The organism is Urinicoccus massiliensis, assembly GCF_900120405.1.
In the GTDB taxonomy this organism is placed as follows: Bacteria; Bacillota; Clostridia; order Tissierellales; family Peptoniphilaceae; genus Urinicoccus; species Urinicoccus massiliensis.
Genome location: NZ_LT635492.1, coordinates 471,066 through 701,751 on the forward strand (window position 1 = coordinate 471,066; position 230,686 = coordinate 701,751).

General features: G+C 43.1%; 214 protein-coding genes, 2 tRNA genes, 1 other RNA gene, 14 pseudogenes, 2 riboswitches and 1 other annotated feature (1 of these 234 running past the window's edge). Of the genes and pseudogenes, 22 read left to right on the forward strand and 209 right to left on the reverse strand.

All coding sequences use genetic code 11. The features are described 5' to 3' along the window. Nucleotides 1-12: 12 nt before the first annotated feature. From BQ7400_RS02655 to ftsE, 18 genes are all read right to left on the reverse strand, one after another. The gene (locus BQ7400_RS02655; protein WP_072469376.1) at nucleotides 13-252 is read right to left on the reverse strand and encodes an RNA-binding S4 domain-containing protein; all 240 of its coding nucleotides are present in this window, start codon (nucleotides 250-252) and stop codon (nucleotides 13-15) included. Nucleotides 253-297: 45 nt separating this feature from the next. After that, nucleotides 298-576, reverse strand: a complete 279-nt coding sequence (locus tag BQ7400_RS02660; RefSeq protein ID WP_009430487.1) for an HU family DNA-binding protein — start codon at nucleotides 574-576, stop codon at nucleotides 298-300. A gap of 23 nt (nucleotides 577-599) precedes the next feature. Next, a complete protein-coding gene (mazG, locus tag BQ7400_RS02665; RefSeq protein ID WP_072469377.1) occupies nucleotides 600-2,021 on the reverse strand; it encodes a nucleoside triphosphate pyrophosphohydrolase in 1,422 nt (473 codons plus the stop codon). Nucleotides 2,022-2,209: 188 nt separating this feature from the next. Then, on the reverse strand, nucleotides 2,210-3,262 hold the full coding sequence (locus tag BQ7400_RS10560; protein ID WP_072469378.1) for a peptidylprolyl isomerase: 1,053 nt from the start codon (nucleotides 3,260-3,262) through the stop codon (nucleotides 2,210-2,212). A gap of 63 nt (nucleotides 3,263-3,325) precedes the next feature. Continuing rightward, entirely contained in the window at nucleotides 3,326-6,793 is a 3,468-nt protein-coding gene (gene mfd, locus BQ7400_RS02675) for a transcription-repair coupling factor (RefSeq protein ID WP_072469379.1), read from the reverse strand. A 27-nt stretch (nucleotides 6,794-6,820) separates the two neighbouring features. Then, nucleotides 6,821-7,402 carry an aminoacyl-tRNA hydrolase gene (pth, locus tag BQ7400_RS02680; protein WP_072469380.1) on the reverse strand — a complete coding sequence of 194 codons (582 nt, stop codon included), beginning with the start codon at nucleotides 7,400-7,402 and terminating at the stop codon, nucleotides 6,821-6,823. Nucleotides 7,403-7,410: 8 nt separating this feature from the next. Next, on the reverse strand, nucleotides 7,411-8,361 hold the full coding sequence (locus BQ7400_RS02685; protein ID WP_072469381.1) for a ribose-phosphate diphosphokinase: 951 nt from the start codon (nucleotides 8,359-8,361) through the stop codon (nucleotides 7,411-7,413). Beyond that, nucleotides 8,358-9,755, reverse strand: coding sequence for a bifunctional UDP-N-acetylglucosamine diphosphorylase/glucosamine-1-phosphate N-acetyltransferase GlmU (gene glmU, locus BQ7400_RS02690; RefSeq protein ID WP_034438954.1), 1,398 nt, complete (start codon nucleotides 9,753-9,755; stop codon nucleotides 8,358-8,360). The genes BQ7400_RS02685 and glmU overlap by 4 nt, the downstream gene beginning before the upstream one ends. A gap of 224 nt (nucleotides 9,756-9,979) precedes the next feature. Continuing rightward, nucleotides 9,980-10,696 carry an amino acid ABC transporter ATP-binding protein gene (locus tag BQ7400_RS02695; protein WP_072469382.1) on the reverse strand — a complete coding sequence of 239 codons (717 nt, stop codon included), beginning with the start codon at nucleotides 10,694-10,696 and terminating at the stop codon, nucleotides 9,980-9,982. Further along, nucleotides 10,683-11,369: an amino acid ABC transporter permease gene (locus BQ7400_RS02700; RefSeq protein ID WP_034438950.1), complete on the reverse strand. Its 687-nt coding sequence runs from the start codon at nucleotides 11,367-11,369 to the stop codon at nucleotides 10,683-10,685. The genes BQ7400_RS02695 and BQ7400_RS02700 overlap by 14 nt, the downstream gene beginning before the upstream one ends. Before the next feature lie 37 nt (nucleotides 11,370-11,406). Then, nucleotides 11,407-12,237 (reverse strand): transporter substrate-binding domain-containing protein, encoded by an 831-nt coding sequence (locus BQ7400_RS02705; protein ID WP_034438947.1) that lies wholly within the window; start codon nucleotides 12,235-12,237, stop codon nucleotides 11,407-11,409. 240 nt (nucleotides 12,238-12,477) lie between these two features. Further along, nucleotides 12,478-13,242, reverse strand: a complete 765-nt coding sequence (locus tag BQ7400_RS02710) for a L,D-transpeptidase (protein ID WP_072469383.1) — start codon at nucleotides 13,240-13,242, stop codon at nucleotides 12,478-12,480. A gap of 10 nt (nucleotides 13,243-13,252) precedes the next feature. After that, nucleotides 13,253-16,066 (reverse strand): excinuclease ABC subunit UvrA, encoded by a 2,814-nt coding sequence (gene uvrA / locus BQ7400_RS02715; RefSeq protein ID WP_072469384.1) that lies wholly within the window; start codon nucleotides 16,064-16,066, stop codon nucleotides 13,253-13,255. Then, nucleotides 16,063-18,048: an excinuclease ABC subunit UvrB gene (gene uvrB / locus BQ7400_RS02720; RefSeq protein WP_072469385.1), complete on the reverse strand. Its 1,986-nt coding sequence runs from the start codon at nucleotides 18,046-18,048 to the stop codon at nucleotides 16,063-16,065. Before uvrB ends, uvrA begins: the two co-directional genes overlap by 4 nt. Before the next feature lie 59 nt (nucleotides 18,049-18,107). Continuing rightward, nucleotides 18,108-19,280 carry a S41 family peptidase gene (locus BQ7400_RS02725; RefSeq protein WP_072469639.1) on the reverse strand — a complete coding sequence of 391 codons (1,173 nt, stop codon included), beginning with the start codon at nucleotides 19,278-19,280 and terminating at the stop codon, nucleotides 18,108-18,110. Nucleotides 19,281-19,299: 19 nt separating this feature from the next. Beyond that, nucleotides 19,300-20,550 carry a murein hydrolase activator EnvC family protein gene (locus BQ7400_RS02730; RefSeq protein ID WP_094230601.1) on the reverse strand — a complete coding sequence of 417 codons (1,251 nt, stop codon included), beginning with the start codon at nucleotides 20,548-20,550 and terminating at the stop codon, nucleotides 19,300-19,302. Nucleotides 20,551-20,559: 9 nt separating this feature from the next. After that, complete coding sequence (gene ftsX, locus BQ7400_RS02735) at nucleotides 20,560-21,462, reverse strand: permease-like cell division protein FtsX (RefSeq protein ID WP_072469386.1); 903 nt, start codon at nucleotides 21,460-21,462, stop codon at nucleotides 20,560-20,562. Beyond that, nucleotides 21,440-22,135: a cell division ATP-binding protein FtsE gene (ftsE, locus tag BQ7400_RS02740; protein WP_072469387.1), complete on the reverse strand. Its 696-nt coding sequence runs from the start codon at nucleotides 22,133-22,135 to the stop codon at nucleotides 21,440-21,442. Before ftsE ends, ftsX begins: the two co-directional genes overlap by 23 nt. 122 nt (nucleotides 22,136-22,257) lie before the next feature. Between ftsE and BQ7400_RS02745 the strand changes: the two genes are divergently transcribed. After that, on the forward strand, nucleotides 22,258-22,791 hold the full coding sequence (locus BQ7400_RS02745) for a 5-formyltetrahydrofolate cyclo-ligase (RefSeq protein ID WP_072469388.1): 534 nt from the start codon (nucleotides 22,258-22,260) through the stop codon (nucleotides 22,789-22,791). 65 nt (nucleotides 22,792-22,856) lie between these two features. Continuing rightward, a complete protein-coding gene (locus BQ7400_RS02750; protein ID WP_034438937.1) occupies nucleotides 22,857-24,041 on the forward strand; it encodes a coenzyme F420-0:L-glutamate ligase in 1,185 nt (394 codons plus the stop codon). Nucleotides 24,042-24,174: 133 nt separating this feature from the next. Here the strand turns inward: BQ7400_RS02750 and BQ7400_RS02755 are convergent, their stop codons facing one another. The 20 genes from BQ7400_RS02755 to BQ7400_RS02850 all read right to left on the reverse strand — a co-directional run bounded on the left by BQ7400_RS02755 (nucleotide 24,175) and on the right by BQ7400_RS02850 (nucleotide 42,949). Further along, the gene (locus BQ7400_RS02755) at nucleotides 24,175-25,128 is read right to left on the reverse strand and encodes an RnfABCDGE type electron transport complex subunit B (protein WP_072469389.1); all 954 of its coding nucleotides are present in this window, start codon (nucleotides 25,126-25,128) and stop codon (nucleotides 24,175-24,177) included. A gap of 12 nt (nucleotides 25,129-25,140) precedes the next feature. Next, nucleotides 25,141-25,719 (reverse strand): electron transport complex subunit RsxA, encoded by a 579-nt coding sequence (gene rsxA, locus BQ7400_RS02760; RefSeq protein WP_034440590.1) that lies wholly within the window; start codon nucleotides 25,717-25,719, stop codon nucleotides 25,141-25,143. 9 nt (nucleotides 25,720-25,728) lie between these two features. Then, nucleotides 25,729-26,328 carry an electron transport complex subunit RsxE gene (gene rsxE / locus BQ7400_RS02765; protein ID WP_034440591.1) on the reverse strand — a complete coding sequence of 200 codons (600 nt, stop codon included), beginning with the start codon at nucleotides 26,326-26,328 and terminating at the stop codon, nucleotides 25,729-25,731. A gap of 9 nt (nucleotides 26,329-26,337) precedes the next feature. Beyond that, nucleotides 26,338-26,916, reverse strand: coding sequence for an RnfABCDGE type electron transport complex subunit G (locus tag BQ7400_RS02770; RefSeq protein ID WP_034440592.1), 579 nt, complete (start codon nucleotides 26,914-26,916; stop codon nucleotides 26,338-26,340). A gap of 10 nt (nucleotides 26,917-26,926) precedes the next feature. After that, nucleotides 26,927-27,871, reverse strand: coding sequence for an RnfABCDGE type electron transport complex subunit D (locus BQ7400_RS02775; protein WP_072469390.1), 945 nt, complete (start codon nucleotides 27,869-27,871; stop codon nucleotides 26,927-26,929). Nucleotides 27,872-27,880: 9 nt separating this feature from the next. Beyond that, nucleotides 27,881-29,215, reverse strand: a complete 1,335-nt coding sequence (gene rsxC, locus BQ7400_RS02780; RefSeq protein WP_034440594.1) for an electron transport complex subunit RsxC — start codon at nucleotides 29,213-29,215, stop codon at nucleotides 27,881-27,883. Between the two features lie 378 nt (nucleotides 29,216-29,593). Then, nucleotides 29,594-29,680: transfer RNA gene (locus BQ7400_RS02785), tRNA-Leu, on the reverse strand. Beyond that, nucleotides 29,680-31,335, reverse strand: a complete 1,656-nt coding sequence (locus BQ7400_RS02790; protein WP_180371943.1) for an ABC transporter substrate-binding protein — start codon at nucleotides 31,333-31,335, stop codon at nucleotides 29,680-29,682. Before BQ7400_RS02790 ends, BQ7400_RS02785 begins: the two co-directional genes overlap by 1 nt. Nucleotides 31,336-31,352: 17 nt before the next feature. Then, the gene (coaE, locus tag BQ7400_RS02795) at nucleotides 31,353-31,952 is read right to left on the reverse strand and encodes a dephospho-CoA kinase (protein ID WP_072469392.1); all 600 of its coding nucleotides are present in this window, start codon (nucleotides 31,950-31,952) and stop codon (nucleotides 31,353-31,355) included. Further along, nucleotides 31,939-34,572, reverse strand: a complete 2,634-nt coding sequence (polA, locus tag BQ7400_RS02800) for a DNA polymerase I (RefSeq protein WP_072469393.1) — start codon at nucleotides 34,570-34,572, stop codon at nucleotides 31,939-31,941. The genes coaE and polA overlap by 14 nt, the downstream gene beginning before the upstream one ends. After that, complete coding sequence (locus BQ7400_RS02805) at nucleotides 34,569-35,072, reverse strand: O-acetyl-ADP-ribose deacetylase (RefSeq protein WP_072469394.1); 504 nt, start codon at nucleotides 35,070-35,072, stop codon at nucleotides 34,569-34,571. Before BQ7400_RS02805 ends, polA begins: the two co-directional genes overlap by 4 nt. 106 nt (nucleotides 35,073-35,178) lie before the next feature. Beyond that, nucleotides 35,179-36,339, reverse strand: coding sequence for a [FeFe] hydrogenase H-cluster maturation GTPase HydF (hydF, locus tag BQ7400_RS02810; RefSeq protein WP_245759396.1), 1,161 nt, complete (start codon nucleotides 36,337-36,339; stop codon nucleotides 35,179-35,181). Then, nucleotides 36,308-37,723, reverse strand: coding sequence for a [FeFe] hydrogenase H-cluster radical SAM maturase HydG (gene hydG, locus BQ7400_RS02815; RefSeq protein WP_034440600.1), 1,416 nt, complete (start codon nucleotides 37,721-37,723; stop codon nucleotides 36,308-36,310). Before hydG ends, hydF begins: the two co-directional genes overlap by 32 nt. After that, the gene (gene hydE, locus BQ7400_RS02820) at nucleotides 37,716-38,771 is read right to left on the reverse strand and encodes a [FeFe] hydrogenase H-cluster radical SAM maturase HydE (protein WP_072469642.1); all 1,056 of its coding nucleotides are present in this window, start codon (nucleotides 38,769-38,771) and stop codon (nucleotides 37,716-37,718) included. The genes hydG and hydE overlap by 8 nt, the downstream gene beginning before the upstream one ends. Next, on the reverse strand, nucleotides 38,761-39,024 hold the full coding sequence (locus tag BQ7400_RS02825) for a TM1266 family iron-only hydrogenase system putative regulator (RefSeq protein WP_034440602.1): 264 nt from the start codon (nucleotides 39,022-39,024) through the stop codon (nucleotides 38,761-38,763). Before BQ7400_RS02825 ends, hydE begins: the two co-directional genes overlap by 11 nt. Before the next feature lie 170 nt (nucleotides 39,025-39,194). Beyond that, the gene (locus tag BQ7400_RS02830) at nucleotides 39,195-39,686 is read right to left on the reverse strand and encodes a flavodoxin (RefSeq protein WP_072469643.1); all 492 of its coding nucleotides are present in this window, start codon (nucleotides 39,684-39,686) and stop codon (nucleotides 39,195-39,197) included. A gap of 75 nt (nucleotides 39,687-39,761) precedes the next feature. Continuing rightward, the gene (locus BQ7400_RS02835; RefSeq protein ID WP_072469395.1) at nucleotides 39,762-40,250 is read right to left on the reverse strand and encodes a ferritin; all 489 of its coding nucleotides are present in this window, start codon (nucleotides 40,248-40,250) and stop codon (nucleotides 39,762-39,764) included. Between the two features lie 48 nt (nucleotides 40,251-40,298). After that, the gene (locus BQ7400_RS02840; protein ID WP_072469396.1) at nucleotides 40,299-40,796 is read right to left on the reverse strand and encodes a ferritin; all 498 of its coding nucleotides are present in this window, start codon (nucleotides 40,794-40,796) and stop codon (nucleotides 40,299-40,301) included. A gap of 75 nt (nucleotides 40,797-40,871) precedes the next feature. Next, nucleotides 40,872-42,122 carry a metal-dependent hydrolase family protein gene (locus BQ7400_RS02845; RefSeq protein WP_072469397.1) on the reverse strand — a complete coding sequence of 417 codons (1,251 nt, stop codon included), beginning with the start codon at nucleotides 42,120-42,122 and terminating at the stop codon, nucleotides 40,872-40,874. Between the two features lie 62 nt (nucleotides 42,123-42,184). Continuing rightward, complete coding sequence (locus BQ7400_RS02850) at nucleotides 42,185-42,949, reverse strand: YwaF family protein (protein ID WP_072469398.1); 765 nt, start codon at nucleotides 42,947-42,949, stop codon at nucleotides 42,185-42,187. Between the two features lie 161 nt (nucleotides 42,950-43,110). Here BQ7400_RS02850 and BQ7400_RS02855 point away from each other — a divergent pair, with 161 nt between their 5' ends. Next, on the forward strand, nucleotides 43,111-44,013 hold the full coding sequence (locus BQ7400_RS02855) for an ROK family protein (protein WP_072469399.1): 903 nt from the start codon (nucleotides 43,111-43,113) through the stop codon (nucleotides 44,011-44,013). 31 nt (nucleotides 44,014-44,044) lie between these two features. Here BQ7400_RS02855 and BQ7400_RS02860 read toward each other — a convergent pair whose 3' ends face one another. The 5 genes from BQ7400_RS02860 to typA form a co-directional block, all read right to left on the reverse strand. Next, nucleotides 44,045-44,860 (reverse strand): C39 family peptidase, encoded by an 816-nt coding sequence (locus BQ7400_RS02860; RefSeq protein WP_072469400.1) that lies wholly within the window; start codon nucleotides 44,858-44,860, stop codon nucleotides 44,045-44,047. Nucleotides 44,861-44,940: 80 nt separating this feature from the next. Then, a complete protein-coding gene (locus tag BQ7400_RS10275; RefSeq protein WP_083553248.1) occupies nucleotides 44,941-45,480 on the reverse strand; it encodes an isochorismatase family protein in 540 nt (179 codons plus the stop codon). A 9-nt stretch (nucleotides 45,481-45,489) separates the two neighbouring features. After that, entirely contained in the window at nucleotides 45,490-46,215 is a 726-nt protein-coding gene (pgeF, locus tag BQ7400_RS10280; protein ID WP_083553249.1) for a peptidoglycan editing factor PgeF, read from the reverse strand. A 392-nt stretch (nucleotides 46,216-46,607) separates the two neighbouring features. Next, nucleotides 46,608-48,086, reverse strand: a complete 1,479-nt coding sequence (cls, locus tag BQ7400_RS02870; RefSeq protein ID WP_072469401.1) for a cardiolipin synthase — start codon at nucleotides 48,084-48,086, stop codon at nucleotides 46,608-46,610. Nucleotides 48,087-48,107: 21 nt separating this feature from the next. Further along, a complete protein-coding gene (gene typA, locus BQ7400_RS02875) occupies nucleotides 48,108-49,925 on the reverse strand; it encodes a translational GTPase TypA (RefSeq protein WP_072469644.1) in 1,818 nt (605 codons plus the stop codon). A 215-nt stretch (nucleotides 49,926-50,140) separates the two neighbouring features. On the opposite strand from typA, the gene BQ7400_RS02880 reads away from it, so the two are divergent. Together BQ7400_RS02880 and BQ7400_RS02885 are read left to right on the forward strand one after the other, a co-directional pair. Then, nucleotides 50,141-50,698, forward strand: a complete 558-nt coding sequence (locus tag BQ7400_RS02880; RefSeq protein ID WP_072469402.1) for a TetR/AcrR family transcriptional regulator — start codon at nucleotides 50,141-50,143, stop codon at nucleotides 50,696-50,698. Continuing rightward, the gene (locus BQ7400_RS02885) at nucleotides 50,685-51,734 is read left to right on the forward strand and encodes a DUF2871 family protein (RefSeq protein WP_072469403.1); all 1,050 of its coding nucleotides are present in this window, start codon (nucleotides 50,685-50,687) and stop codon (nucleotides 51,732-51,734) included. The genes BQ7400_RS02880 and BQ7400_RS02885 overlap by 14 nt, the downstream gene beginning before the upstream one ends. Before the next feature lie 112 nt (nucleotides 51,735-51,846). On the opposite strand, the gene BQ7400_RS02890 is transcribed toward BQ7400_RS02885, so the two are convergent. Further along, entirely contained in the window at nucleotides 51,847-52,227 is a 381-nt protein-coding gene (locus BQ7400_RS02890; RefSeq protein WP_034440613.1) for an ATP-binding protein, read from the reverse strand. Nucleotides 52,228-52,432: 205 nt separating this feature from the next. Between BQ7400_RS02890 and rd the strand changes: the two genes are divergently transcribed. After that, nucleotides 52,433-52,594: a rubredoxin gene (gene rd, locus BQ7400_RS02895; RefSeq protein WP_072469404.1), complete on the forward strand. Its 162-nt coding sequence runs from the start codon at nucleotides 52,433-52,435 to the stop codon at nucleotides 52,592-52,594. Nucleotides 52,595-52,665: 71 nt separating this feature from the next. Here rd and yihA read toward each other — a convergent pair whose 3' ends face one another. The 9 genes from yihA to BQ7400_RS02940 form a co-directional block, all read right to left on the reverse strand. After that, entirely contained in the window at nucleotides 52,666-53,265 is a 600-nt protein-coding gene (yihA, locus tag BQ7400_RS02900) for a ribosome biogenesis GTP-binding protein YihA/YsxC (protein ID WP_072469405.1), read from the reverse strand. Further along, on the reverse strand, nucleotides 53,252-55,600 hold the full coding sequence (gene lon / locus BQ7400_RS02905; RefSeq protein WP_245759397.1) for an endopeptidase La: 2,349 nt from the start codon (nucleotides 55,598-55,600) through the stop codon (nucleotides 53,252-53,254). The genes yihA and lon overlap by 14 nt, the downstream gene beginning before the upstream one ends. Nucleotides 55,601-55,615: 15 nt before the next feature. Next, nucleotides 55,616-56,875, reverse strand: coding sequence for an ATP-dependent Clp protease ATP-binding subunit ClpX (gene clpX / locus BQ7400_RS02910; RefSeq protein ID WP_052099407.1), 1,260 nt, complete (start codon nucleotides 56,873-56,875; stop codon nucleotides 55,616-55,618). Between the two features lie 9 nt (nucleotides 56,876-56,884). After that, complete coding sequence (gene clpP / locus BQ7400_RS02915) at nucleotides 56,885-57,469, reverse strand: ATP-dependent Clp endopeptidase proteolytic subunit ClpP (protein ID WP_072469406.1); 585 nt, start codon at nucleotides 57,467-57,469, stop codon at nucleotides 56,885-56,887. 44 nt (nucleotides 57,470-57,513) lie between these two features. Next, complete coding sequence (tig, locus tag BQ7400_RS02920; RefSeq protein ID WP_072469407.1) at nucleotides 57,514-58,851, reverse strand: trigger factor; 1,338 nt, start codon at nucleotides 58,849-58,851, stop codon at nucleotides 57,514-57,516. Nucleotides 58,852-58,919: 68 nt separating this feature from the next. Further along, entirely contained in the window at nucleotides 58,920-59,321 is a 402-nt protein-coding gene (locus BQ7400_RS02925) for a hypothetical protein (protein ID WP_072469408.1), read from the reverse strand. Between the two features lie 7 nt (nucleotides 59,322-59,328). Next, a complete protein-coding gene (locus BQ7400_RS02930) occupies nucleotides 59,329-59,550 on the reverse strand; it encodes a YdbC family protein (protein WP_034440617.1) in 222 nt (73 codons plus the stop codon). Nucleotides 59,551-59,732: 182 nt separating this feature from the next. Further along, the gene (locus BQ7400_RS02935; protein ID WP_072469409.1) at nucleotides 59,733-62,246 is read right to left on the reverse strand and encodes a heavy metal translocating P-type ATPase; all 2,514 of its coding nucleotides are present in this window, start codon (nucleotides 62,244-62,246) and stop codon (nucleotides 59,733-59,735) included. A gap of 56 nt (nucleotides 62,247-62,302) precedes the next feature. Beyond that, the gene (locus tag BQ7400_RS02940; RefSeq protein WP_072469410.1) at nucleotides 62,303-63,241 is read right to left on the reverse strand and encodes a pseudouridine synthase; all 939 of its coding nucleotides are present in this window, start codon (nucleotides 63,239-63,241) and stop codon (nucleotides 62,303-62,305) included. Nucleotides 63,242-63,322: 81 nt separating this feature from the next. On the opposite strand from BQ7400_RS02940, the gene BQ7400_RS02945 reads away from it, so the two are divergent. Further along, nucleotides 63,323-63,934 (forward strand): hypothetical protein, encoded by a 612-nt coding sequence (locus BQ7400_RS02945; protein WP_072469411.1) that lies wholly within the window; start codon nucleotides 63,323-63,325, stop codon nucleotides 63,932-63,934. Between the two features lie 803 nt (nucleotides 63,935-64,737). Here the strand turns inward: BQ7400_RS02945 and BQ7400_RS10670 are convergent. From BQ7400_RS10670 to BQ7400_RS03260, 60 genes are all read right to left on the reverse strand, one after another. Then, the gene (locus BQ7400_RS10670) at nucleotides 64,738-68,328 is read right to left on the reverse strand and encodes an S-layer homology domain-containing protein (protein ID WP_083553250.1); all 3,591 of its coding nucleotides are present in this window, start codon (nucleotides 68,326-68,328) and stop codon (nucleotides 64,738-64,740) included. Between the two features lie 247 nt (nucleotides 68,329-68,575). Beyond that, nucleotides 68,576-70,036 carry an IMP dehydrogenase gene (gene guaB / locus BQ7400_RS02970; RefSeq protein ID WP_072469412.1) on the reverse strand — a complete coding sequence of 487 codons (1,461 nt, stop codon included), beginning with the start codon at nucleotides 70,034-70,036 and terminating at the stop codon, nucleotides 68,576-68,578. 8 nt (nucleotides 70,037-70,044) lie between these two features. Next, a complete protein-coding gene (locus BQ7400_RS02975; protein WP_072469413.1) occupies nucleotides 70,045-71,274 on the reverse strand; it encodes a CdaR family protein in 1,230 nt (409 codons plus the stop codon). Further along, nucleotides 71,258-72,094, reverse strand: coding sequence for a diadenylate cyclase CdaA (gene cdaA, locus BQ7400_RS02980; RefSeq protein WP_034439390.1), 837 nt, complete (start codon nucleotides 72,092-72,094; stop codon nucleotides 71,258-71,260). Before cdaA ends, BQ7400_RS02975 begins: the two co-directional genes overlap by 17 nt. Beyond that, a complete protein-coding gene (locus tag BQ7400_RS02985; protein ID WP_072469414.1) occupies nucleotides 72,087-72,626 on the reverse strand; it encodes a DUF5317 domain-containing protein in 540 nt (179 codons plus the stop codon). The genes cdaA and BQ7400_RS02985 overlap by 8 nt, the downstream gene beginning before the upstream one ends. A 66-nt stretch (nucleotides 72,627-72,692) precedes the next feature. Then, entirely contained in the window at nucleotides 72,693-74,822 is a 2,130-nt protein-coding gene (locus BQ7400_RS02990; RefSeq protein WP_342741511.1) for a bifunctional 4-hydroxy-3-methylbut-2-enyl diphosphate reductase/30S ribosomal protein S1, read from the reverse strand. Nucleotides 74,823-74,825: 3 nt separating this feature from the next. Then, nucleotides 74,826-75,401 (reverse strand): lysophospholipid acyltransferase family protein, encoded by a 576-nt coding sequence (locus BQ7400_RS02995; protein WP_072469416.1) that lies wholly within the window; start codon nucleotides 75,399-75,401, stop codon nucleotides 74,826-74,828. Beyond that, nucleotides 75,388-76,032 (reverse strand): (d)CMP kinase, encoded by a 645-nt coding sequence (gene cmk / locus BQ7400_RS03000; RefSeq protein ID WP_034439399.1) that lies wholly within the window; start codon nucleotides 76,030-76,032, stop codon nucleotides 75,388-75,390. The genes BQ7400_RS02995 and cmk overlap by 14 nt, the downstream gene beginning before the upstream one ends. Nucleotides 76,033-76,124: 92 nt before the next feature. Beyond that, nucleotides 76,125-77,333: a BaiN/RdsA family NAD(P)/FAD-dependent oxidoreductase gene (locus tag BQ7400_RS03005; protein ID WP_072469418.1), complete on the reverse strand. Its 1,209-nt coding sequence runs from the start codon at nucleotides 77,331-77,333 to the stop codon at nucleotides 76,125-76,127. After that, complete coding sequence (gene mnmM / locus BQ7400_RS03010; RefSeq protein WP_072469419.1) at nucleotides 77,330-77,887, reverse strand: tRNA 5-(aminomethyl)-2-thiouridylate-methyltransferase MnmM; 558 nt, start codon at nucleotides 77,885-77,887, stop codon at nucleotides 77,330-77,332. Before mnmM ends, BQ7400_RS03005 begins: the two co-directional genes overlap by 4 nt. Beyond that, on the reverse strand, nucleotides 77,880-78,587 hold the full coding sequence (locus tag BQ7400_RS03015; protein ID WP_072469420.1) for a pseudouridine synthase: 708 nt from the start codon (nucleotides 78,585-78,587) through the stop codon (nucleotides 77,880-77,882). Before BQ7400_RS03015 ends, mnmM begins: the two co-directional genes overlap by 8 nt. Then, nucleotides 78,587-79,126 carry an SMC-Scp complex subunit ScpB gene (gene scpB / locus BQ7400_RS03020; protein ID WP_072469421.1) on the reverse strand — a complete coding sequence of 180 codons (540 nt, stop codon included), beginning with the start codon at nucleotides 79,124-79,126 and terminating at the stop codon, nucleotides 78,587-78,589. Before scpB ends, BQ7400_RS03015 begins: the two co-directional genes overlap by 1 nt. A 1-nt stretch (nucleotide 79,127) precedes the next feature. Continuing rightward, nucleotides 79,128-79,847 carry a segregation and condensation protein A gene (locus tag BQ7400_RS03025; RefSeq protein ID WP_072469422.1) on the reverse strand — a complete coding sequence of 240 codons (720 nt, stop codon included), beginning with the start codon at nucleotides 79,845-79,847 and terminating at the stop codon, nucleotides 79,128-79,130. After that, a complete protein-coding gene (locus BQ7400_RS03030) occupies nucleotides 79,840-80,466 on the reverse strand; it encodes a site-2 protease family protein (RefSeq protein ID WP_072469423.1) in 627 nt (208 codons plus the stop codon). The genes BQ7400_RS03025 and BQ7400_RS03030 overlap by 8 nt, the downstream gene beginning before the upstream one ends. Then, on the reverse strand, nucleotides 80,466-81,767 hold the full coding sequence (locus tag BQ7400_RS03035; RefSeq protein ID WP_072469424.1) for a thymidine phosphorylase: 1,302 nt from the start codon (nucleotides 81,765-81,767) through the stop codon (nucleotides 80,466-80,468). Before BQ7400_RS03035 ends, BQ7400_RS03030 begins: the two co-directional genes overlap by 1 nt. Further along, nucleotides 81,767-82,564 carry a purine-nucleoside phosphorylase gene (locus BQ7400_RS03040; RefSeq protein WP_072469425.1) on the reverse strand — a complete coding sequence of 266 codons (798 nt, stop codon included), beginning with the start codon at nucleotides 82,562-82,564 and terminating at the stop codon, nucleotides 81,767-81,769. The genes BQ7400_RS03035 and BQ7400_RS03040 overlap by 1 nt, the downstream gene beginning before the upstream one ends. Beyond that, the gene (locus BQ7400_RS03045; protein WP_072469426.1) at nucleotides 82,561-83,103 is read right to left on the reverse strand and encodes an NUDIX hydrolase; all 543 of its coding nucleotides are present in this window, start codon (nucleotides 83,101-83,103) and stop codon (nucleotides 82,561-82,563) included. The genes BQ7400_RS03040 and BQ7400_RS03045 overlap by 4 nt, the downstream gene beginning before the upstream one ends. Further along, nucleotides 83,100-84,776 (reverse strand): DNA repair protein RecN, encoded by a 1,677-nt coding sequence (recN, locus tag BQ7400_RS03050; RefSeq protein ID WP_072469427.1) that lies wholly within the window; start codon nucleotides 84,774-84,776, stop codon nucleotides 83,100-83,102. The genes BQ7400_RS03045 and recN overlap by 4 nt, the downstream gene beginning before the upstream one ends. Then, on the reverse strand, nucleotides 84,766-85,575 hold the full coding sequence (locus tag BQ7400_RS03055; protein WP_072469428.1) for a TlyA family RNA methyltransferase: 810 nt from the start codon (nucleotides 85,573-85,575) through the stop codon (nucleotides 84,766-84,768). Before BQ7400_RS03055 ends, recN begins: the two co-directional genes overlap by 11 nt. Next, the gene (locus BQ7400_RS03060; RefSeq protein ID WP_072469429.1) at nucleotides 85,568-86,332 is read right to left on the reverse strand and encodes a polyprenyl synthetase family protein; all 765 of its coding nucleotides are present in this window, start codon (nucleotides 86,330-86,332) and stop codon (nucleotides 85,568-85,570) included. Before BQ7400_RS03060 ends, BQ7400_RS03055 begins: the two co-directional genes overlap by 8 nt. Further along, the gene (xseB, locus tag BQ7400_RS03065) at nucleotides 86,329-86,556 is read right to left on the reverse strand and encodes an exodeoxyribonuclease VII small subunit (protein ID WP_052099151.1); all 228 of its coding nucleotides are present in this window, start codon (nucleotides 86,554-86,556) and stop codon (nucleotides 86,329-86,331) included. Before xseB ends, BQ7400_RS03060 begins: the two co-directional genes overlap by 4 nt. Then, nucleotides 86,549-87,874: an exodeoxyribonuclease VII large subunit gene (xseA, locus tag BQ7400_RS03070; protein ID WP_072469430.1), complete on the reverse strand. Its 1,326-nt coding sequence runs from the start codon at nucleotides 87,872-87,874 to the stop codon at nucleotides 86,549-86,551. The genes xseB and xseA overlap by 8 nt, the downstream gene beginning before the upstream one ends. Nucleotides 87,875-87,914: 40 nt before the next feature. Further along, on the reverse strand, nucleotides 87,915-88,340 hold the full coding sequence (gene nusB / locus BQ7400_RS03075; protein WP_083553253.1) for a transcription antitermination factor NusB: 426 nt from the start codon (nucleotides 88,338-88,340) through the stop codon (nucleotides 87,915-87,917). Nucleotides 88,341-88,342: 2 nt separating this feature from the next. Beyond that, entirely contained in the window at nucleotides 88,343-88,732 is a 390-nt protein-coding gene (locus BQ7400_RS03080; protein WP_072469431.1) for an Asp23/Gls24 family envelope stress response protein, read from the reverse strand. Between the two features lie 120 nt (nucleotides 88,733-88,852). Further along, a tRNA-Trp gene (locus tag BQ7400_RS03085) sits at nucleotides 88,853-88,927 on the reverse strand. A gap of 138 nt (nucleotides 88,928-89,065) precedes the next feature. Then, entirely contained in the window at nucleotides 89,066-91,687 is a 2,622-nt protein-coding gene (gene alaS, locus BQ7400_RS03090; RefSeq protein WP_072469432.1) for an alanine--tRNA ligase, read from the reverse strand. An 81-nt stretch (nucleotides 91,688-91,768) separates the two neighbouring features. Then, nucleotides 91,769-92,992 carry an AI-2E family transporter gene (locus BQ7400_RS03095; protein ID WP_072469433.1) on the reverse strand — a complete coding sequence of 408 codons (1,224 nt, stop codon included), beginning with the start codon at nucleotides 92,990-92,992 and terminating at the stop codon, nucleotides 91,769-91,771. 175 nt (nucleotides 92,993-93,167) lie between these two features. Beyond that, nucleotides 93,168-93,653, reverse strand: coding sequence for a hypothetical protein (locus BQ7400_RS03100; protein ID WP_072469434.1), 486 nt, complete (start codon nucleotides 93,651-93,653; stop codon nucleotides 93,168-93,170). Between the two features lie 60 nt (nucleotides 93,654-93,713). Continuing rightward, on the reverse strand, nucleotides 93,714-95,921 hold the full coding sequence (locus BQ7400_RS03105; protein ID WP_072469435.1) for a sensor histidine kinase: 2,208 nt from the start codon (nucleotides 95,919-95,921) through the stop codon (nucleotides 93,714-93,716). After that, on the reverse strand, nucleotides 95,905-96,627 hold the full coding sequence (locus BQ7400_RS03110; protein WP_034439431.1) for a response regulator transcription factor: 723 nt from the start codon (nucleotides 96,625-96,627) through the stop codon (nucleotides 95,905-95,907). The genes BQ7400_RS03105 and BQ7400_RS03110 overlap by 17 nt, the downstream gene beginning before the upstream one ends. A gap of 449 nt (nucleotides 96,628-97,076) precedes the next feature. Next, a complete protein-coding gene (leuS, locus tag BQ7400_RS03115) occupies nucleotides 97,077-99,485 on the reverse strand; it encodes a leucine--tRNA ligase (protein ID WP_072469436.1) in 2,409 nt (802 codons plus the stop codon). Between the two features lie 9 nt (nucleotides 99,486-99,494). Further along, the gene (asnS, locus tag BQ7400_RS03120; RefSeq protein ID WP_072469437.1) at nucleotides 99,495-100,874 is read right to left on the reverse strand and encodes an asparagine--tRNA ligase; all 1,380 of its coding nucleotides are present in this window, start codon (nucleotides 100,872-100,874) and stop codon (nucleotides 99,495-99,497) included. A 30-nt stretch (nucleotides 100,875-100,904) separates the two neighbouring features. After that, nucleotides 100,905-101,086 (reverse strand) — a binding site (T-box leader). Between the two features lie 67 nt (nucleotides 101,087-101,153). Beyond that, nucleotides 101,154-102,482 carry a replication-associated recombination protein A gene (locus BQ7400_RS03125; protein WP_072469438.1) on the reverse strand — a complete coding sequence of 443 codons (1,329 nt, stop codon included), beginning with the start codon at nucleotides 102,480-102,482 and terminating at the stop codon, nucleotides 101,154-101,156. Nucleotides 102,483-102,528: 46 nt separating this feature from the next. Further along, nucleotides 102,529-102,747, reverse strand: a complete 219-nt coding sequence (locus tag BQ7400_RS03130) for a hypothetical protein (RefSeq protein WP_072469439.1) — start codon at nucleotides 102,745-102,747, stop codon at nucleotides 102,529-102,531. 74 nt (nucleotides 102,748-102,821) lie between these two features. Next, nucleotides 102,822-103,886, reverse strand: coding sequence for an alanine/ornithine racemase family PLP-dependent enzyme (locus tag BQ7400_RS03135; RefSeq protein WP_072469440.1), 1,065 nt, complete (start codon nucleotides 103,884-103,886; stop codon nucleotides 102,822-102,824). Further along, on the reverse strand, nucleotides 103,883-104,347 hold the full coding sequence (gene nrdR / locus BQ7400_RS03140) for a transcriptional regulator NrdR (RefSeq protein ID WP_034439462.1): 465 nt from the start codon (nucleotides 104,345-104,347) through the stop codon (nucleotides 103,883-103,885). Before nrdR ends, BQ7400_RS03135 begins: the two co-directional genes overlap by 4 nt. Before the next feature lie 62 nt (nucleotides 104,348-104,409). After that, entirely contained in the window at nucleotides 104,410-105,492 is a 1,083-nt protein-coding gene (gene ftsZ, locus BQ7400_RS03145) for a cell division protein FtsZ (protein ID WP_034439464.1), read from the reverse strand. Nucleotides 105,493-105,585: 93 nt separating this feature from the next. Then, nucleotides 105,586-106,422, reverse strand: coding sequence for a cell division protein FtsQ/DivIB (locus BQ7400_RS03150; protein ID WP_072469441.1), 837 nt, complete (start codon nucleotides 106,420-106,422; stop codon nucleotides 105,586-105,588). Next, complete coding sequence (gene murG, locus BQ7400_RS03155) at nucleotides 106,388-107,488, reverse strand: undecaprenyldiphospho-muramoylpentapeptide beta-N-acetylglucosaminyltransferase (RefSeq protein ID WP_072469442.1); 1,101 nt, start codon at nucleotides 107,486-107,488, stop codon at nucleotides 106,388-106,390. Before murG ends, BQ7400_RS03150 begins: the two co-directional genes overlap by 35 nt. Before the next feature lie 8 nt (nucleotides 107,489-107,496). Beyond that, nucleotides 107,497-108,582 (reverse strand): FtsW/RodA/SpoVE family cell cycle protein, encoded by a 1,086-nt coding sequence (locus BQ7400_RS03160; protein ID WP_083553254.1) that lies wholly within the window; start codon nucleotides 108,580-108,582, stop codon nucleotides 107,497-107,499. 1 nt (nucleotide 108,583) lies between these two features. After that, the gene (gene murD / locus BQ7400_RS03165) at nucleotides 108,584-109,867 is read right to left on the reverse strand and encodes a UDP-N-acetylmuramoyl-L-alanine--D-glutamate ligase (protein ID WP_072469444.1); all 1,284 of its coding nucleotides are present in this window, start codon (nucleotides 109,865-109,867) and stop codon (nucleotides 108,584-108,586) included. Next, nucleotides 109,864-110,847: a phospho-N-acetylmuramoyl-pentapeptide-transferase gene (gene mraY, locus BQ7400_RS03170; RefSeq protein WP_072469445.1), complete on the reverse strand. Its 984-nt coding sequence runs from the start codon at nucleotides 110,845-110,847 to the stop codon at nucleotides 109,864-109,866. Before mraY ends, murD begins: the two co-directional genes overlap by 4 nt. Then, entirely contained in the window at nucleotides 110,844-113,198 is a 2,355-nt protein-coding gene (locus BQ7400_RS03175) for a penicillin-binding transpeptidase domain-containing protein (RefSeq protein WP_083553255.1), read from the reverse strand. Before BQ7400_RS03175 ends, mraY begins: the two co-directional genes overlap by 4 nt. Continuing rightward, nucleotides 113,195-113,611 (reverse strand): FtsB family cell division protein, encoded by a 417-nt coding sequence (locus BQ7400_RS03180; protein WP_072469447.1) that lies wholly within the window; start codon nucleotides 113,609-113,611, stop codon nucleotides 113,195-113,197. The genes BQ7400_RS03175 and BQ7400_RS03180 overlap by 4 nt, the downstream gene beginning before the upstream one ends. Nucleotides 113,612-113,627: 16 nt before the next feature. Beyond that, on the reverse strand, nucleotides 113,628-114,557 hold the full coding sequence (gene rsmH, locus BQ7400_RS03185) for a 16S rRNA (cytosine(1402)-N(4))-methyltransferase RsmH (RefSeq protein ID WP_072469448.1): 930 nt from the start codon (nucleotides 114,555-114,557) through the stop codon (nucleotides 113,628-113,630). A gap of 16 nt (nucleotides 114,558-114,573) precedes the next feature. Then, a complete protein-coding gene (gene mraZ / locus BQ7400_RS03190) occupies nucleotides 114,574-115,005 on the reverse strand; it encodes a division/cell wall cluster transcriptional repressor MraZ (RefSeq protein WP_072469449.1) in 432 nt (143 codons plus the stop codon). A gap of 266 nt (nucleotides 115,006-115,271) precedes the next feature. Beyond that, nucleotides 115,272-116,015, reverse strand: a complete 744-nt coding sequence (lgt, locus tag BQ7400_RS03195; RefSeq protein WP_034439479.1) for a prolipoprotein diacylglyceryl transferase — start codon at nucleotides 116,013-116,015, stop codon at nucleotides 115,272-115,274. Next, nucleotides 115,993-116,661, reverse strand: coding sequence for a deoxyribose-phosphate aldolase (gene deoC, locus BQ7400_RS03200; RefSeq protein WP_072469450.1), 669 nt, complete (start codon nucleotides 116,659-116,661; stop codon nucleotides 115,993-115,995). The genes lgt and deoC overlap by 23 nt, the downstream gene beginning before the upstream one ends. Then, a complete protein-coding gene (locus tag BQ7400_RS03205; RefSeq protein WP_072469451.1) occupies nucleotides 116,652-117,224 on the reverse strand; it encodes a flavodoxin family protein in 573 nt (190 codons plus the stop codon). Before BQ7400_RS03205 ends, deoC begins: the two co-directional genes overlap by 10 nt. Beyond that, on the reverse strand, nucleotides 117,200-117,823 hold the full coding sequence (locus BQ7400_RS03210) for a TIGR01906 family membrane protein (RefSeq protein WP_072469452.1): 624 nt from the start codon (nucleotides 117,821-117,823) through the stop codon (nucleotides 117,200-117,202). Before BQ7400_RS03210 ends, BQ7400_RS03205 begins: the two co-directional genes overlap by 25 nt. Then, entirely contained in the window at nucleotides 117,813-118,550 is a 738-nt protein-coding gene (locus BQ7400_RS03215) for a YebC/PmpR family DNA-binding transcriptional regulator (protein ID WP_034439485.1), read from the reverse strand. Before BQ7400_RS03215 ends, BQ7400_RS03210 begins: the two co-directional genes overlap by 11 nt. A gap of 73 nt (nucleotides 118,551-118,623) precedes the next feature. Next, nucleotides 118,624-118,935, reverse strand: coding sequence for a hypothetical protein (locus BQ7400_RS03220; RefSeq protein ID WP_072469453.1), 312 nt, complete (start codon nucleotides 118,933-118,935; stop codon nucleotides 118,624-118,626). Nucleotides 118,936-118,986: 51 nt separating this feature from the next. Beyond that, entirely contained in the window at nucleotides 118,987-119,451 is a 465-nt protein-coding gene (gene ribH, locus BQ7400_RS03225; protein ID WP_034439489.1) for a 6,7-dimethyl-8-ribityllumazine synthase, read from the reverse strand. Continuing rightward, nucleotides 119,448-120,659, reverse strand: coding sequence for a bifunctional 3,4-dihydroxy-2-butanone-4-phosphate synthase/GTP cyclohydrolase II (locus BQ7400_RS03230; protein WP_072469454.1), 1,212 nt, complete (start codon nucleotides 120,657-120,659; stop codon nucleotides 119,448-119,450). Before BQ7400_RS03230 ends, ribH begins: the two co-directional genes overlap by 4 nt. Nucleotides 120,660-120,668: 9 nt before the next feature. Further along, a complete protein-coding gene (locus BQ7400_RS03235) occupies nucleotides 120,669-121,298 on the reverse strand; it encodes a riboflavin synthase (protein ID WP_072469455.1) in 630 nt (209 codons plus the stop codon). Then, the gene (gene ribD / locus BQ7400_RS03240) at nucleotides 121,280-122,365 is read right to left on the reverse strand and encodes a bifunctional diaminohydroxyphosphoribosylaminopyrimidine deaminase/5-amino-6-(5-phosphoribosylamino)uracil reductase RibD (protein ID WP_219306805.1); all 1,086 of its coding nucleotides are present in this window, start codon (nucleotides 122,363-122,365) and stop codon (nucleotides 121,280-121,282) included. Before ribD ends, BQ7400_RS03235 begins: the two co-directional genes overlap by 19 nt. A 61-nt stretch (nucleotides 122,366-122,426) precedes the next feature. Continuing rightward, a riboswitch (FMN riboswitch) is annotated at nucleotides 122,427-122,542 on the reverse strand. 46 nt (nucleotides 122,543-122,588) lie between these two features. Beyond that, the gene (gene nadE / locus BQ7400_RS03245) at nucleotides 122,589-123,305 is read right to left on the reverse strand and encodes an NAD(+) synthase (protein ID WP_072469456.1); all 717 of its coding nucleotides are present in this window, start codon (nucleotides 123,303-123,305) and stop codon (nucleotides 122,589-122,591) included. After that, nucleotides 123,306-123,956 (reverse strand): YigZ family protein, encoded by a 651-nt coding sequence (locus BQ7400_RS03250; RefSeq protein WP_180371944.1) that lies wholly within the window; start codon nucleotides 123,954-123,956, stop codon nucleotides 123,306-123,308. It lies immediately after the preceding gene. Continuing rightward, complete coding sequence (gene hflX, locus BQ7400_RS03255; protein WP_072469458.1) at nucleotides 123,953-125,179, reverse strand: GTPase HflX; 1,227 nt, start codon at nucleotides 125,177-125,179, stop codon at nucleotides 123,953-123,955. The genes BQ7400_RS03250 and hflX overlap by 4 nt, the downstream gene beginning before the upstream one ends. A gap of 114 nt (nucleotides 125,180-125,293) precedes the next feature. Next, nucleotides 125,294-126,049 carry a YfjL-like protein gene (locus BQ7400_RS03260; protein ID WP_072469459.1) on the reverse strand — a complete coding sequence of 252 codons (756 nt, stop codon included), beginning with the start codon at nucleotides 126,047-126,049 and terminating at the stop codon, nucleotides 125,294-125,296. Between the two features lie 159 nt (nucleotides 126,050-126,208). Here BQ7400_RS03260 and BQ7400_RS03265 point away from each other — a divergent pair, with 159 nt between their 5' ends. Together BQ7400_RS03265 and BQ7400_RS10565 are read left to right on the forward strand one after the other, a co-directional pair. After that, nucleotides 126,209-129,139 carry a transglycosylase domain-containing protein gene (locus BQ7400_RS03265; RefSeq protein WP_072469460.1) on the forward strand — a complete coding sequence of 977 codons (2,931 nt, stop codon included), beginning with the start codon at nucleotides 126,209-126,211 and terminating at the stop codon, nucleotides 129,137-129,139. Further along, nucleotides 129,096-129,248, forward strand: coding sequence for a hypothetical protein (locus BQ7400_RS10565; protein ID WP_156101877.1), 153 nt, complete (start codon nucleotides 129,096-129,098; stop codon nucleotides 129,246-129,248). Before BQ7400_RS03265 ends, BQ7400_RS10565 begins: the two co-directional genes overlap by 44 nt. 87 nt (nucleotides 129,249-129,335) lie before the next feature. Here BQ7400_RS10565 and BQ7400_RS03270 read toward each other — a convergent pair whose 3' ends face one another. From BQ7400_RS03270 to BQ7400_RS03290, 4 genes are all read right to left on the reverse strand, one after another. Next, nucleotides 129,336-130,154 carry a bifunctional 5,10-methylenetetrahydrofolate dehydrogenase/5,10-methenyltetrahydrofolate cyclohydrolase gene (locus BQ7400_RS03270; protein WP_072469461.1) on the reverse strand — a complete coding sequence of 273 codons (819 nt, stop codon included), beginning with the start codon at nucleotides 130,152-130,154 and terminating at the stop codon, nucleotides 129,336-129,338. A 189-nt stretch (nucleotides 130,155-130,343) separates the two neighbouring features. After that, nucleotides 130,344-131,531, reverse strand: coding sequence for a copper amine oxidase N-terminal domain-containing protein (locus BQ7400_RS03280; RefSeq protein WP_072469463.1), 1,188 nt, complete (start codon nucleotides 131,529-131,531; stop codon nucleotides 130,344-130,346). Between the two features lie 248 nt (nucleotides 131,532-131,779). Continuing rightward, entirely contained in the window at nucleotides 131,780-132,436 is a 657-nt protein-coding gene (locus BQ7400_RS03285) for a DUF6198 family protein (protein ID WP_072469464.1), read from the reverse strand. Between the two features lie 412 nt (nucleotides 132,437-132,848). Next, nucleotides 132,849-134,096, reverse strand: coding sequence for a hypothetical protein (locus tag BQ7400_RS03290; RefSeq protein WP_245759398.1), 1,248 nt, complete (start codon nucleotides 134,094-134,096; stop codon nucleotides 132,849-132,851). A gap of 128 nt (nucleotides 134,097-134,224) precedes the next feature. Here BQ7400_RS03290 and BQ7400_RS10990 point away from each other — a divergent pair. Next, a pseudogene (locus BQ7400_RS10990) lies at nucleotides 134,225-134,689 on the forward strand (hypothetical protein); the annotation flags it as partial. Between the two features lie 20 nt (nucleotides 134,690-134,709). Next, nucleotides 134,710-135,411, forward strand: a pseudogene (locus BQ7400_RS10995) (FtsX-like permease family protein); the annotation flags it as partial. Nucleotides 135,412-135,508: 97 nt separating this feature from the next. Here BQ7400_RS10995 and BQ7400_RS03310 read toward each other — a convergent pair. From BQ7400_RS03310 to BQ7400_RS03415, 22 genes are all read right to left on the reverse strand, one after another. Continuing rightward, a complete protein-coding gene (locus tag BQ7400_RS03310) occupies nucleotides 135,509-136,972 on the reverse strand; it encodes a carbon starvation CstA family protein (RefSeq protein WP_072469468.1) in 1,464 nt (487 codons plus the stop codon). A 171-nt stretch (nucleotides 136,973-137,143) separates the two neighbouring features. Then, entirely contained in the window at nucleotides 137,144-138,223 is a 1,080-nt protein-coding gene (locus BQ7400_RS03315; protein WP_072469469.1) for a C40 family peptidase, read from the reverse strand. Nucleotides 138,224-138,414: 191 nt separating this feature from the next. Continuing rightward, an RNA gene (gene rnpB, locus BQ7400_RS03320) (RNase P RNA component class A) lies at nucleotides 138,415-138,746 on the reverse strand. Between the two features lie 72 nt (nucleotides 138,747-138,818). After that, nucleotides 138,819-139,733, reverse strand: coding sequence for a P-loop NTPase family protein (locus BQ7400_RS03325; RefSeq protein WP_072469470.1), 915 nt, complete (start codon nucleotides 139,731-139,733; stop codon nucleotides 138,819-138,821). A gap of 3 nt (nucleotides 139,734-139,736) precedes the next feature. Beyond that, a complete protein-coding gene (locus BQ7400_RS03330; RefSeq protein ID WP_072469471.1) occupies nucleotides 139,737-140,141 on the reverse strand; it encodes a cobalamin-dependent protein in 405 nt (134 codons plus the stop codon). 60 nt (nucleotides 140,142-140,201) lie between these two features. Further along, the gene (scpC, locus tag BQ7400_RS03335) at nucleotides 140,202-141,704 is read right to left on the reverse strand and encodes a succinyl-CoA:acetate CoA-transferase ScpC (protein WP_245759400.1); all 1,503 of its coding nucleotides are present in this window, start codon (nucleotides 141,702-141,704) and stop codon (nucleotides 140,202-140,204) included. A gap of 241 nt (nucleotides 141,705-141,945) precedes the next feature. Beyond that, the gene (gene trxB, locus BQ7400_RS03340; protein ID WP_072469473.1) at nucleotides 141,946-142,872 is read right to left on the reverse strand and encodes a thioredoxin-disulfide reductase; all 927 of its coding nucleotides are present in this window, start codon (nucleotides 142,870-142,872) and stop codon (nucleotides 141,946-141,948) included. Between the two features lie 92 nt (nucleotides 142,873-142,964). After that, complete coding sequence (locus BQ7400_RS03345) at nucleotides 142,965-143,957, reverse strand: PLP-dependent cysteine synthase family protein (RefSeq protein WP_083553258.1); 993 nt, start codon at nucleotides 143,955-143,957, stop codon at nucleotides 142,965-142,967. Between the two features lie 167 nt (nucleotides 143,958-144,124). Continuing rightward, complete coding sequence (locus tag BQ7400_RS03350) at nucleotides 144,125-146,440, reverse strand: S-layer homology domain-containing protein (protein WP_072469474.1); 2,316 nt, start codon at nucleotides 146,438-146,440, stop codon at nucleotides 144,125-144,127. Nucleotides 146,441-146,660: 220 nt separating this feature from the next. Continuing rightward, nucleotides 146,661-146,828, reverse strand: a complete 168-nt coding sequence (locus BQ7400_RS10570) for a hypothetical protein (protein WP_180371945.1) — start codon at nucleotides 146,826-146,828, stop codon at nucleotides 146,661-146,663. 696 nt (nucleotides 146,829-147,524) lie between these two features. Then, nucleotides 147,525-148,550, reverse strand: a complete 1,026-nt coding sequence (gene fni, locus BQ7400_RS03355; RefSeq protein ID WP_072469475.1) for a type 2 isopentenyl-diphosphate Delta-isomerase — start codon at nucleotides 148,548-148,550, stop codon at nucleotides 147,525-147,527. A 254-nt stretch (nucleotides 148,551-148,804) separates the two neighbouring features. Continuing rightward, on the reverse strand, nucleotides 148,805-150,043 hold the full coding sequence (locus tag BQ7400_RS03360) for an FprA family A-type flavoprotein (protein ID WP_072469476.1): 1,239 nt from the start codon (nucleotides 150,041-150,043) through the stop codon (nucleotides 148,805-148,807). 14 nt (nucleotides 150,044-150,057) lie between these two features. Continuing rightward, nucleotides 150,058-151,998, reverse strand: coding sequence for an acyl-CoA dehydrogenase family protein (locus BQ7400_RS03365; RefSeq protein ID WP_072469477.1), 1,941 nt, complete (start codon nucleotides 151,996-151,998; stop codon nucleotides 150,058-150,060). Between the two features lie 495 nt (nucleotides 151,999-152,493). Then, nucleotides 152,494-153,141: a LemA family protein gene (locus tag BQ7400_RS03375; protein ID WP_083553260.1), complete on the reverse strand. Its 648-nt coding sequence runs from the start codon at nucleotides 153,139-153,141 to the stop codon at nucleotides 152,494-152,496. 10 nt (nucleotides 153,142-153,151) lie between these two features. Next, the gene (locus BQ7400_RS03380; RefSeq protein WP_072469479.1) at nucleotides 153,152-154,093 is read right to left on the reverse strand and encodes a DUF3137 domain-containing protein; all 942 of its coding nucleotides are present in this window, start codon (nucleotides 154,091-154,093) and stop codon (nucleotides 153,152-153,154) included. Nucleotides 154,094-154,297: 204 nt separating this feature from the next. After that, complete coding sequence (locus BQ7400_RS03385) at nucleotides 154,298-155,428, reverse strand: GNAT family N-acetyltransferase (RefSeq protein ID WP_072469480.1); 1,131 nt, start codon at nucleotides 155,426-155,428, stop codon at nucleotides 154,298-154,300. 1 nt (nucleotide 155,429) lies between these two features. Next, a complete protein-coding gene (locus BQ7400_RS03390) occupies nucleotides 155,430-156,398 on the reverse strand; it encodes a TAXI family TRAP transporter solute-binding subunit (RefSeq protein ID WP_072469481.1) in 969 nt (322 codons plus the stop codon). Next, nucleotides 156,385-158,172 carry a TRAP transporter permease gene (locus BQ7400_RS03395; protein ID WP_072469482.1) on the reverse strand — a complete coding sequence of 596 codons (1,788 nt, stop codon included), beginning with the start codon at nucleotides 158,170-158,172 and terminating at the stop codon, nucleotides 156,385-156,387. Before BQ7400_RS03395 ends, BQ7400_RS03390 begins: the two co-directional genes overlap by 14 nt. A 17-nt stretch (nucleotides 158,173-158,189) precedes the next feature. Beyond that, nucleotides 158,190-159,446 carry an adenylosuccinate synthase gene (locus tag BQ7400_RS03400; protein ID WP_034440854.1) on the reverse strand — a complete coding sequence of 419 codons (1,257 nt, stop codon included), beginning with the start codon at nucleotides 159,444-159,446 and terminating at the stop codon, nucleotides 158,190-158,192. 59 nt (nucleotides 159,447-159,505) lie between these two features. Beyond that, complete coding sequence (locus BQ7400_RS03405; protein WP_034440853.1) at nucleotides 159,506-161,386, reverse strand: vWA domain-containing protein; 1,881 nt, start codon at nucleotides 161,384-161,386, stop codon at nucleotides 159,506-159,508. Beyond that, nucleotides 161,377-162,477 (reverse strand): hypothetical protein, encoded by a 1,101-nt coding sequence (locus BQ7400_RS03410; RefSeq protein ID WP_072469483.1) that lies wholly within the window; start codon nucleotides 162,475-162,477, stop codon nucleotides 161,377-161,379. The genes BQ7400_RS03405 and BQ7400_RS03410 overlap by 10 nt, the downstream gene beginning before the upstream one ends. Continuing rightward, entirely contained in the window at nucleotides 162,467-164,248 is a 1,782-nt protein-coding gene (locus BQ7400_RS03415) for a hypothetical protein (RefSeq protein WP_072469484.1), read from the reverse strand. Before BQ7400_RS03415 ends, BQ7400_RS03410 begins: the two co-directional genes overlap by 11 nt. A 375-nt stretch (nucleotides 164,249-164,623) precedes the next feature. Here BQ7400_RS03415 and BQ7400_RS03420 point away from each other — a divergent pair, with 375 nt between their 5' ends. Continuing rightward, nucleotides 164,624-165,664, forward strand: coding sequence for a virulence RhuM family protein (locus BQ7400_RS03420; protein ID WP_072469485.1), 1,041 nt, complete (start codon nucleotides 164,624-164,626; stop codon nucleotides 165,662-165,664). Nucleotides 165,665-165,766: 102 nt separating this feature from the next. On the opposite strand, the gene BQ7400_RS03425 is transcribed toward BQ7400_RS03420, so the two are convergent. The 8 genes from BQ7400_RS03425 to BQ7400_RS03465 all read right to left on the reverse strand — a co-directional run bounded on the left by BQ7400_RS03425 (nucleotide 165,767) and on the right by BQ7400_RS03465 (nucleotide 173,910). Next, the gene (locus tag BQ7400_RS03425) at nucleotides 165,767-166,606 is read right to left on the reverse strand and encodes a DegV family protein (protein WP_072469486.1); all 840 of its coding nucleotides are present in this window, start codon (nucleotides 166,604-166,606) and stop codon (nucleotides 165,767-165,769) included. Next, the gene (locus BQ7400_RS03430) at nucleotides 166,599-167,129 is read right to left on the reverse strand and encodes a DUF1836 domain-containing protein (RefSeq protein ID WP_072469487.1); all 531 of its coding nucleotides are present in this window, start codon (nucleotides 167,127-167,129) and stop codon (nucleotides 166,599-166,601) included. Before BQ7400_RS03430 ends, BQ7400_RS03425 begins: the two co-directional genes overlap by 8 nt. 207 nt (nucleotides 167,130-167,336) lie before the next feature. Next, the gene (locus BQ7400_RS03440) at nucleotides 167,337-168,359 is read right to left on the reverse strand and encodes a PDDEXK nuclease domain-containing protein (RefSeq protein WP_072469489.1); all 1,023 of its coding nucleotides are present in this window, start codon (nucleotides 168,357-168,359) and stop codon (nucleotides 167,337-167,339) included. Between the two features lie 116 nt (nucleotides 168,360-168,475). Continuing rightward, entirely contained in the window at nucleotides 168,476-168,799 is a 324-nt protein-coding gene (locus BQ7400_RS03445; RefSeq protein WP_072469490.1) for a zf-HC2 domain-containing protein, read from the reverse strand. Further along, entirely contained in the window at nucleotides 168,783-169,259 is a 477-nt protein-coding gene (locus BQ7400_RS03450) for an RNA polymerase sigma factor (protein ID WP_072469652.1), read from the reverse strand. The genes BQ7400_RS03445 and BQ7400_RS03450 overlap by 17 nt, the downstream gene beginning before the upstream one ends. Before the next feature lie 329 nt (nucleotides 169,260-169,588). Continuing rightward, the gene (locus tag BQ7400_RS03455) at nucleotides 169,589-170,455 is read right to left on the reverse strand and encodes a GIY-YIG nuclease family protein (protein ID WP_072469491.1); all 867 of its coding nucleotides are present in this window, start codon (nucleotides 170,453-170,455) and stop codon (nucleotides 169,589-169,591) included. A 632-nt stretch (nucleotides 170,456-171,087) separates the two neighbouring features. Next, nucleotides 171,088-172,842 (reverse strand): DUF262 domain-containing protein, encoded by a 1,755-nt coding sequence (locus BQ7400_RS03460; RefSeq protein WP_072469492.1) that lies wholly within the window; start codon nucleotides 172,840-172,842, stop codon nucleotides 171,088-171,090. Between the two features lie 561 nt (nucleotides 172,843-173,403). Then, entirely contained in the window at nucleotides 173,404-173,910 is a 507-nt protein-coding gene (locus BQ7400_RS03465) for a hypothetical protein (RefSeq protein ID WP_072469493.1), read from the reverse strand. A gap of 252 nt (nucleotides 173,911-174,162) precedes the next feature. On the opposite strand from BQ7400_RS03465, the gene BQ7400_RS03470 reads away from it, so the two are divergent. Continuing rightward, complete coding sequence (locus BQ7400_RS03470; RefSeq protein ID WP_072469494.1) at nucleotides 174,163-174,903, forward strand: GTP pyrophosphokinase; 741 nt, start codon at nucleotides 174,163-174,165, stop codon at nucleotides 174,901-174,903. Nucleotides 174,904-175,029: 126 nt separating this feature from the next. Here BQ7400_RS03470 and hpf read toward each other — a convergent pair whose 3' ends face one another. Then, the gene (hpf, locus tag BQ7400_RS03475; protein WP_072469495.1) at nucleotides 175,030-175,575 is read right to left on the reverse strand and encodes a ribosome hibernation-promoting factor, HPF/YfiA family; all 546 of its coding nucleotides are present in this window, start codon (nucleotides 175,573-175,575) and stop codon (nucleotides 175,030-175,032) included. 127 nt (nucleotides 175,576-175,702) lie between these two features. On the opposite strand from hpf, the gene BQ7400_RS03480 reads away from it, so the two are divergent. Then, nucleotides 175,703-176,602: an FUSC family protein gene (locus BQ7400_RS03480; protein ID WP_072469496.1), complete on the forward strand. Its 900-nt coding sequence runs from the start codon at nucleotides 175,703-175,705 to the stop codon at nucleotides 176,600-176,602. A gap of 53 nt (nucleotides 176,603-176,655) precedes the next feature. On the opposite strand, the gene BQ7400_RS03485 is transcribed toward BQ7400_RS03480, so the two are convergent. Then, nucleotides 176,656-177,876 carry a sensor histidine kinase gene (locus BQ7400_RS03485; protein WP_072469497.1) on the reverse strand — a complete coding sequence of 407 codons (1,221 nt, stop codon included), beginning with the start codon at nucleotides 177,874-177,876 and terminating at the stop codon, nucleotides 176,656-176,658. A gap of 1 nt (nucleotide 177,877) precedes the next feature. Then, complete coding sequence (locus BQ7400_RS03490; RefSeq protein ID WP_034440458.1) at nucleotides 177,878-178,567, reverse strand: response regulator transcription factor; 690 nt, start codon at nucleotides 178,565-178,567, stop codon at nucleotides 177,878-177,880. Nucleotides 178,568-178,696: 129 nt separating this feature from the next. Here BQ7400_RS03490 and BQ7400_RS03495 point away from each other — a divergent pair, with 129 nt between their 5' ends. After that, nucleotides 178,697-179,632: a YihY/virulence factor BrkB family protein gene (locus BQ7400_RS03495; RefSeq protein ID WP_072469498.1), complete on the forward strand. Its 936-nt coding sequence runs from the start codon at nucleotides 178,697-178,699 to the stop codon at nucleotides 179,630-179,632. On the opposite strand, the gene BQ7400_RS03500 is transcribed toward BQ7400_RS03495, so the two are convergent. The 3 genes from BQ7400_RS03500 to metK form a co-directional block, all read right to left on the reverse strand. Next, the gene (locus tag BQ7400_RS03500) at nucleotides 179,616-180,230 is read right to left on the reverse strand and encodes a ComF family protein (RefSeq protein WP_072469499.1); all 615 of its coding nucleotides are present in this window, start codon (nucleotides 180,228-180,230) and stop codon (nucleotides 179,616-179,618) included. The two genes, BQ7400_RS03495 and BQ7400_RS03500, sit on opposite strands and share 17 nt — an antisense overlap. Next, nucleotides 180,227-182,437, reverse strand: coding sequence for an SF1B family DNA helicase RecD2 (recD2, locus tag BQ7400_RS03505; protein ID WP_072469500.1), 2,211 nt, complete (start codon nucleotides 182,435-182,437; stop codon nucleotides 180,227-180,229). The genes BQ7400_RS03500 and recD2 overlap by 4 nt, the downstream gene beginning before the upstream one ends. 81 nt (nucleotides 182,438-182,518) lie before the next feature. Beyond that, on the reverse strand, nucleotides 182,519-183,685 hold the full coding sequence (metK, locus tag BQ7400_RS03510; protein WP_072469501.1) for a methionine adenosyltransferase: 1,167 nt from the start codon (nucleotides 183,683-183,685) through the stop codon (nucleotides 182,519-182,521). A 55-nt stretch (nucleotides 183,686-183,740) separates the two neighbouring features. Then, nucleotides 183,741-183,832, reverse strand: a riboswitch (SAM riboswitch). Between the two features lie 276 nt (nucleotides 183,833-184,108). On the opposite strand from metK, the gene BQ7400_RS03515 reads away from it, so the two are divergent. Continuing rightward, a complete protein-coding gene (locus tag BQ7400_RS03515) occupies nucleotides 184,109-185,458 on the forward strand; it encodes a sodium-dependent transporter (protein WP_072469502.1) in 1,350 nt (449 codons plus the stop codon). 86 nt (nucleotides 185,459-185,544) lie between these two features. On the opposite strand, the gene BQ7400_RS03520 is transcribed toward BQ7400_RS03515, so the two are convergent. The 10 genes and pseudogenes from BQ7400_RS03520 to BQ7400_RS03565 all read right to left on the reverse strand — a co-directional run bounded on the left by BQ7400_RS03520 (nucleotide 185,545) and on the right by BQ7400_RS03565 (nucleotide 191,096). Beyond that, nucleotides 185,545-186,291, reverse strand: coding sequence for a DNA/RNA non-specific endonuclease (locus tag BQ7400_RS03520; RefSeq protein ID WP_072469653.1), 747 nt, complete (start codon nucleotides 186,289-186,291; stop codon nucleotides 185,545-185,547). 98 nt (nucleotides 186,292-186,389) lie between these two features. Continuing rightward, nucleotides 186,390-186,809, reverse strand: coding sequence for a histidine kinase (locus BQ7400_RS03525; RefSeq protein ID WP_072469503.1), 420 nt, complete (start codon nucleotides 186,807-186,809; stop codon nucleotides 186,390-186,392). A gap of 9 nt (nucleotides 186,810-186,818) precedes the next feature. Beyond that, nucleotides 186,819-187,022, reverse strand: coding sequence for a helix-turn-helix transcriptional regulator (locus tag BQ7400_RS03530; RefSeq protein WP_034440423.1), 204 nt, complete (start codon nucleotides 187,020-187,022; stop codon nucleotides 186,819-186,821). 168 nt (nucleotides 187,023-187,190) lie between these two features. Then, a complete protein-coding gene (locus BQ7400_RS03535) occupies nucleotides 187,191-187,469 on the reverse strand; it encodes a DUF1648 domain-containing protein (protein ID WP_072469504.1) in 279 nt (92 codons plus the stop codon). Nucleotides 187,470-187,484: 15 nt separating this feature from the next. Further along, the gene (locus tag BQ7400_RS03540) at nucleotides 187,485-187,928 is read right to left on the reverse strand and encodes a tetraspanin family protein (RefSeq protein ID WP_245759401.1); all 444 of its coding nucleotides are present in this window, start codon (nucleotides 187,926-187,928) and stop codon (nucleotides 187,485-187,487) included. Next, nucleotides 187,912-188,127 carry a helix-turn-helix transcriptional regulator gene (locus tag BQ7400_RS03545; RefSeq protein WP_034440417.1) on the reverse strand — a complete coding sequence of 72 codons (216 nt, stop codon included), beginning with the start codon at nucleotides 188,125-188,127 and terminating at the stop codon, nucleotides 187,912-187,914. Before BQ7400_RS03545 ends, BQ7400_RS03540 begins: the two co-directional genes overlap by 17 nt. Before the next feature lie 213 nt (nucleotides 188,128-188,340). Beyond that, a complete protein-coding gene (locus BQ7400_RS03550) occupies nucleotides 188,341-189,159 on the reverse strand; it encodes a hypothetical protein (RefSeq protein WP_034440415.1) in 819 nt (272 codons plus the stop codon). 465 nt (nucleotides 189,160-189,624) lie between these two features. Continuing rightward, the gene (locus tag BQ7400_RS03555) at nucleotides 189,625-189,975 is read right to left on the reverse strand and encodes a DUF3784 domain-containing protein (protein ID WP_034440412.1); all 351 of its coding nucleotides are present in this window, start codon (nucleotides 189,973-189,975) and stop codon (nucleotides 189,625-189,627) included. A 165-nt stretch (nucleotides 189,976-190,140) separates the two neighbouring features. Continuing rightward, a pseudogene (locus BQ7400_RS03560) lies at nucleotides 190,141-190,280 on the reverse strand (toprim domain-containing protein); the annotation flags it as partial. 105 nt (nucleotides 190,281-190,385) lie between these two features. After that, complete coding sequence (locus tag BQ7400_RS03565) at nucleotides 190,386-191,096, reverse strand: ATP-binding protein (protein WP_245759402.1); 711 nt, start codon at nucleotides 191,094-191,096, stop codon at nucleotides 190,386-190,388. Between the two features lie 125 nt (nucleotides 191,097-191,221). Here BQ7400_RS03565 and BQ7400_RS10680 point away from each other — a divergent pair, with 125 nt between their 5' ends. From BQ7400_RS10680 to BQ7400_RS03580, 4 genes and pseudogenes are all read left to right on the forward strand, one after another. Beyond that, nucleotides 191,222-191,503, forward strand: a complete 282-nt coding sequence (locus BQ7400_RS10680; RefSeq protein ID WP_034440410.1) for an IS3 family transposase — start codon at nucleotides 191,222-191,224, stop codon at nucleotides 191,501-191,503. 14 nt (nucleotides 191,504-191,517) lie between these two features. Continuing rightward, nucleotides 191,518-191,883, forward strand: coding sequence for an IS3 family transposase (locus tag BQ7400_RS11000; RefSeq protein WP_219306806.1), 366 nt, complete (start codon nucleotides 191,518-191,520; stop codon nucleotides 191,881-191,883). Between the two features lie 15 nt (nucleotides 191,884-191,898). Then, nucleotides 191,899-192,360: pseudogene (locus tag BQ7400_RS10690) on the forward strand (IS3 family transposase); the annotation flags it as partial. A gap of 316 nt (nucleotides 192,361-192,676) precedes the next feature. Beyond that, a complete protein-coding gene (locus tag BQ7400_RS03580; protein WP_072469505.1) occupies nucleotides 192,677-193,105 on the forward strand; it encodes a Dps family protein in 429 nt (142 codons plus the stop codon). 343 nt (nucleotides 193,106-193,448) lie between these two features. On the opposite strand, the pseudogene BQ7400_RS10960 reads toward BQ7400_RS03580, so the two are convergent. Continuing rightward, nucleotides 193,449-193,664: pseudogene (locus BQ7400_RS10960) on the reverse strand (hypothetical protein); the annotation flags it as partial. Nucleotides 193,665-193,804: 140 nt separating this feature from the next. Here BQ7400_RS10960 and BQ7400_RS03590 point away from each other — a divergent pair. Further along, nucleotides 193,805-194,194, forward strand: coding sequence for a pyridoxamine 5'-phosphate oxidase family protein (locus BQ7400_RS03590; protein ID WP_072469506.1), 390 nt, complete (start codon nucleotides 193,805-193,807; stop codon nucleotides 194,192-194,194). 441 nt (nucleotides 194,195-194,635) lie between these two features. Here the strand turns inward: BQ7400_RS03590 and BQ7400_RS03595 are convergent, their stop codons facing one another. From BQ7400_RS03595 to BQ7400_RS03635, 8 genes and pseudogenes are all read right to left on the reverse strand, one after another. Then, nucleotides 194,636-195,130: a hypothetical protein gene (locus BQ7400_RS03595; RefSeq protein WP_072469507.1), complete on the reverse strand. Its 495-nt coding sequence runs from the start codon at nucleotides 195,128-195,130 to the stop codon at nucleotides 194,636-194,638. A gap of 495 nt (nucleotides 195,131-195,625) precedes the next feature. After that, nucleotides 195,626-195,763 (reverse strand): annotated as a pseudogene (locus BQ7400_RS10780) (DUF3847 domain-containing protein); the annotation flags it as partial. A gap of 62 nt (nucleotides 195,764-195,825) precedes the next feature. Then, nucleotides 195,826-196,947, reverse strand: a pseudogene (locus BQ7400_RS10305) (IS256 family transposase). A 300-nt stretch (nucleotides 196,948-197,247) separates the two neighbouring features. Next, the gene (locus BQ7400_RS03615) at nucleotides 197,248-197,895 is read right to left on the reverse strand and encodes a cupin domain-containing protein (protein WP_072469510.1); all 648 of its coding nucleotides are present in this window, start codon (nucleotides 197,893-197,895) and stop codon (nucleotides 197,248-197,250) included. After that, nucleotides 197,879-198,700, reverse strand: coding sequence for an ABC transporter ATP-binding protein (locus tag BQ7400_RS03620; RefSeq protein ID WP_072469511.1), 822 nt, complete (start codon nucleotides 198,698-198,700; stop codon nucleotides 197,879-197,881). The genes BQ7400_RS03615 and BQ7400_RS03620 overlap by 17 nt, the downstream gene beginning before the upstream one ends. Beyond that, a complete protein-coding gene (locus tag BQ7400_RS03625) occupies nucleotides 198,687-199,715 on the reverse strand; it encodes a FecCD family ABC transporter permease (RefSeq protein ID WP_072469512.1) in 1,029 nt (342 codons plus the stop codon). The genes BQ7400_RS03620 and BQ7400_RS03625 overlap by 14 nt, the downstream gene beginning before the upstream one ends. Next, entirely contained in the window at nucleotides 199,712-200,869 is a 1,158-nt protein-coding gene (locus BQ7400_RS03630) for an ABC transporter substrate-binding protein (protein ID WP_072469513.1), read from the reverse strand. The genes BQ7400_RS03625 and BQ7400_RS03630 overlap by 4 nt, the downstream gene beginning before the upstream one ends. Continuing rightward, the gene (locus BQ7400_RS03635) at nucleotides 200,870-201,628 is read right to left on the reverse strand and encodes a class I SAM-dependent methyltransferase (protein ID WP_072469514.1); all 759 of its coding nucleotides are present in this window, start codon (nucleotides 201,626-201,628) and stop codon (nucleotides 200,870-200,872) included. A gap of 94 nt (nucleotides 201,629-201,722) precedes the next feature. On the opposite strand from BQ7400_RS03635, the gene BQ7400_RS03640 reads away from it, so the two are divergent. Further along, complete coding sequence (locus BQ7400_RS03640) at nucleotides 201,723-202,316, forward strand: Crp/Fnr family transcriptional regulator (protein WP_072469515.1); 594 nt, start codon at nucleotides 201,723-201,725, stop codon at nucleotides 202,314-202,316. A gap of 476 nt (nucleotides 202,317-202,792) precedes the next feature. Here BQ7400_RS03640 and BQ7400_RS03645 read toward each other — a convergent pair whose 3' ends face one another. The 37 genes and pseudogenes from BQ7400_RS03645 to BQ7400_RS03810 all read right to left on the reverse strand — a co-directional run. After that, nucleotides 202,793-203,995 (reverse strand): ABC transporter permease, encoded by a 1,203-nt coding sequence (locus tag BQ7400_RS03645; RefSeq protein WP_034440377.1) that lies wholly within the window; start codon nucleotides 203,993-203,995, stop codon nucleotides 202,793-202,795. Next, nucleotides 203,995-204,420 carry an FMN-binding protein gene (locus BQ7400_RS03650; RefSeq protein ID WP_072469516.1) on the reverse strand — a complete coding sequence of 142 codons (426 nt, stop codon included), beginning with the start codon at nucleotides 204,418-204,420 and terminating at the stop codon, nucleotides 203,995-203,997. The genes BQ7400_RS03645 and BQ7400_RS03650 overlap by 1 nt, the downstream gene beginning before the upstream one ends. Beyond that, nucleotides 204,417-205,136 (reverse strand): ABC transporter ATP-binding protein, encoded by a 720-nt coding sequence (locus tag BQ7400_RS03655; RefSeq protein ID WP_034440370.1) that lies wholly within the window; start codon nucleotides 205,134-205,136, stop codon nucleotides 204,417-204,419. The genes BQ7400_RS03650 and BQ7400_RS03655 overlap by 4 nt, the downstream gene beginning before the upstream one ends. An 11-nt stretch (nucleotides 205,137-205,147) precedes the next feature. Then, the gene (locus BQ7400_RS03660) at nucleotides 205,148-206,296 is read right to left on the reverse strand and encodes an ABC transporter permease (RefSeq protein ID WP_034440367.1); all 1,149 of its coding nucleotides are present in this window, start codon (nucleotides 206,294-206,296) and stop codon (nucleotides 205,148-205,150) included. Beyond that, nucleotides 206,286-207,569, reverse strand: coding sequence for an ABC transporter permease (locus BQ7400_RS03665; RefSeq protein WP_034440365.1), 1,284 nt, complete (start codon nucleotides 207,567-207,569; stop codon nucleotides 206,286-206,288). Before BQ7400_RS03665 ends, BQ7400_RS03660 begins: the two co-directional genes overlap by 11 nt. Nucleotides 207,570-207,577: 8 nt before the next feature. Then, on the reverse strand, nucleotides 207,578-208,801 hold the full coding sequence (locus tag BQ7400_RS03670) for a DUF2318 domain-containing protein (RefSeq protein WP_072469656.1): 1,224 nt from the start codon (nucleotides 208,799-208,801) through the stop codon (nucleotides 207,578-207,580). Nucleotides 208,802-208,898: 97 nt separating this feature from the next. Then, nucleotides 208,899-209,564, reverse strand: a complete 666-nt coding sequence (locus BQ7400_RS03675; protein WP_072469517.1) for an iron transporter — start codon at nucleotides 209,562-209,564, stop codon at nucleotides 208,899-208,901. Between the two features lie 9 nt (nucleotides 209,565-209,573). Further along, nucleotides 209,574-209,897: pseudogene (locus BQ7400_RS10380) on the reverse strand (FTR1 family iron permease); the annotation flags it as partial. Nucleotides 209,898-209,924: 27 nt separating this feature from the next. Further along, nucleotides 209,925-210,590 (reverse strand): iron transporter, encoded by a 666-nt coding sequence (locus tag BQ7400_RS03680; protein WP_072469517.1) that lies wholly within the window; start codon nucleotides 210,588-210,590, stop codon nucleotides 209,925-209,927. 9 nt (nucleotides 210,591-210,599) lie between these two features. After that, nucleotides 210,600-211,937, reverse strand: coding sequence for an FTR1 family iron permease (locus BQ7400_RS03685; protein ID WP_072469518.1), 1,338 nt, complete (start codon nucleotides 211,935-211,937; stop codon nucleotides 210,600-210,602). A 2-nt stretch (nucleotides 211,938-211,939) separates the two neighbouring features. Next, complete coding sequence (locus BQ7400_RS03690) at nucleotides 211,940-212,617, reverse strand: ABC transporter ATP-binding protein (protein ID WP_072469519.1); 678 nt, start codon at nucleotides 212,615-212,617, stop codon at nucleotides 211,940-211,942. After that, entirely contained in the window at nucleotides 212,617-213,012 is a 396-nt protein-coding gene (locus tag BQ7400_RS03695) for a DUF4418 family protein (RefSeq protein WP_072469520.1), read from the reverse strand. The genes BQ7400_RS03690 and BQ7400_RS03695 overlap by 1 nt, the downstream gene beginning before the upstream one ends. A gap of 59 nt (nucleotides 213,013-213,071) precedes the next feature. Beyond that, nucleotides 213,072-213,208, reverse strand: a pseudogene (locus tag BQ7400_RS03700) (FeoB small GTPase domain-containing protein); the annotation flags it as partial. A gap of 1 nt (nucleotide 213,209) precedes the next feature. Beyond that, nucleotides 213,210-213,417 (reverse strand): annotated as a pseudogene (locus BQ7400_RS10785) (FeoA family protein). A gap of 3 nt (nucleotides 213,418-213,420) precedes the next feature. After that, a complete protein-coding gene (locus BQ7400_RS03705; RefSeq protein WP_342741510.1) occupies nucleotides 213,421-213,636 on the reverse strand; it encodes a FeoA family protein in 216 nt (71 codons plus the stop codon). Nucleotides 213,637-213,979: 343 nt separating this feature from the next. Continuing rightward, nucleotides 213,980-214,084: pseudogene (locus BQ7400_RS03710) on the reverse strand (replication initiator protein A); the annotation flags it as partial. 82 nt (nucleotides 214,085-214,166) lie between these two features. After that, complete coding sequence (locus BQ7400_RS03715) at nucleotides 214,167-214,448, reverse strand: CD1845 family protein (protein ID WP_034440341.1); 282 nt, start codon at nucleotides 214,446-214,448, stop codon at nucleotides 214,167-214,169. A 63-nt stretch (nucleotides 214,449-214,511) separates the two neighbouring features. After that, nucleotides 214,512-214,991, reverse strand: a pseudogene (locus BQ7400_RS03720) (lysine--tRNA ligase); the annotation flags it as partial. A 246-nt stretch (nucleotides 214,992-215,237) separates the two neighbouring features. Beyond that, nucleotides 215,238-216,089, reverse strand: coding sequence for a DegV family protein (locus BQ7400_RS03725; RefSeq protein ID WP_072469522.1), 852 nt, complete (start codon nucleotides 216,087-216,089; stop codon nucleotides 215,238-215,240). Next, a complete protein-coding gene (locus BQ7400_RS03730) occupies nucleotides 216,086-216,628 on the reverse strand; it encodes a DUF1836 domain-containing protein (RefSeq protein ID WP_072469523.1) in 543 nt (180 codons plus the stop codon). The genes BQ7400_RS03725 and BQ7400_RS03730 overlap by 4 nt, the downstream gene beginning before the upstream one ends. Before the next feature lie 328 nt (nucleotides 216,629-216,956). Beyond that, nucleotides 216,957-217,130, reverse strand: coding sequence for a hypothetical protein (locus BQ7400_RS10580; protein WP_180371946.1), 174 nt, complete (start codon nucleotides 217,128-217,130; stop codon nucleotides 216,957-216,959). Nucleotides 217,131-217,203: 73 nt separating this feature from the next. Beyond that, nucleotides 217,204-218,047, reverse strand: a pseudogene (locus tag BQ7400_RS03735) (MobQ family relaxase); the annotation flags it as partial. A 45-nt stretch (nucleotides 218,048-218,092) separates the two neighbouring features. Further along, entirely contained in the window at nucleotides 218,093-219,247 is a 1,155-nt protein-coding gene (locus BQ7400_RS03740) for an ISL3 family transposase (RefSeq protein WP_180371947.1), read from the reverse strand. A 146-nt stretch (nucleotides 219,248-219,393) separates the two neighbouring features. Further along, nucleotides 219,394-220,197, reverse strand: a pseudogene (mobQ, locus tag BQ7400_RS03745) (MobQ family relaxase); the annotation flags it as partial. Nucleotides 220,198-220,680: 483 nt separating this feature from the next. Next, the gene (locus tag BQ7400_RS03750) at nucleotides 220,681-220,971 is read right to left on the reverse strand and encodes a DUF3847 domain-containing protein (protein WP_072469526.1); all 291 of its coding nucleotides are present in this window, start codon (nucleotides 220,969-220,971) and stop codon (nucleotides 220,681-220,683) included. Nucleotides 220,972-221,098: 127 nt separating this feature from the next. Then, the gene (locus BQ7400_RS03755) at nucleotides 221,099-221,299 is read right to left on the reverse strand and encodes a hypothetical protein (protein WP_072469527.1); all 201 of its coding nucleotides are present in this window, start codon (nucleotides 221,297-221,299) and stop codon (nucleotides 221,099-221,101) included. Nucleotides 221,300-221,343: 44 nt separating this feature from the next. Next, a complete protein-coding gene (locus BQ7400_RS10790; protein WP_342741512.1) occupies nucleotides 221,344-221,502 on the reverse strand; it encodes a helix-turn-helix transcriptional regulator in 159 nt (52 codons plus the stop codon). A 309-nt stretch (nucleotides 221,503-221,811) separates the two neighbouring features. Next, a complete protein-coding gene (locus BQ7400_RS10795; RefSeq protein ID WP_245759406.1) occupies nucleotides 221,812-222,993 on the reverse strand; it encodes a hypothetical protein in 1,182 nt (393 codons plus the stop codon). 171 nt (nucleotides 222,994-223,164) lie between these two features. Beyond that, nucleotides 223,165-224,529, reverse strand: coding sequence for a M56 family metallopeptidase (locus BQ7400_RS03770; RefSeq protein WP_072469528.1), 1,365 nt, complete (start codon nucleotides 224,527-224,529; stop codon nucleotides 223,165-223,167). Continuing rightward, nucleotides 224,510-224,923, reverse strand: a complete 414-nt coding sequence (locus tag BQ7400_RS03775; RefSeq protein WP_072469529.1) for a BlaI/MecI/CopY family transcriptional regulator — start codon at nucleotides 224,921-224,923, stop codon at nucleotides 224,510-224,512. The genes BQ7400_RS03770 and BQ7400_RS03775 overlap by 20 nt, the downstream gene beginning before the upstream one ends. A 158-nt stretch (nucleotides 224,924-225,081) precedes the next feature. Next, nucleotides 225,082-225,309, reverse strand: coding sequence for a helix-turn-helix domain-containing protein (locus BQ7400_RS03780; RefSeq protein WP_425445221.1), 228 nt, complete (start codon nucleotides 225,307-225,309; stop codon nucleotides 225,082-225,084). 280 nt (nucleotides 225,310-225,589) lie between these two features. Continuing rightward, nucleotides 225,590-227,464 carry a lysine--tRNA ligase gene (gene lysS / locus BQ7400_RS03785; protein WP_072469659.1) on the reverse strand — a complete coding sequence of 625 codons (1,875 nt, stop codon included), beginning with the start codon at nucleotides 227,462-227,464 and terminating at the stop codon, nucleotides 225,590-225,592. A 35-nt stretch (nucleotides 227,465-227,499) separates the two neighbouring features. Then, nucleotides 227,500-227,973 (reverse strand): transcription elongation factor GreA, encoded by a 474-nt coding sequence (greA, locus tag BQ7400_RS03790; protein WP_034441045.1) that lies wholly within the window; start codon nucleotides 227,971-227,973, stop codon nucleotides 227,500-227,502. Nucleotides 227,974-228,050: 77 nt separating this feature from the next. Further along, nucleotides 228,051-228,962 carry a tRNA dihydrouridine synthase gene (locus tag BQ7400_RS03795; protein ID WP_072469530.1) on the reverse strand — a complete coding sequence of 304 codons (912 nt, stop codon included), beginning with the start codon at nucleotides 228,960-228,962 and terminating at the stop codon, nucleotides 228,051-228,053. 43 nt (nucleotides 228,963-229,005) lie between these two features. Beyond that, nucleotides 229,006-229,779, reverse strand: a complete 774-nt coding sequence (locus tag BQ7400_RS03800) for a type III pantothenate kinase (protein ID WP_034440971.1) — start codon at nucleotides 229,777-229,779, stop codon at nucleotides 229,006-229,008. Beyond that, nucleotides 229,780-230,556, reverse strand: coding sequence for an ECF transporter S component (locus BQ7400_RS03805; RefSeq protein ID WP_072469531.1), 777 nt, complete (start codon nucleotides 230,554-230,556; stop codon nucleotides 229,780-229,782). A gap of 36 nt (nucleotides 230,557-230,592) precedes the next feature. Beyond that, nucleotides 230,593-230,686, reverse strand: the 3' portion of a protein-coding gene (locus BQ7400_RS03810) for a P1 family peptidase (RefSeq protein WP_034440973.1). It continues 857 nt past the right edge of the window; 94 of the gene's 951 nt are visible here — the last part of the coding sequence; its start codon lies beyond the right edge, outside the window; its stop codon occupies nucleotides 230,593-230,595.

Consider the following 230,686-nt stretch of genomic DNA (forward strand, 5'->3'; position numbering starts at 1 on the left):
TATTCAAGTCATTTAAAGACTTTCGTACAAGGATTGGGCCTCATTTTTCCCAACATGTTCTCTTAGGTCCACAACCCGACACTTAAAGTCTCCTTGGCCCAGAGAGATTTCAATGATATCGCCAATTTTAACATCGTCGCCAGGCTTTGCCGTCTTATCATTAATCTTGATCCGGCCCCCTTCACAGGCCTCCTTGGCTACAGTCCTTCTCTTAATCAACCTGGATATTTTTAAAAATTTATCAATTCGCATAACTTTTCCTTATGAAAAAAGCACTTGCTAGGCAAGTGCTTTTTTTTACTTATTTACAGATTCTTTTAAAGCTTTTCCTGCGCGGAAAACAGGTGCCTTACTTGCTGGAATCTTAATGACTTCTTCTGGATTTCTTGGGTTACGTCCTTCGCGAGCTTTTCTTTGACGTACTTCGAAAGTTCCAAAGCCAACTAATTGAACTTTTTCTCCCTTAGAAAGTGCACCTTCTACAGCGGATAAAAAGCCGTTTAATGCGTTTTCAGCATCTTTTTTGGTTAGGTTAGCACTTTCAGCAATGCTTGCTACTAATTCAGATTTGTTCATGATTTTCCTCCTAAAATAATGCATTATTTTTCTATTTTCTTCACTAGCTTCCAATAGTTTTCTAACTGGTTGAAATCTAGGTGTTGAAAATCCAATTGATCCTTCATCGCCAATTCTTCCATTTTAGCCAGTCGATGAATTATTTTTTTACAGGCCTGGTGCATAATGTCTTCTGCTGTGTAATTTAAAGCATAGCACAAGTTGACCAAACTGTAAAATACATCTCCAATTTCTTCTTGGATGTGGTTGGAATCTCCTTCTGCCAAGGCTTGGGCTAGTTCGTCCATTTCTTCTTGGGCACAGGAAAAAACCTCTTGGGCATCCTTCCAAAAAAATCCAATTTTACCGGTTTGATGGGTTATTTTTTGCGCCCGCATTAGGGCTGGTAGCCCTCGGATATCTTCTAGACGCTGAGCAAAGGTCTTAAAGCCTCGACTCTGGTCTTTAATCCGATCCCAATTTCCTTCATCATACTTTTCTTGGTCAAAAACATGGGGATGACGATGGATAAGTTTGTTGGTCACCTGGGTCCAAATATCATAGAGGTTAAACTCCCCTTCTTCATAGGCAATTTGGCTGTGGAAGTAAACTTGAAATAAAACATCCCCCAGCTCCTCAACCATTTGGTCTAAATCGCCACTTTTTATGGCATCCACAGCCTCATAGGATTCTTCAATCATATCAGGACAGATGCTTTCATGGGTTTGTTCCAAGTCCCAGGGGCAGCCATGGCGTCCCCGAAGCTCTTCCATAACCTTGGCCAGGTCTTGCCAATTTTTCTTCTGGGCCAATTTTGGGACCAAGAGACTGGTTTGGTAAGAAGCCTGACACCGGTCCAGGACATGAACCTTCACCCGGTCCACTTTCTGAGACTTTAAGCCTGCATCGCTGACTAGAAAAACTTCATGGTCATCTCCATAAATTTCTCCTAGGGACAGCTTTAAGTCAGCTAAAATCCGCGCATTATAAACCTGGGTAACCAAGTTCTCCAAGTGGGGATTAAAGTCCGTCCAGTGAAAATTGTCCCCGTCCACCAGGATAAATCCCTCTACAGGATCCAGCTGGCAAAGGGTAAACACCGGTTCCAGAAAACTTAAGCCTTGGATGACTTCATATTGGTCCGGTTCTAGCTTGTCCAAGAGCATTTTTACTGTCTTTTCAGCAATCATTGGACTTCCAGGTACCAGGTAGTTGATATCTTCTTTTTCCGCAGCTTGGATTAGCTCTTGATAGATCCTGGTATAGATTTGATCAAAAGAATCTAGCTTTTGGTAGAGACCATCAAAACTTAGATAGGGAATCTCATTGTCTTTAAAATAGTTTACACTTTCATGTTGGTCTGTGCGAAGAAAGTTCTTCCGGCCACTGTGGATGGCTTCCAGGGCTTTTTTGGTTAGCTGGTCTGCATCCGATGGTCCAAGACCCACAATATATATTTTTCCCAATTCGAACCCCCTAACAAGTATGTATTTTACTAGATTATAGACCGTTTGTCTAGATGAAAAGCCTCTTTTCAGTATTTTTCTATAAAATTTTATCCCAAAGCCTTATTTTCCTTGCTTTTTCCAGTCAATTTATTCTTTTTTATTTTAAAAGTCAAAAAAGAAGACCGGAAACTCCGGCCCTCTTTGACTTATTGATCTTCTTTTTTATCTTCTTTTTTATCTTCTTTTTTTGTGGTTTGATTTTGGCCTTGGTCTTTGGCCTTGTCATCTTTTGTCACTTTTTTCATGCCCTTGGGTAATTCCACGTCATCTTTAAAGTCGACATATTCTTTAACTTTTTTCTTGCTTTCAATCTTCTTCATGTTTTCTTGAACTTTTTCTGACTTCACTTTTTGGGCCAAGGAGTCTTTCATGGATTCTAGAGAATCCTTGATGTCGTTAACCTTGATAATATGGTAGCCAAATTCCGTCTTAACGGGATCAGAAATTTCACCCTTTTTCATGGAAAAGACCTTGTCATCAAATTCCTTGACCATTTGTCCCTTGCCAAAGTAGCCTAGGGCCCCTCCATTGTCCTTGTTGGAGGTGTCTGTGGAATACTTTTTAGCCAGGTCTTCGAACTTGGCCCCATTGTCCAGTTCTTTTTTGATTTTCTTGGCCAAATCTTCGGACTTAACCAGGATGTGAGAAGCATCTACTTGGGCCAATTCATCCTTGTGCTTGTCATAGTATTTTTTCACTTCATCATCTGAAACCTTAATGGTGTCTTGGAGGTGGGCAGAATATTTTTCCATTAACAGGGAGTTTCTAATATTCTTCTTTAAATAGTCTTCAGTCATTCCCTCTGCTTTTAGGGCTTTTTGGAAGGCTTCTTCTCCACCATATTGTTTTTTCATGTTGTCCAGAACCTTGTTGACGTCTTCATCTTTAATTTCAATGCCGGCATCCTTGGCTTCTTGGCGAATCATTTCCAATTGTTCCAAGTTTTTCAAGACCATTTCCTTCAAGGCTGTGTCTACTGTCTTATCTTGACCTTGGACTACATTTTCTTCCAGGTATTTATCTCCATATTGTTGGACAATATAGTTTCTTTGCATCCAATATTCTGTTTGGTATGCTTCCATGGGAATATCTTGTCCGCCTACGGTAGCTGCCACTCCTGCTGGTTTTTTCCCGCATCCTGTTACCAACAAGGATAAAAGTAGGGCACCTGTTACTAATTTTACTGCTTTATGCTTCATCTAATAACATCCTTTCTTCATCTTCTTCAGTTATAGTATTCATTATACAATATTCTATGAACTTTATGTGAAATTTTTCTGTTTTTTAAGAGTTTTTAAGCTATCTTCAACCAATAAAAGGGGGTCCTTGACCCTTTTAAAGTGAATGTAATTGGCTCCAGATAGGGAAAAGGTCACCTGGTCACGATACTTTTGCTTTAATTCATTGACTACAGCCAGGTCCAATTTTTCTCCCTGGGCAAAATTAATTTGGATATCTTGCCCCTTTTGGCTGATGCTTTCAATTCCATACTGGCCACTGACATTTCGATACCAGCTGATTCTTAAGAGGCTAATTAACTTCTTGGAAGGGTCTCCAAAGCGGTCAATCAGTTCATCCATCAAGTCTTCAAAGTCTTCTTCGCTCTCCACCATAGCAATTTTTTTATAAATTTCCATTCTTTGGGAGGGGTCTTGAATATAGGATGGTTCAATGTAGGAATCTACATTTAATTCAATGCTGGTCTCTATTTTTTCTTGCGGGGCCTCTCCCCTAAGCTGGGCAATGGCCTCTTTCAAGTATTTAACATAAAGATCGTAGCCAATGGCATCAATGTGGCCGGACTGTTTACTGCCTAAAATCGACCCAGACCCACGAATTTCCAAATCTCGAAGGGCAATTTTAAAGCCGGATCCGAATTCTGTAAATTCCTTAATGGCCTGAAGTCTTTTTTCTGCCACTTGGCTCATGCTGACGTCTTTTTCATAGGTTAAATAGCAATAGGCAATCCGGTTACTTCGACCAATCCGCCCCCTTAGTTGGTAGAGTTGGGATAGGCCCAAGTGGTTGGAATTATAGACAATCATGGTATTGGCATTTTTTACATCCATGCCTGTTTCTATAATGGTGGAACACAAGAGGACGTCTACCTCTCCATTGACAAAGTCCAGCATGGTATCTTCCAGTTGACTTTCACTCATTTGCCCATTGGCAATGGCAAACCGAGCTTCAGGCACCAGGTCTTTAAGCTGTCTAAGCTTGGATTCCATAGTGGCTACCCGGTTATAAACAATATAGACCTGGCCTCCTCGTTCAATTTCCTTCAAGATGGCCTCCCGAACCATGTAGTCATTTTGTTCCACTACATAGGTTTGAACAGGAAACCTCTCTTGGGGTGGTTCTTCAATGACGCTCATATCCCGAATGCCCACCATGGACATTTGCAGGGTCCTGGGAATGGGCGTTGCTGTCAAGGTCAAGGTGTCTACATTTTCCTTTAACATTCTCAGGGCTTCTTTGTGGCGGACTCCAAAACGTTGCTCTTCATCGACAATTAAAAGGCCCAGGTCCTTAAAGTGGACGTCTTTGGATAGGAGCCTGTGGGTCCCAATAACCAGGTTGAGCTGCCCGGCCTTTAATTTTTTCAGGTCCTGTTTTTGCTGGTTGGCCGTTCGGAACCTGGACAGGACCGTCAGGTCTACAGGAAAGTCTTGAAACCTTTTAAGGGCCGTATTGTAGTGTTGCTGGGCCAGGATGGTAGTGGGAACCAAAAAGGCCACCTGCTTGTCGTCTAAAATGGCTTTAAAGGCTGCCCTTAAAGCCACCTCCGTCTTTCCATAACCCACATCAGCACATAAGAGCCGGTCCATGGGCCGGTTAGACTGCATATCTCTTTTGATTTCCTTAGCAGCTTCCAACTGTCCTTCTGTGGGCTCATATTCAAAGGCGTCTTCAAATTCTCTTTGCCAACTATCATCCTTGGAAAATTTAAAGCCCTTGGCCTCTTCCCTCTTGGCATAGAGTTGGATCAAGTCCTCTGCCATGACCTCCACAGCTTTTCTTGCCTTGAGCTTGGTCCGGTTCCACTCGGGGCTGTTTAGGCGGTTTATCTTGGGCGGTTGGCCCTCCTTGCCGATAAACTTATGGATGATGCTTAATTGGTCCATGGGTAGGAAGAGATTATCGCCTCCCCGGTAGGAAATTTTAATATAGTCCTTTATGGTTCCTTGGATTTCCAATTGCTTGGTGCCGACATATTGACCAATCCCATGGGCCTCATGGACCACATAGTCACCAATTTTTAAGTCTTCAAAGTTTAAGGCCTTGCCCTTTTTAGACTTTTTCTTTTTCTTCTTCCCCTGTCCATAGATTTCTCCATGGTTGTAGATGACATAGCCTTCCTTGGGGTACTCATAACCAGAAACAAGAGACCCCGGCGTGATGATAATCCCATCCTTGGCTTCCTGCTGGCGGTCTTCCAGGTAGGAAACGGCCAGGTGGTTGCTGGTTAAATAGTCCACCAGGTCCCGACACCTATTGTCGTCTCCTCCAAAAATAATGACCCGGGTCTTTTTTGTGGCATGGCCTTGGATTTCTTCTAAAAAGAGGTCCATCCTGCCCTTGTATTGGACTGTAGCCTTTAGGTCAAAGGGAATTTTTTTCTTAACTCTGACTCCCTCCAAAGAGGAGATGACTCCTTGAAAGAGGACCAGGTCTTGACCCTTTAAGACCTTCAGGGCATCTTCCCTGGTCTTAACTAGGCTTAGGTGTCCCTTTAAAACCTCTCCTAGTTGGAGCATTTCTGTCAAATCTTCCAGGTTTTTTTGGGCCTTTTGGTCCAAATTTTGCAGGGCCTGGTGGAGGTCCTTGACAAAAACCAGGGGTGGACTTTGAAAGTAGTCCAGGATACTAGCATAGGAAGCCTTCCCCAAGTAGGGCAAGAGGAGGTCCATGTTGGATACCTGGTTGCTTTCTAAAAATTCTTCAAAGTAGGGCTGGAATTTTTCTAGGCTCCGGTCCGAGATATTTTCTCCTTCCAGGTCTTTTTTAGCCCTTTTTACAATGGCTTCTTTTTCCCCGGCCTTGAAGATAAATTCCCCATAGGGGACAAGATCTATCCGATTTATACTGGCAATGGACCGTTGACTGGCTACATCAAAAGTTCGTATGGAGTCCACTTCCGTATCAAAAAATTCTATCCGGATGGGATTTTTTTCATAAGTAAAGAGGTCTACAATCCCTCCCCGATTAGAAAATTGTCCCGGGCCTTCTACTTGGTCCACCCGCTCATAGCCAAGGGCTACAAGCCTTGCCAAGAGGTCTTCCAGGTCAAGGTCATCTCCCACTTCAAGGGAAAAAGAAGCCTTCTTCATCCGATCTGGTGCCATAAATTTCTTTTGCAGGTTTTCAATGCTGGTAACCAGGACCTTGCACCTGCCTTCCAAAAGAGCCTTTAGGGCCTCCAGGCCCTCTCCCTTGTCGGATTGGTTGGAGGACAGGCTGGTAAAATAAAAATATTCCCGATAGGGAAGCAAGTAAACAGACTCTTCCCCCATATGTTTGATACTTTCATAAAATTTTCGAGCAGAAAAGACGTCGGGACACAAGACCAAAAAGGCTTGATCCAGGTCTTGAGCAAGGCTGGCCAAGAGGTGTTCATAGGCCCCATCCACCAGGCCATAGGGCATAAGGGGAAATTTCTTCTCCTGAATGCCGGTCCTTAGCTCTTGGTATGAACTTGTCTTTTCCATGCATTCAATAAAAAAATCCATCTTTCCTCCACTTCAAAAGCTCAAGTCTTAAGACTTGAGCTCTTTTGCTTTTCCATTAAAGTGATTCATTCCGTAAGCAACCCCATGGTCCAAGATGGCTATCCCGGCTTCAGCAGCCCGGTCAAGACACTGGCCCATTTCTTCTTGTTGGTCCCGGGGAAAGCGACCCAGGACAAAATTCGCCAGGTCTTCTCCCGGATGCTTTTTCCCCACGCCAATTTTCAGGCGGGGAAAGTCCTGGGACCCTGTCATAGCAATAATGGACTTTAAACCATTGTGGGTCCCTGCTGACCCCTTGGCCTTGATTTTAATTTCAGTAAAGTCAATGTCAATATCATCCACCAAAACCAAGACATCTTGGATGGGAATATTAAAATAGCGAATAAACTCTTGAACACATTCCCCACTCTTGTTCATATAAGTTTGAGGTTTTAGCAAAAAGATTTTTTCTCCATTCCGGGTCCCTTGGCCGTAAAGCCCCTTGCACTTAGCCTTGTTTACAGGGATGGACAGGGCTTGGGACAAAAGGTCAATCACGTTAAAGCCTACATTGTGCCGGGTATTTTCATATTCCTTCCCGGGATTTCCTAAGCCAACAATAACTTTCACAGGGCACCTTAATCAAACATGGCACTAACAGATGCGTTGGCATTGATCCTGGAAATGGCATCTGCAAAAACCTTGGCAACGCTGACGACATCAATAGAATGGCCTCGTTTTTCTTCCGGCAGTTCAATGGTGTCTGTAATAATAAATTTTTCCAAAACAGAATTTTCCAAGCGATCTAGGGCCGGTCCAGACAATACGCCATGGGTTGCGCAACCATAGACTTTCTTGGCTCCCCGGTCTTGAAGGGCTTGGGCTGCTTGGCAGATGGTTCCTGCTGTATCTACAATATCGTCAATGAGGATACAGTTTTTCCCTTCGATGTCTCCAATGATGTTCATAACCTCACTGACATTGGGTCTAGGCCGTCTCTTTTCAATAATGGCAATGGGAAGGTTTAGGTGGTTGGAGAAATTACGAGCCCGGGTTACCCCGCCTAGGTCTGGACTAACAACCACAAAGTCTTCTTCCTTGACCATGTCCTTAAAGTAGTCTGCCAGGTAGGGAATGGCACTGAGGTGGTCCACAGGAATGTCAAAATATCCTTGGATTTGACCAGCATGCAGGTCCATACAAACAAGTCGGTCTGCTCCAGCTACCGTAATGAGGTCGGCTACCAGTTTTGATGTAATGGGTTCTCTGGCCTTGGTCTTGCGGTCTTGTCTTGCATAGCCATAGTAGGGAATCACGGCATTAATCCGGCCGGCAGAAGCCCTCTTTAGGGCGTCCATGAGGATTAATAATTCCATTAAATTATCATTTACCGGGCTGGATGTGGACTGGATGACAAAGACGTCTTTGCCCCGAACGGTTTCTCCAATGTTGATGTTGATTTCTCCATCTGAAAATTGACGAACTTCGCAATCCCCTTCTTCAATTCCCAAGTTTTCACAAATTAACTCCACCAAGGAATCATTTGAATTTCCTGTAAATACGATGATATCTCCATAATTTTGACTCATTTTTGAACCCCCTCATCTTTTTTCATGCCCATTCTCTCTGCCCAATGGTCAATGTTCTTTTGCTTTCCTCTTTCAATGGCCAATTGACCCTCCTCCACCGTCTTGGTAATGGTGGATCCAGCGGCAATATAGCCATAGTCTTCCACGTCTACCGGTGCTACCAGGTTTGAATTAGACCCTATAAAGGCATGGTCACCCACATTTGTATGGAATTTTTCCAGGCCATTGTAATTGACAAAAATTGTTCCACAACCGATGTTTACATCGTCTCCCACACTGGCATCTCCAATATAGGCCAGGTGGCCGGCCTTGGTTCCTTCCCCAAGACTGGCATTTTTTACCTCTACAAAGTTTCCGATTTTCACATGGTCTTTGATTTCCGACTTGGGTCTTAAGTGGGCATAGGGCCCAAGTTTTACATGGTTATGGACAATGGATTCTTCAATCAAGACATTATCCAAAATCACATGGTCCCCAATAGTCGAATCTACAATCCGGGTGGACCCATATAGGACACAGTGACTTCCAATCTTGGTCTTACCTGCCAAGACAACTCCTGGATAAATAATTGTGTCTTGACCGATTTCCACATCATCTTCCACAATAGTGGACCCAGGATCTAAGAAGGAGACCCCATTTAGCATGTGGCGCTCATTAATCCGCTTCCGAATCAAGCCCTCTACATGGGCTAGCTGGATGCGGGAATTGATTCCCAACATTTCATGGGCATCTTTTAGGGTGTAGCCCCCAACCTTGTGCCCCCCTTCATTGAGAATCTTAATGACATCGGTTAGATACAATTCCCCTTGGGCATTGTCCGTTTCCAAATACTTTAAGGCATGCCGTAAGGCTCCCCCTTGAAAGGTAAAAATTCCAGAATTGACTTCGTGAATAGCCTGTTCCTTGATGGAAGCATCCTTTTCTTCCACAATCTTACCGATACTGGAATTTTCTTCACGTACAATCCGCCCATAGCCCTTAGGATTCTTTAAGTTTGCAGTTAGAACACAGGCCTCATAGTGATTGGTCTTGTGGAAGTCAATAAAGCCCTTTAAGGTTTCCCCCTTAATTAAAGGAGTGTCCCCAGTTAAAACCACCACGACATCGTCATCTTTAAAACAATCTAGGGCTTGCATGACAGCAAAACCCGTCCCATAGGGGACATCTGCAGACATTGGTTGCTGCCGGATAAGAACCCCCTTATCTTTTAATGCCTCATTGACCAAGTCTGCCTTGTGGCCCACAACAACTACTGTTTCTTCTGCGCCGGCTTCCTTGGCACTACGAATAACATAGTCTACCAAGGGTTTACCTGCAATTCGATGCAATACCTTGGGTAGGTCCGACTTCATTCGTGTCCCTTCGCCTGCTGCCAGAACGATTGAAACAATCATAATTCACCCCTTTGAAATCTTCATTCTTATCTATTATATCCGAAATAGGCCAAATAAAAAAGTAGCTAGGCAAAATAGATTCCTTAATTTTTCCCAGCCCCTTGCTTACAAGTTCCTTTTGAAAGTTGTCAGGTCTTTTCTCCTCTTGGCCCTAGGTAAATTCCCCTTTCCTTTTCCAGCATGGAAAAAGAGTGAGATTGCTCTCACTCTTTCCTGAATACATTTTAACTTAACACCTTGGACAAAAAGTCCCGGGTTCTTTCTTCCTTGGGGTTATTAAAGAGGTCTTCCGGTCTCCCCTCTTCTATAATTTGTCCCTTGTCCATAAAGAGGATCCGGTCTCCCACTTCCTTGGCAAAGCCCATTTCATGAGTTACCAAGACCATGGTCATTCCCTGGTGGGCCAGGTCCTTCATAACTTCCAAAACTTCCCCAACCATTTCAGGGTCCAGGGCAGATGTTGGTTCATCAAAAAGCATCACCTTGGGGTCCATGCATAGGGCTCGGACAATGGCAATCCTTTGTTTTTGTCCCCCGGACAGGGATGATGGATAGGCATCCTTCTTGTCCAAAAGACCCACCCGTTCCAGGAGACGGAGGGCTTTTTCTTTGGCGTCCTTGTCTTTGACAAGCTTGGGCGCCAGGATTAAATTTTCCAAAACAGTCTTGTGGGGAAAGAGGTTAAAGTGTTGAAAAACCATACCCAAATTTTCCCGGACTTGGTTGATATTGACATCCGGCTGGGTAATATCTTGCCCATCTATCAGGATAGACCCCGATGTTACTTCTTCCAAGCCATTTAAGCACCGTAGGAAGGTGGACTTCCCTGACCCGCTGGGACCAATGATAACCACCACTTCCCCGTCTTGAATTTCCTCTGAAATTTCATCCAGGACCTTGTGGTCCCCAAAATATTTGCTGATTTTATTAGTCACGATCATTGCGGTGGAGCCTCCTTTCAAATTGTTGCAAGAGCTTTGTCAGACTGTAGGTTAAGACAAAGTAGATAACGGCCACATAAAAATAGGGTTCAAAGGCCTTAAAGGTGGCTCCCCGGATGGCTTCTGCATAGTACATCATATCGTGGAGGGCTACAATGGAGACAACAGCCGACTCCTTAATGAGGGTGACAAATTCATTTCCCAGAGCCGGCAAGATATTCTTCACAGCCTGGGGCAGGATGATGTAGATCATGGTTTGTCGCTCATTCATACCCAGGGACCGGGCTGCCTCACTTTGTCCCGAGTCAATACTTTGGATACCCGCCCGGATGATTTCAGAGATATAGGCCCCTGAATTTAAGCACATGGGGATAGAGGCTAGAAAAATCTTATTTCTTAAAAAGGTGAATTCCGGCGGAATAATATTTAGGAAGGAATAAACAAATAGGGTAATTTGCACAATTAAAGGAGTTCCACGGATGATTTCTACAATTCCCGAGGAAAGCTTATTTAAAAATGGATTTTTGCTCCGCCGTCCCAGGGCCAAGAGGGTTCCAATTAAAGCCCCAAAAAAAACCCCAATAATAGACAGAATTAAGGTTATTTTTAATCCGTTGGCATAGTCCTGCCAATATTTGCTAATGAACAAGACTCGCTTTTGTATAAAGTCCATGCTTCCTCCTTAAATGAAAAACTCCCTAACGGGAGTTTTATTGTAATTCTTCGACTTCTTTGCTGGACAGGTCAGTATATTTTGCAATTTCTGCATCCATTTTACCTTCCTTGGTCCAATTCCCAATGACCTTGTTGATGATTGCAATTAAATCTTCGTTGCCCTTGGCCACAGCCACTGACATTTTTCCTTCGTCTTCAAAGCCAATATCTTGGTAGACAAGGTCTGAGTTTAGGCTTGCAAATTGACGTCCTGGAGGGCCTGCCACAACCATTACATCAATGGTTTGGTTCTTCAACTCTAAAACAATATTGTTTTGGTTGGTCATCCCTTCATAGTCTGCGCCTTCAATGGTTTTAGCCAATTCATCTTGAGTTGTCCCAATTTGTGCCGCTATTTTTGCTCCCTTTAGACTTTCCTTGGATGTATATTTTTTTGCGTCGGTCTTACGAACCAGGATTCCTTGGTCACCGGCAAAGTAAGAATCTGAAAAATCCACAACTTCACGACGTTCTTCGTTGTCTACGATTCCGGCCAGTCCAATATCTACTTCTCCAGATTTTAAAGATGGGATAATGGCGTTAAATTGCATGTCTTGTACTACCAATTCAACCCCCAGCTCATCAGCAATGGCTTGAGCCAAGGCAACATCGGCTCCAATAATCTTGGTTTGGCCATCCTTGTCCTTAGAAATCCATTCATAGGGTGGATAGTCTGCACTTGTTCCGAGAACTAATTTTCCCTCTTTTTTTATTTTCGCTAGGGTCGGTCCTTGAGATGAGTCTCCAGTGGACTCTTTCTTTCCACAGGCACCAACACTTACAATCATTACTGCAACTAATAATAAAGTAAATAATTTTTTTAACATGATTTTCCTCCTCTGTATTCTGATTATTCGGCTAACTTACAGACGGATTCTTCTCATGGGTTTGGAGTCTGTAGTGTGGACCCAGTGGCTCCAGTGGCTCTTGCATGACAAATTGGGCATCAAGATTAAGGCCTCCTTCCAAAATTGAATAGAATGGAATCATTATATACCACTTTATCTGATAAAATCAAGTTGAATCTAAAGAAAATATTATGAATTCTTTCAAGCCCTAAAAAGTTCTTAATATAGGCTCATGGCCTTGGGGCTAACTTCTTTTTCCACTGGAGTCTCTTGATTTTGAGCCTGGCTTGCTCCCTTTTCAATAACCTGCAGGATACCCATGTTAGCCAATTCAGCATCTGTTCCAATCCAAACGGGGGCCCCTAGGGTCATCCTGGGGTAGACAAAATTTTCAATATCATAATTGTACATGCGGATGCAGCCGTTGCTGGAATAGGTCCCGATTTGGTGGGGCTTAATGGTTCCGTGGATCCCATAGCCACTTTTGCCAGGAAGGTTTAAGCCCATCCAGCGTTCTCCTAGAGGGTTTCTAGGATCATTGGCTCCAATGGCCTTATATTTCCCATTCATTCCTCCCCAAGCAGGGTTCACATGGCGACTTTGAATTTTCCCCTTACCCGATGGGGTAGAGGTCCGGCTGGTGCCCAGGCAAACGGGATACTTTCCGGCAACCTGGTCTCCCTTGTAGAGGGTCAAGAAGAGCCGGGTCTTATTTACAACAATCCAATAGCCTTGACTTGGTGGATTTTTCACTACATCCCGGGCTCGGAGGTCCTGATTGTAGAGCATGTTTTTTGTTTCCTTGTTCAAGCCCCCAGTAACAACCAGGTTGTTTTGGGCTTGGAACCTTTTAATTTCTGCAACCCTTTGGGCTCCCTTCTGGTTGACAAAGTGGTTGGGCCTAATCCATTGGGCATGTACATTTACTGGGAATAAGAGAAGACCCGCCAGCAAAACCATCAGATTCTTTTTCATCTTTTTCATTCCTTGCCTCCTATAATATCTTCTTTAAAAATTGGCCGGTATATGATTCTTTACATTGGGCAACTTCTTCCGGAGTCCCAGTGGCAATCACTTGGCCACCACCATCTCCGCCTTCCGGTCCCAGGTCAATAATTGCATCCGCCACCTTGATGACATCAAGATTGTGCTCAATAACAATGACTGTATTTCCCAAGTCCACCAGGCGGTTTAAAACTTGGACCAGCTTGTCCACATCATACATGTGGAGGCCTGTGGTGGGTTCGTCTAAAATATAAACCGTCTTTCCTGTGGACCGTTTGGATAGTTCTGTTGCCAACTTAATTCTCTGGGCTTCTCCTCCGGACAATTGGGTAGAAGGTTGTCCCAGCTTGATATAGCCCAGGCCCACATCCATAAGAGTTTCCAACTTTCTCAGGATTCTGGGGTGGTTTTTAAAGAAATCCATGGCTTCTTCCACTGTCATATCCAGAACCTCAGAAATATTTTTTCCCTTGTACTTGACTTCCAGGGTTTCTCGATTGTAGCGCTTGCCCTTACAAACTTCACAGGGAACATAGACATCGGGTAAAAAGTGCATTTCTACCTTGATGATTCCATCTCCCTTACAGGCTTCGCACCGGCCCCCCTTGACATTAAAGGAAAAACGCCCCTTTTTATAACCCCGCATTTTTGCCTCATTGGTCATGGCAAATAGGTCTCGAATTAAATCAAAGGTTCCTGTATAGGTTGCAGGATTCGATCGAGGGGTCCGACCGATGGGACTTTGGTCTATATCCACTACCTTGTCCAGCTGGTCCAGGCCTGTAATTTCTTTACAGTGGCCTGGTTTTACTCTGGACTTGTTGATTTTTTGTTGGAGGGATTTTAAGAGAACTTCATTGACCAAGGAACTCTTTCCAGACCCACTCACTCCGGAAACTACAATGAATTTCCCCAGGGGAAAGTCTACATCAATGCCCTTGAGGTTGTTTTCACTCGCTCCCTTGACATGAATCTTGTGGCCATTGCCAGGTCTTCTTTCCTTGGGTACCTTGATTTGTCGCCGCTTTTTCAGATAGTCTCCTGTAATGGACTCCTTGACCTTCATAATGTCCTCAGCCGTCCCTTGAGCCACCAGCTGGCCTCCATGGATCCCGGCTCCCGGTCCAATATCTATAATTTCATCGGCTGCCTCCATGGTTTCTTCATCATGCTCTACCACAATCAAGGTATTGCCCAGGTCCGTCAAGTCCCGGAGGGTCTTTAAGAGCATGGCATTGTCTCTTTGGTGGAGACCTATCGAGGGCTCATCCAAAACATAGATGACCCCTACCAGGGCCGATCCAATTTGGGTAGCCAAACGAATTCTTTGGGCCTCACCCCCAGACAAGCTACCGCTCATCCTGGCCAGAGTCAGGTAGTTTAATCCGACATTGTCTAAGAAGGACAGGCGGGAAATAATTTCTTTTAAGACCTCACTGGCAATGATTTTTTCCTTTTCTGTCAATTCCAACTTTTTGAAAAAATCTAAGGCCTTGCTGATGGATAATTCCGTCACTTCATAAATATTTAAGCCGGCAATTCGAACAGATAGAAGACTTTCTTTGAGCCGGGCCCCATGGCAAGTTGGACAGGGGATGTCGGTCATAAAGTCATCAATCCGATCAATCATCCGGTCTGAATTGGTTTCTGTATAACGTCTTTTGAGGTTGTTGATAATCCCTTCAAAGGTCCCCCGATAGCGCTTACGACCGGAAAAATAAGAGTCAAAGCTGACAGAAATTTCCTGGTCACTTCCATAGAGGAGGGCGTCTAAAAAGTCTTTTGGCAGGTCCTTAATAGGGACCTTGGTATCTACCGAAAACTTCTTGGCCAGGCCTCGGATAATTTCATAGTAGTAGGTTCCCGGACTGTTGGAATAGCAGGAAATCCCCCCTTGGTCTATGGACAGGTCCTTGTTGGGTAAAATCAAGTCCACATCCGGTTCCTTGGAGTAGCCGATCCCATTACAAGTGGGACAGGCCCCCAGGGGGTTGTTGAAGGAAAAGGACCTGGGGCTAATTTCTTCAATGGCAATGCCACAATGGGGGCAAGATAATTTGGTTGAAAAAACCTTCGTTTCTCCTCCAATGACATCCACATGGACCAGGCCATGGCCAATTTCTGTAGCCAGTTCCAGAGAATCTGCCAGGCGAGATTCAATGCCTTCTTTGATAATCAACCGGTCTACAACAGTTTCAATGGTGTGGGCCTGGTTTTTATTTAAATCAATGTCTTCCATTAAATCATGGAGTTGGCCGTCAATCCGCACCCGGACATAGCCTTCTTTTTTAATGGACTCCAGGAGTTTTTTGTGCGTACCCTTTTTCTGAACCACATTGGGACCTAAGATTTGAATCTTGGTCCGCTCATCCAGTTTCATAAGCTCATCCACCATTTGGTCGATGCTGAAAGATGTAATCTCCTTGCCACACTTGGGACAATAGGGGCGACCTATCCTGGCAAAAAGGAGCCTAAGATAGTCATAAATTTCCGTTACTGTCCCCACAGTGGACCGGGGATTTTTACTGGTGGTCTTTTGGTCTATGGAGATACTTGGACTCATGCCGGTAATTTCATCCACTTCCGGCTTATCCATCTGGCCTAAAAATTGCCGGGCATAGGAGGATAGACTTTCCACATACCGTCTTTGCCCTTCGGCATAGATGGTATCAAAGGCCAGGGAAGACTTTCCTGACCCTGATAAACCCGTTACTACGACAAATTTATTCCTGGGTATCTCTACATCAATATTTTTTAAGTTGTGTTGTCTTGCTCCACGAATGACAATGTGGGAATCTTTCATTCTTCCTCCCTTTCATAGATGGATTGTATTTGTAACTTCAATTCTTTAATCTTATCCCGAATTTCTGCTGCTCGTTCAAAGTCCAACTCTTCTGCAGCCCGGTACATTTCCGGCTTGAGGTTTTCAATCATGGCTTGGATATCGTCTGCGTCAAATTCATCATGGTAATCTGCTTCCTCTTCGGCGGCAATGGTGGCAGCAATAATGGCCCGGACACTCTTTTGAACAGACTTGGGTTCAATATGGTGGGCCTTATTAAAGGCATCTTGAATTTCCCGTCTCCGGTTGGTTTCATCAATGGTTACCTGCATGGAATCGGTAATCTTGTCGGCATACATAATAACCTGCCCTTGGACATTTCGGGCAGCCCGGCCAGCCGTTTGGATTAAGCTAGTTTCAGACCTTAAGAAACCTTCCTTGTCGGCATCCAGGATGACAACAAGACTAACCTCCGGCAGGTCCAATCCCTCCCGTAAAAGGTTGATTCCCACCAAGACATCATAAACTCCCAGTCGCAAGTCTCGAATAATCTCCATCCTTTCGATGGTGTCAATATCCGAGTGCATATAGGTTACCTTGAGGTCCAGGCTTTTTAAATAGTCCGTCAGGTCCTCTGCCATTTTTTTGGTCAGGGTGGTTATAAGGACTCTTTCTTTTTTCTCCATCCGCTTGTGGATGTCTGCAACAATTTGGTCGATTTGATTTTCCGTAGGCCGGACAGTAATGGCCGGGTCTAAAAGGCCAGTAGGTCGAATAATTTGCTCTACAATTTGACTTGAATGGTCCCTTTCATAGGGGCCAGGCGTGGCCGACACATAGAGACATTGCTGCATCATGGCTTCAAATTCCGTAAACCTCATGGGCCGGTTGTCCAGGGCCGAGGGCAAACGGAAACCATATTCCACCAGGGTTGTCTTCCTGGCCCGGTCTCCATTATACATCCCCCCAATTTGAGGAATGGTAGCATGGGACTCGTCAATAATGGTGAGGAAGTCCTTGGGAAAATAATCAATCAGGGTATAGGGTTTTGAGCCTGGAGCCCGTCCCGACAGGTGTCTGGAATAGTTTTCGATTCCAGTACAAAAGCCCATTTCTGCCAACATCTCCAGGTCATAACGGGTTCTTTGCTCCAACCTTTGTGCTTCTAATAATTTATCCTGGTCCTTCAATTGAGCTAGACGTTCTTCTAATTCCTCTTCAATGGTCACCAGGGCCCTTTGCACCTTTTCTTCTGAAGTGGCAAAGTGGGAGGCCGGAAAAATTGACACATGGTTGCAATAACCCACTACATGGCCTGTCAGGGCATTGACTTCTGTAATCCGGTCAATTTCATCACCAAAAAATTCAATCCGGTAGGAATTTTCTGAACTATGGGCCGGAAAAATTTCCAGGGTATCCCCTCGAACTCGGAAGGTCCCCCGGATAAAGTTGACATCATTGCGGACATATTGAATGTCCACTAGCTTAGACATAATATCGTTTCGATCCTTGACCATCCCCGGCCGTAAGGAGACTACCAGGTTTTCATAGTCAATAGGGTCCCCCAAACCATAGATACAGGAGACACTGGCTACGATTATGACATCCTTTCTTTCAAACAAGCTCATGGTTGCACTGTGGCGGAGCTTGTCAATTTCATCGTTAATGGAAGAATCCTTTTCGATAAAGGTGTCTGTTTGAGGCACATAGGCTTCGGGTTGGTAGTAGTCATAATAGGAGACAAAATACTCCACAGCATTTTCAGGAAAAAACTCCCGAAACTCACTGGCCAATTGGTAGGCCAGGGTCTTATTGTGGGCAATTACCAGGGTGGGCTTTTGCACTTTTTCAATCACCTTGGCCATGGTAAAGGTCTTACCGGACCCCGTAACCCCCTTGAGGGTTTGGTGTTTGTCTCCCCGAAGAATTCCCTGGGCTAATTGGTCTATGGCCTGGGGTTGGTCTCCCATGGGCTCAAAAGGTGCATGTACTTTAAACTCCATTGCTTCCCTCTTTTCTAGATAGGCACAAAAGCTACCTAGCAAAACTAGATAGCTTTTTTTCAAACTTTATTTTTTAATATCTCTCTTGCTTTATTTAATTGGCTATCTGTTTTAAGATAGTCCAAACCAATTCCTTTGACATTTTCAGGCAACTTGACCTTAACATCTGGTTGGATGCCTTTCTTGTCTATACTTACCCCATTTGGTGTAAAATATTCAGCCACTGTTAGCTTTAATCCATCTCCCTTGGGAAACTTCTTTACAATTTGGATGACTCCCTTTCCATAAGAGCCTTCCCCTATCAGGGTTGCCTTCTTGTGGTCTTTCAAGGCTCCAGCCAAAATTTCACTGGCAGAGGCCGACCCCTTGTTTATGATCACGACCATAGGAAGGTTGACTGCCCTTGGATCGGATTGGACATTTTCCACCAACTTCCCATCACGATTTTTGGCCGTAACAATGGTTCCCTGGGGTAAAAGACTATCTGCAATTTCTGTAGCAGTGTCCATATAGCCTCCAGGATTCCCTCTCAAGTCTAGGATTAAACTCTTAATTCCTTGTCTTTGGAGCTTGTTTAAGTGTTGGTTAAATTCCTTGGCGGTGTGGTCTGAGAATTGTGTAATACCAATATAGCCCATATCTTGGTCCAGCTTTTTCGATATAACCGTATCTATGCTGATTTTCTTTCTCTCTAGTTGGTAGTCTTCCAGCTTATTGCTGCCGGCCTTTAAAACTTGGAGTTGGACCTTGGTGTTTTCTTTCCCCTTAATTTCTTTAACGGCCTTGGTTAGCTGGTCTCCCGCAAAGTCCTTGCCATTGACCTTGATAATTTTGTCTCCGGCTGAAAGTCCTGCTTGGTCCGCCGGGCTCCCCTTAATGGCCGAGACAACGGTTATCTTGTTGTCTTCTCCCGGGGACAAGACAATACCCACTCCGTAAAAACTGGCTGAGGTAAAGTCCATAAGCTCCTGCATTTCTTCCTTGCTGTAGTATTCAGAATAAGGGTCTCCAAGAGAGGCCACGATGCCCTTTAACTGGCCCTCATAAAATTTACTTTCATCCACCTTCCTAAGGTAGTTCTTTTTAATAAATTCCTTTAAATATTCCATCTTTATGGCTTGTTGGCCCGTTAAAGAGTTGGAAAAAACAGTTCCCCTATTGGATATATAAAAGGTAAAAAGATTAGTCACTAGCAGAAGGGATAGGGTCATAAAAACCCATCTTTTTTTCATTGTCTTGTCCCCCTTTTTATTATACAAAACCCAAGGGATTTACAGGTCTTCCTCCTACCCTTACTTCAAAGTGGCAGTGGGGACCTGTTGACCGGCCTGTAGATCCGGCCAAGGCAATTACTTGACCTGCCGATACTTGTTGGCCCACACTCACCTTTAAGACAGAGTTGTGGCCGTAGACAGTAACAATATCCCCATGGTCTATCATAACAACATTTCCATAAGACCCCATATAGGAGGCCGTAATAACAATTCCCGGCTTGGCAGCTACAATAGGCGTCCCAACAGGTGCAGGAATGTCAATTCCTGAATGAAATCTCTGGATTCCTAAAACCGGATGAATCCGGTAGCCAAAGGGAGAAGAAATGCGACTATGGCCCGGTACAGGCCAGGTTAAACTTTTATTACTGCGAACATAGGGACTTGAAGCCATGGGAAGCTCTGTCACCCGACCGGAGACTCCTGCCCTTTTAGCCTTATTGGCTTTTTCTTGGGCCTTTCGCTTTAATTCAGCCAGACGTTTTTGTTCTTGGATGTCGTTTTTGATCTTTTGGATCCTGGATTCCAGCTGCTTACTTTCCTTAAGCATTTCATCATAGTCTTCTTCATAGGCTGAAAGGTCTCCCTTTAAGTTGACCATATAATTTTGCTTGGCCTGGTTGGCTTCTTCCAGGGCCCTTTTCTTTTCTTCAACTTGGGCCTTTTGCCCTTCCAAGGCTGATTTTTTCTGGGTTAATTCTTCTTTTTTGGCCCGAATGATGTCCACTTGGGTCTTAATCTTGGCCACTAGTTTCCGGTCCTGCCTATTAATTGATTTAATCAATTCGATATTGGTTAAAAAAGACTCCATATCTTGTGAATTCAGTAAGACATCTAGGTAGCCTATATCTCCCTTGACATACATAACCTTAATTCTTTGGGCAAAGGCATCTTGGGATTTTTTTAATTCCGCTTGGGCTTGGTCTAGCTCTTTTTGAGCCTTGGCAATATCCCCTTCCAAGGCCTTGATGTTGTCCATTAAGGAAAAAAGTTCTGCACTGGCACTGGTTATGGAAAGGTCTAAAACCTTAATCTCTTCAGCAACACTGGATACTTCTGCCTTGGTTGAATTGATTACAGATTGCTTCTTATTCAATTGTTCTTGAATTGCCTTTTTTTGGTCTTGAGCCTTTTGTAGGTCCTTGGATGAAGCATAGACTGCTCCAGGGGCCAAACTCGTAAGAATCAAGAGGCTACAGAGCCCTCTTTGTAACCAATCTTTATGTTTCACAAAAACCTCCTAAACATCTAAATGGCGGGTTACGGAAATAATACTTCCCAGGTAACCAATCCCCATGCCTAAACTTGTCAAAATGACAAACAAATTCATGGCTAGTCTTTGGTCCGGTATAAATAGTCCGATTCCTAAAATATCCAATAATTGGGGATTAAAGCGATTAAAACTGTACTGGTAGAATAAATAGAGGATACCACAGGATAAAACTCCTGCAAGTAAGCCGAATAAAAGTCCTTCAATCAAAAAGGGTCCCCGGATATAGTAGTTGTTGGCCCCTACATAGCGCATAATTTGAATTTCTCTGCGCCTATTTTGTAAGGTAATACGAATGGTGTTGTGGATGAGGACAATGGCAATTAGGAGCAAGACCCCAATAGTCGCCGTTCCCCCATAGCGGACTCCTCGATAGACTCTCAGCATGTTGTTTACCAATTCATTGTAGTATTGAACCTTGTAAACTCCCGGAATGGCCTTGGCTTCCCGGGCCACCTCTTCCCCATCATTGAGGCTTTTTAAGTGGAGGGTAAAGGAAACCGGTAGGGGATTTTCCGGTAGCCCTTCCAGGATGTAGTCGTCCCCCTTTAGGCGGGCCTTCATTTCATTTAAGGCTTCTTCCTTGCTGGTAAATTCAATTTTATCTACCCCGTCCATGGCCTTAAACTTCTTTTCCACCTCTGCCAACTTGTCCTGGGGCGTCGTGTTGTCGAAAAAGACCACAATTTTTTGTAACTTGGCCCCGGATTCAAAAACCACCTGTTCTACATTAAGTACCATGAGAAGGACAAAGCCGAACATCAAAAGGACAAAGGTAATGGATATTACTGAAGCCATGGTCATGCCCAGGTTCCTCCACATGCCCACCAGGCCTTCTCGAATAATATTTCTAAATTGTCTGAGGATTTTCATAATATCCCGCACTTTCTTGGTCAAATAAAATGGATCCACTGTCTAGGGACACAACCCTTTTTTTCATGGAATCTACAATTTCTCTAGCATGGGTTGCCATGACAATGGTAACCCCCTCTTGGTTAAAGCGATCCAAGGCATCCATAATATCCTTGGCTGTATCAAAGTCTAAGTTCCCTGTAGGTTCATCACAAACAAGTATTTTAGGCCGGTGGATCATGGCTCTGGCAATACTGACCCTTTGGGATTCTCCCCCAGATAATTCTGTTGGATAGCAGTTTTGCTTGTCTTCCAGGTGGACTGTTTCCAGAACAGCTTCCACTCGTTTTTTTATTTCGCTGCTGCTTTCCCCGGTAATTTCCAAGGCATAGGCTATGTTTTCAAAAACTGTCTTGCGGTTTAATAGGCGGTAGTCTTGAAAGACAACCCCCACTTCCCGTCTAAGTTTTGGAATTTTAAATTTAGGCATGGCTGTAATGTCTGTGTCGTCAATACGGATGGAGCCCTTGCTGACCTGCTCTTCTCTTATAAGTAATTTTATCATAGTTGACTTGCCGGCTCCACTTGCCCCAACAAGAAATATGAAATCCCCGGAAGGAATTTCTAGGGTAACATCGTCCAATGCCACAACCCCATTCTTATATTCCTTGTAGACATGATTGAAAATAATCAAAGCTATTCCTCCTCATTCTACTTTCTTCAACTTTATATTATAATATAAGTAGAATGAGATTGAAACTATTTTGTAAAAATTTGTTACTTTTTTGTTACTTATTATCTTTATTAGGAGGATTTATGGATAAAAACACCTACCGCCAATACTGGTTAGAAAAGAGAAAGACCTTCCATCCCGAAAAAATTCAAGCCTTTCAAGAAGCCCTCATCGACTTTCTTTCCAACCTGGAAGCCCAAACTATTTTTTCCTATTTTAGCATCAAAGACGAACTCCCCACTCGCCAGGCCATCTATGCCAACTGGCAGCGACACAGAATTTTAATCCCCAGAACCAAGCCCCAGGACCGAAGCATGGAGGCTTGCCCCATCCGGTCCAAGGAAGACCTGGTGGATGGGCCTTTTCATTTAATCGAAGCCAAGACCCCTGCCTATGATGGAAAAATTGACCTTTGCCTAGTTCCAGGCTTGGTTTTCGACCGTCAAGGTTTCCGGATTGGCTATGGTGGAGGCTACTATGACCGTTTTTTAAAAGACCACCCCTGTTATTGCATTGGCCTTTGCCTGGAAGAACAAATTGTCTCCGACCTTAAGCCCGACTCTAACGACATGCCAGTTCAAGCCCTCTTTACTGAAGAGGGCCTAAGGCAAATCTAGAGATTTTCCCTTTTATTTAAAGTTAAACTAGACTATAATGGAAGATGAAATGGAGGAGTTATTGAATGAATCGTTATATTGGAACAACTGTAAGAGGGATTCGCACTCCCATTGTTATGAATGGAGACCCCCTTATTGATATTGTAGTAGATTCTCTGGACCGGGCATCTAGGTCAGAAGGCATTGCATTTCGTGACAAGGATGTCGTTGCTGTTACTGAATCCCTGGTGGCCAGGGCCCAAGGAAATTATTGCACCACTGAAGAAATTGCCGCAGATATTAATTCAAAGTACTCCGGCGAAATTGGCCTTGTCTTTCCAATTTTAAGTCGGAACCGTTTTTCAATTTTATTAAAGGGCATTGCCCAAGCCGGCAAAAAAATTCACATTTTAATGAGCTATCCTGCCGATGAAGTGGGCAACCACTTAATCTTGCCTGAAGCCCTTTATAAAAGCAAGACCAATCCCTACACAGATGTCTTGGAAGAAGCTGAATTCCGCCATATTTTCGGCAAGTTGGAACACGCCTTTACTGGTGTGGACTATGTGGACCTCTACCACAAGGTTTGTGGAAACACTCCGGTGGAAATCCACTTTGCCAACGATCCAAGGGCCATCTTGAAGTATTGTGATGAAGTCCTGGTAGCCAGTATCCACACCCGGGAACGGATTAAAGACCTGCTGAAACAAGCTGGTGCAAAGGTAGTTTACGGCCTGGATGATATTATGAACACCCCTGGTGCCACTGGCGGTTACAATGATGACTACGGTCTTTTGGGATCCAACCTCAGCAATGACCATACGGTAAAATTATTCCCTAGAGATGCCCAAAGCTTTGCTGAAGACCTTCAAAAACGCCTCTATGAAAAAACCAAAAAACACATTGAAGTTTTGGTCTATGGAGATGGCGCCTTTAAGGATCCGGTGGGACAAATTTGGGAACTTGCCGACCCTGTCGTTTCTCCCGGCTATACCAAGGGACTTTTGGGAACCCCCAACGAAATCAAAATGAAATACGTTGCAGACAACCAACTGGAAGGCCTGTCTGATGAAGAAAAATATGCTGTCCTAGAAGAAAAAATTAAGACCAAGCCGGAATCCCTGGTTGGTGCAGATGAAACCCTGGGAACCACTCCCAGAAACTTAACCGACCTTTTGGGGTCTTTAAGTGACCTAACCAGCGGTAGTGGAGACAAGGGTACCCCTGTCGTTTGGATCCAAGGATACTTTGACTCCTATGTAGACCAATAAATAAAAAAAGAAACTTTGAACCAGCGGACTCCCCGCTGGTTTTTTTCTTGCCTTTAACTTCCCCCAGTCTAGCCGGGATTTCTAATAACAAAAAAAGAGTGGGACCTCATCCCACTCTAAAAATCAATATTTTTTATTCTTCAGCTTCTTTTTCTAAAGTTGCTGTAGCTGTTTTTGCTTGACCTGCTGCCATTTCTTCTTTTTGCTTAGCTGCTGCCATTTCCTCTTTTTTCTTGGCGGCTGCAGCTGCTGCTTTTTTCTTGGCAGCTTCTTTAATTTTTTCAACTCTTTCAGGATACTCAACAAAGATGGCTGCTGTTGGGCATTTCGCTGCGCAGATACCACAGTTGATGCACTTGTCATAGTCAATCCTTGCTAAATTGTCCTCTACATGGATAGCATCTTTTGGACAGTTCTTTTCGCATAGTTTACATGCAATACAGCCAATAGAGCAATTGGTCCGGACAATTTTTCCGGGATCCTTGGTTGAACACTTGACTTCTGTCTTTTGTTTGTAGGGCATGAGGCCAATGATGTTCTTGGGACAAATGTCAATACACTTTCTACAAGCAACACATTTTTCCTTGTCCACTTGGGCAATTCCGTCGACAATGTGGATTGCATCAAATTCACAAACAGCGACACAGGTTCCACCACCCAAGCATCCTGAACCACAGGACTTGGATCCACCAACATAGTCGTTGATCAAGCGACAATCTACCAGGCCTTCATAATTGTACTTGTTCTTGGCCTTGCTGCAACTTCCTTGACAGCGAACCACAGCCACTTCCCGTTCCATATTTCCGGCATTGACGCCCATAACATCTGCTACCTTATCGGCAACTTCTTGGCCACCAATGGCACAAGCATTTACCCCGGCTTCACCAGCCACAATGGCATTGGCAAGACCTTCGCAACCTGGGAAGCCGCAGGCACCGCAGTTTGCTCCTGGTAGTGCATCTAATACATTGACAACACGTTCATCCATCTTCACATAGAATACCCGGGAAGCAATGCTTAATAAAACACCGAAGACTCCCCCCATAATTGCCAGGACGATGGCTGCACGAATTACTTCTCCTAACATAGATTGCCCCCCTTATATTAACCCAGCGAAACCGCCAAAGGCCATAGCCATGAGTCCCGCACTAATTAAAGCAATCGGCACACCTTGTAGTGCTTTAGGCAGGTCGACAAGTTCCAAGCGTTCACGTAAAGCCGCAATTAAAACCAGTGCAAGACCAAATCCAATGGATGCGCCTAAGCCACTAAATAAGGTTTCAATAAAACCATAGTCATTTTGAATGTTTAATACAGTCACCCCTAATACAACACAGTTGGTTGTAATCAAGGGAAGATAAACACCCATGGCAGTATATAGGGCCGGGCTCATCTTCTTAATGACCATTTCCACAAATTGCACCAAAGAAGCAATAACCAAAATAAAGACGATGGTTTGTAAGTATTCTAAGCTCAAGACATCCAGGATAAATCTTTGTAGAACCCAGGTAATTGCAGATGCAAAAACCACAACAAAGGTTACGGCAATACTCATTCCCACAGATGTTTCAACCTTGGAAGAAACTCCCAAGAAGGGACAGATCCCTAAGAATTGAGCGAAGACATAGTTGTTAACTAAAATTGTTCCAATTAATATTACAAATATTGAATTTAACATTTCTTCCTCCTAGGCTTCTTTTTTCTTATCCATTAAATAACGAAAAGCTGCAATTAAGAATCCAAGAAGAACAAAAGCACCTGCTGGAGCGACTAAAAAGCCGATGCCAGGATAGGCTTCTGGAAAAATACGTGTGCCAAAAAGTTCTCCTGAACCGAAGAGTTCACGAACAAAACCCATGGCCAATACAGCAATCGTATATCCTAACCCAGTTCCAAGTCCATCAATAAATGAAGGAATAATCTTGTTTTGATAGGCAAATCCTTCTGCTTCCCCAAGAATACAGCAGTTTACAACGATTAATGGTAAGAAGATACCTAGAGCTTCGTAAATAGGTGGTACATAGGCATGTAGGACCATTTCCACTAGGGTTACGAAGGTTGCAATAACTACGATAAAGGCAGGGATCCGGACCTTGCTTGGTATAATTTTACGAAGGGCACTGACAACCGTATTACTCATAATCAATACAAAAGTAACAGCAACCCCCATGGCTAATGAGTTCAAGAGGGTGTTGGTAACAGCCAGAGTTGAACACAAGCCAATTAATTGAATGAAGATTGGGTTGTTTTTAAACATCCCATCCTTTAATACTTTTTTTAAGTCCATGAAATCCTCCTACTTTACTAACTCTTTGTGGTAGAAATCAATAACCTTGTTGACTCCTTCAAGAGCTCCCTTAGATGTAATGGTTGCCCCTGTCATCATCATGATTTCATCATCAGCTTGTGGGGACTTATTTCCCTTAAGAGGTCCCTCAATGGATTTACCTACATAGCTTTCAGCATATTCCGGTTCTGAAATGTGACTTCCGAAACCTGGAGTTTCACTGTTGCTGATATTTCTAAAGCCTGCCATGGTGCCATCATTAAGGATACCAACGGCATTTTTAAAGGCTCCACCATATCCATAGGCTAGATAGTTAATCCCATATCCCACAACATCTTCTCCCTTTTTGGCTAAAAAGATGTCCGTAATTGTTGGATATTTTTCCTTTAATTTTGCAAGTTCTGCCGCATCATAGGGTTCAAAGTCGTCTGCCTTATCCCCAAAAATATCCCTATAAGATGCCAGGGTTGTTTCTAATTCTTGCTTAGCAATAATATCCGATGTATAAAAATTCACACTTGCTAAAATGAGACCGGAAATTGTCGCAATAATTAGCAGTACAGCTCCTAATCGAAGAGTTTCTTTCATTGCTTCACCTCTATGCTTTCTTAGGCCCGTAAGCTTCGCCAACGGTAAACTTGTCAATTAAAGGCGTACATACATTCATCAGTAAAATTGAGTAGGAAACACCTTCAGGCATACCGCCCTTGGCACGAATAACCGCTGTAACCAAACCTGCTCCCAGGGCAAAAATAATCTTTCCCTTGGCATTCATGGGGCTGGATGAATAGTCTGTTGCCATAAAGATGGCACCAAGTAATAAACCTCCACCTAACACTTCATAAGCAAGTAAGTCAGCCTTGACTCCAAATAAGAGTAAGAAAATTGCTGTTGACACAATATAAATAATTGGAGTCTTCCAATCAATAACCTTACGAACGATCAGGTAAATTCCGCCAAGAATTAAAGCAATAGCACAAGTTTCACCAATAACACCGCCGATGTTTCCTGTGAACATATCCATTAATGCTGGCAAGTCTCCGCCACCCTCTTTTAAAATTTGAAGAGGTGTTGCTCCAGTCATTCCATCCGGTTTAAGATAGGCTGTCATTTGTTGGGGCCAAGAAGCCATTAACATAACCCGAGCAGCCAGGGCTGGGTTCATGAAGTTGCCTCCAATACCGCCGAAACATTCTTTTACAATAATAATGGCAAAGACGCCACCAAAGGCCACCATCCATAAAGGGGCCCCTGCCGGTACGTTGAAGGCCAGTAAAATTCCAGTAACTACTGCAGATAAATCCTTAACTTGGACTGGTTTTTTCATTAATTTTTGGAAGGCATATTCCGATAAAACACATGCTCCAACAGATACAGCCATAATGGCTAGACTGTAAAGGCCAAAGAAGTAAACAGATGCAATAGCAGCCGGTACTAGGGCAATTAATACATCTAACATGATTCTTTGAACCGTATCATTTGAACGAATATGTGGTGCTAGAGATACAAAATAGTCTCCACTGTTTCTAAGATTTTTATCCATCTCTACCTCCTACTTCTTTGAGCCCATGCGGATTTCTCTCTTGGCCAGCTTAACAGATTCTGTTAAGTGCCGTTTTGCCGGACATACAAAAGAGCAAATTCCACATTCCATACATTGGTCTGCATGATAAAGTTCTGCTAAATCAACACGATTACGCAAAATAGCCGCGTTAATATCTGTAGGATTGATATTTGCAGGACAATGATCTACGCAACGAGAACACTTGATGCAAGGAGATTCCACTTCTTTCGGTTTTTCCACTTCTGTAAAAATCAAAAGTCCGGATGTTGTCTTGGTAATGGGACTATCTAAGTCAAAGACAGACTTTCCTGTCATGGGACCGCCACAGACAATCTCAACAAAGTTTTCCTTAACACCACCACAGAATTCTAAAATTTCCCCTACACTTGTTCCAATGGGGACCATAATATTCTTTGGCTTTTCAATTCCTGTTCCACTAACTGTAATGACACGTTCAATGGAGGGAAGACCCTTTTCAATGGCTTCATAAAAAGCCAGAGTCGTTCCAACATTTGTCAGGAAGACTCCCACATCATTTGTAACACCATTTTGTGGGACAATCCTTTTAATAACCGCTTCAGCTAATCGTTTAGAATCCCCTTGGGGATATTTTGTTTGACAGCCGGCAACCTTTAAATCCTTCCATTCTGGATTGTCTTGGATAAGCTTTTCCATCTTTTCAATGGCATCCGGCTTATTTTCTTCAATAGCCACATAGGCTTCCTTGGTGTGGTAAAGATCTGCAAAGAGCTTTAAGCCCTTTAAAATTTCATCTGCCCGTTCCAGCATAATCCGATGGTCACAAGTTAAGTACGGTTCACATTCAGCACCATTTAAGATTACAACATCTAAAAGCGGATCTTCACTTTTTAATTTTGCATGGAGAGGGAAACCTGCTCCACCCATACCAACGATACCGGCTTTTTTTACAAAAGACATAATATCGTCAATATTAGCTGTTTCGTAATTTTTAAAGGGCTCTAACCCTTCAACATATGTGTTGGCTCCATCATTTTTAATAGACACACAAATACAATACCGACCATCAGCAGTATATCGTTTGTCTACAGCAACCACTTCACCGGAAACGCTGGCGTGCACGTCTGCAGATACGAAAGCATCTGATGTTCCCACGACTTGACCTATTTTTACTTGGTCTCCAACCTTCACCGTTGGATTACAAGGTGCCCCAATATGTTGGCTCATTGGAATGTGCACAATGCTCGGCTGGTCTAACCGCTCAATAGGACAACTTTCTGTGAGGGTTTTATGTTCGTCCATGTGAACTCCTCCCACGGAAAACGTGAGATTTTTTAAATTCATACCTTTCACCTCTTCATATTCAGTTCAAGCTCTCTGCGTAAAAAATATTTTCAAACATTTTATACTAGTTTAATTATAACACTCTTGCCAGGCCTTGTATATTGACATTTAAAAAAAGCTCCTTGATTTTATGTAAGTTTTAGGGGCTGGAAACCTTTACCCCGACCCTTTTTACAGAAAACCACTTTAAGATATTGACAATAAAGGAAGGTCCGTCTAATTATGAAAGCTAGTATCAATATTTTTTTAACAATTTAGGATCCAGCTTTTTGTCTTTCTCTCCTTCTAGGTAGAATCAAGAAAGCCAGAAACTTTGTTAAAAAAATATTTGCCCGCTTTAAGAAAAAAGCTTATAACCACTACGATTATAAGCTATTTTGGTGCGAGGAAAGGGACTTGAACCCTCACGTGATAACTCACACATGCCCCTCAAACATGCCTGTCTGCCTATTCCAGCATCCTCGCTAATCCTGGTATTCTTTAGGGATGTATGTTTTCGACAGACGGTGGTAGAGGTCATAGACTGACGGTTCCAAGCTCCTGCGAATTCTCTTGTCCTTTAAAATCGCCCCTTGTTTAAAATAAAGGGGAATATAAGGGCAATCCCTATAAAATAACTCAGTAATTTTATTATAAAGAGTTTTTTCATCTTCGTCAACACTTCGCAGGGATAATTTTTTTAAATACTGGTCCATTTCCTGGCTGGAATAAGAACTCAGATTGCTTTGTCCGACCATTCCTGAATATAAAAGACTGGATAGGTCTGGCAAGGGGGTCATCTGCATACCCACCAGGGCCAGGTCAAAGTTGCCGTCTTTAATTTGCTTTTGAAAGTTGTCCCACTCTTCTTTTTGCTTGGCCGGATCTTTTTCCTTTCGATTGTCTACAGGGAGATAGTTGCCATAGGCTTCCAGCCCCATTCTTCTTAAGTCATCAATAATCAAATCCACAGTGGCCTTCCGGTTGTAGTTAAAGGAGTTGGTGGTAATGGCAATCCGCAATTCTCGTCCATCAGGAAAGGTAAAAAACCCCCGCTCATTTTCCTTAAAACCAGCTTTTTTTAGAATATTTCGACCCGTATCCACATTGTAGTAGATGGACTGGCTAATATAGTCTGCATACTTGGACTTGGGATGGATGAGGGAGCTGGTTTGAATGGCCTTGCCCAGGCAAAGGGAATCAATAATCCGGGCCTTGTTGATACTTCTGGCCATGGCCTGTCTCAAGGCCTGACCCTGGCTTCCTTGAAATTTTTCTTGCTTCATATTGATGGCTAAAAATTCCAATTCATTGGTGGGAAATTCTTCCACCTGAATCCGGCTGGAATTACTTTCTCGATCCCAGTCATAACCGTCGTTCATGGACAGGTCCACCTGGCCTGTTTCCAGGGCATTGGTTCCCTGGCCCTTGTTTTCCAAAATCTTTCCTTGGACCTTGTCAATATAGGGAGGTTGTCCCCAATAATTTGGATTTTTTTCCAAGGTCCAAGGCTTTAAGGTGTCTCCAGACATATAACGGAAGGGGCCGGACCCCACCATGGGGAAGTTTTCTTCTTTTAATCGGTCTTCCTGACTTAAGAGGTGGCTGGGAAGAACTGGAAAGGTCAGCATTTGTAGAACGTTCCGATAGGGCCTGTCAAATTGAAAGTCTACATTTCTTTCGTCAAAGGCCACTGCCCGACAGGAGCCACTTCCTGAAAAGCTGTTGCAAGAGCCCATGCTGTGACGAATAAGCCCCAGGTAGGGATTGTCTGCCGGCAAGTCCAGGATGGCATTAAAGGTGTCTGACACATCTTGAGCTGTTAGGGACTGGCCATCATGCCAACGCAGGTCCTTTTTCAGGGTTACTGATAGGGTCAAGCCGTCTTCAGAAAATTCATAGTGCTCGGCCAGGTTGTTTTTAAAATTTCCAAGAGCGTCCGAAATATACAGGGATTCAAAAATCAACTTGGAAAAGTAAAAATAGTCTGTGTTCTTGGTTAAGAGCGGATTGACTGTGTCCATATGGGTCAAGGGAAGTTCCAGGGTCCCTCCCGAAACAGGACTAGTTTCAACCAGTTCATCTTCTGAAATTTCTTTAATTTTTATATCTTTACTTCCTTGGCATGCCGTCAGGCACAAAAGGAATAATAGGCAAACTATAAGGCCCCGTCGCATAGGCGCTTCAACTCCCTGTCTACTTGTTTTAAGGTGGTGTCCGGATCATGGCTGTTGTCAATTAAAACATCTGCACGGACTTTTTTGTCTTCTAGGGACATTTGTGCATCAATCTTTTTCTGAGCATAGTCTCGACTGATGGAATCCCTCTTCATTAAACGCTGGATTTGCTTGTCTTTAGGAAGCCAAACCAGCCATATTTCATCGTAGGAAATATTTTTTTGCTGGTCCAGGGTTTCCAGTAAAAGGGGCATGTCTACAAAAACCAGGCCCTGCCGGCCTTGGATTTCCCTTTCAATGCTGGAAAAAACCAAGGGGTGCATCAGGTCATCCAGCTTTTTTCTTTCCTTTTCATTGGAAAAAACCAACCGGCCCAGTTTTTCTCTTTGTAGGACTCCATGGTCCACCAGGCCAGGAAATAAGTCCCCTATCTTTTTTAAAAGCTGGGGGTTTGTTTGCAAGTCCCGAACAATTTTATCGCTGTCAATAACAGGGTATCCCTTTTCTTGCAAATAGGCCGTAACCAAGGATTTTCCCGAAGAAATCCCCCCGGTTAATCCAATCACTTTATTTTGCTTCATACCAACTCTTCCCACTTGAAACATCTACAGATAATGGAATCTCCAGCTTGGCTGCTCCTTCCATTAGGTCCACTAATTCTTTCTTCACCTTGTCCCTATCTTCTTCCTTGACTTCCAATAAGAGTTCGTCATGGATTTGTAGGATCAACTTGGCCTGGCTCTTGGAGTCTTTCAAGGCCCGATAGACCTTGATCATGGCAATTTTAATAATATCTGCCGCTGACCCTTGAATGGGGGTGTTTAAGGCAATCCGCTCCCCAAAGGACCGGATATTGAAGTTCTTGGCACTTAATTCCGGTACATACCGTCTTCGATGGAAGATTGTTTCCACATAACCTTGTTTTTTCCCCAGGGCTATAATGTCCTTCATAAACTTTTGGACCCCGCTAAAGTTATCCAGGTAGCGGTCAATATAGTCCTTGGCTTCCTTTCGGGGGATGTTTAAGTCCCTGGATAGGCCATAGTCGCTAATTCCATAGACGATGCCGAAGTTTACTGCCTTGGCCTGTCTTCTTTCCAGGTCAGTAATTTCCTCTTGGTCCTTGTGGAAGACTTGGGCTGCTGTTCTCCTATGAATATCTTGTCCCTGGCGGAAGGCATCCAGCATATGGTCGTCCTTGGAAATATGGGCCAGGATTCGCAATTCAATTTGTGAGTAATCGGCGTCTACAAAACAAGACCCTTCCGGAGCCACAAAGGCCTTGCGGATTAAACGCCCTTCCTTGGTTCGAACAGGAATATTTTGTAGGTTTGGATCGTTACTGGATATCCGCCCCGTAGCCGTATTGGTTTGTTTAAAGGTGGAATGAATCCGACCATCTTCGCCGATTAAATCCGCCAGACTTTCCAAGTAAGTGGATTTCAGCTTGGACAGGGACCGGTAACGCAAGATGTCATCAATAATGGGCCCTTGGCCTTTTAGCTTTTCCAAAACCTCTACTGATGTAGAATAGCCGGTCTTGGTCTTCTTTATGACAGGCATGCCCATTTTTTCAAACAAGACTTGGCCCAGTTGCTTGGGGGAATTCAAGTTGAAATCCACCCCGGCCTCCTTCTTAATGGAGGCTTCCAAGGAATCAATTTCGGTAGAAATTTCTTCATTTATTTCCTTTAAAACTTGGGCATCTACCTGGACTCCTGTTAATTCCATAGAAGCCAAAACTTCACATAGGGGCAGCTCAATTTCTTGAAAGAGGCCCAGCATATTGCTTTCTTCCAGTTGTTTCCTTTGGGGCTCCATAAGACGTAAGATTCCTTGGCAGGTTAAGGAGGCATATTGGTAGAGGTCTTCTTGGTCCAGGTCTTGGAAGCTTTTTTTCTTCTTACCCTTTCCTTGTAGGTCTTCCAGGGAAGCCATTTGCTCATTAAAATAGTCCTGGTAGAGTCTGGGCATGGAATAATCATTTTGCCCTGGGTCTATTAGGTATTGGGCAATTTCCGGGTCAAAGACAAGATTTTCGGCCTCTACTTCTTGGTCTAAAAGATAGGTCCAGGCCTCTTTCAAGCCATAGGTATATTTTTTATTTGCTCCCGAAAATAGGGTCCTAAGCTGGTTTTGGTCTAAGGCCTCTTTAAGAATATAGGTCTTGTCCTCAGCTAGTTTAAAGGCAAAAAGATGGGGCTTGTAGCCATGGTAAACTGGCCCTTCTTGCAGGATGTAAAAGGCAAAATCCTTGCCCTTGCACTTGGACAGAACCTCTGCTCCATCCAGGACAAGGTAGCCCATGTCCTGGGCCTGGTCTTCCCCTGCCATCCCCTGATAGTCCTGGGGAAGTTTTTTTAAGAGGCTGGAAAATTCATACTTACTATAGAGGTCTCTTAGGGCATCATAGTCATACTCTCCAATGGCCAAGTCTTCCAAGGAAAGATCCAAGGGGACTTGCCGGTAGATGGTTCCCAATTTTTTGGACATATAGGCCTGGGCCTTATAGTCCCTGATTTTTTCGCCCATTTTCCCCTTAAGTTCTTCTTCATGAGCATAAAGGCCGTCCATGGTCCCGTATTGGTGGAGCAATTTTAAGCCAGTTTTTTCTCCAATGCCAGGAATCCCCGGAATGTTGTCAGAGCTGTCTCCCATAAGTCCCTTTAGGTCAATCATTTGGTCCGGAGTCAACTGGTATTCTTCTTCCAGACGGGCTAGGTCATATTTTTCTGTTTCGCTAATGCCCCGCTTGGTTAAGTGGACAGAAGAATTTTCATCCACCAGTTGGAGGTAGTCCCGGTCTCCTGTTAGGTAGACAACCTGATAATCTTGGTCACTAGCCATCTTGCCCAGGGTCCCGGCAATATCATCTGCCTCGTAAATGGGACTATCCAGGGTTACGATGTGCATGTGGTCCAAAATTTCTCGCACCATGGGCCATTGTTGGTCCAACTCACTGGGGGTCTTTTGCCGGGTTCCCTTGTAGTCTTCATATTCTTTGTGGCGGAAGGTCTTGCCCTTTTGGTCAAAACAGACAGCCAAATAATCTGGTTGATAGCTCTCTTTAAAATTTTCCATCATGGAAATAAAACCATAAACGGCGTTGGTGTAGAGACCATTTTTGGTTGTCAAAAGTGGCAGGGCATAAAAGGCCCTAAAAAACAAACTACTGCCATCAATTAATAGTACTTTTTTCATCTTTCCTCCCCATCTTTTTGTATTCTTAAGGCCATCTCCTTCAAGTCCTCTGTAAATAAGACCAGGTAGATGTCCTGGAAATCTTTTTCTGCAGCCTGCAAATTTTCTATGGCTATGGCCATGCACTCTTGGAGGGGATAGCCATAAACCCCTCCAGAAATCAAGGGAAAGGCCAGAGTTCTCAGACCATATTCCCTGGCCAAGTCCAAGGAGGATTGGTAGGCAGACCTTAAGAGGTCGGCTTCCTTGTGGAGACCATCCTGGTAAATGGGGCCCACTGTATGGATTACTTTTTTTGCCTTTAACTGGTATCCATCCGTAATCCTGGCCTGGCCAGTTGGGCAGCCAGCTAATTTTTTACACTCTTCCAAGAGGCCCGGTCCTGCCGCCTTGTGGATGGCCCCATCCACTCCGCCGCCTCCCAAGAGGGATGGATTAGCCGCGTTGACAATCCCATCTACAGGACACTGGGTAATGTCTCCCTTGACAATATGAAACATAGACTCCTCCTTTTATTTACACTTTCTTCTCTTAATCATTATAGCAGAAAAGACGGCCAAGTTATATCTTCCCTTAAAGACAAAGGGTCCGGAAAATTTCCGAACCCTAGTAGGCAATGTCATCAAGTATGCCCCTTATCTTGGCAATAACCAGACCATAATTACTAATGGCCACCCCAGCTTCTTGGGCCTGGTGAATCCTTGCCATGGTCATGGCCCGGTTAAACATGCAAGATCCACAGCTGATAACCAGGTCATAGTCCTTTAGATTGTCAGGATAGTCCAGTCCTCGCGCAAAGTCAATTTTGACATCCGGCCCCAGCCTTTCTCTTAATAGCCGAGGGATTTGAACCCGGCCAATGTCTTCTTCCATGGGGGCATGACTGCAGGCCTCGCTGATTAAAATCCGGGCATCTCCCCCTAAGTCATCCAGCTTCCTGGCCCCCTCCAAATAGGCTTGGATGTCTCCCTTCATCCGGGCCATCAGGACAGAAAAACTGGTGAGCCTTAAAGAATTTGGAAGTTTCTTTTTCACTTGCGAAAAAATTTGTGAGTCTGTAACCACTAGGGAAATCTTGTCCCCCAGGTCTTCCAAACTTTTTTCCAGGTCCTGGGGCTGGATGGTCAAAAGCCTACACCCTAGGTCCAAACCGGCACGAAGGGTCATCACTTGGGGAAGAATCAACCGCCCCTTGGGGGCCTGGATGTCCTGGGGCATGACTAAAAGTAAGAGGTCTCCCTTTTTTGCCAGACCATCTAATAGGCCCGGCTCTTGGTCCTCCTTCAAGGTCCCGGCAAGGGCTTGCAAAATTTTATCCTTTTCAAAGGGGAGGACTTCTTCCTTAACCTGGTCTTTTAAATCTTTTTCCAGGGGACCATTGGCCACCAGAAGAATTTTTTTCTTCCGCCTTCTTAAGTCTTGCAGCCAGGACAAGTCTTCCATTCCCTGGCGCAAAACCACTAGGCAGAGGTCACATTCATCCAGGACCTGGAGGGCCCTTTGGGTTCTCTTTTCCTGGAGGAGGCTGGCATCATAAAGACCCGCCGTATCTATAAAGACACAGGGCCCCAGACCCTGTACTTCCATGGCCTTGTAAACAGGGTCTGTTGTGGTTCCAGCCTTGGGGTCAACAATGGAATAGTCTTGACCTAGGAGCAGGTTAAACAGAGTAGATTTTCCGGCATTGGCCTGGCCAAAAATGCCAATGTGTTTTTGGTTTCCTCGATTTTCCATTTTAGAATCTAAAATCCCTTTGTCCTTGGTCAATTTTTCCCAGATAGGCTTGGGTCAATTCTCTAACTTTTGGATTGGAAATCACATCTAAATTTTCCTCAATGACCTTGTTCCCCAATTTTTGTGTTTGGGGATTTGCATAGTCATCCAGGTATTCTCTTAAGGTAATCAGGGCGTTGGGGTGGCAACAATTAATGATTTGTCCCGACTTCAGAAGACTCATAAAGCGGTCCCCAGTCCGACCCTCCCGGTAACAGGCTGTGCAAAAACTTGGAATGTGTCCTAATTCCAAGAGCCAATGGATAACTTCTTCCAGGCTTCTGTGGTCGGATACATCAAATTGGGCAGAGGAGGGGTCTTCCATTTCGTTAATGTAGCCTCCAACAGAGGTTCTAGACCCACCGGAAATTTGAGAAATTCCCAGCTCCAAGACTTCCCCCCGGACCCTTTTGGATTCCCTGGTGGAGATGATCATGCCCGTATAGGGAACGGTTAAACGGATAATGGCCACAATTTTTTCAAAAATTTCATCCGGAATGGAGTTGTCAAATTCATCTGGATCAATATCATCTGCCGGGCAAACCCTGGGGACAGAAATGGTGTGGGGACCACAACCATAAGTGGCTTCCAGGTGTTCAGCATGCATTAAGAGGCCCACTAGGTCATACTTGTAGTTGTTGATGCCAAATAAAACACCAATTCCTACATCATCAATTCCCCCTTCATTGGCCCGGTCCATGGCCTCTGTATGGTAGGCATAGTTGTGTTTGGGTCCCTTGGGATGGAGCTTTTCATAATTGTCCTTGTGGTAGGTTTCCTGGAAGAGGATGTAGGTTCCTATACCTACCTCCTTGAGTTTTCGATAGGAGTCAATGTCTGTGGCAGCAATATTGACATTGACCCGGCGGATGGCTCCATTTTTATGCTTGATACTGTAAATGGTTTCAATGCTCTCTAAGATATAGTCCAAGGGGTTGTTCACAGGGTCTTCTCCCGCTTCCAAGGCCAGGCGTTTGTGGCCCATGTCTTGGAGGGCAATGACTTCTTGCCGGATATCCTCTTGGCTGAGTTTTTTCCTGACAATATTTTTATTTTTAGCATGGTAGGGGCAATAGACGCAGTGGTTGATGCAATAGTTGGACAGGTAGAGGGGGGCAAAAAGGACAATCCGGTTGCCGTAAAATTTCTTTTTAATGGACCGGGCGATGTTTTTCATCTCTTGGGTCACCTGGTCGTCATCGTTTAAAAGCAATATGGCCGCTTCCCTATGGCTAATACCTTGGGCCTTTTTGGCCTTGGCCAAAATCTTCTCCACAAGGTCTTTATTGTTTTTATTTTTTTCTGCTTCTTCTAACGTGTCCAGTATTTCTTCGTGGTTAATAAATTCATCCGCATTATGGGATGTTTTTTTATACATGTTTCACCTCAAAATCTCCCCTGGCCATGACCAAGTCATAGCCAATTTTTTCCATGACTTCTTTTAAATCCTTTAAATTTTCCGCCGCCTCGATATTAAAACAGGCCTTATCCTTGTAAAGGGCGTAGTCCTTGCGATGGTAGGCCGGTGTCAAGTTCGGCATATAGACATTTGCCCCGCCCTGGATGGCCAGGTCCCTTCCCTGGGGCGATAGGGTATTTAGGGATGTGGTTGCCGGTATGTTGGCATAAGGCAAAAGTAAACGAAGGAGATGAATTAAGAAGACAGTCAATTCCACTGACCCCGGCTTTTCGCCAGAAAAGGGGGTGTCTTCATGGGGAATATAGGGCCCAATCCCCACCATTTCCGGTTCCAGATCTTGAATGAAGACCAGGTCTTCCACAAGATGGTCCAGACTTTGGCCGGGACTCCCAACCATCATCCCAGTACCGGTTTGGTAGCCCAATTCCTTTAAGTCATAAAGACATTGAATTCTGTTTTCTAAACTCATCTCCTTTGGATGGAGCTTTCGATAGTGTTTTTTATTTTTTGTTTCATGACGCAGTAAAAAACGGTTGGCTCCAGCTTTTTTTAACTTCTCATAAGATTGGTAGGAACGTTCTCCAATGGACAAGGTCAAGGCCGCTTGAGGATTGATACCCTTGATTTTTCGGACTAGGTCCAGGTAAAAATCATCGTCTAAAAGGGGGTCTTCCCCTCCTTGTAAGACAAAGGTCTTAAAGCCCATATCCGTTCCCAGCTTCACCGCTTGTAAAACCTCCTCTTGAGAGAGACGGTAGCGGTGCAAGTTATGATTTCCTCTACGAATTCCACAATAGTAGCAATTATTTTTACAAATATTGCTCAGTTCAATCAAGCCCCGGACATAAATCTTCCTGTGGAAGACCCTGTCTGTCAAGCTTGATGCTTCCCTTGCAAGGGTTTGCCGAACTTCCTCTCGATGGTCTAGGAGAACTTTTAATTTTTCCCCGGAGAGCCGATGGTCTTCCAGGAGATCATCCACAATTCCCTCTAGCTTATCGGTCATCTTTTGTGTTTGCATATGAGGTTTTTACTGTTACATTTGGAACCATACCCAACTTCCCAGACAAAGAATTGATGTCGTCTTCCAAGCCGTCTACGATAACGGCAATTAAAGAAACTTTTCTTTCCCTGTAAGGAATCCCCATGCGACCAACAATCATGTCTTGGTAGTCATGTAGCAAGGAGTTTAATTGGTCAATATTTTCTGCTGTCTTTTGGTTAACAACAATGGATAAAATCGCAATTTTATTTTCCATAATTTCCTCCAATCTAATAGATCCAGTAAGTCAGACTCCTAGTTTCATCAGAAAGTTCACCTTTATTTTAACACTTATAGAAAAAAATGTACAATTTATAAAAAATTTCCTCCATTTTCCCTGGTGGCAAAAAAATTCCCTAAAAAGTAGCACTTTCTAGGGAAGCTTTTTTATTTTTCTGGAGTCAAGCCTTGAATCCAAGCTTCAACGTCTTCTTTTTCCAGAGACCGGTTCAATCTTTGGCCCCTTAAAATCTTAAGTCCGGGCCCATACTTTTCTTCCAGTCGGTCTTGGGCCTTATCTATTGGACTGCCTCCCGATGTGGCAAAGGGGACCACTTCCTTGCCTTTGAGGTCTTCCTCTTCCAGAAAATGGTCAATAATCCTGGGCTCGATGCCCCACCAGATGGGAAAACCTATAAAAATCCTCCCATAGTCTTCCAGGTCCACCGGCAATTTTTTATAAGCCGGCCTTGCCCCTTCATCTTTCATTTCCAAACTGGATCGAGAATCCGGATTTTTCCAGTCCAAATCTTCCTTGGTGTAGCTTTCTTGAGCCTCAAAGGGATAAGATTCACATCCCAAAATCCCTGCCAGGGCCTTGCCGGCCCATTCAGTTGTTCCACCACAGGAAAAATAAACCACCAAAGTATCTTTTTTCATCCAAACCTTCTTTCTTTTAGCCAATATAAAAAGAAGACAAGAGCTCCCGCCCTTGCCTCCTAGTCTTTTTGTATTTTACCTTTTTCCTAATCCACTGTCTACTTTCAACAAGGCTGCCTTGTCATTGCCAACAAATTTAACTAAGTCAATTAGGTCTCTAAAGCTTTCTTCTTCTTCAACTTGTTCATCGACAAATTTTCTCAAGAAGTTTTCTGTTGCATATTGCTTTTCTGCCATAGCCAGGTCCAGAATTTCTGAAATGCTCTTTGTAATCATTTGTTCATGTTTATAGGCTGCTTCAAGAACTTCTAACAAGTCTTTGTAGTCAGTTTTTTGGCCTTCAACCTTTTCCAAAATAACCTTTCCGTCCATGGATTTAACATGTTGGATAAAGGCTTCAGCATGTTCCAATTCTTCTTGTGTTTGCTTGGTCATCCAGGAAGAAGCTCCTCTTAATCCTGCATCATCCAGATAAATCCGCATGCCATTGTAAACATAGGCTGCTTCATATTCTTTTCTAATTTGATCATTTAAAGCTTTTTCTAATTTTTTACTTAATTTCATAATTTCATTCTCCCTTTCAATCAATCGGCATTCTGACAAGATACTTATTTATTCTTGTCCCCTTTGGCCCAAATAGCTATCTACTTGGAACATCGCTGCCTTATCTTTCCCGGCCAGTTCAAACAATTGGAGGACATCTCTAAAATTCTCTTCCTCTTCCACTTGCTCGTCCACATAGGTCCTTAGGAAATTTTCAGCAGCATAGTTCTTTTCTTTAATGGCCAAGGCCAAGATTTCTTCAATGCTTTTTGTAATTTCTTTTTCATGGACTAGGCCAGCCTCCCAAACAGAAGCTAGACCATCATACTTTGTGGTTTCCGCTTGGATTCCAGCCAATTCAACTTGTCCATCTAGGGACTTGATAAATTGGATAAAATCCTCAGCATGTTGGATTTCTTCTTTTGTCTGCAGGGTCATCCAGTGGGTGGCCCCGGGAACACCGAAGTCGTCTAAATAAATCCGCATGCCGTTATATTTATAGGCTGCCTCATATTCCATGGCTACTTGTTTATTTAATGCTTTTTCTAATTTCTTACTTAACTTCATTCCATCCCTCCCTCTTTTTCTTTAATCTTATTACTACCCAAAGGGAGTCCACTTTAACCAAAAATCCTGGATTTTTTATAAATTCTTCTTGATCCATTCCCCTTCTTTAATAATCATGTCCATGTTTTCTGGGGAGACATTGCGGATGTTGTCCAGGGGGTTCTTACTTAAAACCAAAATGTCAGCAGACTTTCCAGCTTCAACAGTTCCTGTAACCTGGTCCACCTTAAGCATCTCAGCCCCGGTTTTTGTCGCCGCAACCAGGGTGTCCATAATGGGAATTTTTGCCTTTTCTACAAAAGATACCATCTCACCAATAGCGGTCGTTCCATAAGGAGTCAAGCTTGAGCAGAAGGAGTCCGACCCAATGGTTAGGCCAATTTTTTTCTTGGCGGCCTTTCTCAGGTTGGCATAAACCCGGTTTAATTCCTTTTCTACCACCGTATCCCCCTCGTAAAAGTCATGGACAGCCGGGTCGTAGGGTGGAGCATAGGACTTAAACCATTCGTTTAAAAATTGAATGGTGGGGCAAAAATAAATACCCTTTTCAGCCATAATATCCAGACACTCATCATTGAGAGTTTGTCCGTGGATGATTAAGTGGACCCCTGCCTTGGCAGAATCCAGAGCACCGCCATAGCCTTCCGCATGACTCCAAACGGGAATCCCCACCATCTTACACTCATCCACTACCGCCTTAATTTCTTCAAAGGTATAGTGCTGGTCCAGCTTTTGGTCCCAGCGCCAAATGCCTCCACCTGTGGACCAAATTTTAATGGCATCGGGATTGTCTCTTAGCCGTCTTCGAACGGCCTTTCTTAATTCCCAAGGGCCATCCACCCTTTCTGCCCAGGGGTGGGAATTTTCATTATAGGCCAGGGGAAGTTCGTGGCTATCCCCATGGCCGGCTGTCCGACAAAAACCCCGGCCTGTCGCCACAATGCGAGGGCCCTGCATGACTCCGGCTTCCACCATATTGCGAATATGGATGCCATTGTAGGAAATTTCCCCAACAGTGGTAAGTCCCCTTTCCAAGCACTCATGAGCCTGTTGGACTGCAACCACTGTTTTTTGTACCGGATGCTCAAAAACCCAATCCCGGTCATTGTCCGTTAAGTTACCTGAAAAATGCAGGTGGGTGTCAATCAAGCCCGGAAGAATGGTCTTTCCCTTTAGGTCGATTTCCAAATACTTGTCCCGGTCAAAATCCCGGCTGGGGCCGGCATAAGTTATGGTTTTTCCTTCAACAATCACCATTCCGTCCCGGATGGGGTCTTGGCCATTTCCGTCAATTAACAATCCATGATTTAATACATAAGAATTCATTCCAGCCTCCTTTATTTTCTCTTCTTATTATAACACAGTCTTTCCAATTAAAAAAAAGCCGCCTAGGCAGCTTTCTTTTCTTTCCATTGAGACCATTTAACAGCAAGCTCTTCCTTGTTGAGAAAAATCCAATGGACCAGGACGATAAATAAATTGTAGGCCAAAAAGATCAGGGCATGGTAAAAAATCCGAGGCATGCTTTCCAAACTCCCAGTTAAGATGGGGCTGGCTGACAAGTAGGCATAGTTTGTGTCAAAAAATTTGTTGGCAAAGAGGCAAAGGATTAAAAACAAGTTTACAAAGGCCAGGCTGAAATTCAAATCATGTTGGTTGAATTGGTACTGGTCCACCCCTAAAAAGTAAACAGAGGCCCAAAAGATTGAAAAGTGTGTTAAAAAGTAATTGAAATTGGTGATGTGGGGCCAGGAATAGGCCATAAGGTCGGGAAGAATCATGGGAAGGATCCCCCCAATTAAGCCCCAGTAAATCGTAATTCCCTTAAAGGCTTCCTTCTTACTAATAAGGGCCAACAAGGCTGTCCAAAGAGCCATGCGGCAGGTGTAAAGAGGGAGACCTGAAGCCAGACCATCGGTCCGGATAAAAAAGGAAAAATAAAGAAAGGTCACTTGGTGGAAGAGGATCATGGCAATCAAGACTCCCCGAATCCGAGCATCTAAAGTCTTATTGGTCCGAATGGCTTGCCTGTTTCGATAAATCCACCGAGCCCCTAGAAACATCATCAGGATTAGGACAATATGTAACCAGCTGAAGGCTTGAAAATGAAAACCATCCTCCTGGGCACGAAATAATTCTTTAAGTAGCTGCATACGAACTCCTTTCGTTTTTCTACACTATTATTTTACACAGGATAAGGCCTAAAATCCAGCTTCTTTTCCCGGGCAATAGTAAAAATTCGTCTAAAGTTTTTTTAAATCTTTTCGATTTTTCCAATAAATGTGTTAGGATAAAAGAAAACAAGGAGGTCACTATGTACGGAGCAATTGAAGCGGGAGGAACGAAATTTAACCTGTCCCTGGCCAATGACCGGGGAAAAATCATCAAGGAAAAGACCCTTGCCACAGGCAGTCCCCAAGAGGTCCTAGACCAAATCATTTCTTTTTACCGGAAAAATCCTGTCCAGGCTCTGGGAGTGGGTCTTTTTGGTCCTGTGGACTTGGACCCAAGCCGGGAAACTTTTGGCTGTCTTTTAAAGACCCCCAAGGAGGCCTGGAGAAATTATCCCTTTTATAAAAAACTCAGCCAGGCCCTTCCTGGGACCAAGCTGGCCCTGGATACAGATGTCAATGTAGCCGGCCTGGGTGAATATTACCTGGGCAATGGTCTGGGAAAAAAATCCCTCCTGTACTTAACCATAGGTACCGGGATTGGCGGAGGCTATATCTTAAAGGGCCGTCCCCTTCAAGGTTTGTCCCACCCAGAAATGGGCCACATCCTTCTAAGACCCCACCCCCAAGATTCCTTCTCCGGCACCTGTCCCTACCACGACTATTGCCTGGAAGGAATGGCTGCCGGCCCCAGCATCTATGGCCGCTATAAAAAATTTGGCCAAGACTTAGATCCTAATCATGAAGCTTGGACCTTCCTGGCCTATTATTTGGCCCAGGCCCTTGTATCCTATACCGTGGTCTTGCGGCCGGACCAAATTACCCTAGGTGGCGGTGTCATGCACAGCCCCAACCTCTTAACCAGGGTCAGGGAAAACTTCTCTGACCTCTTCCACAACTACCTGGACCTTCCTCCCCTGGAAGACTACATCAAGCCCCCCCGGCTAAAGGACCGATCGGGAATTTTCGGCGCCCTTCTTTTAGTCCTGGACGAAAATACAAAAAAGCAGCTTATCCTGGATAGCGACCTGGAGAGAGAAAATTAATCCTCTCCAGGTCGGTCCTGGCAAGCTGCTTTTATTTTCTTATGGCCCAGACATTTTTTATCTGGCTCCGAATCCTAGGCAGTTGCCAATGGAGCTTGGAGTTTCGCACACTATTGGGGTCATTGATAATCAACCGCCCCTGGTCATCCAGGCCTGCAATGGCCACCATATGAGAAGTAGAAGTAAAATTTCCCCTCCGCAGGCTAGCCACAAGATAGGCTCCCTGGTTTAATTGGTCTTGGATTTGGTCCACGGGAATGGACGCCACTTCCAGCGAATAATCCCGGGCCAGACCATCAAAAACCTCCCAAGAGCTATAGCCATCCTTCAGGTAGCCATTTTCTATCATGTAGCTGGCCACATGGTCCGGGTCCGTCTGAATACCAAGCCCCTCTAAAACCATGGCTATGGAGCTGGGGCCACATCCATGGGTGGCCATAATCCCCCTACTAAAGGCATGGTAGCCCCACCGCCGGTCCCATTGGGCATAATAGGGCAAGGGAGAATCCACAGAAAAATCCTGGGACGTCTTGGCCAAAGAAGGATTGTCCTCTAAAAAGCCCAAAACAAAGGGCCTAGCTTCCTTTTCACAAGCTGCAAGCTTTAAGAGCTTGTCAGGTAAAACTTCCTTTTGTTGGTAAATTTTTTCTGCATCCGGGTCTTGGGAAGCCTCTTCTTGCAAAAGATTTACATAGGTCTCTCTCTGGTCCAGGTCTCCCAGACTTGGGCTGGAAGATAGGGTTAAGTCCTTATTACCCAGCTTGTATTCCTGGTGGGTTGCCAGTAAAAAGCCACCGCCAATAAGGAGAAGGACCAGTAGAAAAAGTCTCCTTAAAAATTTTTTCATATCTATCACCTAGAAAAATTATAGCAGGGGATTCTTAAGAAAAAATTACAGGTCTTTAAAGGACTTCTTAAATTATAAAATTATTGAACTTGGATGCCTTGGTCTAGCAAGTCTTGCAAATTTTTTTCATGGTCTTCTTGGTCAATATAGCCCAAGAGATCTTTTAAGACAATGACCTCCCGGCCGGCCTTTTTAAAGTCCAAGGCCGTTTCTCTGACACAATATTCACTGGCAATCCCCGCCAGGTAAATAGGCCCTTCCAGGTCATCCCGCAAGAGATGGCCCAGGTCATTTTCCGCATCAAAGGCAGAATACTCTTCCCGGTCCTTGTCCCTGCCCTTGTAGTAGGATCGGTTGATATCCGCCGGATATTTTGTTTGACTAAACTTTTCATGAACCTTAGCCCCATCAGTATCAGCCACACAATGAGCTGGCCAAAGTCCCCCTTGGTCCTTAAAACTACAGTGGTCTGTAGGGTGGAAGTCCAGACTATAAAAAACCTTTAAATCATCATGGTCTTTTAAAAAATCCACAATGGCATCCACAGTTTCTTCCCCATTGACTGCTGCCAGGGCACCATGGACAAAATCATTTTGACAATCGATAATTACTAAATTCATCCCATCCTCCTAGTCTTTCATCATAACAATCATAGAATTTAAGCCATAGTCCGCCCCATCTCGACGGGCTGAATGAAGGTCCTTGGACCGGTAGGTCGACACCGGACAAATCTCGATTTTTTCCTTCTTGATGCCCCCTTCTAAAAGGATGGCCTCATTGGCTCCTAAAAGGTCCAAGTGGTACTTGTCCCCCTTTTGATAAAAAAAGTCATCCCGCTTGGCAAAATCCTCAAAAGCCTGGTAGACTTCTGGCCCCACCTCGTAACTTTCCTGGTCAATACTGGGGCCGATATAGGCATAGATATCCTCCGGCGAAGAAGAAAAATCCTTGACCATCCGGTCCAGGGCCAGAGCAGCAATCTTTCCTGCTGTCCCCCGCCAACCAGAATGGACCAGGGCCAAAACCCCCTTCTTGAGGTCATAGAGGACCACCGGTGAACAATCTGCAAACTTCACCAATAAGGCAACTTCCTTCTTATCCGTAATTAAACCATCCGTATTGTAAAAAATTTTCCCATAGACAAAGTCCTGGCCATTTTCCCCATCACAATATTGGATATTGAGAGAATGGTCTTGGTAGCCTGTGTAAATCATCTTGGGGACAGCCCCCAGGTCATTGCACAAGTCAAAAACATAGTGTTTGACCTTCTTGCCCTCTTTTTTATAGGACATAGAAAATTTTTTCCCACTAATATAAGTTAAAAGCCCTTGGCTTTCCAAAAGTTTTGAACGCATTGTTTTCGATCCTTTCTTTACTCATTCCCTATAATGATACCCGAAAAGGGCCAGCTATAACAAGGTCTTAAAAGCTTCTTGTTTAATAAAATAAAGAGACAGACCCCTAAACCTGGGCCTGTCCCATTAAAAAAATCTATTTTCTACTTTTTTCTAGTAAAAATACTCAGTAGACCTATTGGAATAAAAAATAGAATCCAACCCAGGACGCAGCAAATATCGATGATAAGAGCCAAAATAGCTATGAGACTTGTCTCCTCGTCCTCTTTACTTTATTCTAGCAAAGTAGATCCCCATCTTCAATGCTCTTTTAAATCGATAGCTTGATTTTTATAACCCCCATACTATTTAGTTTCTTTATATTACAAAAAAACAGCCCCACAAGGGCTGTTTTATAATATAGGCGATAGGAGTCGGGACAGGTCTTCCCGGATCTTGGTCCAATTGGATCGTTTTTGGTAGTCTTCCCAGGTTAGGTGTTTGGAATGGGAAACGTCCATCCAAAATTTTTTCACCAATTTCCCGTTGATGTCCTCATCAAAAATAAAGGCATTCACCTCAAAATTCAAGATAAAAGACCGAATATCAAAATTGGCTGTTCCTACCGAGGAGATAAAGTCGTCCATTAAGACCACCTTGGAGTGGATAAAGCCGTCCTGGTAGAGGTAGACGTCGGCTCCTAGAGGTAGAAGGTCTCCAATAAAGGACCGGCTGGCCCAATGGACAAAGGGATGGTCCCGCTTTTGGGGTATCATAATATGGACATTTTTTCCTGCCATCAGGGCAATCTTTAGGGAGTTAAAAAGTCCTTCATCAGGAATAAAGTAGGGTGTTTGAATGTAGATATCCTGCTTGGCCCGGGTAATCATCCGGTCATAGCCGTTTCGGATGGAATCGGCGTGGCTGTCTGGCCCTGAAGAGACAATAACCAGTTCCTTGTCCCCCTTGACTGGGTAGGAAAGTTTGGTAAAGCCAATGAAGTCATCTTCATTTCCTGCAAAGCGATAGTCTAAGAAAAATCGCCATTGGAGGTCTCGAACGGCAGGGCCAACCAAGCGAAGGTGGGTATCTCGCCAATAGCCAAAGGAGGGGTTTTGGTTGATGTATTCATCCCCAACATTAAAGCCCCCTACATAGCCAATTTCATGGTCAATCACTACAATTTTCCGGTGGTTGCGGTAGTTCATATGGGTGTTGAGCCGAGGCAGGATCCCCGGAAAGAAAACGGCAATCTTGATGCCATGGGCCCTTAGCCGCCGTCGATCCTTCAGGGTGAAATTCCGTCCCCCCATACCATCAATCAACATCAAAACCCGGACTCCCTCTTCTGCCTTTTGGATTAAAAGGTCCTGCAAGCGCCGGCCTAGGCCGTCTGACTTGAAAATATAGTATTGGAAGCAGATAAATTCTTTGGCCTCCTGGATATCCTTAATGAGTTGGTTGAACTTGTCGGGACCATTTGTAAAAATCTCTACATCATTGTCCCGGGTCAACATTTCCCTTTCCCCCCGAATGAACATTTGAAGCATGTCTTCATAGTCCCCTATCCGGGCATTGTGGTAGGTCATAGACCCCCACTTAATTTTTCTAAGCTGTCTCTTGGCCTGGCGTCTTAAATTGGTATCCACCGATTGCTTTTCAGCAAACATCTTCCGCCGGCTCATGTCCTGGCCCAAAAGTAGGTAGAGGATAAAACCAAACACAGGAAAAAAGTTCACCGTCATCACCCAAAGTAGGGTGGATGTGGGTTTCTTTCTTTCCAGAAAGATAATCACTGCACTCAAAGCTAGGTTTAAAATAAATAAATTGGAAAAGGCCAGAAAATAGGCCCTGATTACCGAATAGGATCCACTTAGAAAATTAGTGAGCATATGGCCACCTACCTATCTTTTTTACTTCCTTTTTGACGCCTTATAGCGGCTTCCTGTATCTAAAATCATTTTTCGGATTCTAAAGTCCGTAGGCGTGACTTCAATCATTTCATCATCTTCGATAAACTCAATGGCTTGTTCCAAAGACATGAGGACTGGCGGAGACAACTTTAAGGCATCATCACTTCCGGAGGCCCGGACATTGGTTTGCTTCTTGGTCTTGGTTACGCTGACTTCTAGGTCAATCCCCTTGGGACTTTCCCCAACAACCATGCCTTCATAGACATTTTTCCCTGGTCCGATAAACAAGTTCCCCCGTTCTTGGGCATTGTTTAGGCCATAGGCACTGGAAACTCCCGTATCATAGGAGATAATGGACCCAGTTTTCCGGGTTGGAATGTCTCCCTTGTATTTTTCATAGTCCTTAAAGACAGAGTTTAAAATCCCGCTGCCCTTGGTGTCGGTCATGAACTCTTGCCGGTAGCCAATGAGACCCCGGGCAGGAATTTCAAAAGTCAAACGAGCATATCCCCCTGAAGGTTCTGACATGGAGAGCATTTCTCCCTTCCGGCGGCCAAGCTTTTCAATAACACTACCCACAAATTCTTGACCCACATCAATGGTTACAAGTTCAATGGGTTCAAAGCGGGCCCCGTCTACCTCTTTAAAGAGGACCTTGGGCTTGGACACAGAAAATTCATAGCCCTCCCGGCGCATATTTTCAATTAAGACTGACAGGTGGAGTTCCCCCCGACCGGACACCTTAAAGGAATCTGTTGTATCTCCATCTTCCACCCTTAGGCTGACATCAGTTTGCAGTTCCTTAAAGAGCCTGGACCGCAATTGTCTGGAAGTGACAAACTTCCCTTCTTGGCCAGCAAAAGGAGAATCATTGACCCGGAAGGTCATACTGATGGTGGGTTCAGAAATTTTATTAAAGGCAATGGCTTGGGGATTTTCAAGGTCCGTAATGGTATCTCCTATGGAGATGTCTTCAATCCCTGCAATGGCCACAATATTTCCGCTGGTTCCTACTTCCGCTGGGACTCTTTCCAGGCCTTCAAATTCGAAAATTCCCGTGATTTTTACCTTTTCCTTTTTTTCAGGGTGTTGGTGGTTGACAATCAGGGCCTGGTCATTGGCATGGATTGTCCCTTGGCTGATGCAGCCAATCCCAATCCGTCCCACATAGTCGTTGTAGTCGATGGTGGAAATCAAAAGGGCCAGGGGTTCGTCATCCTTGTCTTCCGGTCCAGGAATGTATTTTAAAATAGCCTCAAACAAGGGCTCCATAGTTCCTTCCCGGTCTTGGGGATCCATGCTGGCATAGCCATTTTTGGCCGAGGCATAGATAAAGGGGAAATCCAAGGCGTGGTCATCTGCCCCCAGTTCAATAAAGAGGTCCAAAATTTCCGCTTCCACTTCACTGGGTCTGGCCTCGGGGCGGTCGATCTTGTTCATGCAGACCAAAACAGGTAGTTTCAAGTCAAAGGCCTGCTTTAAAACAAACTTGGTTTGGGGCATGGGACCTTCATAGGCATCCACCAAGAGGACAACCCCACTTACCATCTTTAAAACCCGTTCCACTTCTCCGCCAAAATCGGCATGGCCGGGTGTATCTATAATATTAATCTTTGTTCCCTTGTAGTGGACAGCCGTATTTTTCGAAAGAATGGTAATCCCTCTTTCTTGTTCAATATCTCCGCTATCCATGACCCTTTCACGCACTTGTTGGTGTTGGTGAAAGACCCCTGATTGCTTAAGCAATTGGTCTACCAGGGTTGTTTTCCCATGGTCAACATGGGCTACGATTGCGATATTTCGTATATTTTTCGTCATCAAAATCCTCTTTTCTTTTCTATCTTCAATTATTATAGCAGAACTTGGACAAAAGAAAAAGATGGGGGACCTATGGATTATGGGCTTTTCTTGGCTTTTTTCTCCATAGAGGAAAATTTTTCCCTTTTCAAAAAAATTTTCCCATTTGACAAAAGCGATAAAAAGGATTAAGCTAAAAAAAAAGAATGACACAATGTCACTTTTAGGAGGCTTTTATGGCAAAACCCACTTTTTATCAAGTCAACAAGGAAAAACAGGCAAGAATCTATGCCCTTTTAAAGGAATTTTTTGAAGAGGCCAACTTGGAAGACATCAACGTTGCTTCCATTGTGAAAAAACTCGGCATCCCTCGTGGGTCCTTCTACCAATATTTTGAAGACCTGCCCGACTGCTATTTTACTGTTTTGAAAAAAGAAAGCGGCCCAATCCATCATGAGTTTGTCCGCCTGCTTCAAGATAACCACCAGGACCTGGATAAAACCCTCTATGCCTACAGGGACTACCTGGTGGACCAACTTTATGATCAAAACTTAAAAAATCTCTACCGGGCCAAGTTTTTTCTCTTCGAAAACAACTTTATCTCCCATGGTAAGGCGGCCTTGAAAAAATCCTTGGCAGAAGAAGACTACCAGCGGATGGTCTACCTCATGGCTGTCTTCCACCAACTCATTAAGGAAGCTATTACAGAAAATTACGACAAAAATCAATTTTTAACCACTTGCAACTTATATATTTTATGGTTACTAGGAGGTCTTTCCCATGCAAGTATTTGAATTATTTTTTGACAGTCTCTATCTCAGCCTTGTCCTCTTTATCGGCATCCGGATGCTCTTAATCAAGGACAAGTCCGCCCCCCTTCTAGGGGCCATGACCCTGCTTTTGGGCCTGGGCGATTCCTTCCACCTCATTCCAAGAATCATCTCCCAAGTCATGGACAGCGGCTTTGACCTAAACCAAGGGGCCCTTTTCTTGGGGACCCGGGTTTCAGCCCTGACCATGTCGGTTTTCTACCTCCTCCTCTACCTTTACATCCGGAGGGAAAATCCCCAAGGCCAAAAAAATTGGAAGCCCTTAAATCTTTTCTATTATGGATGCTTCCTGGTCCGGATTCTCACCGTCTTTTTGTCCTTTAAACAATCCCAGACCATGGACCTTATTTCCAACATTCCCTTTGTCCTTATGGGCCTGGTGGACCTTGTCCTCCTTTGGCAAGGAAGGAACAAGGCCAGCCTTGGCCACCTGGCCATTTATGTCTTCTTTAGCTTCTTCTTCTACATTCCTGTGGTTCTTTTCAAAAATACCTACCCCCTCATTGGCATGCTTATGATGCCAAAAACCGTCATGTATGTCCTAATCGTTCTGAAACTCTATAAAAACATCAAGAAGGACTTTGTGGAAAAAGACATCATGGACTTTGCCCTTTCCTATTTATTCCTGGGAATTTTTGCCGGTGCCCTCTACCGGGAGTTGGGAAAGGTCTACCCTCTTGGCTCCTACTTTGCCCGGCTCCACCCCCACCTAATTGTCTTGGGTTTCTTAATCCTATCGATTTTTTACCTCCTACTTAGGGGAAAAAATCCGGCCCAGGACTCCCTGGAAAGGCCCCTGAGAATTTTTAATTTCGGTATCTACTTGACCTTTTCTTCCTTCTTCCTCCATGGCCTGGTGGATCCCTACGACCCCAGCTCTCTTGTCAGGGCCTGTCTTGTGGGCATGAGTGGACTGGGCCACATCCTCTTAAGTCTAGGCCTTGTCCTTCTTTCTCTCAAGGCCCTAAGGAGCCTGGAAGAAAGAGAACGCCCTGCCTAAATAAGTTGACAGAAAAAAAGCACTCCCCCCTTATGGGTGGAAGTGCTTTTTTCTTAAAGGGCCAATTGCCCAAGAAGTAAACTTACTCCTAAGGCCTTGCTAGTCTCCCCTTTTAAATTGTTTTAATGACTATGATTTCATTTCCATTTAACTGGACCCCGTCACTCAAGGCCCGGACAATTTGTAGGCCCCGTCCATTGCACTTCATGTTCATCTCGCAATCTTCCTCAAAGTCAATTCCGGGTCCCTCATCTTGGACCTGGATCCTAAGGCAATGGCTGGAATAGTCAATTCCCAAAGATACATACTTGTCCCTATTGAGCCCATTTCCATGGATAACACCATTCATCAAGAGCTCTTGGATAATCAATTTAATATCTAAAGATACTTCTTCATCATAAATCAAACTATGCAGCGACCGACTTGCCAAATCGACAAACTCTTTGGCACAATGAATGTCACTTGGGACTGAACCTGCAAATATGTAGTTCATCCCCCTCACCCCTATTCATTATTAGAATCATTATTACAAATAATTGCCTTTATATTCTACCCAATAAAGCGAAAATTAAACCCTGTCTTTGAATTTCCATAAATTATCCGCCATTTTTTAATAAAGTGTTTACAAGATTTCCTTTTTTAGGTATCATAGATATATCAATAGAAAGTATTTCATCAGATGAAAGGAGAAATGAATCATGCAAAAATATGAATGTCAAGCATGCGGTTATATCTATGACCCAAAGGTAGGCGACGAAGACAACGGTATTAAACCAGGTACCGCCTTCGAAGATCTTCCAGAAGATTGGGAATGCCCCCTATGCGGAGCTTCCAAAGACGAATTCGAACCAGTTGAATAAAAATTTAAAAGCAGTCAGGCTCTTGAGTCTGGCTGCTTTTTTCTTGGTCATTTTTCTTGAAATTTCCCCAGCTAGATGACACCATAAAAGGCCAAGAGGTCCTCTAAAACCTCCCCTGTTTCTTGGATCAGGTCTTGGTCCTCGGTACTAAAGGGTAGGATTTCCTGTTCTTCCGGACAGCCCAGGCTGGTGTGGATTTTTTTCAGCTGGCGGTTTAATTGGTTCCTGGACAGCTTGTCGGCCTTGGTGGCAATGACAATGCCAGAAAATCCATTGTCTACAATCCACTGGTACATCTCCCGATCTTGGCTGGTAGGTTCAATCCTGGAATCTACCAAGAGGATGATCTCAATAATGTTGGACCGGTTGGCCAGGTAGCCTTCAATCATCTGGGCCCAATCATCCCGCATGGCCTTGGACACCTTGGCATAGCCATAGCCCGGCAGATCCACCAGGCGGAAGCAATTGTCAATCCGATAAAAGTTAATGGTCCTGGTCTTGCCGGGTTTGGAAGAGGTGTAGGCCAATTTTTTCCTTTGGGTCAAGGCATTGATAAAACTGGACTTGCCAACATTACTCCGACCAGCAAAGGCAATTTCTTTCAGGTCAGTTTTGGGATACTGGTTGGGCCCTACTGCCATTTGCTCCAGGCTTGCATCATTTATTTTCATGGGCTCCCTCCACAGCTAAATCCAAAATTTCACGGACATTCTTGACCCCAATAATTTCCAGGGGCTTGGTAACTTCTTCATCAAAATCCAAGAGGTCTTTTTCATTTTCCTTGGGGATAAAGACCCTCTTAATACCTGCCCTTTGGGCGGCCAGGAGTTTTTCCTTTAAGCCCCCAATGGCCAGGACTTGACCCCTTAGGGTTACTTCTCCTGTCATGGCAATATCCCGGTAGACGGGCTTGTTTAAAATCGCCGAGTAAAGGGCCGTGGTAATGGTCACTCCTGCAGAAGGTCCGTCCTTGGGAACGGCCCCTTCCGGTACGTGGATGTGAAAATCGTGACTGTAGCGGAAGTCCTCCAGGTCTTGGTCCAGGCTGGTCATGAGATAGGTCAAGGCCGTCATGGCAGATTCCTTCATAACATCTCCCAGCTTGCCGGTTAAGAGAACCTTGCCCTTGCCCTGGCTAATGGTTACTTCCACATCCAGGGTCACTCCCCCCACTGGGGTCCAGGCAAGTCCTGTCACCAATCCCACCTCATTTTTTTGAGAGGGCGGATTTTTAAGAAACTTCTTCTGTCCGGCAAAGTCCCTTAGGTTTCTTTGGCTGACAGAAATTTTTTCCAGCCCCTCTTCATTCATCTTTAAAAGCCCCCGGCGGATAATCTTGGCCAGTTCCTTTTCCAAGGCCCGAACTCCCGCCTCCCGGGTATAAAATTCAATTAAAGAATCAATCACCGCGTCGCTTATCTTAAAGGTTTTTTCCTCTAAACCAGCATTTTTTAAGAGCTTGGGAACCAGGTATCTCTTGGCAATTTCCTTTTTCTCATAAGGCGTATAGCCCGACAAGTGCAAAATTTCCATCCGGTCTCTCAGGGGGCCGGGAATGGTGGAAACACTATTGGCTGTCGTAATGAAAAAGACCTTGGACAGGTCAAAGGGAAGCTCCAGGTAGTGGTCACTAAAACTCTTGTTTTGCTCCGGATCCAAAACTTCCAACAAGGCACTAGCCGGGTCTCCCTGGTAGCTGGAAGACAGCTTGTCAATTTCATCCAGTAAAAATAGGGGATTGTACGTCCCAGCCTTTTTTATGAGGCTGATGATTTGCCCTGGCAGGGCCCCTACATAGGTCCTGCGATGGCCCCGGATGGCAGCTTCATCTCGAAGGCCCCCCAGGCTCATCCGGACATATTTTTTATTTAAGGCCCGGGCAATACTGGCGGCAATACTGGTTTTTCCCACTCCAGGTGGCCCCACCAAACATAGGATGGGCCCCTTGGCGGAAGGATTGGCCAGTTGCAGGGCGATAAATTCTAAAATTCTTTCCTTGACGTCTTTTAGGCCGTAGTGGTCCTGGTTTAAAATCTCCCGGGCCAGGGCCAAGTCCGTATTGTCTTGGCTTGCTTCCTGCCAAGGCAGGTCTAAAATCCAATCCAGATAATTTAAGAGCACCGTGTATTCCGGAGAAGCCGGGTTGATTTGTTGGAGTTTTTTTAACTCCTTCAAGCCCTTGTCTCTTACTTCTTGGGGCAGGTCCTTTTCCTGGAGCCGGGTCCTGTATTCATCCACTAGGTCTCCCCCGTCTTCGTCCCCATTGAGTTCTTGCCGGATCACCTTAATTTGCTCGTTTAAAAAATATTCTCTTTGGACCTTGTCCATATTTTCCTTGACCTGGTAGTCAATGGATTGTTGGATCTTGGCTAATTGAATTTCCTTAACCAGGATTTGATGGAAGACCTGCAACTTCTTTTCCAGGTCCTGCTCTGCCAAGAGGGCCATGTTGTCCTCTGTAGACAGGTCCAGGTAGTTGGCTGCAATTTCAACAAAGTCTTCCAGGTTCCCAAAAATCAAGGAGGGGTCCAAAATTCCCGCCAGGAGCCTTGGACTCATAGTTACATATTGGTTCAGGTCCTCTTCAATTAACCTTTGGTAGGCTTCTTTTTTCAAGGGGTCTGCAATCCCCTTTATCGGTAAAGTTTTAATAAGGCCACTTAAGGGATTTTCTTCTTCTAATTCCATTAATTGGCCTCTTTCCTCACCCTCCACCAGGACCCTTAAGAGCCCTCCCGGTAGTTTAATGACCTGTTTGATCCGGGCCAGGGTCCCTACTTCATAGAGGTCTTCCTGGCTGGGGTGTTCTATATCAATTTGTCTTTGGGCTAGGAGAAAAACTTTACCATCTTTCTTTTGGGCTTCTTCCACGGCCTTGATGCTCATGGGTCGCCCTGCATCAAAATTAGATATTGTTTTTGGAAAAATAACCTGCCCTCTTAGGGCGATAATTGGCAGCCTTTCCATTTCCATTTCCAGGTCTGCCCCTAACTTTTCTTTTTCCATACACTCTCCTAAATCTTATTTTTCTCTATATATTTTTTTAGGCTTTTCCTGGCCTAGGACACTTTCCTTGGTGATGATGACTTTTTCCACATCCTCTTCCGAGGGAAGTTCGTACATCAAGTCCATCATGGATTCTTCAATAATCCCCCTGAGCCCCCGGGCTCCTGACTTCTTTTGAATGGCCAAATGAGCAATTTCTTCCAGGGCCTCTTGGGAAAATTCCAAGTCCACCTGGTCCATTTCAATAAGTTTTTGATATTGCTTAACCAGGGCATTCTTGGGTTTAACCAAGATGTCCATCAGGGCCTTTTCGTCCAATTCTTCCAGGGTTACCACCACAGGAAGCCGGCCTATAAATTCAGGAATTAAGCCATACTTAACCAGGTCTTCCGTTTGGACCTTGGCTAGAAGTTGACCCAGGTTCTTGTGGGATTTTTTAATATCCGATCCAAAGCCAATGCCGCTTTTGCCCATCCTAGACTCAATAATCTTTTCAATCGAGTCAAAGGACCCGCCCAGGATAAAGAGGATATTGGTGGTGTCCACCTCAATAAATTCTTGGTTGGGGTGCTTGCGGCCCCCTTGTGGAGGCACATTGGCCACAGTTCCCTCAATAATTTTTAAGAGGGCCTGTTGGACTCCTTCGCCACTGACATCTCGGGTTATGGACACATTTTCAGACTTCCGGGCAATCTTGTCAATTTCATCAATATAGATAATCCCGTGCTCAGCCTTTTCAATATCATAGTCTGCCGCTTGGATCAACTTCAGGACAATATTTTCAACATCTTCCCCTACATAGCCGGCTTCTGTCAAGCTGGTTGCATCGGCAATGGCAAAGGGAACGTCTAAAATCTTGGCCAGGGTTTGGGCCAAGAGGGTCTTTCCAGACCCAGTGGGGCCAATCATGAGGATGTTGCTCTTTTGCAATTCCACATCATCCACCTCTGCTGTCATCCGTTTAAAGTGGTTGTAAACAGCCACAGCTAGAGATTTTTTGGCCCTTTCCTGTTGGATGACATATTGGTCTAAAATCTTCTTAATGGCCTTGGGAGTCGGAAGTTCTTGCATTTCAGGAAAAGGAGCCAGTCCTTCCTCTTGGTCCAAGTCCACCAGGTTCTTGTCCATGAGTTCCTGGCAAACTTCAACACATTCATTGCAAATATTGACCCCGTCTCCGGCAAATAATTGGTCTACTTCTTTATTGCTCTTACCACAAAAAGAACAAAAAGCTTCTTTTGTTCTTTCCTGGTCCTTCATATTCTTATCTGACATCTAGGCACCTCATCCTCGTGAGCTGACGACTTTATCGATTAAGCCATAGTCCACTGCTTCATCGGCAGTCATATAAAAGTCGCGGTCTGTGTCTCTCTCAATATCTTCGTAGGACTTTCCTGTCCGGTCTGACAGGATCCTATTTAAGCGTTCCCTGGTCTTTAAGATTTTTTCCGCATGGATTTTAATGTCCGATGCTTGACCTTGGGCCCCTCCAAGAGGTTGGTGGATCATAATATCCGCATTTGGCAGAGCATATCTCTTTCCCTTGGCACCTGCTGCCAGTAAAAAGGCCCCCATGGAAGCTGCCATTCCGATACAAATTGTAGAGACGTCGGGCTTGATATATTGCATGGTGTCATAAATAGCAAAACCTGCACTGACAGACCCCCCAGGGCTGTTGATATAAATTTGAATGTCCTTGTCGGGATCTTCTGATTCTAAAAATAAAAGTTGTGCCACGATTAAGTCCGCCATAACATCATTGACTTCGCCACTTAAGAAGATAATTCTTTCCTTCAAAAGTCTTGAATAAATGTCGTAAGACCTTTCTCCGCGATTTGTTTGTTCTACAACCATTGGTACTAATGCCAAATTTATCACCTCATCTATGACCTGCAAAAAATCCGCAAACCACCTTATTCTTGGTCATCTGCTTCTTTTTTGTCGTCTTCTTTCTTTTCTACTTCTTTTGCATGTTCCAGTAAGAAGTCCACTGCCTTGCGGTAGGTTAAATCTTGTTTGAGTCGCTCGTCATTGCTGTTGAGCATGAATTTAACCATTTCTTCCTTTTGTTTTTCGTCTTCACCGAAATACTTGTCGGCAATTTCTTGGGCTTCTTCTTTGATTTCTTCTTCCGTTACTTCAAAGCCTTCTTGGCGGACAATTTCATCCATGGCCAGGCGGGTAATAACCACTTTTTCTGCATCTTCTTTTAGAGAATCTCTAAAGTCTTCCATGTTGGTATTGAGCATGGCCAGGTATTGGTCCATGGAAATTCCTTGTTGTTGGAAGTTTTGAGAATAGCTGGATACCCGGTCATCAATGACTCTTTCCACCATGACTTGGGGCAGGTCAACCTTGGTAATTTTTACCAATTCTTCCATCAATTCTTCTTCTCGTTTTTGACGAGCATAGGCCTTGTTGGATTCAGCCAAATGTTCCTTAATATGGTTTTTGTAGTCATCCACTGTGTCGAATTCACTGATGTCCATAATGAAGTCATCGTTGATTTCTGGAAGTTCTTCCTTGGAAATGGCCTTTAGGGTTACTTCAAAGACAGCATCCTTGCCTTCCAATTCCTTGGCTTGGTATTTTTCAGGAAAGGTTACATTGACATCAAAAGTTTCGCCAATTTCCTTGCCAACAATTTGTTCTTCAAAGCCGGGAATAAAGGTGCCAGACCCCAATTCTAATTCTTGGTCTTGGGCAGATCCGCCTTCAAATTCTTCCCCGTCTACACGGCCCACATAGTCAATGGACACAATGTCTCCGTCTTCTGCCTTCCGGTCGTCAATGTTGACCCGTCTTGCATTCTTTTGGCGTTCTTGTTCCAAACGAGTATTGATTTGGTCCTCTGTGACTTCTTCAGAAACCTTGGCAATTTCCAACTTCTTATAGTCGCCAATTTCTACATCAGGGCTTACTTCTACTTCAATTTTTACTTCCACATCTTGGCCGGAATTGTATTCGTCAATGGTCACTCTTGGTTGGTCAATGACATCCAGGTCCAATTCCTTGATTTTTTCTTCATAGACCTTGGGAAGCACTTCGTTAATGGCATCTTCTACAAAGAAGTCCTTGCCATACATGTTTTCGATTAATTTCTTAGGAGCTTTTCCCTTACGAAAACCGGGAATATTAAAATATTGTCTATTCTTTTTGTAAACTGCATCTTCTGCTTTTTTTACATCTTCTGCTGGCAGGCTCAAGCTAAAGCGTACCGTATTCTTTTCCTTTTCGTAACTTTTATCCATTTTCATCCTCCATTTTGCATATTAACTAATTAATTATACCATAAGCCCATTTTAACAACAAGAAAGACCTAGGTCCGAACCTCAAACTGCCGGTGGCATTCCTTACAGGTTACCCTTATCTTACCCAAATTCTTAGGGGCACGCAAGGATTTATGGCAATTTGGACAGGTAAAATAGACATACTTCTTGTCCCTGGGTTTTTTTCGTAAATTTTTCCTCAGGGGCCAGGAAATCTTGCGAAACTTTTCATTTTCCAGCCGCCGCAAGGCCATATTCCCCGACAGGGCCCTGTAGGCAAAAAAGACAAAGAAAGAAATGGCAAAGGTGGATAAAAATCCGGCCAACTTAACCTTGTCATAACTTGCTGCCAGCCCCTGGAAGATAGATAGGACCAAGGATGCCAAGATGAGAAACTTGTTTAAGCTGTCCATGCCATAGCGGCTTTTGATAAACTTTTTAAAGCGGTCCATAGGCCACCTAGTCCAGGTCCAAGGAATTTAGCAGGTCTCTCAGGGCCACCAGTTCCTCCTTGGTCAGGGTGATCCCCTTGGCCATCTTTTCATGGTCCGGAGCCCATTGTCTCAGGTCGTACTTGCCCTCTTGGTCATTGTAGGAGACAATATTCAGCTCCTTGGTCCAGCCACTGGCTGACTCCGACAAGACACCTAAGGATTCCAACAATTCATATTTAAAGGCCATTTTTCTCCTCCATTAAACTAAAAGAGCCCCCAGGCTCTTTCTTCTTTATATCTTCACTTTACTCTTTATTTGCCTCCAGGTCAAGGAATACTTGGCAGAAAAGTCCACCTTGCCTTCTTTGGTCTGGACTTCCCTTCCTTAAAAGAAGAACCGGGTCCTTCCGGGCCCGGTAGAGTCACTTTTTAGGAAACCACTTCATAGCCAGCTTCTTGGATGGCGTCCTTTAAGTCTTTGACAGACACTTCATCAGGATAGGAAATCGTCACTTGTTTTTCTTCCAAGGACACTTCCCCCTTGACTCCTTCAAGAGCCCCTAGGGCCTCTTCTACTCTTTTTTTACAATGGCCACAAGCCATTCCTTCTACCTTTAATACGATTTGATTCATGGAATCCTTCCTTTCTATTTTTTCTATTTTTTCATCATGACCTTCTTTAACAAGACTTGCCGGCCTGGATTCTTGGTCCACCGGCAGGGTCTTGGCCTTAAAGGCATTGAGCCTCAGGGCATTGGTCACCACAAAAAGACTGGACATACTCATGGCAAAGGCCGCAATCATGGGACTTAAACTCAGGGAAAAGGCCCGGTAAAAGACTCCCGCAGCAATGGGAATCCCAATGACATTGTAGAAAAAGGCCCAAAATAAATTTTCCTTGATATTTTTCACCGTGGCAGCACTGAGGTCCCAGGCATAGACAAAGTCCCCCAGGTCAGAGTGCATTAAAACCACATCCGCCGAGTCAATGGCAATGTCCGTTCCGGCCCCAATGGCCACCCCGACTTCTGCCCGGGCCAAGGCCGGAGCGTCGTTGATCCCGTCTCCCACCATGGCCACCTTACCCAATTTTTGTCCTTGCCGAACCTGCCCTTCCTTTTGGTCCGGGAAAATCCCAGCTACAATTTCATCCAGGGCTAAGTCCTTGGCAATGGCTTGGGCTGTCAGGGCATGGTCTCCGGTTAACATGACGGTTTTCAAACCCCGGGCCCTTAATTGGTCAATGGCCTCCTTGGACCCATCCTTAATCTTGTCAGCCAGGGCCACTGCCCCTAAAAACTTTCCTTCCTTGGCCACATACAAGAGGGTTTTTCCCTCCCTAGACAGGCCCTCCAGGTCCTTCAAATCTTGAACTTCGATGGAAAAAGCATCCATTAATTTTTTATTGCCTAATAAAAGCCGGCCCGAGGCAAAATCCCCCACCAGGCCCTGGCCCAGAATGTTTTGGAAGTCAAAATCTTCTTTTTCTCCTTGGACCTCAGGCAAATAATCCACCAGGGCCTTGGCCAGAGGGTGTTCCGATTGGCCCTCTAAAAGAGCAATCCGTTCCTTCTCCCCATCCAAGCCCCCATAGTCAATCCAATCCACCACCTGGGGTTGGCCCTGGGTAATGGTTCCAGTCTTGTCCAAAAAGACTCCTTTGACCTTGTGGAGTTCCTCCAGGGCCTCGGCATTTTTAAACAAGATCCCCTTCTTGGCCCCCATACCTGTTCCCACCATAATGGCCACAGGCGTCGCCAGGCCCAAGGCACAGGGACAGGAAATCACCAAGACGGCAATCATCTTGCCCAGGGCAAATTCCAAACCATAGCCCAGAAAAATCCAAACGAAAAAAGTTAAAAGACTAATGGCCATAACCGCCGGCACAAAAATCGCAGAAATTTCGTCCGCCAACTTGGCAATGGGAGCCTTGCTGGCATTGGCATCCTTTACCAGGGCAATAATCTTATTGATGGTGGTTTCTTCCCCTACCCGGTCCACCTGGACTTCAATATAACTTTCCAGGTTGATGGTGGCAGCCAAAACCTGGTCTTGGACCCCCTTGTCCACCGGGAGACTTTCCCCCGTTAGAGAAGATTGGTCCACTGTGGTCTGACCCTTAACGATTACCCCATCTACAGGAATGGATTGGCCAGGCTTGATTAAAACCAAGTCCCCCAACCTCACCTGGTCCAGGGGGATGGTTTCTTCCACACCCTCCCGGCGAACCGTGGCCAGGTCCGGCGTCAAGTCCATGAGCTGGTCAATAGCCCCAGTGGTCTTGGACTTGGCCCGGGCTTCCAACCACTTACCCATGGTTATCAAGGTTAAAATCATCCCTGCCGATTCGAAATAAAGGTCGTGGTGGTAGCGATCAATCCTTGCCATATCCTGGTAGGAAAACCCATAGGCCAGCTGGTAGATGACAAAGAGGCCATATAAAAAGGCCGCCCCGGACCCTACAGCCACCAAAGAATCCATGGTGGGTCGCCGGTGGATCAAGGCCTTAAAACCCGAAATAAAATACCTCCGGTTGAGGATTAAAATCGGCAAGGTCAAAAGACACTGGCTCAGGGCCAGGATCAAACTATTTTGCATCCCTTGGAAAAAAGAAAAAGTCGGCAGCCCCATCATGGGCCCCATGGCAATATAAAATAAGGGGATTAGAAAAATCAAAGACGACAAAAAGAAAGTCTTTAGGTCTTCTGCCGGGTCCTCCTTGGCCGGGGCCCCTTGACCTGCCGGGTCTTTTACCCCGTAGCCTGCCGCTTGGACAGCCCGGACCACCTCTTGCCTTAGGTCACCTTGGCCCTCCACCAACATGTCCCCCGTCAAGAGGTTAACCGAAACCGATTCAACTCCCTTGACAGACCCGACACTTTTTTCCACAGCATTTTGACATGCCGAGCAGGTCATACCTGTGACGATAAATTTTTCCTTCAATTTCGACACCTCCTATCAATATTATTATAAGAGAAAAGTTTCCTTTATGCAAACTCCTAGACCCTTAAAAACTTTCGGTAGTCCCCGCCCAGGTAGTCCCGGGCAATCCGGTCCAACTTTTCCGGAATGGGGCTCAAAACTTCCAGCCCATCCAAGTAAGCCAGGTCCCCCTGGGTGTGAAAAACCACTTGATAATTATGGAGCCATTGACCCCGGCCCCCATCTCCGTACTTCTTGTCCCCCAAAATGGGAAAGCCCAAACTTTGGAGGTGGTAGCGAATTTGGTGGGTCTTGCCTGTCAAGAGGTCCGCGTCCACCAAAGAATAGTCCCCGGAAACCACCGGCCTAAAAACCGTCTCCATGGCCAGGTCCTCCCCAGCCACCATCTTATTTTTCTCCCGGAGTTTTTTCCCAGACTTGGTCACCCGGGCCTCCTCCTGAAAATTTCCCCGGACCAGGGCATAATAGTGCTTTTCAATTTCCCTGGCCTCCATGGCCCGGTTCAAAAGCCTCAAGGCCTGGGCATTCTTGGCCCCAATTAAAATCCCCGACGTATTCCGGTCCAGCCGGTTGCAAAAAGCCGGCGTAAAAGTCCTTTCCAACCTGGGATTATAGTCCCCCTTTTGGATCAAATAAGCCACCAGGTCATCCACCATGTTGCCCTCCCGGCAATCCTTAGAAGAATGAGTCAGTCGACCCCCAGGCTTGTCCAGCAAGATGATATTGTCATCCTCATACAAGACCTTGACCCCTTGGCCCACAAACTTTTTCGCCTCCTTGCCAAACTTGTCCAAGGTTTCATCCGAGAAAAAAACCTTCACCAAGTCCCCCTCTTGGACCATGTCCTGGGGCGAGGCCTTCTTTCCATTTAAAGTAATATTCTTCTTTCGCAAGGACTTTTGCAAAAGCCCCTTGCCGGCCCCCGGCAAAAGCTTGGCCAGGTAGCGGTCCAACCTTTGACCCGCATCATTTCCATCAATCCTAAATTCCTTCATTGTTTCCCCTTAATGAATTTTTTGCTATAATAGACCTATACTAGATTATTATAACAGACAATGATAGAAAAGAGGAATATTATGAAATTTAGTCAACGACTGTCCCAGGGCCTGGTCCATATCGGCCGGATCCTGATTACCATCCTGATCCTAACCGTCTTTCTAGGCGTCGTCTACCTGGGAATAAAAAACCTCACCAGCCGGGCCCACCTGTCTAAGTCCGCAGCCCCCCTGATTGAAGAAGAAGTTGAAACTCCCAAGGGCAAAGAAATTAGCCTAGAAGGCCAAGTAGATATCAACACCGTTGCCGACACCCTCCTGGCCCAAGACCTCATTAAAGACAAGGCCAGCTTCATCCAAGTCGCTACAGAAATGGGCGTCTATAACTACTTCGGCCCCGGAGACTTTACCATTCCCCAAGACGCCACCGTTAAAGAAATGATCCATAGCCTAACCAAAGACAAAATAGCCAGCCTGCAAGATGTCAGCGTAACCCTGCCCCATAACGTCACCAGCGACCAAGTCGCCGATATCCTCCTGGCCCAAGGCCTCATTTCCAGCAAACCCGCCTTCGTGCAAAGAGTCAATAGCCTAGGTGTCCAGGGCCAATTCAAGGCCGGTAGCCATAAAATATCCGCCCCCATTAAAGTCGACGATTTAATTAAAAGCCTCTGCCAAGAAGTGGGAAAATAAAAAATAACCAGTCGGGAAAAGCCGGCTGGTTTTTTTGTTGGGTGGATGAATAAAAACAATTGTAGGGGCCGGCCTCGTGTCGCCCGTATTGTTAAGCAGAGTATATGGATATTGGGAATACATCCCTATTTAAAATCTCCCCTGTATTCATTCTTTTCCCTATATATTGGGGAAGGAAGTAGGGCGTTCACTGTCAATTTCTACCAATCGGCCTTCGTTTCGCTCGGCCTCTTGGGAAATCTTAGTATCTGACCTTCTATAACTCGCTTCGCTCGTTAAGATAGGTCATGATTTCTTCGCCCTATCCTTCCCCAAACCCCAACCTCTCACCCTAACGCCCTGGAGGAAGCAATCATGACCTAACCCGACGAGAGCAAAGCTCGAGTCGCAGGTAGGTCAGATATCGCCTTGTTTCAAATCTTTGATTTGTCAAAGGCGATGCAATCGACAAGCCTAAAAATTCAAAACTCGCTTCGCTCAAACATTGAATTTTTTTAACGGCTCATCGATTTTTTCTCTCAATCTGAATCATCGAATCGTTACATTTTCTGGTAATGTGGGGTTGGTCCGTGGGGGCGACCTTGTTCATGACCTAAGCCGAAATCTTTGATTTCGTAGCTAGGTCATATGCAGTCTTTCACAGCGAAAGGAGCGAGAGCGAACTTGAGCTGATGAAAAGTTGTAGTCGCCCGTATTCGTATACAAGATATATGGATATAGGGCATAATATAAATACGCAGAAAATCTCAAACCCCCACAGAAAAAAGAGTCCCTAGGGACTCTTTTTCTTGCTCTTTTAACTTTTATTCCCAATCTGCTTTGATATCCAAAATTCTTAACCAGGTCTCCACTTGGCTTCCCTTGACTCTTTGGTATTCATGGCTATTGGCTGCTTCCATGATTTCGCAATAGGCCCAGTGGTTTTCATTGATGTCGGTAAAGCGGATGAGGTCTTTTTTGACTCCTTCCATTCCCGGTATATTGACATTTCTGTTGGCATATTGGTTTAAGATTCTGGCTGCTTCTGCCCTTTGGATATAGGCATTGGGTTTGAAGCTTCCATCGGGATAACCGGCGATCCGGTCATTTCCATAGGCTTGGTTGATGGCTGCTTCAAATTCGTGGCCTTTGACATCGGCAAAGGGTGCGACCTTGTCGTTTTTCTTGTCGATATAGTAAAGGGCTCTGGCAAATTCTCCCCGGGTAATGGGTTCGTTGGGACGGAAATTGCCGTTTTTGTCGCCAAACATGAGGTCTTTTTTCACCATGATGTTGATGGCTGAATTGTACCAGGCAGAGGGGGTGTCCTTGAAGTTGGGTTTGGTCTTGTCGGTCATGTCTAATTCGGCCAAGCGGGCAATTAAGGCTGCTGCTTCAGACCGGGTGATCATGCCTTCAGGACGGACGGCCTTGTCTACATAACCATAGAGGTACTTGTAGTGGCGACCGATTTCCATTTCAGGACTCTTCTTGGTGGTTTCCACTTGTACCGGGTTGGCTCCCAGGTACCAATAACCCTTCCAGGTAATGGCTGGAACTGGAGAGGACTTGCCTGGTTTTTTGGCCTTCTTATAGGCCCTAGCCTGGATGTCTTTCTTAGTAGTATTCGGCTTTAACTGCTCTTTTGGAATAGTTATTTCCCCATTATCCGGATTCACTTGAATTCCTTCAGGCCCTTTAAACTTCCCGTCTTCACCTTTTGTTACGGTAATTTTTTTATCCTTGTTTTCCGGATCCTTGTATTCTACAGTTACACTTGTGGTGTCCTTGTCGGTGGGAGTGATGGTTACATTATCATCTCCAACCTCAACCTTGGGTTCCGATGTCTCTTCTTGTGTCGTTGGCGTTTCTTCTGAAGTCTTGTCTTTCCAGATTGCTTTTACTACTGTGTCTTTTTCTACAGTGATTTCGGTTCCCGGTGCTACTTTTTGACCATCTACTTCCCAAGTATCAAATTCTTGGGTGTCATCTGGGGCTTTGAAAGCATTTGGTAATACTGTGTAGTCTGATCCTTTATCAACAGTTTTACCTTCCATTGTTCCTTTGCCGCCATTGGCATCGTAGCTTACAGTTGCTTGGCTCTTTTTCCAAAGAGCTTTGATTACTGTATCTTTGTCTACTTTGATTTTTGTGTTTGGCGCTACTTTTTCTCCATTTACTTCCCAAGTATCAAATTCTTGGGTGTCATCTGGGGCTTTGAAAGCATTTGGTAATACTGTGTAGTCTGATCCTTTATCAACAGTTTTACCTTCCATTGTTCCTTTGCCGCCATTGGCATCGTAGCTTACAGTTGCTTGGCTCTTTTTCCAAAGAGCTTTGATTACTGTATCTTTGTCTACTTTGATTTTTGTGTTTGGCGCTACTTTTTCTCCATTTACTTCCCAAGTATCAAATTCTTGGGTGTCATCTGGGGCTTTGAAAGCATTTGGTAATACTGTGTAGTCCGAGCCTTTATCAACAGTTTTACCTTCCATTGTTCCTTTGCCGCCATTGGCATCATAGCTAACAGTTGCTTGGCTCTTTTTCCAAAGAGCTTTGATTACTGTATCTTTATCTACTTTGATTTTTGCTCCTGCTGCTACTTCTTTGCCATCTACTTCCCATGCTTTAAATTCTTGGGTGTCGTCCGGGGCTTTGAAAGCATTGGATAGAATCTCATATTCAGCGCCCTTATTTACGGTCTTACCTGTCATTTCGCCGGTGCCTTTGTTGGCATCGTAGCTAACAGTTGCAGTTTCGAGAGTCTTGGTTGCCTTATCTGAATCGAGCTTATCGGTGTCACCTTCAAGACCACCATTATCCTTTGCGGTTGCCTTGATGGTTCCAGCGAGTTCGATCTTTTCCACACTCAGGGTGATCACACCGGTGTTCTCATCAACACCAGGTCCGCTCCATTTATTGGTTTGCAAATCTCGCGTTGCGGTGACGGTTTTCTTCGCTCCAGAATTATCTTTATAGGTAATCGTGTAAGACAGCAAGTCGGTATCATCACCAAGATCTTTATAAGCCGGTGGGGTAATAGTTACTTCACCCTTATCTGTATCTACCTTAATCGCAGGGGATTTAGGTGCGATATTTTTCACCAGGTCTTTGGCAGGGATTGTTATTTTTGGTTCAGCTCCATCCTTTACCTTGTATGAGCCATCTGCATTTGTTTTCGGAACAAAAGTCCCTTCACTGTCCCAATCACCTGCTACATCATTACCGCTAAATATCTTGACATTGCCGCTGTCATCAATTTGTATAACTGCCGGTACTTCTTCATAATATCCGGTTCCGTTTGGTAATTTAGATTCTCCATTTACTGTGTATGCTGCTCTTATAGCAGCATCAATTGCTTTTTTGTCTTTAGCTGTTAATTTTCTAGGGTCTTTAACTTCTGTCTTTTCAGGTATTACTGGTTTTACAGTAGTTGTAGAACAAGATACAAATTTATGGGGTTCTTTTACTGTAACGCCGACTACTTGATCAAGTTTTAAGTCAGGGTTTGGAATTGTATATGTGAATTCTCCTGTTTTACCATCTACAGTTGCATCTACCGCTTTAGATGAGTCTTTGTCAACTGTACACTTGTTTTCACTACAAAATTTACCTTTATCTGCTTCGCTAAGCTTCAAAATAATCTGAACCTTTATATCAGTAAAAGGTTTCTCTCCTGATAGTTTTCCCTTAATTACATTGTCTACAATTGTAATACTGCCAAGAGTAGCTCCTCTAGAATGTTCAGTAACTTGTTTTATTTTTAAATTTGGAGCTTCTACTTTACCTGATGTCGAACCATCAGTATAGGTTACTTCATAATAAGCATGTTCAGCAGTATTAATAGAAAACTTAACTGTGCTAATATCACCGGCTATTGCAGTGTTTTCATTATTAAACATTTCAACAGCTTCTGCTTGTTCATCAGCGTTAACTATATTGGATGAAGTTTGTTCTATCCAAATTTCTCCACTTGGCATTTTAAGAGTAACTGAAGATGCCTTAGATGCTTGTGCAGTTACATTTACTTCCGGTGATTTATCTTCACCTATTTGTTGGTAGACTGTGACCTTATCGCCTTTTGCAACTTTAACGCCTTCAGGTAAGTCTACCTTCCATGTTGTTCCCTTAGTAGGGTTATCAGAAAGAGTGGCTTTTACTGTGCCACCTTCACCTTTTAACGTTACATGGACTGTCGCTATTACAGTCTTTTTCTTTCCATCAACTTTAACATGAGCTTTTGCTAAATTTGCTCCCGAAATCGTCGTGGCATCGTAGAATACCGGGTTAATTGTCGGTTTCTTTACAGCAGCCGCATACACGTCCATAGCACCCATGACATGGGTCAAGACCATGACCAGGGCTAAAAGGAAGGCGCCCAGGGGTTTTAGGGTCCTTGTTTTCTTGTCTTTCATTCTATCTCCTCTCTTGTTTTCTCTCTTGGCTTGCTTTATCTCGGCGGGGCCAAGTCTGATTTTTTCTTGCTTGGTTTTCTGATAGTATCTCTTACTTTAATGATAGCTAATTTACTTGATTTATGCAAGTTTTTTTGACTTTTTTTAGGGCCTTGGCTCTCTTCCTTGCTGGCGGATGAAGGTTGGTTTTTATGGCTGGGTTCCTCTTCCTATAAAAAGAGCCGGGACTCTGGATCCCGGCTCGGTTTTAACGGTCTGATTTTGAAATATAGTTTGGAGATTCTCTGGTGATGGTGATGTTGTGGGGGTGGTTTTCTTGGAGGGTGGCCGGGGTGATCTTCATATAGCTGGATTTTTCTTGAAGTTCTTTAATATTGGCGGCTCCTACATAGCCCATCCCGGACCGGAGGCCTCCCACGAGTTGGTAGACTACGTCTCCGGTTTTGCCCTTGTAGGGGACCCGACCTTCTACGCCTTCGGGGACGTATTTTTTAGTTTCGTTTTGAAAGTAGCGGTCGGAGGACCCGGAGTCCATGGCTCCTAAAGATCCCATGCCCCGGTAGGACTTGTAGTGGCGGCCTTCCACGTAGATTTCTTCTCCAGGGGATTCTTCGGTTCCAGCGAACATGGATCCCAGCATGACGACGTTGGCGCCGGCTGCAATGGCCTTGGTAATGTCTCCGGAGTATTTGACTCCTCCATCGGCGATGATGGGGATGTTTTTTTCTTTACCGGCCTTGGCACAGGCCAGGACGGCGGAGATTTGGGGAACGCCAATTCCTGTAACTACCCGGGTGGTACAGATGGACCCGGGGCCGATCCCAACTTTTACGCAGTCGGCGCCGGCTTCGATGAGGTCGATGGTGCCTTGGTAGGTGGCGACGTTGCCTGCAATGAGTTGGATGTCGGGGTAGGTTTTTTTGATTTCTTTGATGGTTTTTAAGACGCCTGCGCTTTGGCCGTGGGCTGTGTCTATAACGAAGACGTCGACGGCTGCGCTTAGGAGGGCTTCAACTCTTTCCATAACGTCGCTGGTAACGCCAATGGCGGCTCCGGCCAAGAGGCGGCCGCTGGAGTCTCTGGCGGAGTTGGGGTATTGGACGCTTTTTTTGATGTCTTTGATGGTAATGAGGCCTGTGAGGTGGTTTTGGTCATCTACCAGGGGCAGTTTTTCGATCTTGTATTTTTTCATGATGTCCAGGGCTTGGTCCATGGTGATGCCTTGTTTACCTGTAATGAGGTTGTCTTTGGTCATGACGTCTTGGATGGGAATTTTCAGGTCTGTTTCGAAGCGGATATCCCGGTTGGTAATGATGCCTTCTAGGTGGCCTTCTGTATCGATGATGGGGACGCCGCTAATGCGGTAGTGTTGCATGAGTCTTGTGGCGTCTTCGATGAGGTGGTCTTTTTTCAAGGAGAAGGGGTCTGTGATGACACCGTGTTCGGACCGTTTTACCCGGTCGACTTCTTCTCTTTGTTCTTCGATGGACATGTTTTTATGGATGATGCCGATGCCGCCTTCGCGGGCCATGGCTATGGCCATTTGGGATTCTGTAACGGTGTCCATACCGGCACTCATTAAGGGGATATTTAACCGGATTTTTTCGGTTAGGTTTGTTGTCAGGTCTGTTTCGTTGGGTAGGACATTTGATTTGCCCGGTAGTAAAAGGATGTCATCAAATGTCAATCCGTCTCCAATATAGTTCATGTTTCCTCCTATTCTTTACTTAGGGTAATGTTGACTTTGCTGGGTTCTATGCTTGATATATGAACACCCTCAATGGGTGTCATTTTTATGGTGACTTGGTGGTCTCCCAGAGAGAGGCCCTTGCAATCCAGGTAGAATTTCAAGTTGTCTTTGTTGAGTTCGTTGAGTTTTTCCCGGTCGGCGCTAAGGCGGATTTGGATCCCATGTAGGGGGGTCAGGATTTGGCCCTGGAGGCCGCGCCCTACGTTGACAAAGCGGATTTCGGGTTCTGTAATGGTCATGGTCCGGTCTTCAAACTGGGAACTTTTCAAGCGAATTTGGTAGATTTGTTTTTCGTTAACCAGGTTGACTCCTTGGGGTTTTTCCAATTCGATGCTGGTGAGGGTACCTTCTTGGAGTTTTTCCCAAGATATGGGTTTGGTTTTGATTTCTTCAATTTCTTTTAAAACTGCTGTGTTTCCTTTTATTGTAGCGGTTTTTGGCTGGATGTCAACAAGGTCTTGGGAAATTTGGTCCGGCGGGGCCTTGGAAAAGTTCAAGGTCACGGGGACTGTTTTGGTTTTGTAGATGGGGATTTCCACTTCCAGGCTGGCGGGTTCTATGGTGAGGCCTTGGATTTTTTCCAGGTCGGAATCCAGGGGTATTAATTTGCAGCTTAGGACGGTGGTTTGGGTCCGGTCTTTGATGTTGACGTAGGCCACTAGGGAGTGGACGGCGTCGGTCAAGGACTTGGGCCCTGAAATGGTTACTCTTTCCTGGGACTTGTTGATGTCTCCCATGATGTAGCCTTCGGGGAGGGTCCCTATGGTTTTAATTTCCACTTCTTCCCGGGTGCTGGTGTTTTCTTCGATGCTTAGGACTACGCTTAGGGGGTCTTTGCCTACGACTTTGACATTGTCGTTGTAGTTGGTGACATGGATGGGGACGCTTTGTTCTCCTTTTCTCAGGCCTTCTAGGTTGATGTAGGCTTGGATGTTGGAGGAGTTGACCCGGTCCATGTAGGACCTATTGCCTTGGAGTTCTAGGTTGACGTGGATGTCTCCTGTATTCATGAGGGTCAGGCCCCGGCGGCGGAGGTCTTGGAGTCCTTCAATCCGGACGGGGACGTTTTTAAAGGACCGTCTGGTTTGGGGGTCCACGACGTTCATGACGTAAAACCAAAGGAGGATGGCAATGACCAGGGATAGAATTTTGGGCATGAGGTTGGATTGTTTGAGTTTTTTAATCTTTTCCTTCATGGTCTGTGCCTCCTATCTTGTCCATTAGGTTTTCCAGGGGTTGGACCTTGGGTTCGTAGACCTGGTCTAGGATGTATTCCAGGGTGGTGAGGTCGATGTGTCTGGAAATTTTTCCGTTTTCTGCTGTGGAGATGGCTCCGGTTTCTTCGCTGACGATGATGGACAGGCTGTCTGACCGTTCGCTTACGCCGATGGCGGCCCGGTGGCGGGTGCCTAAATCTTTGGCCAGGTTTCGATTGTCTGTCAAGGGTAAAAAGCAAGCTGCGGCTACAATCCGATCTCCCCGGATGATGACGGCTCCGTCATGGAGGGGGGTGTTGGGGATAAAGATGTTGATCAAAAGGCCGGAGGAGATAAAGGCGTCTAAGGCGGTGCCTGTGTCAGCGATTTCGCTCAGGCCTGTTTGGCGTTCAATGACGATAAGGGCGCCAATTTTTTGCCTGGACAGGGATCCCACGGCTGAGGTGATTTCTGTAGCCAGGGCGTTAGTACGTTTGGCTCCCAGGCCCATGCCCTTGCGGAAGGAGGAACTCCGTCCAATGAATTCCAAGCCTCTTCTGAGTTCGGGTTGGAAGACGATGAGGATGGCCACCATACCCAGGGTAATGAGGTGGCTTAGGATCCAATTGATGGTGTAGAGTTCCAGGCTCTCGCTGATTTGGGTTAGGACTAGGATTAAAATAATTCCCTTGCTCAACTGCTCTGCCCGGGTTCCTCTTAGGATTTTAATTAAGTTGTAGACAAGCACGGCAACGATCAGGATGTCGACCAGGTCACGAATCCGGATGCTGCTGAGGCGAGATGCAATAAATTCAGTCATGGGACATCTCCTTTTCTATGGGTTGAAGGATAAGTAGGTAGGCCAGACCCAGGCTCATGAGAATATCTCCGGGGCTGATGACCCGGGCCAAGGGGTAGGCCTTGGGCAGGGGGATCCAGTCTCCTAAGTAGGCCTGGAGGCCACCGGTCATAAGGCAATGGCTGGTGGATTGGTTTTGGATTAAAAGTTTTAGGACGGACTCTTGGCCTGCCTGGACCAGGGCAGAGGGGTCCACGGGCATCCGGCCATAGAGGGCCAACATGAGACCATTTAAAAAGAGACCTATACTAAAAAGTATAAATCCAAGTCTGGGTTTTTGCCTAACTAGTAGCAGGCTCAGGCCTATGATTAAAGGACCTTGAAGCCGGTAGATGGTTTGTGGGGCCTGGGGATTTAGGCGGATGATAAAACGAAGCACAAGTAAGAGGGCCAGGATCCCCAGCATGGTTTTGAGGTAGTCCAGGTCCAGGCTTATTTTTTTCCAAAGGACGGCTTGGACCAAAAGTCCTATTACAATGACTTCTATCAGCATATTTCCTCCATTAGGATAGGAAAAATGCGCTCTCATAATGAAAGCGCACTATCCTAGTCCTCTAACTTATTCTTCTTCAGATTCAGTTACTTCTTCAGTTTCTTCAACAGGAGCTTCTTCAGCTGGTGCTTCTTCTGTTAAAGTTTCCGGAGCTTCAGGGAAGTCTTCTTTTTGCCCTTGAAGAATTTCACCGATGGATAGAGTAAAGTCGTTATTTTCTTCTTGTTTTTGAACGGGTTTTTCAATCTTACGTTCTCTTTTTTTCGGTTTTTCTTTCGGCTTTTCTTCTTGTTTGGGTTCGGTTAAGGCCTTAATGGACAGGCTGATTTTCTTGTCTTCTTCGTTGATGTCTGTAACCTTAACTTCAATTTCATCTCCGATGGCTAATTTGTCGGATGGTTTTTCTACGTGTTCTCTAGAAATTTGAGAAACGTGAAGGAGTCCATCTACGCCGGAATCAAGACGAACAAAGGCGCCGAAGTCCAGTAGGTTGACAACTTTACCCTTAACAACATCTCCAACTTTTACTTCTTCTGTGAAGACATCCCAGGGTTTTTCGGTGGTTTGTTTTAAGCCTAGGGCAATACGATTGCGTTCACGGTCCATTTTTAGGACTTGAACTTGGACTTCTTGGCCTGGTTCTACAACTTCGGATGGGTGTTTTACCCGGTTCCAGGAAAGTTCAGAAATGTGGATCAGGCCGTCTACTCCTCCGATGTCTACAAAGGCACCAAAGTTGGTTAGACGTTGAACGGTTCCTGTAATGACGTCGCCTTCGTGGATTTCGTTGTAGACCTTGTCACGTACTTCTTCCATTTCTTCTTCTTCAACGTTTTTACGGGATAGGACAAATTTACGTTTATTTTTATCGAAGTCAATGATTTCGCATACCATGTCTGTTCCTACGTATTTTTGTAGGTCTCTTTGGAAGCGAGTGGATACGTGAGATGCTGGAATGAATCCGTTTAATCCGTCTACATCGCAAGTCAAGCCGCCCTTAACAACAGATTTGATGCTGGCGGTGACGCGTTCTTTGTTGTTGTATTTTTCTTCCATGTCGTCCCAAATCTTCATGTTTGCAACGCGTTTGGCTGAAAGTACAACATTGCCGTCTCCGTCATCCATTTTCATGACATAAACTTGGATTTGGTCTCCAGGTTTATATAAGTCTTTTGGCAAGGCGTCTGGGTCGCTGGATAGTTCTTCACGAGAAATTATCCCATCAGCCCGGTAGCCAATGTTGACCATGACTTCATTCTCTGTGACAAATAAAACTTCGCCCTCTACGACTTCTCCCCTGCGAACACGAGTAAAGGAGTTGTCGATGGCCTCCATCATCTCATTGTTCATTGCTTCATTGTTTAAATTTTCCATACAGTTAACTGCCTCCTTGATTACACAATCCGGTGTGGAAGCACCGGCGGTAATGCCTATTTTATTTATTTTTTTCAAGCCATCGAGGTCTAATTCTCCAACGGATTGAATAAAAATCACTTTATTGCAATGCTTTTGTGCGACTTGTGCAAGTTTTTTGCTATTGGAACTGTTTTTTCCACCCAGGACAAGCATACAATCTACTTTTTTTGCCAGGGCTTCTGTTTCTTCCTGACGAATAGATGTAGCATTACAAATAGTATTATATACTAAAATATGCCCTGTGAAAACACCTAAAATCTCATTTACTAAAGAATTAAAAAAATCTTTCCTGTTTGTGGTCTGGGAAACCAGGACATAATTTTTATTTTTTGGAATTTTTTCCAGGTCTTGGGGGCCGGAAACCACATAGCCCTCCCGGGCTCTAGACAGGATTCCTTCAACCTCGGGGTGGTTTTTCATCCCCAAGACCAGGACTCCATAGTCCTTTTGGTTGGCCTCTTGGACCCGGTCATAAATTTTTTTTACATAGGGACATACGGTTTCTATGACCTTGTTGCTTTTTTGAAAGTTTTTTAAGCGTTGGAGGTCCAGACCATGGCTCCGGGTGATAATGGTGGCGCCTTGGACTTGGTCTGATTGCAAGTCTTGGACTCCCAGGTCTTTTAGGTCCTGGTTGACCCGGTCGTTGTGGACCAACTGGCCGTCTAGGTAGACATTTTCTTCTTCCCGGGCTGTTTTTTCCGCCAGGGCTACGGCTCTTTGGACTCCAAAGCAAAAGCCTGCATGTTGGGCTAAATAAATCTTGATACCATCACCTATTCTTTACACTTTATAAATTTCATCCATAATGGCCAGGGCCACTTCTTGGTAGATTTCTTGGCCCTTGTCCTTGTCTTGGACCAGGTCTTGAACCTTGATGGCCGGATGGATGATGATTTTCATCTTGGAAAAAATTTTGTAGTTTCCCAGGATGGTTATGGGGGAAACCAGGCCCTGGGTCTTAAGGGCCAAGAGGCCCACTCCGGGCTTTACCAGGTTTTTATCTCTTTTTTTCACCCGGGTTCCCTCGGGAAAGATGCCTACATTGTCGCCTTTTTTTGCCAGACGGATGGCTTTTCCCATGGCCGTAAGGTCGTTTTTATCTCTTTGGACTGGGAAGGCTCCCAGCCGGGCCAGGATCTTGGCCAAAAATTTATTTTCAAAGAGCTCATGCTTGGCCATCCACTTAATGGGGTGGGGATAAAAGGTTGAAATAAAGATGGGGTCCCAGGCGCTGATATGGTTGCTGCAAACCAAGGCCCCGGATTCCAGGGCGTTTTCTTGGCCTTGGACCTGGATTCTATAAAAGATCCTTAGGATGATTTTTGCCAGAATAACAAAGAACTTATAGAGTCCCATTTTTCGCCTCCACAATGGCTGCCATTTTTTCCACGGTTTCTTCCAGGGTCAAGTTGCTGTTGTCTATGACTATGGCATCCTCTGCTTGTTTTAAGGGAGCCAGGCTCCGGTTGCAGTCTCTATGGTCTCTTTCTTTCAGGTCTTTTTCCACCTGGTCCAGGGGGATTTGGATGCCCTTTTCCAGGTTTTGCTGGTAGCGGCGCTGGGCCCGGACTTGGTCTGAGGCTGTTAAAAAGAATTTTACCTTGGCATCTTTTAAAACGACGGTGCCAATGTCTCTACCCTCCATGACCACGTCTTGGTCGCTGCCAAGTTTTCTCTGGTAGTCCAGGAGGTAGGCCCGAATGGCAGGTTCCTTGGAGAGCTCGGAGGCTCTTTTGGAAACCTGGCCGGTCCGTAATTCATCGGTTAAGAGTTTGTCTTTATAGTAGATCCCTTCTGGGGATATTTTTAAGTTCATTTCTTCCAAGGCCCGGTGGTGGTCCTGGGGGTTGCCCATATCCATAAAGGCATAGGCCAGAGCCCGGTACATGGCTCCTGTATCCACATAGGCTATCTTTAATTTTTTGGCCAGGGCCTTGGCAATGGTACTTTTGCCGGCTCCGCTGGGCCCGTCAATGGCTATGGACATCTTGATTCCTCCCATGGTAAAAAATCACTAACAAGTGTTAGCGATTTTATCTCTTCAGCTCATTTAACTGTTTTCTTATTATATCCAATTTTTCAGGATTTTTCAAATCCTTTCCCGGCACTTTCCCCGGCAAGGTGGCCTGTGGAAAAGGCAATTTGTAAATTGTAGCCCCCGGTGAGGGCGTCTAGGTCCAAGACTTCGCCACAAAAGTAGAGGCCTGGAACTTTTTTGGACTCCATGGTGGAGGGGTCCACTTCTTTTACATCCACTCCCCCGCTGGTGATGATGGCATGGTCTAGCTTGTCCAAGCCCCTATAGTGGAGGGGGAAGTTTTTCATGGTTTCCACCAGACTCTTTCTTTGGGCCTTGGTAATTTCGTTGACTTTTTTATGGGGGTCCAGGTCCAGGACACTTAAAAAGACATCCACCAGCCTATGGGGCAGGCGGCCTGCCAGGATGGTTTGGATTTCCTTGTTGGGTCCTTCTTGGAAGTCTCTCAAGATGGCTTGGTCTAATTTTTCCGGTGTCAGACCAGGTTTTAGGTCCAGGGCCAGGTCCACTTTTTTCCAGCGGTTGATGTAGGAGCTCATGGTTAAGGCTATGGGACCAGACAGGCCTTGGCCGGTAAAAAGGGCTTCTCCGAAAAGAGAAAGTTTTCTATCTCCCCGGACCTTGAGACTGATGTTTTTCAAGCTAAGGCCTTCCAGGTCTTTGACAAAGGAATCTTCCAGGAGGATGCCCACTAGGCCTCCCCTAAGGGGGACCAGGCTGTGGCCAAATTTTTGGGCAAAGCGGTAGCCGTCTCCTGTGGACCCGGTAACAGGATAGGACCTGCCTCCTGTAGCCAGAATAACCCGGTCAAAGGCTTGGTCCCCCTCCTGGGTCTTTAAAATAAATTGATCCTTTTTCTCCAGGTCCAGGACCGGGGTATTCTTATAGACTTGGACTCCGGTCTCCCGGAGGATTTTTTCCAGGGCCCGGATGACGTCGGAGGACTTATCGGATTGGGGGAAGACCCGGTCTCCCCTTTCTACCTTAAAATCCAGGGGGATCAAGTTTTGCAGGTCCTGGTTGGTAAATTGGTAGAAGGCGGAATATAAAAATTCAGGGTTGCGAACCACAGCCGGAAAAAATTCAGAAATATCCTTGTTGTTGGTAAGGTTACAGCGACCCTTGCCCGTTATGTAAAGTTTTTTTCCCAATTTTTCATTTTTTTCAAAGAGGCTGACTTGGCCATGGCGACTGGCAATAATTCCAGCCATCATACCAGCAGGTCCGCCTCCAATTATGGCAATTTTCATTTCTTCTTCCTTTTTTCAATGGCAAAAAAGACCGGGGGTTGATTTTTTTGGTTATAAAATTCAATCCTTTGGACCCGATAGTCTTTTTGGTCCAGGCTCCGAATGAATTCTTCCACGGCGGCTACTTCTTCTGCGGCTCCTGGGTGGGACCGGTAGACCAGGAGGGTAAAGAGTCCTCCAAGCTTTAAGGCCTCCAGGGCCTTTTCAATGGCCATAACTGTCGTGGCGGCCTTGGTGATGATGGTCTTGTCTCCCCCAGGAAGGTAGCCCAGGTTCATTACGACCAGGTCCACTTCTTGGTCCAGGTAGCTATCCAGGTTTTGGTGGCCATCCAAGATGGTTTGGAGCCGGTCTTGCTTTTTCAAATTTTCCCTGACCCAATCCAGGGCTTCTTCTTGGATGTCAAAGGCCAGGACCCGACTTTCGGGGTAGGTTTCCAGGATAAACTTGCTGTCTTTTCCCCTGCCCAGGGTCAGGTCAAGAGCTAGATGGACTTCTTTTTTATATCTTTGAATAAAATTTTGCATGAGGACAATGGCATTTTCTTCAAGCATGGCCTTCTTTTAACTCCTTTACTTCTTCCGGGGTGAGTTTCCTGTATTGGCCTAGGTCCAATCCCTTGAGGTCCAGGTTATCCAGGGATAGGCGGTGGAGTTTTTTGACACTAAAGCCAATGGCCTGACACATTTTTTTCACCTGGTGGTTTTTCCCCTCGTGGATGGTAAGGTCAAATTGACTTTGGCTCTTGCCGGGAAGGACCCTGGCAAACTTGGCTGGGGCATAGGATTCTCCATGAAAGTGGATGCCCTTTTTTAGGGGAAGCAAGTCTTTTTCCTCCAGTCTCCCCTGGACGGTGACCCGGTAGCATTTTTCCACCTCATGGGAGGGGTGGGTCATGGCATAGGTAAAGTCGCCGTCATTGGTTAAGATCAAAAGGCCTGTGGTGTTAAAGTCCAAGCGGCCAACGGGGTAAACTCTTTTTTCTTGGGGAACCAGGTCCAGGACAGTCTTGCGTCCCTTTTCATCCGAACTGGTGGTGACATAGCCGGCGGGTTTATTTAAGAGGTAGTAGACTTTTTCTTCCTGCAAGTCTACCGGCTTGCCGTCAAAGGTCACCTGGTCCCCGGGTCCCACCTTGGTCCCTAGACTGGTGATAATTTCCCCATTGACGGCCACCCGACCCTGTAAAATGTAGTCTTCACTTTTTCTTCGGGAGGCCAGGCCGGCATGGGCCAGGTATTTTTGTAACCGCATCAGTCTTCCTCATCTTCCAGGTTAAAGTCTTCTTTAAAAAGGTCAATATCCGGCAGGTCTTGGATGCTTTTCAAGCCAAATTTCTTTAAAAAAAGGTCCGTAGTTCCATAGAGGCTGGGCTTGCCGGGCCGGTCCAGGGTCCCTCTTTGCTCAATATAACCAATCTTCATCAGGGTCCTGATGATGCTGTCGCATTGGACCCCCCGGATGTCTTCCACCTCAACCTTGGTCACTGGTTGCTTGTAGGCAATAATGGCCAGGCTTTCCAGGCCTGCATTGGAGAGGTTTTTCTTTTTCTTGTCCTCGAAGAATTTTTCAATTTCTTCAAAACAGTCCTCTTTGGTGGACAATTGAAGGGTATTTTTCACCCGGATTAACTTGAGACCCGAATCTTCTTGGGCATATTTTTTTTCCAAGTCTTCTGCTGCTTCATAGAGGCGGGGCAGGGGGATGTCCAAGACCCGACTGATTTCTGTCAGAGCCAGGGGATCTGCCCAGGCAAATAGGATGCCCTCTAAAACTGCTGTAAGTTTTTCCAAGTTATTCCTCCCTTCTTTCGATAAATAATTCCCTGGCTTGGGGCCGGTAGGCTAGGCGGCAACCACCTGCCTTGGCCAATTCCAAGATGGCCAAAAAGTTTGTAATGATCTCCTCCCGACAGGGTTGGTCGCTTAAGAGGCTGTCAAAAGATACCTTCTTTTGGTCCACCAGGCAAAAGCGGATTTTTTCAATGCAGTCGCTGACCTTGAACCTTTCTGCATAAATGGGTCTTAACTCCTCATTGGTCCGGTCCTGGTACTTGATGAGGATTTGGGCAAAACAGGTTACCAGGTCCTGGGTTTCCAAGTCTTGAAGGAGGTAGGCCTCCTCCTTGGATATAATTTCTTGGGGCAGGCGGGTCAGGAGTTTTTGTCCCTCTTCTTCCCGTCCTTTAAAGTCCTGGGCCACTTCCTTGTAGATTTGGTATTCCAAAAGTCTACGAACCAGGGCGTCCCGGGGGTCTTCTTCCTCTTCTTCATCTTCAGACTGGCTTTCCTTTTTTGGCAAGAGAAGCTTGGACTTGATTTGCAAAAGAGTGGAGGCCATCAGGAGGAAGGAGGACAGGGTGTTCATGTCTAGGTCCCGGCTGTTCATTTCCCGGATAAATTCCGTGGTTAAAAAGGCTATGGGGATGTCGTAAATGTCCAATTCATTTTTCTTAATCAGGTCCAGGAGGAGGTCCATGGGCCCCTGGTAGACCTCAAGCTCTACATCATACATAGAAAATGTGCCCCCAGAAGTTTAAAAAGTAGTTGATGAGACCATTTAAAATTGGTCCCAAGACCTTGTCAATGGCTCCAGAAAAAATCGCAACAAGCAAGAGGACATAGGCATATTTTTCATACTGGTAAAAGGTCTCCTCCCAGGCCCGAGGCAAGAAACTGGCTAAGACCTTGGACCCGTCTAGGGGTGGCAGGGGAACCAGGTTGAAAATTCCCAACATGATATTGTACCAAAGGAGGTTTTCCACCAGGAGCTGGATAAAGTTGCTGGCCGTGGGATGGAAGTAGAGGTAGGCAAAGACGCCGGAAAAGATAAAGGCCATGACCAGGTTATAGACCACCCCGGCCAGGGAGACGGTAATCATGCCCAATTTTCGTTTCCTAAAGGCATAGGGGTTAATGGGCACAGCCTTGGCCCAACCAAAGCGAAAGATGACCATACAGACCAGGCCCAGGGGGTCCACATGGTTGATGGGGTTGATGCTTAACCGTCCATCCCGCTTGGCCGTAGTGTCTCCATTTAAATAAGCCACATAGCCGTGGGAAATTTCATGGCCTATAATGGCCACCAAAAGTGCCAGGATCCGAGCAGCATAAATTTCTACGGTGCCATTCATTAGCGGACCTCATGTAAGATCAAGGTCGGTGCTTGGACCGGGTCCTTGCTGTAAGTGATACCAGCCTGGATGTCTTGAATGATTTCTTGAATTTCAGAAGAGTCCTTGCCATAAAGTTCCAGTATGGTTTCCCCTTTCGTCACTTTTTGACCGATTTTCTTCACCAGGTAGATTCCAGCTCCAGGATCAATGACATCTTCCATGGACAGACGACCGGCTCCCAACCTCCGGGCTGCTTCCCCAATGGTCAGGGCATGAAGGGAGGCCAGGTAGCCATCTTCTTGGGCCTTCACTTGACCCAGCAAGGGGCTGAGGTCTTGGTCTAAAAGTCCTTGGGCATCTATTTGGCCACCTTGGGCCTTAATCATTTCATTGAACTTGTTCAAGGCTTGACCATTTTTTATGGTTTCCTTCAGGGCCTCCAGGGCTTGGTCTTCTTGGTCAAATTTTTTGGCCAAGACCAAAACCTTGGCTCCCAGGTTAAGACAGAGGTCTTCCAGGTCTTGGGGACCTTGGCCCATAAGGACCCGGATGGCCTCTTGGACTTCAATTAAGTTTCCCACAGCCTGGCCCAGGGGTTCTTCCATGGAAGTAATCAGGGCCATGACATTGCGGTTAAAGGCCTTGCCTAATTTTACCAGGGCGGTAGAAAGTTTTTCCGCCTCTTCCTTGGTCTTCATAAAGGCCCCATCCCCAACCTTGACATCCAAAATCAAGGCATCGGACCCAATAGCAATTTTCTTACTCAAGATACTGGCGGCAATAAGGGAAATATTGTCTACGGTTTGGGTGGCATCCCTCAGGCTATAGAGTTTCTTGTCTCCCGGGGTGATATTGGCTGTTTGGCCTGCAATGGCCAGGCCGATTTCATTGACTTGCTTGATGAAGTCTTGGACAGACAGGTCCACCGATAGGCCCTGGATGGCCTCTAACTTGTCTAAGGTTCCCCCAGTGTGGCCCAGGCCCCGACCACTCATCTTGGCAAAGGGGCAACCGGCTGCAGCCACCAGGGGTCCCAGGACCAGGCTGGTGGTATCTCCTACCCCGCCGGTGGAATGTTTGTCCACCTTGATGCCCTGGATGGAGCTTAAGTCCACAGTGTCTCCTGAATGGAGAAGTTCATTGGTTAGGTCGTAGGTTTCCTTCTCATTTAAGCCTTGAAAATAAATGGCCATTAAGAGGGCGGACACTTGGTAGTCCTTGATGTCTCCCTTTAAGTAGCCTTGGATCCAATAGTGGATTTCTTCCGAGCTTAGGTCTTGACCATGTTTTTTCTTTTCGATTAATTCATTGATATGCATTAAATCACCTGCACAATCTTTTCCACTAGTAACTTAAAGCGGCCTTCTGCCTTTTTAGAAGCCAGAACAACATCCTCATGGCTTAAGGGCTCCTTACTAACTCCTGTAGCATGGTTGGTAATGAGGGATATACCCAGGACCTTGACCCCCCTGTGGTGGGCAATAATAACTTCCGGTACCGTGCTCATGCCGACTGCATCGGCTCCCAGGGTCCTGGCTAGGCGGACCTCTGCTGCTGTTTCATAGCAGGGGCCTGTAAACCACATGTAGACTCCCTCTTTTAGGTCCATCTTTTCTTCCTGGGCAACTTTTTTTGCCAAGGCAATGGAGTCCAGGTTATAGGTCTCGCTCATGTCCAAGAACCTGGGGCCCTTGTCATCTTCATTGGGACCGATTAGGGGGTTGACCCCGGTAAAGTTAATATGGTCTGTAATAATCATCAAGTCTCCAGGGTTAAAGTCCTTGTTGACTCCTCCAGCTGCATTGGTGACAATTAAATTTTTAATGCCCAGGTCGGCCATGACCTTGACGGGCAGGACCACTTGGCTAATGGGATGGCCTTCGTAATAGTGGACCCGCCCATTCATGGCCACGACCTTCTTGCCAAAAAGCCGGCCAAAGATAAATTCCCCGGCATGGCCTTGAACAGTAGAGGCGGCAAAGCCAGGAACTTCTGAAAAGGGAATGTGGATGGCCTCTTCAATATTTTTTGCAAAGTCTCCCAGGCCGGACCCTAAGATAATTCCCAACTCCGGTTCAATATTTATTTTTTCCTTGATATAGTCCAGTGGGTTCATTCTACTTCCTCCATAAAATCTTTTGCCAGCAAGAGGGCCAGCATGGTTTTGGCGTCACTAAATTCCCCCAGGTAGACCTTTCGCAAGGCCTCTTCAAAGGGCATGGATTCCAATTCTAAAAATTCATCGTCATCCCTGTTGACCTCTCCCTGAACCAGGTCTCGGGCCAAAAAGAGATGGATTTTTTCTGTGGAAAAACCCGGAGAGGGATAGAATTCGGTCATAAAGTCTAGGCGACCACAGGTATAGCCTGTTTCTTCCTGCAATTCTCTCTTGGCAGCCAGGCCAGGTTCTTCACTGGCATTTACAAGCCCGGCAGGAATTTCCAGTAGACTTTTTTCCACCGCCTTGCGGTATTGTCTCACCAGGACCACCTGGCCATCTTCTGTAATAGCCACAACCCCTACTGCTCCAACGTGCTCTACAATTTCACGTTTGGAGTATTTTTGGTCGGGCAATTCCACTGTGTCCACCCTAAGGGACAGGATGTGCCCCTCATAAATCTTGTTGGACTTCATGGTTCTTTCTTCGTAATTCATAGATCCTCCCTGCTGTTCTTAATCATGCTTCGAGCTGTTTCTAGGGTGCTTTCATTGATTTCATCCGAGCTAATGAGTCTGGCCAGTTCATAGACCTGGTCTTCCAGGCTGGACCTTTGGATGCTAGAAACCATCTTGCCATCCTTTAAGGTCTTTTCGATCCGGTAGTGGGCTTGGGCCAGGGCCACCATTTGGGGCAAGTGGGAAATCACCAAAACTTGCCGCCCCCGGGCCAGGGCCTTTAATTTTTTTCCGACGATGTGGGCTGTCCGGCCACTAATTCCGGCGTCGATTTCGTCAAAGACCAGGGTCATGATGTGGTCCCGGTCTGCAATGATGCTCTTAAAGCCCAACATCATCCGGCTCATTTCCCCTCCTGACGCCACTTGGGACAGGGGCTTTAGGTCCTCTCCCAAATTAGTAGACAGGTAGAAGACCACCTGGTCCATGCCGTCAGGGCCCAGGTCTTTTTCTTCCAAGTGGACCTTGAAGCGAGCATCTTTTAAATTTAATTGGCTGATTTCATCTTCCACTCTTTTTTCCAGGGCCCGGGCCAGAGTTTCCCGGTCCTTGTGAACCACCAGGGCCAGGTCTTGGAGTTTTTTATGGGCCTCTTCCAGGTCCTTGTGTTTTTTATTGACCTCTTCTTCATAGTTTTTTAAAAGCTCTAATCGGGCCTGACTTTCTTTATAGTAGGACAAGATTTCCTGGACGCTGTCCCCGTATTTTCTCTTTAAGTTGTTGACCAGGTTCAGGCGGTCCTCCACTAGCCGAAGGGCTTGGGGGTCTTGGTCGCTATTTTCCAAAAGATGGTTTAATCCCTGACCCACCTCGTGGACTTCATGGCGGAGGCTTTGGAGTTGGTCTGCCCAAGCCTTGATTTCCCCATCATAGTCGCTAATCTTATAGAGGCAGCTTAGGGCCGCATCTATTTGGTCCAAGGCCGACACGGCCTCATAGGAAGTTTGGAGCCTTTGAAGGCTCTCTTCCAAGCCCTCCCGGATGGATTCTTGGTTTTCCAATTTTTTATAGTCTTGCACCAGGTCTTCTTCATCTTCTGGCGTCAATTGGGCCTCTTGGATTTCTTGGCATTGAAAGTCCAAGAGGTCAATTTCTCGCATCCGGCTTTGGTCGTCCATGGTTAGCTTGTCCAGGTCCTTTTTCAGGGCCTGGTAGGCCTCATAGGTCCGGGCCAGGTCTTCCAGGTGGTGGCTGTGGGTCTTGTCACCAAAGGAGTCCAGGATAAATTTTTGCTTGTGGCTGTCCAAAAGGGCCGGCCCCTCATGTTGGGCAAAGATGTCCACCAACTGGCCGGTAATTTCCTTGAGTTGGTTGAGGGAAATCACCTGGCCATTGACCCTTAAGAGGCTGGGTCGGTCCAGGAAGATTTCCCGGCTAATGGTTAAGTAGTCCTCTTGAGCCAGGCCATTTCTTTCCAGGCTCTTTTTGAGACCGGCCTCCTGGTTGAAAAAGACCCCTTGGACAAAGGCCGAAGAGGCTCCTGTCCGGATGTAACTTTTGTTGGCCCGGCCTCCTAGGATCATGTCCAGGGCATCAATTAAGATGGACTTTCCCGACCCGGTCTCTCCTGTTAATACATTCAAGCCCTTGGAAAACTCCACACTTAAATCATCAATGATGGCAAAATTTTTAATATTTAACTCAACCAGCATCTTGTCCTCCACTTGCATGAGCATCTTTTACAATTTGGGCAAGCCCAAGTTCTTTTTCTTGGTAGCCCTTTTCCAGGAGGGCTAAAAATTCTATATTTCCCTTGGTCCCATGGATGGGAGAAGGGGTTAGACTTTCTACATCTAGGTCCAGGTCTTTAAAAAGACCGGCCATCTTATTAAGTACTTCCAGGTGGACCTTGGGGTCTCGAATAATTCCCCCCTTGCCAACCTTGTCCTTGCCAGCTTCGAATTGGGGTTTCACCAGGGCACAAATTTGTCCCTGGTCTTTTAAGAGGTCTCTGGCTACATCCAGGACCAATTCCAGGGAGATAAAGGAAACGTCAATGCTAATAAAGTCTGCCCTTTCTTCAAAGGTCTCCGGGTCCAGGTGGCGGATATTGACTTTTTCCATATTCACCACTTGGGGGTTTTGACGGAGGCTGTAGTCTAGTTGGTTGTAGCCCACATCAATGCAGTAGACTTTTTTAGCCCCATGTTGGAGCATACAGTCGGTAAAGCCCCCTGTGGAGGCTCCAATGTCAATACAGACCTTCCCCTTGAGGTCAATTTTTTCATTTTCCAAGATTTTTTCCAGCTTGTAGCCTCCCCGGCTGACATACTTCATCTGGCCCTTGAGGCGGAGCTGGTCTTCCCGGTTTAAAAGTTGGCCGGGCTTGTCAATTCTTTCGCTGCCATGGACCACAAGTCCTGCCATAATGAGCCGCTTGGCTTTTTCTCGACTAGAGGCCAAGCCCTGTTCATAGACTAGGAGGTCTGCCCGAATACGGTCTTTAGCCATAGAGGGCCTCCTGGATAAATTTTCTCAGCTGTTTGATTTCAGGCCGGTTGCTTTCCAGTCTTTCCAGGGCCTTGTCCATGACCTCCCTCAAGATGACCAGGTCTTTTTTGTTGTAGTGGTCCAATTCTTGGTCATCCATGTCATCCTTGTGTTGGAAGAGGTTGCCAAAGCTCCGACCACACAATTCCATGTCTCCCCTTTCCTGGCTATCTGCTTCTACCAGGACCAAGGGAATCATAAAGGCGGCATAAAAAAGTTCGTTGGTTTTTTTCATATAGTCTTCCTGGTCCAGGCTGGGGTGGAGGTCCACCATTTGCCCTTGGATCATACCATGACTCCCCGCTGCCTTTAAAAGAAGGTAGCCAGCCTGTAAAAAGTTTTTCAGCCTTTTTCCTTCCAGGCTAAGGCTATGGCGTAAGATTAACTCACTGGCCCCATTTAAGAGGGCATCTCCTGCCAAAATGGCCGTGGCTTCATCAAATTTTTTGTGGAGGGTCAGTTGCCCCCGGCGGAAGTTGTCATCGTCCATGCCAGGCAGGTCATCGTGGATGAGGGAGTAATTGTGAATCCATTCCAGGGCCATCATAAGGACTTCCAGGTCCTCTTCCGGGGCCCGGTAGATATCTCCCACTAGGGATAGGATCCTGGGTCTAAGTCTTTTTCCCCCAGCCATAAGGGCGTATTCAACAGGATGGTAGATATAACTATCCTTAAAGTAGTTTAAAGATTCCAGTATAACAACTTCTACATCTTTCAAGACTCTTCACCTATTTCCAGTTTCTCAAAAGTTTGGCTTTCTTCCTTGTATTCTTCCAGTCTGCCTTCCAGGTCATTTAGGGTCTTCATACACTTCTTGTAGTAGGCCAGGGCTTCCTGGTAGCTCTTAAAGCTTTCTTCCAAGGAAATGTCTTCCCTTTGAAGCCTTTCCAGGCAGTCTTCCAAGGATTTTAAATTTTCTTCATAAGAAAGTTCTTCATGCATGGCAGTCTCCTTTGCTTTCAATCCGGGCTCCTCTGGAGCCATCGGGTAAAATCAATTCCACATAGTCTTGGTCTTTCAGGTCTTCTATCGATTGAACCATGTGCCCTTGTTTTTTAATCAGGGCCAGAGGGTAGTTCTTTTGAATCTTTTCCAAATCTTGGCCCAGGTCCAGGATGTGGCCCCGTCTTTTTTGGATGGCTTCTTTCATGGCTTGGTAGACCTGGTCCTTGAAAAAGCCCATCTTGTCTCTTTCCCTCTGGCATCTCTTTTGGGGATGGTAAAAATCCACCTGGATCTTGACTTCATCCAGCTTGGTTTTTTGCTTTTGGCAGAATTTTTCCATGCTGGTTTTCAGCTTCAAGCGGTTTAGGTCCAAGCGGCCATACTCTCTTTCCAGGATTTGGCCAGGAGAATAGTGGCTAAGTCTTAATTTTTCTTGGGCCAGAGCCATTTTTTTCTCCTGGAGGCCATGGCGAAATTCCTGGTCTATTTGTCTTTTTAAAAGGTCTAGGCCCTGGACCAGGTCCGATTTTTGGGCAACAGCCACTTCTGCTGCTGCCGAAGGGGTTGGGGCCCGGTAGTCGGCCACAAAGTCGCTAATGGAATAGTCCGTTTCATGACCCACTGCGGAAATAATCGGGGTCTTGGCACAAAAAATATCCCGAGCCAGGTCTTCATCTTGGAAGGCCATAAGGTCTTCAAAGGACCCTCCACCCCGACCGATAATAATAACATCCAAGCGGGGGTCTTCCAGGGCCTGTCCCAGGCTCTTTCTTAGGCTGGCAGGAGCCTGGTCTCCCTGGACCTGGGAGGGATATAAAACCAAGGACACGCCGGGGTTTCTCCTTTTCAAAACATGGATAATGTCTCTTAGGACGGCCCCATCTCTGGAGGTCACCACCCCCAGAGTCTTGACAAAAGAGGGAATTTTTTGCTTGTACTTTTGGTCAAAAAGCCCTTCTTTTTCTAATTTTTCCTTGGTTTGGAGAAATTTTTGATAGAGGGGGCCCAAGCCCTTGAGGTTCATGGTCTTTACATAGAGGTTTAGCCGGGTTTCTTTTTCATAAATGGACAGGCCACCAGAAACCAAGACCCGGTCCCCCTCTTTAAAGGAAAATTGTCCGTCTTCTTTTTCCCAGCGGAAAAAAATACAGGGCAGGCTGGCCTGGTCATCCTTTAAATTAAAGTAGGTGTGGCCAGATTGGTAGGTTTTAACATTGCTAAGCTCCCCCTCCACCAGGACATTGGAAAGGAAGTAGTCCATGTCAATGGTCCTTTTAATATAGCTGGTTAATTCATGAACCTGGATTGCTTTCATAAAAAACTCCTGTAAAAAAGAGGGTTTCTACAGATTAAATCTATTGGCAACCCTTGTTTTCGATCCTATCTTCGTATTTTTTTATCACAGACCCTAAAATCCCATTGATAAAACGGGAAGAATCATCTGTTGAAAACTTCTTGGCCAATTCAACAGCCTCATTGATGCTTACCTTGGTAGGAACTTGCGGACAATAAAACATTTCATAGACAGCAAGTCGGATAATGGCCAGGTCTACCTTGGCCAGACGGTGGATGTCCCAGCCAACTAGGGTTGAATCAATGACTTGGTCAATTTCCTCCCGGTGGTCCAAGAAGGAAGCAAATTCTTCAATTAACGGAGTCGGTTGGTCTTCCAGCCAAGACTGGATGGAGTTCAAATCGGCTCCCTCTTCCTGGATATGAAAGGGCAATTGGAAAATTGCCTGCATCAAAAGGATCCGCTTTTTTCTTTGACTAATGGCCATTCTTATGCCTTTGCCACAAGTTCACTGCTAGGGTTTGAAATCCCAACAACATGAACATTGACTTCTACAACTGATAGGCCGGTCATATTTTCTACAGATTCCTTGACTTTTTCTTGGACTTCATTGCAAATGTCCAAGATGTTTTTGCCATATTCAATGGAAAGAGACAGGTCGATAACCCCTTCTCCTTCACCAACGGCAACCTTGACCCCCCTAGCCGGAGTCCGAACACCCAATTTTCCTGCAACGTCTGCTACCCCGCTCATTAAATCCTTGCTGGGATAGTAGACCCCGTCTACATGGGATGCGGCAACAATGGCTATTTTTGCAATGACATCATCTGCTATTTTTACATTTCCATCAGTGGATTGTTCGTTGACATATTTTTCCACGAAAACACCTCCATAAACTTATACCTTATTATACCAAAAGTTGATATTAAGTACAATCATTGGCTTTTTAAGGACTTTACTTTCTAAAAAAGAAAAACCGTCGAATCATCGACGGCACTTTGGCAGGGGTAGAAGGATTTGAACCCTCGACATTTGGTTTTGGAGACCAACGTTCTGCCACTGAACTATACCCCTAGGTCTTAACTTGTACTTATCAAGTTTACCATACTGACCAAGAGATTACAAGAAAAACTTGGAAAATCTATGGGAATTCCTGACCCAAAAACTTATGAGAAAAGGGAGGCCCCAGCCTCCCCTTGCTATAAAACTCTTTTATTCTGCCAAAAATTTTTCCACTGCAGCTATGGCTTCTTGGACCTTGGCGGGGTCCTTGCCTCCTGCTTGGGCAAAGTCCGGACGTCCACCGCCACCGCCTCCGGCGATTTTGGCAACTTTTCCAATGAGCTTGCCTGCTTGGACTTGCTTGGTGAGTTCCTTGGTCACTGCTGAGGCAAAGAGGACCTTGTCCTCCATAACAGAGGCCAGGACCACAACCACAGGTGCGTGGCGGTCCCTGGTTTCTTCTGCCAGGTTCCTCAGGTTTTCTCCATCTACATTTTCTAAAATTCCTGTAATATAGGAAATTCCATTGACTTCTTTCACTTGGCTCAGACTGGAATCCAGGTCACTGGAGGCCACTTGTTTTTTGAAGTCCTCTACTTCTTTTCTCAATTCTTTTTGTTGTTGGAGGACTTGGTCCACCCGGTCAAGTAGGTTTTGTTCATTGGTCTTTAACTTGGCGGCCAAGGCCTTGTGGCTGGCTTCATAGTCCCGTAAGAGTTTCAAAACATTGAGGCCTGTTGTGGATTCAATCCGGCGAACACCAGCGGCAATACCGGATTCAGATAGGATCTTAAAGCTTCCGATGTCTCCTGTAGCCTCCACATGGGTTCCTCCACAAAGTTCCTTGGAAAAGTCTCCCATGGTTACCACCCGGACCTTTTCGCCGTACTTGCCTTCAAAAAGACCGATGGCTCCTTCTTGTTTTGCCTCATTATAGGCTAGAAGTTCCTTGCTGACAGGAACATTAGCCAGGATCATTTCATTGACCCGGTCTTCCACAGCCTTGACTTCTTCCGGAGTCATGGGCTTGTAGTGGCTAAAGTCAAACCGCATCCAATCATCTCGAACTTCACTTCCGCTTTGTTGGACGTGTTGACCCAAGACTTCTCTTAGGGCGGCATGAAGAAGGTGGGTGACAGAGTGGTTGCGCATAATGGCCTTGCGGCGGTTTTGGTCCACTTCTAGGTCAAGCTGACTTCCCACTTCCAAGTTTCCTTGGATGATTTTAACCCGGCTATAGATGGTGCCATTTTTCGTCTTTTGAGTATCCAGGACTTGTGCCCTGCCTTGAGACCAGGAAATCTGACCTGTATCGGCAATTTGTCCCCCGCCTTCTGGATAGAAGGGAGTTTTTTCTACAATGACAAGGCCCTCTTGGCCCTCTTGTAAACTTTGAACTTCATGACCTTGGCAAACCAGGGCCAAGACCTTGGATGTATCTTGCATTTTTTCATAGCCAGTAAAGTCTGTTTTAAAGTCCAGTTTTAATTCTTCTTCACCAGCTTCCCAGCCCATGTTGCTATCATCTCTGGCAGACCGGGCCCTTTCTTTTTGGGCCTGCATTTGCCTTTGGAAGCCGTCAAAGTCCACTGTCATTCCGTAATCTTTTAGGATTTCATTGGTTAGGTCCACTGGGAACCCATAGGTATCATAGAGCTTGAAGGCTCTTTCTCCAGATAGGACCTTTTCATTTTTGTCCTTTAAGTCCTTCACTTGGTCTTCCAATAGGGCCATGCCTGTTTCCAGGGTTTCGTGGAACTTTTCTTCTTCCTTGGAAATAACCTCCAAGATCATGGTCCTACGGCTGGTTAATTCTTCATAGTTGACAGACCAGGAGTCCATAACCACCTTGGCAATATCAGCCAGGAAGGGTTGGTCCAGGCCCAGTTTACGACCATGGGAGGCCGCCCGGCGCAGGAGCCGTCTTAAAACATAGCCCCGGCCTTCATTGCTGGGAATAACCCCATCTCCAATTAGGAAGGTAATGGCCCGGATGTGGTCTGTAATAACCCGGACTGAAATGTCCAATTTTTTGTCGGTTTTATACTTATAGTTACTTAAGTCTTCCACCTTGTGGAGGACTTCTTGTAGGGCGTCAATTTCAAAGATGTTGTCAGTTCCTTGAAGGACGGTGGCAATCCGTTCCAAGCCCATACCTGTATCAATGTTGGGATGGGATAGGGGGTGGTAGTTGCCCTCCTTGTCCTTGTCGAATTGGGTGAAAACCAGGTTCCAAACCTCGATAAAGCGGTCGCATTCACAACCTGGTTTACAATCGGGGTTTCCACAGCCGAATTCTTCTCCCCGGTCTACATAGATTTCAGAGCAGGGACCTGAGGGACCCACTTCCAATTCCCAGAAGTTGTCTTCTTTTCCCAGGGGGACAATTTTTTCCTTGGCCAGGCCAATTTCTTCTTCCCAAATCTTTGCCGCTTCATGGTCTTCTTCAAAAACCGTTACCCAAAGGTCCTCTTCCGAGATTTCCAAATTTTCTCTTAAAAAGGTCCAGGCCCAGTTAATGGCCTCTCTTTTAAAATAGTCGCCAAAGGAAAAATTCCCCAGCATTTCAAAAAAGGTAGCGTGGCGGTCCGTTTGACCTACATTGTCAATGTCTCCTGTTCTCAGGCACTTTTGACAGGTGGTCATCCTCTTGCCCGGAGGGGTCTTTTCCCCGGTAAAGAACTTCTTTAAAGGGGCCATGCCGGCACCAATTAACAAGAGGGAGGGGTCATCCTTGGGAACCAAGGAAAAACTTGGGGCAACAATGTGTCCATTTTCTCTAAAATACTCCAGAAATTCACGACGAATTTCATGCAAACCTAAACGTTTCATAGCAACTCTCCTTAATATAAAACCTCCCAAAGCCCTTTGGGAGGTCGCTATACTTGATTATAAAATAGCCTGCCGGCTTTGTCAATGTAGGTCTTTGTCCACTTGCCTTTGGCGGATTTTCATCAGGGCAAAATCTTTTAAAATTAAACATACGCTGACAAAGGGAACCGATAAAATCATCCCTATAAAGCCGAACATACCCCCGCCAAGGACAATGGACAAGAGGACCACCAAGGGGTGGAGGCCTGTTTTAGACCCCAGGATTTTCGGCCCCAAGAGGTTGTTTTCCGCCCATTGGATTAGGACGAAGAGGATGGCTACCCAGAGGGCCTTGCCGGTGGAGTCCAGGGCTGCAAATAAGACAGCCGGTAGGAGGGCCAGGAAGGGTCCCACATAGGGGATGATGTCAGCGACACAGGTCACCAGGCCGATGATAATGGCAAAATCAACCCTTAAAATAATCAGGACAATCATGGTCATCAGGCCCACAAAAAGAGCCATAAGCAAGCGTCCCTTGACAAATTCCAAAAGGGCATTGTTGATTTTCCCTCCTAGATAGAGGATGTCGGTCTTGTGTTTCCTAGGCAGGAGCCTGTAGACAATGTCCTTGAAGTGGTCCTTGTCCACGCAGAAGTAAAAGGAAAAAATCATCACCAGCATGATGGAAATCAAACGGGCAAAGAGGGCATTAATCCCTACGGGAATGTCCTTGATCTTGTCACTGATGCCGGTTTGGGCATTGGTTAAGAGCTTGTTGATCCCGCTGTTAAATTCATTTTCAATCTGGTCTAGGTTGAGGTTGGACACAGATTCAAACTTCTGGAGCCATTCTTGGGACCCCTTGTTCCAGGTGTCTAGATAGCTGGGAATTTCCATGAAAAAGGCTCGAAATTCGCTGACGGTTTTGGGTAAAACCACTACAAAAACTAGGACCAATAAGAGGGCCAGACTGGCATAGACAATTAAAACGCCATACTTCCTCTTGATATTCTTCCCTTCTAGGTAGGTTACCAGGGGGTTCATAACATAGGCCAGGATAATGGCGATAAACAAGGACCCTATGGTGTTGCCAATAATGGGAAAATGATTAAAAATAGCTCGTAAAACATAAATTCCAAAGAGGACACCGCAAATCCGCGCCACGAGTTTCAAGTCAATTTCAATTCGTCGGCTGCGTTCAATCCAAGTATTGCCAATATTGATGAGATAATAAATGGCCAAAACTAAAAGGATAACCAATAAAGCAGACCTGAGTAAGATAATCAGTTCCGGTGTCACTTCATGTGGAAGAAGCTGAGTGTTCATAAGCAACTCCTTTTCAGTGAGGCATCTCTGCCTAATTTATTCGTTATCCTTTATTATAGCACTTTTTTTAATTTTGGTGAGAAGTAAAAATCATTCTTGAAATTTTTTTCTTCCCTCAAGGGGCTGTTAGGTGGCCTTAAGGGCCTCTAGCTAGGAAAATTCTGATCCATCTAGCTTATTCAGGGGCATTGAGCTTGATGTTTTCTTCAAAGCCTGATGGGTCTCCATGTCTAGCTTGGTCCAGGTATTTGGCAAAGGCTTCTCTTGTGGCGTCATCACACTTGGCTGGGGACATGTAGGTCATCTTTGTTGCTTTTTCCAATTCTGCCAGGGCCTTTTCGGCTCTTTCAGGGTCTGTTTTGTAGCTATTTAACCATTCTCTTTCCCAGGCGGCTTCCCAATAGAGACTTGCTCTTGTGGTGCCAAAGCCTTTTTCATAAGATGAGCCGTCTTTTTTATAGTCGATTTCTTTTGGCACTTCATAGCCTTCCGGCCAATTCAAACTTTTACAGGTCTTTACAAATTCATCTTGGATTTCTTCATGGGAAACAAGGCTGTTTGAATAACCAGCTGCACTTGCCTTGTCACAAGCTGCTGCACCTAGGGCCAGACATCCTACCAGTAGGATGGTGCCTAATTTTCTTTTCATGGTTTTTTTCATTTTTTCTCCTTAAATTTAATGCACTTCTTCTAGCATGAAGTTTTGGATCTAAAGCTTCAATCATTCTTGGAAAGTTTTTTCTTCTCTCAAGGGGACCCGGCAGGTGACCTTAAAGAGGTCTCCGTCTACCTTAACTTCCATATCTCCCTTGACTTGTAAGAGCAAGCTCTTGGCAATGGCCAGGCCCAAACCGTGGCCTGTTCCTGTCCGGGCTTGGTCTCCCCGGGTAAAGCGACCCGTTAAGTCCAGGCTGGGGTCCAGGGCCATGGCTGAAATATTTCTAAGGCAGATGCAGGCATGGCCATCTTCCCGGTAGAGGTCCACATAGACCCTGGTATTTTCCAGGGAGTACTTGTAGATATTGGAGCAGAGGTTGTCCAGGATCCTTTGACCCCGGTTGCCGTTGATGCGGACTGGCAGGGGTCCTTGGTCCTTGTAGACCAGGTCAAGACCCTTGGTCTTAAAGTCATCTTCCCACTCGCCTAAAACTTGGCTGGTTAGGTCTTTTAGGTCCAGGTCTTGTAAGTCACTTTCCCTTAATTCCTTGGAGGTTTGACTGACTTCAAACAAGTTTTCAATGAGGTCCTTTAAGTGGATGGATTTTTCATGGATGACTCCTGCATATTTTTTCAAAGTTTGGGGGTCCTCCTCCTTGTCCATTAGGTCTGAATAGTTGATGATTGAAGTCAAGGGGGTCTTGAGGTCGTGGCTGACATTGGTAATTAAGTCACTTTGGACCTTGGCTGAAGACACAGCTTCAGAAACAGCCTTGTCCAGGTTGGAGGCAATCCGGTTAAAGTTATTGGCAATGCCTTTGAAATAACTTCTTTCCACAGGGATTTGATAGTCGTAGTTTCCCTTGACAATTTCATTGGACCCCTGGATTAGCCGCTTCATCTCTGCTGAAAAGTCCTTGATAAAGAGGGCAAAGACCAGGAGCAAAAAGGCCAGGAAGAGGAAGAGAACAAAGGATTCTATCCGTCCTCCCCCCATGGCTCCAACGAAGAAAAAGAGGAAGATCAAGAGGAGACCCAGGCCCAGGTAAAGAAGGGGGGCCCTGGATGGAGATGAGCCTTCTTGGCTGACGCTGGCTTCCAAGTAGGAAACTCCCGACCCGAAGATTTTTTTCAAGACTTGGATGATCTTGTAGACCAGGGTCTTTTGCCAGAAACCGTAGGCCAGACCCCTATCCTTGATTTGGATAATCCTCAAGGCCAGGTAGGCGGCTGCCAAAAGCAGGCTAAAGCCCGCAAAGAAGATACCGGCAAAGACCAAGAGGTAGCGGTTGATGGAGGTCCAGTCTTGGAGGGGATAGATGATACTGGAAGGCTCATTGCAGATCAGGCCGAAAAGTCCTATCCAGATGGCAACTAAAACCGCAGTCACTTCCCAGGGGAAAAAGTCCAAGAAGCGGACAAAGCCAGTTCTTTCTTGGGTCTTGTTAAAGGCCCATAGGCCATAGGCCAGGAGGGCAAAAAAGCCCAGGATATAAACCGGAATCAGGCCGACAACCAAGTCAATGGACTGGCGTTGGAAGAGGGTTTCTCCCAAAAAGTTATCCAGTTGCTTTTGGGTCATGGCCATGGTTATTTGGGCCGAGGCAATCTTGCTGTCGACACCAAGCTCCACATCCTGGTCTGGGATGTTTAGGTCTATATTTTCTTCTTTTTCATTAAAGGTATTGGTGTATTCATAGTTGGAAATGCTGTTAAGGACAAGTTCATTGATAATATTTTGGATCTGCCGGATATTCTTATCCTCTTTGATTTGGGTTTGGTCCAGCTTCCATTTTTGGCCATTGTAGCTATACTTCAAAAAGAGAACATCCTCACTGCTGGGCTTAATATCCTTGGGATCTTGGCCCTCGTAGCGAGCCCAGTCTTCCGACCGGTTGTCCGCCAGGTAGCTTAAACGGTCATAGTTCAAGTTTTTAAAAAGATCTTTTTCCAGGTCTTGGACATTGCCATATTGGGGGTTGTTTGTTAAAAGATAGTTCCCGGTTCTCTTGGTTAAGTGGCTGGTATAGTAGGTCTTTGTAGCCAGGCTGAAGTTTCGCCCATCACCTCCCTCTGTTTCCCCGTAAAACATCTGGTCATTACTTATAAAATTGCTAAAAATGTTTCTAAAATAAGTTTCTGTTGTAATCCAGGATAGGTCCGCCTTGGGTTCGCTGGAATAAAAGTAGGCCATGGGGCCCAGGCTCACTAGGAGGGCCAAAACCAGGGTTATCAAAAAGACCCGAGGATTATTTTTATTGGTTTTTTCCATTTTCTAAGCTCCTTTTTTCATTGACAAAACGATAGCCTAGCCCCCAGGCCACTTGGATGTACCTGGGATGCTTGGGGTTGACTTCAATTTTTTCCCGAATCCTCCGAATGTGGACTGTAACCGTTTTGGGGTCCAGGGCCGGTTCCTTCCAAATCTTTTCGTAGATCTCTTCAATGGAAAAAACCCGTCCCGGATGCTTCATCAAGAGGGCCAGGATTTGAAACTCAATGGGGGTGAGGGAAATGGACTGGCCCAAAACCTCCACCCTTCTCTGGTCCAAGAGAAGCTTGACATCCCCGATTAAAATTTCCGAATCCTTTTCGCCACTGTTGTAGGCGTGGTTACGCCGGATAATGGCATCCACCCGGGCCAAGAGTTCCATGGGGTTAAAGGGCTTGGTTAAGTAGTCGTCTGCCCCCAGGGTCAGGCCCATGATCTTGTCCAGGTCCTCAGACTTGGCCGACAGGATCAAGATGGGGACTACAGAATACCTGCGGATTTCCCGGATGGCATCTTCCCCAGTCATACCCGGCATCATGAGGTCCATAATCACCAGGTCATAGTCCTTCTTTTTCGTTTCCTCCAGGGCATCCAGGCCATTTGAAACCCCTGTGGTCTTATAGCGGTCGTTGTTCCCTAAATAAATCTCTATAGAATGTAAAATACTTTCATCATCTTCGGCAATTAATATTTCGTAGTCACGCATTCTTATCACCTCAAGGATATTATAACAAAGACATGGAACAAATCTTTTAACAAAATCTTACAAATTTCTTAAGATGCCGGGGATTTTTTTAGATAGACAAGGCACTTGTAGGGGCCGGCCTGTCCGGCCCGTATTGCTAATCAGAAAATACAAACATAGGGAATAAAACCAATAACCATGATTCCCCCATAGCAACATTTTCCCCTTGCAAAAGGGCGATATAAAATCGCCCCTACGGTCCATCCAGCAATGTGTTGGAAAATCTACCAATTCAATTATTTCATTAAACATAGGGAACAAGATCAATACCCAAACCCCAAAATAAACACATTCAGGATTGGGGTAAGGGCGGCACAGGGCCGCCCCTACAAAATTTTTTGTCCATATTAATTATCTACACATACAAAAAAGCGACGGGACTAACCCATCGCTTTTGGTCTTATCTTCACTTATTTTAAAACAATATTGTAGATTCGGCCAGGAACGTAGATTTCTTTTACTACATTCTTGTCCCCAACTTGGTCTGCAAAGGCCTCTTCTGCCTTGACGATTTTTTCTACTTCTTCCTTGCCAGCTTCTCTAGGAACCTTGACGGTGAAGCGGACCTTGCCGTTAAATTGGACTGGGATTTCAATACTGTCTTCCACAGTCTTGGCTTCGTCGTATTCTGGCCAGCTGGTATCGTGGAGGTAGCCTTCAAATCCAGCCAGGGTCCACAATTCTTCTGTAATATGGGGAGCCACAGGGTTCAAAAGGGTCAGGAAAATTTTTAATTCTTCCTGGCTAATGGACCCCAGGGAGTTGATTTCATTTAAATAGGTCATGAGTTGGGCAATGGCTGTGTTGAACTTCAAGTGTTCATAGTCAAAGCTGACCTTTTTAATGGTTTGGTGGGTCAGGACTTCCATTTCTGGGCGAATTCCCCCATCTACAATGGAGTCTTGTAATTTCCAAACTCTTTCCAAGAAACGACGGCAGCCCTTGACGCCATTGTCGGACCAGGGAGCGGATTTTTCAAAGTCCCCAATAAACATTTCATAGGTTCTCAGGGTGTCTGCCCCGTATTGGTTGACGATATCGTCGGGGTTGATGACATTGCCCCTGGACTTGGACATCTTTTCCCCATTGTCTCCCAAGATCATGCCATGGGAAGTCCGTTTCATATAGGGTTCCTTAGTGGGAACTATTCCAATATCATAGAGGAACTTGTGCCAAAATCTTGAATAGAGCAAGTGGAGGGTGGTGTGTTCCATACCTCCATTGTACCAATCCACTGGGGTGAAATAATCCAAGGCTTCCTTGCTGGCCAAGGCTTCTGCATTGTGGGGGTCTGTATATCTTAGATAGTACCAAGAAGATCCAGCCCATTGGGGCATGGTGTCTGTTTCCCGTTTTGCTGGCTTCCCACATTTTGGACAGGTGGTATGGACAAAGGAGTCAATTTTAGCCAGGGGGGATTCTCCATTGTCTGTTGGTTCATAATTTTCTACTTCTGGCAGGGTCAAGGGAAGGTCTTTTTCATCTACAGGGACCCATCCACAGTCGTCGCAATAAACGAGGGGTATTGGTTCTCCCCAATATCTTTGTCTGGAGAAGACCCAGTCTCTTAACTTGTAGTTGGTGTGTCTTTCTCCGATGCCTTCTTTTTCCAACCATTCATACATTTTTTCCTTGGCTTCTTTTACAGACAGGCCGTTTAAGAAGTCGGAATTTTCCAAGACGCCATCTTCAATATCTGTATAGGCTTCCTTGGACAGGTCCCCTCCCTTGATAACAGAAAGGATGGGAAGGTCAAATTTCTTGGCAAATTCATAGTCCCGGCTGTCGTGGCCCGGTACGGCCATAATGGCCCCGGTTCCGTAACTCATCAGGACATAGTCACTGACCCAGATGGGGATTTTCTTTTGGTTGACGGGGTTAATGGCATAAAGGCCCTTAATGGCAACCCCTGTCTTTTCCTTGGAAAGTTCTGTCCGTTCAAATTCACTTTTCTTGGACACTTCTTCCCGGTATTTTTGGATTTCGTCCAGGTTTTCAATTCGATCCTTAAATTCTTCGATATAGGGATGTTCCGGAGCCAAAACCATGTAACTTACACCAAAGAGGGTGTCGGGACGGGTGGTGAAGATCTTCAGCTTCTTGTCACTGTCTTCAACCATAAAGTCCACTTGGGCCCCGTAGGACCGACCAATCCAGTTGATTTGTTGGGCCTTGATCCGGTCCAGGTAGTCTACGTCTTCCAAATCGTCAATCAAGCGGTCGGCATAGGCTGTAATCTTTAACATCCATTGGCTCTTGACCTTGTGGACCACAGGGCTTCCGCAGCGTTCGCAAGACCCGTTTACCACTTCTTCATTGGACAAGCCAACCTTACAGGAGGTACACCAGTTAATGGGAATTTCAGACTTATAGGCCAGGCCTTTTTTAAACATTTGTAGGAAGATCCATTGGGTCCACTTGTAGTAGTCGGGGTCGGTGGTGTTGACTTCCCGGGACCAGTCAAATGAAAAGCCCAGGGCCTTGAGTTGGTCCTTAAAGTGGTCTACATTATTTTTGGTAACTAGGGCTGGATGGATGTGGTTTTTAATGGCATAGTTTTCTGTTGGGAGGCCAAAGGCGTCAAAGCCCATGGGAAATAAAACTTCCTGGCCTTGGTAGCGTCTCTTTCTAGCCACAATATCCAAGGCGGTATAGGGTCTTGGATGGCCTACGTGGAGGCCTTGGCCTGAGGGATAGGGAAATTCTACCAGGGCATAGAATTTTTCCTTGTTGGGGTCCATCTTGCAATGGTAGACTTCTTTTTCTTCCCAATGTTTTTGCCATTTTCCTTCAATCTCTTTTGGATTATATTCTTTCATGGGTCCTCCTTAAAATTCTGCATGTCCAACGGTTCTTGGAAAGGCTGTTACGTCCCGGATGTTGGAAACTCCGGTGACATACATGACAGCCCGTTCAAAGCCCAGACCATAACCTGAATGGACGGCTGTTCCATATTTTCTCAGGTCTAAATACCATTCATAGTCCTTCATGTTGAGTCCGTTGTCCTCAATCTTTTTCTTTAGAATGTCATAGCGTTCTTCCCTTTGGGATCCGCCAATGATTTCCCCTACGCCAGGAACCAAGAGGTCCATGGCTGCAACGGTTTTTTTATCATCATTTTCCCGCATATAGAAGGCCTTGATTTCCTTGGGATAGTCTGTAACAAATACCGGGCGTTTGAAGATTTTTTCTGTTAAATAGCGTTCGTGCTCGGTTTGAAGGTCAATTCCCCATTCCACAGGATAGTCGAACTTTTGTCCGGACTTCTTCAAAAGGTCTACAGCTTCTGTATAGCTAATGCGTTCAAAGTCATTGTCAACCACATTGTGGAGGCGGTCCAAAAGGCCCTTGTCCACAAACTCATTAAAGAAGGCCATTTCATCTGGAGCATGGTCCAGAACATAAGTGATAATGTACTTAACCATGGCTTCGGCCACGTCCATATTGACTTGGAGGTCTGCAAAGGCCATTTCTGGTTCAATCATCCAAAATTCCGCTGCATGTCTTTGGGTGTTGGAATTTTCTGCCCGGAAGGTGGGGCCAAAGGTATAGACATCCCGGAAGGCCAGGGCAAAAACTTCTGCCTGTAACTGGCCAGAAACAGTCAGGTGGGTTTCCTTGTTGAAAAAGTCCTTGGAATAGTCAACAGACCCATCTTCTTTTCTGGGAACATCCTTTAAGTCCAGGGTGGTTACCCGGAACATTTCTCCTGCGCCTTCTGCGTCAGATCCGGTAATCAAAGGGGTTTGGGCATAGACAAAACCTCTTTCTTGGAAGAATTTATGGACGGCAAAGGCCAAGAGGGACCGGACTCGGAAAACAGCTTGGAATAAGTTTGCCCGGGGTCTTAGGTGGGCAATAGTCCTTAGGTATTCTGCCGAGTGGCGTTTCTTTTGTAGGGGGTAGGAAGGGTCGGATTCTCCCAAGATTTCCAGGGATTCTGCCTTTAATTCAACATCTTGTCCCTTTCCTTGACTTTCCACAAGTCTTCCTTGAACCTTAAGAGAAGAGGAAATATTTAGCTTGACTTGGTCGTCCATTTTTGTGTCTTGGTCCAAAACCACTTGAAGGGGTTTAAAACTGGACCCGTCTGTTAGGCTGATAAAGCTGATATTCTTTCCTGTTCTGGCTGTCTTAATCCAGCCTTCCAGGCTAATGTCCTGGTTTAAATATTTTTCTTTGTCTTGATAAATTTCTCTTAGTTTCATAGAACCTCCTTATAAAAAAAGCAGCCTTCTGCATAGGACGAATACATCGCGGTGCCACCTATCTTGCTCAAGCCACTTTTATTCTTGTTATCGCCAAGATTACGTCTTTCGATGCTCCGAGTTGTTTTTCTAGTAAATCCCACCACCCTTTTCCAGCAAACAAGGGCTCTCTGTAGGCTGATTTACTATACTCTTCTCTTCATAGCAGGAAATTTTTATTTTTAGCTACTAATGTAACAATTATAGACGATAAAGCCCTGAATGACAAGACTTTTCTCCCTATTCTTCCCAATCCTTCTTGCCATCCCAACGTTTGGTCTGCCTTTCTTGGATTTTCTTTTCATATCCCCGGTCTGAAGGCTTGTAAAAGACCAAGTCTTGAAAGCCCTCTGGCAGGTAGTCTTGTTGGACAAAAGCGTCTGGATATTGGTGGGGGTACTTGTAGCCCCCTTCCTTTTCTCCTTGGACCCTTGGGTTGTGGGGGTCTCTTAAATACATGGGAACGCCAGCTGTGGGATGGCTTTTGACAAAATCCATGGCGGCATTAATGCCCTGGTAGGCCCGGTTGGATTTTTCAGCACAGGCTAAATAGCTGGCACATTGGCCCAAGTTGATCCTGCATTCCGGTAGGCCAATGACTTCCACAGCCTTAAAGGTGGATGTGGCCAAAACCAGGGCCATGGGGTCGGCATTGCCAATGTCTTCTGAGGCAAAAATCACCATCCGCCGGGCAATGAATTTTGGATCTTCTCCCGCCACCAACATCTTGGCCATCCAGTAAAGGGCAGCATCAGGGTCAGACCCCCGTAAACTTTTGATAAAGGCCGAAATGGTGTCATAGTGGTCGGTGCTCCCCTTGTCATAGAGGATGGGTTTTTCCATCATACTTTGGCTAATGTCATCCTTGGTCAAGACCAGCTGGTCTCCTTTTTTTGTCGTGGTTAGAACTGCCATTTCCAAGGCTGATAACATGACCCGGGCATCCCTGTTGGAATGGCTGACTAAAAAGTCCAGGGCCTGGGGTTCCAGGCTGGCTTGGAAGTCTTTTAGGACCTGGTCTTTTTCCAGGGCCCTAAGGGCCAATTTTTTCAAGTCCTCTTCATCCAGTTCATGGAAGTTTAAAATTTGACAGCGACTCACCAGGGCCTTGTTGACTTCGAAATAGGGGTTTTCCGTTGTAGCGCCGATAAAGAGAATCTTCCCCTGTTCCACATAGGGCAAGAGAGCGTCCTGTTGGCCCTTGTTAAAACGGTGGATTTCATCGATAAAGAGGATGGTTTGCCGGCCCCTGATTTTTAAATCTTCTTCGGCTTCTTTCAAGGCCTCTCTCAGGTCTTTGACCCCGCTGGTAACAGCCGATAATTCTATGAAGTTGTGGTCCATGGCCTGGGCTATGATATAGGCCAGGGTGGTTTTTCCCACTCCCGGAGGTCCATAAAAGAGCATGGACCTAAGCCGGCCACTTTTAACCATCCGGTTGATAAATTGATTTTCTCCAATAAAGTGGCCTTGGCCTACAAAGTCTTCAAGACTCTTGGGCCTCATCCTCTCCGGCAAGGGGGCTGTGGTTTTTAACTTGTTTTCCATTTCCAGGGTAAATAAATCCATTCCTTCTCCTTATCCCATTCTTAAAGACCTTTTTCAAGGCTTCTTTCTATTGATCGTATTTTTCCTTTAACTTGGGGATGTCCTCTAGGTCCACCCATTCTTCTGTAAAGCCACAAGTACAACAAACATAGCGGTTGACTAAAACTGCCGAAAAAATGCTGTGCCCTATCATAATATTATTTCCACTTCCATAGGCACCTGCCTTTCCAGGCACCAATAAAAGATCCTTTGAGCCACACTTTGGGCAAAGTCCCGTATTCTTCATTCTCCCCCTCCTTTAACAAGGGACCTAGTTCAGTTTTTCTGACTAGGCCCCTTGTTTTTCTCGTTAAAAATTCTTTAGATAATCTCAACATCTACATATTCAGATGTACAAGTCATCAAGATCCCTACATAGTCCAGGGTAAAGTCTACAATATCCCCAACTTGGTAGTCCTTTTGACAGTCCGAAATATCCAAAATGGTGTGGTCACTGGACCCTCCCAGGACAATGATATCCTTGTCCACGGGATTCAGGGACTCATTAACAATGTCTTGCTTGCCTAGGGCAATGAGGGCCCTCTTTCGAACTCCCCGGTCTACGAAAACCGGTTCATGGCCAAAGGCATCCAGGCCAGTTTCTTCCACAGGAACCGAAGGTTTTTCCTTGATTTCAATAATTTGGGCTTGGAGGACCCAGCCCTTGGAATTGGTCCCTGGTAGTTGTTGACCATAGGAGGACTCGGTTCCCCGGATCAGGGTTTCTCCTAGACGGAGGTTGTTGATACTGGGAAGTTTTTCCTTGCCCAAAAGGTAGACAGAGGATGAGTTTCCCCCACTAACAATCTTAAGGTCATAGCCAAAGCGGTCCTTGACTCCTTGTTTGTAGTCATCCAGACGCTTTAGGATGTGGGGCTTGGGAATCACAGCTCCATAGCAGGTGAGGTTGGTGCCGATTCCTTCTAAAATCAGGTGGTCCATCTTCAGGACTTCTTCTACAGCTTGGTAGAAGTCTTCTTCCTGGAAGAAACCCTCTCTCAGGTCTCCTAGGTCCACCATGAGGATGACCTTGTGGCGGCAACCTGCCTTGCCGGCAGCTTCATTTAATTTTCTTAAGGTAGAGATTTCTGAATTTAGGCTGATGTCTGCATAGCGGACCACCTGGTCCACTTCTGAATGTTGGGGTAGTCTCAAGAGGATTTTATCAATATCAAAATTTTGCAATTTTTTCAAATTTTGAATCCTGGAATCCGCCAGGCCATCTACGCCCCCTTCAACGTAAATTTGGGCAAGTTCCGGGTCTGCACAAAAAACCTTGGTGACGCCATAAAGAACCCCCACTCCATTTTCAGAAGTTAGTTTTTTCAAGGCCTTAACATTCTTTAATACAATGTCTCTTTTCACCAATAGTTTCGGATAGGTCATTTTTTCTCTCCCTTTCTGTCGTCAATAAACTGGCTCAGCTCATCCATAAATGAAGATACGTCCTTAAATTGCCGGTAGACGGAAGCAAAGCGGACATAGGCCACTTCATCAACCTCTTTCAAGGCCTCCATGACCCGCCGGCCCAGCTCTGCTGAGCTGACTTCTTTTTTAAATTCATTCCGGATACTTTTTTCAATATCTCCTACAATGGCCTCCAAAGTTGCCATTTTCACAGGCCTTTTTTCGCAGGACCGGAGCATGCCGTTTAAGAGCTTGTCCGGGTCAAAAGATTCCACGGTCTTGTCTTTTTTCACCACCATCAAGGGGGTTTTTTCAATCCTCTCATAGGTGGTAAAGCGGCCTCCACACTTTACGCACTCCCGTCTTCTCCGGATGGCTTCATCCGAAGGTCTGGAGTCGATAACTTTAGAGTCTGGGTAATTGCAATATGGACACTTCATAGATCCTCCAAATAGATAAAAATAAACAAAAAAATACGTATCCCTGAGGATACGTATCCTTGTTATCTACGTAAAAAGTCAGGAATTTGTAATTCTCCTGTATTCTTTTTATCTTCTTTATTTTCCAAGTCTTCCTTCATCTTATTTCTAGCTGCATCCAAGGGGTTGGTAGATGAGGCCTTGTCTTCATTGTAGATGTCAAAGTCTGTTGCAATAACAGTAACCTTTACTTGGTCTTTTAGGCTTTCGTCAATGCCTGCGCCGAAGATGATGTTTGCATCTTCGTCTACTGCATCCCGAATCAGGTCTGCTGCTTCAGTGACTTCAAAGATACCTAAGTCTCCACCACCGGTAATATTTAATAAAACGGACCGTGCTCCTTCAATGGATGTTTCTAAAAGAGGTGATTGGATAGCCATCTTGGCTGCTTCCTTGGCTCTTTCATCTCCAGAGGCATAGCCAATACCCATGTGGGCAATTCCCTTGTCGTACATAACTGTCTTTACATCGGCAAAGTCAAGGTTAATCATGCTGGGAACACTGATTAGATCACTAATACCTTGGATCCCTTGTTTCAGGACCTCATCAGCCATTTCAAAGGCTTCTGCAAAGCTTGTTTTCTTGTCGCTGATTTGAAGTAGGCGGTCATTTGGAATGATTACCAGGGTATCTACCTTGTCTTTCAAAGCCTTGATTCCTGCTTCAGCTTGTTTTTTTCTCTTGACCCCTTCAAAGGTAAAGGGACGGGTAACAACGCCAACTGTTAAGGCGCCCATTTCCTTGGCTACTTCAGCAATGACAGGTGCAGCACCAGTACCGGTTCCACCGCCCATACCTGCTGTAATGAATACCATGTCTGCCCCTTCTAAGGCTTCACGAATTTCGTCAAGACTTTCTTCTGCAGATTGTTCTCCCACAGATGGGCTTGCTCCAGCTCCAAGACCCTTGGTTGTTTTTTCACCAATTTGAATCTTAGTTTCAGCAAAGGAATTTTTCAGGGCTTGACGGTCTGTGTTAAAAGCAACAAAGCCAACTCCCTTTACTCCATTGTTAATCATTCGGTTTACGGCGTTATTTCCACCGCCACCAACGCCAGCTACTTTAATTCTGGCAAAGTCTTCATGATCCATATCAAAATCCAACATCTCATTCCTCCTATATTTTCGACAGTGATTCTTAGGTAGAGTTATATACTTCTATTCTAGTAATAAATGACAAAATAGTCAACTATTATCCCTTTATTCCCGGGAATCTTTCTCTTCTTTTTCTCCTCTGCCTCCCTCTAGGGGAGTCATATTATTGGCATCTTCCCTGGCCTGGGCCTTGTTACTTTCTGTAACGGCCACAGGGTCCTTGCCCTTGTCCATTAAAATCATGCTGATATTTTTATCCATGGTCTTTATTTTTTCCAAGACCACCAAGAGCTGCTTGCACTTATAGTCGCTGTCCTTGGTGGAGTCAAAGACCACCTGGATGTCGTCCTTGGTTAAAAGGTCCAGCCCCTGGTCTTTAATGTCAATGGCCTGGATCTTGTCCCTGAGGTCCCCTTCCAAGACCCCCGTCACCATCTTTCGCAGGTCTTTTTGCTTGTCATTTAAAAAGAGGTAGGACCCCATTTGTAGGTTTTTAATGGTGAGGCCGTTGATTTTAATGTAGTCCGGTTGGAACTGCATGGTCTTTTCCAAAATCCGCAGGTCCTGGTCTACATTGACATAGTGGTCCCGAAAGTTTAACTGGGCCACAGGGCTTCTCTCTTGAACCCGGATGGATAAGATACCCCGGATGCTTCTTTTGACCTTGGCATCTTTGATGTAGGGGATGGCCTCAATCTTTGCTTCAATGGCCTGGGCGTCTTGCTTGTAGAGCTTACCTCCCAGGTCCACCCTGCCTCTTTTTAAGATTTCCTCCCGGGAAACCTTCTTGTTCCCCTGGATTCTTATGTCCTTAATGGTTACCAGGTTGTTTTTAACCAGGTGGACTCCTATAGTTATGATGGCTATAAAGAGAATACTAAAGAGAGCCCGGCGACGGTTTCTTTGTTTAGCTGTTAGCCTTTTCCTTCTTCTTTTTGCCATATGCCCCCAACTCCAATACTCGCTCTGCAATTTCCTTCACTGCATCCTTGTTACACATGCGGTTTGCACACCGCCCCATGTCTTGACGCATTTGGTCATTTTCCAATAATTTTTCAATGCTAGCATAGAGTTTTTCCCCTGTTAGGTCCTCTTCATAAAGTAGGATTGATGCCCCTTGGGACTCGTAACTCTTGCCGTTAAAGACTTGGTGGTTCCCGGCTGTATAGGCCTTGGGGATTAAAATACTGGCCTTGGACAGGGCACTGATTTCTGCCAGGGTCATGGCAGAAGAACTGGCAATAACCAGGTCCGCCCCCTGCATCAGCTTGGGAATTTCCATGGAAAAAGATAGGATTTCCACATCCTCTCTTTCCTCCAGGCCTTCCATAAATTCATCATAATAGTCCCGGCCTGTAATGTGGACCAGGTGGAAGGGCAGCCGGTCATGGTGGGCCAAAATTTCCTTAATGGCGTCATTGGTTGACTCTTGTCCCCCGGACCCACCAAAGGATAGGACCACTTTTTCTTCCCGAGATTGGCTACTAGAAGCCTGGTCCAAAAAGGCTTGACGAACAGGGTTTCCTGTGTAGATTAAATTGTCCTTCCTCTTGAAGTAGACCTTGGCTTCCTTAAAATTCAAGGCCACAAAGGAGGCCTTCCTGGCCAAAAAGCGGTTGGCCTTGCCGGGAAAGGCATTTTGTTCCTGTAAAACTGTGGGAATGCCAAATTGTTGGGCCTTTAAGACCACAGGAGCACAAACATAGCCTCCTGTTCCAATAACAACATCCGGTTGGATCTTTTTGAGAATCCTTCCGCAAGCCTGCATGCCTTGAAAGAGGGACCACATGGTGTGGATGGTCTTGGTGGAGACTTTTTTCCTGGGCAGGCCCTCTACGGGAATGGGGTAGAATTTTATCCCCTCTCTTTGCACCAGCTCCTCTTCCAAGGAACCCTCCTTACCTACATAAAATACCTCAACGCCCTCTGTTTTTTTTAATTCCTCTGCAATGGCCAGGGCCGGCATAATGTGCCCCCCAGTACCACCGCCTGATAAGATAATCCGCATAAAGCCTCCTAGTGGTTTTTCGAACGTCCCAGTAAGATCCCGGCAGCCACCAGACAAACCCACAATGAGGTTCCCCCATAGGAAATAAAGGGAAGGGTCAAGCCTGTAACTGGTAGGATCCCAATGGTAACTCCCATATTAAAAAACGCTTGAACGGAAATACATATGGTAATTCCCGTTGCGATTAATTGCTCATAAAGATTTTTACACCGACCGGCAATTTGCAAGCCCGAAAGAGTAAAGAGAAAATAGAGGAGGACCACAAAGGTCGTTCCTAAAAATCCCCATTCTTCTCCAATAATGGGAAAGATAAAGTCATTGTAACTCATGGGCAAGTAGCCTTGTTTTAACCGGCTATTTAAATAGCCCACGCCCCAAAAACCTCCAATGCCATGGGCAAAAAGCGAATTGGCCAATTGCCAGTCCGTATCCTGGATGTCATCAAAGGGGTCTATAAAGCTCATCATTCTTTCCATCCGATAGGGCATCATCCGAATCATGATAAAGGCCAGGGCTCCCCCACCCAACCCCGATAGGGCATATTGGTAGGGCTCCATTCCCAGGACGAAAAAGAGGGACATAAGGCTTAGGCCAATAACCATACCTGTGGAAAAGTCTTTTAAAATAACCAAACCCGTCGATAGTCCAATTATACCAATAATCATGGCAAATGTCTTAAATTTTCTAGTGGTCCGTCGGTTTTTAACCAAATAATCGCTTAAGTAAAAAATGGACGCATACTTTAAGAGGTCTGAAGGCATAAACTCAAAGCCAACCAGGGGGATTTGTAGCCAGCGGACACTGTTGTAGTGGCTGACCCCCAGGGGGGTGTAGAGTAGGGCACAGAGAAAGACGCTTAGGGCGAAAAAGGGCAGGCTCATCCGCCGGATAAAGTCTATAGACAGCCTGGAGGCAAAGACAAAAAAGACCAGGCCTGTAATTAAAAAGACCAGGTGTCTTTTGATAAAGTGGAGGTTGTTTCCCATCTTAGCCAGGCCCTCATAGGAAGAGGCACTGGCTACAAATAAAACGCCGACAATTAAAAGTAGGACAATGGAAAGCAAGAGTCCCAGGTGGAAGGGCCGTTTTTTCATCTTAATCCTCCTCCAGCTTTTTCACTTGGTCCATAAAATCCCTGCCTCTTTGCTCATAATTTTGGTAGGCTCCCCAAGAAGCGCAGGCCGGCGACAAGAGGACCACTCCCTTTTTGGTCAGGTCCTTGGCCTTTTTCACAGCCTCTTCCATGGAGGCTACAGGGTGGATGGATTCCAGGCCCACTTCTTGGGCCTCCCGGATCCAGCGATCTTTTGTCTGACCCATGACAATAAGGTGGGAAATTTTCCCCTTATACTTTTTCAGTAGGGGTAAAAAGCTACTCCCCTTGTCATAGCCTCCTGCAATCAAGCTAATATTCCCCGGAAAACTTGCCAGGGCCACGTCTGTTGAATCGGGGTTGGTTCCCTTGGAGTCATTGTAGTAGTCCACCCCGTCAAGCTTGGCCACAAATTGAAGCCGGTGGTCCACAGGCTTAAAGCTGGCCCCATAGTTAAAGGCATCCCCTAGGGAAACCCCAACTTCCTCTGCCGCCAAAAGGGCAAAGGCCAGGTTACTCATATTGTGGTCCCCCACTAATTGAAAGTTGCTGGTGGGTCCCAAAACTTGGCCATGGATAATCATTTGGCCGTCTTTTATATAGGCATCTGCCTCCTGGCGGATGGAAACACATTCTCTCCTGGCCAGGCTGGGGGTTTGATAGGATACCGGATCGTCCCGGTTAACCAGGCAAAGGTCCCCTGGATTTTGATTTTTTGTAATTTTTTTCTTACTGGCCTGGTAGTCCTCCACCGTGTGGTGCCAGTCCAGGTGGTCCTGGCTAATATTGGTCAAGATGGCAATATTTGGATGAAAGTCCTGGATGTATTTTAATTGGAAGGAACTGCATTCCAAGACCAAATAGTCCCCATCTTGCAAGAGGCCCATAAGGTCAAAGACCCCCCGGCCGATGTTGCCAGCTAAAAAGACCCTCTTGCCAGCTTCGCTTAAGATATGGTGGATGGCCATGCTGGTTGTGGTCTTGCCATTGGTCCCTGTTACTGCAATGGTATAAACCTTCTTATCTAAAAGTTTTTGAAAGACCTCCAGGTCCGAATAGATTGGAATTTTTAAGGCTTCCAGTTGGCGGATGACTTCCTGGTCGGGATGGATGCCCGGGCTCTTGATGGCATAGTCCACTTCTTTATACCGGTCTTGGGTCAGTCTTAGGTCTTCTGAAATATCTGCTTTTTCATCATAGATATAAATTTTATAGGAGTCCTTTAAGGCTTGGTAGCAGGCCCGACCCGTGGTACCAAAGCCCAGAATTGCAATTGTTTTTTTCATCGAACCACCCCATAAATTAAGAGAAGATAGGCCAGGAAGCAAAGGAGGATGGATGTCAGGACAAAGGCCTTAACCACCTTCTTTTCATGCCAGCCCTTTTGCTCGTAGTGGTGGTGGAGGGGGCTCATGAGAAAGATCCGCTTCCCTGTCAATTTAAAGGAAAGAACTTGGAGGATGACAGACAGGGTCTCCATAAAATAAATACCTCCTGCCAGGGGAAGTAAAAGAGGCAGCTGCAACAAGACAGCCATGGCTGCCACGGCTCCTCCCAGGGCCAAGGACCCTGTGTCTCCCATAAACACTTTTGCCGGATACTTGTTGTAGACCAAAAATCCTGCCAAGGACCCCACCAACAAAAGGGCAAAACTCCCAATGGTGGGATGGTTCAAGGCATGGGCCGCCAGGGCAAAAAAGATAGCGACCGTAATGGTAATGGAGCTGGACAAACCGTCCAGGCCGTCTGTCAGGTTGACTGAATTTACCGTTCCCACCACTACAAAAATAATAAAGGGAATGTAAAAGGCTCCCAGGTCCCAACGGGATTGGATAAAGGGAACAATAATTTCTGTAGATAGTTCCCTGCTTTTGGATTGGACAAAGACCAAGACAAAGGCAATGATGATTTGGCAAAGGAGTTTTTGCAGGGCTGTAAACCCCAGGTTCCTCTTTTTCACCACCTTGATGTAGTCGTCAAAAAAACCGACCAAGCCAAAGGCCAGGGTGGAAAAAATTAAGAGGAGGCCTTCAATGTTTAAAAGGCCAAAAACCGGAATCCCCAGGCAAAGGGTCAGGAGGAAGATGATTCCTCCCATGGTGGGTGTCCCCTCCTTAACCAGGTGGGAGCTGGGTCCATCATCCCGGATACTCTGTCCTGCATTTAATCTTTTTAATTGTGGTAGGACAAGTCGTCCCACCAGGGCGGAGCAAATAAAGGCTCCCAAAAGAATCATGATATTTTTCAGATTAAAAATCTCTATCATTGTTCTTCCTCGTTTCTATTGTTTTCTTTTACTTTCTTTTTGTCTTTCTTGGTCTTGTTTTTCTTGTTTTTGTCCGGCTTGGGCCTGTTTTCATCAGCCTGTCTGGCCTGGTCTTGGTTTAGGGCCGGTTCAAAGTAAAGTTCCATGGGCTTTTTCCAAGAAATCACCTCTCCAGGTTGGGGAACCTGTTTTACCAATTGCCCACTGCCATGGACGGTATATTCTACTTCCAAGGGTTTCAAGATTTCCTTGACTTCTTCCAGGCTCTTGCCCATTAAAATGGGCATGGTCAAGGCATTGCTATTGTTGGGATTCAAGTATAAATCCACAATGGTTCCTGTATTCACCGTAGTTCCCGGTGCTGGCGACTGGTTGGTCACCATGGTAAAGTCATTCATACCAGTATATTCCGTATTGAATTTCAGGCCCTTTTCCGACAGGATCCGGCCTGCATCTCCAATGAGCATATTTCTTACATCCGGTACTTCCACTTCAATTTTCTTTTGGGTGTCATTGACCCGGTCACTTTTTTCATAGCCCTCGTAGGAGAGGATTTCTCCCAGCATTTGTCCGGCATAGGGAGCTGCAACAGCCCCACCATAGTAGCCATTTTGCGACTCTTGAACGATGAGCAAGAGGGTGTATTTGGGTTTTTCAATGGGAGCCACTCCCACAAAAGAGGAAATGTATTTGTTTTCTTCATAGCCCCCATTTTTGGAGACCTTGTTGGCTGTTCCCGTCTTTCCACCAATCCGATAGCCCGGCACAGCAGCCCGGCTTCCTCCCCCTTCAGTTACAACTTTTTCCATGAGTTCCACCATGGTCTTGGAGGTTTCCTTGGAAATAACTTGTCGTTTAACCCGGGGTTTATAGACTTGGACTGGTTTGTTGTCAATGGTTTCAATGTCTTTTAAGACATGGGGCACCATTAAATTTCCCCCGTTGACAACGGCACTGACTGCATTGATCAACTGGATGGGTGTAGTGGCAATCCCATGACCAAAGCTCACAGTATCCTGTTGGAGCTTGGACACCTTGTGGAGGTCTTCAGGTATCATCCCCTCCACCTCTCCCGGCAGGTCGATGCCGGTTTTTTGGCCAAAGCCAAAGGCATGAATATAGCGGTTCATCCGGTCCAGGCCCAGTTCACGACCAATCCGGACAAAGGTTACATTACAACTCTTGGCATAGCCCTCTTCCATGGTAATGTCGCCATGGGGGTGGGGCAAGGACGAGCACCGAATGGGTCCTCCCGGAACATCTCTTACATAGCCCGAACAATAGTAGTGCTTGTCTTTGGTGGTGGTGTGTTCCTCCAGGGCCGCTGCCGCCGTAATGGTTTTAAAGGTTGACCCCGGTTCGTACATATCGTTGATGCAAAAATTTCGCCAATTGTCAAACCAGACCTTGGTTTTTTCTTCCCCGGTTAAATTTTCCCATTCCCTTTGTTGTCGTTTGTTTTGAGGCTTCTTGGGAAAGTTCAGGTTGTAGTCGTCCTGGTTGGTCATGGCCACAATGGCCCCGGTGTCCACTTCTTGGACAATGACATTAATGGCCTTGGCCTTAACTTCTTCCTTGGCCTTTTTGGCAATGTCTTCCACAATTCCCTGGATGGATTCATCCAAGGTCAGGCGGACATTTAGCCCCTGGGTAGGGAGGTTGCTTTGGTCCTCTTCCATGGTCAAGGCTTGGTTTTTGGCATCTCTCAAGCCCACTCTTTTCCCCAACATTCCTGCCAGCTGGTCATTGTAGTATTTTTCCACCCCATAGGTTCCATAACCGTCCTGGTCCATAAAACCAATTAGGTGGGAGGCCAGGTTGTTGGCGGGATAAAAGCGCTTTTGTTGGTCTTGGATAAAGACCCCCCTCAGGTCTGCATTTTGAATATTCAAAGAAGTGGCCCGGTCAATATCCTTGGCCAAGACAACTTCCCCCTTGGGACTTTCCTTGTACCTGTCGTAGATTTCTTCCTTGGAAAGGTCCAGGAGGCTGGCCAGTTTATTTAAAACCTGGTCCAGGGCTTCTTGGTCCAAGGCCCCCTTTTTCATAAAGGAGTTCTTATTCAGGGTCACAGTAGAGGCAGAAATATTCACGGCCAACTTCTTGCCCTTTCGATCTAAAATATAGCCCCGGTCCGGTTGTAAAACCTCGTTTCTGGACATTTGAGTCAGGGCCTTCTTGGCAATGCTATTGGAATCCAAGACTTGTAGCTTGTACAGGCGGATAATTAGTAAACAAAATAAACACGTTGCTAGAAAAAGTAAAAAGAAAATTTTCCCGCGCCGTTTTGCGCCATTTGATTTTCTTCCACCCTTTTTTGCAACGTGTTGATATCTATGGCGTGATTTCAAAGAGATCCCTCCCCTTTATTTGCGCCAAATATTTTTAAGATAGAGATAACCGGGCTTAAAAATACATTTTCTTTTACATCGGTTTCAGCAACCTTCTTGTCTACTTGGATATAGACAACCTGTTCATCGTCGGGATAGACCATTCCCAGCTTGTATCTTGCTATATTGGCCACTTCATCAGAGCTTTTAATCCCAGCTAATTGCCCGCTAATAGAGTCTTTTGTCTTTTTGAGTTCACTTATTTCTACATTTTGACGCTCAATGCTGTTTTTCAGTTTTTCCAACTCTAGATAGTTTACCATAAGTAAGAGCAACATTAAAGCACAAAGACCCCAAATTATGTAAAGACTCAAGGAGAAGAAATTGGTCTTACCGGGTCGATTTATTTTTTTATTTCTAGGCTTCATATTCATAATTCGCTCCTTTAGCCTAAAGCTTTTCGGCGATCCGACACTTTGCTGAACTGGATCTGGGATTGACTTCTAACTCCTCAGGGCTGGCCGTAATGGGTTTTCTTGTAATAATCTTAATTTCCCTCTTCTTATCACAAGTACATAGGGGTTGCTGGGGAGGACAAACACAGTCTAAAAAGGCATACTTAAAGATTTCTTTCACAATCCTATCTTCCAGGGAATGGAAGGAAATCACCACCAGGCGGCCTCCGGGATTGAGGCTTTGAATCATCTGGTAGAGGGTGTCCTTTAAAACATTTAACTCGTCATTGACTTCAATTCTCAAGGCCTGGAAGATTCGCTTGGCCGGGTGACCACCCTTCCTGCGTACATCTTTTGGAATGGCCGCCTTGATAATCTCCACCAGGTCAAAGGTGGTTTCAATAGGGGCCTTCTTTCTGGCCTCTAGAATAAATTCGGCAATCCGCTTAGACCACCTTTCTTCCCCATACTCTTGGAAAATCCGGTTTAGGTCTTCCAAGGAATAGCTATTGACAATGTCCTTGGCGGAAAAACTTTTACTTTGGTCCATCCGCATATCTAATGCCGCATTAAAGCGGTAGGAAAATCCCCGGTCTTTTTGGTCAAATTGGTGGCTACTAACCCCTAGGTCCAGGAGAATTCCATCTAGACCTTGGACGCCTTCTGCCTCCAGAGCCCTAGTAAAATCTTTATAGTTCAAATGGTAGAAAGACACATTGGAAAAATCCTTTAACTTCTCCTTGCTGGCTTCCAAGGCATTGGTGTCCTGGTCCAGGCAGATCAGGCGGCCGGTTTTTAATTGTTTCAGGATTCCCAAAGAATGGTTGCCTCCCCCGACAGTTCCGTCCAGGTAGGTCCCATCTTCTTTAATTTTTAATCCATCCATCACTTCTTTATAAAGAACCGGAACATGGTGAAATTCCATAGCCTTCTCCATTCATCTATATGCCTAATTCACTCATCTTTTCTGCGATTAAATCGATGCCCAGGGCATCATCATCTGTATATCTTTCCCAAAGATCCTTGTTCCAAATTTCCACCCGGGTGGAGACCCCAATGATTACAGACTCTTTCTCAAGCTTGGCATGGTCTCTCAGGTTTGCCGGAATCAGGATCCGTCCCTGGTTATCCAGGGAAGTTTCCGCCGCTCCCGCAAAGAAAAAACGAACAAAGGCTCTGGCGTCACGATTGGTTAGTGGAAGGAGTTTGAGTTTTTCTTCGATGCGTTTCCATTCGTCATTGGGGTAGACAAAAAGACTGTGGTCAAGGCCCTTTGTCATGACAAAGGTTTGGCCCAGTTCTTCCCTAAATTTTGTCGGAACAATCAAGCGTCCCTTTGTGTCCATTGTATGGTGATATTCCCCAATAAACATTTTTTTGCTCCATATTTTACCACTTAAACCCACTTCTTACCACTTCACCTATATTTTACATGAAATTTTGGAATAAAGCCACATTTTTTCTTCTTTTTTCTCCAATAAAAAAAGAAAGGGCCTATTGTCCCTTACTCTTTGAAAGAATTTCATACTTTTTAACCGATTCCCTTCTCCTTTCCCTCCTTGATCTTTTCTTTTTACAAGAAAAAAAATATTGCCGACAGACTGCCGACAATATTTTTCATCCCTATAATCAAGATTTTCTATGCAATTTTTTCTCTTTTCCCGCAGATGATATAAATGGCCAGACAGGCAATAATCAAGGCAATGCTGGTGACTTGGGCTGTCCTAAAGGGGCCAATCATCAAACTATCGGTTCTTAGGCCTTCTATAAAATAGCGGCCTAGGCTGTAGAGGATGCCATAAAGGGCAAAGACCTGGCCCCGAAATTTTCTTCTCTTAAAGACATAGAAGAACAAGAGGGCGAAAATGCAAAGGTCTAAAATGGATTCATAGAGGAAGGTGGGGTGGACCCGAACTCCATCCACTAGGATGGCCCAGGGTAGGTCAGTGGGACCTCCATGGGCTTCCCCGTTCATATAGTTTCCCCAGCGGCCAATTCCTTGGGCCAAAACCAGGCCCGGAGCAATACAGTCTGCCAGGTCAAAAAAGTGGTAGCCCTTTTTTTTGCAATAGACCAGGCCCACTAAAATCCCTGCCATAATCCCACCATGGATGGCCAGACCCCCCTGGCGGATATTAATAATTTCAGACATATGCTGGGAATAATAGCCCCACTCAAAAAGAACATACCAGGTCCTGGCCCCTAAAACTCCTAGGGGGACAGCCAGGATCAAAAAATCATCCAGGGCCGTTTCCGGTAGGGTTCCAATTCTTCTTGCCAGGTATTTTCCAATTTCATAGGCCAAGAGGACACCAATACCGATAAAAATCCCATACCAGCGGATGTCCAGGCCAAATAAGTTAAAGGCCACTGGATTCGGCATTTTTTTCTCCTTCTACAATGGCAATTCCTGCACTGACTCCCAGTCTTTCTGCTCCGGCTTCCAGCATTTTTTTTGCTGTGGCAAAGTCCCGGATCCCACCAGAAGCCTTGACCTTGGCCCGGTCTTTGACTTGGTCCTTCATCAATTTTACATCTTCCAACTTGGCCCCTCCTGTGGAGAAACCAGTGGAGGTTTTAACATAGTCTCCTCCGGCCTTGAGGGTCAATTGGCAGGCCCTTATTTTTTCATCCTCTGTCAAGAGGCAGGTTTCAATAATGACCTTTAAAATATGGTCCCCAATGGCCTCTTTAATGGCCCGGATTTCATCTTCCACCAGCTGGTCTTGGCCGCTTTTTAAGGCGCCAATGTTGATAACCATGTCAATTTCATCGGCTCCCTTTTCTATGGCGTCCTTGGCTTCAAAGACCTTGGTTTCCCTGGTGTTGGCCCCTAGGGGAAAGCCAATAACTGTGGCAATTTTTACCCCTGACCCGGCCAATTCTTCCTTACACAGGCTGATCCAGGTAGGTTGGACGCAGACTGAAAAAAAGTCGTGAGTCTTGGCTTCCTGGCAAAGTTTTTTGATTTGATCTTGACTGGCCTCAGCCTTTAACAAGGTGTGGTCTATCATTCGATTTATTCCCATTGATTTCCCTTTCTTCGATTCATTCCATTGATTTGAATAGCTTCTCTCCTTAAAAATCCGGCCTCATAGGGCCGGCTATCCGTATCATCCACCCCTATACAGGTAAAATTTTCATAGCCCAGGGTCCTAAAGGTGATTTGTCCCTCCAAATAACCGGCAGTAAACTGGTTGGGATAGGCCTTGGCCCCGGCTGTCAGTAAAAGCCAGGCCGACTTCTTCCCCTGCCAGTTCATGGGGTTGGCAAAATACACCTGCATCCGGTCTATGGCCTTTTTCAAAAGCCAGGTCAACCCATTAAAGTAGACGGGACTTGCAAAAACCAAGTGGTTGGCCTCTTCTATCTTTTGGTAGATGGGGCTAAAGTCGTCCCTTAACCGGCAGCTGGGCCCTTGTAGGCAGCCATTACAGTAAATACAGCCCTTAAAGTCCAAAGCATTTAAGTCCACCAGGTCCACTTTCTTGCCTTGGGCGAATTCTTGCAAGTAATCCTCCAAGAGGGCCTGGGTATTTCCATTTTTCCTTGTATAGCCAATAAGGGCTAGGACCTTTTCTTGATTTTCCATAGGCTAAAGAAATAAACTCCTTCCATTCCCAGGACAAAAAGACCGATTAAACCGGCCATTTGTTCAAAAAAGACCTGGGGCAGCATTTGAATCATGACATCTGTTTTAGGGTCTAAAAGCCAGAGGTCATTGTCAAAAAAAAGCTCATGAAAGCGGATAAAGCTTTGGTCAAAATTCATTCCAATATAGGCAAAAAAGCCTATTAGGGCCAAGAGTAGGATCCAGTTACCCGTAAAGTAGTCTCTTAAAAATTTCTTTTTATGGCCATAGATAAAGAGGCCCATAAAGGCCAGGCCCGCCAGGACCATGACCCGATTTTTTAAGACAAAGAGCCCATGGACATCCTCCATGTGGCTGACCTCTCTTTGGTTAAAGTAGGGAGAAATTAAATCATCATCCCCCTTTTCCAAGTAAATTCTCAGGGCCTTGCCCCGCTTGTGGAGGTCCTCCATGGACAGGCCCGTTGCTTGGACCGTGGCGTTTTTCTTAAACTGAAAGTCATAATAGCCCTGCCACTGGCTCACCAGGCTAATACCCAGGGCCAGGACCAAAAAAAGATAGGCCAGACCCGCCAAAAGACCTAAAAGTTTAGTCTTCATCCGGCTCCTTCCAGTTGTGGTAGATGTCTTGGACATCATCATTGTCTTCCAGAGCGTCAATGAGTTTTTCCATCTTCTTGACATCCTCTTCCGAAGTCAATTCCACTTCATTTTGAGGAATGTAAGTAATTTCTGCCATTTTAGGACTATAACCAGCTTCTTCCAGGGCATCCCGGACAGCGGCAAAGTCTTCCGGGCTTGTGGTAATTTCTAAGCCGTCATCATCCCCATCTACATCTCCGGCTCCACTGTCTATGGCCACCATCATGACTTCGTCCAGGTCCAGCCCCTCTTCTTTTTCAAAGTAAAGGACTCCCCGCTTGTCAAACATAAAGGATACGCAACCAGATGTTCCCAGGTTGCCCCCGTTGCGGTCAAAGGCATGGCGCATTTCCGGTGCCGTCCGGTTTCGGTTGTCTGTCAGGGTCTTGACCATAACAGCAATCCCGGAAGGACCGTAGCCTTCATAGGTCACTTCTTCGTAGTGGGTGTCGTCGTCTTCCCCGGTTCCCTTTTTAATGGCTCGTTCGATATTGTCATTGGGCATGTTGTAAGACTTTGCCTTGTCAATGGCCATCTTTAAAGAGGGGTTGTATTCGGGGTCTCCGCCACCCTCCCGGGCAGCCACCATGATATAACGGGCCATCTTGGTAAAGACACGGCCCTTTTTTGCGTCTTCTTTTCCTTTTTTATTTTTTATATTATTCCATTTTGAATGTCCTGACATTCTTATTCCTCCTTTATTTCACCTGTTTATTTTACCATAAGATGGACTCCTATGGTAGTTTTACTTGTAAGGCCTAAAAAATCAAGACCCGGGCAGCTTCATAAAGAAGGGGAAGACAGAGGGCTAGGTTGACCAGGGCCAGGCTAGCCAAGGCCAGGTTCCTCTTGGTTTTTTTCCCCATAGCAAGGCCCAGGGAAAGCAAACAAACCAGGTAACCCAGGCTAAAGACCAGGCCGTAGTTCCCGGATAAAAATCCTTCCAGGCTTCTTTTATAGGCATAGACCCTGGCCAATTGGTCGTAGTGGGGCAGGTAGTTTAAGACCATAGGACCTGTTAGGCAGATTAAATAAAGGCTATTGATTAAGATGAGTATTTTTTTCAGCATAAGTCCTCCAGAGAAAAGCCGCCTTAATGTTTCCACTAAGACGGCCGGTTTTTAAGCAAGTTGATCTTTTAAGTTGACACATTCAATGGCGGAAACAGCGGCATCAAAGCCCTTGTTGCCGGCCTTGGTTCCTGCTCTTTGGACTGCTTGGTCAATGGTATCGGTGGTTACGATGCCAAAGATAATGGGTCTTTCTGTGTGCATGGACACTTGGGCAACCCCCTTGGCCACTTCTGCTGTTACCAATTCATAGTGGCTGGTTTCACCACGGATGACGGCGCCCAGGCAGATAACCCCGTCATATTTCCCACTTTGGGAGGCTAGTTTGGCAAACATGGGAATCTCAAAGGCCCCCGGAACCCAAATTAGGTCAATATCTTCATCCTTGACCCCGTGTCTTAAAAGGGCATCTTGGGCCCCTTCAATTAATTTTGTCACGATAAATTCGTTAAATCTTGAGGCCACAATGGCAAATTTCTTATCCTTGGCAATGAGCTTTCCTTCAATTTTTTTCATTTTTCTTCCTCCAACTTAAATTGTTCTAAGATATGGTTCATCTTTTCCGCCTTGGTGTGCAAGTACCTATGGTCATGCTCTTGGGCTTGGATCTCAATGGGCTCCCGAGAGACGATTTTCATGTCGTATTGGCTTAGGTTGTAAATCTTATGGGGGTTATTGGTTAAAAGGCGAATTTCCTTCACACCCAGGTCCTTTAAAATTTGGGCTCCTATATAGTAGTCCCGGGCATCTTCCGGCAGCCCCAACATGACATTGGCTTCAACTGTATCGTAGCCATGGTCTTGGAGGTTGTAGGCCTTGAGCTTATTTATCAGGCCAATGCCCCGACCTTCCTGGCGCATGTAGAGGACAATCCCCCGACCTTCTTCTTCAATCTGCCGCATGGATTGGGCCAATTGGTCGCCACAATCACACCGCAGGGACCCGAAGCTATCTCCTGTTAGACACTCTGAATGGACCCGGACCAGGAGGTTTTTCCCATCCCCAATATCTCCCTTAACCAGGGCTACATGCTCTTGACCTGTAAACTTTTCTTCATAGCCAATGGCTGTAAAGTGGCCAAATTTTGTGGGCATGTCCACCGGGTCTATGGCTTCAACTAACTTGTCGTTGATCTTGCGGTAGGTCTTTAAGTCTTCGATGGTCAGGTAGACCAGGCCATTTTCTTGGGCAAAGTCAATGACCTCTTGGCCCCGGAGCATTTGTCCATTATCTGCCATGATTTCACAGCAAATCCCCACTTCTGTCAAACCAGCCAGGCGGAGCAGATCCACCGTAGCCTCGGTGTGGCCCTCTCTTTCCAAAACTCCCGGAGCCTTGGCAATTAAGGGAAACATGTGGCCCGGCCGTCTAAAGTCCATGGGCTTGGAGTTGGGGTCTGCTGCCTTCCGGGCAGTTAGGGCCCTTTCTTCTGCAGAAATTCCCGTTGTGGTGTCCACATGGTCAATGGAGACGGTAAAGGCGGTTTCATGGTTGTCTGTATTGTGAAAGACCATGGGGTCTAATTGGAGACGGTCCGCTTCTTTTTGGCTCATGGGCATACAGATCAAGCCCTTGGCCTTGGAAGCCATAAAGTTAATATTATCAATGTCTGCAAATTCAGCTGCTAAAATCAAGTCCCCTTCATTTTCCCGATGGGGGTCGTCTGTAACGACAATCATTTCTCCTCTTCTTAGGGCATCTAACGCCCTTTCTACTTGGCTCATGTCTACCTCCTAAAATCCATACTTGATATAGTCTGCCAGGGAGTTACCCTCCTGGTCCTTGACCATATTTTCCACATACTTACCGATTAAATCACACTCCAGGTTGATAAAGTCCCCAACCCTTAAGTGGGTAAAATTTGTCCTCTTTTTACTTTCTGGAATCAAGCTCACCGTTACATGACTTTCGGTCAAGTCTGCTATGGTCAAGCTGACCCCGTCCAAGCAAATGCTCCCTTGGGGAATCATGTACTTGCGGTAACCCGGAGGAATCAAAAGGGTCATGAGAAATTGCCCCTGGCGGTCTTGGATCCGGCTAACCTGGATTACCGTATCAATATGGCCAGAAACCATGTGGCCCCCTAGACGGGTTTGGAGGTTCAAGGCCCTTTCCAGGTGGACCTTGGACCCCACTTGTAAATTTTTTAAATTAGACTTTTTCAGGGTGACCTCCATGACATCCCCTTGAAAGGATGTGGGAGTCAAGTCTGCCACCGTAATACAAACCCCATTGACTGCAATGGAATCCCCCAGCTGGGTTCCCTCCAGGACCCTTTGACAGGTCACTGTAAGTCTTTTGCCGTTGCTTGTGGTTTGAAGGCTGGTGACTTGTCCTATTTCTTCTATAATTCCAGTAAACAATTTTTCCCTCCTTGAATCCGAAGGTCCTGGCCCAGTCGGTCCACTTTATAAATCCTACTTTCCAGGGCCTGGCTTAAGTCTTCAACTCCCAGGCTAGCAATGGTGGACTTCCCGTCGCCGCCAATGAATAAGGGGGCTTGGTAGACCACCCACTGGTCCACCAGGCCTTGCTTGATAAAGCTGCTAAGAACTTGGCCGCCCCCTTCCACCAGGAGGCTGGAAACCTGCTGGTTCTTGTAGAGGTCCTTAAGACATTCTTCCAGGGACAGGCCATCTTGGTCTTGGCCAATGGAAATCGCCTGGGCTGTAGGAGTCAAGGCCCTTGTTTCTTGGTCCGGCCCCACATAAAAAATAGTTTTTTCTCCCTGAAAAAGTTGGTGGGTCCTGGGGGTTTTTAAGGTCCGGTCCAAAACCACCCTAAGGGGGTTTTTCCCTCCTGTCCGACAAGTCAGTTGGGGGTTGTCTTGGAGGGCAGTTCCCCGCCCCACCAGAATGGCATCGCAGGTCCCCCGGAGCCTATGGCCATCTCTTCTGGCTTCTTCCCCAGTAATCCACTGGCTGTCTCCTGTCTTGGTGGCGATTTTTCCATCCAGGCTTTGGGCCATCTTCAAGATGACATAGGGCCTTTGATGCTGGATGGTGAAGTGGAAGAGCCTATTCATAGCATGGCATTCCTCTTCTAAGAGGCCACAGGTCACTTGGATTCCTGCCTCTTTTAACTTTTGAATTCCCCGCCCCCGAACTTGGGGGTTGGAGTCCAACTCTCCTACTACAACCCTCTTGACCTTCTTCTCAATAACCAGGTCTACACAGGGGGGTGTCTTACCATAATGGGAACAGGGTTCCAGGGTCACATAGAGGGTGGCCCCTTGGGCGGCCATGTCCCTTAGGCAGTTGACCTCTGCATGGTGGGAGCCAAATTTTTCATGGTAGCCCCGACTGATGATTTTTCCATCTCTTACCAGGACTGCCCCTACCAGGGGGTTGGTCAGGGTCTGCCCCTGGCCCTTTAGGGCCTCCTGGATGGCTTCTTTCATAAATTCTTGATCCATCTTGTGTTGATCCATCTTGCCTCCTTGGGCCCATAAAAAAAGAGCCCTTACCCAGGGCTCTGTACAATCGAAAGTACATGTTTTTCTTCCATCCGGACTTTAACCGTCGGTATTGGAATTTCACCAATTCAATCTTGCGACTTGTGGACTATCACCACCGGTGAGGAATTGCACCTCGCCCTGAAAAACAAATTTTTTTATTTGATTAACTTCATGATAACTGCTTATTTAAATTTTGTCAAGCCTTTCTTTGGTAGATGGGCGGAAATTCTCTCTTGTGTTGGCTATTTTCGTGCATCCGCCTAATTTTTTCGCTATTGGCTGAAGGCTGGCCTGTCCGAATATAGGCATTTAACTCCTCATAGGAAAAGCCCATTTCTGATTCATCAGTTTGGCCTTGGAAGAGTCCGGCTGTGGGTTGCTTTTGGATAATTTCTTCCGGCACGCCCAATTCCTTGGCCAGTTCATAGACCTCATCCTTTAAATAGGAAGCCAGGGGCAAAAGATCGGCTCCGGAATCCCCATATTTTGTATAGTAGCCTGTATAGTATTCACTGGCATTGGAGCACCCACAAACCAGGTAGCCCCGGTCTTGGGCATAGTAGTAGAGGGTCATCATCCGAAGTCTTGGCTTGATGTTGGACCGGGCCATTTGATTGTCGCTGTGGAAGCTGGCCTGGATAAAAGTTTCATAGCAGGCAGTCAAGTCCACCCTTTCCACTTCCAAGTCAATGGCTTGAGCCAATTTTTTCGCATCCTCTTCATCCTTGGCCTGGCTGTCTATGGGAATCATAATCCCCAGAGCCTGGTCCCCAAAGGCCCTCTTCATCAGGGCAGCTACAACAGCTGAATCCACGCCGCCACTTAGGCCTACTACCAGGCCCTTGGCCTTGGCTGAGGCAACTCTTTCTTGCATCCAGGCTACAATGTCTTGAATTTCTTTTTTTGCGTCCATTTATCTTTCCTCCATCTTGTCCAGTAAAATTTTTTCTCCTAAAATTGGGGCCACACCCTGGCTTATGGTCCTTATATCCACCTGGCCACTGGTAAAATTTTGGAGTAAATCTTCCAGGGCCGGCCGTCTTTTTTCCTCAACCAGGACCTTGTAGGTAACTTTTTCCAGGTAGGTCCTTTCCTCCACTTGGAACTTGGCCTGGTCCAGTTGAAAGTCCAGGGTCCCCTGCTGGCTGTAGTCAAATTCCACCTCCAAGAGGTCCACAGACTCCCAATCCACCAACTTCCCTTGGTCCAGGGCCAACTGGGCGGCCAGGGTGTAGGCCTTAACCAGGCCTCCCTTTCCCAAGAGGATGCCTCCAAAATACCGGACCACCACAATACAGACACAGTCAACTCCCCCCTGCTGGATGCTGGTTAAAATTGGCAGACCTGCTGTGGACTTGGGTTCATTGTCATCGTCATAGCGCTCCAAAATTTCTTGGCTGATCCGGTAGGCCGACACATGGTGGCGGGCCTGGGGGTGGAGCTTTTTGATCTTGTCAATATAGGCCAGGGCCTCTTCTTCATTTTTTATATGGATTGCATAGCCAATAAAGCGTGACTTTTTCATGGTGTGTTCTGCAATCCCTTCATAGGCAAGAGACTTCACTGCTTCCCTCCTGTCCATTTTTCCATATCTTCCCTTAAAAATTCTCCCTTCAAAAGGCTCCCCTTTTCATTGTAGGAAACCTGGGCCTGGGGATAGTCCTTAAGGGCCTGGTTCAAAAGTCCCTGGTCTTGAAAGCTAAAAAAGATTTCCCCTTGGACCCATTGGTCTCCCAAGAGGTCCACCAGGGCCTCTTCCAACTTTTCCACCGGGTCATTTAGGGCCGAATAAAACAAGAGCTTGTCTGGCCTGGGCTGGATGACCTGGGGCCTCATGTCAGGTCGGTCAATCTTATTAAAAACTGTCAACCTGGGAATGTCCATCAGGTCCAGGTCCTTTAAAATCTTCAGGGTCTCCATGTAATCTTTTTGCAAGCTTTCAGATTGGCCATCCAGGACATGGACCAGGGCTGAAGAATTTTTCAGCTCATCCAGGGTAGATTGGAAGGCCTCCATTAAAGTTTCTGGTAGGTCGCTGATAAAGCCCACCGTATCTGCCAGGATCACCGGCCGCTTGTCCAGGAGCTTCACCGACCTTAGGCTGGTGTCCAGGGTGGCAAAAACCATGTCCTTGACAAAGACCCGCTTGTCCGACTCCTGGCCCAAAAGGGCATTCATCATGGTGGACTTGCCAGCATTGGTATAGCCTACAAAACTCACCAGGGGGACCTGGCTTTTTTTCCTCTGCTTTAATTGTTCCTGTCTTTGGCTCTTGATTTCCTCTAGCCGACTTTGGATTTGGTGGATTTGCCGGTCAATCTTTCGCCGGTCCAGCTCCAATTTTTGCTCTCCTGGCCCCCGGGTACCAATGCCGCCCCCGGCCTTGGACAGGGAGTAGGATCCGATTAGGCGGCTCTTGCCATAGGTCAGCTGGGCCAAGAGGACCTGGAGCTTGGCCTGCTTGGTCCTGGCCCGGCTGGCAAAGATGTCCAATATTAAGTGGGTCCTGTCCATGACTTGAATGTCCAACTCTCTTTCCAGGTTCCTGAGCTGGAAGCCCTTGAGGTCATCATTGACCAAAACCAAGTCCGGGTCCAGGGACTGGATTAGGGCCTTTAATTCCTCTAGTTTCCCCTTGCCAATATAATAGGGCCCCGGCTCCTTTAGATTTTGCGATAGCTCTGCCAAGACACACCCATTGTCTGCCTGGATCAGGGCCCGGGTTTCCTCCGGACTACTGGGACTTAAATTTGTTGTAAGTAAAATGACACCCTCTTTTTGGTCCATGACATCCTCCTTTCTTTCATTATACTAAAGAAACTTTTCTCGGACAATCCACTTGTCCTTCTTGTCTTCCAAAAAGAAAAAAGTGACCTGGGGCCACTTTTCTCTTTAATAATCCTAGTCCTTTGTTTGGGTTTCTTCCTCTTTAAGGATCCTTTCAAGGCCTGCCAGGTCCCCCTGTCGAACCAGGTCTTGGGGAATGTCAAAAATCGTCAAGGCATGGGCCCAGCTCTCGGCCTCTCCATCTGGTCTCCGGTCTTTTTCGGGGACCAAGATAATGGAATAGGTCTCAACCTTCAAAGGGCTGGTGTCCATGATTTTTTGCAGGTCTTGGAGGATTTTTAAGGCCTCCTGGATTTGAGGTTCTTTAGAATAACCATAGGCCTGGGCTTGGACCCGGCTGGGAAAGTGGTTAAAGTCCACTTCCTGGTCCAGGGTCAGCTGGTCTTCCAGGTCGTCTTGGTCCAGGGGGCTTAGGTTAATTTTATAGGGAAAGTCATGGTCTTTTTCCAATTTTCTCCCATACTGGCGGAGCTGGTCTGTAAAGCGGATGTAGCTGTTAAAAATCCGGTTGGGATAGGAGTCGTACTTTAGCCGTCCCCGCCAGTCAAAGGCAAGACTAAACTTGGAGTCGATACTGTTTTTGTCCTGGAGCCAAACCATGTAGGCCCCATCTTTAAAATCATAGTAGGTCTTGGACCTGTCCAGGTCCAGGTCCCGGTAGTGGGTCTCAAGATAGGTGTCCGCAGCCCGGTTGGCCAAATATTTTGACAGGGGGTTTCCATAAAATCCTGCCAGGATCCAAAGGGCCAAGATGACCACCAGGGCCAAGAGGGCCAATAAAATCCCCTTGACTATACTTTTCTTTTTCATACCTTCCTCCTTCTTTTTACAGCCTCTTTTATCTTAGTCTAACCCATGGCCCCTCTTTTTTCAAGAAAGTTCCCGAAGTAGGTTGATTTCCCAAGGACTTGACTATTTTCTTACCGTCTCAGGCTTTTCTTATGTTATAATGAACAAAAGGAGTAAATCATGAAAAAAAGAATCCCTCGCTTTCATTTAAATAAAAACCGCCTGCTTCTTATTCTCCTGGGTTTGGCTTTTGCCTTGACCCTCCTTGTGGGGCTTTTTTCCAGCCTCTTGGTGGGAATTTTGTTTTCCATCCCCGATACGGACTTGAAAAACCTGTCCACCAGCTACTATCAAACGTCCAGTATCTATGATGAGTCAGGCAACCTCTTGGAAAATATTGAATCTGAAGAATTCCGTACCATCATCCCCCTAAAGGATATGCCGGAGAACCTGCGAAAGTCCTTTATCGCCATTGAAGACAAGAGGTTTTACCAGCACCGGGGTCTGGACCCCAGGGGAATTGCCTCCAGTCTTTTAGATAATTTTCGGGCCGGATCCATGGTTCGGGGCGGGTCTACCATTACCCAGCAATTGGCCCGGAATGTCTTCTTGAGCCAGGAAAAATCCCTGGACCGAAAAATCAAGGAGGCCTATCTTTCCCTGCGTCTTGAATCGGTCTTGTCCAAGGACCAAATTTTAGAAGCCTACTTAAACCGGATCAACCTGGGCCAAGGGGCCTACGGTGTCCAGGGGGCCAGCCAAACCTATTTTTCAAAAAATGCCAAGGACTTGACCCTGGCCCAATCGGCCCTCTTGGCTGGCATTGTTAAAAGTCCCCGGGACTACTCCCCCCTCTTAAGGGTTCCTGTGACGAAAAAAATGGACCGGCCAGCCATTGGCCAACAGGAAATTTCCGGCGTGGACTACAACCTTTACTTAAATCCCAAGAGCCTGGACCGGCAAAAAATTGTCCTGGCCGAGCTCTACCGCCAGGGAAAAATTTCCAAAGAGGACTATGAAACTGCTAAGAAGGAAGATGTCTTGGCCTCCATTGTCCCCCTGCAAAAGAAACACCACAGCATGAGCTCCTATGCCATGGACCTCATTAAGGCCCAGGCCTCCCAGGAGCTGGCCAAAACCTACCAAATTTCCCTGGACGAGGCGGAACACAAGCTCTTTACCGGAGGCTACCATATTGAAACCAGCCTCAACCTGGACCTGCAAGGGAAAATCGAAAACTTTTACAAGCACTTTCTGGAAGACTACCTGGTCCAAACTTCCTACCGAGAAGGAGCCCGGGCCTTGACCTTCCAAAGCAATGACCAGGGCCATGTGGTGGATGCCAATGGCGAAATCCTCTACCTGGCCAAGGACCAGGCCCTGGATCCCCAGCTGCGGTTTTTTATCCCCACTAACCAGGTCTTTAATGACCAAGGCCAACTTTCTCTGCCGGCTTCCTACTTTTCCTTCCAAGCCCGGCACATCTATATCAAGCCCCTCTATTCCATTGACAGCAACCATGTCCTAAAGACCTATGACCTGGGTCAATGGAAGTTGGAGGACGGGGCCAAGCACCAGGGAGACCGGGTCTTGATTTCTAAAAACTTTTTAACCAGCCACCCAGACTTTATGGAAGTGACCCCCCAGGGCTATTCCTTTAACCCCAACTACTATAGTCCCAGCCAAGAAACCATCCAACCCCAACTATCCACCGTCCTGATTGACAACCAAACCGGCTATGTCCGGGCCATTATCGGCGGATTGGACATCCAGTCCAAGGGGGCCAAGCTCCTGAACCGGGCCACCATGAGCCCTCGAGTTCCGGGAACGGCCATCCTGCCCTTTAATGCCTATTTAACCGCCCTGGAATATGGAAAAAAACCTGCCACAATTTACGACGACGCCCTGGAAGAAAACGACGGAGTCTTTTGGCCGGAAAATCCCTCGGGCAAGTACTATGGCCTGGAAACCATGCGGAAAAACTTAGAACACGACTCCTATACAGTGCCTGTAAAAATTGTCAAGGACCTGGGCTTTAAACGTGTCCTGGTGACCCTTGCCAGGCTGGGGATCTACAAGCCCCGAACTCCCCGAGACGACTTTTTCGTCCAAGCCGATGAAGAGGTCTACAATGACCTGACCCTGGACTCCCTGGGTCTGGGCAATATGCGCAAGGGTACCACCTGCTACAACCTGGCCACCGGCTACTACGGTCTGGCTGCCGGAGGTAGCTACAAGGAGCCCACCATTATCAAGTCCATCAAGGACCCTTCCGGCAGTCTAATCTACCAGAGCAAGAATCGGAAAAACAAGAAACTTTGCTCCAGAGAAAATGCTGCCATCCTGACAGACTTCCTCCGGACCAATGCCATCCGGGGCCAGGCCGCCGGAGTCAGTGTGAAAAATAATGCCCTGGCTGCCATCTATGGGGCAAATAAGTTTGCCAGCGACCAATGGCTCTTTGGCTACACCCCCTACTATACCATTGGAACTTGGATGGGCTGCGACCAACCCAAGGTCTCCTTGAATTCCAACAAGGACTTTATGATAGACCTTTGGAACCAAGTTGCCTACCTGGCCCATAAGCCCCTAGAGTCCATCGAAAAATTCCCCCTACCTGACCAAATCCACTATGTCAACATCAGTGAAAAAAGCGGCCTTTTGGCCTCCTCCCAAACAGAAAGGGCCCGGGCCAACTATGACGAACTCTTTGAAGAGGGCCAAGAACCCACCAGCTACGACACCAAGCACCGGACCTACAAGGTCTGTCGCCTTTCAGGAAAAAGAATTACAAAATTCTGTCCCTATGATACAATTATCTTAAAGAGCTTTTACCAAAGGCCAGACCCCTACCAGGGGAAAAAGAGACCCGACAAGTTACCCATGGATATGGAAAACATCGACCAGGACTTCTGCGACATCCACACCCGGGAATGGTTTGAAGACCAATTGGAAAAAGAAAGAGACCAGGCTCGAGAAAAAAGTCGAAAGCAAGACCGGCAAGGAAATCGAAAGAAAAAGAAGGACGATCAAAAAAAGGATCGGAAAAAACAGCAAGGAGGCTCCCGTGAAAGTAAGGAAAAGAATCAAACAAGTAAAAAGAGGAATTAGCCTGGCAAAGTTAGTCCACAAGGGCTTTAGGCTTCACACCGCCTACAAGGGCAGCAAAATTTTAAAGGCAGGCCTGGAAGACCTCTTAAAACCCAAGTACCAAAGATAAAAAAAGAATTGGCGACAATGATGTGTACCCTCTTTACTGGACAAACCAGTAAGGAGGGTACATATCACAAAAGTCGTCAATTCTTTTTTAATCCCTATGTTTTTTCAAGCAAGACTCCAATAAGAGGGTGTTGGTCAAGGCACCGACACCTCCTGGCACCGGGGTCACGACTTGACTGTCCTTGAAACCTTGGTAGTCCACATCCCCTACGAGTTTTCCATCCTTCATGCCCAAGCCAATGTCGATAACCAGGGCATGATCTCCTACATCTTCTGAATGGATACTATGGGCCCGGCCTGTGGCGGTAAAGACAATATCGGCCCTTTTTAGGTGGTCTTTTAGGTTTTTGGTCTTGGAATGGCAAAGGGTGACGGTGGCATTTTCTTTTAAAAGGAGGTGGAGGAGGGGTTTTCCCACCACAGTGGTCCGGTTGATGACCACCACTTCCTTGCCGCTTAAGTCTTGCCAGTAGGACTTACAGAGCATAAGGGCCGCCCTGGGTGTGGCGGGAATATGGTAGGGAGTCAGGCCACTGTAAAGAGCCCCTCGGTTGTAGAGGGTTACCCCGTCTAGGTCCTTTTTGGGGTCTAGGTCCCTCTTGAGTTGGTCTTCCACTTCTTTAAAAATAGGTTCCAGTAAAAGAATCCCCCCGACTTGGTCATCTTTATTTTCCCTGGCAAAATCTTCCAAGATCTGGTCAGTCATCTGGTCATAATGGTGGGTCCGCAGCTTGATCCCCAAACTTTGAGCCGTCTTAACCAATCCCCTTTCATAGGACTTGGCTCCTGAATCCTCTCCAAAACGGAAAATACAGCATTCCTTGGTCCCATCCAGGGTCCCCTCTTCTATTTGTTTTTTAATTTTGTCCAGCAGGTCCTTTTTTATTTGGTCACTTCTTAATTCCATGCAAGCCTCCCTTGTCTAAAATAAGTTTTTTGTTTACTAAGTATTATACACAAGACCTTGGGAAAAGCCAATGAAAACCGTCCTCCACTATAGTGCCCATAAAAAACCTCCCTATTTATAAGAAGCGAGAGGTCTCTTTCAGGCTTTTTCCAAAAGAAAAGAGGGGGTTTCCCCCCTCCTTGTCTTCTCTTATTTTGCATTGGGATTGATGTAAATTTCTACTAATTCCACAACTTTTTCTCCATCAAATTGAACCCAAAATGGTGGTTTTAACTTCCGGCCAGCCATTTCCTTTTCAAAGGCCTCATAAGAAACTTCATGGGCAGCTTTAACCATGCCCTTTTCTTCCCGGAGGTAAAATTTACAGTCCTTGGCTAAGTCAAAGGAAACTTCTTCTTCCTTGTCATCATAGACATTGGGACCCAAGGCTGGAGGCCCTAGCATGAGGTCGGCCCGTCTTTTGACATTGTTAATAGAGATAAATTCCCCAGGATTCAGGTTAATTTTCCCAGCTTCCTTGTCCAAGGAGTTGATATAGGCTACGTATTTTTCCTCTTCTTTTAGATTATCCACAAATTGGACGGTAGCCAGGGCTTCTTGAAAGAGCTTTTCCTTTTCCTTGTAGGCTTTTTCCGTCTCTAGACTATAGGGCAAGTCTGAAGCATAATTGACTTCTGTGAAATATCCCTGGTCATACTTGAGGACCTCTGTCGGAACAATGCTAGAAAAACTGTAATTGTGGGTTCTTCCAATGGATGCAATCAACTCATTCCGGTCCTTGGTGAAAAATCCATAGGCGTTATTTTCAATATTAAAGCGAGTAGAGATGGCCTCATCAAAACCCTCTGGTAAGTACAGCCTTAAGCCAATTTCCGGATAGTCTCTCTTGGTCATCTTGGCCAGCTTTTCCTTGTCTAGAGCTGGAAAACTCTTTTCTCCAATAAGAACAGTCCTCATAGGGCCATTCCAGTCCACCTTTTCTCCATAGGCTTCTGCCACGGTCCGGGCAGGAATAAAGGTCCGATTTTTTACAGCCTTTGCAGGCACATCCATGGTGATTTCTTTCGTCGTCTTTCCTTCTTGGACCTTCAACCTTTTATCCCCTAGGGTGAAAAGTAGCTTTTTATCTCCCTTGGTCAGGTTGATTTGGTTTTTGTCCGCCTTCCAGTCTACTTGAAAACCCAGGGCTTCAGACAGGGCTCGAACAGGCACCAGGGTCCTGGAATTTTCTACAAAGGGCTCCACATCTGTAGGCGTCTGCTTGCCCTTGACAATTAAGTTAATGGGGTTATCTTGGCCATAGATGGGACTGCCCACCAGGATAAGACTGAGACTCACAAGGCTAAATCCTTGAAGGTAGCTTAAAAATTTTTTCATATGTTTCCTCCTTTTTTCCTCTTTCCACCTTCTTTATTTATAGTTTATACCCCCTTTTAGCCTCTTTATGCAGCTTTTCCTTTAACCTAGATATCCCATTGACCATCTTCTAAATTTAATCTAGGTCGTTTCTAATGATAACAAAGCTTTTAGCTTAATACTTTAGGCCCTTGATAAATTTCCTAATTCCCATCCTTAACATAGATTTCATCTAAAAAGAAAAATCCACCCTGGGGTGGATTTTTATCTTATGCACTTTTCCCCAGGCCTCCTTGGCTAACCTGCCAGGCCGGTACCTGCATTTTAAGCTCGAATTGTCCAATTAAATAGGACGATACCAGGGTGGTTAGAAAGGAAAAAACCAGGCGTCCGGGACTGATGTAGGTCAAGGACAGGGCCAAAACCACAAAGTCCGTCAGCAAGTAGGCCCGGGCAATGGGCCACTTGGTTTTTTTCGAAATTACCATGGCCAAGGCATCATCGCCTCCGGCACAACCCCCGGCAGTAATGGCAATCCCACAACCACAGCCGATAAAAATTCCACCGGCAATGGCGGCCAAAAGTGGCAGCTGGGACAGGTCCGGTAAGACCGGCCCCACTTGGTTAAAGATCCCATAAAAAATCGAGAACATCAGTGTCGCCACAGCCGACCTCTTTAAGAAGGGCCTGCCTAGGATGGAAAATCCCAAGGCATAGCATAGACCATCCAAGAGGATGGAGGTATAGGCCAGGTTAAGGCCAAAGACCTTCTTTAAAAAGAGGCCCAGACCCAGGACTCCCCCCTCGGTAATCTGAGAGGGCTCGTGGATGTTTATGACCCCAAAGGCCATAATGGCACATCCAAGAGAAATCTTCAACAAATCATCTTTCGTAATTTCTAAGCGTCTCAGTATCCCACTGAGCATAATTTCACTCCTAATCTTACGATTAGAAAAAGCAAAAAAGACTGCTGTCTTAGGCTTTCCTAATCGCGCAATCTTCGGATGGTGTTGATGCTTTTTTGTTTAGATGATTTTTTCTTGTAAAAACTCTGAGCCAACAGAAGCATTTTAAGGCCACGAAAAATCCCACATCAGGCACTTATAGGGCACGGTCACACTTCCTGCATCAGATAAAAACTACCAATTGAATCGGTAACCACCGTTAAATAACAGTTCTTACTGAATTATCTTACCATACTTTCTTCCCTTTTGCAAGATTTCCCTAGCCTATAAAAATGGCGACATATGCCGCCATTTTTTTGATATTCTATATTCTAAATAAAACTCTAAAGATTATTATTTATAAGCTAAAATATAATCTTTTAGAATAAATCAATTATTTATTTAATTTATAATAATTTACACAGCGGTTTTGCCAAGACCATACTATACATTCATCTCCTGACAAATGCACACTGACGTGAGTTTGTGGGACACTGACTTTACCAATTTTCTTTCCATGACCATCTATAAAATCTATATTTGTTCCCTTTTTATTGCTTATAACCACAGCTATTTTTTCGCCATCAGATACAACCTCATTTACATTTGAGTATAATTTCTTTGTTCCACTTCCATCGCCCTTAGCCATAAATAGATTTGGATTTTTACCATCCGTAAAATATCCTCCAGCATCTACAAAGAATACATTTCCATCGATTGGTAGAATATCATAGTAAGGATTATTCCCCTTGCTTAAAAGAGTCGTTATCTTTGAAGCTAAATCATATTTATAAAGCATCTTTTGAGGCTCAGCCATATCTTTGGTAGTAGGTATATCCTTTAAGAAGTAGATCTCATCTTTTCCCATAAACATAGAATGGATACCCTCAGCTAGACAAGCTTCAGCTTCTGTTTCAAGATCAAAAGCTATCAAATCATATGCATTAAAATTATCTTTTGTGCCTAAATCTTTTTTTAGATAGAGAGTGTCTCCTCTAAGGGCAGAATATTTATCAGCATAGCTAAATGCTTGACCTTTCCCCTTTAAAGATTCAAGGAAATATACGCCACTGTAAGATTCTGCCTTTGTTTGAGAATATTTTTTTCCATTCATCTCTCTAACAATATCTCCACTATATGCCCCTGTAGGAGTTATGATTATAGATTTTTTATCACTATCAAATTGAAAATTCCCATAGTTATATGTCAAAATATTTTTGCCCTTATTAGGTCCAGTTAGACCGTAGACAAAATCACTTCCCATAAAACCTCCACCTAGATGGTAGATCATGTATAGGTTCCCGTCACTTAATACTTTAAATGAAATGTCTTTTGCTGATAAATTATAAGAGTCATAGGAGTTTATCAAAGTAGTTTTGCCCGTTTTTAAATCCTTTTCATATACTTTGACATAGCAGTTTCCTCCATAAAGGTTGCCGTTACTGTCTTTTTCCTGGTTGGTTATCTTTACGTCTGTGTAGTATAGCTTGCCTTTATGTACTGCCATATCTGAAAGAAATGAACTTTTGTTAAGCTTTACCTTTTTTTCTAGCTTTGCAGAAAATGCGTAAGAGTCACTGCCCGCTCCCAAAACGATTAAAAACGCAAATATAAATAATAAAATCTTTTGCATCTTTTTCATATCTAAAACCTCCCCTTCAACTTATTCTTTCCTTAATTTTATCACATCACCCGGCAACAATATTTAAAGTTGTTTTTATTTAATCTAAACGTAATATTTATCTAGTTTTAAAAATATCTATTTTAAATATGAAAATTATTAATGATCTTGCCAGTGGAGCTGTTAAAAATAATAAAAAAGACGCACTAGCCATTAAAATTTCCATACTTTTAGCAGTAATTTTACTAGGAACTGTTATTTTTATTTTCTACTCAATGAACATTGAACAGTATGAATATGTAAAGAAAACTATTGGAGATTATCATGTAGATATAGCTGAAATTGACGAAAGTTTTTATGATAAATTAAAAAATGATACAGATATAGAAAAAGTTTCTTTGAATAAAATTATTAATACAGACTTCAATGCAGTTATATATGACCATGGAGATTCTGAAAGTCTTCTCGGCTATGAAATCAAAAATGGAAGAAAACCAGAAAATTCAAATGAACTTTTAGTACCAGAGAGATTTTTAATAAAAAATAAGGAGTACGATTTAGGTTCTAGGATTATTGAAAATAAAAAGACATATACTATCGTTGGTGTTTACGAAATGAAAAGGCAAAGGCTATGAAAATAAGAATTGACGAATCTATAGAAGAGATGCCTTATGAATTAGAGGCATATAAGTCAAATGAAATAGCTATTTACACAAGTGAAAGTAGTCTAAGAAATTTTATAGATGAGTACGGAATTGATGAAGCTGATCCTGTATATTATTATTTTGTAAAAATCAAAGCCGATAAAAATAAAGAAAAAGTATTTGAAGATGCCGAAAAAGTGATTTCGACCTATTTTCCAAAATCAGATCATGGTACTTCTACAGAAATTATAAGAGCTGCTATGAATAAAGAACAGACAAGAAATGAAAAACTTTTAAATCTTGGCATACAAATTATTCTTATAACCATCGCTCTTTCTAATGCCTATAATAGTTTTAAAGGCAACCTTAAAGCGAGAGCAAATGATTTTAAACTTCTATAAACTACTGGAATGACAGAAAAACAGGTTGAAAAGATGGTATTTTCTGAAGTAAAAATATTATTTAAAAATATTTTCTTAGCATATATCTTTATGTTTTCTATAGGCATTGTGTTAAGAGCCTATAGTAGCAAATATGAATTAGGCTTTGGAATAAAAGAGCTGCTAATAAATATTAATTATACTCCTATATTAATAGTATTTGTATTTATAATTGCAGGTGTCTTACTTGCAATAAAAAGTGGTCTTAAAACAAAAAATGAGAACTCAGATAATACTTTCAAGAGTATATAAGAAAAAGGCTGTGAGCATTAAACTCATAGCCTTTTCTCTTGCCATTTAAATCAGTTTTTCTAAAGTCCCTAATTCAATGAGCCTTGGGGCCCTTTTCTTAATCTAAAATCATGTCTTTTCTCTTTTTGGCTGAATATGCTACAAACCAGGCAAAAAGAAGGGCAAAGACCAGGCCTACCAGGTAGGACCCAGTATAGCCTTCCAGGCCCAAGCGGCCATCAAAGTTCAGGCCCAATTTGGGGTCGTGGAAGATATAGCTGGAAACGATAAAGGTGTAAAACATCCCTGGTAGGAGGGAGATGAAATAGTTCTTTCCATTGCCCTTGAGGTAGGTAGACACCATCAAGAGGGCAAAGACTGCAACCAATTGGTTGGCAAAGCCAAAATACCGCCAAAGGGTGGCAAAGCCTTCACTATTGCTTTTTGCATAGTAGAGAATGGCCGCAGCAGGAATGAAAATCACAATGGATAAGAAAACCCGCTTAATCTTCTTTTGTTGGTCAATCTTAAACTGCTCTGCAATCATCAGGCGTAGGGACCGAAAAGCCGTATCCCCGCTGGTAATGGGCAGAACAATAACCCCGATAATGGCAATGAGCCCCCCGATTTTACCCATAAATTCCTTGGATATGAGGCCCACCATCAAGGTGGCAGAAGTGTCCACTGCTGCAGACCGGTTAAAGAGAACCATGGCACCAGCTGCCCAAACCATGGCAATAAAGCCTTCGGCCAACATCATGTTGTAGAAGGTTTGACGACCCTCCCTTTCATCCATGACTGTTCTGGAAATCAAGGTTGCTTGAGATCCATGGAATCCGGACATAATCCCGCAAGCTACAGTGATGAAAAAGACTGGGATAAAGGATTGGCCTGTGGGATGGACTGAGATCAGTCCGCCTTCTGTAATGGGGTGGAGACTGGCTCCCCCATCCATTAAGACCCCCACCAAAACTCCCAGGGCGGACACAATTAAAAAGCCGCCGAAAATCGGATAAATACGTCCGATAATGGTATCAATGGGAAAGAGGGTGGCCAGGATATAATAGAGTAAAATACAAGCATAGACAATCCAAATCACATTCCCATGGATGTCCAGGCCCAGGACGTCATTGACAATCAAGTCCCCCGGAGTATAGATAAAGACAACCCCGGTTAAGAGCATCAAGATCCAAATAATAATATTGTAGACCTTGTTGGTTCCATTTCCCAAATAGCGGGTTACCAGCTTGGGTACCTGGGCCCCGTCATTACGCATGGAAATCATCCCCACAAAATAATCGTGGAGAGAGCCTGCCAAGACGCAACCAATAGGAATGGTTAAAAAGGCAATGGGTCCAAACAAGATTCCTTGAATGGGGCCTAAGATAGGGCCGGTCCCGGCAATATTCAATAGTTCAATCAGTTGGTTTCTCCATTTTTTCATACCAACATAATCCACCCCGTCTGCAAGTTTTACAGCGGGAGTTTCTCGGTCATCTGGCCCAAAGACCCGTTCACAATACTTCCCGTAAACAAAGCCTCCTAGCAGTAAAATACCGAGTCCAATTAAAAATAAGACCATGGATATTCCTCCTTATCAATAAATATAATGCCTAATCCTAGTATAGCAGGTTGTTTTATACAAAATCAATCAAGTTTTCAAAAATCCGGACTTTCTTTTTCCAATTTTGGCCCTTTTTAGACACAAAAAATTCCCGACCTAGAAGACTAGATCGGGAATAAAAGAATCGAATTATAAAACTCTGGTTGCGTTAACAAAGTTTTGTGTATAGTATTTTTCAGTTAACTTGTTTTTAACAACCTTGCCTTGGCCGCTGGCTGCATGGATGAATTCATCATTGCCAATGTAGACACCAACGTGGCTGACATTGCCTGTACCTGTTGTGGCAAAGAAGATTAGGTCTCCTGCTTGGAGTTGGTCCTTAGAAACTTGCTTGCCATATTGGGATTGGGCACTGGATGTTCTTGGAACATTGATGTTTAGCTCATTTTTGTAAATGGCATAAACTAAACCGGAACAATCATATCCGGCGGATCCTGTATCCCCGTAAACATAGGTGGAACCCAACTTGTTTTCCAAGGAAGCAAGAACTCTGGAAGATTTTGACCCGTCTGCAGGGGCAACTTCTTCCTTAACCTCTGGTAAAACTGCTTTGGCTACTGTCTTGACTGGTGTAGGACTTGCTGGTGCAATGTCTTTTCCGTCAATTTGAACATCTGCCAGGGGAAGATAAAAGGCATCCCCGGTGTTGTTGATAAGAACGAAGTTTCCCTTTTCAAAAGAAATAATGGAAATTTCTTGGTTCTTTTTCACTACTAGGGTCTTGTTGTTGTTCTTTAAGGTCTTGTCTACCTTAGAAGTCCCCTTGGTTATGTAGTTACTTGTTCCCGCTGCCTCCAAGGCATCCTTGGATACCAGACCGGTTAATCCATCTTTTGTCTTGACGACATAGCCGTCATTGCGGTCTTGGGCCAGGCTCACTTGTTCTCCTAAAAATAGGTTTCTAAGAACCTTGCCATTGGATTTAATGGGTGTATTTTTCTTAGTAATGAAGGTTTTTTCACTGCCTTCTGTTTTGATCAGTTTGTTTTTTGGAATGGAAACTTGTGCATCTCCCTTTTTCACAGTAAAGATGCCTTCTTTTTCTCCAATGATATTGACTTCTTCTTCTGCTGCAAAGCTTAAAGTCTTACCACTATTTAAAGTTGTAGTGTGGTCGCTAAGTAAGATACCAGTATCCTTTAGGCCTACTAGTGCTACAGCGCATAGAGCTGCCAGCCCTAGGGTCTTTTTCAACTGCGGTTTTTTCACAATTAAACTCCTTTAATATCTCTATAAAAAACTTAAAACCTTTTGGTCAACTTTCATATATAAAAGTATAACAAAAAGGTTTCAAAATTACAACAAAAAGTTACAAAAAAGTAACGACTTTTCCAACTTTTTTTGTTTTTCCTAAGAAATATCAAAGAAATTTTGACTTTCTTACAAAATATGGACTTGTATGTATGAGCAAGTCTATAAGCCGTGTTCTGTTTTATCAATCATCTATCTAGGATATTTGTTGCCAAATACCTCCAGCGACCTACCTCTTGGAGGTGACGAGCAGCCACCTTTTGATCCTTTTTGGTCTTGCTCCGGATGGGGTTTACAGAGCCAACTTGTCTCCAAGTTGCTGGTAAGCTCTTACCTTACCTTTCCACCCTTACCACATTGTGGCGGTATATTTCTGTTGCACTAGCCTTAGAGTCGCCTCCACCGGACGTTATCCGGCATCCTTGCTCTATGGAGCACGGACTTTCCTCATGTTTACACATGCGATTGAATGACTTACTCAGGTAAAAATTATAGCATAAATTATCCTAAGAAGCTAGAAAAAAATCCAAGCCTGGCCGTCTTGGTCCAAAAGTCATTTAAAATATTTTTTTAAAAGCCCTTCTCCCAGACTTAAGGGGTCCTCCCCCTCCTCCAGGGCCTTTTCAATGGCCCCTTGTTCCTGGCAGATGACCCTGGCTAGGTCTTCTTTTAAATAGCGAGCCATATGGCCTTGGACCTCCAAGACTTCTTGTTTTAACTTTTGTCTCGGTCTTTTTCCCCTATCTACCAGGTGGTCTTGGTACTTGTCCAGGGCCTCTTTCAAAGCCCCAGGGCCCTGGTCCTTAAAATTTAAAACCAGGGGCCTGTCCTCCCGGTCTTCCTGGAGGTCCAACATCATTTCAATATCCAGCCTGGTTTTTTCTCCTTGGTCTCCATCCCCTTGGTTGACAAAAAAGAGTTGGGCCTGCTCCATACTTCCTGCATTCAGCATGTCCATATCCTGACCCAGACATGGTGCAACCACATCCACCAGGCAGTCCACCAAGGAAGCCAAGTCTGTGTCCAGGGGACCTCCCAGGCCATTTACTAGAATCAAGTCACAGCCATAGGCATCTAAAATCTCCACCATGCCAGCCAGGGCATAGGAAATTCCTCCCTGGTGGCCCCGGGAGGCTACTGACCGGACAAAGACCCGGTTATCCTGGGCAAATTGAGAAAAATAGCCCCGGTTGCCCAGAAAGGCTCCCCCAGTCCTGGGACTGGATGGCCCCATTAAGACAAGGCCAATTTTTTTGTCCTCCTTGAGGTATTCTTCCAATAGGTCTGCCAAAAGTTTTGACTTAGACTGACCTGCTGGGCCGGTAAAGCCCACCCGGTAGGCCTCCTTTCCATGAGGACGGATGGCCCTTAAAAGGTCCAGGTAACCATCTCTTTGGTTTTCTACAAGGGATAAACATCTTGCACAGGCTTTTTCATTACCTGCCATTAATTTTTCTACAAGATCCATGGCCTACTCCTTGTCTATTTTTATGTGTTGGTCTACAAAAAGGATCACATCATTGAGGTCTGTCCCGGGAGGAAAGGCCTGGGCCAGGCCCTGTTCTTTCAAGGCCGGAAGGTCTTTTTCGTCAATAATTCCTCCGGCAAAGACCAAGAGGTCTTCAAATAGGTCCTTTTCCTTTAATAAGGATAGAATTTCGCTTAAAAGTTTTTTAGAGTCTCCGGATAGGATGCTGATTCCCAAGGCATCTACATCCTCTTGGAGAACTGCCGCCACAATCTGGGCAGGACTTTGCTTCAGTCCGGTATAAATTACTTCCATTCCTGCCTCCCTAAAGCGATAAGACAGGATTCGTGCCCCTCGGTCATGTTCATCCATGCCGGGTTTGGCTACCAGTATACGAATGGGAACCATAATCTCTCCTTAGTTTTTAATGGATTCTCCTTTTGGACCAGACTTGCCTATCCAGCCCTTCTATTGGTCTATTTTCATGGTGCCGGTTTCCTTTAACCGGTCATACCAGGAAAAAGCTTCCGACAAAATATGGGGTGTATGTTGCCCCGGACTTTCCTTGATGGCCCGGTTTAGATAGTCTTCCAATTGGGCCTTGTAGTCTGGATGGGCACAATTTTCAATAATCTTTCTGGCCCTTTCCACTGGGTCCAAGCCCCGGAGGTCTGCATAGCCTTGTTCCGTTACCACTACCATGACATCGTGTTCGGTATGGTCTACATGGGGGACACAGGGAACTATTGCAGAAATCAGGCCCTTTTTGGCTGTGGATTGGGTCGTAAAAATGGACAGGTAGCCACCCCGGGTAAAGTCCCCGGATCCTCCCAGGCCGTTCATCATATTGGTCCCAGAAACATGGGAGGAGTTGACATTGCCATAGATGTCAAATTCCAAGGCAGTGTTGATGGCAATAACCCCCAAACGTCGGATTAAGCCAGGATTGTTGGATATTTCAACAGGTCTTAAGATGACCTTGTCCTTGATCTTGGGCAGTTCCTCTCCCAGTCTTGCATTCATTTCAGGACTCAGGGTGAAGCTGGTGCCGGAAGCATAGTCCACCTTTCCAGCAATTAAGAGGTCAATAATTCCATCTTGTAGGACTTCAGAATACACCGTCAAGTGTTCAAAGTCTGAATCGCTAATGCCCTTTAGGACTGCATTGGCTACATTGCCCACTCCAGATTGGAGGGGCAGGAGGTTTTTAGGTAACCTCCTTGCCTTGACTTCTTCCTTTAAAAAGCGAATGATGTTTTTGGAAATATCAATACTGACCTGGTCGGGTTCCACAATGGGAGCCGGAGAGTCAGGAATATCACATTCTACAATCCCTACAATCTTGTCCGGATCACATTCAATATAGGGCTTGCCAATTCTCTCTTCCGGCCGAGTCAAGTCAATGGGCTTGCGGTAGGGTGGAAGGGGCAACTCGGTAATGTCGTGCATACCTTCCAATTCCAGGGGTTGGCTGGTGTTGATTTCCACCAGGACCTGGTCTGCCATTTCCACGCAGATGTTGGTTTGACCAACAGAGGTGGAGGGAATCAAGTGGCCCTCTTCCGTAATGGCCACCACTTCCACAATGGCCAGGTCAATATGGCCTAAAAAGCCCGCCTTTAATTGTTGGGGCACATGGGACAGGTGCATGTCCTGGTATTTGACCTTGCCGTCATTAATGGCCTTGCGGAGGGTCCGGTCTGTTTGATAGGGGAAACGACGGGCAACCACTCCTGCATTTGTCATTTTTTCGTCAATTTCAGGCCCAACAGAAGCCCCTGTAATGACGGTTAGGTTTAACTTCTCCCCGGCTTCACCTCTTCGGGCCAATTCCAAGGGAATGGCCTTGGGATAACCAGCAGGTGTAAAGCCACTTGTGGCAATGGTCATGTCTTTTTTTACAAAAGCTGCCGCTTCCTTTGCCGTCATTAACTTATCTTTTAACTTTTCACAGCGTAGTCTTTTTTCCATCATTTTAATCTACCCCCTATATGTACAAGCTAATAAAACAGCCTCTACGGATTTAAAGCCTGTTCCCGGTCTTATTTTTAACCCAAAAATACGGCAATGACTTGGAACCTCCCCTATAAAAGGTTCAGTCACTACCGTATTTGATTGGGCCATTCTAAGACCTGCTAGTCTTGTCTTCTCTCAATTTAATACTATCATAAAGGAAAAACATTTTCAATAGACTGGACCCCTTCCATCAGGACTACAAGTTGTCGATATATTTTTCCGCCACCATGGCTGCTGTGGCTCCTTCCCCTACTGCTGTCACCACTTGCTTAAAGCCCTCATAGCGGATGTCTCCCGCTGCATAGACTCCAGGAATTTGGGTTTGCATCTTGTCGTCTGTTGGGATATAGCCATTGGCCAGGTCCAGCTGGCCTGCTAAAAAGTCCGTCAAGGGGGTATAGCCTACATAGATAAAGACCCCTACTCCCTTGTAGTCTGTAGAGGACCGGAAGCTCTTGACTTCCTTGGTCTTGACATTTTCAATCAAGACTTCTTGGGCTGTTCCCTCTCCCTTAATTTCCTTGAGGACACTGTCCCATAGGACTTCGACCTTGTCATTGTTAAAGATCTTTTCCTGCAAGGACTTGGCCGCCCTTAATTGGTCCCTACGGTGGACCAGGTAGACCTTGTGGGCAAACTTGGTTAAGAAGTTGGCTTCTTCCACTGCCGCATCCCCACCACCAATGACAAAGACATCGGCCCCTTCATAAAAGGCCCCGTCACAGGTGGCACAATAGCTGACTCCCCGGCTGGCAAATTCTTCCTCTCCAGGTACATTCAACTTTCTGGGATTGGCCCCAGTGGTGATAATGACACAAGCAGCCTGGTATTCCCCTTGGTCCGTTTTAACCTTCTTGGGTTGGGACTTTAAGTCCACAGACTCCACTGTTTCATGCTTGATTTCAGCGCCAAAAGACTTGGCTTGGTCCTCCATCCGCATGGCCAATTGCATGCCAGTATGGCCGTCAGGAATCCCCGGATAGTTTTCCACATCCAGGGTCTTGTTCATTTGCCCCCCGGCCATTTCCTTTTCTATAATTAAGGTCTTCATTCGAGCGCGAGCCCCGTAGAGGCCTGCACTGAGTCCTGCAGGGCCTCCACCAATTATAATTAAATCATACATATTTTCACCTCATATTTATTAGTTTATTTTATCTATACCCCACTTTTCTATTTTTATCTCTTTTCTTACCATAATCCCCCAAGGGATCTTCCTTAAATTGCTTGAATATCCAGAATTTCTATATCCTTGGAAATAAAGTCTTCTTCAACGGAGATGTCTTTCATCAAGTCAGTAGACAGGTATTTTTTGTTGTCATCTGAAAAGATTGTAGCCACGACCTTGTCCTGGCCCAGGATTTCTGCCGCCAAAATGGCCCCCAAGAAGTTGGCTCCAGATGAAATTCCAACACCCAGGCCCCTTCTAGCCAGCTTTTGTGCCATGAGGATGGCATCGTCAGAATAGACAGAGACGATGTCATCCAGGTCCTTTCCCTTTACCAGGTCTGGAATAAATTCGTCGCTGATGCCGGCAATCTTATGGGACCCCACCTTGTAGCCGGTGGAAAGAGTGGGAGATTCCTTGGGTTCCAGAGGAAAGGCCTTGGCCCCCTTATTGACTTCCTTAATGGCCTTAGCCACTCCTGTAATGACACCGCCAGTGCCAACCCCGGCTACAAAGCCGTCACAAACCAGGCCATTTCTTTCAAGGTCTGCCACCAGCTCCTTGCCCAGAGACTCATACTGGCCTTGGGTATTTAATGGGTTGGAAAATTGATGGGGCAAAAAGACATGGTCGTGGTCTTTTTGGTAGTTGTCTGCCAGGTCAATGGACCCTAAAAAGCCCCCTTCTTCCTTGGAGACATTGATGATCTTCGCCCCAAAAGAGGAGATCAACTTCTTTCTTTCCTGGCTCATCCAGTCCGGCATAAAGATAATTACCGGATTTCCCGTATAGGCCCCCAGGGCACAAAAGGCAATTCCCGTATTGCCGGAAGTTGCTTCAACAATGGTGTCCCCTTCCTTGATTAGACCTTGTTCGTAGGATTTTTTCAAAATGTACCAGGCCATCCGGTCCTTGACAGAACCCGAAAGGTTGTAGTATTCCAACTTGGCATAGAGGGTCCCTTCCCGTCCTTGGTAGGAATAGTCAATCTTTGCCAGGGGGGTCTTGCCTATTAAGCCATCTATTTTTTCTAAATTTTTCATTTTTATTTTCATCTCCTTTATTGCTATTATACAATATCTTAGGTCTCTTAAATACTCCAAATATCCAATCTCCCCCTGAATTTTGTCCTTTTCTAAAAAAACCATGCCAGAGTCTAAAGGGACCCCAGCATGGTTAATTAAGTGCCTGTTCTCTTATCTATTGAATTTTAGAAGCGGGTATAATGGGCTGTCCGTCCATTGTTATATTGGGTATTTAGCTGGCCAGCTCTGAGAACTGGGCCTATATTTGCCCCCTTAATATTTTTATCTCCGGAGATAACCCGACAATTTGTCCTCCTAAGTTCTAATTCCCTGGTGGCTTGGTTGAAGCGAACAGGACTGTATTCTAGAACATAGGATTCTCTAAGGGCAGGAACCTCTACCCTTTTTATAATCTTATAACGGCCATTTCCCATCTTTGTAATAAAGAGGGTGGATTCTGTCTCATAGGCAATTTTGTTCTTGCTATAGCTGTCTCGCCCAATCCAGGAACCTACAAGGTCATCTTCTAAGTCCGGAAGAGTATCATAGTTACCGTACTTGTTAGGAACAAGTTTTATCCTATTTTGATCTTGACGGATTTGCACCATCCTATCTTTTCCATTAAAGGTCTGTGCATTTTCTTGGAACTTGTCCAGGCCGGTAATCTTACTGCCTGTAATTTGGTCCCCCCTCAGGGTAAAGCCAAAATCTTCTTTAGTCAAGGCTACCCTGCGACCGTTCTTACCAGAAACTTCCATACCCTGCCATTTAAAGTTTTTATTGGCTTGGTCCTTGGATACATTCAAGACATAATTTCCCTTTTGTCCTTCCAGGTTAATGGACCTTGGGGTAATCATCCCCTTGGTGAAGCCATCCGTATCAAAACCAATACTGTAGTCCTTACCTGCAATGGTTAGGTTTAAGGCTCCTTGACCTTCGATGATATAGGCATCCCTTTTGGGTACATAGTAGGTATAGGTCTTGGAATCAATTCCTGCCTCTCCCTTATCGGGACTCAGAACCCAGCGTTCGCTGCCGGATTTTAGAACCACTGTCTTGTCCCCATAAACCAGGACCCGCACTTGGCTTTCTTCAGCAGGCACCTGCCCCACTCCTTCCATAACTTTTTTCGTAGCTAGGGCATAGGACCTGGAAATATTAATGGTCCTAGCTCCGCTAGCGGCATTGGATGCCGATACAGCCCTCATGCTTCCTTGCTTTAGGTCCATAACTACTTCCTTGTTGTCCAACCCCGGATAATTGGGATCATAAACCTTGAGGATTAATTTCCCCGGCTCTTCCCGGTAGTCATAAATAGTATTGGCATGTCCCAGGGTTCGGCCATCTTGCTGCCAAAAATAAGCCAGTTGGAGTGTTGTGTTTTCCGCCTTAGCTTGGTTGATCATTTGCTTTAGACTGCTCCCATAGGCCCCCAGGTCATTGGTATTTTTCTTAATCCAGGGATAGTTCCAGCTGGATCCATAGTCATTCTTTTTGTTCCGGACACTGGATGCATGTTGGGACAATTGAAAAATATTAATGATGGATTGGGCCTTGTAGTTTCCTTGAGGCTCAATTTCTTGAATTTTCCCCTTACTGGGTGTGTTTAAGTTGTTAACTTGCAGGCGGCCTTCCTTGTAAAGACCCGCTGTGGCAGCCATTCCATAGCAAGATCCGCCCCAGCCCTTCCTCATTTGTTGGCGGATAATTCCAACATCACTGGTGGAGAAATATTTACCATACTGGTTCAAAAGGTCTCCGTTTACCTGGTAACCCTTGGTAAAGTTGGGAGTGGAATTGCTGAAAGACCAATACCAGGCTCCCTGAGGACCCGGACTGGGCTTTGGATCCGGTCCCGGCACCCCGTCAGGATATAAGAATTGGGCAATTATGGTTACCACTTCCGCCCTGGTTAGGGTCTTCTTGGGCATAAACTCTTTCTTTTCATTACCATGGATAATCTTCTTTTCTATGGCAGCCCCTACCAGGCCCTTGTAATTTTCACTAATTTCTCGGTAGTCTACCATGGTTTGAGCAGCTTGTGGCTTTTCCTCCAGGTCTTGATTTTTAGCAAAAATCCAAGTAGCCTCTTCCCGAAGAATAGATTCTGTAGGATTTAAAACTTCCTTCTCCTTGCCGGGATCAATATAGCCTGCTTGAACCCCCAACTGCACTTCCTTATAAAACCAATCTGTAGGCTTCACATCGGAATAACCAAGGCTTCCCATGGCCATAGGGGCCTCTTCGCTAATCTTATTGGTATTTTTTTTAATAAATTGGTTGGTCAGTCGATAGTATTCCGCCCTAGTAATAGGGGCATTGGGTCTAAAAGTTCCATCAGGATAGCCCTTCATGTAGCCTTCTTTTTCAGCCCATAAGATATTCTTTTGGGCCCAGTGGCCTTGAATATCCTTAAAGCCTGCTGCATGACTTACTTCCGGTAGACCGGTTAAAAGTAAAATCAAGCTTAAAAAAAGGGTGATCTGTTTGCGTTTTCTCATAATCGCTCCTTTCCTAACTCTATCTTTTAATCTTCTTGCTCTCATTATATGAGATATATGAACTAAGGTCAAGTTATATAGATACTTTACGGCTTCTTTTCCCCCTTTATTTAACTTTTAGCTTTTCTAGGCAAACAAGCTTGTGCTTTTTAGCAAGCGTTTTATTTTTTCCCAGTATTTTCTTTTACAAGTCAAATGTTCAAGCCGGGAAATCCAGCCCCTAAGACCTGGTCAATCCTTCCAGCTTCTTGGACCCAATAAAAAAAGAGCCTCCTTGGAGGCCCCTTTTCAGGTCGGTCTTATTTGCGAACCATTGGCTTGCCACAGCAAGTGAAATCACAGCAGCTAGCTTGGTTGTCTTGACATGGTTCGTCATGATCGCAATCACATTCGTTGATTACTTCAATTTCAAAACTACAGTCTTGACATTTGTAAATTTCGCCTTTTTTCATACTTCCACAAGATAACATTTTAAATCCTCCTTAGATAAATCAATCAATTCTCATATGAGCTATTGCTCATCTTTCATCTATTATTATACCCATACCCCTATTGTTCGTCAAGAGCTTTTGTAAAAATTTTTTCGTCATTTTTCATCATCCGGCCTTGCTCTTGCTCAAGATTTTAGGATCCAGAGGCCTCCTAAAAGGCCCCCTTTTCATTCATCTTATTTGCGAACCATTGGCTTGCCGCAGCAAGTGAAGTCACAGCAGCTAGCTTGGTTGTCTTGACATGGTTCGTCATGATCGCAATCACATTCGTTGATTACTTTGATTTCAAAACTACAGTCTTGACATTTGTAAATTTCACCTTTTTTCATGCTTCCACAAGATAACATTTTTGCATCCTCCTTAGATAAATTAATCAATATTCATATGAGCCATTGCTCATCTTTCATTTACTATTATACCCATACCCCTATAATGTGTCAAGGCTTTTTGTAAACTTTTTTTATTTATTTTTTCTTTTTTAAAGGTCTATTTTCCAAGCTTTTCTCCTGTCTTACAAAAAAATGGCAAAAAAATTTTTAAATAAAAAATAAAGGTGGCTAGGCCACCCTTATCTTTTTCTCATCTTATTCAATTTATTGTCGACCCTCATAGAGGTCTTTTAAGTCTCCCTTGATGCTAAAGGACAGGTCATGGATGTCTTGGATTTTTTTACAATTGGTCAGCATCATGAGAATTTTCATTTTATGCATTAGTTGACTCAAGAATTCAGCGGCGTAATCATAGCCTCCATGGATCAAGTAGTTCAAAAGTTCTCCGGACATGGCACAGATATCTGCCCCCAGGGCCAGGGCCTTAAGGCAGTCTTCAGCCCCCCGGATCCCTCCGGACCCCACCAGGGTCAGGTCGTCTTTTTTCATCTCTCTAGCCCAAAGCAGGCAAAGGGCCGTGGGGTTCCCCCAGTTAAAGAGTTCCGAAAAGTCTTCTTCGGGATATCTTAGGTTTTCCACTTCAAAAAAGTTGGTTCCACCAAAGCCTGCCAGGTCTATGGTCCGGACCCCCAGGTCGTAGAGGTCTTGGATGACCTTGGGGCTCATGCCAAAGCCCACTTCCTTGACAATGACGGGAAGGTCCAAGCCTTGGACGATGTCCCGGATATTTTTTCTTATGGACCTAAAGTCCCGGTCTCCCTCTTCCATAATCAATTCTTGGCCGGGATTTAAATGGATTTGCAGGGCATCGGCCCCAATCATATCTACAGCTTTTTTTGCTTCTTCCAAGCCCAAGAGGCCGTTGATGTTGGCAAAGACCAGGCCTTGGGACCCAATAATTTCCCGAACTACGGCAAAGCTTTCAATGGCATCGTCGTCTTCAATGGCAATGGTTTGAGATCCCACAGCCATGGGAATCTTAAAGTCCTTGGCCAGCTGGGCCAGGTTCCTATTGATGGTTTCAGCAAAGTCTGTGCCCCCGGTAATGGCATTAATCATCAAGGGGAAGGCTATGTCCTTGCCCATAAAGGTCATTCCCGTATCAATGTCGTCATAAGCAAAGTCGGGCATGGAATAGTGTTCTATAAAAACATCTTTAAATAAAGGATCCCCTTGGTATGTTGCCCTTAAATAATTTTCTATATGTTCTTGTTTTCGATACTTCCTCATTCCGATTCCCTTTCCTTTCACTCTAACTTATCATAGCACAAGAAAAACTTTCCAACAAGCCGGGCTAAAGCTTTCCAGTAGATAGAGTTTTCATCGTAATCCCTTTTATTTTATATGATAGCCGGCCTTATGAAAAGGGTCTAGGGAAAATTAAATCCTTCTTTTTTCATCTTTTTATTGTTTTTTTAGGCAAGGCCTTTCAGCCACAAAAAAACCGACCCACCCCAGGGGGCAGGCCGGTTCTTATCTTTTTCTTATTCTGCAGATTTTTCCTTGATTTCTCTTATTTTTTTCATGGATTCAATAATGGAATCTGCCAGGGCATTCATGTCATTTTCGTTTGCTTCATTTAAGGAAGTGTTTAAGGTTACACGTTCATTTAAAATGTCAAACATTCTGAGGTTTTCATCCATATATTCTTCCATCTTGTCCCCAACTGTACATGCCCAAGATCCATTTTCGATAAGGGCAACAGTCCTGTTTTGAACATTCAGGGCTTCAAGGTCAACTAGGAAGTTTTTCATCTTTGGATAGATTCCCAGGTTGTAGGTTACAGAAGCCAGGACCAGGTGAGAAAGTCTGAAGGTTTCAGAAATTAATTGAGAAACATCTGTATTGGATACATCATAGACTACCACATTGGTCATGCCCCGTTCGCAAAGAGCGGAAGCAAGAGCTTGGGCTGCATATTCTGTATTTCCATACATGGAGGCATAGGCAATCATAACCCCTTCTTCTTCGGGTTCGTAGGTTGCCCAGTGGATATACTTGTCAATGAACCAAGCAATGTCTGTTCTCCAAACAGGTCCGTGGAGAGGGCAGATCATCTTGATGTCCACAGTGGATGCTTTTTTAAGAACATCTTCAACAAAGGGACCATACTTACCAACGATGTTGGTGTAGTATCTACGAGCATCATCCAGCCAGTCTCTTTCGAAGTTGACTTCGTCGTTAAAGAGTTTTCCGTCCAAGGCTCCGAAACTACCAAAGGCATCTGCAGAGAAGAGGGTGCCTGTAGTGGTGTCAAAGCTTAGGATAACTTCCGGCCAGTGAACCATAGGAGCTTCTAGGAACAAAAATTCGTGTTTACCGAAGGAAATGGTGTCGCCTTCTTTCACGATAATGCTTTGTTCGTCTTTTACATGGTAGCCAATTTGCCGCATGATTTGGAAGCCTTGTTCGCTGGAAATAATTTTTACATTGGGGTAACGTAAAACAATTTCGTCAATGGCTCCGGCATGGTCTGGTTCCATATGGTGGATGACCATGTAGTCCAATTCACGACCAGCTAGAACTTCTTCAACATTGCGAAGGTATTCTTTGGCAATGGACCAGTCTACAGAGTCGAATAGGACGGTTTTTTTATCTAACAAGAGATAGGAGTTGTAGGTAACCCCTCTTGGAATTGGAAAGATATTTTCAAAAAGTGCCAGACGGTGGTCATTGCCGCCAACATAATATAGGTCATCTTGTACCTTGCGTACGCAATACATGCATTTCCTCCTTTTTACTTACGATCAGCTGGGAATTCTTCTTCAATAAAGTTTTGTTTTTCTTCTTGACAGTTTGGACAGGTCCATTCGTCAGGTAACTTTTCAAAGCTTGTTCCCGGATCGATTTCAGCTTCCGCATCTCCTTCGTCGGGTTTGTATTCATAACCACAACCTGGGCATACCATAACTTTGTGGTTGGGAGCTAGTTTTCTCGGTTTAGACCGACGGACCTTTTTCATTGGAGGTGCCGGCTTTTTTTCGCCAGTACCCAGGGCCTTGGCCAATAGGGGCATGATTTCAAACATGTCTCCAACAATTCCGTAGTCACAGTTTTTGAAGATGGGGGCATTGGCGTTTTTATTGATGGCAACAATGGTAGAGGCATTTTTAATTCCCTTTAAGTGTTGGCTTGCTCCACTGATACCGCAGGCAATATATAGGTTGCCGTTGAATTTTTGACCACTCATACCCACATAGCGGTCTAGGGGCATTAACTTCAAGGTTTCTGCAACAGGTCTAGACCCACCCAGGGCAGCTCCTGCAGCCTTGGCTAATTCTTCTCCATAGTGAAGATTTTCTTTTCCACCAATTCCCTTACCTACAGAAACAACTCTTTCAGCATCATAAACTGGAGTGTCCATTGGAATACCTACACTGAAGTCATAACCGTCTTTTTTCAGGTTAGCAACCAGGGTGTCTACCGCTTCTTGCGGATTGTCTGCTTGGATAATTTCTCTTTTACGTTCCCCGGTAATGGGACCGTCTTTTTTAGCAACAGCCTTGGCTCCACCTGCATGGGAGGGCTTGCCGAGACGACCAACAATGTTGGATGCAATAACAACATTCATGATTTCGTTGGTTCCTTCATAAATCGTTGTAATCTTGGCATCTCTGTAGAAGCGTTCAACTTCCATACCCTTCAAGTAGCCGTTACCACCATGGATTTGGAGAGCATCGTTGACGATTTCAAGAGCCTTATCTGAAGCATATTTCTTGGCCATAGCTGCTTCCATACCGAAGTTTTCATGGTTTTGTTTCATTTCAGCGGCACTGTAAATTAAGAAACGAGCAGCCCGTAATTTTGTAGCCATTTCAGCAAGTTTAAAGGAGTTGATTTGTTGGGCAGCAATGGGCTTGCCAAATTGGATTCTTTCTTTGGCATATTTTAAGGCAGCTTCATAAGCACCTTGGGCAATACCCAGGGCTTGAGAGGCAATCCCAATCCGACCACCATCAAGAGTTTGCATAGCAATCCGGAAACCTTGGCCTTCTTTACCAAGTAGGTTTTCCTTTGGAACCTTAACATTGTTGAAAATCAATTCAGCTGTAGAGGATGACCGGATACCCAACTTGTCATAGTGGTCTCCGAAGGTGAATCCTTCCCAGCCCTTTTCAACGATAAAGGCGGAAATACCATGAGTTCCAATACCTGGGTGAGTTACAGCAAAGACAACATAGGTGTCTGCATAGGGAGCATTGGTAATAAAGATCTTACCACCATTTAAGATATAGTGGTCGCCTTCCAAGACGGCTGTGGTTTGAGTTCCACCGGCGTCACTACCAGCTTCAGGTTCTGTTAAACCGAAAGCACCGATTTTTTCCCCTTTAGCTAGAGGTACTAGATATTTTTTCTTTTGTTCTTCTGTACCAAAGGCTTCAATTGGATAGGAACCTAAAGAAACGTGGGCAGATAAGATAACTCCTACACCACCGTCAACTCTTGACAGTTCTTCTACGGCAATGGCGTAAGAAATTACATCTTCTCCTAGTCCACCATATTCCTTGGGATAGGGAATCCCCATGATGTGTAGTTCCGATGCCATTTTCTTGACAATTTCTTCTGGGAATTCGTTATTTTGATCGAGTTGAAAAGCAATAGGTTTTACTTCAGCTTCTGCGAATTCACGCACTTTTTTTCTAAACTCTTCGTGCTTTTCAGTGGTTTTAAATAACATGTTTGCCTCCTTTTCTTGAATCATACCCTAAATAAATTTATACTATACTGTGAGACTATACTATCACAATAGTATTTTTAAGTCAAAGGTTTTCTTACAGAATACTTCTTGGAATTTATGATAAAATTCCAGTCCCCCTTTGATGACTTTCAGTCTGTAAAACCTCTCCCGGTTGTCCTGATTCAAATCTTTCAACTTACAATATTTCGGGAATTTTTATAATGAACCCGTTATCATTTATGTACCCCTATTCCCTAAAAACAAACAAAAAAATCATAAGTTCCCCGCCTATTTGCCAAGAATTTTTCCAAATACTGCTCCAATAAAAAAACCGGCACGGTTTTATCCCTGCCGGTCCTAAATCATATGATTGATCTTGCTTCCTAGCTTCCCTCTTTTTCCTGAATTGAGCATATTCTTCTCCGTGAGCACACATTCTTATTCTTCCCCTTAAGGGTTGCCTCAAAATAACTTGCCTGCCCACCAGGAAGGCCCCTAGGCCTTCACTTCATAATCAAAGTCCTCAAGACTTTTCTTTTGGTCAATCTTGTCCTCCTTGAGAAAGTCTATTTCCCTTAATCCGCTTATTCCTGCAATGATGGAGGTTGGAAAGCTAACCACTTCTTGGTTAAAAATACTTATATTACTATTGACAATCCTTTTGGCCGCAGCCAACTGCTCATTTTCATCGTCTATTTCCTTTTGTAAATGTAAAAACTCCTCGGAAGACCTCAGGTCGGGATAGGCCTCGGCCAGGGCGTAAATCTTTCCTATAGCCTGGTCTTGATCCTGGATGGCTTGGTTGAATTCCCCAATGCTGGACCCCTGTCTCAGCTTGACCAAGTCGGAAAATGTGGCCTTTTCATAATTGGCAAATGATTTCGCAAGTTTTAACATTTGTGAAATGGTATCGTACCTTTTTGCTAGGGCTATGTCTACATTTTTCTTAGACTCAGTAATGATGATGCGGTATCTTTTCAATTTATTGACCTTCTTGATAAAAAATACCCCTACAAGAATAACCAAGACCACCGGCAAAAAATTCAAACTAATATATTTATCCAAAGCAATTCCCTCCATTACAGCAAAAATTCCTCCTATCCAAATGAATAAAACAAGGGAATAAATCCAGGACCTATTCATCTTAAACCTCCTATAATTTTTCCCTAATCGTATGAATCAAGTCATAAAAATCAGCCAACTTATCTCGGACTTTTCCGTATTCCCCCACAAGAGACAGGACTTCCGCCTCCCTTTTGCTAGACGGCGGCAAAAACAAGTTACTGTTGGAATCATAGGCCAGGGCAATAAAATTTTCATCCATATACAGGGCCAGCTTCATCTTCTTGCTCCAGTCATTGAAAATTTCAATCAGGCTTGGGTCCAAGATTAATTTTGTATAAAAATCATCTGTAGAAAAGATGGCATAGGATCCATTAAAGTCAATGGACTCGGTTTTAATTTCCCCTTCCTCCGCCTCCCTGGATCCATAAGGCTGGTAGTTTTCCCCCTTCTTTATGAGGGGGACAACGCGGATGTGCCCCTTTAGCTTGCTTTGCCATTTAACCATCATAACCTGGCCGGCAAAATCCCTGTTGGCTATCTGGTCTCCCTTGCTGTTGATTGTATAGTGGTAGGCCTGCATGTTGCAAAACTCCGTTTTAAATTGGTCTGCAAAAATGATATGGCAATTGGAGTCGTATTCTTCAGACTTAGGAAGGAGCTTTTGAAATAGGTCCCCATCAATCCCTTCAAAATAGCCTAGACTTGTTCCCGGAAAGATTGCCTGCAAGATAGGCAGCAAGACCTTGTCTGCATAGGGCCCATTTATGTCCACCCTACTTTCTTCTGCGGTATTCTTGCTGTAGACATAATAGCCAATGAGGATGATTAAAAAAATATAGGAACCGGTCCTTAACATGATAAGGGCTAGGCCGGCCATGATAATCCATCTCTGGCTGAGGCCACTGGACCTCTTCTCCAATTCTTTTTTTATGGTATTTAATCCTTCTTGAAAGTCCCTAGACCCTTCAATTTCTGCAATTTTTTTCAGGGTTTGGGGGTCTGTAAACTTGTTTTTATATCCCTTTTCCATAGCGTCCTCTTTTATACTGTATCGGTTTTCCAATTCCTTTTCCTTGTCCTAGCTATATTTTTATATTACGACTATTGATATTGAATTTCAATAACCTCTTAACACTTTCTCCCCTTCCCCTCCATGGGCTTTTGACCATAAAAAAGGAGCGAGATCAAATCTCACCCCAAGTTTTATTTCCCGGAACAGAAAGTTCCATGATTCCTATTTAATCTTCTTTTTAAAGACCCGGTAGACAATATTTTTTCTTGCTCCAAATTTTTCTATGTCGTTCATCATGGGTTGGTTGTAGTCCCAAATTGTGGATCCTTCCAACTTTTCATAGCCCAATTTTACCGCATTTTTAAAGACCTTGTAGTAGATGGCTGCCGAAACCCCCTTTTGGTGGTAGTCGGGAACCACAAAGAGCACAAACATCCGGACCCTTTTGATCTTATTCCGCTTGAAGAAGAATTTTAAGAGTTGGACTGGTCCCAACTTGCCCTTAAAGTCAATTAAAAGTTCATTGTAGTCCGGCAGGGACAGGGCAAAGCCAATGGGTCGGCCCTCATCTGTCCGAGCAATGGCAATGAGGTCTTCCACAGCAAAAAATTTCAGCTGGTTAAAGATATTGTCGATTTCTTCCTTGGTAATGGGCTTAAAATCTTCCCATTCTTCAGGCAGGCCTTCTTGTAAAATTTGGTAGATGTCGTCTTTTTCCCTTTGGAGCTGGCCCTTAATATCCACGGTGTCTACATGGAAATTATAGCGCTTTTCCACCAGGGGCAGGGTTTTTTCCAGCCTGTCCACCTTGGCCTGGAGGTCACTTTTTTCAGCCGTATAGGCAAAGACGTCATGGTGCTTTTCCATGCCATAGGCCTCCATTTGCCCGGGATAATAGGGCAGGTTGTAGGTATTCATAATAGAGGGAACTTCTTGGAAATTATCAATAATAAAGCCCCGGTGGTCGTCTCCTCCAGGTAGGGTGTTGGGGCCCCGCATGACTTCAATGTCGTGTTGGGCGAAAAAATCCACACAGGCATCCAAGAGGGCCTGGGCCACCTCTTGCCGGTCTACAGCTTCATACTCACTAAAGTAACCCACCTTGACCCCCTTGTAGTCGTTTAATTCTTGGTCAATATAGGCTAGGACCCGTCCCAGGACTTTCCCATCCTCATAGGCCAAGAAAAGCTTGTGGGGGGTTAGGCCCAAATCATTGTTTTGCCCCTGGAGGTACTTTAAGTAATCCGACCGAATGGGCTGGACCCAGTAGGGGTTGTCCTTGTAGAGGTCCCTGGCCAGGTCTGCAAAGGCTTCATAGTCTTTTTGACTTGCTACTTCCTTGATTTTTATCATTCTATTCCTCCCAATGAGTGGCTTGTGGACTGACTTCCCGGTAGTATTTCATGGCTCCGGGATGGACTGGCAGGTCGGAAATATCTTCCAAGGCCTCCTCAACCCCTATTCCTTTTAAGGAGGGAATGGTCTTTTGAAGGTCCTGGATGTTTTCCCAAAAAACCCGGCACATTTGGTAAACCACTTGGTCATCTAAGTCTTTATCTGTGTACATTAACATTTTTATGGCTGTTGTATGAATATCTTGATCTTGCTTGGGATAGGTCCCCTTGGGAATGGTATAGGCTGCATACCAGGGGTAGTCCTTTTGAATCCGGGCCAGGTAGGCAGGATCCAGGGACAAAATTTTGACAGGGCTGGTGGTCATAAGCTCTGTTACCGCCGCCGTTGGTGTCCCGGCCATGATCCAGGTTCCATCCAAAGATCCGTTGCGGATTTCTTCCCCAGCTTCTGTAAAACCCAGGTATTGGGCCTTAAGGTCCCGGTCTGGGTCCAGCCCCAAAATTCCCAGGTGGTTGCGGCATTCTGTCTCCGTTGTGGACCCGTGAGACCCCGGGGCAAATGAATGCCCCTTTAAGTCTTCCAAACCTTCAATCCCCCGGTCGGACCGAACGACGATTTGGTTGGGATTGTAGTAGAGGCCGGCAATGACCCGGAGGTCCTTGTTGGCATGGCCTTGAAAAAGTCCCTGGCCCATATAGGCATCATAGACAATATTGCTGACACCAAAAGTCAGCTGGGCTTCCTTCCTTTCCATTAAGTGGAGGTTGTCCAGGCCCCCATTGGAGGCTTGGTTGCAGGCCTTGATACCGGGAATTTTATCATTATAGAGGTTGGCCAGGGCCGCTCCCAGGGGGTAGAGGTTGCCGGATGTGGCTGCTGTAGGAATGTTGATGACCTCTTCTTTTTGACTGCAAGATGTGGTTAAGAAGGCCAAAAGAACCAGGCAAAAAATCTTAAACTTTTTCAACTTTCCACCTCCTGGTATGGAGTCCATAGGCCAAGGCCCCAAGCCCCAGGCCCAAGAAGTCCGATTCTTGGCCGGGAACCATAAGGGCTAAGCCGGCTATAAAGAGAAGGACCCCCTCCAACTTAGACAGCTTGGTCTTGAAGTAACCACTTAGGGCCACAGACAAGGCAAGGGTCCCCAAGACCCCCGAAAGGGCCGGAAGAAAAATATCTGTCCAAGACCCCAGGCCCAGTAAAATAGGATTCAATAAAAATAAAAAAGGTAAAATAAATCCGACGAGTCCTATTTTAATGGCCAAAAGCCCCGTCTTCCAAGGGTTAGACCCAGCCAAGGAGCTGGCCATGTAACAAGAGATGGCCACTGGCGGAGTGATGTTGGACAAGACGGCATAGTAGAGGCAAAACATGTGAGCCGCCAGGGCCGGAGCTCCCAGTTCCAAAAGAACAGGCACCGCCACAGAGGCCACAATAATATAGGCCGCCACTCCCGGCACCCCCATGCCCAAAATCACACTTAAGACCATGACAAAAATTCCCCCTAGGATTAGGGAGTTACCTGCCAGCTTAGACAGGACCAGGTGGCCGAAGTTGATGCCAAAACCCGACAGGGTCACAGACCCAATCAAGAGGCCGATTAAGATACAGGCCAGGCTGATTTTCAAGGCCATCCTGCCCCCCTCTTCCAGGCCGTCAAAAAATTCCTTCCCCCGAAACTTCCTCCTAGGGTGGGCCTGCATAGTAACCACCAGGACCAAGATGGCCCAGAGGACACTATAAATAGGAGTATAGCCCATAAGCATTAAGACAATAAGACAGAGGATGGACAAGAGGGGTAGGAGGTCCCAAAAATCAAAATCTTCCCGGACCAGGTCCCCTCGGATCCCGGCCTTTTTTGCCTCATAGTGGACCTGGACAAAGAGGCTGACATAGTAAAGGGCCGCTGGTAAAACTCCGGCCACCATAACCCGGCTATAGGGAATACTTAAGTACTCTGCCATAACAAAGCCCACAGCCCCCATAATGGGAGGACAAAACTGCCCTCCCGTTGAGGCAGCAGACTCTACAGCCGCTGCATATTCACTGGAATAACCACTTTTCTTCATCAAGGGGATGGTCAGGGTTCCTGTGGTGGCTACATTGGCCACAGCCGACCCGTTCATCATTCCCAAAAGCCCCGAGGCCAAGATGGCCATCTTGGCACAGGCCCCCTGGCTCCGGTCTAAAAAGCGATGGGAAAATTGATAGATCATCTGGATAAAACCCGACTCCTTTAAAAGGGCCCCATAGATGACAAATAAGAAAATATAACTCATGGAAACCCCGGCCCCCAGGCCAAAGATCCCCTGGCTCCCCCAAACCATATGGTCACAAAGCCGGTAAAGAGAAAATCCCCCGTGGCCTAAAATTCCTGGAACCCACCGGCCCCAGTAAAGGTAGGACAGGAAGAAAAGGCAAATATAGGCCAATTCTCGGCTGACCCTCAGGGCCATGACTAAAAGTAAGAGGATAATGGCCAGGCCCAAATAGATATGGACAGGCCCCAACCGGCCCCCAGTTAGGGAAAGTTGGGGGTAGAGATAGATAAAGGCTCCCAGGGCCGAGGCACTTAAGCCCGCAAAGACATAGGACAGCTTTTTATGGTCGATAAAAAATAAACCGCTTAGGGAAAGGACAAAAAGAAGGTGGATCCCCCTTAAGGTCATGGCGTCCATCTTGGACAGGGTGGACATATACAATTGTAAAAAAATCCATGCAATCAATAGACGCCGCTTCATTCTCTCCCTCTTTCCACCTATCTTACAATCAATTCATCCCGGGCCGGTCCAATAGAGATGTATTTAATTTTTGTCCCCAATTCCCCTTCAATGGCCTCAATATAATCCCTGGCCTCTTGGGGCAGGTCTTGGTAGGATCGAATCCCTGTAAGGTCTTGCTTCCAACCCTTAAAGGTCTTATAAACCGGTTCAAATCCCTCCAACATAGGCGTAAAGGGAAATTCCTTGGTGGTGATGTCTCCCTTTTTATAGGCCACAATCATGGGGATTTCGTCATAACTACTAAGGACGTCCAACTTGGTCAGGGCCAATTCCGTCGCCCCTTGGAGGTTGACGCCATAGCGGCTGGACACACAGTCAAAGTAGCTGATCCGACGGGGTCTACCGGTGGCAGCCCCATATTCATGGCCCAACTCCCTTAACTTGTCTCCCTGGTCTCCCGTTAATTCCCCTATAAAGGGGCCTTCACCTACGCAGGTGCCATAGGCCTTGACAATCCCCACTACAGAATCAATCTTGAGCTTGGGATAGCCGCAGCCCAAGGGGGCATAGCAGGCCAAGGGACTGCTGGAAGATGTATAGGGATAGATTCCATAGTCCACATCCCGCATGGCCCCCAGTTGGGCTTCCAGCAGGATGGACTTGTCCTTAACCGCTTGGTCCAAGATGTCATAGACATCTACAATATAGGGCAAAAGTTCCTCTCTTAATTCCACCAGCCGGTCCCAGATTCCTGTAAAGTCGTATTGGTAGTTAAAAACTTCCTTCTTATATTCCACCAGCTGGTCAAAGTGATCCTTGCACAGGTCCATGTTGTAGAGTTCCCCCAACTGGATGGTTTTTTTCATGTACTTGTCCCCATAGGCCGGGGCAATCCCCTTCTTGGTGGACCCATACTTCTTGTCCTTGAGGCGTTTTTCCTCTTCTTGGTCCTGTTGGACATGGTAGGGCAAAAGTAGGCTGGCCCTGTGGGAAATCTTCAAATTGTCTGGGCCCACATGGATGCCCCCCTCTTTCAACTGGTCAATTTCCCTTTTCAGGCTTTCCAGGTTCACCACCATGCCGGGGCCTAGGATGTTTACCGTCTTTTCGTGGAAGATTCCCGATGGAATTAAGTGAAGGGCAAACTCCCCAAATTCATTTTTTACCGTATGACCGGCATTGTCTCCGCCTTGGTAGCGGACAACATAGTCATATTGGCCGGCAAAGTAGTCCACCATCCGGCCCTTGCCTTCATCGCCAAAGTTTACGCCAACAACAGATGTTATTTTCATTTCACCACTCCTTTTAATACGGAAAATAGTTTAACACAATTCCTAAAGCTTGCCAAACATTATTTAATCAGGTTTAGCAGGTCTCCAAGTTGACCCAAAAGGAGCTGGGGAAGCTTGGAAAGGTTTTGGCCCAGGATGATTCCTTGGGAGGTGCCCGGTTCTTGCCAGATATACTTGAATTGCTTCAATTCTTCCTCTGTCAATTGGCCGATTTGCACGCCCAAAACCACAATTTTTTCTTTTCTCAACTTGGCCAAGGCTTCCTTGACCTTTTCCTTGTCGTTGCTGGCTCCATCGGTAATGACAAAGATAATTTTTAAGAGTTTGTTTTTTTCCAGGAGGTCTTTTTGTTCCTTGTTGAGATTTTCATAGACATCCCTGAGGGGTTTTTCATCATGGGTGTGGCCCGAAAGCCCGTTGAGGTAGGCAATAAGGTCCAACCACTGCTTTTCTTCCTTTTGAAAGGACTGGGGCCGACTCAGGGGCCGGACCTCTTCAAAGTCCGACCCGAAATAGTAGACCTGGGTCTTGATGTCCGTCCTCTTGCCCAAAAGCTTCCGATAACGGACCAGGTAGGCATTTAGGTCTTGGAGGGAAAACAGCATGGCCGACATGGCCCTTTTGGCATAGTGGCGTTTGATGTCATCCATGGACCCGGAATTGTCAATCATCAGAGTCACTTCAATGCCGTCTACCCCGATCATGCTTTTGACCCGGGTTTGGTATTGGCCGTAAATTTCCAGGTCATTCAAAGACCCCTTCCGCATAGACTCTTGGTAGTCCGGATAGCCCCGGACAAATTCATCAATAATCAGGCTCCCCTTTTTCAAGGGCTGCTTAAAGACCTTTTTAAATTGCAGGCTGTTTCTCAACATTTCCTTCCAAAAGGTCTGCATTTGGTTTCGCAGGGGGTTGATTTCCTTTTTGATTTGCTCATATTCAGCCCGGGTCCGCCCCTCTATGGACCAGTGCTTGTCCATTTCTTGAATCTCGTGCTCAATCCGGTTGTCCTTTCTCTCCTGGGCCGTCTGGTCGTCATTGTCAGGAGAGTCCAATTCTTCATTGGCCAGTTGGTCCTGGTCTTGGAGGTCAATGGCGTCAATGGTTTCTTCCTCTTCGTCCATGTCCTCCATAACCTTCATGAGCCTATGCTCTTCCTTGACATCCTGGAATTTCTTTTCCGCCTCCTTGTAGCGGGACTCCAATTCTTCAATCCAAAGCTCCAGGTAGACGGGATAAAAGTAGCCGTCAAAGAGGTCGTCCCGGACCCCTTGGGGGTAGAGGCAGACATCCTTTAAAAAGTCAATGGTGTCCTTGCCCAGGATCTTCCTGTGGATCAATTCATAATTTCCATAGTCCTGGGGAGGATAGCCCGTCAAGGCTTCAATCTCCATATTGTAGAGGTATTGGATGTGGGGAGACCGCTTGTCTAACTTGTCCGTAACCCCCTCATGGACCAAGACCTGGTAGATGGCTTCCGCCGATTCCGCTTCCCGGTAGACAGGCAGCCTTTGGGCCAGATGGACCCCCTGGGCAATCCGGTCCAGGTGGTGGTAAAAGCGCCGGACTTCTGTCAGGATGTAGTCAAAAACACTGGTGGGGTTTAAGTCCTTGCCGGGAAAGAGATCCCGGGCCATCCAAGAATTAAAGTCCTGGGCCTTTTCCATAATCCGGTCCTTGCGGTGGGCCAGGTACTTGTAGTCCTCTTTTAAAAAGAGATAGGACGTCAGCTCATGGTAGATTTTCCACTCCATTTCTTTGGTGGCCAAGCCCCCTTCGTCAAACCATTGGACCGGAACAAAGAGTTGCTTTTCTTTGATGTCAATCCGGAACTTGGGATTTTCCGTAGACCCCAGCACAAGAAAGTGAGGGTCTCTAGAATAGAGGACCATCCCCCTTTTTTCCGCTGCTATAAATTCATAAAGTGTTTCTAAGCCCATCCAATCGACTCCTTGTATCTTTCCATATAGTCCTGGAAACTTTCCGGTTTAGAAGCCCGGGCCTTCATGGCAAAGCCGTTCCAGCCTCCCAAAAGCAGGCTCCCGTCTTCCATTTGCCGGGCCGAGGAAATGTAGGAACTAAATCCATCCAGGTCCTGGTTCACTAGCCCCTGGTCCGGGTGGAGGAGGTAGGCCCTGCCATTGGATTGGTAAAGTAAAACCGTATCCAGATCCAAGGCCAGAGCCTGGTAGATGGGACCTTGAATTCCCTCATAGTCTTGGACAAAGTCCTCTTGGTCCAAGGAAAAACGGGCAATCTTTCCCTGGTCCCCATAGACTAAAAAATCTCCTTGCCAGGATAGGACCCCGTGGGCCTTTTGACCGAAGTCTCCCACTTGCCTATTTCCCAAGGCCAGGACGCCCCCACTGCTGACAGAGAAAATCCCCCGGTCCGTTTCTTGGCCGAAAATCCAAGTTTCCTCAGACCAGGTCCAATCCTTTACCAAGACCAATTTTTGCCAAGTTTCCATCCGGGCCAGGCCCCGAAGGCCTCCGGACCCTAAGACCAAAAGTCCCTCCTGGACCCTCTTTATATAATGGAGGTCTTGCCCCAGGTCCTGGTCCACAGTTTCCAAGTGGTAGTCTCCATTTTTTTCAAAAACCCTCTTTAGGATTCCCTCCCCGCCAGCCAAAAGATAGGATTTGGGCCCCATCTTTTCCACAGCCAGAACATGGCCGTCAAAGCCTTCCAATTCTTGGTCTTCTTCCTCTTCATCCCTGGGCCGGACCAAAATCCTGCCATGGGCCCCGACAAAAAAGTCAGCCCCAGACCAGGTGTCCATATAGACCAGGTCATCCTTAAAGGGCATGGGGATTTTTTCATAGGTCAACCGGTAGTCCATATCCATGGCCCGGTGGCGGCTTAAGAAGTCAATAATCTCTTCCTCTTCCCCCTTTTGCCGCCTTTCCAAATCATCCAGGGTGTCCAAAAAATCTTGGGACACCTGGCCGCTGGCATGGATATCCGTTTCCATAAGTCGGAGCTTTAAGAGCCCCTCCTTTTGCCGGTTGACAAAACTATTAAACTTCATCCTGGTCCCGGTCTCCCAGCCGTTCTACTAGAGAAGTATTTTCCTCCAGGTCCTGGAGGCGGTTTTTAAAGTCCAAAAATTCCACTGGGTCCACTCCTTGACCTTGGTAGACAGAAGCCAATTCTTCCGGGACCTCCTCCCACTGGGGCAGGGGTCCAAACAAGAGGGCCAAAAAGTCCTCCCGGGCCACTTCTTCCAAGTCCAAGGGCAGGTAGTGGTAGGGGCGAGACCGCAATTCCTCCTTCAAGGGAGCCGGTTCCCCTACCCCCCGTCGCTTGACAGTCCAGCCGTCCGAAGACTTGAAAAATCCGTAATTGGCTGCCAATTCCAACAAGAGGTTGACGTCATCATCATTGTGGTTGGAAGAAATAAAGCCTTGGTAGAGGGCCATGGACAGGTCAATCTTTTCCCCAAAGGCCCATTCTTCTAAAATCCGGACCAGGTGGCGCAAACTCATAACCCCTTCCCGTAATTCCACATCCATATCCCCATTGTCATACCAACGGTTGGAGAAAATCAGCTGGGTGGTCTTGGCCAATTGGGCCAACCGGTAGAGCTCTTCCATGGACTTCAAGCCTCCCGGCAGGTAGAGCCTGCCATCTTGCCCCGTTAAAAGAGAAATCAAAACCTGGTAGAGTTGGTTTTTCCCCGGGTCCTCCATCTTGGCAAAGCGGTCGTCAATACTTTGGGGCAGGTAGTCATATTCCAAGGAAATAAAGCGGCTGGAAAAAGCCGGGTTCAAGTCCTCTGTCCCCTCGTAAAAAATAGACTCTGTAGAAATATTCCCCGTTGCAATCAAACCAAAGCCCCGTTTAATAAGGACTTGGCCAATGCCCGTAATGTAAACCGATTCTCCCGGTTTCTTTTGTAGGAGGTCGTTGAGGGCAATAAGGTGCTCCATGGGAATGGCATTGAGCTCGTCAATGATTAAGGGTCGGCCTTCCTTAATAGCCAGGTAGACCTCCTTGGGCAGGTCAATAACTTCCGTACCAAAGTTCCCATACTTCATGCTATAAAGTTGGTTGACCACTTCCTTTTCCCCTTGGGACTTGCCCAACTCTTCCCTTAAGGCCTCCAATTCTCCGTAGGCCTTTTGGATGCTCTTGCCCTCCAAGGCCCCCTTCAACTTCAGAGACTTTTCAATAAATAAGTCCGAAGCCCGGATGTCCTTGTTGCCGGAAATAAAGTAGGGAGAAGGCAAACTTTCCCCTTGAACTTGGTCATAGGCCCTTTGGTAAATTTCCCGGTAGTCCTCTTCCTGGGCCTTGTCCAAAAGTGGCCAAAGGACTTGGTCTAAGTGGACCTCAAAAGAAAAAACCTCCATGGCCTCATAGGCCAATTCCGTCTTTCCCGTTCCCAAGTGCCCCCGTAAAAAGACCGCATCTCCCCGGTGCAAGACATCAGTAATCCGGCCAATGGCCTCCCGGACATAGGCAGTCAAGACCAGGTTGGAGTGCCTAGCCTCTTGGTTCTTTTGGAAAAAAACCTCCCCATAGGCCAAAAAGTGGATGGGGTCAATTCCCTTAAAGTCCTTGATTTGGTCCCGGAGCAAGATTTCATCCAGGGCATACTTGCGGGTTTTTGCATTGGACACAAACCGCTCCTTGGACTTTCTCTTGGCATAGTAACGGTGGATGGCCTTGGTGTAGGCCAAATCTTCTAAAAGAGCCTCCAAGACCTCTTTCTTATCCTCTACTTGTTTGCGGAACCAGGCAAAAGCCTCCGGGTCCTTTTTCACCGGTTCCAACCAACTTTCTACTTGTTTCGTCACGTTTCCTCCTTCAAATTCTTACCATCTATATAAAAAAATACACAATCTTCCATTATATATAAGTATAATACATTCCCCAGCAAATGAACACACTTTTCAAGTAAAATACACACTTCAAAAGAAAGTAGCCTAAATAATCTCTGGCTAAATTGTCCCAACAACTTTTCTCTTCCCCTTCCCCATCTCCAACCAGGTTAAGATAGGATTCCTCTTAATAGCTTCTCCCCCCATGCAATTTATTTACGTCCAGAAATCTTTATACTATAATAGGCTTATAAGTCCAGTAGAAATCTAGGAATTTACATAAGTCAATACAAGCATAAGCAACCAGCTAGAGCCTATTGTGTAAAATGGAATGAATACTTGGAGGAAACTATGCCTACAGAAAAACACAAGCAAATAAAATCATCTGCAGCTGAATATTTAACCTTTATTGCTGCTAGTGGCAATGACCAGGAAGCTATCGAAATTAGATATGAAGATGAAAATATTTGGCTAAGTCAAAAGATGATGGCAGCTCTTTATGATGTTAGTGTATCGGCAATAAATCAGCATCTAAAAAAAATATTTAACGATAACGAACTAGACGAAAATTCAGTTATTAAGAAATACTTAATAACTGCAAACGACGGAAAATCATATAATACAAAACACTATAACCTACAAGCAATTATTGCAGTAGGCTTTAAAGTAAATAATGAACGTGCCGTCCAATTTAGAAAATGGGCAAACCAAATTGTAAAAGATTTTACAATTAAAGGTTGGGCCATGGATGATGAAAGACTCAAGAATTCTGGCACAAGGCTTACCAAGGATTATTTCGAAAAATTACTTGTAAAAATTCGTGAGATTCGATTATCTGAAAGAAGATTCTATCAAAAAATCACAGATATCTATGCCACATCTTTAGACTATGATCCATCTGCAAAGGCAACAAAAAGGTTTTTTGCAGCTATTCAAAATAAATTGCACTATGCAATTCATGGAAAAACTGCAGCTGAATTAATTGTAGATAGAGCCAATCACAAAAATAAAAATATGGGACTTACAACTTGGGAAGGCTCCCCAGATTCAAAAATTCATAAATATGATGTAATCGTTGCAAAAAATTATCTAAACGAAGAAGAATTAAATCAAATGCAAAGAATTGTTTCATCTTATTTGGATATGGCAGAATTACAAGCCGAAAGACATATCCCGATGACAATGGAAGATTGGGAAAAAAGATTAAATGGATTTTTACAATTATGGGATAAAGAAATCTTAAACGATGCAGGAAAAGTCTCGGCAGCTCTTGCTAAAAAACACGCAGAAAGTGAGTTTGAAAAATATAGAATTATACAAGACCAGCTCTACAAAAGCGATTTTGATAAATTCTTGGAACTTGAAGAAGATAGCAAAAAGTTAAAGGAATAAGTTCATAGGCCCTTATGACCTATCATTTTAGTTGTAAGTTTAAAGAGATGAAAATGGAGCACCCCTTAGGGAATGCTCCTTTTTTCATCTCTTCCGCCGCTTTTATAGCCTTAAATAGGCCACCACATAGGCATCCGGCCCCGAGTGAGTTCCCAAGACAGCCGTTACAGGCCCCTCCAAATATTGGTCCGCCCCGTCAACCAGGTCCCCCAACTTGTCCTTGACCTCTCCTAGCTTGTCCCGGTCCCCGGCATAGGCCAGGGCAAGATAATAAGGCTCCCCGCCGGCCAGGTCCATCCGGACCTTGTCCACAATAAAATTCAGAGTCCGCTTCTTCCCCATGACTGACTTGTAATTTTCTATACTTCCATCTTCAGCCAGGGTTAAAATGGGATTCAGCCTGAGACTGCCACCAATGAGACCCTTGACTCGACTCAGCCGGCCACCCCGCACCAGGTATTTCAAGTCCCCTACCCCAGCAAAAATTTTCACATTCCTTTTCTTTTCCTCCAGTTTCTCAGCAATCTCATCCAAGATCAAGCCCTCTTGAATGAGCTGGTGGCCATAAGTCAGCAAGAGCCCCTGGCCCATGGTGATGGTCTTACTGTCAATTAAGCGATAGTCCATATCCTGACTGTCCAGGGCCAAGCGCATAGAATTATAGGTCCCTGAAAGACTTTGCGATACCGCTATGGCCAAAATTTTACCATAGCCCGCCTCTTGAATCTGCTGAATCTTGGTCAGAAAATCCTCCACCCCCGGAGCCGAAGTCTTAGGCTCCTCCGTCTCTATCCGGTCATAGAGCTCCTGAGGACTGATTTCCTCCAAGTCCTTCTTGGACCCATCCTGAAAATTCACATAGAGGGGGACGATAAAAATACCCACCTCCCGGTTTTCCCTTACATTACTTGCCGAATCCGATAATATTGCAATCCTAGTCATCTTGTCCCTCCTGGTGGTATATTCCCCTTGCTTTTAAAATCTCCCGGGTTAGGGTCTGGAAGGCAAAAGCCTTAATGGCTATGGTCAAAGAGACGCTATCCCAGTCAGCCTCAAAGCCCCCGTAAGACATCCCCTTGCCCACTTGCAAGGCAGCCAAAAGATCCCTTAAAGACCCCTCTAAAATATCCATAAATTCATTGTAGGCCCTTTCAATCCCCATGATGCCCAGCTGGAGGTCAATCCCCTCCTTGATACTCTCAAGAGGAAGCAACTCCTTCAAAACCGCCACCACCATCAAAACCCCTATGTGGTCCCGGTAGTATTTTTTATTCACAGGCTTGGGAATAATGCCATTTTTGACATAATTGTTAATCATGCTGGAAGTCAAAGTCACCATATCCGGAAAATAAGACAGCAAATGCTCCTCCAGATAGGTTAAAACCTGCATGGAATAAAGCCCATAGTCCGGAATATCCTCCCAGTTCGTTTTTTTAAATTCCCTTAAAGCCTTAAAATTTTCCATAATCACCCAGTCCTATAAATTATTTTATCTAGTTTTTAAAACTAGCTGTTTTATTTTAACTCATTTTCCCCCTCTTGCCAAGCCCCTTTAAAAAATTTAAAGGTCAGGGAAATTAGGTCTTGGAAAAATCGTAAGAGACAGTTTTTCATGGCTTTGGGCATAAAAAGAGAAGTAGATTTTCCTCTACTTCCCTTGCTTCTTTCTATTTTATTTTTCCTGGTATTTTTCAATGACTTTTTCTACTTGTTCTTCAAGCTCTTCCCTGTTTGGGATATACAAGGTGTATTTTGATGCGAATATTTTATTTGATAAATTTCCTAGAGCGTATTCTGCCTGTACTCCGTCCTTATCTGTACACAAGATTATTCCTATTGGTTCATTGTCCATCTCATCATTGACTTCTGCCTTATAATAATTGAGATACATATTGATTTGCCCAACTGCTTCCGGCATTAGCTTACTTGTTTTTAATTCGATTAAGACATAGGACCTTAATATTTTATTGTAAAATACCATGTCCACGTAATAGTGAGTGTTGCCTAAAGTTACTCTTTGCTGGCTACCTACATACATAAAACCCTTACCAAGTTCAAGCAAGAATTTTTCAATATGATCTATGAGTGCTTTTTCTAAATCACTTTCCATCATTGGCTTTTCTTCTGGCAAGCCTAAAAATTCAAACACATAAGGATCTTTTACAAGGTCGGCTGCCTTACTTATTTCATTGCCCTTTAAGGCTAGGTCTAGGACTTTTTCTTTGTTTTCTTCTCCAGATGATAGGAGCAATCTTTCGAAAAGTGAAGTTTTTATTTGTCTTTTAAGTTCTCTTACTGACCAATTTGCATTGATACTTTCTTTTTCATAGAAGCTTCGCTTTTTCTCATCGCTGATGGATAAGAGTTCACAATAATGGGACCAGGTCAATTTGCCAGACAGTGTCTGGCAAATTGGATAGCATAAATATAGGTTTCTCATATTCTGTAAGTTAGATCTTGAAAATCCTCTACCATATTCTCTTGTAAGTTGTCTTGACAAGTCGTTTATAAGCTCTTTACCATACTCTGCTCTTTCTGAGTGACCTTGCTCATCTTCTACGATGATGCGTCCAATCTCCCAGTAAGTTTGCACCAATATACTATTGACTTGTCTTGCAACTTCATTCCTTGCCTTATCCATCAATGTTTTTATACTCTGAAAAACATCATTATGAACCCTATCAATCGTATCCATATAACCACCTCTTTGCCTTCTTTATTACAGTGATTATATCATAAATATTCAATTTTTATTTTTCTATTCACCTGGATTTTCTTTATTAAAATTTTAAATTTAGAAACCCAATTCTCTTAAGCCCCTTTAAAGCCAATAAAAATATAGATGATTAAAAGCATCCCCCCAACAAGGAGCAATGTAGAAATAACCCCCTTGATCATAGCTCCTAGTAGCTTTCTGTTCCATTTTTTTGATAAATCCCTAAGAGCTTCTGCTTCATTTAAGTTTACATCTACATCTTGTTTAGGAAGACATGTCGATTTCATCTGCCTGAACATATCTTCACATCTACTGCATTCAGACAAGTGTTCCTCTACCACTTCTTTACTTTCTTCACTGCATACCCCATCTATATATAGGGGAAGTAGGTCTTCAATAATCTTACATGAAATGTCCATTATATCCCTCCGTCAACTTATTTTTAGCCCTATAAAACACAACCCTTGCCCAACCATCCGATTTACCAAATAAATCACCAATTTCTTTAAAAGATAAGTCCGCAAAAGCTCTCAGGGTAAATACCTCTTTATATGGTTCTTCTAACTTGTGTAAAAGACCATGTATCTCTAGAATCCCTTCTCTTTTCTCAAGCTCATCTGTAAAATCTATCTCCCATGTCAAATACTCACAGTTGCCATCAATAGGGAGATTTTTCTCTTCCTTTTTGTAAAAATCATATAGGGTATTTTTTGCAATTTGACATAGCCAAGTATATATTTTGCAATCCCCCTTAAATGTCTCCATTTTCTTTAGGGCCTTGAAAAAGGTTTCTTGAGTGATTTCTTCCGCTATATGCTCGTCACGACTCATGGTTAAAACATATAAATAAACCTTAGAAAAATATTCTTTATAGATCATTTCATAAGTATCTTCCAACAAAATCACTCCCTTCCATCTTTTTCTACCTATTAGACGATTGTATATACAAAACGTTACAAAAACTTTATATCCTTTTTCTTGATTTCTATAGATTTTACTGACTTATTATGCTTTTATACTTGTCTTTTTCTTTTATTTTAGCTCAAAACTCTATGGTAAAGAAAAGGATACGTATATTTTATAAGGAAAAATAAACGTTGGCATACAAGGCCCCAACATTTATTATAGAATGAACCTCTTATTACAATCATTTAAAAGGTATAAAAAAGACGATATTGCAATCGCATATCGTCTAGTACCTGTTATTACTACTTCATTTCATTTTCTTCTAAGTCTTTTAAACTTATACCCTTTTCAGTTTTCCATTGTATTTTCCCATTTGCGTTAGTTCCCAAAACAAAGGCCGCAGCGTAGGATGGACTATTGAATAAATAATTTTTGCTTATTCTTCCATCAATAATCTCATTTTTATTTATGCATTCCTTCCTCAGTTCTTTTATTGATTTTGGAATGGCTGTAGAATCTATAGTTTCTATCATGCTGCCTTTTAATACTACAAAACCTTCATCTGTTCTTTTACATTTTGCCTCTATCAATCTATTTGACTTGCCACTTTTTCTGGAAAGATATAGTAATAGTTCTTTATCACCATTATTATTTTCACTTGATTCTTTTGGTGTTCTATCAACTATAGGAACAAATAGTTTATACCCTAGTACTCCAAGAACCATTTTAGAATATTCTATAAAGTCTTCTAACTCAGATTCTTTTTCTTCCGTTACATTGCCAGGGTTTGGATCATTTCCATTTCTGACTTTATATCTATCTACATCTATAGCCATGTTAGTGAATTTGTTCTCTAAGTAAGAAATTTCTGTAGGTCCAAATGAGTTATTTTGTGTGGTTAACATTACTGCTTCAGAAAAATAAAATTCATTTTTCAGGTGTTCAGCGACCCTATATAAAACTCCCTCACCATTTTTTCTAATTCCTGCTTGACCTATATATACTTCATCATCTCCATCATCATTCTTGCCAAATAAAAAATATACTCCACTTTGCTTTAAATCTTGCCTGTCTTTGCATTTTTCAAGATATGGTCTTGGAACTTTATAGACTATGCCCGTCCAATTTGATAAGGTACACTTTATTCTTCCTGTAACTTCTCCATCCATTAAAAAAGATTGAAATTTTTACTGCTTTTCATCATAAGTACTCCATACATTAAATGGTTAAATATATTATACCCTTTTAAAATATTTTTATTTGTATTTTTTAAATAAAAAAGCCTGATTGACTTTTAACTTAGAAATTACGCTGTCCCCATAAAGTTGTACCTATTTCATTAAAGCTTACTCTGATGTTTTTTGTCACTTCCTCCCCTCTAGGTGCGTAAAAGCTTTACCCTACATTTCTCTTTCTGCATTTTACTAGTATAAATTTCTTAATTTTCTTTATTCATTATAATACTTTATAAACTCTTTAATTGTCTATTCTAAGTACTCATGTGAATAAAATTTATTTCCGTATTCTCCGTTTAATCAGTAAACTAGATTCTATTGAACTATACCTATAATCCAATCCACCACATGGAATGTCGCTTGAAGTCCATGCACAGTATTATTGGAAAATTAGATTCTCTTGCTCCTCTGGATAAATTTGACCCTAGCCTTTAGAATTTAATGCTAAGTAAGATGAGCGTAAATGAGGATGAAAGTTTTGAATTTAAATATACTAAAGATTTATAAAAATAACCCCTTATGAAAATAAAATTCCACCAGGAGTTATTTTTTAATTAGTTATTTACTTAAAGTAATATTTGACATAGTTTGTTTTTTAAAAGTTCTCTTCTCTCTTCAATAAATTTAGGGTAGTTTTCATAAGTATATTCCATATTAGGTAGATAGTTAATGTTCCTATAATTAAATTTACCATCTTCTGTTGGTTGATGAGAATTGAACCATTTATCAAAATCTGTATCAAGTTTTTCTTCATTTAGTTGAGCAGCTAATAACTGAAGATTTGTAATATCATTAACAGAATTAATGTATTCATCAAGTTTATTTTCTGATACACCTTGTTTTTTTAGATAGCTTCTTTTAAATTTGCTCTTTGGATAGATATGATCAATATGGAACTTATTGTTAAAATCTAATGAAGGATATAGCAACATTAGGGTAGATAAGGTATCACTTTTTCCATATCTCAAATTCAATAAAAACTCATTTATATCATCTTCAGTGAATAGAATGGATTTATTTGTTCCCTTAAATCTTTCTTGTATTTTTTCAATAGGAAATTCATTGTTAGAGTTTTCTTTTATAATTTCTCTAATTGGTCTTAATACATTGTCTGGTTGACCACTAAATACTTTTTTAAGAAGTGATGAAATAAGCCACTTCTTAATTTTCTCTTTGTCACTTCTATTATTTCCTGAATCAATAAAATTATCTGGATTCCCAATTATCATAAGGTAATAGGCTATTGGGATTAATGCATTATTAGAAGATAATGTCTCTCCCGAATATCCAAAGGAAGATACCAGTAAGACCGCCTGTCTAATAGATTTCTTTATAATCTTCCATTTACTTTCTATATCTTCCATATTCTTTTTATTAAAATTATCAACTTTAAATGCTATATCTGATAAATCGCTTAATACTAAGGCAGATTTTAGAACAAAGTCTTTATTAATTCTAAATCCATCGCCCATTTCATTTACTTCATTAACAAAGTCTATGATTTCTTCCCTAGCATCATGATTGTCCCACTGAGCAGATGCAATGGACAAAAGTAGGTCTGAGTAACTTAGTTTTGTCCCACCACTATTAACCCTTATAAAGATATTTAAAACTTTATCCAATTCTGTAGAATCTTCTTTGTAGTAGCTTATCGTTCCAGCCTTGTTTATTATATTATAAAGTTTAGACAGAGCATTGATTGCAAACCTTGATTGCTCCTTTGTATATGAAAAATCTTCAGAAAAACTTATATTATCATTAACATAAAGAGAAACATCGCCATCTTCAGTCATATCTAATATTTTACCAACTTCAAACCAATAGTTGTCTTGATCATTTTCAACTTCGTTTTCAGGTAAAAATTTAAAATTATATTTATTATTACTGTTTTTTGGCTTTCCTAGCAAATTTAAATATAATTTTCTAGTTGGATATGCATTCGGATTCGTTCTTGATGCATATTTACGTTTATAAGCATAAGTTCCTTTAAGACCTAAGTAAATCGAAGTTAATCTTTGTTGACCATCTAAAACGGCAATTACTCCATCTGAGCCTTTTAAATCCACCTTTTCATTGTGCTTATTTTTAACCTCATGGTAATTTTTCATAAAGGCATAAAAATCATAGTCTGTTACATGCTCTTTATTTATTTGCCAAAATAAAAATGTCCCAATTGGATACTCTCTCATCAAAGAGTCAAATAGTGTTTCAATTTGTTCGGCATCCCATACATATTCACGCTGTATAGATGGCAATACATATCGATTGGATGAAATATCCTTAATTACCTTTGCTATAGTGAGTGGTGTTTGATAAGCCATTGTTCTCCTCCAAATGTTTTGCACTGAGTTAAATTACTTTATTGTGCTCTATATATACCCTCGTATATCATTAAATACTCCAATATAAAAATCATTAAAAGGTCTCCATTTAAACTTTATATTCTGTGTACATGAGATGCGATTCTAAAAAAACTAGCAATAAAAAGACCTCTTCTTAGTGGTCTGTAAAACTACCCGGCATCTACGTTTTAGTAGAAGCGGTCAATGAGGTTTTCAAAGATGTAGCCCATCTTGATGGGGTCAAAGTGGTCTTCGGACAGGTCTAGTTCGGAAAAGGCCTTGACTCATGTAACTTCCTCCTTTTTATTCAAAACTTTAAAATTTTCACTCTATTAAATCTTATTATAGCATTGATTTGGCCTTAAATAAACGTTTCTAGGTTCTTGCTCTTTATTTAATTTCTAAAGTCTTAAAAGGGTTATTTGCTGGGGTGAACTTGAGTATTCACTGGTCATCACAAGAGCTCTTAATTCTTATAGGACCAAAAAAAGGCTGCTAGCAGAATGATCATGCCATTTGCTAGCAGCCTTTTACTTGTCCTTAGAGGTCAAAGACCTGGCTGGGATTTTCAATATAGGAAATCTTTTGGCCAATGGTGGCCCTGAGGACATGCTGGGTTTCCTGGTCCCCCTTCTTAGTAACAAAGACCAGGTCGTAGCTGTCATCATCTGGGTCCACTCTTTTAACAGAAACCAGGTCCACCTGGTCCAGGCTCTTCTCTCTTAGGGGGAAGTAGGGGTAGTCCCCATTGGCCACCATCCTATCCAGGGCCTCTTGGGTCATGACTTCCTTAAAGGGGTCATAGAGGGCGGGCAGGTCTTGGTCGGCTTCTTGGCTTAGGTCTCCATCCAGGCTAAGGACCTGGCCTGCCTGGCTAAGGTCTTTTTCCAACTGCTGCCAGTCCTCTTCCTTAAAGTCCAGCTGGGCCAGGTAGACCTGGGCAAAGTCTTGGGCCAGGGCTTGGGCTGGGTCTTGGGTTTTTTTGGGGCCACAGGCCACCAGGGTCAGGGCCAGACCGAATAAGGTAAAGATAGCTATTCTTTTCATAAGATTCCTCCCTTGTTTCACTTGTTACAAGTTATAATATGGGCTTTCTCTCTTTTCTTGTCCTTCTAGTATTTACCAAGTCCATTTTCTAGGCCCACTTAAACCGGCTGGGCCTTGCTTGTCTAGCTTCACTTTCTTAATAATCATTATAGCATTAATTTTTACCTTAATTAAAGGCAAGTCCTAAATTTTATTTCCTGACTAAATCCCCCATCCTTTGGGTATCAATACTAGGCAAAGGAGAGGATAGAATTGATCTTATACCGCAACACCAACTTGTCCATTGACGAATTAAAGGACCGTTTGGAAAACCAGGCTCTTTTTGACCCGGACTCCAGTCAATCCTTGGATACCAAGGAGCTTTTAAGCAATGTGACGGGCTGGTTTGAAACCCAACAACTCTACAATGGTGCCTTGAAGGAAATCAGCACCAAGTTGGAAATTCTGGACGAAGAATTTCAAATGAACTATACCTATAATCCAATCCACCACATGGAATGTCGCTTGAAGTCCATGCACAGTATTATTGAAAAGATGAACCGGCTCCATATTCAAAAGACCATCCCTTCCATGCGGGAACATATTACGGATATTTCGGGGATTCGGGTGATTTGTCGCTATCTACATGATGTCTACATTATCGAAAAAATGCTCTTGGCCCAAGACGATGTGACCTTTATCCGGCGGAGGGACTATATCCAAGAGCCCAAGGAGTCGGGCTACCGCAGTCTCCACCTCCTGGTTAAGGTGCCAGTTTTCTTGTCTAAACGCAAGGAGTCTGTCCCGGTGGAAATCCAGCTCAGGACGATTCCCATGGACTATTGGGCCAGTCTGGAACACGACCTCCAATACAAGAACACCAAGAAGGACAAGGAAATCCACCACAAGGAGCTCAAGACCTGTGCCCGAAAGTTGGCGGAAATTGAAGAAACTATGCAGGGGATCCACCGGGATACGGTGGACTTGGAAAATTTTTCTCTCCCCCTGTCTTAATTTGACTTGGCCTGGTGGCCTGTCTTTAGAAAAACCGGCAGAAGGTCCTCTTCCCTCCTGCCGGTTTTTGTATCTTTTATCTTTAAGCAAAAAGAACCCCGTTTGGGGTTCTTTGTCTATTTGCTCTTATTGGGGTCTATGGCTGATAATCCGGCCGTAGTTGCCGTCTTTTCTCCGATAAACTACGCAAACTTCGTCTTGGTCTGTATCCAGGTAGACGAAAAAGTTGTGGTTTAAGAGGTCCATTTGTAGGATGGCTTCGTCTATAGCCATGGGTCTTAGGTCGAAGTCCTTGTTCCGAATCAATTGGCCGTCGGGGCTTTCTTCATCCACTGGGGCTTTTTCTTGGTCGAAGTTTTCAAACCGAATGCTGTTGTTGTTTTGGTATCTTTTCTTTAATTTTGTCTTATACTTACGAACTTGTCTTTCCAAGGCTTGGACGGCAATATCTATGGATGCGTACATATCATCAGTGCTTTCTTCTGCCCGGAGAATGTGGCCAGGTAAAAAGACGGTAATTTCTACCTTGTGGTGGCCTTTTTTGGTGGAAAAGGTAACCTTGGCCCGAATTTCTTCTTGGAAGTACCGGTCTAATTTAGATAGTTTTTTTTCAGCCTGTTCCTTCAAAGCGTCGGTTAATTCTAAATTCTTACCTAAAAATTCAAGTTTCATATAAAGCACTCCTCTCTGTGCTTTATATATACCCAAACTTATTTTTTTTAACTGATTTTTTACTTTGTTTTGAGAAGAATTGTCAGACCTCTTAAGGTTTGCTATACTTATCTTGGTGATTTATTTTATGAAAATTTGGCGGGTCCGTATTGGTATGCGGACATTTAAAACGGCCCTTTCGGTGGTGATTGGTCTCTACTTCTCCCACCTCTTAAATTTACAGGCTCCTATTTTTACGGCCATTGCCTCTATTACAACCATGCAGCCTTCTTTTACGGATACTTCAGAGCAGGTCAAGCGTCGGCTTTTTACCTGTGTTTTTGGTGTCATTTTCGGCTATCTCTTGGCCCAGATAACCCATAATCCTCTCTTCACTCCTATCCTGGCCGGGATTGGCGTGATTTTTACCATTGTCCTCCACCAGCTGACGGGACAAAAGAATATGACGACCCTGGCCTGTATCGTCTTTGTGGCTTCTTTTGCCACCCGGACCAACCACATGACTTACGGAATCAACCGCTTGATTGGTACCTTTTTGGGGGTGGCCATTAGTGTCTTGATCAATGTCTTGATCCGGGCTCCCAAGGTCCACGAGGACTTTTTCCAAAGTGTTCAAGAGGCCTACCGGGAAATTTTTGACCTGACCCGGAACTGTCTCCTCCTGCCCTATCCCTCGGACTTGTCCCATCTGGAGGCGGCCATTAACAAGGTCAACAACTACTACCACATGTTGGACGAAGAAATCCACTCGCCCTTTTATTCGGGCAAGGACTTTAAGATCCCCCACGCCATTATTGAGGTGATTAATGAAATCTACCTGCGTTTTCAGCTTTTGGAGGAGTTAAAGCCCTTTACACCGACGATTTTCGGGAAGAATATCGAAACCATTGAAAGTCTCTTTTCCTACACCATCCTCTACCAGGGGGACCTGAAAAGGGAGGAGGCTATTGTCTACAACTACCATATTGAGGTGATTTTAAAGGATGTCTTCCGCTTGAAAAATTTTGTGGAGGAAAATTCTCTTTAAGGTCTTTTACCTGCAAAGGAAAGAGTGGCCCTGGGGCCACCCTTTTTCTATTTCTATTCCTTATTTAATTCTATAAAGACTTGGAAGTAGTCGCCGTCAATGACGATGCGGAATTCGCCACCCAGGGCTTCTACCAGGTTTTTGGCTATATGGAGACCCAGGCCGGACCCTTCTGTGGTCCGGGACTTTTCTCCCCGGACGAATTGTTGCATGAGTTCATCGGCAGAAATTCCCAGGCGGTTCTTGCTGACATTTTTCATGGAAAAATAGTACTTGGATTGGTCCTGGATGAGTTTGGCGTAGATTCTTGTATTTTCCAGGGCATACTTACAGGCATTGGACAGGGTGTTGGACAGGATCCGGCCCAGGACTTCGGGGTCGGTGTAGATTTGGGCATAGTCGCTGTCGGAATTGTAGATAAATTCCAGGCCCTTGGCTGTAAGGTCGGATTCAAAGTCTCCAAAGATCTGGCTTAAAAGTTCGTTGAAGTCAATGACGACTTTTTCCACCTGGACATTGCCGGACCCAGTTTTTGAGGCATCAATGAGGTTGATAACCAGGCTCTTTAGGCGTTCGGAGTTGCGACCCAGGATCCGGATGTAGTTTTTGGCTTCTTCGTCCATGGTCTCCTTGCTACTTAGGATGTCGGTGTAGTTGATGATGGAGGTCAGGGGGGTTTTCAGGTCGTGGGAGATGTTGGTAATGAGGTCGGTCTTCATTTTTTCCGACTTCATCCTTTCTTCTACGGCATCGGATAGGCCGTCCCGGATGTTGCCCAGTTGGACCAGGGCCTTGATGCTTGCCTTTTCGGCCAGGTGGGTTTCCATTTGGGGCATCCCCAGGCTGGCAGTTTCTTCAATCCCCTCAATGACCAGGACAAATTGGACTCTTTCTTTTTCGAAAAACAGGAGGGCCCGAAAGACCAGGGACAGGACCAGGGTGAAGGTCTCTCCCAGGACGAAGAGGCCCAGGAGGAGGATAAAGAGCAGGAGGATATTAGCCGCGGCATAGTAGATAAAGGAATTGGACTTGGAACTTTCCCGCATGAGGGCCACGGTGAAAAAGCGTCGGACCCCGGGAATGGGTAGGAGTTTTACCAGGCAAAGGCCCAGGTCCACCAGGACCAGGTTGATATATACCCAGTCATCCCAATAAAAAATCCGGGCCAGGGCGTAAATCAAGAGAAAGAATTCTATAAAGACTTCTTCGATATAGGCCCGGTAAAAGATATAGTCATAGATTTTAGAAAACAATCGCCTAAGTTTTTTTACCATACTAGCCTTCTATCTTGTAGCCCATGCCATAGACGGACTTAATGAGGTCGGGCTTTCTGGGGTTGATTTCCACCTTGTCTCTTAGGTGGGAAATGTGGACGCTGATGACTTTTTTCACATCATGGGCTTCTTCTTCCCAGACTTGTTCATAGATTTCGTCGCTGGAAAAGACTCTTCCTTGGTTTTTCATCAAGAGGAAGAGGATCTTGTATTCATAGGGAGTCAGGCTGGCCACTTCCCCGTCCACGGTGACGGTTTTGCTGGCGTCGTTTAGGACCAGCCGGCCAATTTGGATTTGGTCCTGGTCAATGTCTGCCGACCCCAGGTTCATGTAGCGTCTCAGGGAGGAATTGACCCGGGCAATGAGTTCAATGGCGTTAAAGGGCTTGGTGATGTAGTCATCGGCCCCGACATTTAAGCCCAGGATCTTGTCGGTGATTTCCGACTTGGCCGACAGGATGATAATGGGGATGTTCTTGCTTTCTCGAATTTTTAGGATGGCTGTCATGCCGTCCATTTCGGGCATCATCAGGTCCATCAAGATTAGATGGATGGTTTCTCTTTCCATGATGTCCAGGGCTTCTTTGCCGTTGTAGGCTGGAAAGACCTTGTAGCCCTGAGCCTTTAAGTAAATTTCTATGGCTGAAACGATGTCTTTTTCATCGTCGCAGACTAAAATATTGTATTGCATTTTTCCACCTCTTTGTCTTTATTATACAACATCTTTTGGCCTTCTTGCCTCTCTTTTCCCTTTCGCAAGAAAATCTTAGTGAAAAATACGATATCTTGGGTATCTATATTTATTAGGAAAGGAGCTTTTATGTTAGAAAAGTTAAAAACCTGGCTTTACCGGCACCGGAACAACCCCGTTTTGAGTTTTCTCGATGCCCTGGTCAAGCGGATACTTGAATTTGAAGTTTTTCCCAGGGCCGGACAGTTGTCTTATTTTACCACCCTGTCCTTGTTTCCCTTTATCATTGCCCTTTTAAATATCTTGAACTATACCTCCCTGGTGGACCCTTCCTTTATCCGGAACCTGGTGTCCTACCTACCCAAGTCTACGGCCTCTGTTATCTTGACCTTTGCAGACCAAATTGCCCTGAACTCTTCGGCTTCTTTGTTGAGTATTTCTTTGATTATGGGTCTTTGGTCGGCCTCCAGCGGTGTGCGCCAGTTGATTAAAATCATCAACGGGGCCTACCAGCTCCAAGAAAATCGTAATTTTTTTGAAATGGCCTTTTTGGGTCTGGCCTTTACCCTGGGACTAATTGTCATGATCTTGCTCTTGCTCTTCTCCCGGATTATCGGGTCCGAGCTCATCCAGCAGCTCAACAACTACTTTCCCCTAAACCAAGACCTCATTGGTTTTTTGTACCGGTCCTTGAATATCATCGGGCCTATTTATGCCTTGATTTTCCTGGTTTGCCTCTATGGCATCAGCCCCAACCTTCCCATGAAAAAATTGGGCCTAAAGAGCCTCCTGCCTGGAAGTCTTTTTGCCCTGGTGGGGATTTTATTGGGAACGGTCCTCTTTACCTATTATGTGTCGAATTTTGGCAAGTATGCCATGACCTATGGTTACTTTGCCGGCATGATTCTTTTGCTCTTATGGATCTACCTGGTGAATATCGTCCTGCAAGTGGGCTGCCAAATCAATGCCCTGGTCTATTTAAAAAGACAGGGGGGCTTGACTTGGCCCCGGGAGGATTCTGTTTTAAAGGACCTCTTGCCTGGAGAAACTAAGCCGACAGACTGACGGGGTAGACTTGGTTGACTCCGGCTTCTTCCAGGGCCAGGCTGGCCTGGTAGAGGGTGGACCCCGTCGTTAGGATGTCATCCAACAATAGAATATTTTTGCCTTCCAGGTCCTTGGCCCGGAAGGCTTGGACTAGGTTTACCTCCCTTTCCTTGGCAGACAGGCCAAGTTGCAGGGGGGTATTTTTTATTTTCTCCAGCTTGCCCCTATAATAGCTTAGGCCGGATAGGTGGTGGATTTCCATGCCAATGAGGTCCATGGGGTCAAAGCCTCTTTTTTTTAGGGTCTGTCTGGCTGAAGGCACCACCACAAAACCATCCAGGTCTTGGGAAAGGTCCATGCTTCCCAGGACTTGGATAAAGAGGTGGGCCAGGGTCTTGGCCAGGTAGGTCTTGGATTCAAACTTGTAGTCGGTCAGGATTTTTCGCAGGCTACCGGTGTAGGAAAAGCCAGTGTAGATGGCCCGGCCATTTTTTTGCCTATGGCCAGGTTGGAAGTCCAACCGGTCACAGCACTGGGGACAGAGGTAGGGGATGGCCCCTTCTTTTTCCCGGCAGAGATAGCAGGTGTGGTCTTGGAAAATTTCTAAAAAATTCATAGGACCACCTCGGTTTCCAGGCGACGGACCAGGCCGGTTCTTCTCTCCAGCTGGTCCTTATTTTTCAGCATTTCTTGGAGAGAGTCCAGACTCCCTACCAGGATGACACCTCTTTTCCCCCGGGTAATGGCTGTATAGAGGATGTTCTTGCTTTGGAGGATGGCCGGGGCCCAGGAACAGGTCATAATGGTAATGGGGTATTCGCTTCCCTGGGCCTTGTGGATGGTGGAGGCATAGGCCAGGGTCAATTCGTCCAGGTCGTATTCCTGGTAGTCCACATGTTTCATTTCATCATAGACCACCTTGAGGCTCTTGGTCTCGGGATCTACAGAAAGGATCCGACCCAGGTCGCCGTTAAAGACTCCCTCTCCCTCCTTGGCATAGACCTCGGACTGGATGGACCACTTTAGCTGGTAGTTGTTTTTAATGTGCATGACCCGGTCCCCTGTCCGGAAGATCATATTTTTATAGGTGATTTCTTTTTTATCTTCTTGGGGAGGGTTCAGGGCTTCTTGGAGCCTTTGGTTGAGGATGGTCACCCCAACAGGTCCCTTGTGCATGGGACTTAGGACCTGGATGTCCTCCATGGGGTCTAGGTCGTAGTAGTCCGGCAATCTTTTGGAAATCAGATCCACAATGGTTTGGGCTATGGCCTCTCCCTGGGCCTGGATAAAGAAAAAGTCGCCGTTTTTTTGGTTCATGACCAGGGGGCGGTCCTTTAAAATATTGTGGGCATTTTGAACGATATTGGACTGCTCTGCCTGGCGGAAAATCTTGGTTAATTCCACGGTGGGCACCCGGCCGGAGGCAATGATGTCTCCCAGGACATTCCCCGGCCCCACACTGGGAAGTTGGTTGTGGTCTCCCACTAGGATCAACTTGGTTCTTTCATCCAGGGCCATGAGGATTTGAACCATTAAAAAGATGTCCACCATGGACACCTCGTCCAGGATCAAGACATCGGCATCAATTTCATTTTCTGTATCTTGGAAGTCCACCCAGTCTTCATGGGGGGTCAGGTCTAAGAGTCGGTGGATGGTGGAAGCGGGTCTGGCTGTGGCCTCGCTCATTTTTTTTGCCGCCCGACCTGTGGGGGCTGCCAGGCAGACCTTGAGGTCCATGGACTCGTAGAGTTCAATTAGGGCCTTGAGGGTGGTGGTTTTTCCCGTTCCCGGTCCCCCAGTTAGGACCATGACAGAAGAATCTAGGGATTTTTCCACAGCCTGGACTTGTTCAGGACTTAGCCGGTTAACCCAGTCTTTTTTATGGTCTTGGAGGATGGCCTCTCCAGCGGTTTTGACCTGGAGGTTTTTTTGTCCCAACCGGGCCAGGAGGTTTTGGGCAATATTTTTTTCACAGCGGTAGACGTAGCTTAAGTAGACCCGGTAGTCTCCCTCCCGGCCAAGTTCTTGGTCCTTTTCCAGGTAGAGGCCGGGGTTCATGGCCATCTGCAAGGGGTCCGGGGCCTTTTCTTGGTCCAGGCCCAGGTCCTTGCTAAATTGACTTTTTAATTGGCTGTAGTAGACATAGCAGTTGCCTTGGAAGAGGGCCTCTTTTAAAATTTCCACAAAATAGGCCTCGATCCGCATGGGATCATCCTTGGCAAAACCCAATTGTAGGGCCAGCTTGTCAATGCTCTTAAAGGAAAAGCCCTTGAGGTCCTGGAGAATCCAATAGGGTTTCTTTTCCAGGGTGGTTTGGGTGTTTGCTCCATAGACCCGGTAGAGCTTCATGGCTTCTTGGACAGACAGGCCCCGGTCCAGGCACCAATCCAGCATAGTGTCCATCCCCTCTTGCTCTTTCAGGGCCTGGCTGATCTTGGCAATTTTTTTCTTGCCGAGGCCGGGAATTTGCCTTAAGGCTCCCGGCTCTTCTCTCATGACCCGGAGGCTGTCCTTGCCAAAAAGGTCCACAATGGCCTGGGCGGTCTTGGGGCCGATACAGGGCAGGCAGCCTGAGGACAGGTAGCGGACTATGGATTCACTGCTGGTGGGCTTACGGACCTTGGCCTCTTGAAAGGAAAACTGCTCATGGTACTTGGGGTGGAAGATCCAGTCTCCCTGAAATGTATAGTCTAAATTTTTTTCAAATTGATAGCCGTAGCCCACGCAGGTAATGAGGTCGTCTTCAGCTTCCACACTTAAAACGCTATAGCCGTTCTTCTCATTATGGTAGACAATTGATTCGATTCTTCCTTGAATTTCCATAGCTCCTCCTTTCATCCATTGTACCAAATCCGGGCCAAAGAAAAAAGAGACCCGGGGATCTCTTTTCCAGCTTGTCTGTCCTTATTTTCTCAACAAGTCCACCTTGTCCAGTCTTTCCCAGGGCAGGTCCAGGTCATTGCGACCAAAGTGACCATAGCTGGCTACTTGGCGGTAGATGGGTCTTAGAAGGTCTAGTTCCTTGATAATGGCAGCAGGTCTTAGGTCAAAATTCTTATGAACCAGGTCTTCAATTTCTGCATCAGAAATTTTTCCTGTGCCAAAGGTTTCTACATAGATGCTCAAGGGTCTTGCCACTCCGATTACATAGGATAGCCCCACTTCGCACTTGTCTGCCAGACCGGCAGCTACAATGTTTTTAGCCACATAACGGGCGGCATAGGCTGCAGACCGGTCCACCTTGGTCGGGTCTTTTCCGGAGAAAGCTCCACCACCATGGCGAGCATAGCCACCATAGGTGTCTACGATGATCTTCCGGCCTGTTAAACCGGCATCGGCCAGGGGGCCTCCCAGGACAAAACGGCCTGTGGCATTGATATAGTATTGGGTATCTTCTGTAATAAAGTCTGCAGGGATAATGGGTTCGATGACGTGTTTTTTAATGTCTCGGCGAATTTCTTCCAAGTCCACTTCTGGAGCATGTTGGGCTGCTACGACAATATTTTTCACGGCTACGGGCTTGCCATCTTCATATACCAAGGTTACCTGGGTCTTGCCATCAGGTCTTAGGTAGTCCAGGGTCTTGTCCTTGCGCACATCAGCCAATCTCTTGGACAACTTATGGGCCAGGGAAATGGGCATGGGCATGTATTCTTCGGTTTCATTGCAGGCATAGCCAAACATCATCCCTTGGTCTCCAGCACCAAAGGCGTCCATGGCATCGATGTTGCTTTCCTTGAACCGGTCTACTCCTTGGGCAATATCGTGGGATTGCTCTTCAATAGCTGAGAGCACGGCGCAATTTTCATAGGAAAATCCTCCACCACTTTGGTGGTCGTAGCCAATTTCCTTTAGGGTTTGGCGGACAACCTTGTCGAATTCCACATAGCCTTCTGTGGTAATTTCTCCTGTAATTAAAATGAGTCCGGTGTTGGCCACAGTTTCACAGGCCACACGAGCATCTTTATCTTGTCTTAAAATCTCATCTAAAATCGCATCACTAATTTGGTCACAGACCTTGTCTGGATGGCCTTCTGTAACGGATTCTGATGTAAATAACCAGCGTTTCACTTTTTCCTCCTTTGCAATTAAAAAAAACCTATTCTAAAAGAACAGGTCAACTTATACCTCATCTTTCAGATTACTCTGTAGGATTTAGCACCAATTCAGGTTGCCGGGCTTCACAGTGCCTAGTCACTCCGCCACTCTTAATAAGGTTTCTTATTTACTTATGTATAGTATAACACTCTTCTATAGGCTTGGCAAGCTTTGGAAGATTTTTTGCAAATTTTTCTTCCGCCAGGATCTTTATTTTTTCCAAGTCAACCCTATAAATCCCTGATTTTAAGCCGACTTTCTGGCCTTATATTCTCTTTTTATGGCCCCCTAAATTTTTTCTTTACTTTTAATTTTATCTGTGTTATAATTTTAAAAATTTATTTTAATAGCGTCTATTGAGAGGCTATTTTATTTTATTCTTTGAAAGGAGGACTTATGGAACGAAAAGGTTTTAACAGTAATTTCGGAATGATCATGGCCGCTGTTGGTTCAGCTGTCGGTCTGGGAAATATATGGAGATTTCCATATATTGTAGGGACAAACGGAGGAGGCGCCTTCCTTCTTGTCTATGTACTTATTTGTCTTGTCATCGGCGTTCCAATCCTCATGAGTGAAATTTTGATTGGCCGTCGGGCAAAAAGCGACTGTGTGGATTCATTTAAAAAGTTGGCCCCGGGCAAAAAATGGTATATCTCAGGAATCATCGCCGTCATTGCCTCATTTTTAATTTTAAGTTTTTATTCTGTCGTAGCAGGCTGGTCCTTGGAGTATATCTATAGGAGCCTAACCAATGCATTTGCTGGCAAGAGCCCGGAAGAAATTTCCAACCTCTTTACCGGCTTTATCTCTTCTCCCATTCGACCCATTGCCTGGACCTTTGTCTTTATGCTCATGACCATGTTGATTGTTCGGTCGGGGATTGACAAGGGGATTGAAAAGGTCTCGAAGATCGCCATCCCCATCTTGCTTTTAATTGTCATCTGCCTGGGCATCCGGGGTCTTACCCTGGAGGGAGGCCGGGAAGGGCTCCACTTTTTATTCTATCCGGACTTTTCTAAATTTACCATGGCGGGCTTCTTGGCGGCCCTGGGGCATTCTTTCTTTACCCTGTCTCTGGGCATGGCCATTATGACCACCTACGGGTCCTATGTCAGTGATGACAACAACATTGTCAAGTCTGCTTTTTCCATTGCATTTTTTGACACCCTCATTGCCATCTTGGCCGGGATTGCTATTTTTACCTCGGTCTTTACCTTTAACCTGGACCCCACCCAAGGGGCTGGTCTGGCCTTTGTCACCCTGCCCAATGTCTTTCCTAGAATGCCGGGAGGTTACTTGTTTGGCGTGGCCTTCTTTGTCCTATTGGCCCTGGCTGCTCTGACCTCTACCATCTCCCTCTTGGAATCCTCTGTAGCCTTTGGTGTGGATTCCTTGAAGCTGTCTCGGAAAAAGGCTTCGGTTCTTGCGGCTGCTGGAATCTTCCTCTTGTCCATCTTAAGCAGTTTGTCCAATGGAGCAAATTCTTCCCTGCAAATTGCTGGTCTTACTTTTTTTGACTTTTTGGACAAGTTGACTTCCAACTACATGCTGACCTCTGCCGCCTTTATCGAAATTATTTTCTTGGGCTGGTTCTATGACAAGGAAGCCATTTTTGACGAGTTAAGCAACCACCATACCCTTGAACAAAAAGCCTTTAAGGCCTACTACCTGGCCTTAAAGTATATTACACCCCTGGCTATGGTTTTGATCATCCTATCATCTTTAGGAATTTTAAAATCTGCATAAAAAATACCGAAGACAGTTTTCTGTCTCCGGTATTGGTCCAAGTTGACGGCCGGCCCACATCCCAGTATGTGGGCTGGTTTTTTATTTTACTGGGCCCGATGGTTGCGGCCAGTCCTGTAGTCCAGGGCCACTCCCGGCTCCTGGTTGGGGACAAAGGCTCGAAAGGACACCACCTTGCCTCCATCATCCACACTAGCAGCCTCCATAATAACTCCCCGGGCCAGGAGTTCCTGGTCTTTAAAGACTGGCGTCACCCGGTAGCGGACCTGGCCCCCGGTATCTCGAATATAGGCCGCCACAATATTTTCCAAGGGTAACATACCGTACTTGTTAAAGGACCGGGTCCCAGTCATGAGGTTGAGCCAGTTGTCATTTTCCCCCGTGAGCTGGTGGGCAATGAGGTGGCAGCGGTTGTAGAGAGCCCCGCCATCTACAAAGTCATATTTTTTTTGCTGCCAGCCTGTGGGGTAGACCTTGGAAATATCCCCCCTCTTTTCCCGGGGTTTGGAGGCCGGACCAATAAGGGCATTGGCCGGTCCCACCCGGTTCAGAGAATCCAGGGGGCTAAAGGTCTGCCAGTCCTGACCAGGCTTTAGGTCCTCCTGGGAAAAAAGAGGTCCCTTGTCATCCAAGATATAGTAGTCGCTTTTTTTGGCCGGCTCATAGCTCGCCTGGCTGGAGCCAAGCAAGGCCTGGAGACTCCGGACACTTTGCCTGGTCATTCCCAGGGCCGTCAATCCATTTAAAAGAGACTCATCTCCTAGGGCCAGGCTGGCTAAAACCACCAGGGCCACCAGGAGGAGGCTCCCCCACTTCTTTGTCCTTTTATTCATAGGTCCATCCTTTACATCCAAGTTTTGCAAAATCTCAATCTCTTCTATTATAGGAAATTCTCCCTGGGATTACAAGAATTGCCCCGAACGTGGGAAGGCTAGATCCGATTCCAGTCTTTGCTTTCTAGCTTTTGCAAATTCTCCTGGTTGCCCTTAAAAATTGCCCCTGTAAAGGGAATTTCATAGCCTAGCTTTTTCCCTATATGGACCAATTCCAGGATAGCCTTATTCTTTTTAACCTTCAGCTCAAAAGAGCTGATTTCATGCCAGGGCATAAGTAAAAAATCCCTTTTTACAGAATTGCTTATTTCCTCCTCATGGATGCCCTTGTTGGAAAAATATAAGATAAAGGTCCTGCTAGAATCCATCGTATAGTACAGACCCCCTGGGACTAGCCACTTAAACAAGTCTGTTTTTACATCATTATGCTTAAAGGCCAGGACATGGTTGTCCAAGTCCCCAAATTCACTTTTAATTTTTTCGTTGATTTCTTGATTACTGTTGAATAAAAGTCCCATGTCTTCCTCCTATTTAAAAATAAACACTTCTGTCAAGTCCTTGCCCAAAACCTTGGAAATCTTATAGGCCGTTTCCAGGGTTGGGCTTATGGTCTTGTTTTCATAGGCCATAATGGACCGCCTCTTAAGCCCCACCGCCTGGGCCAGCCGGTGTTGAGACAGGCCAAGCTCCTTGCGAAATTCCGCAATCCTGTTGTCAATTTCTACATCCATTGCATCTCCCTTTTTTCTATGGTTACATTTATAGTACATTTCTTGTTACATTTATAGTACATTTTTTCTCCAGGCCTGTCAACTTTTTTATTTATTTTTTTCTTGAGGTGCATTAAAAAAATCCCCGGTCTAGCCGGAGATTCTGTAACTTTATAAACTTTTATTTCATTAGGTGTTATAGATTAAGGTTATTACAGATACGATTAAGCCAACAAGGGCAAGAACTAAATACTTCTTTTCATTTTTCTCAGAAAAATAATATCCCAGGCCCCCACCAACTGACAATAAGAACTGAAAGGCCAGGTCTAAAGTTTTGGGATAAGCATTGGAGGGATTTCCCGATAAGTCTACTTGAACTGTAACTGTTTCTGGCAATACAATATAGCCATATATTCCTAGTCCAAGTGATAAAACTATGATTATCCCCAATATCATTTTTTTGTTCATTTTGTCTTCTCCTTTTTACATTTGACCTTCAAGTTTATATTTCCAATATAGGGCATATACCTGTAAGGATAGGTAGATGGCTACGATAATGAGGATTTGCAATTTATCTACCCTCATCAAGGAAAACATAATAAGCATTCCAGCAAATAAGTAAACCATCAGATCATAGGCTTTGGCCTTTGACTTTTCTGCAATTAAAATGTTTCTTTCATCCTTTTTCTCAATCTCTATTTGCCGCTCTAATTCTTCATTATTTCTTGTGGAGAAATATTTCATGATATACCCCATAAAGTGACCGAAGATTCCACAACCTAGACCAATCAAAATATAGGGAATCGTAGCAAGGACCTGGTTGCTGGTCCCACTATATTTATCCATTAAGATTCCAGCTATCATTAGGCCTATTCCTAAAAGTACAAAGAGCCAATTCCTCAACATATTTCTATTTCTTGTCATCATCTTCCCCCTCCTGGTAGATAAAAATATCTTCAATAGTCAAATTAAAATATCTAGCAATTTTGAAGGCTAAGAGAATGGAAGGATTATATCTTCCGTTTTCTAAAGAACCAATGGTCTGCCTAGATACTTCAAGGATTGAAGCTAATTCTTCTTGGGTTATTCCATGTTTTTTTCTTATTTCTTCAAGCTTATTTTTCACATTATCTCATCTCCCAGCAAATGTTAAGCTAACTTTACATTTATTATAAGATCAGCCTGAATTTATGTCAAGTTTACTTTCCATTTTTTTGCAGTCTATTTTCTAATTTATAAATTAGACCTTTCGGACATAAAGAAGGGGCGAGAATGGATCTCACCCCAACAAGATTTGACAAATAGCCTATTTAAATGTCCCCACCCTTAAAGCCAGGCCTTAGAGGTTTAGGGTAATGACAAAATTCGCCCGGTTTACATGACGGACAAAACCGATTTGGGCTTTGATGGTAAAGTTAATGGAGGCTTGGACCAGGCCGTTTCCCAAATTGTTCCAATACTTGATACTTTTCAAGGGAATCTTAAAGCAACCATCCTCCAAGTTGACCTCTTTTTCCCCATCCTTGTCTTCATAGCACAGGGCCAGGGCCAGGGCTTTTTTATTGTAGCCGTTTTGAATTTTTTCAATCATCTTGGTCCGGATGCAGAGATGGGGCTGGTCCTCTCCCTGGATTTCTACCCTACTGTCAAAACCCATCATGGCCATGGAATTTTCCACAAAGGACTCCTGGTTGTTTTCCGTAACCTTGTAGAGGGTTAGGTAGCCCTTGGATGAACTTTTAGAATACAGGTTCATCAGGTCGTCATTTTTTACCCTTTGTTTTAACCGGCCAATCTCCCGAACTCTTTGGGCATACTGGTGGATTCCCTCTTCAAAATTCTTAATATGGATAATTTCTTCCGCCAGTTTGACCAAGCGGTCTTCTTCTGTTGGAAAAATCCTCCTTAACATCAGCTTGGCATCCTCCAGGCGACGGTTGCATTCCCTGGCTAATTTTTCCCCGATTTCGGTTAGCCGGTATTGGTTTAGGTCCTTGAAAAGAATCCCTTGGACCACCATCCTGTCCATGATTTTTTTTGCATTGACCTTGGAACAGGCAAAATACTTAGAGGCCTCTGTTATATTTTCTTGGCCGGGATTATTTTTCACAAATAACAAATAATCCACTTGCACCTTGGTTAAAATCATTTCTGTCATTTTAAGACCCCATACTCCTTTAGTGGGGATTTCCATAAGCCCTAGGGAATCCCTGGAAATTTCCCAAAACTCATATTTAATCCCTTTTATACTCTGATAATTGTTCTTAATATCTTAGTTTATACTACCAAAGGCCCCTTCCCCTGTAAAGGATTTTTGGCCGGATTTATTTTTCTTTTTCCCAGCCTTTTCCCCTAGAAGCTTGCCAGGGACGGCCTTTGGGGAAAGTTAACCCAGGTTAACTCCTCTTGTGGATTCCATAAAATTTTCTCCAAATCTTCCTTCGATTCCTCTAACTCCCCTTATTATAGCCCATTAAAAGGGGCTTAACATTCTCTTTCTTAGCATATTTTTTTATTATTTTACCCTGCCCTGTAAAAGAAAAAGAGCGAAAGAGTTCTCCCTCGCTCAAAACTTTGTCACGAATATTGTATTCTATTCGTGACAATTGATTTCTTATCCACTTTATTTTCGCATAGAATAATTAACAACTACAATTCCTAAAATCGTAATGATTCCAAATAACCCCCACGCTCCCATGAGAATATCATTATAAAGCTCAATGTCCTTAACAAAAAAACTAGACAAAAAAGCAATAAGTAGGGGTAGAATCATTATTAAAAGCATTTTTTTGACTTTGAACAGGTATCCTTTCCTTATGAGCTCTTTCTTTTTTTCTTCTTCCATAGTATTAAATCCCGCTATAATATTTCCATTGGTCTTATCTATCATATATAAAGAAAATAAGCATAAAATAATTGGAATCAATAAAACAACTATTTTAACAATAATATCTTGAGGATCTGCTAAATTCATCTGTGTACCACTCTCTTTCAAAGTCAAATTTTATTTCCATACTATCTAATATTAGTCTTTTCCATTTTCGATATCCCCATATAGTTAATTCTTTTATTTATATTAAAATATTTCTGGGACAAAAAGTCAATATTCAAAACTTGTTCCATTGCCCCCTATTCTATTTTCATCTATCCTATCTGGACTTGCCATTTGAATTAAATGACCTAGACACCAGAAAACAATGTATTCATCCCCTCATAATATCCATTTTTTCTTACAATTGTAACTGCTACACTTGGTTTTTCTACTATTACTAATTTCATTCATGGCCCTGTAAAATAAAAAAGAGCGAAAGATTTCTCTCTCGCTCAAAGTATTTCTCCCGAATATTATATTATTTTCGGGAGAATTCGATTTTCTTATTCACTTTATTTGTTTACTTTCCAATATCCGTCTTTAGCACTGCCTATATACTCGATTGTTTTTTCATCTGTGAGAACTTTTAAATCCCTTTCAATCGTGCTTACAGATACCAATAATATATGAGATAATTCAGTTGTTGTTATATTTGAATTTTCTTTCATAAGTTTCACTATCTTATTTCGTCTATCTTTTGGTTTTAACTTTTTACCATCATTTTGATCTTCATTTTTACCCTCATTTTGCCCCTCACTTTCACCCTCATTTTGAGTGACATTTTGGGTGTCATAATTTAAATTCTTTAAAATTGTAGTAAATGAAGATTCTGTTGACTTAAACTCTGGCTTTAATTCTTCTTTATAATTTTCTTCCGCTTCATAAGCTTCTATGATTTTTCTAAGTCCTGAACCACGCCTTTCCATTAAATCCATTCTAGCAAATACATCTGCTATGATTGGGTTTCTTCTGATGGAATACACATTTAATGGATTGAGATCTTGTACAAAAGTTCCATCATACATACCTCCAGGTGAATATATTTCTAACCTGTCGTCATAGATATCTACATGGACTTCACTTCCTATCACAGAATAATCTCTATGAATTAATGCATTGACTAGAGCTTCTTGGACTGCTCTTTCAGGATATTCTGGATATTCTATTCTATAGACTGGACCCTTCTTCCACATCTTTTTGGTGTTCCTTTTTACAAAGTCCAAACTTGCTTTCAAAAGGTAAATTATATTACCTTCAAATTCAGCATCATCTGCATTATACTTATAAAAGTGGACACATTTAAAAAATAGATATACTCTTAACTTAGACACCACAAGGAGGTATCTTTATGTCCACAAGAAATCACTATGATGAGGATTTCAAACGAACCCTCGTGGAGTTTTACCACAACGGTAAAACACAAGCTTCACTTATCAAAGAATATGGGGTATCACAATCAGCACTCACAAAATGGATTAAACAATATTCAACCGTGGAAACAGACAGCGGAGAAGTTCTTACTGCCAAACAAGTCAAAGAACTTCAAAAGCGTATGGCTCAACTTGAGGAGGAAAATCAAATATTAAAAAAAGCGATTGCCATATTCACGCCACACTCAAACAACGATTAGATGCTGTTTACAAGTTGCAACATCAATACACTATTAAAACCCTTTGTCGAGTTCTAAGGGTTAATCGCAGCACTTATTACAAGCATTTTTACTCGAAACCCGCTCCTCGCACCTGTGAAAACCAGGTCATTCGTAAGCACATATTACAAATTTATTCTGACTATGCTAATTCTCTAGGTGCTTACAAAATACGTCGTGTTTTAGAACGTGATTATGGCATTAACATCAGCCTCGGTAGAGTGTATCGATTGATGAATACAATGAATCTTCCAAAGCGGTCCACAGAGAAACCCAAATGGAAGTATTCTCATAAGGAAAACGGCAACTGCTTCAATCATCTGAAGCAACAGTTCAATCCTTCTTCTCCAAACTCTGTTTGAGCAAGTGATTTTACTTATATCAAGGTAAATGGCTCTTTCCATTACCTTTGTGTTGTGATGGATTTATTTTCAAGGAAAATCATCGGCTGGAGTATTTCTAATCTCCATAATGTAGATTTAACTATGAAAGCTTTTGAAAAGGCTTATTCCGATAGGGGTGAACCTGAATATGTGCTCTTTCATTCAGATCGTGGTTCTGAATACACTGCATATACTTTTAGACAAGCATTAGAAAAGCGTAATGTTGTTCAGTCCTTCTCACAGAAAGGCTATCCATATGACAATGCATGCTGCGAAAATTTCTTTCGCCATATGAAACGAGAATGTATTACCTGTAAATCTTTCTGCAATCAGAATGAACTACGCCTATGCTGCTTTGAATACATCAATCGTTACAACTCGAAACGACCTCACTCTTCACTGGAAGATTACACTCCTGATGAAATAGAACAGTTTTACATGGAAAGGCAGCAATAATTCTGTCTTTCCATAAAAATATATTTAAAAATTGTGTCCATATACTTGACTATGTTGCAAAAATTTATAAAATACTCTTTTCAATAATATCTAATATTTCCTTTTGTATAGATTCTATCTTTCTATCTATTCCTTTTTGTTGCATGATGTGATTTTGTATCTCTGAAATAATTTTCTTCTGTTCATTTTTACGATATTAGGATGAAATAATAAATATTTGCTAGTAAATTTTACTCAATATTATGGACTTGACTTGTTTTTTATTATTATATATACTGATAATAGTGATTAAAATTATTTGAAAGTGAGAAATAAAATGACAAAATTAAACACATATCTTGCAAATCTTGCAGTACTAAACATTAAAATCCATAATCTACATTGGAATATCGTAGGCTCTCAATTTGTATCTGTACATGAGTATCTTGAATCTGAATATGATAAAGCTGGTGAAAGACTTGATGAAGTTGCTGAGCTTATCAGAATGTCTGGAGAATTTCCAGTTGCTAATCTAAAAGAATATTTAGAAATTTCTACAATCCAAGAGATTGAAACTTCTAAAGAAGTATCTATTAAAGAAGCATTAGAAATAGTCCTATCTGACATAAAACTTCAAAAAGAACTAGCCCTAGAGATTCGAAAAGAAGCGGATGAGGCTGATAATTTCCCTGTAGCTAATGCTATGGAGGATCATATAGAGGACTACAACAAACAAATTTGGTTTGTGGAATCAAGCCGTAAATAGAAAAAAATTAACTATTGCAGAACTTTTAATTACTGTCATCCTATAATTAGGGTCTGTAAATAATTTTGTGTATCAACCTAAATCCTGATAAAAGGGCAAAGGTTGATACATTTTTTTGTGTCAGTATTTACCCATTCCTATAGGAATGGTTCTTGTCTTGTTTTTTAGATATGCTCACATTCATTAAATTGAAGTTTCTTTCGCTTATATTTCTTTCTAACCTATCTTCATATAACTGTTCATGGCTTCTATCTATTTCTGATAATTGGTTTTTTTAAGCTACAGCCCCTTAAAACAAATAGCCAAGAAGTCGAATTGAACATTTCAAGTTATGAATTTCTAGTTAAACCAAAACGGTCAGTAAATATGCCAAAATTAGGCTCACGAAAAAGAAGATTATAATTCTTGCAACCTGACTTTTCGCATTAAACCCAAAATTATCATATACCTTGGCTCCAACCGTCTCTGGGTAAACTTTAATCGGCAATTTTAACTTGGTAAGCATGAGATAATCAAAAAATATAATATCAAAAAGCTTATATCCTTCAATTCGTAAGACTTTTTTACTTTAGTCCTGCTTGAATTTTTATTATTTCAATTATGTTTATTATTTTGCAGTCAATAGTGATAATCATTATTGACTATTTCCCCCAGATGTGCTATCCTATAAATGTAAATAATATATAATGAGGTGTATGTATGAAACTAACTCAAGAAATAAAAGACTTAATTGGTGAACAGCTTGCTTATATGGCTACTGTTGATGAGGATGGTAATCCTAATATAGGACCAAAGAGAACTATGAGGGTTCTTGATGATGAACATCTCATCTATTGCGAAAATACAGATGGCAAGCACCACGCCAATATTAAAAATAACGGCAAGGTTGCTATTGCTTTTGTCAAAAGAGAGGACAACAAGGGATTTAGGATTGTTGGTACAGCCAAATCTTATACAGACGAAGAGCATATGAACCTAGCCAAGGAAAAGGCTGGGGTAATGCCAAAAGCTGCTGCTGTAATCATAGATATTGAAAAAATTTATACCCTTGATTCAGGTCCAATAGCAGGAAAATTATTAGAAGTTTAATTCCCATATTTATTAATAGTTCTACAAAAAAGTTTGGTGCACGGATTATTTCTTGTGTACCAAACTTTTTTATAAATGATGAATTGCAAATAATATTGCGACACCTAAACCAAACTAAGTTCGTGCATAAATAAATCAAATGGAGTTTGATATTCTAGAGGGTCTGTAAAAAATTTTGTGTATCAACCTAAATCCTGATAAAAGGGCAAAGGTTGATACATTTTTTTGTGTCAGTATTTAGCCATTCCTATAGGAATGGTTCTAGATATGCTCACATTCATTAAATTTAAGTTTCTTTCACTTATATTTCCCTCTAACCTATCTTCATATAACTGTTCATGGCTTATATCTATTTCTGATAATTGGTTCTTTTTAAGCTACAGCCCCTTTAAACAAATAGCCAGGAAATTGAATTGAACATTACAAATTATGAATTTTTAGTTAAACCAAAACGGTCAGTAAATATGCCAAAATTAGGCTCAAGAAAAAGAAGATTATAATTTTTGCAACCTGACTTTTCACATTAAATCCAAAATTATCATACCCCTTAGCACCAACCGTCTCTGGGTAAACTTTAGTCGGCAATTTTAACTTGGTAAGCATGAGATAATCAAAAAAGATAATATCAAAAAGCTTATATCCTTCAAATAGTATTAAAAATCTAACAAAGGCTTGCTGAAAAGTTAAACTAAATTTTACTGTATCAACAATTGCCCAGACTAGGACGGCTGCAATGGTTAGCAATCCAAGTATCATGATAAGTCCGCCTAATATATTGACCAAAATCGGTTTATCTGGCAACTTACTCATCATAGCTTTGATATCATCGGGTGCACCGAAATGCTTCGAGCCAAATTTCGGTATAATAAGTATAAAATTCACCATCATAATTGATGCTGTTAAGCAGATGATTGTTAACATACCAAGTGTTTTCATCAATTTAATTCACCTCCTCTCTTGAAGTATAAACCATTTCGTAAATGAGAGCAATTTTTCTTAGTTGTGTCAACTAAATCCGTGTAAATTTTTTTAGTATAGTTCTATTCGATAAACACTCGATACAATTTCTTTCTGTGCTCCAAAAACACTCTCCTATGGTCATTTATCAAAATAGAGTCAAGAGATACCCGTCAAGCATTGCAATAAAAAATACAGAACGAGGCCTCTTAAGAAAGCTTCAATTTATTTTTGGGGATTTTGGTAGAGTATCTTTTGCGATATCTATGATAGCCTTATCCCTTTCATATTTCTCCACCATAATAGACCAATAGCTATAAGATCAAAAATATTTAATGTTTCTCCTAAAAACTACAAACTCATACAGTTATGAATAAACTTTTTTGTCGGGTGACGATTCCCAACAATAAAAATAAGATAGTAAATAGCAAAAAATTTAGGTTGAGTAATTCTTTATATTTAGTTAATTATAATTTACCATAGTTTCATTTGAAAACTAATATTTTTTATGTTATTTCTTATTATCCTTAATGTTTCTTTGAATTCTTTTGCCTTTGTTACTTCTTCTATTAGGATTTTTATTTCTTCATCTGTTAGTTCTCCTGCATTTTCTCTAATATCCATCCTGTCAGCTTTTAGAGACCAACCTTCGTTGATATCAATGAGGATTGGTCTCAAAAAGCCGACGGGCTAAATATTAAACGCATAGCTGAATCTTCATTAGGAAATATCCTAACTACTTTTTCACGTCTTCTAAGTTCTTCATTTAGTCTTTCCAAGCAATTTGTTGATCTAAGTCTGCTATGTATTACATCGTTAGCTAAATAGGCAAAGGCATCTTCAAATCCATCATCTAAAGTACTTAAGCAATTTTGGAATTTCTTTTCGTTCTCGTATTTTAAAAATATCTCATATTTCATTTTTCTTGCCAAGTTGATATCTTGGATTTTAAATAGTGATTTGATATCAGTTCTAAATTCTTCTGTGTTTTTCCTTGGCGCTTTTGATAGGATATTTCTTAGAAAATGAACCTGGCATCTTTGCCATATTACACTTATGAATGTTTCCTTAATTGCTTTTACTAGACCTTTGTGGGCATCTGATATTACCATTTTTAGCCCAGATAATCCCCTAGATTTTAAATATTCAAAGAAATTCGACCATGAGTATTCACTTTCACTAGCACTTAGATCTAGGCCTATGATTTCTCTATTTCCTTTTTCAGTTATTCCTATTGCAATATGACAAGCTTTTGATACTACTTTATTGTTTTCCCTTGCTTTTATTTATACTACATCTACTATTAGGTAGGGATACTTTGTCCCACTTAGGTCGCTATTTCTCCATAGTTTTACTTCTTCATCTAATTCTTTAGTTAGGGATGATACAAAGGATTTAGAATATGTTTTACCACACATATTTTCTATTACCTTGGATACTTTTCTTGTTGATACTCCTTGGACATACATTTCTAGCATGGTTGCGAGCAGTGCTTTTTCATTTCTTTGATATCTCTCAAAAACTTCTGTTGAAAATTTGCCATCTCTCGTTCTAGGTACTCTTAAAGTTAATGTTCCTATTTTTGTTGTGTAGTCACGTTCATAGTAGCCATTGCGATAAGTACTTCTGTTAGGATCCCTTTGATAGGCTTCGTTTTCTAAATATTCATCTCTTTCTTTCTCCATAAGTTCGTTGAATAATTTGGTTAAGATAGTTTTTGCCATATCATTTTTAACTTCAGCATTAATTAAATTTTGAATATCTTCTATGTTTAATGTAAAATGTAATTGGGTCATTTGTTACTCCTAGTTTGGTTTTTGTTGCTAAAAACATTGTACTAGTTTAGGTTTCAAATGACCTTTTCTTTTTACACAATTATACGGACTCTATCCATCTTAGCAATAAATATTGTTTTCTTTATTAATATCAAAAGCTGTACTTACAAGTTGCATTTTCAAATAATTTTAAGAATTTAATGTACAAGAAAGGTCATCTTTATAACAAATAAATACCAGAGCAAGCTTTAATGCTAACTCTGGTATTAGTTCCAGTTTTTAGTGTTCAGATTTATGATTAAAAAATCATTCAATCTTTTTTTATTTATCTACAGATAATATTAATAACATTTTAAATCTTGTAATTGCAGTTACATTATGGATTACATTTGCCGGAAATACTATTTGTTCTCCGGATTCAATCTCGATTTCCTTATCTCCAACAAGAAGCTTTGCCTTGCCCTCAAGTGCTAGGACAAGAGCGTCCCCAGGAGCCTTGTGTGGTTTTAGACCTTCTCCTGTATCAAAGGCCATCAAAACAAGCCTAAACCCTTCTTTTGATACAAGGTCAATGTTTGCGATTCCTCCATCTACATAATCTAAATAGTCAGCTAGTTTAATTTTCTTTCCTTTGTCAATATTTTTCATTTCTTCCTCCTCTAAGTTAATTGCGATTTCTAAAAATATACTTTTTTCCCTTGCCTCTATGTCAAAAAGTTTATTTTTTTCAAAAAGTATTAGTTCGTTATTTATAAGTCTTTCATTATTAAATTTAAGCTCGCCTTTTAAAGCAAAATATATTCTTTCTTCAGCATAAAATTCAGGGGAAATACTGGTGTTTTGATCAAGACTCATAAGTAAGATGTGAAGATCATATAAATCTACAAGTTTCTTGCTTATAGTTTGATTGTCTTTTATAGGTATGGCCTCTTCTGGTATCAATATTTTTCCCTTACTGATATTTTTCATTTTTATCACCTCCTATGCTAATGGGTATTATCGTATTATATTCTTTCTTATCTTTTTTTATTTTTTCAAGTATGACATCTACGCCAAATGCTTCTCTCATATTTTCTTTACAGATAATATCAGCTGTTTTGCCTATTTTATGTCTAGCATTTTCCATTAACATCAAGCATTTATCCGCTATTTCAAGAGCGTGGGCTGGGTAATGAGTATTTATAATAACACTAATATTGTCTACCTTGGATAGTTTTTTGATTAATGAAATTATTTTAAGTTGATTTTTAAAATCAAGACCACTTTCTGGCTCATCTAATATGATCAAGCTTGGATCTGATATTAAGGCTCTGGCTATTAGAACCATCTGAAGTTCTCCTCCACTCATCACAGAACATGACTTGTCTTTAAGCTTTTCTATAGCTAAGCTTTTCATAATATCATTTGCCTTCTTATATTCTCTTGCACCTGGTTTTGCAAATGGTCCAAGTTTACTAGAAAGCCCTAACACTACCATATCAATTCCAGAATATTCAAAAGAAAATGATCTTTTTTGAGGAACATATGATATCTTAGACCATAAGTCTCTTCTACTAAAACTTGAAATATCTTTACCATCCAAATAACTTTTACCCAATTTCCATTTTTCAAAATCACATATACATCTTATAAGGCTAGTCTTACCAACACCATTGGGCCCTAAGATAGATAAAACCTGACCTTGATCTAGACAAAAAGATAAATTCTTAAATAATACATGATTTTTATCATAATAAAATCCTGCATCCTTTACTTCTAATTTAATTGAACCCACCCCCAGTTTTTCTAATTAGGCTTATAAAAATTGGAGCTCCAATTATTGCTGTGAGAACTGAAATAGGTAGTTCTATTACAGAAACCGTTCTTGATAAGGCTTCTATTAGTACCATAAGACTTGCGCCTAAAGATATACTAAAAGGTAGGGTGTGAGTATTATTAGCTCCCACCATCATCCTTGCCATGTGAGGAATTATCAAACCAATCCATCCGACTTTCCCACACATTGATATAGATGAAGCTGTAATAAGTGTTGAAGCAAAAATAAAAATAAGCCTAGTTTTTTTTACATTAACTCCAAGACTTTTTGCTTCATCTTCTGATAAGCTCATAATATTTAGCCTAAATATCAAGAGTCTTATTATGATGATTCCCAAAATTATTAGGGGTGCAGAAAGTATCAAGTTTTTATAAGATGATCTTGCAAAAGAACCCATAAGCCAATAACTGATGGCTGGCAACTTATCTGTCGGGTCTGCTGTATATTTTAGAAGAGACGCTAGAGCATTTGATAATGATGAAACTACAAGACCTGCGAGTATAAGCATTATCGTTGATGACCTAGTTCTACTCTTGCCAATATAAAGGGTTAAAACTACTCCAATTAATCCAAAAGCTAAAGCAAAGACTTGAATAGATAAGGTTGAAAGCGATAAAAGTATACCAATTACAGCTCCAAGACTTGCAGCTGAACTTACGCCCAATATATCAGGAGTCGCCAAGGGGTTTGAAAAAACCCCTTGAAAGGCAAGACCTGCTGTGGAAAGACCAGCTCCCACTATTAGACCAGTAATAATTCTTGGTAATCTCACATTTATTATTACTGATTCAAGCATAGGGTCATAATCTCTCCCGCTTAAATAAGCATTGAAAAAATCTACAATCTGTCTGATGCTTAGAGGCATTCTACCTATGGCAAGTGCCAAAACGCTGATCAATATAGGTAGACTAATTAGTATCACATATGAGCTTGCTGTTATCTTTTTATCTTTGATAAAGATTTCTTTAATCATATATCAAACATATCCTCAATTTGTTCATTTGTTAATTCATAATTATACCATGTTTTATAGTAATCTTTAATCATAGACTTAAGGTCATAGTCCTTAAATTCTTCTGGGTAGGTTGATTTTGCAAGCCAAGCTAGTACAAGTGGTCCGTCTGGATTTGGTGTAAACCAATTCCACATACCAAGCTTAGTATTATATACTTTTTTATTCTTAACAGCTTTCATGTTTGAAAAATTGATACCTTCTACTGAATTTTCAAATACATCTTTTGTTGTAATATCAAGAAGACCAGGTCCATCAAGATAAAGTATATCTGGATCCCATTGATAAAATTGTTCAATAGAAACTTTGGCGAAGCCTTTTGTTTCATCAGCTAAATTTTTAACACCAATTCTATTTAGCCAGAAATCTCCAAAAACACCTTTACCAGCAACCATTGGTACTCCTTCAACATACTTCCATAAAATCACACCAGTTGGTTTTTTACTATCATCTATTTTTGAAATTCTTTCTTCAACATCTTTTACAATATCTTGACCTGCTTTTATAAAATCATCTGTCTTTCCGCTTTCGCCAAATACATCTTCTAAGAGCTTTAACCATTGTGTGTACCTATCTATTGGGTCAGCCGGTCCATTTGTACCAACCGTAGCAAATCCTACACAAGGAATCCCTGTCTTTTTAAGAGTTTCATAGTGTTCTTTATTCGAAGCATTGTAAAAAATAACATCTGGTTTAAGCTTCATTATTTCCTCAATATTAATGTCAGATTGAGCTTGAACTGTATTTTGGCTATCTAGAAGCTCTGGAGCAATGTCCTTTAAAACTGTATTTGAAATTACTTGCTTAAGTGATCCAGCATATCCTACGATATACGGAGCCTTTCCATGATGATAGGCCATATAGGTAGATAAAATAGGAATCTGGTCTATTACTATTCTTTCAATTTTCTCTGGAACTTCTACCTCATTACCTGCATGATCTGTAATTGTCCTGGTCTTTTTATTTTCATCCTTAGTTTCTTCCTTTTTCTCAGTTTGAGCTACTTCCTTATTTTCTGATTTTTGTTCGGTTTTTGTATTGCCGCAAGCAGTCATACCTGTTAAAGCAAGCACTGTCAAGCATAAAATTAATGATATTTTTTTAATAGCTTTCACCTAATCCTCCTTTTTACTTGCTAAAACTATATATGAAATGCTTGAATTTTTAGACCTTTCTAACATTTTTACAAATCTATCCCTATTTTCTTCTGCATAAGCTTTTTTATAAAAATTTGCAGCCCCTACTGGTCCCTCATCTTTTATGATTGTATCCCTGTCTAAGAGAATCATCTTGCCAGTCCTTTGTGAAAAAGGTTTAAAAGAATTTTCTATAAACAGTTTATTCCAATTTTCTACGGTTAGAGGATACACATTCATGTTTGTAAATTTTGAAAGTTGCCTTCTTATATCTTCACTTTCATTTTCCACTGCCACATCATGAGTTAATAAATAGCCGCCTTTTTTTAAAACCCTGTTATAATTTTTAAGAGCTTTTGCTTTTTCTTCATTTGGAAGCATGGTAAGCATTGCCTCATTAATTATTAAATCAAATGTTTCATCCTCAAAATCTAACTTTAAGGCATCCATATTTATAACTTCAATTTCCTTGTCTAAGCCCAAAAGCTTTATATTCTCTAAGGCTTGGTCTATGGCAAGTTGGTCATTATCTATGCCTATTATTTTGCATTTATATTTAGTATAAACTCTTATTAGGTTATCTCCTCTATTGCAAGCAACTTCCAAAACTTGCATATCTTTATCAATCTGTACCTGATCAAGTAACCAATCAGTCATAAGACCGCCGCCTGGTCTGAGTCTTGTTCTTCCAAGCATCTTTAAAAAATCATGTCCAAAAACAGTTTTATTTGTTTCCATTTTCTATCCCTCCTTGATAGTAATTATCATTATGTATATAATTATAGCATAGGTAATTTTTATTGTAGTTGCTAAAGCAACAAGAAAGGATTTTATGGAAAAAATTATTTTGAAAAGTAAATTATTTTATGGTTTAGACGAAAGTACTATAGGCCATATACTTTCTTGTATTGATCATAAAACCTTAATTTTTAATAAAGGCCAATATCTATATAATTTTTCTAAGGGCTTTAAGGCAGGTATAGTTTTGAACGGAAGGATTGATCTATCTACAATAGATGATGATAAGGAAATTATAGATAGGATTTATGAGACTTCAGATTCTTTTTCTTTAAATTTTTCTTCCCTAACTGATAGATTCATGGTTGCAAAAGAAGATTCTAAAGTTTTGGCACTTGATGTTGGCAAAATCTTTGAAAAAAATAAAAGGTCTTGTTCAAGCAGACCGATTTTTATGGAAAATATTATAAAATTGTATAATGATCAAATTTCATACTTAACCTACAAATTAGATATATATTCTAAACCTAAAATTAGAGAGAAAATTAATAAATATATAGATAAATATGGTAAGGACTCCTTATTTTCTAATAAATTATCCCGAGAGGATTTGGCGAAATTTTTAGCTTGTAATAGGCCTGCCCTTTCAAGAGAGTTATCTCTTATGATAAAAGAGGGATTAATATAAAAGCATTAAGACTAAATATAAACAAAAATTACAAAAAATCAGTCCTAAGAGAATACGGATCTCATTTTAAACTCAAATGATATTTTTAGCTGTATAATAAACAAATCTACATATTGAATTAGGTTCTTTTTCCTAGACTTTTACCCTTGAAAATTTCTATCTTTTGGTATCCTATCTACTTCAAATGATAAACCTGTTTTATATAAATAAACGGGAAGTCCTACTAAGGTTTCAGCTAAAACTCTCACACATGAATGAGCTGCTATTATCTGCATGTCAGTAAATTCATTGACATTTCTACCATTTGTTGTTCTTCCAAATAAAAAAGACGATAGAGTTTTTAATTTCTATCGCCAGTGATTATCTAATATTTATTTTTCTTTAAATTGATTTTATTGTACAGCTTAATAATTGGCTCTTTGTCAAATTTTGGGGTGAGATTCGTTCTCGCCCCAAAATTTGACAAATAGCCTATTTTAATCATTATCTCTTTGCATCAATAATAATTCTACTTTATTTATTTTATTAATAGCAATAATTGAAGATATTGGTCCTAACAAGGTTCCCAAAATTATTACTATTATTAACATTAAAATCATAAGGAATATATTCGGTCTTAAAAAAGGCATATTCAAAAGTGATGAAAATATATTATTGAAAGTTATACTTAAAACAAAGGAAAGCACAGAACCTATGACTGCACCTGTACCATTAATTAGCATAGATTCAATAAGAACTACTTCACTGAGTTTTTTCTTTGTTGCTCCTAATATCCTTATGGTTGCAAATTCTCTTTTCCTTTCCTTAACTGATAAGGTATTTACAAGACTTAAAATAAAGAAAGCTAGTATCCAAATCAAAGCTATCAATATATACACATATACAAGCATGTTTTTTGCTGAATCTGAAACTTCTGTCATTATTTTTCTTGGCAATAAAGGATACACTTTTTCTTTTTTAAATTCTTCTTTAATAAGTTTTTGAATTGTTTTTGGATCTTTGTTTTTTTCAACTTTTACTAAAATAGAAGATATATCATCTTTTTTTGCCACCGGATGATTAATTATCTTTTCATATTCCTTGGCTAATCTATGAGTTTCTTCTATTGTCATAAAAACTGAATTATCAAAACCCATGCCAGTTTTTGCAAGCCTACCTCTTATCTCAAATTCTTGATTAAAAAATTTAACCTTATGATTAATAGTCCCCACAATGTTAGCACCTACAACAACTTGCCCAGCTTTAATTGGAGTTTTAATCTGTTTTTCAAGCCAAGGTTTAACGCTAAAGTCATCAGAAAAGTCAATTCCTATAACTTGAATGGGAAAAGAACAGCATCCAGCAGAAAGTGTAGCTAGATAAACTTGACCACAGGCTTTTTCAACTCCTGGTATTTTTTTTACTCTATTTAATATATCCTTGTCAAAAAAAAATGTATTAGGTTCTCCCCTTAATATTGCACCTGTAATTTTGGAATCATAACCTTCTGGGACTACTATAATGTCTGCTCCCATCCTATCTGATAGAGATTTCATGCCGTTTTTAAGAGAAAAAATTATAAATGATGACATGAATAAAATAAAAGTTAAAATTCCTACAAGTAAAATCAAGGTAATTGACCTTGCCTTTTTATTTTCTATATTCTTTTTTGCTAAATTAATTGTGTATAAATCTTTCATTATTTTGCACCATCAAGAGCATTATTGCAAGCTTCTATAAATTGCTTGTAAGTTTGTGTTGCCCCCGAAATAACGTCCACTCCTTCAGGATTTCCTTTTTCCACTAATCTATCTGGGTATGACTTTGCAAGATTTATAGCTTGTTGGGCTATCTTATATAGTCCTTCATTTTGGCTTTGACCATAAGATTCGTCCTTTTCTTTTCCATCTCCATCAATGTTTTGCATTGTGCAAGATTCAATCTTATTGTCTTTAACACTTATATCCACCTTTACAAGTCCGCCTCTTTCATCTTTGGCAGATTCTCCATGATATGTGCCGTCCTTATAGCTTACACTTGGAGCTTCTTCTTTTTTATCTCCTCCACAAGCAACTAGGCCAAGCCCCAAAGAAAAAATTATTAATACATTTAAAATTTTTCTCATATAAACTCCTTAAGTTTTTCATCTTTTTTTACAGAATCAAGAACTGGTCTTTTTCTTTTCATTTTTTCTTCTTTTGAAATTTTACCATGTTCAAGAGTTATCATTCTTTCAGATTCTTCACCGACTTCAGGGTCGTGAGTTACAACAATAATTGTTGATCCTGCATTGTGAAGTTTTTCAAATATGTCAAGAACTATATATTCATTCTTTTCATCCAAATTTCCTGTAGGTTCATCGGCTAAAAGTATTGTAGGATGATTAATAAGAGCTCTAGCAATGCATACTCTTTGTTGTTCCCCACCTGATAATTGGTTGGGTAAGTGCTTGGCTCTTTCAGCAAGACCTACTGCAGCCAAAGCTTCCATTGCTTCTTGTGCATCTGGCATAGAATGATAATATTGTGACATCATTACATTTTCCAAAGCACTTAAATAATTAACTAAATGAAATTGTTGGAAAATAAGTCCTATCTTATCCCTTCTAATAACTGTTAGTTCCTTAGGTGATTTTTTTGCTATATCTTCACCATCCAAAATAACTTCTCCAAGTGAAGGTTTATCCATGGCACCAATAATATTCATCATTGTTGTTTTACCAGAACCTGATGGACCCATTATAGAAATCCATTCGCCCTTTTCTACACTTAAATTGATTTTGTCAAGGGCTTTAAGTTCACCATAAATTTTTGAAACGTCTACGAGTTTTAATATATCCATAAAATTCCCTTCTATTCTCCACGAAGCACTAAAGCTGGATCAATATCAACAGTTTTAGATACTGGTATTAAAGATGCAACTATAGTTATTACTATACAGACAATAATTGTCATAGGTACTAAAAGAGGCAAGAAACTTACCTTTCTAGCAAATACCGAAATACTTACTCTATTGGCAAATATATATCCTAATGCAACACCTAAAAGTCCACCAAAAACCCCCAAAAATGCTCCTTCACCTAAAAAGTCAACGATTACTGACGAATTTGTGGCGCCCAAAGCTTTCTTAAGACCTATTTCTTTACGCCTTTCAGTTACAACAGCCATCATTGTTGTGGATACACATATCATCATTATGAATAATACTATTATCGTTACAATGAAGACAAGAGCTTGTAATTTGTTCAAAACTATATCTTGTGAGGCGGTAACTCTTTTTACCATTTGTGGAGTTAGAGATCCATCCTTTTGTGAAATATTTGATACTATTTTTGAAAGTTCATTTTGTTCAGCTTCTATTGAATATTCTACGACATCAAAATTTTTGTCTTTAACAAGCTTTGAAATATCATCAATACTCATAAAAATAAGTTCTTCTTCTTTACCACCTGTTGTTACAACTCCTGAAACAACAAAATTAGTATCTATAGAACCTTCTCCATAAACTTTGGGAGTATTTATAATAATTTTATCTCCCTCTTTTAATTCCAAAGCCTTTGAAACTTCATTACCTATTAAAACTTCTCTCGATTTTTCAGGCCATGAACCGTCAATAAGCCAGTATGGAGAATTTTCTTTCGCTCCCTTTAAATCTGTACCTGCAAGCATATAAGGTTGTTCATTAATTTTTGCATTTGTATAAATATAGGGTGCCTGACCGACAAGCTTTCCTGATGGAATTAACGATTTAATTTCATCTAACTGTTCATTGGTAATTTTTTTATCAGGGTTAGTGGGAATTACCAACATGTTTGCACCATAAGACCTGAATTCCTTACCCATTTGTCTAGGAATATCATAGTAAATAGTAACAAGCCCTGAAAGAATTGTTGCTCCCATAGCTATAGCAAGTAGTGCTGTTAACATTCTTGCACGTCTTCTTGCCAAGGAAGTCATTATCATTTTTAAATAAAATTTATTTTTACTTTGTTTACCTTCCATGTAGTACCTCCGTTGGATTTAAATTCAAGAGGTATCTTATAGCTGGTATTGAACCCAATATTGTAACAAGAATAATAAGGATTGCTACAATGGGAACTACCATAGCTGTTGGAGCTATTGCTGAGCCGAAAACTGTTAGACCAATAATCTGAGTAAGTAGCAGACCAACTCCGTAACCTATAACTGTTCCAAATATCGCTGTCAAAATTATTTCCACAAGAATTATACCAATTATCCTTCCATTTGACGCTCCTATAGCTTTTTGAAGTCCAATTTCATTAGATCTTTCCATTACAGATGCTGTAATAAGATTAGAAATACCAAGTCCTGAACCAATCAAAGTTAATACTGTAATTAAAACCATAAGAAGAGTAGTCTTATTTAAAATATCTCCTTCACTTTCTGCAACTTGGCGAATTGGCTTAGCTACAGAATCAGTCATTACTTCTGTTATTTGATAACAAATAGCAGAAACATAAGCTGTACAATACCATACTTCCCTTTCCTTAATAGTTAAAGATAGTGGGTTTTTGGCAGCCTTTCTTGCTAAGTCATTGTCTGGTGTAGTAAGAGCTGATACTTCAACTTTATTTACAACTCCAGTAGCTCCAGCAAATTCTTGTGCTGTTTTTAAAGTAGAATATATAAATGCATCTTCATCAGAACCTGATGAGAAAATACCCTTAACTTTTAATTTTTTGTCTAAATTATTGCTTTTTAGTTGGATTTCATCACCAACTTTAAATCCATTTCTATCTGCAAAAATCTTTCCAAGCATAACTGAATCGCTATCATTTTCTGATAACCACTCGCCTTGAACTTCCCACCAGTTTTTAAGTCTAATCATACCAGTATCAACTGATTCTCCAGTAGGCAAATTCATATGATTATTAAACCATGTTCCTACCATCTTAGTATGTTTAGAATCATTATTACAAGAAACCCAAGTGTTAAGATATGGCGTATAGTCTACAATATTGTAAGCCCAAAAAATAGTTTTAATGTTAGGAAGTTCTGATTCCTTTAAATATTTTTGAACCTGCCCCTCTTTTTCTTGCATGCCATACAAATCATCAAGAAGGGAAGCTTCCTTTGGCAATACATTAATATTTGCTCCATAGGTCTTTAATTCTTGATTAACTTTATCTCCAACACCGAGCATGGTATTTAACATTGAAGTGGCAAGAGAAGCTCCAAGGGCAACTGTAAATGCAATAAGAGCCATCTTTCCCTTTTGTCTAAAAAGCGCTCCTTTAACTATTCTCCAAAACATAAGCCCTCCTACTTAAATACATAAGACAATGCGTCAAGATCTTTTGGCGCAATCTTTATCTTTTTATCATGGACAATGTATGGGAAAGGTATCGGGTTACATCCACCCTTAAAACCTATTGTACCCCTATTCATTACAACGTCGCACAACTTACAAATAACATCATCGCCTCTTTCAAAATATCCAGATGGACCACATATCTCGCAGGCATCAAGTACAACTCCATAGGAACCTTCTGATTTTTTAATGCAGAAAAATCTCATTTGTGCACCATCCTTTGCCTTATACAAATATCTGTGCAAATGCATATCCTCTAAGCTACTTAAAGGAATAACAATCATTCCATTTTCAGTTTGATAATCTTCAGGTGGTGAAAGGGCCTGTTCCTTATTAGAATATGCCTTTCCAACCGTTAATGAAAAAGTATTAATAAATAGAACGGCAAGGAAAAAAATTGCCCAATGTCTTTTATTCTTCATTCTATACTTTATTTTTCTTAACTGAGCCCTATTGCTATAGTCTTCATTAACTTTAATATTTTGCTTGTATAAAATTACTGGAATAGCTATCATAATTAACATTGTTGCAAATAAAAACACATTTTCGTGATTAGCTATAAATGCAATAACTCTAAAAAAGTTAACATTTCTAGGAATAATCCCTTTAGAATAAAACCTTTGAATTATGATATTAAATTGGCTGATACCCGAGCATATCAAGCTCAAAAAAACAATAATCTTTAAGTTTTTACCTTCAAGTTTAACTGAGGACTTGTATATGGCAAGCCCTGATAAAATCATCATGATTATCCCAAAAACAAAGCCTAAAATCCTAAAAAGTACAATAGTTGAAACAGCACTTTCGCCATAATATACAAATTTGTTTGATTGGTTAAATACATACGGTAAATAATAAAAACAAATTCCTACAAGATATACAACAACCGATGATGAAATGAAGTTATCATAAATTTTAGCATTTATCTTATCTTCAAATATCATAAAAATTAATATTAAAAATACTGAGATAACTATGGGTACCATAGACCAGAAATTCAATTCTGTTCTATTAATAAAATTAGGTATATTTCTTATAATTATTGAAACAATTGCTGCAATTACCCCTAAAACTAAAGAAATTATAATAACATACTTTTTATATTTGCTCTCTTTAGTTGTATAATAGGCAAGTATTAAAGAAATCATTAGAGAAAAGGCTATTCCCGCCTCCATAACTTTAATAAAAATTTTTAAAATAATTTCACCCCCCCATAAATGCATATAAGGGGAACATGAATTCCCCTTATAAATATTATAAATTTTTAAAACTTTACCATTGTGGTCCGTTCCATTCGAAGTCAGTCCATTCTGCAACAAGTGGTTCTGTCCAGAATCTACCTGTTACACCAGTTTCTTTATCTACGTGTAGTAAGTAGTCATTGCCTGGTGCAGTAACTTCAAATTTTACATCATAAACGCCAACACCTTCGTCAAATTTAACATTTGCACCATAGTGTGGACCATCAGATGCGTTCATTGGCATGAAAGAAACTTCTTGAACATGATCTGAACCTTTCTTTTGTAAATAAGCTTTTACTTTTAACCATGGAACAAAATCACCAACACCATAACCTAATGTTGAACCTTCTTGTGATGCTGTAATGTCAGCTTCAATATGGCAGTCAGCTTCTTCTTTAGGAATTGAGTTCCCTGCTGGTTCCATATCAACTGGTTGGAAATATACACCGGAGATTACTAAAGGTCCTTTAGTTTGGTCATCGCCAATTGGAAATTCTTCAAATCCTGCATCTTCTCCTGGAGCTGCAGCTTTTGCATCTCCTGCTTCTTTCTTGTTTCCTTCAGCTGGTGCTTTTTCTTCTGTAGAAGTTTTAGCTGTATTATTAGCTTTTGTATCTTCTTTTTTACCACAAGCTGTAAACATTAATGCACACACAAGCGTCATAACAACAAGAAGTAAACTTTTCTTTTTTAACATAATACCCTCCTATTTTTTTTCTTGGCTGGTTTCAAGCTCAGCTCTAATTTTTTTGTTTCTATTATTTTGATAGATAACAGAAACAATGGTTACTACTAATAGAATAATTTGTGGGATAAGATTTTCATACCTATCGTATATTCCTATAGCTTCAGCAGACCATCCATTCATCCAAGGAACTATAGTTCTGCCAATTACATCTGCTTCTTGTAATTCTCCTATGCCCTTTCCTAAGAGAGACAAGCAAAGTATAAACATTAGCCAAGAAGTAAATGTAAAGAATGGTTTTAATGGTAGCCTTACAGAAACTTTAGCAATTAAATAATATACAATTTATAAATATTATAAATTTTTAAAACTTTACCATTGTGGTCCGTTCCATTCGAAGTCAGTCCATTCTGCAACAAGTGGTTCTGTCCAGAATCTACCTGTTACACCAGTTTCTTTATCTACGTGTAGTAAGTAGTCATTGCCTGGTGCAGTAACTTCAAATTTTACATCATAAACGCCAACACCTTCGTCAAATTTAACATTTGCACCATAGTGTGGACCATCAGATGCGTTCATTGGCATGAAAGAAACTTCTTGAACATGATCTGAACCTTTCTTTTGTAAATAAGCTTTTACTTTTAACCATGGAACAAAATCACCAACACCATAACCTAATGTTGAACCTTCTTGTGATGCTGTAATGTCAGCTTCAATATGGCAGTCAGCTTCTTCTTTAGGAATTGAGTTCCCTGCTGGTTCCATATCAACTGGTTGGAAATATACACCGGAGATTACTAAAGGTCCTTTAGTTTGGTCATCGCCAATTGGAAATTCTTCAAATCCTGCATCTTCTCCTGGAGCTGCAGCTTTTGCATCTCCTGCTTCTTTCTTGTTTCCTTCAGCTGGTGCTTTTTCTTCTGTAGAAGTTTTAGCTGTATTATTAGCTTTTGTATCTTCTTTTTTACCACAAGCTGTAAACATTAATGCACACACAAGCGTCATAACAACAAGAAGTAAACTTTTCTTTTTTAACATAATACCCTCCTATTTTTTTTCTTGGCTGGTTTCAAGCTCAGCTCTAATTTTTTTGTTTCTATTATTTTGATAAATAACAGAAGCAATGGTTACTACTAATAGAATAATTTGTGGGATAAGATTTTCATACCTATCGTATATTCCTATAGCTTCAGCAGACCATCCATTCATCCAAGGAACTATAGTTCTGCCAATTACATCTGCTTCTTGTAATTCTCCTATGCCCTTTCCTAAGAAAGACAAGCAAAGTATAAACATTAGCCAAGAAGTAAATGTAAAGAATGGTTTTAATGGTAGCCTTACAGAAACTTTAGCAATTAAATAATATACAATTGCAAGTATTATGGCGGCAACTAAAAGTCCAATCCACATATGCATTGGATTATCAGAAATGCCTGTTCTCATACCTTGGAAAAACAAAATAAGTTCTGCACCCTCTCTTGCTACTGCTAAGAATGAAGTGAAAGATAAGGCAAAATAATTACCCTTGGAAACAGATTGTTCAACTTTGTTTTTAATGTATCTATTCCAAACTTCAACTTCAGATTTAGAAAGCATCCAATTGGATACATAAAATAGTACGATAACAGCAAGAAACATCGCAATTCCTTCGAATATTTCTTGTCCCATTCCAGACTCAACTTCTCCCACTGTATTGGCGATGATATTAAATACTCCAGCTAGGACTGCTGAAAAAACAATGCCTAGCAAGGCTCCAATATATACACCTTTTAAATAAATTCTATTATTAGTCTTTGATAAATATGCAGCAATGGCAGCTACAACTAAAATGGCTTCAAGCCCTTCACGAAGTGTAAGTCCAAGAACTGCAAAAAATGTACCAAATCTTTTTAGCAGCTCTCCCAACAATTGACCTGTTGAAAGGCTATTTGCATCTTCTTGACTTTGACCACTGGACTTAGAATCTCCAGAGGTTCCATCAAGAGTATGAGCATCTTCATGAAGATAAGTTATAAGTGCATCAATTTCATCTTTAACTTCTTTTGGGTCTGCATCTTCTTTGATAGAATTTTTTGCTCTGTAAAATTGATGTTCAACCATTGAACCCCTTTGGCCTGAAATTGCAGACATAGTTGTTTTTTCAAATCCAATTTTTTCATAGAATTTAAAGTAAGCTACGTTAATTGCATCTGTGGCTGCTTTTTTAGCATCCTTATCTCCAGGCTTGTAAACTTCCACAGCTTTTTCTAAATGTTCTGACATAGCATCAGCGACTTCAACCCAGTTGCCATAATTTGTTTCTGCTGCAAAAACAGGCGTTAAAGTTAGGCTAATCATGATTACCATAATTGCAAAAATGCTAGTCATTTTCTTTAATAAATTCATCTCTATCCCCCCTTCTTTATTAAACTTCCATCTTCCATTTGGTAAAGTGTATTGCCGTATTTTAAAATATCAAGCTCATGAGTAACTATAATAAGCGCAGTACCTTTAGAATTTATTTTTTTTAATAAATCCATTATCTCCATAGTAGTATTTTTATCCAAATCACTTGTAGGCTCATCTAAAATCAAAAGCTCCGGCGAATTAATCATAGATCTGGCTATCAGCACTCTTTTTAGCTCTCCTCCAGATAAATTTTTAGCAAAATCATCCTTCAGATGCAAAATTCCCATCAAATCAAGGAGCATAGCTGCTTTTTCATAAGCAGATTCATCTCTTTTAAATAGATAATAAGGAAGAGACACATTCTCTAAAACATTTAAATTTGGAAGTGTTCCTAGACTTTGTGGCACAAAACCTATGATTTCATTCCTATATTTGCTAATTTCTCTATCAGAAAAATCACTTATATTTTTGCCCTTAGCAAAAATTTTACCTTCAGTCGGTTTTAATAAACCAGACAAAAGATTTAAAAAAGTTGACTTTCCAGAACCACTTCTGCCAATTATATTGACAAAATCTCCCTCCTTCAAGGTAAAATTTACATTTTTAACAGCAAAAAGCGTATTAGAACCTCTTTTGAAACTCTTGCTTAAATTTTCAGTTTCAATTATTGATTCCATTATGAATGTCTTTCTTTCATACAATAATAAATATTAACTAAAACCAATATACCTGCCAACAATGTGCAAAATGGAATGGTTTTTGCTCTGCATGCCATATCGGCTTTCATGCATCCACCAATAAGCACATGAGTGTTTAGTATCTCTAAAACACCAATTGCTATATTTGAAATAGCTAATCCTAAAGATATTTTTGAATCTTTAACTATAATAAAAATGATTGCTAACACTAAAATGACTGCACCAATACCCATAGTCATATTCCCCATCCAATGGCATTTCATAAACATTCCATCTTCCATAGGAGGACAAACGGGTGTTATAAATTTTGGTGCAAGCACTAACAAAAAACCTATAATAGCAGAAATATATCCTAAAATCTTCTTTCTACTCATTTGAATCATCCTTTCTACTTATCTTTATTAATAACATTGTAATATAAAAACGTGTTTATTTTTTTATACTTACCAGTCTTTTTTTCAACAGTTACCCCTGGCCAGTTACCAACATATTGGTTGGAACCAGTGAGGCCGTTAAAAAGTGTTGACTTCCCACTATTGGGTTGCCGGCAAGTGCAATAGTAATAGCCATCTTAGTCCTCCTTCTTTTCTATTTCTTCAATTGCAATTAATTCAGCATCTGCTTTTCTAATGCTAAGTTCATAATGTCTAATATTAATTTGCACAGGGTCGCCAAGTGGCGCCACCTTCCTTATGTAAATTTCTGATCAGAGGACCAGAACCATTGATTTTTTTAACGATGTAGTATTTTCCTACAACTGCATCTCTTAAAGTTTGCAAGTCTTACATCTCCTCTACTAATATTTTTTTCGCTATATCTTTTCCGATTGCAACTCTGGAATCTTTAACATATACAATTAAATTACCATCGTTCTCATTAACAACTTTTATAACTGCATCTTTGACAAAATCAAGATTCGCCAGGTGGGACTCAGTTACATTACTATCTCCTAAAGACCTAATCCTTAAAATCTTATAATTAACATTTAAGGGTGCCATTACTAAGCTAAGCATCTAACCACTCGTTTCTAGTTTTAATTTTATCAAAATAAATTAATACTTGAATTTGATTATCGCTTTCGTAATTATTATAACATAGGAAATTGAAAATTTAAATCAATTTTCCAGTTTTTTAAAAAAGGGCATATTTTTAAGATTGAGAATATTTTTAATTTATCTTTCTTATGTTGCCTTGTATATTATAATTTTCTTTTTTATTATAATTTTCTTTTTTTATTGGCCTATATAATAGAAGAACTTTAATAAAAAAGGCTCGTTTATTTTTTGTTAGATAGTAATTTTTAGTAATTTTATAAGTAAACCTTATTCTCAAAATAATTTATTTAATAGAAATGCTCTCAAAAATCCCATCTTCCAGCAATACCATAGGCAACCTAATGAAGTTATACATTTCAGATTGCCTATTATAAAAATAATCAAAATTCATCCCTACCTCCTTTCTTTGAAATAAAAAAGACGACAGAATTATTGATTTCTATCGTCTACGGTTGTCTAATATTTATTTTTCTTTAAATAGATTTTATTGTATAGTTTAATAATTCTAATAATCCAATAACATATATACCTAATTTAGGTAATCCAAATGGGCTAAATAAAAATGCTAAGATTAGTGCTTCAATTACAATTTGATTATCTCCTTGAAATATGCTAGCTAATCCAATTATAAAAATTAAAGTAGAAACTACGCTTAACAACGCAGTACTCAAACTTAATATGAAGGTTAAAAAGGCTATGAGCAAACTCAGCACTAATCTTATCGGTAATAAAATTATTCTAATTATCCATCTCATACATACCCCTAAAAATTAAACTGGGATTCATAACAAACCCCAGTTTCATAATTAGCGTGTTCTTTAATATAATTTTGATCCTGCTGGAATATTATCATCCAACATTATTAAGTTAAGTTTTTCTTCTCCGTCGTACTCGCAAATTGCAGATATAATCATACCTTCTGAGTCGATTCCCATCATCTTACGTAGAGGAAGATTACAAATCGCAAGCAGTGTCTTTCCAATTAAAGACTCTGCGCTGTAATATTCCTTAATACCAGATAAAATAACTTTTTCTTTTTCAGAACCATCATCTAATGTAAATTTCAATAGTTTTTTTCATTTTGGAACCTCTTCGCAGTTCTTGACTTTTACAACTCTAAAATCAGATTTTGAGAATGTATCAAAATCAACCATATCTTCAAATAATGGCTCTACTTTTACTTTTGAAAAGTCGATTTTTTCTGTCGTAAGTTTGTCGTAAGTTTCGTAAGTTTCTTTTGACAAATCCCCATTTTCTGCCTTTTCTAAGCCTATTGGCTTCATTGTTGGAATATATAATCTGTATTTCTTCATTGTTCATTGATTTTATTTCTTCTGCGCTTTTATATGTTTTGTATGTTCCGTCTTCATTTATTAGTTTTACTATGATCATTATATAAACATGAATATTTTGATTTCCCTATCTACTTTCATCATGAATTATTAGGTCTACTATCATTCCTTCTTCTACAAAGTTGGCTTGTATATATTTTTCCTGCAATAATCCCAAAAAAGGCTTAAGAGTCATCTCCTAAGCTTTTCATCTTATAATTTATAATATGCAATACCCAAAAGACCTCTACCTGTGTGTGTTGCTAGTGTTGGTGCTATCTGTTCTTCAACGTAAATTTTTGCTCTATCAACTTCACCTTTTAATGCTTCCTTAGCTAGCATCAATGCCTCAGGATTTGAGCCATGGCAAATAGATAGGTAATAATCTTTGGTGCCACTAAGTTCTTTCTTAACCCTTTCAATAAGTTTTTTTTGCGCCTTGGCAAACCCCCTGACCTTGTCGATGGCGTAGTAAATACCGTCCATATTGCATGTGATTATTGGCTTTATATTTAAAATTTGACCTATGGCGCCTTGAACTTTGCCAATCCTACCGCCTTTGATTAAGTGATCTAATTCTGGTATTGCAAAATACGTCTTAGACCTCATATTATCCCTATCATCTGTCATTATTTTAATAATTTCATCAGCACTGTGACCCTCATCTCTAAGGCTTGCTGCTCTATAGCCGTAAAATCCTGCACCAATAGCAACATTTTTTGTGTCGAAAACTTTCACCTTGCCGCCATAGTCGTTAGCTGCAAGATTTGAAAGATTATTCACACCGCTTAAACCTGATGAAACTGTGATGATTAAAACTTCATCGGCACCCGATGCAAATTCTTTATCAATTGCTTCTTTCACTTCTGTTGGTGATGGTATACTTGTCCTAGGAAGTTCCTTATCAAGTAAATCATAAAACTCATCCTTTTCTATATCAATTAAATCTCTGTATGATTTGTCCGAAAAGTGAACCCATAAAGGCAGCATAGCCATATTTAATTTTTGATATGCTTCTTTTGGCACATCACAAGCCGTATCTATAATTAATCCTAATTTACTCATTTGTCCTCCTTAGCTTTTAAAAGCTCGTATTCTAATAATTTTTGTGTAATAACTTTAGTGCAAACGCTGACAATGGCAAGGGTCAAGCCATTTCTATTGTCAAGATCTATATTGATAGATGCTGTGCCTTTAATCTCAGGGCTATCTTGCTTCTCCAAGATGTTTATGACTAATCTCAACACTTCTTCCACTTTGTTACAAAAGTAGTTGTACGACTCTTCTATAGAGCTCTTCTTAAGCTCGAATAAAATGCCATCATCAATCTCAGCCATAGTTAAAATGTTTTTCAAAACAGTAATCACTATACAATAAGCGATGTGATCACGATAATAGCGCTTTTTGATTGGGCCCGGTATAAGTTTATGCTTGACATAATTATTGACCATAGACTTTGTTAATTTATTGTCCTCATCAAACATCACTTCCAAAGTTTTATTAACAATCTCAACTAACTGCTCTAAATATATACCAAAGTCAGGCAAGTCCTTGTATCTTGGAATCTTAAATTCACTAATACCACTCAAATTTTTATTTATCATATTACCTCCACCTAGTATTTAATACTATATCTATAGTTTCCCGTAACTAGATTATAAAGTCAAGCATTTTTTATAAATTTTCTAATATCCTCACCAAAAGATTTCAAGAATGAGCAAAAACCTTATTTATTTCTTCGTTTATCATGTTTTATCTCCTTTGTTTGAATTAAAAAAAGGGAAGTATAGGCTTTAATTTTTCTATACTTCCCTTTGATTGTTTTTATTTGGTTGTTGGTGATGGTGGAATGCTTTATTTTTATGTTTTTATAGCTTACTTAGGTCTTTGTACCTTTTGTTGTTTTTCTACTCTTATTTTGCTTTTCCACCTTTAGTAGTTTATGTGCGTTCTTTTATCTGATAGATAGTTTTTCATATCGGAATAAATAATCTGTATTTCCTCATTGTTCATCGCTTTTATTTCTTCTGTGCTTTTATATGTTTTGTATGTTCCATCTTGGTCTGCTTTTATAAGTTCGTCTATTAGCTCTTGCTTTTTATTCATCTCTATTACCTCCTAGATCTGCCTTTATTTTCTTGGTCATATTATAGCTTGGATAAGATATTTTTACCAGGTCTTATCTTTCTTGATTTTTGTAATAGTCTTTAGTCATTTGTCTTTTTTTTATTAAAACTATCACTATCTTGCTTATACTCTTTTATCTTTTCTATGATACTTTCTTTTTCTCCTCTCTTAATTGCCTTGTCAATTTCTATTGATAGGTCGATACCATATTCTTCATTGACTACTTCTACTGCATATTTAATATGGTTTATTTCCTTGTATCTTTCCCTTATCTTTTCTGACTCTGTGTTTAATTTACTGATTTCGTCTTCTAAGTTTTTAATTTCTCCTAACCATTCTTTTTCTCTTAAATTTTTCTTTCCACTTATTTTTTCAATTAAGTTCCTTGCCCTTATATGTTGGTCTATTTCCTTTTGATTATTCTTGTAGAAGCTTTCTTTGAATATTTTCTTGTTCTCATAGTTTTGGTAGGTTTCTTTTGTTTTTCTTACAGTCTTTGCATAGGCTAAGCATTTGTTAAGGTCTTCTATCTTTTGACTATTTTCTTTTATGGTCTTATATATTTCAGAGTTTTTACTTCTTAGGGTATTTATATGCCCTTGTAAGTCTGATATGGTTTTTATTTTGTTTTCTCTTAGATAATTTATTCCACTTGCATATCTTTTTAGATCATAGATTGCCTTATTTCTTTTGCCATAAAATGATAATTCAGCTCTATTATTTTCTTGCATTTCTTGATAAAAACTTAAATATTTATATAGGTTAAAGAGTCCTGATTCATTTTCGATTTGCTTTTTACTTTGGTCTTTATATTCCCTGTATGATTCTTTTAGCTTATCTTTGAAGCCTGCTAACCATGATGTTATTTTCTTTATTTCATTTCCTATGTTTTTTAAGGCTCTTTGTCAAATGTTGGGGCGAGATCTATTCTCGCCCCTTTCTTATGCTCGAAAGACCATTAAAATACGACTCTTAAAGTTCTCAAAATTCCGATACCCATAGGAAACCCGTTTAATCACTTTGATTTTGTTGTTAAAGCCTTCTGTTTGTCCATTGGTGATGCCTGTGGAAAAGGCGTTTAGGATTTCTTCTTTCCAGTTTTCATAGGCCCGAATACTGGCTTTAAATTCCTTTAATCCACTTTCTTTAGCAACCCACAGCCACTTGTCTAAGGCCTGTCTTGCTTCTTCTTTGCTGGAGGCATCTAAGACGTCATAAAAGCGTTCTTTTAAAAGATAAGCTTCTTTGATTTCCTTGTCTTGCCAAAGCATTAGCTCCAATTTTTCTTTTTCTTCGGGGCTTAGCCGACTGCCTTTTTTCCGTAGGATGGACTTGGACCGTTTAAAGTAGAGGCGATACTTTGCATCCCTTGTCTTTTGTCGTGTCTTGCGGACATTCTCTAAGGCCCAAAAGACTTGTCTTGCAAAATGAAACTTATCCGCAATGAAGGTGGCTTGAGGGAAGAATTCCTTTAAGACGGCGTAGAAAAGATGACTCATATCCATAACCACATACTTCACCCTTCTTCGTTCTTCCTTGGGAAAAGAAGAAAAGTAGTCCATCAAAGCCTTTTTTCGTCGAGAGGGTAAAATATCCAGTACCTGGTGATGGATTGGATCCACTAGAATACATTGGTATTTATCCCCACCAGCATTTCCCTTAAACTCATCCATACTTAAGACCCGAGGAAGATTTGGCCGCCTCCTTGGAGCCAACTTTAGATAGTTTGTGAGACAAGAGGAAGATAAACCCAAGTCCTTGGCAATGGAGGATAAAGACCGGACCTGTTTTAATTGGTCTTGGATAAAGAAGTGGAGATCCTTAGTCCGTCTAGAATAGGGAGCTAAGAAATCCAAAGACTCATAAAAGCGCTTCTGACAATGAGGACAAACAAAGCGCTTCTTCCGAAGAAAAAGAAAGACCTTCCGTAAGCCAATAGGCGTGTGTTGGATCCTTTGCAGACGATAATCATGGATGCGAGAGGTCTTATGACCACAAACAGGACAAAGTCCCTCCTTGTATAAAGAATGGAGTTTTACATCAATGTGATCATCAAAAGAGACCACCTCGTCAATAGAGACACCTTTTAAATTCAATAGATTTGTGTTAGTATAGTTTTGCACTTATCTCACCCTTTCTGTTTAGTGTGGTAACTTTATTGTAAAGGAAAAAAGAGATAAGTGCATTTTTTATGGCAAAAAATAAATGTTGGAGTCTAGGGGGACCCCAACATTTATTATAGAACCTTTTTTAATAGTTCATTCTGTTTTTTTATTTCACGATTTATATCTCCTTTTTCCGTTCTTATTCCTTTTCTTTCCATTGCACTAGCACTTGCTCCTAGATGTATTGTTGGTATTTGTTTTATGCCTTGTCTTTTAAAACTCCTATGGTCTACTCTTTTTTCTATATTATTTTTTTCTAGATATTCATTACAAAGGTCTGAAAAATTTTCTCTCCATTTTTCTACATTGCCTTTATCGTTCCAGGTTGTTAGTTCTACTTTTCTTGTTTTAGGTTTTCCATTTTTGTTTAATACTTTTTCTCCTTTTCCATCTAGGATATATTCTTTTTTATTTTTTTGACCCCATGTTCCATCTTCATTTATTGGTCTTACTATGGTCATTATATGAGCATGAATGTTTTGATTTCCCTCTCTACTTTCATCATGAATTGCTAGGTCTACTATCATTCCCTCCTTTACAAAATTGTTTTGAACATATTCTTCTATCATCTTTTTATTTTCTTCTATGTTTAACTCTTTTGGTAGGGATATGATAAAGTTTCTTGCAAGTTGGGCATTAGAATTTTTCTCAAATAGTTCTACCGAGTTCCACAATGTTTTTCGGTCTTTATATTCTTCTGGTGCGTGATCTGGCAAAAATATTTCTTTGCTAATTACTCCTTGTTTTTTGGTGTAGTCATGGGCTACTCCGTCCCATTTATTTTTTATTTTTTCTCCACTTATATATGCTGCACTTGCTACTGCACTTTTTCCTTTTCCTCTTGATATTATGTTTACTGAAAAATGAAAACTGTCTGCCATTTTTATCACTTCCTTTCTTTTTTGTTGTTTTAGGTGGAGGCTTAATAGATTTCTATATCCACTTTGTGAATGAGCGTTTTGAAATACCCTTTGCCTAATCATTCAATCCACTCGCAAGCTCGTGGTGAATGATTGGCAGGGGCAGACCCTGATAGAATTAAAAAAGTCGACTACTGAATTAATTTTGTTGTTTCACCCTTACGGGTACAGGCAGTTAGTCGGCTTAATTGTTTTGTTCATTTCAAATTTTAAAAGTCAAGGGCGAGCCTTAGCGAGTTTATTTACCCTTGACTTTTAATACCCTCGCCTGATTATCTCTACAACTCAAATAAATTTTCGTTGGAGATAATTGGCTGGGGCAGACCCAAAGCGAATGGTTGTTGGTCGCTGCAAGGGTTTGGCTCTAAAGGCACGCAAGCACCCTTTAGGGTGTATAATTGCGCCCTTAGAAAATCTAAGGGAGATTTGATTATTTTATTTTTTCTAATTTTCTCTCATTATTTTTAGTGTTTCTTTGAATTCTTTTGTCTTTGTTGCTTCTTCTACTAGGATTTTTATTTCTTCATCTGTTAGTTCTTCTGCATTTTCTATAAGGCTTTCTAAGATTGCTCCTCTTGTTATTAGCCTATGAGTTCTTTCTTTTCTTTTTTTCACTATGTCTTGTTTTAATATCTTTTTTTCTTGATTTTTTAGTTGCCTTAATCTTTCTTCTGTATCGTCTATTTTATCTTTTATTTCTCTGTACTCTTTTCTTATTTTTTCTAAATTTTTCATTTTCTTGTTTCCTTTCATTTATATATCAAATAAAAAGCGACTAAGAATGCAATCTTAGTCGCTACGCTATAATATAGCTTTTAACTTTATTTTTTCTATTTGTATTATTTTAAAACACAAAAACTGTTTAATTCTTTTGTCTAAAAACAACAAAGAGCAAGATGATGCTAACAATCAAACCTACGCCAAATTTCACCCACATTACCATTGGCGAAACACTCCATTCAGGATGATTTGCTGCTGCTATATAATCTTTAACTAACAAATATGTCCCGATCATAGCAGGAATTAAAGAGCCGAAAACTTTTGCTACAACTTTTAAGTTCATTAACACCACCTCCATTTTACTAACTAAATATAGTCATATAATTCCTAACAACAATTACGACTATGACATATATATGTTTCTTCTCCGTCCAAATCAAAAATCTGATATTTACAAACCCCTAAAGCATTTGCTATATCGTTAGCAGTTTTAAAACTCGGAATTGTTTTCCCAGTTTCTATTTTGTTTATACTTGTCCTTGATATACCTACTTTTTTCCATGTCTATGTTGCGATAAACCTAAAGGTTTCACGATATGCGTTATAGTTCTTTGGTTGATCCCACGATATTCCACTATTACCAATACTCTCGCTATCTATTGTCAAATGATTGGCGAAAGGTACAATCATAAAACCATCAAAATCCTCAACTATCGGAGTTTCTAAATCTTGTATTCTACTTGCGGTGTTTTTTTATCCATCGCAAAACTAGAAGTTGGCATTACCATTGCCAACAACAGCATTAAAGCCATAGTTAAACTAATTGATTTCTTAATCTTTTCCTCCTTAATAATTTTATTCCAATCCTTCTGTTTCAGTTAAAGGATTTATAAATTTTTTATTTACTTCTAACTCAAATTCAATACAATTATGTTTATTTAATTCATGACCATGATCTTTTTCTGATTTTTTCCCTTCCGACTTTGTAGATACTATTTCTTTTCCCCTAAATAATTCTAGAAAAGAAAAAGCATTTGATTTCATATCTTTAACGTAAATTCCATATTCTCCATCATTTGGAATAGTAAATTTTACCTCATCTTCTGGGTTTTCTACACTCTTTTTTATAGGAGCACCATAATCATTATAGCCCCAGCCAGCTTTAATGTCTTCGGCAGGCAAAATACCTACTTCTAAATCATTTCCTTTTAAAGACTTTAACTTAATGACTACGGTATCACCTTTTTTCCATTTTTCTCTAGCAAAAGTAGCTACACTTCCTTTTAACAAGCGGATTTGAAAATGCGTAGATCCTTTCGCATCCCTAGATTCAACTAAAAAATTTTTGCTTGAAAAACATTTTTTAGCAATTGTTTCGTCGAAATTATCTCCTGATTCCATATCTTCAATATATAACAATGCTGATTCTTTGACTTCGTTTGGTAAACTATTAATATGTCTTTTTAGAATATTTATATTTTCTTCTGTCGTGTCCAAAGTAGCGTAGTAATTAGGCTTGAGATTTTTATTTATATAGTCGACAATGGCTTCATACCCATCAGGTTCTTTAGCTGAGCGGATTATAATATCCTTAGCTTCATACTCTGAATCATCAATCATATACTCTATCTTATTTAACATATTCGCTTTTGCTTTTTCTGCGATAGCCTTATTTGAAAGATTTGGATACATACCCCTGTACATATTGAAAATCTCAATATAAGATGATATATATTGATTTATAGACTTTTTTTCCATGGTCGGATATAGGTTCTGCAGTTCTGTCAAAAAGGTTTTGGTTTCATATTTGTCGTCAATATTAACTTTTGAAACTTCATTAGCACTAAGTGCTGTTAAAACTTGACTTGGCTCATAGTTTACACTTAATTGTTCCTCTTTACTTAGACCATTAAACCATTCTTGCCATTCTTTAGGGCTGACTTTTGAGTTATTATTTGCTGATGAATCAATTACATTTGTTGCCATTGCTGTTAACAGCATCACCATGGCTATTAATAGAGTAAATCTTCTCTTCATTTCTAACCTCCTCATATAATTTTGCTTAACCTCAATATATTTGACATTAAAATCAAATATTATCTATTTTTCCAACTCTTGTTTCTAGCTATATTATAGAATATAGTATCTAAACTAATCGCCATTTCTATACCTAATAGGATTTAAGTTTATTATCAATTCACCTCCCATCTACCTGACATATGAATTTATCTTCACCTTTCCTGATAATGTTTTATTTGACCTATTAACAATTGTAACTATATAATTGCTTCTTCTATTAGCCTTAACCTTTAATATTGAATCTGAAGCAAATCTTTTATCATAGATGATTTTTCCATTTTCTTCAATAATTACTGAATAATCAACTCCTCCAGAGCAAGACCTATCTTTTAATCTGACTGTAAAACCATCATGAACTGGACCTGTCCAGGTATCCATGTTAAATTCATAGTCTATCTTATCAAATCTTTTTAATCTTATATTCTCATCAACATTTGCTGCTCTGAGACCTGTTCTCGATACTTCTCCTAATTCTAACTTTTGATACTCTTCGTCACTTATTATTTGAACCCTATCTCCAAATTCAGAATTAATATTAGTGACTATTTCACCTTTTGTATCAATCCTATTTTGATTTAGATCAGCCACATTGGCAAATACTGGTAAACAAAATGTAAATGTCAATATAAATACTACCAATCCTGTAAGTGTCTTCTTCCATTGTTTCATAATAAGTATCCTTTCTTTATTTGGGTTTAATTTTAAAACTAAATTATTTGTATTACTTCCTATTTCTAATAACTTTAGCATTGACACGCAATATTCTTTTCTGTTTTTTATTGTGTCTCCTAAGTTTTCAACCACTAGCTTATCACAGTTGATTTCAATGTCCCGGTCTAGATATTTTAAGCTCAGCCATAAGAGTGGATTGTACCAATATATGCAGACTACAATATTTATCAGGTGGGTTAGTAAAATATGAAATTTCTTTATGTGCATTAATTCATGGATTAAAACATGGTCTAGTAATTTTTCATCAGCTAGTATATGATCTTGTAGGATTATCTTTGGTTTTAAAATTCCAAAGGTAAGGGGAGTTTTTAAATTGTTATTGATATAAATCTCTACTTTTCTTTTTAGTCCAAATTTCCTTATTTTTTTCTTACATAAAGTATTTTGGGTAAGGGTAGAGCCTTTCATTACTTTATTGAATTTATAAATTTTTATTCCCAAATAAGTAAAAATCAAAATCGAACCTATTAGTCGGTTTAGTTTAAAAAATATAGAGCCTATTTTATTTACTAACAATCCTAGAGAAGAATCAAAAAAATTTGTTATAGCAAGTAAGATAAAATTTCCCTTTACACTTTCTATTCCGATTTCAAGTTCATAGGGACTTATTAAGTAGACTAATAAGACTATCCACAAAACAAGGCTTGCTGACCTGAAGGATTTTTTATTTAAGGTTGGTCTAACTAAGAAAATTAGAACTAGTAAGTAAAGACTTTTTATAGATTTTTCTAGAGTAATTACCCTAACTAGACTTATTGCCATCCTTATCTTCCTCTTGGTCCTCTTCGTCAAAGCTATCTATTAATTTTTTCATTTCTTCTATTTCTTCTTTTGTGACTTCTTCGTTTTGTAAAAACGTTTTGCAAATATTTAAAAGTGATCCCTTAAAAAGTTTGTGAAAGGCTTCTTTTTGCTTATTCAAAAGAGCATCTTCCCTTGATACAAGTACTCTAATTGTATATTTAGGATATCTCCTAGCTATCGCCCCTTTTTCTACTAATCTTCCAAAAAAGGTGTAGCAAGATGTTTTACTTATATCGTACTTTTCCATCAATATTTTTGATAAGGCAAGAGCTTGGATTTCTCCATTTTCGTCTAAGACATCGCCCTTCCATAATTCTTCCATTACTAGTAATTCTCCATCTGAAAATTCCAACTATATTTCCTCCTATATAAATTACATTTTCATTTGCTTTTGCATTTTTGTATCTTTAATTATTTTCACATTGAGTATGCCATGGATTTAAAAAATAGTCAAGTGTTTTGACCATTTAAATAATATTTTTTTGTATTTTAATATATCCCCGTTTAATTTTAAATCTCTCTTTCAAACTCATCTTCAAAACTAATAATATCATTAGGAGTGCAAGTTAAAGCCTTACATATTCTTTCTAAATTCTTAAATGTAATTGGTTTATCCTTGCCCATTTGTGCCATAACATTTGTTGTAATTCCTGCCATGGCTATTACGTCTGTTTTCTTTAATCCTTTTTTTGCTAACTGTATCCATAATGGTTTATAGTTAAGTGCCATAATATCCATATTTTTCTCTTTATTAGATTTATTTAATTATAGGATAAATATTGATTTCATTCAATCTTACATTGATTTATTGTTTTGTTTTAGAGAATTTGTTGTGTTATTCCGTCCTTATTTTGAGTAAAAAAGACGATAGAGTTTTTAATTTCTATCGTCTGAGATTATCCAATGTTTATTTTTCTTTAAATTGATTCTATTGTATAGCTTAATAATTCTATTAATCCAATTATAAAATTAAACTGGGATTCATAACAAACCCCAGTTTCATAATTAGCGTGTTCTTTTAATAAATTTTTGATCCTGCTGGAATGGAGGGGTCTAGGATAATTAGGTTTAACATTTCCTCTCCATCGTAGTCGCAAATGGCTGATAGGAGCATACCACAGGATTCTTCTCCCATCATCTTCCGGGCCGGCAGGTTGGTAATGGCTAAGAGCTTTTTGCCTACCAATTCTTCGGCTGTATAGAAGTTTTTAATGCCGGACAGGATGGTCCTGTCTTGGCCGCTGCCATCGTCCAGGGTGAACTTCAAGAGTTTCTTGGACTTGGGTACTTCTACACATTCTTTAACCTTGACAACCCTAAAGTCTGATTTTGAGAAGGTATCAAAGTCCACTTCTTCTTGGAAGAGGGGTTCGATTTGGATCTTAGAAAGGTCCAGGTCTTTCACAGGAGTGGCTTCTGCCTTGGGGCTTGCTGCCTTGCCTTCTGTTTCTCCTTCCAGGGGCTTCATGGTAGGAAAGAGGATTATATCCCGGATGCTGGCTTGGTCTGTTAAGAGCATAATCATTCGGTCTACACCAATTCCCAGGCCTCCTGTGGGAGGAAGTCCTACTTCCAGGGCATTGATGAAGTCGTAGTCCATGGGATGGGCTTCGTCGTCTCCCTCTTTCTTGTCTTCCAATTGTTTTTCAAAGCGGCCCTTTTGGTCAATGGGGTCGTTTAATTCTGAAAAGGCATTGGCAAATTCCCAAGTGTTGATAAAGGCTTCAAAGCGTTGGGTAATTTCCGGATGGTCGGGATTTCTCTTGGAAAGGGGAGAAATTTCCACCGGGTGGCCAATGACGAAGGTGGGTTGAACCAGCTTTTCTTCGCAGTATTCTTCAAAGAGTTCACTTAAAACGTGGCCCTTGGTCCAGAAGGCTTCAGGTTTAAGGCCGTGTTTTTTGGCCAAGTCCAAGGCTTCTTGGTCGGTCTTTACTTGGTCAAAGTCAATACCGGCGTATTCTTTTACGGCATCATGCATGGTGATCCGTCTCCAAGGAGGGGTCAGGTCAATGTCCACACCTTGGTAGTTGATCTTGGCTGTTCCCAATACTTCTTGGGCTACATAGGCAAACATGTTTTCTGTAATCCGCATCATTTCTTCATAGTCGGTATAGGCTTGGTATAATTCGATATTGGTAAATTCGGGATTGTGCCGGGTGTCGATGCCTTCATTTCGGAACATCTTGCCCATTTCATAGACCTTGTCAAAGCCCCCGACAATAAGGCGCTTTAGGAAAAGTTCGTTGGCAATCCGCATTTGCATGTCAATATCCAAGGCATTGTGGTGGGTTAAGAAGGGACGGGCATTGGCTCCACCAGCCACGGTTCCCAGGATGGGGGTGTCCACTTCCAAATAGCCCAGGTCATCTAAAAAGCGGCGGATAGCCTTGATGATCTTGGACCGTTTAATGAAAATTTCCTTGTTTTCAGGATTGACAATGAGGTCTACATAGCGTTGACGGTAGCGAAGGTCTGTGTCCTTGAGGCCGTGGAATTTTTCGGGTAAAATTTGCAGGCTCTTACTTAAGAGGACGGCTTGGGTCACCCGGATGGAAACTTCTCCAGCCTGGGTGGTAAAGACCTCTCCCTTGATGCCGACAATGTCTCCAATATCCCAGGCCTTCACATCTGCATAGCCCTCTTCCAGGACGTCTTTTCGGGCGAAAAGTTGAATCCGGCCCTTCATGTCTTGAAGGTCCAGGAACATAATCTTTCCATGGCCCCGTTTACTCATAATCCGTCCGGCCACAGAAACTTCCTTGCCTTCGTAGTCTGAATAATGGTCTTTAATGTCTGTGGAATACTCTTTTACATCGTATTTCTCATGGACAAAGGGATTTTTCCCGGCATCTTGGAGTTCTTGTAACTTTTGACGCCGCATGAGTCGCATTTCATTTAAATTTTCCACTTTTCTACCTCCTGGCCCTAGAGTGAAATTTCAACAACTTCGTAGTGAATCACTCCATCCGGCACTTCAACTTCTGCTACATCGCCGATTTTGCAACCAATCAAGGCTGCTCCCACCGGGCTTTCATTGGAAATTTTTCCCTCCAAGGGGTCTGCTTCAGCTGAACCTACAATATCGAAAACATCTTCTTGGCCGGATTTTTTATCCTTGACCTTGACATGGGTTCCTACGCCAACAGTGTCCTTGTCAATTTCGTTTTCTTCAACCACCTTGGCATTTCTAACCATGTTTTCCAGCTTGGCAATTCTTTCTTCTACATGGGCTTGTTCATTTTTAGCCTCATCGTATTCTGAATTTTCAGACAAGTCCCCGTAACCCAAGGCCACGCGAATTCTTTCAGCCACTTCCTTACGGCGAACTGTTTTTAAATACTCAATTTCTTTTTCAATCTTATCCAACCCTTCCGGGGTGAAAAATATATCCTTATCCATTCTTCTCTCCTAACCTAAACAAGACTCATCTCTTGCTTTAATAATGTGAATTATTATAGCCAATAAAGGGGAAATTGTCAAGGATGGATCTGGTCTTCCTGGTAATTTACCAGGATTTGCCTGATTTCTTCCCTGTCCTTGGCCCTCATTAAGGCTACTTTGACTTCCTTGCAAGACTTTAGTCCCTTCATGTAGGCTAAAAGGTGCTTGCGCATTTCTAAAATTCCCTGTTTTTCTCCATAATAGGCCAGGGCCTTGTCCAAGTGGTCCATCATGACCCGGATTCTTTCCTCCAGGCTGGGCTGGATGCCCTGGAAGATCCAGGGGTTGCCAATGGCCCCCCGGCCAATGTAAACCCCAGCCAAGTCCTTGGCGGCCAAGCGGTCCTGGGCTTCTTGGATGGTAAAAATATCCCCATTGCCGTAGACGGGAATTTTTACTTCCCGGGCCAGGCGGTGGATAAAGTCCCAATCACTTTTCCCCTCATAGTACATGTCCCGGGTCCGACCGTGGATAACCAGGTAGTCCGCCCCGGCCTCCTGGGCCCTTAGGGCCAGGTCCATACCCAGCTCATCCTCATGAAAGCCCTTACGGGTCTTGACTCCCACAGGACGGTTAGCCGCCTCCTTGACCCTTTGGATGATTTCAAAGGCCCTGTCTTGGTCCAGCAAGAGGCCAGATCCAGACCGGGACTTGACAATCTTAGGCGCCGGACAACCCATGTTGATTTCAAAGGCCACAAAGCCCGGCAGGTGGTTTAAGTATTCCCGGACACAGGTTTCCATAATCTGGGGGTCGTCGCCAAAAATTTGTAGACTTGTATTTTTCTCCTGGGGTGGGGTCAGCATCTTTAGGGTTTTTTTATCCTTGTAGTAGAGGGCCCGCATACTGACCATTTCCGTTACCATGCCGGCGGGATGAAAGTCATCCACAATGGCCCGGTAGCAGGGGTCTGTATAGCCCGCCAGGGGTGCTAGGTATAGGTTCATGGTATCCTTTCTAAAAAACCCCCCGCTAAGCGGGAGGTTCTTGTTAATGGTTCATTTCATAGACAATCCGCAAACCGTCTAGGGTTAAATAGCGATCAATGAGGATGTCGTACTTACTCCGACTGACCAACATGGTGGCAAAGCCTCCTGTTGCAACAATATTTACGTCTTGGGCCTTCTTTTTGGATTCCTTTAAGATGGACTCGATAATCCCGTCAATCATGCTGGAAAATCCGAAGTAGAGGCCTGACTGCATACTGGTTACAGTGGTCTTGGCAATGACCTTGGGGGCTTCTACAATTTCAATCTTGGGCAGCTTAGAGGTCCGCATAAAGAGGGCATCGGCACTGATGCCGATTCCCGGCAGGATCAAGCCTCCCAGGTATTGTCGTTTTTCGCTGATGACACAAAAAGTAATGGCCGTTCCAATGTCAATGACAATCAAGGGGCCACCGTATTTTTCCAGGGCTCCTACGGCATTGACAATCCGGTCTGCCCCCACTTCCTTGGGGTTGTCGTAGCAAATGTTCAAACCGGTTTTAATTCCCGCCTCCACAACAATGGGGTCCTTGTGGAAGTACTTTACAATCATATTGGGCAGGGTATGCATAAGGTTGGGGACAACGGAAGAAATAATGACGTCGTCAATCATTTCCGGTGTAATTTCCCTGTTGGCTAGAATTTGTTGGAAAAGCAGGCCGTATTCGTCACTGCTTTTGTTTTTGTCGCTGGCAATCCGCCAGTCGTGGATCAGTTCCTTTTCCTTGTAGACACCAAAGACGATATTGGTATTTCCTACATCAATCACTAATAACATTTAGTTTGTAATCCTTTCTCTTACAGCATTGGCCACGGCCGCTGTAATAATGACTGCGATAATTGCTTCCGGCACCCCACTGGTAAAGATAAAGGAAAAAATAACCTTTCGGGCCATTTCCAGGGATGCGTCCGGCTTGATGGCTGCCAGGAATCTTTCTGCAAAGAAGATGTAGATTCCTCCCATAACCATAATGGTGTGCATAATGGTGGCGACAAAGGCGCTGACCATTACGGCAAAGTTCTTTTCATCGTATTTCTTTAGATAGAAGAACAAAACAAGGCTCACAATGGATAGGACTCCATTGAGGATGGCTGCATAGATTTTTACTTCTGGTACTAAAGACCGGTAGAGGCCATAGAGTAAGAAGGCAATAATAGCAATCCAGCCCACTTGAACCACTTTTTTGGTGGTGTGGGAGTCCTTGTTTTTTAAAAATTTAAATAAATAACCAGCAATGAGACCAAGGAGGATCCTGGGCACAATGGAAATTAAGGGGTTGTAAAAGCAAAAGCTGATGGCTGTTGGCCGGGTAATGGCGTTAAATAAACTAGATAGGCCAAAAATAAGGCCAACCAAGCCCCCTACCAGGGGTCCTTCCAGCACGGCCCCAATAATAACCGGGATGTGCATGGTGGTTGCATTTAGGGGTCCAATGGGGACAAATCCCAGGGGGGTTAGGCCCAAAACAAAGGTGATGGCCCCTAACATGGCTACAATGACAAGGCGTCTTGTAGCACTTTTTTGACTGACTGCTGATTTGTTTGTTTGATTCATTTTTACCTCCGATCCAGCTCTATTTCTAGATGCCGGTCATTCTAGGGACTCCCTTCCGGGTAGTCCGCCGCAATTATGGACAGCTACACTGTTGTAAATGGCTTGGGAGATGACCTCTGTTGCCATGGCT

Bases quoted from the DNA above. Each gene is read 5' to 3' on its own strand.
- BQ7400_RS02655 (WP_072469376.1), bottom strand. From the start codon at position 252: ATGCGAATTGATAAATTTTTAAAAATATCCAGGTTGATTAAGAGAAGG.
- BQ7400_RS02660 (WP_009430487.1), bottom strand. From the start codon at position 576: ATGAACAAATCTGAATTAGTAGCAAGCATTGCTGAAAGTGCTAACCTA.
- BQ7400_RS10560 (WP_072469378.1), bottom strand. From the start codon at position 3,262: ATGAAGCATAAAGCAGTAAAATTAGTAACAGGTGCCCTACTTTTATCC.
- mfd (WP_072469379.1), bottom strand. From the start codon at position 6,793: ATGGATTTTTTTATTGAATGCATGGAAAAGACAAGTTCATACCAAGAG.
- BQ7400_RS02685 (WP_072469381.1), bottom strand. From the start codon at position 8,361: ATGAGTCAAAATTATGGAGATATCATCGTATTTACAGGAAATTCAAAT.
- glmU (WP_034438954.1), bottom strand. From the start codon at position 9,755: ATGATTGTTTCAATCGTTCTGGCAGCAGGCGAAGGGACACGAATGAAG.
- BQ7400_RS02695 (WP_072469382.1), bottom strand. From the start codon at position 10,696: ATGATCGTGACTAATAAAATCAGCAAATATTTTGGGGACCACAAGGTC.
- BQ7400_RS02700 (WP_034438950.1), bottom strand. From the start codon at position 11,369: ATGGACTTTATACAAAAGCGAGTCTTGTTCATTAGCAAATATTGGCAG.
- BQ7400_RS02705 (WP_034438947.1), bottom strand. From the start codon at position 12,237: ATGTTAAAAAAATTATTTACTTTATTATTAGTTGCAGTAATGATTGTA.
- BQ7400_RS02710 (WP_072469383.1), bottom strand. From the start codon at position 13,242: ATGAAAAAGATGAAAAAGAATCTGATGGTTTTGCTGGCGGGTCTTCTC.
- uvrA (WP_072469384.1), bottom strand. From the start codon at position 16,066: ATGAAAGATTCCCACATTGTCATTCGTGGAGCAAGACAACACAACTTA.
- uvrB (WP_072469385.1), bottom strand. From the start codon at position 18,048: ATGGAGTTTAAAGTACATGCACCTTTTGAGCCCATGGGAGACCAACCC.
- BQ7400_RS02725 (WP_072469639.1), bottom strand. From the start codon at position 19,280: ATGAAAAAAAGATGGGTTTTTATGACCCTATCCCTTCTGCTAGTGACT.
- ftsX (WP_072469386.1), bottom strand. From the start codon at position 21,462: ATGAAAATCCTCAGACAATTTAGAAATATTATTCGAGAAGGCCTGGTG.
- BQ7400_RS02745 (WP_072469388.1), top strand. From the start codon at position 22,258: ATGGATAAAAACACCTACCGCCAATACTGGTTAGAAAAGAGAAAGACC.
- BQ7400_RS02750 (WP_034438937.1), top strand. From the start codon at position 22,857: ATGAATCGTTATATTGGAACAACTGTAAGAGGGATTCGCACTCCCATT.
- BQ7400_RS02755 (WP_072469389.1), bottom strand. From the start codon at position 25,128: ATGTTAGGAGAAGTAATTCGTGCAGCCATCGTCCTGGCAATTATGGGG.
- rsxA (WP_034440590.1), bottom strand. From the start codon at position 25,719: ATGTTAAATTCAATATTTGTAATATTAATTGGAACAATTTTAGTTAAC.
- rsxE (WP_034440591.1), bottom strand. From the start codon at position 26,328: ATGGACTTAAAAAAAGTATTAAAGGATGGGATGTTTAAAAACAACCCA.
- BQ7400_RS02770 (WP_034440592.1), bottom strand. From the start codon at position 26,916: ATGAAAGAAACTCTTCGATTAGGAGCTGTACTGCTAATTATTGCGACA.
- BQ7400_RS02775 (WP_072469390.1), bottom strand. From the start codon at position 27,871: ATGGATAAAAATCTTAGAAACAGTGGAGACTATTTTGTATCTCTAGCA.
- rsxC (WP_034440594.1), bottom strand. From the start codon at position 29,215: ATGAATTTAAAAAATCTCACGTTTTCCGTGGGAGGAGTTCACATGGAC.
- coaE (WP_072469392.1), bottom strand. From the start codon at position 31,952: ATGAAGCAAAATAAAGTGATTGGATTAACCGGGGGGATTTCTTCGGGA.
- polA (WP_072469393.1), bottom strand. From the start codon at position 34,572: ATGAAAAAAGTACTATTAATTGATGGCAGTAGTTTGTTTTTTAGGGCC.
- BQ7400_RS02805 (WP_072469394.1), bottom strand. From the start codon at position 35,072: ATGTTTCATATTGTCAAGGGAGACATTACCCAGTGTCCTGTAGATGGG.
- hydG (WP_034440600.1), bottom strand. From the start codon at position 37,723: ATGTATAAAAAAACATCCCATAATGCGGATGAATTTATTAACCACGAA.
- hydE (WP_072469642.1), bottom strand. From the start codon at position 38,771: ATGACCGATAAGCTAGAGGGAATTGTGGATGATCTCCTGGAAGACCAT.
- BQ7400_RS02825 (WP_034440602.1), bottom strand. From the start codon at position 39,024: ATGGAAAATAAAATTGCGATTTTATCCATTGTTGTTAACCAAAAGACA.
- BQ7400_RS02830 (WP_072469643.1), bottom strand. From the start codon at position 39,686: ATGAAAAAAGATACTTTGGTGGTTTATTTTTCCTGTGGTGGAACAACT.
- BQ7400_RS02835 (WP_072469395.1), bottom strand. From the start codon at position 40,250: ATGAAATTAAGTAAAAAATTAGAAAAAGCTTTAAATGATCAAATTAGA.
- BQ7400_RS02840 (WP_072469396.1), bottom strand. From the start codon at position 40,796: ATGAAGTTAAGTAAGAAATTAGAAAAAGCATTAAATAAACAAGTAGCC.
- BQ7400_RS02845 (WP_072469397.1), bottom strand. From the start codon at position 42,122: ATGAATTCTTATGTATTAAATCATGGATTGTTAATTGACGGAAATGGC.
- BQ7400_RS02850 (WP_072469398.1), bottom strand. From the start codon at position 42,949: ATGCAGCTACTTAAAGAATTATTTCGTGCCCAGGAGGATGGTTTTCAT.
- BQ7400_RS02855 (WP_072469399.1), top strand. From the start codon at position 43,111: ATGTACGGAGCAATTGAAGCGGGAGGAACGAAATTTAACCTGTCCCTG.
- BQ7400_RS02860 (WP_072469400.1), bottom strand. From the start codon at position 44,860: ATGAAAAAATTTTTAAGGAGACTTTTTCTACTGGTCCTTCTCCTTATT.
- BQ7400_RS10275 (WP_083553248.1), bottom strand. From the start codon at position 45,480: ATGAATTTAGTAATTATCGATTGTCAAAATGATTTTGTCCATGGTGCC.
- pgeF (WP_083553249.1), bottom strand. From the start codon at position 46,215: ATGCGTTCAAAACTTTTGGAAAGCCAAGGGCTTTTAACTTATATTAGT.
- cls (WP_072469401.1), bottom strand. From the start codon at position 48,086: ATGCTCACTAATTTTCTAAGTGGATCCTATTCGGTAATCAGGGCCTAT.
- typA (WP_072469644.1), bottom strand. From the start codon at position 49,925: ATGACGAAAAATATACGAAATATCGCAATCGTAGCCCATGTTGACCAT.
- BQ7400_RS02880 (WP_072469402.1), top strand. From the start codon at position 50,141: ATGGCAAAACCCACTTTTTATCAAGTCAACAAGGAAAAACAGGCAAGA.
- BQ7400_RS02885 (WP_072469403.1), top strand. From the start codon at position 50,685: ATGCAAGTATTTGAATTATTTTTTGACAGTCTCTATCTCAGCCTTGTC.
- BQ7400_RS02890 (WP_034440613.1), bottom strand. From the start codon at position 52,227: ATGAACTACATATTTGCAGGTTCAGTCCCAAGTGACATTCATTGTGCC.
- rd (WP_072469404.1), top strand. From the start codon at position 52,433: ATGCAAAAATATGAATGTCAAGCATGCGGTTATATCTATGACCCAAAG.
- yihA (WP_072469405.1), bottom strand. From the start codon at position 53,265: ATGAAAATAAATGATGCAAGCCTGGAGCAAATGGCAGTAGGGCCCAAC.
- lon (WP_245759397.1), bottom strand. From the start codon at position 55,600: ATGGAAAAAGAAAAGTTAGGGGCAGACCTGGAAATGGAAATGGAAAGG.
- clpX (WP_052099407.1), bottom strand. From the start codon at position 56,875: ATGTCAGATAAGAATATGAAGGACCAGGAAAGAACAAAAGAAGCTTTT.
- tig (WP_072469407.1), bottom strand. From the start codon at position 58,851: ATGGATAAAAGTTACGAAAAGGAAAAGAATACGGTACGCTTTAGCTTG.
- BQ7400_RS02925 (WP_072469408.1), bottom strand. From the start codon at position 59,321: ATGGACCGCTTTAAAAAGTTTATCAAAAGCCGCTATGGCATGGACAGC.
- BQ7400_RS02930 (WP_034440617.1), bottom strand. From the start codon at position 59,550: ATGGCCTTTAAATATGAATTGTTGGAATCCTTAGGTGTCTTGTCGGAG.
- BQ7400_RS02940 (WP_072469410.1), bottom strand. From the start codon at position 63,241: ATGAAGGAATTTAGGATTGATGGAAATGATGCGGGTCAAAGGTTGGAC.
- BQ7400_RS02945 (WP_072469411.1), top strand. From the start codon at position 63,323: ATGAAATTTAGTCAACGACTGTCCCAGGGCCTGGTCCATATCGGCCGG.
- BQ7400_RS10670 (WP_083553250.1), bottom strand. From the start codon at position 68,328: ATGAAAGACAAGAAAACAAGGACCCTAAAACCCCTGGGCGCCTTCCTT.
- guaB (WP_072469412.1), bottom strand. From the start codon at position 70,036: ATGAACTATATTGGAGACGGATTGACATTTGATGACATCCTTTTACTA.
- BQ7400_RS02975 (WP_072469413.1), bottom strand. From the start codon at position 71,274: ATGAAGGAAAAGATTAAAAAACTCAAACAATCCAACCTCATGCCCAAA.
- cdaA (WP_034439390.1), bottom strand. From the start codon at position 72,094: ATGACTGAATTTATTGCATCTCGCCTCAGCAGCATCCGGATTCGTGAC.
- BQ7400_RS02985 (WP_072469414.1), bottom strand. From the start codon at position 72,626: ATGCTGATAGAAGTCATTGTAATAGGACTTTTGGTCCAAGCCGTCCTT.
- BQ7400_RS02995 (WP_072469416.1), bottom strand. From the start codon at position 75,401: ATGGGACTCTATAAGTTCTTTGTTATTCTGGCAAAAATCATCCTAAGG.
- cmk (WP_034439399.1), bottom strand. From the start codon at position 76,032: ATGTCCATAGCCATTGACGGGCCCAGCGGAGCCGGCAAAAGTACCATT.
- BQ7400_RS03005 (WP_072469418.1), bottom strand. From the start codon at position 77,333: ATGAAAATTGCCATAATTGGAGGCGGACCTGCTGGTATGATGGCTGGA.
- mnmM (WP_072469419.1), bottom strand. From the start codon at position 77,887: ATGCTTGAAGAAAATGCCATTGTCCTCATGCAAAATTTTATTCAAAGA.
- BQ7400_RS03015 (WP_072469420.1), bottom strand. From the start codon at position 78,587: ATGCGGTTACAAAAATACCTGGCCCATGCCGGCCTGGCCTCCCGAAGA.
- BQ7400_RS03025 (WP_072469422.1), bottom strand. From the start codon at position 79,847: ATGTATGATGTAGAGCTTGAGGTCTACCAGGGGCCCATGGACCTCCTC.
- BQ7400_RS03030 (WP_072469423.1), bottom strand. From the start codon at position 80,466: ATGAATGGCACCGTAGAAATTTATGCTGCTCGGATCCTGGCACTTTTG.
- BQ7400_RS03035 (WP_072469424.1), bottom strand. From the start codon at position 81,767: ATGCATATCAATGAATTAATCGAAAAGAAAAAACATGGTCAAGACCTA.
- BQ7400_RS03040 (WP_072469425.1), bottom strand. From the start codon at position 82,564: ATGAACCCACTGGACTATATCAAGGAAAAAATAAATATTGAACCGGAG.
- BQ7400_RS03045 (WP_072469426.1), bottom strand. From the start codon at position 83,103: ATGAATTACGAAGAAAGAACCATGAAGTCCAACAAGATTTATGAGGGG.
- recN (WP_072469427.1), bottom strand. From the start codon at position 84,776: ATGCTGGTTGAGTTAAATATTAAAAATTTTGCCATCATTGATGATTTA.
- BQ7400_RS03055 (WP_072469428.1), bottom strand. From the start codon at position 85,575: ATGGCTAAAGACCGTATTCGGGCAGACCTCCTAGTCTATGAACAGGGC.
- xseB (WP_052099151.1), bottom strand. From the start codon at position 86,556: ATGCATGAAGAACTTTCTTATGAAGAAAATTTAAAATCCTTGGAAGAC.
- xseA (WP_072469430.1), bottom strand. From the start codon at position 87,874: ATGAAAGCAATCCAGGTTCATGAATTAACCAGCTATATTAAAAGGACC.
- nusB (WP_083553253.1), bottom strand. From the start codon at position 88,340: ATGGCCATTAGTCAAAGAAAAAAGCGGATCCTTTTGATGCAGGCAATT.
- alaS (WP_072469432.1), bottom strand. From the start codon at position 91,687: ATGAAACGTTTAGGTTTGCATGAAATTCGTCGTGAATTTCTGGAGTAT.
- BQ7400_RS03095 (WP_072469433.1), bottom strand. From the start codon at position 92,992: ATGAACACTCAGCTTCTTCCACATGAAGTGACACCGGAACTGATTATC.
- BQ7400_RS03100 (WP_072469434.1), bottom strand. From the start codon at position 93,653: ATGAAAAAAACCATGAAAAGAAAATTAGGCACCATCCTACTGGTAGGA.
- BQ7400_RS03105 (WP_072469435.1), bottom strand. From the start codon at position 95,921: ATGGAAAAAACCAATAAAAATAATCCTCGGGTCTTTTTGATAACCCTG.
- BQ7400_RS03110 (WP_034439431.1), bottom strand. From the start codon at position 96,627: ATGCGTGACTACGAAATATTAATTGCCGAAGATGATGAAAGTATTTTA.
- leuS (WP_072469436.1), bottom strand. From the start codon at position 99,485: ATGAAAGAATATAATCCAAAAGAGATTGAAGGAAAATGGCAAAAACAT.
- asnS (WP_072469437.1), bottom strand. From the start codon at position 100,874: ATGAAACTAAGAGAAATTTATCAAGACAAAGAAAAATATTTAAACCAG.
- BQ7400_RS03125 (WP_072469438.1), bottom strand. From the start codon at position 102,482: ATGGATTTATTTACCCTGGAAATGGAAAACAAGTTAAAAACCACAGCC.
- BQ7400_RS03130 (WP_072469439.1), bottom strand. From the start codon at position 102,747: ATGAAGAATACGGGACTTTGCCCAAAGTGTGGCTCAAAGGATCTTTTA.
- BQ7400_RS03135 (WP_072469440.1), bottom strand. From the start codon at position 103,886: ATGACCTATCCGAAACTATTGGTGAAAAGAGACATTGTATTAAAGAAT.
- nrdR (WP_034439462.1), bottom strand. From the start codon at position 104,347: ATGAAGTGTCCATATTGCAATTACCCAGACTCTAAAGTTATCGACTCC.
- ftsZ (WP_034439464.1), bottom strand. From the start codon at position 105,492: ATGTTGGATTTTGATATGGATCATGAAGACTTTGCCAGAATTAAAGTA.
- BQ7400_RS03150 (WP_072469441.1), bottom strand. From the start codon at position 106,422: ATGGCAAAAAGAAGAAGGAAAAGGCTAACAGCTAAACAAAGAAACCGT.
- murG (WP_072469442.1), bottom strand. From the start codon at position 107,488: ATGCGGATTATCTTATCAGGCGGTGGTACTGGGGGGCACATTATGCCG.
- BQ7400_RS03160 (WP_083553254.1), bottom strand. From the start codon at position 108,582: ATGAAAAAACGGCCCTTCCACCTGGGACTCTTGCTTTCCATTGTCCTA.
- murD (WP_072469444.1), bottom strand. From the start codon at position 109,867: ATGAAAAAAACAATTGCAATTCTGGGCTTTGGTACCACGGGTCGGGCC.
- mraY (WP_072469445.1), bottom strand. From the start codon at position 110,847: ATGATAGAGATTTTTAATCTGAAAAATATCATGATTCTTTTGGGAGCC.
- BQ7400_RS03180 (WP_072469447.1), bottom strand. From the start codon at position 113,611: ATGAATATGAAGCCTAGAAATAAAAAAATAAATCGACCCGGTAAGACC.
- rsmH (WP_072469448.1), bottom strand. From the start codon at position 114,557: ATGGAATTTCACCATGTTCCGGTTCTTTATAAAGAAGTGATGGATGGA.
- mraZ (WP_072469449.1), bottom strand. From the start codon at position 115,005: ATGTTTATTGGGGAATATCACCATACAATGGACACAAAGGGACGCTTG.
- lgt (WP_034439479.1), bottom strand. From the start codon at position 116,015: ATGCCGAATCCAGTGGCCTTTAACTTATTTGGCCTGGACATCCGCTGG.
- deoC (WP_072469450.1), bottom strand. From the start codon at position 116,661: ATGGGAATAAATCGAATGATAGACCACACCTTGTTAAAGGCTGAGGCC.
- BQ7400_RS03205 (WP_072469451.1), bottom strand. From the start codon at position 117,224: ATGGAAAATCAAGAAAAGGTCCTAGCCCTTATTGGCTATACAAGGAAA.
- BQ7400_RS03210 (WP_072469452.1), bottom strand. From the start codon at position 117,823: ATGAAGACTAAACTTTTAGGTCTTTTGGCGGGTCTGGCCTATCTTTTT.
- BQ7400_RS03215 (WP_034439485.1), bottom strand. From the start codon at position 118,550: ATGTCAGGACATTCAAAATGGAATAATATAAAAAATAAAAAAGGAAAA.
- BQ7400_RS03220 (WP_072469453.1), bottom strand. From the start codon at position 118,935: ATGCTGAAAAAAATACTCATCTTAATCAATAGCCTTTATTTAATCTGC.
- ribH (WP_034439489.1), bottom strand. From the start codon at position 119,451: ATGAAAAAAATTGAAGGAAAGCTCATTGCCAAGGATAAGAAATTTGCC.
- BQ7400_RS03230 (WP_072469454.1), bottom strand. From the start codon at position 120,659: ATGAGCCAAGTAGAAAGGGCGTTAGATGCCCTAAGAAGAGGAGAAATG.
- ribD (WP_219306805.1), bottom strand. From the start codon at position 122,365: ATGGATCAACACAAGATGGATCAAGAATTTATGAAAGAAGCCATCCAG.
- nadE (WP_072469456.1), bottom strand. From the start codon at position 123,305: ATGGACGCAAAAAAAGAAATTCAAGACATTGTAGCCTGGATGCAAGAA.
- hflX (WP_072469458.1), bottom strand. From the start codon at position 125,179: ATGGACCAAAAAGAGGGTGTCATTTTACTTACAACAAATTTAAGTCCC.
- BQ7400_RS03260 (WP_072469459.1), bottom strand. From the start codon at position 126,049: ATGAAAAAGAAAAGTATAGTCAAGGGGATTTTATTGGCCCTCTTGGCC.
- BQ7400_RS03265 (WP_072469460.1), top strand. From the start codon at position 126,209: ATGAAAAAAAGAATCCCTCGCTTTCATTTAAATAAAAACCGCCTGCTT.
- BQ7400_RS03270 (WP_072469461.1), bottom strand. From the start codon at position 130,154: ATGGAATTAAGAAGTGACCAAATAAAAAAGGACCTGCTGGACAAAATT.
- BQ7400_RS03280 (WP_072469463.1), bottom strand. From the start codon at position 131,531: ATGAAAAAATTTTTAAGCTACCTTCAAGGATTTAGCCTTGTGAGTCTC.
- BQ7400_RS03285 (WP_072469464.1), bottom strand. From the start codon at position 132,436: ATGCTCAGTGGGATACTGAGACGCTTAGAAATTACGAAAGATGATTTG.
- BQ7400_RS03290 (WP_245759398.1), bottom strand. From the start codon at position 134,096: ATGAAAAAGATGCAAAAGATTTTATTATTTATATTTGCGTTTTTAATC.
- BQ7400_RS03310 (WP_072469468.1), bottom strand. From the start codon at position 136,972: ATGGTCTTATTTTTAATTGGACTCGGTATTTTACTGCTAGGAGGCTTT.
- BQ7400_RS03325 (WP_072469470.1), bottom strand. From the start codon at position 139,733: ATGGATCTTGTAGAAAAATTAATGGCAGGTAATGAAAAAGCCTGTGCA.
- BQ7400_RS03330 (WP_072469471.1), bottom strand. From the start codon at position 140,141: ATGGTTCCCATTCGTATACTGGTAGCCAAACCCGGCATGGATGAACAT.
- scpC (WP_245759400.1), bottom strand. From the start codon at position 141,704: ATGGAAAAAAGACTACGCTGTGAAAAGTTAAAAGATAAGTTAATGACG.
- trxB (WP_072469473.1), bottom strand. From the start codon at position 142,872: ATGTATGATTTAATTATAATTGGTGGAGGCCCTGCAGGACTCAGTGCA.
- BQ7400_RS03345 (WP_083553258.1), bottom strand. From the start codon at position 143,957: ATGAAAAATTTAGAAAAAATAGATGGCTTAATAGGCAAGACCCCCCTG.
- BQ7400_RS03350 (WP_072469474.1), bottom strand. From the start codon at position 146,440: ATGAGAAAACGCAAACAGATCACCCTTTTTTTAAGCTTGATTTTACTT.
- fni (WP_072469475.1), bottom strand. From the start codon at position 148,550: ATGAGGAAGTATCGAAAACAAGAACATATAGAAAATTATTTAAGGGCA.
- BQ7400_RS03360 (WP_072469476.1), bottom strand. From the start codon at position 150,043: ATGTATTGCGTACGCAAGGTACAAGATGACCTATATTATGTTGGCGGC.
- BQ7400_RS03365 (WP_072469477.1), bottom strand. From the start codon at position 151,998: ATGTTATTTAAAACCACTGAAAAGCACGAAGAGTTTAGAAAAAAAGTG.
- BQ7400_RS03375 (WP_083553260.1), bottom strand. From the start codon at position 153,141: ATGAATAGGTCCTGGATTTATTCCCTTGTTTTATTCATTTGGATAGGA.
- BQ7400_RS03380 (WP_072469479.1), bottom strand. From the start codon at position 154,093: ATGGAAAAGGGATATAAAAACAAGTTTACAGACCCCCAAACCCTGAAA.
- BQ7400_RS03385 (WP_072469480.1), bottom strand. From the start codon at position 155,428: ATGATAAAAATCAAGGAAGTAGCAAGTCAAAAAGACTATGAAGCCTTT.
- BQ7400_RS03395 (WP_072469482.1), bottom strand. From the start codon at position 158,172: ATGAAGCGGCGTCTATTGATTGCATGGATTTTTTTACAATTGTATATG.
- BQ7400_RS03400 (WP_034440854.1), bottom strand. From the start codon at position 159,446: ATGAAAATAACATCTGTTGTTGGCGTAAACTTTGGCGATGAAGGCAAG.
- BQ7400_RS03405 (WP_034440853.1), bottom strand. From the start codon at position 161,386: ATGGGCTTAGAAACACTTTATGAATTTATAGCAGCGGAAAAAAGGGGG.
- BQ7400_RS03410 (WP_072469483.1), bottom strand. From the start codon at position 162,477: ATGAAGTTTAATAGTTTTGTCAACCGGCAAAAGGAGGGGCTCTTAAAG.
- BQ7400_RS03420 (WP_072469485.1), top strand. From the start codon at position 164,624: ATGCCTACAGAAAAACACAAGCAAATAAAATCATCTGCAGCTGAATAT.
- BQ7400_RS03425 (WP_072469486.1), bottom strand. From the start codon at position 166,606: ATGACTAGGATTGCAATATTATCGGATTCGGCAAGTAATGTAAGGGAA.
- BQ7400_RS03430 (WP_072469487.1), bottom strand. From the start codon at position 167,129: ATGGAAAATTTTAAGGCTTTAAGGGAATTTAAAAAAACGAACTGGGAG.
- BQ7400_RS03440 (WP_072469489.1), bottom strand. From the start codon at position 168,359: ATGGATACGATTGATAGGGTTCATAATGATGTTTTTCAGAGTATAAAA.
- BQ7400_RS03445 (WP_072469490.1), bottom strand. From the start codon at position 168,799: ATGGACATTTCATGTAAGATTATTGAAGACCTACTTCCCCTATATATA.
- BQ7400_RS03450 (WP_072469652.1), bottom strand. From the start codon at position 169,259: ATGATCTATAAAGAATATTTTTCTAAGGTTTATTTATATGTTTTAACC.
- BQ7400_RS03455 (WP_072469491.1), bottom strand. From the start codon at position 170,455: ATGGATGGAGAAGTTACAGGAAGAATAAAGTGTACCTTATCAAATTGG.
- BQ7400_RS03460 (WP_072469492.1), bottom strand. From the start codon at position 172,842: ATGGCTTATCAAACACCACTCACTATAGCAAAGGTAATTAAGGATATT.
- BQ7400_RS03465 (WP_072469493.1), bottom strand. From the start codon at position 173,910: ATGAAAAGAATAGCTATCTTTACCTTATTCGGTCTGGCCCTGACCCTG.
- hpf (WP_072469495.1), bottom strand. From the start codon at position 175,575: ATGAAACTTGAATTTTTAGGTAAGAATTTAGAATTAACCGACGCTTTG.
- BQ7400_RS03480 (WP_072469496.1), top strand. From the start codon at position 175,703: ATGAAAATTTGGCGGGTCCGTATTGGTATGCGGACATTTAAAACGGCC.
- BQ7400_RS03485 (WP_072469497.1), bottom strand. From the start codon at position 177,876: ATGGTAAAAAAACTTAGGCGATTGTTTTCTAAAATCTATGACTATATC.
- BQ7400_RS03490 (WP_034440458.1), bottom strand. From the start codon at position 178,567: ATGCAATACAATATTTTAGTCTGCGACGATGAAAAAGACATCGTTTCA.
- BQ7400_RS03495 (WP_072469498.1), top strand. From the start codon at position 178,697: ATGTTAGAAAAGTTAAAAACCTGGCTTTACCGGCACCGGAACAACCCC.
- BQ7400_RS03500 (WP_072469499.1), bottom strand. From the start codon at position 180,230: ATGAATTTTTTAGAAATTTTCCAAGACCACACCTGCTATCTCTGCCGG.
- recD2 (WP_072469500.1), bottom strand. From the start codon at position 182,437: ATGGAAATTCAAGGAAGAATCGAATCAATTGTCTACCATAATGAGAAG.
- BQ7400_RS03515 (WP_072469502.1), top strand. From the start codon at position 184,109: ATGGAACGAAAAGGTTTTAACAGTAATTTCGGAATGATCATGGCCGCT.
- BQ7400_RS03520 (WP_072469653.1), bottom strand. From the start codon at position 186,291: ATGAATAAAAGGACAAAGAAGTGGGGGAGCCTCCTCCTGGTGGCCCTG.
- BQ7400_RS03525 (WP_072469503.1), bottom strand. From the start codon at position 186,809: ATGGGACTTTTATTCAACAGTAATCAAGAAATCAACGAAAAAATTAAA.
- BQ7400_RS03530 (WP_034440423.1), bottom strand. From the start codon at position 187,022: ATGGATGTAGAAATTGACAACAGGATTGCGGAATTTCGCAAGGAGCTT.
- BQ7400_RS03535 (WP_072469504.1), bottom strand. From the start codon at position 187,469: ATGAACAAAAAAATGATATTGGGGATAATCATAGTTTTATCACTTGGA.
- BQ7400_RS03540 (WP_245759401.1), bottom strand. From the start codon at position 187,928: ATGATGACAAGAAATAGAAATATGTTGAGGAATTGGCTCTTTGTACTT.
- BQ7400_RS03550 (WP_034440415.1), bottom strand. From the start codon at position 189,159: ATGACAGAAATGATTTTAACCAAGGTGCAAGTGGATTATTTGTTATTT.
- BQ7400_RS03555 (WP_034440412.1), bottom strand. From the start codon at position 189,975: ATGAATTTAGCAGATCCTCAAGATATTATTGTTAAAATAGTTGTTTTA.
- BQ7400_RS10680 (WP_034440410.1), top strand. From the start codon at position 191,222: ATGTCCACAAGAAATCACTATGATGAGGATTTCAAACGAACCCTCGTG.
- BQ7400_RS03580 (WP_072469505.1), top strand. From the start codon at position 192,677: ATGACAAAATTAAACACATATCTTGCAAATCTTGCAGTACTAAACATT.
- BQ7400_RS03590 (WP_072469506.1), top strand. From the start codon at position 193,805: ATGAAACTAACTCAAGAAATAAAAGACTTAATTGGTGAACAGCTTGCT.
- BQ7400_RS03595 (WP_072469507.1), bottom strand. From the start codon at position 195,130: ATGAAAACACTTGGTATGTTAACAATCATCTGCTTAACAGCATCAATT.
- BQ7400_RS03615 (WP_072469510.1), bottom strand. From the start codon at position 197,895: ATGAAAAATATCAGTAAGGGAAAAATATTGATACCAGAAGAGGCCATA.
- BQ7400_RS03625 (WP_072469512.1), bottom strand. From the start codon at position 199,715: ATGATTAAAGAAATCTTTATCAAAGATAAAAAGATAACAGCAAGCTCA.
- BQ7400_RS03635 (WP_072469514.1), bottom strand. From the start codon at position 201,628: ATGGAAACAAATAAAACTGTTTTTGGACATGATTTTTTAAAGATGCTT.
- BQ7400_RS03640 (WP_072469515.1), top strand. From the start codon at position 201,723: ATGGAAAAAATTATTTTGAAAAGTAAATTATTTTATGGTTTAGACGAA.
- BQ7400_RS03645 (WP_034440377.1), bottom strand. From the start codon at position 203,995: ATGAAAGATTTATACACAATTAATTTAGCAAAAAAGAATATAGAAAAT.
- BQ7400_RS03650 (WP_072469516.1), bottom strand. From the start codon at position 204,420: ATGAGAAAAATTTTAAATGTATTAATAATTTTTTCTTTGGGGCTTGGC.
- BQ7400_RS03655 (WP_034440370.1), bottom strand. From the start codon at position 205,136: ATGGATATATTAAAACTCGTAGACGTTTCAAAAATTTATGGTGAACTT.
- BQ7400_RS03660 (WP_034440367.1), bottom strand. From the start codon at position 206,296: ATGGAAGGTAAACAAAGTAAAAATAAATTTTATTTAAAAATGATAATG.
- BQ7400_RS03665 (WP_034440365.1), bottom strand. From the start codon at position 207,569: ATGTTTTGGAGAATAGTTAAAGGAGCGCTTTTTAGACAAAAGGGAAAG.
- BQ7400_RS03670 (WP_072469656.1), bottom strand. From the start codon at position 208,801: ATGGAGGCGGGAATAGCCTTTTCTCTAATGATTTCTTTAATACTTGCC.
- BQ7400_RS03675 (WP_072469517.1), bottom strand. From the start codon at position 209,564: ATGTTAAAAAAGAAAAGTTTACTTCTTGTTGTTATGACGCTTGTGTGT.
- BQ7400_RS03680 (WP_072469517.1), bottom strand. From the start codon at position 210,590: ATGTTAAAAAAGAAAAGTTTACTTCTTGTTGTTATGACGCTTGTGTGT.
- BQ7400_RS03685 (WP_072469518.1), bottom strand. From the start codon at position 211,937: ATGAATTTATTAAAGAAAATGACTAGCATTTTTGCAATTATGGTAATC.
- BQ7400_RS03690 (WP_072469519.1), bottom strand. From the start codon at position 212,617: ATGGAATCAATAATTGAAACTGAAAATTTAAGCAAGAGTTTCAAAAGA.
- BQ7400_RS03695 (WP_072469520.1), bottom strand. From the start codon at position 213,012: ATGAGTAGAAAGAAGATTTTAGGATATATTTCTGCTATTATAGGTTTT.
- BQ7400_RS03705 (WP_342741510.1), bottom strand. From the start codon at position 213,636: ATGGCACCCTTAAATGTTAATTATAAGATTTTAAGGATTAGGTCTTTA.
- BQ7400_RS03715 (WP_034440341.1), bottom strand. From the start codon at position 214,448: ATGAGATGGATAATTAGAATAATTTTATTACCGATAAGATTAGTGCTG.
- BQ7400_RS03725 (WP_072469522.1), bottom strand. From the start codon at position 216,089: ATGAGTAAATTAGGATTAATTATAGATACGGCTTGTGATGTGCCAAAA.
- BQ7400_RS03730 (WP_072469523.1), bottom strand. From the start codon at position 216,628: ATGATAAATAAAAATTTGAGTGGTATTAGTGAATTTAAGATTCCAAGA.
- BQ7400_RS10580 (WP_180371946.1), bottom strand. From the start codon at position 217,130: ATGAATAAAAAGCAAGAGCTAATAGACGAACTTATAAAAGCAGACCAA.
- BQ7400_RS03750 (WP_072469526.1), bottom strand. From the start codon at position 220,971: ATGAAAAATTTAGAAAAAATAAGAAAAGAGTACAGAGAAATAAAAGAT.
- BQ7400_RS03755 (WP_072469527.1), bottom strand. From the start codon at position 221,299: ATGAACTTAAAAGTTGTAGCAAAAGTTTTCGGCTCTTTAATTCCTGCT.
- BQ7400_RS10795 (WP_245759406.1), bottom strand. From the start codon at position 222,993: ATGAAGAGAAGATTTACTCTATTAATAGCCATGGTGATGCTGTTAACA.
- BQ7400_RS03770 (WP_072469528.1), bottom strand. From the start codon at position 224,529: ATGGCAATAAGTCTAGTTAGGGTAATTACTCTAGAAAAATCTATAAAA.
- BQ7400_RS03780 (WP_425445221.1), bottom strand. From the start codon at position 225,309: ATGGATATTATGGCACTTAACTATAAACCATTATGGATACAGTTAGCA.
- lysS (WP_072469659.1), bottom strand. From the start codon at position 227,464: ATGCGACTCATGCGGCGTCAAAAGTTACAAGAACTCCAAGATGCCGGG.
- greA (WP_034441045.1), bottom strand. From the start codon at position 227,973: ATGGATAAGGATATATTTTTCACCCCGGAAGGGTTGGATAAGATTGAA.
- BQ7400_RS03795 (WP_072469530.1), bottom strand. From the start codon at position 228,962: ATGAACCTATACCTAGCACCCCTGGCGGGCTATACAGACCCCTGCTAC.
- BQ7400_RS03800 (WP_034440971.1), bottom strand. From the start codon at position 229,779: ATGTTATTAGTGATTGATGTAGGAAATACCAATATCGTCTTTGGTGTC.
- BQ7400_RS03805 (WP_072469531.1), bottom strand. From the start codon at position 230,556: ATGAATCAAACAAACAAATCAGCAGTCAGTCAAAAAAGTGCTACAAGA.